210 protein-coding genes, 3 riboswitches and 1 other annotated feature (2 of these 214 cut by a window edge) are annotated in these 230,686 nt (G+C 35.2%); of the genes, 43 read left to right on the forward strand and 167 right to left on the reverse strand.

Annotated elements, in window-relative coordinates:
- The 5 genes from recG to NST60_RS01835 form a co-directional block, all read right to left on the reverse strand.
- Positions 1-1,280, reverse strand: the 5' portion of a protein-coding gene (recG, locus tag NST60_RS01815; protein WP_224427323.1) for an ATP-dependent DNA helicase RecG. The gene continues 769 nt to the left of window position 1, outside the view; 1,280 of the gene's 2,049 nt are visible here — the first part of the coding sequence; it begins with the start codon at positions 1,278-1,280; its stop codon lies off the left edge, out of view.
- Positions 1,277-2,164, reverse strand: coding sequence for an L-serine ammonia-lyase, iron-sulfur-dependent, subunit alpha (sdaAA, locus tag NST60_RS01820; protein WP_016201076.1), 888 nt, complete (start codon positions 2,162-2,164; stop codon positions 1,277-1,279). Before sdaAA ends, recG begins: the two co-directional genes overlap by 4 nt.
- 14 nt (positions 2,165-2,178) lie before the next feature.
- Positions 2,179-2,841 (reverse strand): L-serine ammonia-lyase, iron-sulfur-dependent subunit beta, encoded by a 663-nt coding sequence (sdaAB, locus tag NST60_RS01825; protein ID WP_016201075.1) that lies wholly within the window; start codon positions 2,839-2,841, stop codon positions 2,179-2,181.
- Positions 2,842-3,338: 497 nt separating this feature from the next.
- Positions 3,339-5,018: a DAK2 domain-containing protein gene (locus NST60_RS01830; protein ID WP_016201073.1), complete on the reverse strand. Its 1,680-nt coding sequence runs from the start codon at positions 5,016-5,018 to the stop codon at positions 3,339-3,341.
- Between the two features lie 16 nt (positions 5,019-5,034).
- Entirely contained in the window at positions 5,035-5,397 is a 363-nt protein-coding gene (locus tag NST60_RS01835) for an Asp23/Gls24 family envelope stress response protein (RefSeq protein ID WP_016201072.1), read from the reverse strand.
- Positions 5,398-5,779: 382 nt separating this feature from the next.
- Between NST60_RS01835 and rpmB the strand changes: the two genes are divergently transcribed.
- Positions 5,780-5,968, forward strand: a complete 189-nt coding sequence (rpmB, locus tag NST60_RS01840; protein ID WP_016201071.1) for a 50S ribosomal protein L28 — start codon at positions 5,780-5,782, stop codon at positions 5,966-5,968.
- Between the two features lie 155 nt (positions 5,969-6,123).
- On the opposite strand, the gene spoVM is transcribed toward rpmB, so the two are convergent.
- The 15 genes from spoVM to NST60_RS01915 form a co-directional block, all read right to left on the reverse strand.
- Entirely contained in the window at positions 6,124-6,204 is an 81-nt protein-coding gene (gene spoVM / locus NST60_RS01845; RefSeq protein WP_016201070.1) for a stage V sporulation protein SpoVM, read from the reverse strand.
- Positions 6,205-6,292: 88 nt separating this feature from the next.
- The gene (locus NST60_RS01850) at positions 6,293-6,937 is read right to left on the reverse strand and encodes a thiamine diphosphokinase (RefSeq protein WP_169188362.1); all 645 of its coding nucleotides are present in this window, start codon (positions 6,935-6,937) and stop codon (positions 6,293-6,295) included.
- 316 nt (positions 6,938-7,253) lie between these two features.
- Positions 7,254-8,135, reverse strand: a complete 882-nt coding sequence (rsgA, locus tag NST60_RS01855) for a ribosome small subunit-dependent GTPase A (protein WP_101730038.1) — start codon at positions 8,133-8,135, stop codon at positions 7,254-7,256.
- Between the two features lie 150 nt (positions 8,136-8,285).
- A complete protein-coding gene (gene pknB, locus NST60_RS01860; protein ID WP_145999682.1) occupies positions 8,286-10,295 on the reverse strand; it encodes a Stk1 family PASTA domain-containing Ser/Thr kinase in 2,010 nt (669 codons plus the stop codon).
- Entirely contained in the window at positions 10,292-11,050 is a 759-nt protein-coding gene (locus NST60_RS01865; protein WP_101730039.1) for a Stp1/IreP family PP2C-type Ser/Thr phosphatase, read from the reverse strand. The genes pknB and NST60_RS01865 overlap by 4 nt, the downstream gene beginning before the upstream one ends.
- Before the next feature lie 6 nt (positions 11,051-11,056).
- Positions 11,057-12,154, reverse strand: a complete 1,098-nt coding sequence (rlmN, locus tag NST60_RS01870) for a 23S rRNA (adenine(2503)-C(2))-methyltransferase RlmN (protein ID WP_101730040.1) — start codon at positions 12,152-12,154, stop codon at positions 11,057-11,059.
- The gene (rsmB, locus tag NST60_RS01875; RefSeq protein WP_016201065.1) at positions 12,151-13,503 is read right to left on the reverse strand and encodes a 16S rRNA (cytosine(967)-C(5))-methyltransferase RsmB; all 1,353 of its coding nucleotides are present in this window, start codon (positions 13,501-13,503) and stop codon (positions 12,151-12,153) included. Before rsmB ends, rlmN begins: the two co-directional genes overlap by 4 nt.
- On the reverse strand, positions 13,490-14,449 hold the full coding sequence (fmt, locus tag NST60_RS01880; RefSeq protein ID WP_016201064.1) for a methionyl-tRNA formyltransferase: 960 nt from the start codon (positions 14,447-14,449) through the stop codon (positions 13,490-13,492). The genes rsmB and fmt overlap by 14 nt, the downstream gene beginning before the upstream one ends.
- Positions 14,442-14,930: a peptide deformylase gene (def, locus tag NST60_RS01885; RefSeq protein ID WP_016201063.1), complete on the reverse strand. Its 489-nt coding sequence runs from the start codon at positions 14,928-14,930 to the stop codon at positions 14,442-14,444. Before def (NST60_RS01885) ends, fmt begins: the two co-directional genes overlap by 8 nt.
- 364 nt (positions 14,931-15,294) lie before the next feature.
- Positions 15,295-17,106, reverse strand: a complete 1,812-nt coding sequence (locus NST60_RS01890; RefSeq protein ID WP_016201062.1) for a glycoside hydrolase family 2 protein — start codon at positions 17,104-17,106, stop codon at positions 15,295-15,297.
- Between the two features lie 18 nt (positions 17,107-17,124).
- Positions 17,125-18,867 carry a glycoside hydrolase family 2 protein gene (locus NST60_RS01895; RefSeq protein WP_169188360.1) on the reverse strand — a complete coding sequence of 581 codons (1,743 nt, stop codon included), beginning with the start codon at positions 18,865-18,867 and terminating at the stop codon, positions 17,125-17,127.
- 4 nt (positions 18,868-18,871) lie between these two features.
- Complete coding sequence (locus NST60_RS01900) at positions 18,872-19,303, reverse strand: hypothetical protein (RefSeq protein ID WP_016201060.1); 432 nt, start codon at positions 19,301-19,303, stop codon at positions 18,872-18,874.
- On the reverse strand, positions 19,303-20,148 hold the full coding sequence (locus NST60_RS01905; RefSeq protein WP_016201059.1) for a carbohydrate ABC transporter permease: 846 nt from the start codon (positions 20,146-20,148) through the stop codon (positions 19,303-19,305). The genes NST60_RS01900 and NST60_RS01905 overlap by 1 nt, the downstream gene beginning before the upstream one ends.
- A 19-nt stretch (positions 20,149-20,167) precedes the next feature.
- Positions 20,168-21,091 (reverse strand): carbohydrate ABC transporter permease, encoded by a 924-nt coding sequence (locus NST60_RS01910; RefSeq protein ID WP_318010483.1) that lies wholly within the window; start codon positions 21,089-21,091, stop codon positions 20,168-20,170.
- A 321-nt stretch (positions 21,092-21,412) separates the two neighbouring features.
- Complete coding sequence (locus NST60_RS01915) at positions 21,413-22,681, reverse strand: extracellular solute-binding protein (protein ID WP_169188358.1); 1,269 nt, start codon at positions 22,679-22,681, stop codon at positions 21,413-21,415.
- Between the two features lie 225 nt (positions 22,682-22,906).
- Here NST60_RS01915 and NST60_RS01920 point away from each other — a divergent pair, with 225 nt between their 5' ends.
- Positions 22,907-23,824 (forward strand): ArsR/SmtB family transcription factor, encoded by a 918-nt coding sequence (locus NST60_RS01920; RefSeq protein ID WP_016201056.1) that lies wholly within the window; start codon positions 22,907-22,909, stop codon positions 23,822-23,824.
- 109 nt (positions 23,825-23,933) lie between these two features.
- Here the strand turns inward: NST60_RS01920 and priA are convergent, their stop codons facing one another.
- From priA to NST60_RS01955, 7 genes are all read right to left on the reverse strand, one after another.
- A complete protein-coding gene (gene priA, locus NST60_RS01925; protein ID WP_169188357.1) occupies positions 23,934-26,345 on the reverse strand; it encodes a primosomal protein N' in 2,412 nt (803 codons plus the stop codon).
- On the reverse strand, positions 26,342-27,550 hold the full coding sequence (coaBC, locus tag NST60_RS01930; protein ID WP_101730049.1) for a bifunctional phosphopantothenoylcysteine decarboxylase/phosphopantothenate--cysteine ligase CoaBC: 1,209 nt from the start codon (positions 27,548-27,550) through the stop codon (positions 26,342-26,344). The genes priA and coaBC overlap by 4 nt, the downstream gene beginning before the upstream one ends.
- 385 nt (positions 27,551-27,935) lie before the next feature.
- A complete protein-coding gene (gene rpoZ, locus NST60_RS01935) occupies positions 27,936-28,157 on the reverse strand; it encodes a DNA-directed RNA polymerase subunit omega (RefSeq protein ID WP_016201048.1) in 222 nt (73 codons plus the stop codon).
- A gap of 3 nt (positions 28,158-28,160) precedes the next feature.
- Entirely contained in the window at positions 28,161-28,775 is a 615-nt protein-coding gene (gmk, locus tag NST60_RS01940; protein ID WP_016201047.1) for a guanylate kinase, read from the reverse strand.
- Between the two features lie 9 nt (positions 28,776-28,784).
- Positions 28,785-29,048, reverse strand: a complete 264-nt coding sequence (gene remA, locus NST60_RS01945) for an extracellular matrix/biofilm regulator RemA (RefSeq protein WP_016201046.1) — start codon at positions 29,046-29,048, stop codon at positions 28,785-28,787.
- A 60-nt stretch (positions 29,049-29,108) separates the two neighbouring features.
- The gene (locus NST60_RS01950) at positions 29,109-29,984 is read right to left on the reverse strand and encodes a YicC/YloC family endoribonuclease (protein WP_169188356.1); all 876 of its coding nucleotides are present in this window, start codon (positions 29,982-29,984) and stop codon (positions 29,109-29,111) included.
- A 409-nt stretch (positions 29,985-30,393) separates the two neighbouring features.
- A complete protein-coding gene (locus NST60_RS01955; RefSeq protein ID WP_101730050.1) occupies positions 30,394-33,072 on the reverse strand; it encodes a calcium-translocating P-type ATPase, SERCA-type in 2,679 nt (892 codons plus the stop codon).
- 330 nt (positions 33,073-33,402) lie between these two features.
- Here NST60_RS01955 and NST60_RS01960 point away from each other — a divergent pair, with 330 nt between their 5' ends.
- Positions 33,403-35,115 carry an Rqc2 family fibronectin-binding protein gene (locus NST60_RS01960; RefSeq protein ID WP_016201043.1) on the forward strand — a complete coding sequence of 571 codons (1,713 nt, stop codon included), beginning with the start codon at positions 33,403-33,405 and terminating at the stop codon, positions 35,113-35,115.
- A 388-nt stretch (positions 35,116-35,503) separates the two neighbouring features.
- On the opposite strand, the gene tnpA (NST60_RS01965) is transcribed toward NST60_RS01960, so the two are convergent.
- The 51 genes from tnpA (NST60_RS01965) to NST60_RS02215 all read right to left on the reverse strand — a co-directional run bounded on the left by tnpA (NST60_RS01965) (position 35,504) and on the right by NST60_RS02215 (position 89,494).
- A complete protein-coding gene (tnpA, locus tag NST60_RS01965; RefSeq protein WP_061800923.1) occupies positions 35,504-35,989 on the reverse strand; it encodes an IS200/IS605 family transposase in 486 nt (161 codons plus the stop codon).
- A gap of 16 nt (positions 35,990-36,005) precedes the next feature.
- Positions 36,006-36,197, reverse strand: a complete 192-nt coding sequence (locus tag NST60_RS01970) for a hypothetical protein (RefSeq protein WP_341099897.1) — start codon at positions 36,195-36,197, stop codon at positions 36,006-36,008.
- A complete protein-coding gene (gene pyrE / locus NST60_RS01975; RefSeq protein WP_169188354.1) occupies positions 36,170-36,787 on the reverse strand; it encodes an orotate phosphoribosyltransferase in 618 nt (205 codons plus the stop codon). Before pyrE ends, NST60_RS01970 begins: the two co-directional genes overlap by 28 nt.
- Positions 36,784-37,500: an orotidine-5'-phosphate decarboxylase gene (pyrF, locus tag NST60_RS01980; RefSeq protein WP_016201041.1), complete on the reverse strand. Its 717-nt coding sequence runs from the start codon at positions 37,498-37,500 to the stop codon at positions 36,784-36,786. The genes pyrE and pyrF overlap by 4 nt, the downstream gene beginning before the upstream one ends.
- Positions 37,472-38,413, reverse strand: coding sequence for a dihydroorotate dehydrogenase (locus NST60_RS01985; RefSeq protein ID WP_016201040.1), 942 nt, complete (start codon positions 38,411-38,413; stop codon positions 37,472-37,474). Before NST60_RS01985 ends, pyrF begins: the two co-directional genes overlap by 29 nt.
- Positions 38,410-39,189, reverse strand: coding sequence for a dihydroorotate dehydrogenase electron transfer subunit (locus tag NST60_RS01990; RefSeq protein ID WP_169188352.1), 780 nt, complete (start codon positions 39,187-39,189; stop codon positions 38,410-38,412). The genes NST60_RS01985 and NST60_RS01990 overlap by 4 nt, the downstream gene beginning before the upstream one ends.
- Positions 39,186-42,398, reverse strand: coding sequence for a carbamoyl-phosphate synthase large subunit (gene carB, locus NST60_RS01995; RefSeq protein ID WP_169188351.1), 3,213 nt, complete (start codon positions 42,396-42,398; stop codon positions 39,186-39,188). The genes NST60_RS01990 and carB overlap by 4 nt, the downstream gene beginning before the upstream one ends.
- Entirely contained in the window at positions 42,385-43,482 is a 1,098-nt protein-coding gene (locus NST60_RS02000) for a carbamoyl phosphate synthase small subunit (protein WP_341098053.1), read from the reverse strand. Before NST60_RS02000 ends, carB begins: the two co-directional genes overlap by 14 nt.
- Positions 43,479-44,765, reverse strand: a complete 1,287-nt coding sequence (locus NST60_RS02005) for a dihydroorotase (protein WP_341098055.1) — start codon at positions 44,763-44,765, stop codon at positions 43,479-43,481. The genes NST60_RS02000 and NST60_RS02005 overlap by 4 nt, the downstream gene beginning before the upstream one ends.
- Positions 44,731-45,669: an aspartate carbamoyltransferase catalytic subunit gene (locus NST60_RS02010; protein ID WP_016201033.1), complete on the reverse strand. Its 939-nt coding sequence runs from the start codon at positions 45,667-45,669 to the stop codon at positions 44,731-44,733. Before NST60_RS02010 ends, NST60_RS02005 begins: the two co-directional genes overlap by 35 nt.
- 342 nt (positions 45,670-46,011) lie before the next feature.
- Entirely contained in the window at positions 46,012-47,337 is a 1,326-nt protein-coding gene (locus NST60_RS02015; protein WP_169188349.1) for a solute carrier family 23 protein, read from the reverse strand.
- A 179-nt stretch (positions 47,338-47,516) separates the two neighbouring features.
- On the reverse strand, positions 47,517-48,059 hold the full coding sequence (gene pyrR / locus NST60_RS02020; RefSeq protein WP_101730056.1) for a bifunctional pyr operon transcriptional regulator/uracil phosphoribosyltransferase PyrR: 543 nt from the start codon (positions 48,057-48,059) through the stop codon (positions 47,517-47,519).
- Between the two features lie 194 nt (positions 48,060-48,253).
- Positions 48,254-49,165 (reverse strand): RluA family pseudouridine synthase, encoded by a 912-nt coding sequence (locus tag NST60_RS02025; RefSeq protein WP_016201030.1) that lies wholly within the window; start codon positions 49,163-49,165, stop codon positions 48,254-48,256.
- Positions 49,134-49,667: a signal peptidase II gene (gene lspA, locus NST60_RS02030; RefSeq protein ID WP_084668580.1), complete on the reverse strand. Its 534-nt coding sequence runs from the start codon at positions 49,665-49,667 to the stop codon at positions 49,134-49,136. Before lspA ends, NST60_RS02025 begins: the two co-directional genes overlap by 32 nt.
- A gap of 66 nt (positions 49,668-49,733) precedes the next feature.
- The gene (locus tag NST60_RS02035; protein WP_016201028.1) at positions 49,734-50,015 is read right to left on the reverse strand and encodes a hypothetical protein; all 282 of its coding nucleotides are present in this window, start codon (positions 50,013-50,015) and stop codon (positions 49,734-49,736) included.
- A gap of 744 nt (positions 50,016-50,759) precedes the next feature.
- Positions 50,760-53,519 (reverse strand): isoleucine--tRNA ligase, encoded by a 2,760-nt coding sequence (ileS, locus tag NST60_RS02040; RefSeq protein ID WP_169188348.1) that lies wholly within the window; start codon positions 53,517-53,519, stop codon positions 50,760-50,762.
- Between the two features lie 100 nt (positions 53,520-53,619).
- Positions 53,620-53,855: a binding site (T-box leader), on the reverse strand.
- A gap of 58 nt (positions 53,856-53,913) precedes the next feature.
- Positions 53,914-54,411, reverse strand: a complete 498-nt coding sequence (locus tag NST60_RS02045; protein ID WP_016201026.1) for a DivIVA domain-containing protein — start codon at positions 54,409-54,411, stop codon at positions 53,914-53,916.
- Positions 54,412-54,612: 201 nt separating this feature from the next.
- A complete protein-coding gene (locus NST60_RS02050) occupies positions 54,613-55,386 on the reverse strand; it encodes a YlmH family RNA-binding protein (RefSeq protein WP_169188347.1) in 774 nt (257 codons plus the stop codon).
- 54 nt (positions 55,387-55,440) lie between these two features.
- Positions 55,441-55,704 (reverse strand): YggT family protein, encoded by a 264-nt coding sequence (locus tag NST60_RS02055; protein WP_169188346.1) that lies wholly within the window; start codon positions 55,702-55,704, stop codon positions 55,441-55,443.
- 6 nt (positions 55,705-55,710) lie between these two features.
- Positions 55,711-56,181 carry a cell division protein SepF gene (locus tag NST60_RS02060; RefSeq protein WP_101730058.1) on the reverse strand — a complete coding sequence of 157 codons (471 nt, stop codon included), beginning with the start codon at positions 56,179-56,181 and terminating at the stop codon, positions 55,711-55,713.
- A gap of 12 nt (positions 56,182-56,193) precedes the next feature.
- Positions 56,194-56,871 carry a YggS family pyridoxal phosphate-dependent enzyme gene (locus NST60_RS02065; protein WP_169188345.1) on the reverse strand — a complete coding sequence of 226 codons (678 nt, stop codon included), beginning with the start codon at positions 56,869-56,871 and terminating at the stop codon, positions 56,194-56,196.
- On the reverse strand, positions 56,849-57,697 hold the full coding sequence (pgeF, locus tag NST60_RS02070; RefSeq protein ID WP_101730059.1) for a peptidoglycan editing factor PgeF: 849 nt from the start codon (positions 57,695-57,697) through the stop codon (positions 56,849-56,851). Before pgeF ends, NST60_RS02065 begins: the two co-directional genes overlap by 23 nt.
- 375 nt (positions 57,698-58,072) lie before the next feature.
- Positions 58,073-58,852, reverse strand: a complete 780-nt coding sequence (gene sigG, locus NST60_RS02075; protein WP_016201020.1) for an RNA polymerase sporulation sigma factor SigG — start codon at positions 58,850-58,852, stop codon at positions 58,073-58,075.
- Positions 58,853-59,002: 150 nt separating this feature from the next.
- Positions 59,003-59,722: an RNA polymerase sporulation sigma factor SigE gene (gene sigE / locus NST60_RS02080; RefSeq protein WP_016201019.1), complete on the reverse strand. Its 720-nt coding sequence runs from the start codon at positions 59,720-59,722 to the stop codon at positions 59,003-59,005.
- 45 nt (positions 59,723-59,767) lie between these two features.
- A complete protein-coding gene (gene spoIIGA / locus NST60_RS02085) occupies positions 59,768-60,700 on the reverse strand; it encodes a sigma-E processing peptidase SpoIIGA (RefSeq protein WP_016201018.1) in 933 nt (310 codons plus the stop codon).
- A 523-nt stretch (positions 60,701-61,223) separates the two neighbouring features.
- A complete protein-coding gene (ftsZ, locus tag NST60_RS02090; protein ID WP_016201017.1) occupies positions 61,224-62,390 on the reverse strand; it encodes a cell division protein FtsZ in 1,167 nt (388 codons plus the stop codon).
- A 171-nt stretch (positions 62,391-62,561) separates the two neighbouring features.
- Positions 62,562-63,845, reverse strand: a complete 1,284-nt coding sequence (gene ftsA, locus NST60_RS02095) for a cell division protein FtsA (RefSeq protein WP_101730061.1) — start codon at positions 63,843-63,845, stop codon at positions 62,562-62,564.
- Positions 63,846-64,176: 331 nt separating this feature from the next.
- Positions 64,177-64,542, reverse strand: a complete 366-nt coding sequence (locus NST60_RS02100) for a small basic family protein (RefSeq protein ID WP_016201015.1) — start codon at positions 64,540-64,542, stop codon at positions 64,177-64,179.
- Positions 64,542-65,270, reverse strand: coding sequence for a DUF881 domain-containing protein (locus NST60_RS02105; protein ID WP_224428033.1), 729 nt, complete (start codon positions 65,268-65,270; stop codon positions 64,542-64,544). Before NST60_RS02105 ends, NST60_RS02100 begins: the two co-directional genes overlap by 1 nt.
- Positions 65,271-65,302: 32 nt before the next feature.
- Positions 65,303-66,001: a DUF881 domain-containing protein gene (locus NST60_RS02110; protein ID WP_101730062.1), complete on the reverse strand. Its 699-nt coding sequence runs from the start codon at positions 65,999-66,001 to the stop codon at positions 65,303-65,305.
- Positions 65,998-66,771 carry a cell division protein FtsQ/DivIB gene (locus NST60_RS02115; protein WP_224428032.1) on the reverse strand — a complete coding sequence of 258 codons (774 nt, stop codon included), beginning with the start codon at positions 66,769-66,771 and terminating at the stop codon, positions 65,998-66,000. Before NST60_RS02115 ends, NST60_RS02110 begins: the two co-directional genes overlap by 4 nt.
- Positions 66,772-66,888: 117 nt before the next feature.
- Positions 66,889-67,992: an undecaprenyldiphospho-muramoylpentapeptide beta-N-acetylglucosaminyltransferase gene (gene murG, locus NST60_RS02120; protein WP_101730063.1), complete on the reverse strand. Its 1,104-nt coding sequence runs from the start codon at positions 67,990-67,992 to the stop codon at positions 66,889-66,891.
- A 531-nt stretch (positions 67,993-68,523) separates the two neighbouring features.
- Positions 68,524-69,624, reverse strand: coding sequence for a stage V sporulation protein E (gene spoVE / locus NST60_RS02125; protein WP_016201010.1), 1,101 nt, complete (start codon positions 69,622-69,624; stop codon positions 68,524-68,526).
- A gap of 314 nt (positions 69,625-69,938) precedes the next feature.
- On the reverse strand, positions 69,939-71,291 hold the full coding sequence (gene murD, locus NST60_RS02130; RefSeq protein ID WP_016201009.1) for a UDP-N-acetylmuramoyl-L-alanine--D-glutamate ligase: 1,353 nt from the start codon (positions 71,289-71,291) through the stop codon (positions 69,939-69,941).
- A complete protein-coding gene (gene mraY, locus NST60_RS02135) occupies positions 71,291-72,265 on the reverse strand; it encodes a phospho-N-acetylmuramoyl-pentapeptide-transferase (RefSeq protein ID WP_016201008.1) in 975 nt (324 codons plus the stop codon). Before mraY ends, murD begins: the two co-directional genes overlap by 1 nt.
- A gap of 1 nt (position 72,266) precedes the next feature.
- Positions 72,267-72,707 (reverse strand): hypothetical protein, encoded by a 441-nt coding sequence (locus NST60_RS02140; RefSeq protein ID WP_016201007.1) that lies wholly within the window; start codon positions 72,705-72,707, stop codon positions 72,267-72,269.
- The gene (locus NST60_RS02145) at positions 72,691-74,172 is read right to left on the reverse strand and encodes a UDP-N-acetylmuramoyl-L-alanyl-D-glutamate--2,6-diaminopimelate ligase (protein ID WP_169189648.1); all 1,482 of its coding nucleotides are present in this window, start codon (positions 74,170-74,172) and stop codon (positions 72,691-72,693) included. The genes NST60_RS02140 and NST60_RS02145 overlap by 17 nt, the downstream gene beginning before the upstream one ends.
- A 1,054-nt stretch (positions 74,173-75,226) precedes the next feature.
- Positions 75,227-77,137, reverse strand: a complete 1,911-nt coding sequence (locus tag NST60_RS02150) for a stage V sporulation protein D (RefSeq protein WP_016201005.1) — start codon at positions 77,135-77,137, stop codon at positions 75,227-75,229.
- 206 nt (positions 77,138-77,343) lie between these two features.
- Complete coding sequence (locus NST60_RS02155) at positions 77,344-77,469, reverse strand: hypothetical protein (protein ID WP_263479827.1); 126 nt, start codon at positions 77,467-77,469, stop codon at positions 77,344-77,346.
- 282 nt (positions 77,470-77,751) lie between these two features.
- Positions 77,752-78,657, reverse strand: a complete 906-nt coding sequence (locus NST60_RS02160; RefSeq protein WP_169188343.1) for a nuclease-related domain-containing protein — start codon at positions 78,655-78,657, stop codon at positions 77,752-77,754.
- Positions 78,658-78,782: 125 nt separating this feature from the next.
- The gene (locus tag NST60_RS02165; RefSeq protein WP_224428031.1) at positions 78,783-80,909 is read right to left on the reverse strand and encodes a penicillin-binding protein; all 2,127 of its coding nucleotides are present in this window, start codon (positions 80,907-80,909) and stop codon (positions 78,783-78,785) included.
- 3 nt (positions 80,910-80,912) lie between these two features.
- A complete protein-coding gene (gene ftsL / locus NST60_RS02170; RefSeq protein ID WP_016201001.1) occupies positions 80,913-81,272 on the reverse strand; it encodes a cell division protein FtsL in 360 nt (119 codons plus the stop codon).
- A gap of 24 nt (positions 81,273-81,296) precedes the next feature.
- Entirely contained in the window at positions 81,297-82,229 is a 933-nt protein-coding gene (gene rsmH, locus NST60_RS02175; RefSeq protein WP_016201000.1) for a 16S rRNA (cytosine(1402)-N(4))-methyltransferase RsmH, read from the reverse strand.
- A 64-nt stretch (positions 82,230-82,293) separates the two neighbouring features.
- Positions 82,294-82,725: a division/cell wall cluster transcriptional repressor MraZ gene (gene mraZ, locus NST60_RS02180; RefSeq protein WP_016200999.1), complete on the reverse strand. Its 432-nt coding sequence runs from the start codon at positions 82,723-82,725 to the stop codon at positions 82,294-82,296.
- 813 nt (positions 82,726-83,538) lie between these two features.
- Positions 83,539-85,173: a bacillithiol biosynthesis cysteine-adding enzyme BshC gene (bshC, locus tag NST60_RS02185; RefSeq protein WP_169188341.1), complete on the reverse strand. Its 1,635-nt coding sequence runs from the start codon at positions 85,171-85,173 to the stop codon at positions 83,539-83,541.
- 303 nt (positions 85,174-85,476) lie between these two features.
- Entirely contained in the window at positions 85,477-85,872 is a 396-nt protein-coding gene (locus NST60_RS02190) for a DUF3397 domain-containing protein (RefSeq protein ID WP_016200998.1), read from the reverse strand.
- Positions 85,869-86,783, reverse strand: coding sequence for a 2-dehydropantoate 2-reductase (locus NST60_RS02195; RefSeq protein WP_169188340.1), 915 nt, complete (start codon positions 86,781-86,783; stop codon positions 85,869-85,871). Before NST60_RS02195 ends, NST60_RS02190 begins: the two co-directional genes overlap by 4 nt.
- A gap of 637 nt (positions 86,784-87,420) precedes the next feature.
- A complete protein-coding gene (locus tag NST60_RS02200; protein ID WP_016200995.1) occupies positions 87,421-87,987 on the reverse strand; it encodes an RsfA family transcriptional regulator in 567 nt (188 codons plus the stop codon).
- A 156-nt stretch (positions 87,988-88,143) separates the two neighbouring features.
- The gene (locus NST60_RS02205) at positions 88,144-88,590 is read right to left on the reverse strand and encodes a DUF523 domain-containing protein (RefSeq protein WP_169188339.1); all 447 of its coding nucleotides are present in this window, start codon (positions 88,588-88,590) and stop codon (positions 88,144-88,146) included.
- Positions 88,591-88,714: 124 nt separating this feature from the next.
- Complete coding sequence (rpmF, locus tag NST60_RS02210) at positions 88,715-88,888, reverse strand: 50S ribosomal protein L32 (RefSeq protein WP_016200993.1); 174 nt, start codon at positions 88,886-88,888, stop codon at positions 88,715-88,717.
- Between the two features lie 93 nt (positions 88,889-88,981).
- Positions 88,982-89,494, reverse strand: a complete 513-nt coding sequence (locus tag NST60_RS02215) for a YceD family protein (RefSeq protein ID WP_016200992.1) — start codon at positions 89,492-89,494, stop codon at positions 88,982-88,984.
- A gap of 358 nt (positions 89,495-89,852) precedes the next feature.
- On the opposite strand from NST60_RS02215, the gene NST60_RS02220 reads away from it, so the two are divergent.
- Positions 89,853-91,067, forward strand: a complete 1,215-nt coding sequence (locus NST60_RS02220) for a nucleotidyltransferase (protein WP_169188338.1) — start codon at positions 89,853-89,855, stop codon at positions 91,065-91,067.
- Positions 91,068-91,130: 63 nt separating this feature from the next.
- Here NST60_RS02220 and NST60_RS02225 read toward each other — a convergent pair whose 3' ends face one another.
- The gene (locus tag NST60_RS02225; RefSeq protein ID WP_341098069.1) at positions 91,131-91,922 is read right to left on the reverse strand and encodes a patatin-like phospholipase family protein; all 792 of its coding nucleotides are present in this window, start codon (positions 91,920-91,922) and stop codon (positions 91,131-91,133) included.
- A 210-nt stretch (positions 91,923-92,132) separates the two neighbouring features.
- On the opposite strand from NST60_RS02225, the gene ylbJ reads away from it, so the two are divergent.
- On the forward strand, positions 92,133-93,353 hold the full coding sequence (gene ylbJ, locus NST60_RS02230; RefSeq protein ID WP_169188337.1) for a sporulation integral membrane protein YlbJ: 1,221 nt from the start codon (positions 92,133-92,135) through the stop codon (positions 93,351-93,353).
- Between the two features lie 221 nt (positions 93,354-93,574).
- On the opposite strand, the gene coaD is transcribed toward ylbJ, so the two are convergent.
- The 13 genes from coaD to NST60_RS02295 all read right to left on the reverse strand — a co-directional run bounded on the left by coaD (position 93,575) and on the right by NST60_RS02295 (position 105,533).
- Entirely contained in the window at positions 93,575-94,066 is a 492-nt protein-coding gene (gene coaD, locus NST60_RS02235; protein WP_016200987.1) for a pantetheine-phosphate adenylyltransferase, read from the reverse strand.
- Between the two features lie 3 nt (positions 94,067-94,069).
- The gene (gene rsmD / locus NST60_RS02240) at positions 94,070-94,636 is read right to left on the reverse strand and encodes a 16S rRNA (guanine(966)-N(2))-methyltransferase RsmD (protein ID WP_169189647.1); all 567 of its coding nucleotides are present in this window, start codon (positions 94,634-94,636) and stop codon (positions 94,070-94,072) included.
- A 1,448-nt stretch (positions 94,637-96,084) separates the two neighbouring features.
- Positions 96,085-96,360, reverse strand: coding sequence for a YlbG family protein (locus NST60_RS02245; RefSeq protein ID WP_016200985.1), 276 nt, complete (start codon positions 96,358-96,360; stop codon positions 96,085-96,087).
- A gap of 146 nt (positions 96,361-96,506) precedes the next feature.
- Positions 96,507-96,956 carry a YlbF family regulator gene (locus NST60_RS02250; RefSeq protein ID WP_016200984.1) on the reverse strand — a complete coding sequence of 150 codons (450 nt, stop codon included), beginning with the start codon at positions 96,954-96,956 and terminating at the stop codon, positions 96,507-96,509.
- Positions 96,957-97,032: 76 nt separating this feature from the next.
- Positions 97,033-97,455: a hypothetical protein gene (locus tag NST60_RS02255; protein WP_016200983.1), complete on the reverse strand. Its 423-nt coding sequence runs from the start codon at positions 97,453-97,455 to the stop codon at positions 97,033-97,035.
- Positions 97,456-97,548: 93 nt separating this feature from the next.
- Positions 97,549-97,788 carry a YlbE-like family protein gene (locus NST60_RS02260; protein ID WP_016200982.1) on the reverse strand — a complete coding sequence of 80 codons (240 nt, stop codon included), beginning with the start codon at positions 97,786-97,788 and terminating at the stop codon, positions 97,549-97,551.
- A 15-nt stretch (positions 97,789-97,803) separates the two neighbouring features.
- Complete coding sequence (locus NST60_RS02265; RefSeq protein WP_101730072.1) at positions 97,804-98,223, reverse strand: YlbD family protein; 420 nt, start codon at positions 98,221-98,223, stop codon at positions 97,804-97,806.
- A gap of 344 nt (positions 98,224-98,567) precedes the next feature.
- A complete protein-coding gene (locus tag NST60_RS02270; protein WP_169189646.1) occupies positions 98,568-99,626 on the reverse strand; it encodes a CAP domain-containing protein in 1,059 nt (352 codons plus the stop codon).
- Between the two features lie 204 nt (positions 99,627-99,830).
- Entirely contained in the window at positions 99,831-100,298 is a 468-nt protein-coding gene (locus NST60_RS02275; RefSeq protein ID WP_016200979.1) for a DUF420 domain-containing protein, read from the reverse strand.
- A 209-nt stretch (positions 100,299-100,507) separates the two neighbouring features.
- Positions 100,508-101,425, reverse strand: coding sequence for a heme o synthase (cyoE, locus tag NST60_RS02280; protein ID WP_016200978.1), 918 nt, complete (start codon positions 101,423-101,425; stop codon positions 100,508-100,510).
- A 299-nt stretch (positions 101,426-101,724) separates the two neighbouring features.
- Positions 101,725-103,062, reverse strand: coding sequence for an ISLre2 family transposase (locus NST60_RS02285; protein ID WP_169187606.1), 1,338 nt, complete (start codon positions 103,060-103,062; stop codon positions 101,725-101,727).
- A gap of 609 nt (positions 103,063-103,671) precedes the next feature.
- Positions 103,672-104,910 carry an FtsW/RodA/SpoVE family cell cycle protein gene (locus NST60_RS02290; protein ID WP_016200977.1) on the reverse strand — a complete coding sequence of 413 codons (1,239 nt, stop codon included), beginning with the start codon at positions 104,908-104,910 and terminating at the stop codon, positions 103,672-103,674.
- Positions 104,911-105,251: 341 nt separating this feature from the next.
- Positions 105,252-105,533, reverse strand: a complete 282-nt coding sequence (locus NST60_RS02295) for a YlaN family protein (RefSeq protein WP_016200976.1) — start codon at positions 105,531-105,533, stop codon at positions 105,252-105,254.
- Positions 105,534-105,793: 260 nt separating this feature from the next.
- Between NST60_RS02295 and NST60_RS02300 the strand changes: the two genes are divergently transcribed.
- A complete protein-coding gene (locus NST60_RS02300) occupies positions 105,794-106,282 on the forward strand; it encodes a peptidyl-prolyl cis-trans isomerase (protein ID WP_169188334.1) in 489 nt (162 codons plus the stop codon).
- A 61-nt stretch (positions 106,283-106,343) separates the two neighbouring features.
- Here the strand turns inward: NST60_RS02300 and NST60_RS02305 are convergent, their stop codons facing one another.
- The gene (locus tag NST60_RS02305; RefSeq protein WP_016200974.1) at positions 106,344-107,672 is read right to left on the reverse strand and encodes a PhoH family protein; all 1,329 of its coding nucleotides are present in this window, start codon (positions 107,670-107,672) and stop codon (positions 106,344-106,346) included.
- A gap of 223 nt (positions 107,673-107,895) precedes the next feature.
- Between NST60_RS02305 and NST60_RS02310 the strand changes: the two genes are divergently transcribed.
- Together NST60_RS02310 and NST60_RS02315 are read left to right on the forward strand one after the other, a co-directional pair.
- Positions 107,896-108,504 (forward strand): YhcN/YlaJ family sporulation lipoprotein, encoded by a 609-nt coding sequence (locus NST60_RS02310; protein WP_016200973.1) that lies wholly within the window; start codon positions 107,896-107,898, stop codon positions 108,502-108,504.
- An 81-nt stretch (positions 108,505-108,585) separates the two neighbouring features.
- Complete coding sequence (locus tag NST60_RS02315; protein WP_016200972.1) at positions 108,586-108,786, forward strand: YlaI family protein; 201 nt, start codon at positions 108,586-108,588, stop codon at positions 108,784-108,786.
- Between the two features lie 1,212 nt (positions 108,787-109,998).
- Here the strand turns inward: NST60_RS02315 and typA are convergent.
- The 3 genes from typA to NST60_RS02330 all read right to left on the reverse strand — a co-directional run bounded on the left by typA (position 109,999) and on the right by NST60_RS02330 (position 113,593).
- A complete protein-coding gene (gene typA, locus NST60_RS02320; RefSeq protein WP_016200971.1) occupies positions 109,999-111,831 on the reverse strand; it encodes a translational GTPase TypA in 1,833 nt (610 codons plus the stop codon).
- A 546-nt stretch (positions 111,832-112,377) separates the two neighbouring features.
- Entirely contained in the window at positions 112,378-113,178 is an 801-nt protein-coding gene (locus NST60_RS02325; RefSeq protein ID WP_040342485.1) for an inositol monophosphatase family protein, read from the reverse strand.
- A gap of 220 nt (positions 113,179-113,398) precedes the next feature.
- A complete protein-coding gene (locus NST60_RS02330) occupies positions 113,399-113,593 on the reverse strand; it encodes a hypothetical protein (protein WP_016200969.1) in 195 nt (64 codons plus the stop codon).
- A 262-nt stretch (positions 113,594-113,855) separates the two neighbouring features.
- Here NST60_RS02330 and NST60_RS02335 point away from each other — a divergent pair, with 262 nt between their 5' ends.
- Positions 113,856-114,476, forward strand: coding sequence for a YktB family protein (locus tag NST60_RS02335; RefSeq protein ID WP_016200968.1), 621 nt, complete (start codon positions 113,856-113,858; stop codon positions 114,474-114,476).
- 282 nt (positions 114,477-114,758) lie between these two features.
- On the opposite strand, the gene NST60_RS02340 is transcribed toward NST60_RS02335, so the two are convergent.
- Positions 114,759-115,031, reverse strand: a complete 273-nt coding sequence (locus tag NST60_RS02340) for a UPF0223 family protein (protein WP_169188332.1) — start codon at positions 115,029-115,031, stop codon at positions 114,759-114,761.
- Between the two features lie 378 nt (positions 115,032-115,409).
- On the opposite strand from NST60_RS02340, the gene NST60_RS02345 reads away from it, so the two are divergent.
- Both NST60_RS02345 and NST60_RS02350 read left to right on the forward strand, forming a co-directional pair.
- Positions 115,410-116,879, forward strand: coding sequence for an aminotransferase class I/II-fold pyridoxal phosphate-dependent enzyme (locus tag NST60_RS02345; protein ID WP_101730078.1), 1,470 nt, complete (start codon positions 115,410-115,412; stop codon positions 116,877-116,879).
- 114 nt (positions 116,880-116,993) lie between these two features.
- Positions 116,994-117,329, forward strand: a complete 336-nt coding sequence (locus tag NST60_RS02350; RefSeq protein ID WP_101730079.1) for a hypothetical protein — start codon at positions 116,994-116,996, stop codon at positions 117,327-117,329.
- Positions 117,330-117,792: 463 nt separating this feature from the next.
- On the opposite strand, the gene NST60_RS02355 is transcribed toward NST60_RS02350, so the two are convergent.
- The 8 genes from NST60_RS02355 to NST60_RS02390 form a co-directional block, all read right to left on the reverse strand.
- Positions 117,793-118,038 carry a hypothetical protein gene (locus NST60_RS02355; RefSeq protein WP_016200964.1) on the reverse strand — a complete coding sequence of 82 codons (246 nt, stop codon included), beginning with the start codon at positions 118,036-118,038 and terminating at the stop codon, positions 117,793-117,795.
- 245 nt (positions 118,039-118,283) lie between these two features.
- A complete protein-coding gene (locus NST60_RS02360) occupies positions 118,284-118,736 on the reverse strand; it encodes a hypothetical protein (protein ID WP_016200963.1) in 453 nt (150 codons plus the stop codon).
- A 17-nt stretch (positions 118,737-118,753) separates the two neighbouring features.
- Entirely contained in the window at positions 118,754-119,782 is a 1,029-nt protein-coding gene (locus tag NST60_RS02365; protein WP_101730080.1) for an IS1595 family transposase, read from the reverse strand.
- Positions 119,783-119,918: 136 nt separating this feature from the next.
- Entirely contained in the window at positions 119,919-121,328 is a 1,410-nt protein-coding gene (gene lpdA / locus NST60_RS02370; protein WP_016200961.1) for a dihydrolipoyl dehydrogenase, read from the reverse strand.
- Between the two features lie 4 nt (positions 121,329-121,332).
- Positions 121,333-122,610 (reverse strand): dihydrolipoamide acetyltransferase family protein, encoded by a 1,278-nt coding sequence (locus tag NST60_RS02375; RefSeq protein WP_016200960.1) that lies wholly within the window; start codon positions 122,608-122,610, stop codon positions 121,333-121,335.
- 90 nt (positions 122,611-122,700) lie between these two features.
- The gene (locus NST60_RS02380; RefSeq protein WP_016200959.1) at positions 122,701-123,678 is read right to left on the reverse strand and encodes an alpha-ketoacid dehydrogenase subunit beta; all 978 of its coding nucleotides are present in this window, start codon (positions 123,676-123,678) and stop codon (positions 122,701-122,703) included.
- Between the two features lie 3 nt (positions 123,679-123,681).
- Positions 123,682-124,797: a pyruvate dehydrogenase (acetyl-transferring) E1 component subunit alpha gene (pdhA, locus tag NST60_RS02385; protein WP_016200958.1), complete on the reverse strand. Its 1,116-nt coding sequence runs from the start codon at positions 124,795-124,797 to the stop codon at positions 123,682-123,684.
- Between the two features lie 762 nt (positions 124,798-125,559).
- Positions 125,560-126,243: a YkyA family protein gene (locus NST60_RS02390; RefSeq protein WP_341098077.1), complete on the reverse strand. Its 684-nt coding sequence runs from the start codon at positions 126,241-126,243 to the stop codon at positions 125,560-125,562.
- Between the two features lie 524 nt (positions 126,244-126,767).
- Here NST60_RS02390 and def (NST60_RS02395) point away from each other — a divergent pair.
- From def (NST60_RS02395) to rnjA, 3 genes are all read left to right on the forward strand, one after another.
- Positions 126,768-127,322 (forward strand): peptide deformylase, encoded by a 555-nt coding sequence (gene def / locus NST60_RS02395; protein WP_016200956.1) that lies wholly within the window; start codon positions 126,768-126,770, stop codon positions 127,320-127,322.
- A 1,014-nt stretch (positions 127,323-128,336) separates the two neighbouring features.
- Positions 128,337-128,549, forward strand: a complete 213-nt coding sequence (locus NST60_RS02400; RefSeq protein ID WP_101730082.1) for a DNA-dependent RNA polymerase subunit epsilon — start codon at positions 128,337-128,339, stop codon at positions 128,547-128,549.
- Positions 128,549-130,216 carry a ribonuclease J1 gene (gene rnjA / locus NST60_RS02405; RefSeq protein ID WP_016200954.1) on the forward strand — a complete coding sequence of 556 codons (1,668 nt, stop codon included), beginning with the start codon at positions 128,549-128,551 and terminating at the stop codon, positions 130,214-130,216. Before NST60_RS02400 ends, rnjA begins: the two co-directional genes overlap by 1 nt.
- A gap of 61 nt (positions 130,217-130,277) precedes the next feature.
- Here the strand turns inward: rnjA and NST60_RS02410 are convergent, their stop codons facing one another.
- The gene (locus NST60_RS02410; protein ID WP_016200951.1) at positions 130,278-130,937 is read right to left on the reverse strand and encodes a potassium channel family protein; all 660 of its coding nucleotides are present in this window, start codon (positions 130,935-130,937) and stop codon (positions 130,278-130,280) included.
- 124 nt (positions 130,938-131,061) lie between these two features.
- Positions 131,062-131,508, reverse strand: a complete 447-nt coding sequence (locus NST60_RS02415) for a TlpA family protein disulfide reductase (protein ID WP_016200950.1) — start codon at positions 131,506-131,508, stop codon at positions 131,062-131,064.
- A 127-nt stretch (positions 131,509-131,635) separates the two neighbouring features.
- On the opposite strand from NST60_RS02415, the gene NST60_RS02420 reads away from it, so the two are divergent.
- On the forward strand, positions 131,636-132,487 hold the full coding sequence (locus NST60_RS02420) for a mechanosensitive ion channel family protein (protein ID WP_016200949.1): 852 nt from the start codon (positions 131,636-131,638) through the stop codon (positions 132,485-132,487).
- A 415-nt stretch (positions 132,488-132,902) separates the two neighbouring features.
- Here the strand turns inward: NST60_RS02420 and NST60_RS02425 are convergent, their stop codons facing one another.
- The 5 genes from NST60_RS02425 to NST60_RS02445 form a co-directional block, all read right to left on the reverse strand.
- The gene (locus tag NST60_RS02425) at positions 132,903-134,030 is read right to left on the reverse strand and encodes an N-acetyldiaminopimelate deacetylase (RefSeq protein ID WP_016200948.1); all 1,128 of its coding nucleotides are present in this window, start codon (positions 134,028-134,030) and stop codon (positions 132,903-132,905) included.
- Between the two features lie 104 nt (positions 134,031-134,134).
- Positions 134,135-134,845 (reverse strand): 2,3,4,5-tetrahydropyridine-2,6-dicarboxylate N-acetyltransferase, encoded by a 711-nt coding sequence (gene dapD / locus NST60_RS02430; RefSeq protein ID WP_016200947.1) that lies wholly within the window; start codon positions 134,843-134,845, stop codon positions 134,135-134,137.
- 89 nt (positions 134,846-134,934) lie between these two features.
- On the reverse strand, positions 134,935-135,837 hold the full coding sequence (locus tag NST60_RS02435) for a LysR family transcriptional regulator (RefSeq protein WP_101730083.1): 903 nt from the start codon (positions 135,835-135,837) through the stop codon (positions 134,935-134,937).
- 106 nt (positions 135,838-135,943) lie between these two features.
- Positions 135,944-136,390 (reverse strand): cyclic-di-AMP-binding protein CbpB, encoded by a 447-nt coding sequence (gene cbpB, locus NST60_RS02440; RefSeq protein WP_016200945.1) that lies wholly within the window; start codon positions 136,388-136,390, stop codon positions 135,944-135,946.
- Positions 136,391-136,849: 459 nt separating this feature from the next.
- Positions 136,850-137,086, reverse strand: coding sequence for a YkuJ family protein (locus tag NST60_RS02445; RefSeq protein WP_016200943.1), 237 nt, complete (start codon positions 137,084-137,086; stop codon positions 136,850-136,852).
- Positions 137,087-137,464: 378 nt separating this feature from the next.
- Between NST60_RS02445 and NST60_RS02450 the strand changes: the two genes are divergently transcribed.
- Positions 137,465-137,704: a glutaredoxin family protein gene (locus NST60_RS02450; RefSeq protein ID WP_101730084.1), complete on the forward strand. Its 240-nt coding sequence runs from the start codon at positions 137,465-137,467 to the stop codon at positions 137,702-137,704.
- 98 nt (positions 137,705-137,802) lie between these two features.
- Here NST60_RS02450 and NST60_RS02455 read toward each other — a convergent pair whose 3' ends face one another.
- Positions 137,803-138,393 carry a DUF3993 domain-containing protein gene (locus tag NST60_RS02455; protein WP_341098082.1) on the reverse strand — a complete coding sequence of 197 codons (591 nt, stop codon included), beginning with the start codon at positions 138,391-138,393 and terminating at the stop codon, positions 137,803-137,805.
- 130 nt (positions 138,394-138,523) lie between these two features.
- Positions 138,524-139,744: an EAL domain-containing protein gene (locus NST60_RS02460; RefSeq protein ID WP_169188328.1), complete on the reverse strand. Its 1,221-nt coding sequence runs from the start codon at positions 139,742-139,744 to the stop codon at positions 138,524-138,526.
- A 389-nt stretch (positions 139,745-140,133) separates the two neighbouring features.
- On the opposite strand from NST60_RS02460, the gene NST60_RS02465 reads away from it, so the two are divergent.
- A complete protein-coding gene (locus NST60_RS02465) occupies positions 140,134-140,856 on the forward strand; it encodes a C39 family peptidase (protein WP_101730087.1) in 723 nt (240 codons plus the stop codon).
- Positions 140,857-141,179: 323 nt separating this feature from the next.
- Here NST60_RS02465 and NST60_RS02470 read toward each other — a convergent pair whose 3' ends face one another.
- Positions 141,180-143,279, reverse strand: a complete 2,100-nt coding sequence (locus NST60_RS02470; protein WP_226752577.1) for a sensor domain-containing protein — start codon at positions 143,277-143,279, stop codon at positions 141,180-141,182.
- Between the two features lie 346 nt (positions 143,280-143,625).
- Between NST60_RS02470 and NST60_RS02475 the strand changes: the two genes are divergently transcribed.
- Positions 143,626-144,093 (forward strand): YkyB family protein, encoded by a 468-nt coding sequence (locus tag NST60_RS02475; protein ID WP_341098085.1) that lies wholly within the window; start codon positions 143,626-143,628, stop codon positions 144,091-144,093.
- A gap of 167 nt (positions 144,094-144,260) precedes the next feature.
- On the opposite strand, the gene NST60_RS02480 is transcribed toward NST60_RS02475, so the two are convergent.
- From NST60_RS02480 to NST60_RS02490, 3 genes are all read right to left on the reverse strand, one after another.
- Positions 144,261-145,166, reverse strand: a complete 906-nt coding sequence (locus NST60_RS02480; RefSeq protein WP_101730089.1) for a chemotaxis protein — start codon at positions 145,164-145,166, stop codon at positions 144,261-144,263.
- Positions 145,167-145,427: 261 nt separating this feature from the next.
- On the reverse strand, positions 145,428-146,732 hold the full coding sequence (locus tag NST60_RS02485; RefSeq protein WP_341098086.1) for an MFS transporter: 1,305 nt from the start codon (positions 146,730-146,732) through the stop codon (positions 145,428-145,430).
- Between the two features lie 141 nt (positions 146,733-146,873).
- The gene (locus tag NST60_RS02490) at positions 146,874-147,401 is read right to left on the reverse strand and encodes an RDD family protein (protein ID WP_101730091.1); all 528 of its coding nucleotides are present in this window, start codon (positions 147,399-147,401) and stop codon (positions 146,874-146,876) included.
- A gap of 265 nt (positions 147,402-147,666) precedes the next feature.
- Between NST60_RS02490 and NST60_RS02495 the strand changes: the two genes are divergently transcribed.
- Positions 147,667-147,858, forward strand: coding sequence for a hypothetical protein (locus NST60_RS02495; protein WP_016200933.1), 192 nt, complete (start codon positions 147,667-147,669; stop codon positions 147,856-147,858).
- A gap of 127 nt (positions 147,859-147,985) precedes the next feature.
- On the forward strand, positions 147,986-149,143 hold the full coding sequence (locus NST60_RS02500) for an aminotransferase A (protein WP_169188325.1): 1,158 nt from the start codon (positions 147,986-147,988) through the stop codon (positions 149,141-149,143).
- 48 nt (positions 149,144-149,191) lie between these two features.
- On the opposite strand, the gene NST60_RS02505 is transcribed toward NST60_RS02500, so the two are convergent.
- The 4 genes from NST60_RS02505 to NST60_RS02520 all read right to left on the reverse strand — a co-directional run bounded on the left by NST60_RS02505 (position 149,192) and on the right by NST60_RS02520 (position 155,789).
- On the reverse strand, positions 149,192-150,127 hold the full coding sequence (locus tag NST60_RS02505) for an NAD(P)-dependent oxidoreductase (protein ID WP_226752581.1): 936 nt from the start codon (positions 150,125-150,127) through the stop codon (positions 149,192-149,194).
- A gap of 106 nt (positions 150,128-150,233) precedes the next feature.
- Positions 150,234-152,879: a cation-translocating P-type ATPase gene (locus tag NST60_RS02510; RefSeq protein ID WP_341099777.1), complete on the reverse strand. Its 2,646-nt coding sequence runs from the start codon at positions 152,877-152,879 to the stop codon at positions 150,234-150,236.
- Positions 152,880-153,395: 516 nt separating this feature from the next.
- Positions 153,396-153,491: riboswitch (yybP-ykoY riboswitch) on the reverse strand.
- Positions 153,492-153,804: 313 nt separating this feature from the next.
- On the reverse strand, positions 153,805-155,523 hold the full coding sequence (gene ptsP, locus NST60_RS02515) for a phosphoenolpyruvate--protein phosphotransferase (protein ID WP_016200928.1): 1,719 nt from the start codon (positions 155,521-155,523) through the stop codon (positions 153,805-153,807).
- Positions 155,523-155,789 (reverse strand): phosphocarrier protein HPr, encoded by a 267-nt coding sequence (locus NST60_RS02520; protein WP_016200927.1) that lies wholly within the window; start codon positions 155,787-155,789, stop codon positions 155,523-155,525. The genes ptsP and NST60_RS02520 overlap by 1 nt, the downstream gene beginning before the upstream one ends.
- Before the next feature lie 742 nt (positions 155,790-156,531).
- On the opposite strand from NST60_RS02520, the gene NST60_RS02525 reads away from it, so the two are divergent.
- Complete coding sequence (locus tag NST60_RS02525; RefSeq protein WP_016200926.1) at positions 156,532-156,900, forward strand: PilZ domain-containing protein; 369 nt, start codon at positions 156,532-156,534, stop codon at positions 156,898-156,900.
- A 91-nt stretch (positions 156,901-156,991) separates the two neighbouring features.
- Here NST60_RS02525 and NST60_RS02530 read toward each other — a convergent pair whose 3' ends face one another.
- Together NST60_RS02530 and NST60_RS02535 are read right to left on the reverse strand one after the other, a co-directional pair.
- On the reverse strand, positions 156,992-157,186 hold the full coding sequence (locus NST60_RS02530; RefSeq protein ID WP_169188321.1) for a hypothetical protein: 195 nt from the start codon (positions 157,184-157,186) through the stop codon (positions 156,992-156,994).
- A 402-nt stretch (positions 157,187-157,588) separates the two neighbouring features.
- Positions 157,589-158,704 (reverse strand): IS4 family transposase, encoded by a 1,116-nt coding sequence (locus NST60_RS02535; RefSeq protein WP_169187985.1) that lies wholly within the window; start codon positions 158,702-158,704, stop codon positions 157,589-157,591.
- A gap of 387 nt (positions 158,705-159,091) precedes the next feature.
- Between NST60_RS02535 and NST60_RS02540 the strand changes: the two genes are divergently transcribed.
- A complete protein-coding gene (locus NST60_RS02540; RefSeq protein WP_065429081.1) occupies positions 159,092-159,265 on the forward strand; it encodes a YkvS family protein in 174 nt (57 codons plus the stop codon).
- Between the two features lie 99 nt (positions 159,266-159,364).
- Here the strand turns inward: NST60_RS02540 and NST60_RS02545 are convergent, their stop codons facing one another.
- The gene (locus tag NST60_RS02545) at positions 159,365-159,478 is read right to left on the reverse strand and encodes a DUF6254 family protein (protein WP_412758704.1); all 114 of its coding nucleotides are present in this window, start codon (positions 159,476-159,478) and stop codon (positions 159,365-159,367) included.
- A gap of 201 nt (positions 159,479-159,679) precedes the next feature.
- Positions 159,680-159,763: riboswitch (glycine riboswitch) on the forward strand.
- Between the two features lie 137 nt (positions 159,764-159,900).
- Between NST60_RS02545 and NST60_RS02550 the strand changes: the two genes are divergently transcribed.
- Positions 159,901-160,179 carry an ACT domain-containing protein gene (locus NST60_RS02550; protein ID WP_016200923.1) on the forward strand — a complete coding sequence of 93 codons (279 nt, stop codon included), beginning with the start codon at positions 159,901-159,903 and terminating at the stop codon, positions 160,177-160,179.
- Between the two features lie 18 nt (positions 160,180-160,197).
- Complete coding sequence (locus tag NST60_RS02555; RefSeq protein WP_016200922.1) at positions 160,198-161,559, forward strand: PFL family protein; 1,362 nt, start codon at positions 160,198-160,200, stop codon at positions 161,557-161,559.
- Positions 161,560-161,793: 234 nt separating this feature from the next.
- On the opposite strand, the gene NST60_RS02560 is transcribed toward NST60_RS02555, so the two are convergent.
- Complete coding sequence (locus tag NST60_RS02560) at positions 161,794-162,825, reverse strand: YkvI family membrane protein (RefSeq protein ID WP_169188320.1); 1,032 nt, start codon at positions 162,823-162,825, stop codon at positions 161,794-161,796.
- A 233-nt stretch (positions 162,826-163,058) separates the two neighbouring features.
- Between NST60_RS02560 and NST60_RS02565 the strand changes: the two genes are divergently transcribed.
- Positions 163,059-165,221, forward strand: a complete 2,163-nt coding sequence (locus NST60_RS02565) for an ATP-dependent Clp protease ATP-binding subunit (protein ID WP_169188319.1) — start codon at positions 163,059-163,061, stop codon at positions 165,219-165,221.
- A 130-nt stretch (positions 165,222-165,351) separates the two neighbouring features.
- On the opposite strand, the gene tnpA (NST60_RS02570) is transcribed toward NST60_RS02565, so the two are convergent.
- The 3 genes from tnpA (NST60_RS02570) to NST60_RS02580 form a co-directional block, all read right to left on the reverse strand.
- Positions 165,352-165,837 carry an IS200/IS605 family transposase gene (tnpA, locus tag NST60_RS02570; protein ID WP_061800923.1) on the reverse strand — a complete coding sequence of 162 codons (486 nt, stop codon included), beginning with the start codon at positions 165,835-165,837 and terminating at the stop codon, positions 165,352-165,354.
- 185 nt (positions 165,838-166,022) lie between these two features.
- Entirely contained in the window at positions 166,023-167,717 is a 1,695-nt protein-coding gene (locus NST60_RS02575; protein ID WP_169188318.1) for a M3 family oligoendopeptidase, read from the reverse strand.
- A 157-nt stretch (positions 167,718-167,874) separates the two neighbouring features.
- Positions 167,875-168,315, reverse strand: a complete 441-nt coding sequence (locus tag NST60_RS02580; RefSeq protein WP_101730097.1) for a MarR family winged helix-turn-helix transcriptional regulator — start codon at positions 168,313-168,315, stop codon at positions 167,875-167,877.
- Between the two features lie 279 nt (positions 168,316-168,594).
- On the opposite strand from NST60_RS02580, the gene NST60_RS02585 reads away from it, so the two are divergent.
- A complete protein-coding gene (locus tag NST60_RS02585; protein WP_341098091.1) occupies positions 168,595-170,109 on the forward strand; it encodes an ATP-binding protein in 1,515 nt (504 codons plus the stop codon).
- A gap of 238 nt (positions 170,110-170,347) precedes the next feature.
- Here the strand turns inward: NST60_RS02585 and NST60_RS02590 are convergent, their stop codons facing one another.
- Positions 170,348-170,617 (reverse strand): aspartyl-phosphate phosphatase Spo0E family protein, encoded by a 270-nt coding sequence (locus NST60_RS02590; RefSeq protein ID WP_016200916.1) that lies wholly within the window; start codon positions 170,615-170,617, stop codon positions 170,348-170,350.
- Positions 170,618-170,992: 375 nt separating this feature from the next.
- Positions 170,993-172,168 (reverse strand): pyridoxal phosphate-dependent aminotransferase, encoded by a 1,176-nt coding sequence (locus tag NST60_RS02595; RefSeq protein WP_169188316.1) that lies wholly within the window; start codon positions 172,166-172,168, stop codon positions 170,993-170,995.
- Positions 172,169-172,379: 211 nt separating this feature from the next.
- Here NST60_RS02595 and NST60_RS02600 point away from each other — a divergent pair, with 211 nt between their 5' ends.
- Entirely contained in the window at positions 172,380-173,165 is a 786-nt protein-coding gene (locus NST60_RS02600) for a carbon-nitrogen family hydrolase (RefSeq protein ID WP_101730099.1), read from the forward strand.
- Between the two features lie 509 nt (positions 173,166-173,674).
- Here NST60_RS02600 and NST60_RS02605 read toward each other — a convergent pair.
- Together NST60_RS02605 and NST60_RS02610 are read right to left on the reverse strand one after the other, a co-directional pair.
- Positions 173,675-174,247 carry a DUF2087 domain-containing protein gene (locus NST60_RS02605; protein ID WP_016200913.1) on the reverse strand — a complete coding sequence of 191 codons (573 nt, stop codon included), beginning with the start codon at positions 174,245-174,247 and terminating at the stop codon, positions 173,675-173,677.
- A gap of 271 nt (positions 174,248-174,518) precedes the next feature.
- A complete protein-coding gene (locus tag NST60_RS02610; RefSeq protein WP_101730100.1) occupies positions 174,519-176,393 on the reverse strand; it encodes an ATP-binding protein in 1,875 nt (624 codons plus the stop codon).
- Between the two features lie 393 nt (positions 176,394-176,786).
- Between NST60_RS02610 and NST60_RS02615 the strand changes: the two genes are divergently transcribed.
- Complete coding sequence (locus tag NST60_RS02615) at positions 176,787-177,812, forward strand: acyltransferase family protein (protein ID WP_169188315.1); 1,026 nt, start codon at positions 176,787-176,789, stop codon at positions 177,810-177,812.
- A gap of 44 nt (positions 177,813-177,856) precedes the next feature.
- Here the strand turns inward: NST60_RS02615 and NST60_RS02620 are convergent, their stop codons facing one another.
- From NST60_RS02620 to NST60_RS02630, 3 genes are all read right to left on the reverse strand, one after another.
- Positions 177,857-178,003, reverse strand: a complete 147-nt coding sequence (locus tag NST60_RS02620) for a hypothetical protein (protein ID WP_169188314.1) — start codon at positions 178,001-178,003, stop codon at positions 177,857-177,859.
- Position 178,004: 1 nt separating this feature from the next.
- A complete protein-coding gene (locus tag NST60_RS02625; protein ID WP_016200909.1) occupies positions 178,005-178,163 on the reverse strand; it encodes a hypothetical protein in 159 nt (52 codons plus the stop codon).
- 391 nt (positions 178,164-178,554) lie between these two features.
- A complete protein-coding gene (locus tag NST60_RS02630) occupies positions 178,555-179,910 on the reverse strand; it encodes a TrkH family potassium uptake protein (RefSeq protein WP_101730102.1) in 1,356 nt (451 codons plus the stop codon).
- 377 nt (positions 179,911-180,287) lie between these two features.
- Here NST60_RS02630 and NST60_RS02635 point away from each other — a divergent pair, with 377 nt between their 5' ends.
- Entirely contained in the window at positions 180,288-180,482 is a 195-nt protein-coding gene (locus NST60_RS02635) for an alpha/beta-type small acid-soluble spore protein (protein WP_016200907.1), read from the forward strand.
- 488 nt (positions 180,483-180,970) lie between these two features.
- Here NST60_RS02635 and NST60_RS02640 read toward each other — a convergent pair whose 3' ends face one another.
- The 11 genes from NST60_RS02640 to NST60_RS02690 all read right to left on the reverse strand — a co-directional run bounded on the left by NST60_RS02640 (position 180,971) and on the right by NST60_RS02690 (position 193,751).
- The gene (locus tag NST60_RS02640) at positions 180,971-181,744 is read right to left on the reverse strand and encodes a TerC family protein (protein ID WP_016200906.1); all 774 of its coding nucleotides are present in this window, start codon (positions 181,742-181,744) and stop codon (positions 180,971-180,973) included.
- Between the two features lie 123 nt (positions 181,745-181,867).
- Positions 181,868-181,963: riboswitch (yybP-ykoY riboswitch) on the reverse strand.
- Positions 181,964-182,198: 235 nt separating this feature from the next.
- Positions 182,199-183,314: an IS4 family transposase gene (locus NST60_RS02645; protein ID WP_100525938.1), complete on the reverse strand. Its 1,116-nt coding sequence runs from the start codon at positions 183,312-183,314 to the stop codon at positions 182,199-182,201.
- A 202-nt stretch (positions 183,315-183,516) separates the two neighbouring features.
- Positions 183,517-183,993, reverse strand: coding sequence for a hypothetical protein (locus tag NST60_RS02650; protein ID WP_101730103.1), 477 nt, complete (start codon positions 183,991-183,993; stop codon positions 183,517-183,519).
- Positions 183,994-184,201: 208 nt separating this feature from the next.
- Positions 184,202-185,326 (reverse strand): IS4 family transposase, encoded by a 1,125-nt coding sequence (locus NST60_RS02655; protein ID WP_100525935.1) that lies wholly within the window; start codon positions 185,324-185,326, stop codon positions 184,202-184,204.
- A 303-nt stretch (positions 185,327-185,629) separates the two neighbouring features.
- Positions 185,630-186,091, reverse strand: coding sequence for an IS200/IS605 family transposase (gene tnpA / locus NST60_RS02660; protein WP_098796075.1), 462 nt, complete (start codon positions 186,089-186,091; stop codon positions 185,630-185,632).
- 180 nt (positions 186,092-186,271) lie between these two features.
- Positions 186,272-187,051: an amino acid ABC transporter ATP-binding protein gene (locus NST60_RS02665; protein ID WP_341098094.1), complete on the reverse strand. Its 780-nt coding sequence runs from the start codon at positions 187,049-187,051 to the stop codon at positions 186,272-186,274.
- 16 nt (positions 187,052-187,067) lie between these two features.
- Positions 187,068-188,267 carry an amino acid ABC transporter permease gene (locus NST60_RS02670; protein WP_101730105.1) on the reverse strand — a complete coding sequence of 400 codons (1,200 nt, stop codon included), beginning with the start codon at positions 188,265-188,267 and terminating at the stop codon, positions 187,068-187,070.
- A gap of 8 nt (positions 188,268-188,275) precedes the next feature.
- A complete protein-coding gene (locus tag NST60_RS02675) occupies positions 188,276-189,442 on the reverse strand; it encodes an amino acid ABC transporter permease (RefSeq protein WP_040342448.1) in 1,167 nt (388 codons plus the stop codon).
- A gap of 110 nt (positions 189,443-189,552) precedes the next feature.
- Positions 189,553-190,626 carry an amino acid ABC transporter substrate-binding protein gene (locus NST60_RS02680; RefSeq protein ID WP_169188313.1) on the reverse strand — a complete coding sequence of 358 codons (1,074 nt, stop codon included), beginning with the start codon at positions 190,624-190,626 and terminating at the stop codon, positions 189,553-189,555.
- A gap of 625 nt (positions 190,627-191,251) precedes the next feature.
- On the reverse strand, positions 191,252-192,832 hold the full coding sequence (locus tag NST60_RS02685) for a peptide chain release factor 3 (RefSeq protein ID WP_016200900.1): 1,581 nt from the start codon (positions 192,830-192,832) through the stop codon (positions 191,252-191,254).
- 202 nt (positions 192,833-193,034) lie between these two features.
- Positions 193,035-193,751, reverse strand: a complete 717-nt coding sequence (locus tag NST60_RS02690; RefSeq protein WP_169188312.1) for an NAD-dependent deacylase — start codon at positions 193,749-193,751, stop codon at positions 193,035-193,037.
- Between the two features lie 290 nt (positions 193,752-194,041).
- On the opposite strand from NST60_RS02690, the gene NST60_RS02695 reads away from it, so the two are divergent.
- A complete protein-coding gene (locus NST60_RS02695; RefSeq protein WP_169188311.1) occupies positions 194,042-194,830 on the forward strand; it encodes a TatD family hydrolase in 789 nt (262 codons plus the stop codon).
- Between the two features lie 32 nt (positions 194,831-194,862).
- On the opposite strand, the gene NST60_RS02700 is transcribed toward NST60_RS02695, so the two are convergent.
- The 3 genes from NST60_RS02700 to NST60_RS02710 all read right to left on the reverse strand — a co-directional run bounded on the left by NST60_RS02700 (position 194,863) and on the right by NST60_RS02710 (position 195,966).
- On the reverse strand, positions 194,863-194,991 hold the full coding sequence (locus NST60_RS02700) for a YjcZ family sporulation protein (protein WP_101730108.1): 129 nt from the start codon (positions 194,989-194,991) through the stop codon (positions 194,863-194,865).
- Positions 194,992-195,029: 38 nt separating this feature from the next.
- Positions 195,030-195,134: a YjcZ family sporulation protein gene (locus tag NST60_RS02705; protein WP_081836530.1), complete on the reverse strand. Its 105-nt coding sequence runs from the start codon at positions 195,132-195,134 to the stop codon at positions 195,030-195,032.
- Positions 195,135-195,429: 295 nt separating this feature from the next.
- A complete protein-coding gene (locus tag NST60_RS02710) occupies positions 195,430-195,966 on the reverse strand; it encodes a GbsR/MarR family transcriptional regulator (protein WP_101730109.1) in 537 nt (178 codons plus the stop codon).
- A gap of 329 nt (positions 195,967-196,295) precedes the next feature.
- Between NST60_RS02710 and proV the strand changes: the two genes are divergently transcribed.
- The 3 genes from proV to NST60_RS02725 are packed head-to-tail and all read left to right on the forward strand — an operon-like array spanning position 196,296 to position 199,262.
- Positions 196,296-197,534 (forward strand): glycine betaine/L-proline ABC transporter ATP-binding protein ProV, encoded by a 1,239-nt coding sequence (gene proV / locus NST60_RS02715; protein ID WP_169188310.1) that lies wholly within the window; start codon positions 196,296-196,298, stop codon positions 197,532-197,534.
- Entirely contained in the window at positions 197,534-198,379 is an 846-nt protein-coding gene (locus tag NST60_RS02720; RefSeq protein WP_016200894.1) for an ABC transporter permease, read from the forward strand. The genes proV and NST60_RS02720 overlap by 1 nt, the downstream gene beginning before the upstream one ends.
- Before the next feature lies 1 nt (position 198,380).
- Positions 198,381-199,262 (forward strand): glycine betaine ABC transporter substrate-binding protein, encoded by an 882-nt coding sequence (locus NST60_RS02725; RefSeq protein ID WP_101730110.1) that lies wholly within the window; start codon positions 198,381-198,383, stop codon positions 199,260-199,262.
- A 118-nt stretch (positions 199,263-199,380) separates the two neighbouring features.
- Here the strand turns inward: NST60_RS02725 and NST60_RS02730 are convergent, their stop codons facing one another.
- The 5 genes from NST60_RS02730 to iolE all read right to left on the reverse strand — a co-directional run bounded on the left by NST60_RS02730 (position 199,381) and on the right by iolE (position 205,089).
- On the reverse strand, positions 199,381-200,289 hold the full coding sequence (locus NST60_RS02730; RefSeq protein WP_341098104.1) for an AEC family transporter: 909 nt from the start codon (positions 200,287-200,289) through the stop codon (positions 199,381-199,383).
- A gap of 119 nt (positions 200,290-200,408) precedes the next feature.
- Positions 200,409-201,257, reverse strand: coding sequence for a sugar phosphate isomerase/epimerase family protein (locus NST60_RS02735; protein WP_328019491.1), 849 nt, complete (start codon positions 201,255-201,257; stop codon positions 200,409-200,411).
- Positions 201,258-201,439: 182 nt separating this feature from the next.
- Positions 201,440-202,555 (reverse strand): IS4 family transposase, encoded by a 1,116-nt coding sequence (locus NST60_RS02740; protein WP_016201461.1) that lies wholly within the window; start codon positions 202,553-202,555, stop codon positions 201,440-201,442.
- 106 nt (positions 202,556-202,661) lie between these two features.
- Positions 202,662-204,077, reverse strand: coding sequence for a sugar porter family MFS transporter (locus NST60_RS02745; protein WP_341098107.1), 1,416 nt, complete (start codon positions 204,075-204,077; stop codon positions 202,662-202,664).
- 118 nt (positions 204,078-204,195) lie between these two features.
- Positions 204,196-205,089: a myo-inosose-2 dehydratase gene (iolE, locus tag NST60_RS02750; RefSeq protein ID WP_328019493.1), complete on the reverse strand. Its 894-nt coding sequence runs from the start codon at positions 205,087-205,089 to the stop codon at positions 204,196-204,198.
- 331 nt (positions 205,090-205,420) lie between these two features.
- Here iolE and NST60_RS02755 point away from each other — a divergent pair, with 331 nt between their 5' ends.
- The 5 genes from NST60_RS02755 to NST60_RS02775 all read left to right on the forward strand — a co-directional run bounded on the left by NST60_RS02755 (position 205,421) and on the right by NST60_RS02775 (position 210,832).
- Positions 205,421-206,284, forward strand: a complete 864-nt coding sequence (locus NST60_RS02755) for a helix-turn-helix domain-containing protein (protein ID WP_341098108.1) — start codon at positions 205,421-205,423, stop codon at positions 206,282-206,284.
- 184 nt (positions 206,285-206,468) lie between these two features.
- A complete protein-coding gene (iolG, locus tag NST60_RS02760; protein WP_328019495.1) occupies positions 206,469-207,503 on the forward strand; it encodes an inositol 2-dehydrogenase in 1,035 nt (344 codons plus the stop codon).
- Between the two features lie 105 nt (positions 207,504-207,608).
- A complete protein-coding gene (locus tag NST60_RS02765) occupies positions 207,609-208,619 on the forward strand; it encodes a Gfo/Idh/MocA family protein (protein ID WP_328019496.1) in 1,011 nt (336 codons plus the stop codon).
- Positions 208,620-208,640: 21 nt separating this feature from the next.
- Positions 208,641-209,504: a sugar phosphate isomerase/epimerase family protein gene (locus NST60_RS02770; protein ID WP_328019497.1), complete on the forward strand. Its 864-nt coding sequence runs from the start codon at positions 208,641-208,643 to the stop codon at positions 209,502-209,504.
- A 74-nt stretch (positions 209,505-209,578) separates the two neighbouring features.
- A complete protein-coding gene (locus tag NST60_RS02775; RefSeq protein WP_341098111.1) occupies positions 209,579-210,832 on the forward strand; it encodes an MFS transporter in 1,254 nt (417 codons plus the stop codon).
- 265 nt (positions 210,833-211,097) lie between these two features.
- Here the strand turns inward: NST60_RS02775 and NST60_RS02780 are convergent, their stop codons facing one another.
- The 3 genes from NST60_RS02780 to NST60_RS02790 all read right to left on the reverse strand — a co-directional run bounded on the left by NST60_RS02780 (position 211,098) and on the right by NST60_RS02790 (position 213,860).
- Complete coding sequence (locus NST60_RS02780) at positions 211,098-211,595, reverse strand: heme-binding protein (RefSeq protein ID WP_341098112.1); 498 nt, start codon at positions 211,593-211,595, stop codon at positions 211,098-211,100.
- Between the two features lie 204 nt (positions 211,596-211,799).
- On the reverse strand, positions 211,800-213,317 hold the full coding sequence (locus NST60_RS02785) for a flotillin family protein (RefSeq protein ID WP_016200889.1): 1,518 nt from the start codon (positions 213,315-213,317) through the stop codon (positions 211,800-211,802).
- A 27-nt stretch (positions 213,318-213,344) separates the two neighbouring features.
- Entirely contained in the window at positions 213,345-213,860 is a 516-nt protein-coding gene (locus NST60_RS02790) for a hypothetical protein (RefSeq protein ID WP_016200888.1), read from the reverse strand.
- A 553-nt stretch (positions 213,861-214,413) separates the two neighbouring features.
- On the opposite strand from NST60_RS02790, the gene NST60_RS02795 reads away from it, so the two are divergent.
- Complete coding sequence (locus tag NST60_RS02795) at positions 214,414-214,740, forward strand: hypothetical protein (RefSeq protein ID WP_016200887.1); 327 nt, start codon at positions 214,414-214,416, stop codon at positions 214,738-214,740.
- Between the two features lie 480 nt (positions 214,741-215,220).
- On the opposite strand, the gene NST60_RS02800 is transcribed toward NST60_RS02795, so the two are convergent.
- From NST60_RS02800 to NST60_RS02820, 5 genes are all read right to left on the reverse strand, one after another.
- On the reverse strand, positions 215,221-215,997 hold the full coding sequence (locus NST60_RS02800; protein WP_169188307.1) for a Cof-type HAD-IIB family hydrolase: 777 nt from the start codon (positions 215,995-215,997) through the stop codon (positions 215,221-215,223).
- The gene (locus NST60_RS02805) at positions 215,994-216,809 is read right to left on the reverse strand and encodes an ABC transporter ATP-binding protein (protein WP_212118710.1); all 816 of its coding nucleotides are present in this window, start codon (positions 216,807-216,809) and stop codon (positions 215,994-215,996) included. Before NST60_RS02805 ends, NST60_RS02800 begins: the two co-directional genes overlap by 4 nt.
- Before the next feature lie 554 nt (positions 216,810-217,363).
- Positions 217,364-217,630: a phosphocarrier protein HPr gene (locus tag NST60_RS02810; protein ID WP_016200885.1), complete on the reverse strand. Its 267-nt coding sequence runs from the start codon at positions 217,628-217,630 to the stop codon at positions 217,364-217,366.
- 319 nt (positions 217,631-217,949) lie between these two features.
- Positions 217,950-218,663 carry a gamma-glutamyl-gamma-aminobutyrate hydrolase family protein gene (locus NST60_RS02815; protein WP_169188306.1) on the reverse strand — a complete coding sequence of 238 codons (714 nt, stop codon included), beginning with the start codon at positions 218,661-218,663 and terminating at the stop codon, positions 217,950-217,952.
- A 176-nt stretch (positions 218,664-218,839) separates the two neighbouring features.
- Positions 218,840-220,396 (reverse strand): bifunctional metallophosphatase/5'-nucleotidase, encoded by a 1,557-nt coding sequence (locus tag NST60_RS02820; protein ID WP_016200883.1) that lies wholly within the window; start codon positions 220,394-220,396, stop codon positions 218,840-218,842.
- A 256-nt stretch (positions 220,397-220,652) separates the two neighbouring features.
- On the opposite strand from NST60_RS02820, the gene NST60_RS02825 reads away from it, so the two are divergent.
- Together NST60_RS02825 and NST60_RS02830 are read left to right on the forward strand one after the other, a co-directional pair.
- Positions 220,653-221,615 carry a D-2-hydroxyacid dehydrogenase gene (locus NST60_RS02825; RefSeq protein ID WP_169188305.1) on the forward strand — a complete coding sequence of 321 codons (963 nt, stop codon included), beginning with the start codon at positions 220,653-220,655 and terminating at the stop codon, positions 221,613-221,615.
- A gap of 659 nt (positions 221,616-222,274) precedes the next feature.
- Positions 222,275-222,622: a hypothetical protein gene (locus NST60_RS02830; protein ID WP_254414916.1), complete on the forward strand. Its 348-nt coding sequence runs from the start codon at positions 222,275-222,277 to the stop codon at positions 222,620-222,622.
- 308 nt (positions 222,623-222,930) lie between these two features.
- On the opposite strand, the gene NST60_RS02835 is transcribed toward NST60_RS02830, so the two are convergent.
- The 3 genes from NST60_RS02835 to NST60_RS02845 all read right to left on the reverse strand — a co-directional run bounded on the left by NST60_RS02835 (position 222,931) and on the right by NST60_RS02845 (position 226,637).
- Positions 222,931-223,779, reverse strand: a complete 849-nt coding sequence (locus tag NST60_RS02835; protein ID WP_254414915.1) for a metal ABC transporter permease — start codon at positions 223,777-223,779, stop codon at positions 222,931-222,933.
- Positions 223,716-224,432 (reverse strand): metal ABC transporter ATP-binding protein, encoded by a 717-nt coding sequence (locus NST60_RS02840; RefSeq protein ID WP_016200879.1) that lies wholly within the window; start codon positions 224,430-224,432, stop codon positions 223,716-223,718. Before NST60_RS02840 ends, NST60_RS02835 begins: the two co-directional genes overlap by 64 nt.
- 969 nt (positions 224,433-225,401) lie before the next feature.
- On the reverse strand, positions 225,402-226,637 hold the full coding sequence (locus tag NST60_RS02845; RefSeq protein WP_016200878.1) for a coiled-coil domain-containing protein: 1,236 nt from the start codon (positions 226,635-226,637) through the stop codon (positions 225,402-225,404).
- 555 nt (positions 226,638-227,192) lie between these two features.
- Between NST60_RS02845 and NST60_RS02850 the strand changes: the two genes are divergently transcribed.
- Both NST60_RS02850 and minD read left to right on the forward strand, forming a co-directional pair.
- A complete protein-coding gene (locus NST60_RS02850) occupies positions 227,193-228,317 on the forward strand; it encodes an NAD(P)/FAD-dependent oxidoreductase (protein WP_016200877.1) in 1,125 nt (374 codons plus the stop codon).
- Positions 228,318-228,961: 644 nt separating this feature from the next.
- Positions 228,962-229,735 (forward strand): septum site-determining protein MinD, encoded by a 774-nt coding sequence (gene minD, locus NST60_RS02855; protein WP_101730115.1) that lies wholly within the window; start codon positions 228,962-228,964, stop codon positions 229,733-229,735.
- A 30-nt stretch (positions 229,736-229,765) separates the two neighbouring features.
- Here minD and NST60_RS02860 read toward each other — a convergent pair whose 3' ends face one another.
- Positions 229,766-230,686 carry the end of an SH3 domain-containing protein gene (locus tag NST60_RS02860; RefSeq protein ID WP_341098117.1) on the reverse strand. It continues 2,076 nt past the right edge of the window, so the window shows 921 of its 2,997 coding nt (coding positions 2,077-2,997); its start codon lies off the right edge, out of view; it ends in the stop codon at positions 229,766-229,768.

A 230,686-nucleotide genomic window follows, 5' to 3' on the forward strand; every position in this document is an offset into this window, starting at 1 on the left:
ATTTCGCCAAAGACAGTAATGGCGAGCGTTCTTGGAATTGGGGTTGCTGTCATAAACAGAACGTCAGGATTTTCTCCCTTTTCCCTTAATACTCTTCTTTGCTCAACTCCAAAGCGATGCTGCTCATCGGTAATGACTAATCCTAGCGATTTAAATTCCACATCGTCTTGAATCAGCGCATGTGTACCTATTAAAATATCGATTTTTCCTTCTTTTAATTGGACCAGCAATTCTTTTCGTTTTTTTCCTTTAACAGAGCTTGTTAACAACCCGCAGGTAACCCCAAATTTTGAAAAGATACTGTGGAGAGAATCCGCATGTTGCTCTGCAAGAATTTCTGTCGGCGCCATTAATGCACCTTGGTGACCAGAAAGGATAGAAGCATATAAAACTATAGCAGCAACAATTGTTTTTCCAGATCCCACATCCCCTTGCAGCAACCGGTTCATTCGGACCTCTGCTTTCATATCCTTCAAGATTTCATTAACCACTCTTTTTTGAGCATTTGTCAAAGGAAAAGGAAGAGTTTCTATAAAGGCTGTTAGCTTTTCAAGGGAATACTGCTGACTTTTCCCGCCGGAATGCTCTCTTTCGTATTTTCTTAACGCACTCATTTTCAGTTGAAACAAGAGGAATTCCTCATATACAAACCTTCTTCTTGCTTGGGTAAGATCCTCTCTCTTTTCAGGAAAATGAATAATTTGCAGTGCTTCCTTCCGTGGCAACAATCGATATTTTGTTAGCATAGAAGATGGAAAGTTTTCTTCGATTAACTCTCCATATTGACTTAATGCGGATGAAATATATTTACGTAAATTTTTGACCGTAATATTGCCCTTTACCGCATACACTGGTTCAAATAAATGCCCCTTTTGGTTACTGCCAATTTGCAAATGATTCGCCGTAATTGTTTGGCGATGCTGATCCCATTTTCCTGTTACTGTAATTAATTCTTGCACAGCTAATTTACTTTTTAAATAAGGCTGATTAAAAAATACGACCGTAATTAAGTATTGTTCTACTAATAGCTTTATCGTTAATCTAGATTTCTTTCTTCCATAAAAAATAAGGGATGGTTCGCTATGAACCTTCCCTTCTACCGTCACTTTTTCTTCATGCTTTATTTCTTCGAGGTTTTTCAGACGATAATCCTCATAACGATAAGGAAAATATTCTAGCAAATCATTTATTTTGTATATATTCATTTCTTCTAATTGTTTTTTTGTTTCTGCTCCAACGCCTTTTATGTGATCGACGGATAGCTGTAATGTTTCATTCACTTGTTAGCGGCAGCGGCACTACCAAAGATTTCAGCTTCCAGTCTCCGACCAGTTGGTGTTGCTGCCAACCCTCCCCGTGCTGTTTCTTTAAGCGCCGTAGGCATTGCCTGACCAATTCGATACATACTATCAATTACTTCATCACAAGGAATACGACTTTTTATGCCTGCAAGCGCCATATCTGCAGCAATCATTGCATTCGCTGCTCCCATGGCGTTTCGTTTTACACATGGAACTTCGACTAAACCAGCAACTGGATCACAAACAAGACCTAGCATATTCTTTAGTGTAATTGCCATAGCGTGCGCTGATTGTTCTGGTGTTCCTCCTGCCATTTCTACAATCGCAGCTGCAGCCATCCCAGCAGCCGAGCCAACTTCCGCTTGGCATCCGCCAGCAGCACCAGAGATTGATGCATTATTTGCAACCACAAACCCAAATGCACCTGAATTAAAAAGGAACGCAATCATCTGTTCTCTTGTTGGATTCAGTTTATTTTTCACAGCAAAAAGCGTACCAGGTACAACACCTGCAGATCCTGCTGTTGGTGTTGCGCAAATCATTCCCATTGCTGCATTTACTTCATTCGTTGCAACAGCTTTACTAACTGCATCTAAAATAATTTCTCCTGAAAGAAATTGACCTTTTTTAATATATTCTTGAAGTAAAACGGCATCTCCACCAGTCAATCCGGAATGGGATACTACTCCATTCAACCCTCTTTCCACCGCTTGCTCCATTACCTGCAAATTTGTTTCCATCTGTGCAAGTATTTCTGCTCTTGTTCTTCCTGTTACGTTCATTTCTTGTTCAATCATAATTTCGGAAATCGGTAAATTTCTAGTTGTTGCCATTTCTACCAATTCTGCTACATTACGGAACATATTTACCCCTCCCTTTATTCCACGATTGTTGTTACTTTTTCAATCGAATCTAACTGCTCAAGCTCTTTTAAAATCGCTTCTTCTATATTTTGATCGACCTCAATTGTCATTAAAGCCAATTTCCCTTTTTCTTTACGGCTTACTTCCATATGACCGATATTTATTTCATATTTAGCCAATACATTCGCAACCTTAGCAATAGCCCCGAATCGATCATTATGAACAACCAATATTGCAGGGTGATGACCAGAAAGCTTTAATTTAAACCCATTAAGTTCTGTGATTTCAATTTTTCCACCGCCAATAGAAATACCAACTAGCTCCATTTCACCTTTTTCGTCTCCTAAATGGATTTTAGCAGTATTTGGATGCTCTGGTATCGCTTCTTCTATATGGAATTTAACTTGGATTCCATGCTGTTCCGCTATTTCTAAGGACGCTTTAATTCGTTCATCAAATGTATCAAAATCAAGAATCCCTCCGATAATTGCCACATCCGTCCCATGCCCCTTATAGGTTTCAGCAAAGGAACCATAAAAATGAATATTTACCCATTTTGGTTCTCTTTCAAAAAGATTGCGTGCGACTCTTCCAATTCTCGCCGCACCTGCTGTGTGGGAACTGGACGGACCAATCATGACCGGACCAATAATATCAAAAACACTTTTATATTTCATGGATTTTTCTCCCCTTAAATACCCAAAATCAAATGATGGTCGTCTTTCCGTAATACGGTGTTTCAATTCATTACACTATATAATATCATACTATATTAATATATGGTTCTAATTCTTATCGTTCTCTTTATTTTGCTGAATGGAAAATAAAGACTGTTATGTATGTTGCTTGATATGAAAAGTTAATATAGTTGGGGCTTGTTTGCTTTAGGGATTTTAGGGAGGGCTCCTCTGTTACCTTAAGCGGCTTTTTCTTCCTTGCGCGGGCTTAGAGATCGCTTCTCTGTTACCTTAAACTCTTTTTTCTGCACTGCACGGGCTCAGAAATCGCTTCTCTGTTACCTTTTCGTTCAACCACTCACCTTCAAAGTAACAGACATACCTTCCCCAGCTCTCTTCTTCAAACAAAATTGCCCGTCCGTCCCCACCGTTCCACCTCCCCTAAAAAACAAAAAAGGGCATACCTCTCCTAAGGCACACCCTTTTTTAGCTAATGATTATTCGATTGAAAAGATGAAGGAATATAGTGGTTGCTTACCGTCATGAACTTCAACTTCCACATCTTCAAAATTTTCTTCAATAAAGGATACAAGCGTATCTACTTCTTCTTCCGTCGCTTCTTCTCCTTTGATTACCGTTACAATTTCAGAATCCTCATCAATCATAGATTGTAAAAGTTCTTGTGCAGATTCTGTTTTTTCTTTGCTTTTTACAACGATTTTCCCATCTGCAAGTCCCATAAAATCGCCTGTTTCAATCTCTAGCCCATCGATGCTTGTATCTCTGACCGCATACGTAATTTGACCTGTTTTTACATGTTCAAGCGCAGCTTTCATATTCTTCTCATTTGTTTCTAAATCACTAGAAGGATTGAAAGCAAGCAACGCTGACATTCCTTGAGGAACAGTTTTAGAAGAAATAACAACTACGTCTTGTTCTAATACTTCAGCTGCTTGTTCTGCTGCCATAATAATATTTTTATTATTTGGCAAAATAAAGACTTTTTTCGCGTTAATATGTTTCACTGCATTAACAATATCTTCTGTACTAGGATTCATCGTTTGGCCGCCCTCGATAACATAATGAGCACCGATGCTTCTAAAAAGATCTGCAATTCCGCTTCCCATAGAAACCGTTACAATCCCATACTCTTTTTGTTCTTCAACAGAATGAGCGCTAATTGCTTCCTCTTGTTCTGCTGAATCCACTAAGTTGCTATGCTGCTCGCGCATATTTTCAATCTTCATTTTTACTAAGTTACCGTACTTTTGACCAAATGATAAAACTTCACCTGGATGATTAGAGTGAATGTGAATTTTCACAATCTCATCATCTGCGATAACAAGTAAAGAATCTCCGTATTTGCTTAAAGCCTGTCTAAAGTCTTCTTCTGAAAACGGCTTGTTTCCTAATTTCTCCTGTTCTAAACGAACCATAAACTCTGTGCAATAGCCAAATTCAATATCTTCTGTATTGATATAACTATGAACATTTTTATGATGCTCTGCATTTACTAATTCGTTCATTGAAACAACGTTTTGAACAGCGTCAGGAAGTTTTTCACCTTTAAGCTCAGCAAGGAAGCCTTCATAGACAAATACTAATCCTTGCCCACCACTGTCCACAACACCTACTTCTTTTAAAACAGGTAATAGGTCAGGTGTTCTATTTAATGAAGCTTTCGCTTCTTTCACTGTATCTTCCATGATAACAATAATGTCGTCATTCGTTTCGGCAGATTGAACCGCTTTCTTTGCAGAATCCTTCGCAACTGTAAGAATCGTTCCCTCTACCGGTTTCATTACTGCTTTATATGCTGTTTCCACACCGAATTGTAAAGCTTGTGCAAATTCTTTTCCAGTTATTGTTTCCTTTTGCTCTATATGTTTTGAAAAGCCTCGAAATAATTGAGAAAGAATAACCCCAGAATTTCCTCTAGCTCCCATTAATAGCCCTCTAGATAATGAGGTTCCAACTTTACCGATATGCGATTGAATATTCTTTTGAACTTCCTTTGCACCTGAAGTCATCGATAAATTCATATTCGTTCCTGTATCTCCATCTGGCACTGGAAAAACATTTAACGCATCTACATATTTAGCATTAGAGGATAAATGGTTTGCTCCTTGGATTACCATTTCGGCAAATCGCTTTCCTTCTAAAACTGTAATTGACACTGTGTTTCCTCCTCTACTACGGGTTCGTCACACGAACTCCCTGAACGTAAATATTAACCGAGTCAACGGCAAGTCCAACTGTCTTATTGAGCGTGTATTTTACTTTTGATTGAACATTGTGCGCAACCTCGGAGATTTTCGTTCCGTAACTTACAATGATATACATATCAATATGTACTTCTTCTTCAACTTTTCGAACGATTACACCACGTGTAAAGTTATCTTTACGCAAAATATCTGTTAAACCGTCTTTAATTTGATTTTTCGACGCCATTCCAACGATACCGTAGCAGTCTACTGCTGCTCCACCTGCGATTGTAGCGATAACTTCTGTTGATATATCAATTTGTCCGAAATTCGTTTTTAGTTCAATGGACATGAGTTTTCCCCCTTTGGAATTGCTCCTTGACTACTGACATTTTACTATAACCAAAACTTTTTTGAAAGCTATAGTTAAAAAGCTTATCATTATTATATAACAAAATAATACTACTATTAAAGTATTGGCACAAATTCAGAAAACAACTACTTATTTTACTATTCCCATAAAGAGTTGGAATAAACGAATTTATATAGTGAGAAATACATGTCAAGGAAATTTTCTTGAAAGCTTTTAATCCAACTATTGCATTCATTTAAGTTGTATGATAAATTATTAAGGTATCTGTAACGAGGATTATTTAGCAGACTATAAGTAAATTGCTATCTATGACTTTTCAAACTCATTTTAATGGGTTTCTGTAATAAGGAGGGAAATATACATGCCACGTAAATGTGTTATAACTGGAAGAAAAACAACTACAGGTAATGCTCGTTCCCATGCTATGAACGCTAACAAACGTACTTGGGGAGCTAACCTTCAAAAGGTTCGTATTTTAGTAGATGGTAAACCTAAACGTGTTTGGGTTTCTGCTAGAGCATTAAGATCTGGTAAAGTAGAACGCGTTTAATCAGATCAATTGCAATAAAAAAGGACATGTCACATGTCCTTTTTTATTTTGTCTCCAAACAATCAGCCAAGCCGTATAAGTACAGTAAGTTCTCGAAATTTCCCGCCTTAAAGCGAAAGGTTGTCTTTACTAAAAAAATCCGCTGAATCTTTTTGTTAGTCCTTCTTAAAGGTTCCTAACATTGCTCGGACAAGTCCTCCTAAAAATTTCGGCAATTTAATGGTATAAAATCTCATGAATACTGTCCCTCCTTAATCAATAAACATCGCTAGCACTTACATATCCTATTCAGATAAAACAAATTAGTACCATCATTTATCAAAATTAATCACAACTTCTTATTACCATTAATATGCCTTCATCAAAGGAAAAAGTACCAGTTTCTCGAATTAGTTCATTACTAATGCATAATGTGCTGCTCGCAGGAAGATTTCTCCTTACTAAAGGGTATTTAAAACCTTCTAAAGTTAGACCTACAATCTTTGTACTAAAAGGAAAAAATGAAATATATTTATATTCACTCATTTTTTTCAAGGTGTAAGAGCCTGCTGGGACAACGGCTACGCTATTTTGCTTATCGATAATTTCCACTTTAACATCTTTATGATCTATAGCTTCTCTTAATAAGAGCTGAAGGTTTGCTATCGTATGATCGAGTCTTCCTCCTGTTGCTCCAAATAGTCGAATGAGTGTTGCTCCCTCTTTGATTGCCCACAGAAGAGCAAGCTCCATATCTGTTTCATCTTTTTCTGGTTTAAACCGCTTAATAATTCCTGTTTTTGCTTCTATGTTATGTAGTTCTTCTTCTGAAATAGAATCAAAATCACCAAAAGCAGCATAGGTCGGAATAGATTTTTCCATTAAATAAATAACGCCTCGATCTACGCCAATCCAACAAATATCTTTCGGATACTTGTCTAGCTTAGGAATATACTGCTTAGGTCCACCAGCCATAATATGTACAATCATATTTCTCCTCCTCTTATTTCTTTTTCTATACAAAAATGCAGACTCTTTTTTATATGCCTATGTTTAAAACTAAACATAGCGCTATAGATAAAGAATCTGCTTTTAAAAGGTACATTCTAACTTAATTGAATTTGATTGTTTAAATGCTCTTTAGCTGTATTTTGATCCTGCAAAATGTTTTCTTTTGAATCGAAACAACCATTAAAAAACTAGGCTGGTTTCGTAAAGTTTGTGGTTATTCTCCGCAGCCGGAATACACTTCGCTTTCCGTGAGGCTCGCGTTAAGACAACAATCCTTTAGAAACCAGCAAAAAAACTAATACCGAGGTTTTCTATCTCTAATTTCTTGGAGAAAATCTTTGTAATGCTCATAACGATATAATGGGATTTCATTGTTTTCGACGGCTTCTTTAACTGCACATTTTGGTTCTGAAAGATGAAGACAGCCTCTAAATTTGCAGTTTTCGCTTGTTTTTTCTATTTCGGGAAAACAATAATTCAACTCTTCTGCTTCGATTTCCATAAACTCAAGGGAACTAAAACCTGGTGTATCGGCGATAAGACCGTCTCCGATTGAGATAAGCTCTACATGTCGAGTTGTATGCTTTCCTCTTCCTAAATGGGAAGAGATTTCATTTGTTTTTAGTTCTAAATCAGGTCTTATTACATTTAATAAAGAAGACTTTCCTACACCTGATTGTCCTGCAAATACTGATATTTTATCCTTAACATAAGGAAGTAACTGCTCTACTCCTAATTCTGTCTCAGAAGAGGTTAAAATAACAGGATATCCAATTGCCTCATATTGTGCTGCAAATTCTTTCATTTTTTCCGCCTCATGGCTACTCGCCAAATCCATTTTGGTAATACAGATGACTGGATCTATTCTGTTATATTCAATTAATACAAGAAAACGATCCAATAAAGCTGTACTAAACTCAGGCTCCACACTCGAAAATACAAGAATAGCCTGATCAACATTGGCAATTGGTGGTCTTACTAATTCATTTTTTCTTTCGCTTACTTCTAAAAGATAGCCATCTGTTTCGTTTTCCGCCTGAAAAACGACTTCATCCCCTACTAAAGGGGTAATCTTATTTTTTCGAAAAACCCCTCTTCCGCGGCATTGTATTAATTGACCCTCACTTAATACATAATAAAATCCACTTAATGCTTTAATGATTTTGCCTTTGGGCATAAATATAACGCTCCTTACTACTATAGCTCTCTTTTAAAAAGTTCTAGTATGTTTCAAAAAACTATGTGAAAGAACAACAGTCTTTTAGAAAACCACATTCTAAAAAAGCATTCCCTTTCTTTCTAAATTCAAACCACATACGAACGTCTATTAGTTTGGATAAGGAACTTCCTCATCAAGGATGACAACACTGTCAATTTGCACTCGATAATAGCCTTTTTGTCCCTCGGGAATTTGAAGATAGATTGTCTTTTTGGTATTCTCCGTAATCGTAAACGTTTCAGCAGGTTCTGTCATACTATTATTAAAATCGCCAATATAAATTCTTACTGTTTGTTCTACAGGCTTTCCATCCGGAGTCATTTCAGTTGGCTCATACGGTATCGAAATTTCTTTCATTACTTCTTTCGGTTGGACTTCTTTCTTTCCTTTAGAAAGAACAACAGAAATTTCTGTTCCTTTTTTCAAGTTAGTTCGAGCCTCTGGAGATTGGGAAATAACAAGTCCTTTTTCTACGGAATCACTATACTCTTCCGTAAATTTTACGGTCAACCCAACAGCATCAACATAATCATTTACTTCTTTTTTCGTATAATCGGATAAATCTTTTATGCTAATTAACTCGACGCCTTTACTAATTGTAAACTCTAAAGATGTTTCACTTGGCACTACTTCCTCATTTGGATCAAAATTCTGTTCTAATATTGTTCCTGGTTCACTATCATCGAATACCTCTATTGGATCAATATCTTTAAAATCAAAGCCTTCTGATTCTAATAGCTTCACAACATCATCATATTTCCTGCCTACATAATCACTTAAAACAACTGTTTCTTTTCCAAGGCTTTCGTAAATGACAATTTCTGTTCCTTCTCTACGTGCGCTTCCTGCACTAGGGCTTGTTTTAATAACATGACCTTTTTCTACCTCATCGCTATTCAAAGTGATAGTATCTGACACTACAAATCCTTTATCCTCTAGCGCCGTCTTTGCTGCATCTACTTCAAGACCAGTAACATCAGGAACTACTATATCATCAGGAGCAAGTAAATCTGGTAGTACGAAAATAACTAGTCCCATTATCAAAATCAATGCAAGAAACGTCGAAATAATAATTGCCGCTATTTTTTTACCTTTTTTCTTTTCTTTTTTCTTTTTCTCTTTCTTTTCCGGCTTTTTTGGTTTTTCGTTTACCTGCTGTTTTGCCGGGACTTCTTTCTCATTTTTATGAACAATTGTTTCATCGAAATTTTTATATAAACCATCATTTGTAATAACCGGAATTGCTTTTGTAGCTTCGTCATCAACCGGTATCGAAAACTTGGATTCATCCATTCTTTCTTCATCAAGAGCAGTACGCAAATCCTCTGACATTTCTTCCATACTATTGTATCGATAAAAAGGATCTTTTGCAGTAGCTTTTAAGACGATGTTTTCCACACTTTGTGGAATTACTTCATTCCATCTTCTGACACTAGGTGTTTCGGATTGTAAATGCTTTAACGCAATGGAAACAGCGGATTCTCCTGAAAAGGGAAGTCTCCCTGTCAATAATTCGAACATCACAATCCCAAGTGAATAAATATCTGATTTTTTATTCGCCATCCCCCCACGTGCCTGCTCCGGAGATAAATAATGAACTGAACCCAGTACAGAATTTGTTTGGGTAATACTTGTCGCACTCAATGCCATTGCAATTCCAAAATCCGTTACTTTTACATTCCCATCTTTATCTATTAAAATATTATGCGGTTTAATATCCCGATGAATTATATTATTTTGATGAGCATGTGCAATTGCAGAGGTTATTTGTTGCATAATTGCAATAACTGTTTCTACAGAAAGCGGTGAATGTTTATGTATATACTGCTTTAATGTATCGCCTTCCACATATTCCATAACAATATAATAGATGTCTCCTTCTTCCCCAACATCATAAATATTGACAATATTCGGATGAGCTAAGCTTGTTGCTGATTGTGCTTCGCGATGAAATCGTTTAATAAATTCTTCATCATTAACATAATCGAGTCTTAGCATTTTAACAGCTACATCGCGATCAAGAATCATATCATGCGCAAGATAGACGTTTGCCATTCCACCTCCGCCAACCATATCTAAAACCTTATAACGACCACTTATTCTTTTACCAATCATCATTGCACTTCACCTGCTTGATGACCATCCCCATGCTCTAATATAACAACCGTGATATTATCTTCTCCGCCATTTATATTAGCAGTTTCAATTAATGTGGAAGCTTGTTCCTCAAGTGTATTCTCTTTTTCAAGGATTTCTTTAATTTGTTGATCTGTTACTTTATTCGATAACCCATCTGAACAAATAAATATGATGTCTCCTTCTTCAAATACAATAGTCATCACATCAATATCTAATTGAGCATCTGTTCCAAGCGCTCGTAAAACGACATTTTTTCGTGGATGGTGCTCAGCAGCTTCTTTGGAAATCTGCCCCATACGAACTAATTCATTTACTAAGGAATGATCTTCTGTAATTTGTTTAAAGCCATCTTCGTTATAAAGATAGCATCTGCTGTCTCCAACGTGTGCGATCGTAGCAAAATTTTCTGTACTAATCACACCAATTATCGTCGTCCCCATACCTTCACATTCTGGATGTGTAGATGCATAATCAAAGACATACTGATTTACTTTTAAAATATTCGCTTTTAACCAGTTTTCTGCTTCATCTGCTGTTTTCATTTCCTCTACCATGTTCCAAAGTTCTGTCAGTTTTTCAACAGTAAGTGAGCTTGCAACATCACCAGCACGGTGTCCGCCCATGCCATCTGCTACGATGGCAAGGCGTTGACCGCTTTTATTTCTTATAATCGCTCCACTATCCTCATTATGTTGTCTAACTTTCCCCTTATCAGTCATAAAAATTTGACTCAAAGGTGATCACCTCGTCTCTTCTTTTCTCTCCTTCGCACGAAGCTGTCCACATGCAGCATCGATATCTGAACCTTGCTCACGACGGATTGTAACATTTACTCCATGTTTCTTTAACGTTTTTTCAAATAAAAAGATTTGATCTTTCGGTGTTCTTACATAATCTCTTTCTGGTACATAGTTTACAGGAATTAAGTTGACATGACACTTTATTCCTTTGACAAGCTCTGCTAGCTCTTCTGCATGTTCTACTTGATCATTTACATTTCCAAACAAACCATATTCAAAGCTCACTCTTCTTCCTGTTTTATCAACATAATAACGGATTGCTTCGATTAGTTCAGGCAGTTTATAAGCTCTGTTGATTGGCATTAGTCTACTTCTTAACTCCGTGTTAGGCGCATGAAGGGAAACAGCAAAATTAATTTGCATATTTTGATCAGCAAATTCATAAATTTTTGGGATAATTCCACTAGTAGATACCGTGATATGTCTTGCTCCAATATTTAATGCTTGTTCATGATTAATAATTTTTAGGAAACTTAACATATTATTAAAGTTATCAAATGGTTCCCCAATTCCCATGATTACGACCGAACTAACACGCTCGTCCATTTCATCTAATGCCTGTTGTACTTTTACGACTTGAGCAACGATTTCTCCTGCTTCTAAGTTTCTTTTTAATCCACCTAAAGTAGAAGCACAAAATGTACAGCCAATTCTACAGCCTACTTGTGTTGTTACACATACAGAGTTACCATAATCATGGCGCATTAAAACTGTTTCAATAGAGTAACCGTCATGTAATTCAAATAGAAATTTAATTGTTCCATCATTAGATGTTTGCTGAATAAGTGTGTTTAATGTCGTAATTGTAAAATGCTCTTGTAGCAATAGTCGTAAATTTTTCGATAAGTTGGACATATCTTCAAAAGAGGTTACTCTCTTTTTATAAAGCCATTCAAAAATTTGGTCGGCACGAAATGCCTTTTCATTATGTTCTGTTAACCAATCCTTTAATTCTTGCAACTGCATCGAGTAAATCGATGGAATCGTTGGTTCTTCTTTTTGTCTTCTTCTTGATGATGTTTTTACTTGTTCCATCATTGCACCTTCTTTCTTAATGCTGCAATATAAAAGCCATCTGACCCAAAATATTGCGGTAAAATCTGTAGCTCATTTCCTGTTGTATATTGTTGTAAATCTAATGGTAATCGTTCAGCAAGTGTTAAGTCTCTTTCAAACTGGACATTCTCTGCCAAAAACTTTTCAACGACTTCTTCGTTTTCTGCTTTATCTATCGTACATGTACTATATACTAACAATCCACCTTTTTTTAAAAGAGAGGAAACAGAAGTTAATAGATCTAATTGGATTTTCTGTAGTCGATCAACGTCTGCTTCTGTTTTCGTATATTTCATGTCTGGTTTTCTTCTCATGACGCCAAAGCCTGAACATGGGGCATCAAGCAGAATGCGGTCAAAGCTTTCTGCTTCAAGCGTACTGTCTAACTTTCTTGAATCCATTGCTTTCGTTTCAATCGTTGGTAAATCTAAGCGATCAGCATTTTGCTTAATTAGCTTTACTTTATGCTCATGTAGATCGATCGAAAGGACTTTCCCTTCCTTGTTCATCTTTTCAGCAATATGCGTCGATTTACCGCCTGGTGCAGCACAAGCATCCAATACCGAATAAGGCTTGTCTACATCTAAAGCATAGGCAACAATCATCGAGCTTTCATCCTGAATGGTTAAATATCCTTTTTCAAAAACTGTCGAGTGCGCTACATTCCCTCGGAGAATTTTTATACCTTCTGGAATTACGGCACTTACTTCTACTTGGAAGCCTTCTTCTATTAAGAGCGCTAAGCATTCGTCGACAGAGATTTTCGTTGTATTTACCCTTGCTGTTTGCGTTGGTGCTGTTAAGTTGATTTCGCACATTTTCCTTGCTTCTTCTAAGCTAAGCTGCTCAACCCATCTTTTGACAAGCCAATGAGGATGGCTTGTTTCAATCGAAAGTCTTTCTATATCGTCTTGAATCTCATTAAAAGACGGTAATCCTTGTCTAAGCATATTTCGCAATACCGCATTTACAAAACCACTAATTCCCTTATGGCCTCTTTTTTTAGCAATTTCAACCGCTTCGTTTATTGCAGCATGATCTGGAATACGATCCAAATAAACAATCTGATAAACAGTCATTTGCAGGAGAATATAAACCCATTCTTCTATTTTCTTTCCTTTATTAAGGAAAGGACGAAGATAATATTCAAGAGCCATTTTTCGTTGCAACGTTCCATAAACGATTTCTGTTAACAAACCGATATCTTTAGTTGGAATCTCATTTTTTTTAATCGTCGTATTTAATAATAGATTACTGTACGCTTGATTTTTTTGAATACTTTCCAGGATATCTAATGCTGCTTCCCGTACATTTTTTCTAGTTTTCTTCATTTGTAACTCCTAGTATTTCATTTACTTGCATTTTGCTGCCTGCACCTCGTAAAAATTGACCAATATCCATTTTCTTCTTTCCTGCTGGCTGCACTTCTGTTAATTGAATATACGTATCATTTCCAGTAGCAATAACCGGTCCTTGTTCCGTAATTTCTACAATCTTTCCAGGAACAGCCTCTATTTTTTTAGCAACTTTCTTTCCAGCCCATACTTTCATCACATTCCCTTGATAAAGGGTGAAGGCTACCGGCCATGGATTTAAGCCACGAATTTTGTTATAAATTTCTTCTCCTGAAGCAGACCAATCGATTTTTTCATCCGAACGTTTCAAGTTTGGCGCAAATGTAGCCTCCTCATCATTTTGAGGAATCGACGTAATTTCTCCTGCTAACAGTTTAGGCAAAGTTGCCGATAATAAATCACTTCCGACACTACTTAATTTATCGTGAAGTGTTCCAACTGTATCATCTTCCGTAATTTCTACTTCTGCTACGGAAATAATATCACCGGCATCTAATTTCTCTGCCATATACATAATCGTAATACCTGTTTTTTCTTTTCCCTGGAGAATACTATAATGAATTGGTGCTCCACCTCTTAATTCTGGAAGTAATGAAGCATGCACATTTACACATCCAAATTTCGGTGCATCCAATAGTTCTTTCGGTAGAATTTGACCAAAAGCAGCCGTTACGATAATATCTGGGTTAAGCGAGATAATTGTTTTCAGCTCTTCTGATTGGCGAATTTTCTCTGGTTGATAGACTGGAATATTATGTTTTAGAGCTTCCACCTTTACTGGAGGGGGGGTGAGTACTTTTTTTCTGCCAACAGGTCTATCTGGCTGTGTAACTACCGCAATTACATCATACTTTTCTTCTATTAATCTTTGTAATACTGGAACGGAAAAATCAGGCGTTCCCATAAATACTACTTTAGTCATTTGTTTCCACTCCTTCTAGCTCATCTTCCTCTAGATAACGAATCACTTTTGAAGTAAATAGTACTCCATCTAAGTGATCCATTTCATGTAAAATAGCACGCGCTAAATATTCTTCTGCTTCTATTATATATTTTTTCCCTTTTCTATTTTGAGCCTCTACTTTTATGGAAAAAGGTCTTTCGACATCTCCAAATAATCCCGGAAAGCTTAAACACCCTTCAGGTCCTACTTGCGAGCCGTTTATTTCTAATAGTCTTGGGTTAATTAATTCCAGTGTACCCATTTCGTCATCAATATCTACTACTGCAATTTGTTTTGAGATACCGATTTGCGGAGCGGCAAGTCCTACTCCATCAAATTCAATCATTGTCTCATACATATCATTTAATAGTTTTGCTAACTTTTTATCAAAGACTGTAACTTCCTCGCACGGTGTTTCTAATACCGGATCTGGAAACATTACAATTTGTTTTACTGCCACATTATTTCCTCCAAACGTTAAGAGCGATAGCCGGTTAAATTTGTATTTTAACGAAGGCTACTTTTTAATTATTGTTCCTATTATTTAAATAAAGTTCGTCCAAACAGCCTATACTAAAACTCATTCTTTTGTATTTTATCAAACCCTGATACCAAATAGCTATGTATTCCTTTTGGAAATTAATAAGTTCGTTTATTTATATTTGGGTTAACAAAATAAAAACCCATGTCAGGAAACTCAGGATAACTTTAAACCATCCATCATTTTCGCTGTCATGAGCCTTGAACATTTTAACATAATACTATCCAAAAAGAAAGGAACGGTTCCCCGTTCCCTAACTTGATTATAGTAACTAACGAAACATTTACCCCTTAATCGCCAATCGATCTGGAAAGAACAAATTATTCAGCTCTTTAATCTTTGCTAAATCGCATTTTGGAACGCGATTATACGTTAGAATACCATTAATCTCTTGTTCAACATCTGTTAGCTGTGTATAGCAATAGCCCCATAGTCCTTTTGATTGGAAAATTGCTTCCATGATTTTGCGGTATTCGGTTACATAATCTTCTGCATTCTCCACAGAAGTGTACCCCCAACCACTTTGATCGCCCATTTTAAATGCGATGCCTCCAAATTCTGTTAACAGAATTGGTTCTCCTTGATGGGAGTGATTTTCCGCATACACTTCCCATTTACTATGGGCATGGGTAAGTAAATTTTCAACAGTTGAAATAGATTCCTTGAAATATTGATATTTTGCCTTTTCATCTGCATTCCCATGACCGTAATTGTGAATCGCACAAATATCTGTAACCGTCGCTTCCCATCCGTCATTAGAGATTACTAGTCGTGTCCCATCAATTGCATGGAGCATATGATACATGGTTGTTGAAAAATGCTGCTGTGTTTTATCATAATGAATATCTGGAATACCCCAGCTTTCGTTTAGTGGTACCCAAGTGATAATGGATGGATGATTATAATCTCGTTCCACAATTTCCATCCATTCCTTCATTAATCTTGTTGCGGCTTCTTTTGTATAAACAGGAGCTGATGCACATTCTCCCCAGACTAGAAAGCCTAATGTATCTGCATAATGTAAGAAGAGAGGATCTTCTGTTTTTTGATGTTTTCTACATCCGTTAAATCCCATTTCTTTCGCTAATTCGATATCTTTTTTATAATCTTCTGCTCTCGGCGCTGTTAAAAGTCCCTCTGGCCAATATCCTTGGTCCAGCACAAGTTTCTGATAATACGGTTTATTATTTAAATAGACCATTCCATTTTCGGTATGAATTTTCCGATAGCCGAAATAGGATTCCACTTTATCTAAAACTGTTCCACTTTCATCACAGAGCTCGATGGAAACATCAAATAAATTTGGATGTTCTGGTGACCAAGTGTAACCGCCGTCATGGAAATTCGTACGGAAAATTTTATTTTGGATAATGTCAACTGCTCGTTTTTCGGCAATATTATTCATTTTAATTCGATCTTCTGCGATTAAAGTATTCTTAAACATCATTTTGTAGTTCACATAATAATTAGCTTTTGAAACTTCTGTATCCTTATTTAAAGCAAAATCTATCCATACGACACCGTGATCAAGATCAGATGTAAATCGAACTTTTTCAATATGTTCTTTATTTACTTGTTCCACCCATACAGTTTGCCAAATTCCTGTAGAATTCGTATACCAAATTGCTCGTGGCTCATCTTCCCAAAACTGTTTGCCACGTGGGATTGTTTCATCTTTTAAAGGATCATAGACCTTAACAGTAATACTTTGTTTTTCTTCTGCTAAATAATTCGAAATATCAAATGAAAACGAAGTATGTCCGCCTTCATGGTCTCCCACGAATTGTCCGTTCACATAAACTTTGCAATAGTAGTCGACCGCACCAAAATGCAAAATTGTTCTTTTACCAGGATCATTGGGGATAACCACTTCTTTCTTATACCATACATATTCATGAACCGTTCTTTCCCCAATCCCACTTAACGTAGATTGGTAAACAAACGGTACTTGAATTTCTTTATCAAGTGTTTCTTTATTAAAATAATGCTCTTTTTCTCCAACATTCTCATCATCAAATTGAAATTGCCATGTTCCATTTAAGTTAATCCACTGATCACGCACGAACTGAGGGCGCGGATATTCTTGTCTCGTCATCTTTATACACTCCTATGATTATAATCTTCGGGTATTTACCTGTCTTACTCTCTCAACGGAAACTTTTGGTTTTCTATCGATTGTAAGCAAGCCGTTTACTTCTTGTTGTACATCGGTTAGTTGTGTATAACAATAACCACATACATATTCTAAATCTTGAACAGCATGATGGATATCTTCAAAACGTTTAAAAAACGCTTCTTCATCCTTTACTTGATTTCCATAGCCCCAACCATCCTCTGTTTGGAAAGCGATTCCGCCAAATTCAGAAATAAGGATCGGCTGACCTTTATATGGATAACCATCTGCAAAGGCATAAAAACCTTTATTAAACTGGATAGAATTAGACATTAATTTTTCATTATCTTCATATCTGCTTGCAAGAAGTGATCCGTATTCTTCATAATCATGCAGTGTGATAATATCGGAAATAGTATGTTCCCAACCATCATTTGTGATAACAGGGCGATTGCTATCATATGCTTTTGTTAAATGATAGATACTTTCCGTAAAAGCCTGTTGCTGCTTGTCATGATGGATATTACCAATTCCCCATGATTCATTAAATGGTACCCATGTGATCACACTTGGATGGTTGTAATTTTGCTTCACAATTTCCAACCATTCATGGGAAAAATTACGAATTGCTTTGTCATTAAATCCAAACGTTGAACCAACTTCTAACCAGACAAGAAGACCTTTTTTATCCGCTAAATATAAAAATCTACTGTCCTCTACTTTTTGATGCTTCCGGACTCCGTTATATCCCAATTCTAATACTTTATCGATATCTTCTTCTAACGCCGCAACACTTGGTGGTGTTAAATCCGATTCTTCCCAGTAGCCTTGGTCTAAAATTAAGCGTTGATATAGCTCTCTATTATTAAGAAGGATTCTATTTCCTTCAATGGATATCTTACGCATACCAAAATAGGATTGAACTTCATCAAGTAATACATCTTGATCGTACAATTTAAGAGTCAGGTCATATAGATTCGGATTTTCTGGACTCCAAGCCTTCATTGTCCATGGATCTAGTCTTTCTAATACACTTCCTTTAAGTGAAGCAGCATTATCAACTATATTAGCAGTTAATTCATTAATCACTTTGCCATTAAATCGGATAGATGCCACTACTTTGTATCCTTCTGCTGTAAACGGAATATCAGTTGTTTCTACTTCAATCACAATTTCTTGCTCATCAAATAATGGCGTAATTTTTGCATGATTTAAGTGAGCTTCATTTACATATTCTAACCAAACGGACTTCCATATTCCCGTTGTTTGAACATACCAGCAGCCAAAATTCTCATCATGCCAGCGCTGTTTTCCTCTCGGTTGTGCACAATCCTTGGAATCTTTGACTTTAACAGTCAGTTTATTCTCACCAGATGTCACATAATCGGCTACATCTACAGAAAAACCATGGTAACCTCCTTGATGGATGGTTACGAGATTACCATTTACATAGATAAATGCCTCATAATCTACTCCTTCAAAATGGACAATCGGATGTTTTTTCGTATCATCGATTGTAATCGTTCTTTCATACCAAACCGTTTCGTGGTGTTCTTGTTGATTAATACCACTTGCTTTCGTTTCATAAGTGAACGGTACATTTATTGGTGTACTCTCTGGAAAAGATGCATACCATCTCTCCTTCTCTCCTACTTTTTTATCATCAAAAGCAAATTTCCATTCTCCGTCTAAAGAAACCCATTCCGCTCTGTGAAATTGAGGATTTGGATGCAATTCATTCATTAATTTATACCTCCGACTCTTTCATTTTTGTCATATTTAATTTTCGAATACCTTTATTTTTTGCTAAAACTAAGATACCTGCTGACATACATAAAACTAAACTGATAATATCCATGATAATATAGGATAGCGTTCCACATACGAACAGCCACACTGCAACCTTCACATGGACTTGATCATCTATCATATATTTCTTTGCACAAACTAAATTAATTAACCCCAAACCAATTAACAGGGCGCCAAACATACCTATAAATATATAGATACTTCCAACATAAGATTCCATCGCTTTCATATAAGCAAAACCAGAGTCTTCAACAAGCTTTGCACCTTCGACCTTTTTTAATGTTCCATAAAGTAAGATCGTAAAAAGACCATCGATGATTTGCCATATCCCTACTATTCTTACTAAATTTCTTTCTAGCTTTCTATTCATTATCCTTTCACCCCAGCGGATAGGGACATAGATTCTAAGAAATATTTCTGTGCAAATAGATACAAGATAAAGGTTGGAATAATCGCAACCAATGCTCCTGCCATTAATAAGGTTGGTTGTGCTTGATACATCCCTTGTAATAATTGAAGACCTGGTGTAATTGGCATCTTATCTATATCATTAAATACAATGGATGGCCATAAGAAATCGTTCCATGATCCCGTAAAGGAGAATAGGGAAACAACTAAGAGAACCGGTTTAATCAATGGTAAAATTACTTTTCCTAAAATTTGAAAATCATTTGCACCATCCATACGGGCAGCTTCATCAAATTCGAGCGGAATATTATTCATAAATTGTCTTACTAGAAAGATATTAAATACACCTGCTGCTCCAGGAACTATCATGGCAATCGGTGAATTTACCCAACCAAGGACATCGATGATTTTATAAAGAGGAATAAGATTTACTACTCCTGGAAACATCATCGTTGCCATTAAAAAGGCAAACAATCCATGTTTCCCTTTAAAATTCAATCTACTAAAAGCGAAAGCAGATAATGTAACAACAATTAAAACTAATAATGTATGTGATAGGGAAATAACAAGTGAGTTTGTAAACCAGCGAATCAATGGTGTACTTGCATTATCAACTAATAATGTTGTGTAATTTGTAAGCACCCATTCAATCGGAAGAAATTTAAATCCCACTGTTTGTAGTTCTATTTCTGATTTAAAGGAGGTTACAACTCCCCATAATAAAGGAATAATCCAAATCACAGCCATGATAAGCAAAAAGGCAAACGCGATTATTTTAGGTATTGGATTGCTTCTTTTACTGTCCATACTCTTCCTCCTCCTCTAATTAATTCTTTCTCTCTCTTAAGAAAAAGAATTGTAATGATGCAACAACCATTATACAAAGTCCAAGAATAACAGCCATTGCAGACGAGATCCCAGCAATCGATTGACCTGAACCAAAGGCATTTTGCTGAATATCCATTAATAACACTCTCGTTGAGTCTGTTGGACCACCACCAGTTAACATTAATGGCTGACCATAAACGTTAAATTGAGCAATCGTTGTGATTACAACCGTATAAAGAAGTTGCCCTTTAATACTCGGAAGGGTAATCTTAATAAATTTCTGGAAAGAAGAAGCGCCATCAATATCTGCTGCTTCATAATAATCTTTCGGAATTCCGTTCAACGCCGCTTGGTAAATAATCATATTTCCACCAATCGTCCACCAAACTGTTACAGCTACTAGCGCAATCCATGCATATGGCTGTGTACCAGTCCAAACTGTTTCAAGATTGAAAATATTATTAATTGGACCATACGTTACATTAAACATAAGTCCCCAAATTATGATGACTGCAGAAATCGCGAATAACGATGGTAAATAGAATAAAGACTGAAATACTTTCCATAGAGTTGGTTTTGTATTTAATGCTGCTGCAAGAAGCAGAGGTACAATAATACAAAATGGGACGGTAAATAGAACAAATAAAAAGGTGTTTTTTAAACCATTATGAAGTTGTTCATAAAAGACGGAATCAGATTGAAGTAATAATTCTTTATAATTATCCAATCCAACAAAGGTCGGGGAACTAATCAAATCCCATTCTGTAAAAGAAATATAGATTCCAAAAAAGATTGGAATCAGAAAAAACACTCCAAAAATGATCAAATGAGGTGCTAAAAATAGCCATGGTGCAAAGGAGGTATTCCTAGACTTTTTTATATTCATTTGTTTCACATTTTTCGTAGCGGGAACCGTTTCCATACGCCCTACTTCCTTTCCTCTTGCTTCTATTAGAATAAGATTCGTAGATCTTATACATTTTAAGGTTACAGCCCAAATACATAAGTTTACCTACTAGCAATTTTGGTTTCTGTATTTAGGCTGCCTTACTATGTTTATTGATTTGGCTGTTTTATTAAAGATTGTTGAGATTACCCGTGATCAAAATACACTTCACTTTCATTGGGGTTTCTCCTGACTCGCTAATTCCCTTGGCGTCTTCAGGTGTTTTAGTATCTTTTAAAACAGCCATTGATTTCTAGCATCAAAACTCAAAGAAAATACTTTCATTTTCGCTTAAAATTATTTATTCGTATTATCTTTTGCTACCTTAGCAGATATTTCTTTTTCCATATCCTCTAACGCTTTATCTGTTTCTGCTTTTGAGAAAACAACATCGCCAGCTTTAGAATCAAGTAACTCAGAAACATAGCCATTGTATTTGTAGTCAAAGATTTTTAATGTTGCTTGTTGTTCTGGTGTTGCTAAGAAAAATGATTGTGGCATTGCTTTATATTCTTCATTTTCTAAAAGAGAAAGTGTTGCTGGATTTTGTCCGGATTTTGCCCATTCCATTGAGTTATCACGAACCCAGTCTAAAAACTCAACGACACCTTTTTCTTTTTCATCGCTTCGAGAATCATCTTTCAACATGACAAATTGGTGAGAAGAAGACCAGTTCACTGCTTTAGATAAGTCATCTGATAATTGAGGAGCATTTGTTAATCCCCAATTTACCTTTGACTCTTTAATTTGGTTTTGCATCCAAATTCCTTCTGGAAGAAAAACAACTTTTCCAGTTAAGAACATTTGTGTTGGATCTTCTCCATCCTTTGTTGTATAACCAGCCTTCACATAATCTCTCCACAGATTAAAAGTATCTTTCGCTGCTTGGTTAACTAAAGTTGGCTGAATGCCATCTTCTGTTAACTCTCCACCATTTTGTGCATATAGTGACAAGAAGTTAGGTTTTAGCCATGTTACCCCTAATGTTCTAATTTTATCTTTTTGTGCTTTCTCTCCAACTTGCTTAATCTCATCAAATGTTACAATATTATCATCCAATGCTGTTGGCAAATATTTATCCACTAAGTCTTTGTTATAGTAAAGTCCGAATGTATGAATATCTAACGGAATACTATAACGTTCTGAATCTAGTTCTCCAATCTTCCAAGCCTCTGCTACATAATTATCTCCATTAATTTCTGGGAAATCTGTGAGCAATTCATTATAAGAAGTTAACATATCATTATCTTTGAACTGTTTAATTCGCTCAGCATGGACAATTGTTAAATCTGGAATATTCTTTTTAGAGTTTACAATCGTTGGAATTTTTGTATACATGTCCCCTTCTTTTAAAGAAACGTTTTTGATTTTGTACTCAGGATTCGTTTTATTATATTCGTTTACCATAGCCTGCATGTTTTTCCCATCTGGCCCTGTGAATGGATTCCAAAACGTAATTTCATTTTTGGCACTGCTACTAGCTTCTGAATCTCCACAGCCTGCTAAAATACCAATCGACAGTCCGATTACTCCAACATACTTCCAAAGCTTTCTCTTTGCCCCCACAATAATTCCTCCTTTTTATTTAACTCATCACACAATCAAATTCTTTAACTAAAAAGTTAAAGATTATTAAATAAAGCACTTTACACTATTAATTTAACAACATAGGAAAGCGTTGTCAATCTTATTTTAACAATATTTTTTGTGTTTTCTATTGTGGTTAAACACTATGAATGCTAAAATAAGTAGGCAAGCTAATGTTTAACTATAAAGTTAAAGGAGATGCCTATGCAAATTCAAATTTCAAAAGATTATTTTCATATTTATCAAGCACTCGCTAGTGAAACAAGAATTGAAATCATTGAAATTCTCTCTAAAAACAACATGAATATATCCGATTTAGCTAGACATTTAGGCATAAGTGCCGCCATTGTTACACGCCATATCCAAAAGCTAGAAGAAGCTGGTATCGTAAAATCAGAAAGAGCTCCCGGAAAATCAGGTCTACAAAAAATTGTCTATTTAGCAATAGATAATATTGAAATCCATTTTCCGAGAAAAATATTTAAAGAATATTTACTTCATCTTACTGATTTAAAAATTGGCCATTATACTGATTTCTCTGCAAAACCGACTTGTGGAATCGCAACTGAAAAAGAAATAATCGGTAAAGCAGATGATCCTAAATATTTTATGGATGCTCAAAGAGTGGATGCGCAGCTCTTATGGTTATCACAAGGATATGTAGAATACAAAATACCTAACTTGCTTGGACCAAATCAAATCCCAGAAATGGTCGAGATTAGTCTAGAGCTCGCCTCTGAGTTTCCGATTTCCAATAACGTATGGCCTAGTGACATCACTTTTTACTTAAATAAGGTCAAGCTCGGCACTTACACCGTACCTGGGAATTTCTCAGATGTGCGAGGTCGCTATACCCCAAAATGGTGGAATGATAAATTTAGTCAATATGGTCTCTTAAAAACGATTCGCGTAAATAAAATGGACACAGGAATTGATGGGGAACCGTTCTCTAGTATAACCATCAATGATTTACAGCTAGAAAACTCGCCATTTCTATCATTGAAAATTGCTGTGGAAGAAGATTCAGAAAGAGTCGGAGGCTTAACTTTATTCGGGGAACATTTCGGTAATCATAAACAAAATATACAGATCGGGATTTATTATTTGGAGAAGGAAAATTAATTAGTGCAAAATAAAAAGAAATGACAGTTTCTAATTTGTCATTTCTTTTTATTTTTTTGTTGTGCTCATCAAGTTATAGTAAAAGTAAGTCCGTTTCATAACAAGACACCTACATCAAAATAAACGGATTAACATCAATCGAGATTTGCAGGCCGTTTGTGCTTATTTCTGTTTGGTAATGATCTAAAATTGATTTTAAAACTTCTTCCAAGTTTGGTTCTTGTTTATACTTTATTAGGCATTGATAGCGATATTTATTTTTTATTCTTGCGATTGGTGAAGCGACTGGTCCTAAAATAACCGTTTGTGGTGATAATCTATTTCTGACGATTTGCGTGATTTTTTCCGAAACACCGACTACTTTCATTAGCTCTTCATGACTAATCGTAATCATGGTAAGAAAATAGTATGGCGGATAGGCATGTTGGCGGCGAATCATCATCTCCGTCTCATAGAACCGGTCATAGTTCTGTTCGCTCGCAAGCTCAATACTATAATGCTCTGGTGTATAGGTTTGAAATATAACTTCCCCTTGCAATTCATGCCTGCCTGCTCTTCCGCTAACCTGTGTGAGCAATTGAAAGGTTTTTTCAGACGATCTGAAATCAGGCAAATGGAGCATCGTATCTGCTGACAGTACGCCAACTAGCGTAATTCTTGGAAAATCTAGTCCTTTAGCAATCATTTGCGTGCCTAATAGAATATCCGCTTCTCCATCTTGGAATTTTTGCAGCAGCTTTTCATGAGCTCCCTTTCGACTAGTTGTATCCACATCCATGCGAATTACCCTTGCTTCTGGGAGGATTTTCGTAAGCTCTTCCTCTACCTTTTGAGTACCTGTTCCAAAATAGCGGATATGCTCACTATTGCATTCCGGACACTGCGTCGGCGTATACGTTTCATAGCCACAGTAATGACACTTCATCTGATTTTGAAAACGGTGGTAGGTTAAGCTAATATCACAATTCGGGCATTTAACCACATACCCACAGTCACGGCACATAACAAAAGACGAGTGTCCTCGTTTATTTAAAAACAATACCGTTTGCTCTTTCTTTTCTAAGCGATCTTTTAGTTTTTCCAGCAACACTTCGGAAAACATGGAGCGATTGCCACCTCTTAGTTCTTCGCGCATATCGATAATTTCCACGTTTGGGAGGGCCTGATTATTCATTCGATTCGGTAATGACAGTAATGTATACACCTCTTTTTGCGCTCTTGCAAAGCTTTCTAATGAAGGAGTCGCACTACCTAAAATGATTGGACAGCCATGCTTTTTCCCTCTTTCAATCGCAACGTCTTTTGCATGGTAACGGGGATTTTCCTCTTGTTTATACGTCATTTCATGTTCTTCATCAATAATGATTATGCCAAGATTCGTAAATGGCGCAAAAATTGCGGATCTCGCTCCCACAACCACTTTTACTTCATTTCTTTGAATTTTGCGCCACTCATCATATTTTTCACCCACCGATAAGCCGCTATGAAGAACGGCCACCTGCTCACCAAAGCGACCTTTAAAGCGATTGACCATCTGTGGAGTCAGAGCAATTTCTGGAACAAGTACAATCGCTTCCTCTCCCTTTGCCAAAACTTTATCGATCGACTGTAAATAAACCTCTGTCTTTCCACTGCCAGTTACCCCATATAAGAGAAACACTTCATGGCGATCCTCTTTGACCGCCTGATGGATCGGTGCAAGAACTTTTGCTTGATCATCCGTTAAAGGCAGGGCATATGTTTTTTCAAATTCACGCTCTTGATAAGGATCTCGGTAAACCTCCTTGTCCATTTCACCGAGAAGACCTTTTTCGACTAATCCTTTTATAGCAGCTGTAGAAATATTTAATTTCGTTAAAAGCTGTTTTTGTTCAATTGGTTCTGGATGCTTACTAAAATATACAAGCAATTCTTTTTGTTTTTTAGCATTTTTATTTAACGATTCTTCGTAATTAGTTAATTCCGATTCCGCTACAAGAGGATAAATATGTTTTACCTTCTTCTTCTGGCCTCTTGATTGAACCTCATAGGAAACCTCTATTGTTCCTTTCTTTACGTCCTTTTGCAAAACAGAAAGAGACACATTCTTTCGAGCTTCCTCCCACACTACTTCTTCCGCATTATTAAAAAGAGCAGCTACCCCTTCTGCCATGTCTTGTTCTTTCCCTATTACTTTTTTTATCTTGCGTTCATATTTAGCCTTTAACGCTGGCGGCAGCATCGCTTGAAAAGCGGAAATCTTATAGCAGAGGGTAGAATGAGACAACCAATCAGCAAGGGATAGAAGTTCATTATTTAATACAGGAACTAAATCCATCGGTTCGATTACCTTTTTCAGCGATTTAAAACTAGATGTTCCCTCCAAGCTTTCCACAAAGCCTTGTACTTTTCTAGGACCAAATGGAACAATAACGCGCATCCCCGGTTGAATAACATCTTCCAATTCTTCTGGAATTAAATAATCAAAGGGCCTGTCCGTTTGTTTTGCTGGAACATCGACAATTACTTTGGCTACCGTCATTTTTGAACAGCTTCTTTCAGTAACATAGCTTGTTCCAATATTTTTTCCGCTACCTCATCCTTAGAAAGAAGGGGTAGCTCGATAGAAGTTCCATCTCTCTTATACATAGTCACAAGATTCGTATCTGTTCCAAAGCCAGAATCCTGTCTATTTACATTATTAGCAACGATCATGTCTGCGTTTTTGCGCTGTAATTTATCCATTGCATATTCAGCCATATTTTGTGTTTCCGCCGCAAATCCGATCAAAATTTGCTGTTCTTTTCTTTTTCCAAGTTCAGACAAAATATCCTTTGTCCGTGTAAATTCGATTGTTTCTGGACCATTTTGTTTTTTTACTTTATGGTCATATACAATTGTCGGTCTATAATCACTAACCGCAGCCGTTTTAATGATAATATCGACTTTCTCACTATAGTTCATTACGGCATCATACATCTCTTCCGCACTCTCCACTGAAATAACCTGAGCTCCTTTTGGTGGAGTAAGATTCGTTGGCCCAGATACTAAAATAACATTTGCGCCATAAGCGATTGCCATCTTCGCAATACTATATCCCATTTTTCCAGACGAGTGGTTGGAAATAAAACGAACAGGATCAATTTTTTCGCGAGTTGGTCCAGCAGTCACGAGAACGGTTGTACCTGCAAGAATATTTTTTTTCCGAGAAAAATAGTCCTCCATATGCTGAACAATCATTTCTGGTTCTTCCAATCTTCCTTTTCCTACATACCCGCATGCTAAATAGCCTTCACCTGGGTTGATAAATCGATAACCATAGTCATGAAGCGTGTTAATATTTTTAATAACTGCAGGATGATCATACATATGTACATTCATTGCTGGAGCAATCCAAACATCACTTGTTGCTGCAAGCAAAGTTGTTGTGATCATATTATCCGCAATACCGTTTGCAAGCTTTCCAATTACATTTGCCGTTGCCGGTGCGACTAAAATTAAATCTGCCCAATCTGCTAAATCAATGTGAGCAATCACTTTCGGATCTTTCTCATCAAATGTATCTGTATAAACCTCATTTTTTGACAGTGCTTTAAAGGTCAATGGATTCACAAACTGCATTGCCGATTCCGACATAATAACCTTCACATCCGCACCTTTTTGCGTTAATTTACTAGTTAAAGCACATACCTTATAAACCGCAATTCCTCCCGTTACACAAAGAAGAATCTTCTTCCCATTCAACATCATGTGCCTCCTTCCTTTCTTTCTGTTCTAAAGTTTATGATAAATAATATTGTTTGTTTTTTTAAAAGTTCTATTGGAGTACCTGGTTGATTGGAGAGAAGGTGCGAGACTCCTGCGGGTTTAGCGGGATATATGAGATCCCACAAACCATAAGCCGGGGATGCTCACCTCCCGCCCCGCAGAAAGCGAGCATCCTGAACGGAAATCAACCTAATTAGTTAAAAATTAAACAATTACGGTAACACCCTTATGTACCATTTCATTACTTCTATTATTGTTAAGCATATAATTAAATAATCATTATGTCCATGAAAAAAGACTTAGTAAATGGAATTGTTCCTTTTACTTAAGCCTTTTATTCCGTACTATATTTTTCACAAAAAAATTAATATTCTTCGGTTGATCCACTTGGTGTATTTACACGATATGTCAGCTGATCTTTGTTAATCTCTTCTAATGCTTTTCCTACATTTTTATGAGAAACATATTTTGCTAATTGTGGTTTTGCATTTGTTTGCAGCTTTCTCGCTCTTTTTGCAGCGACAGATACTAATGAATATTTTGAATCAATTTTTGTCATTAATTTATCAATAGATGGATATAACATAGATTAATTAACCTCCAGCATTTTTTTGTATTTTGGTTCTACTCTTTCTCTACGACAATGCTCAGCAACAATAATTGCTTTTATTTTTTCACATGCATTCTCTACTGTATCATTTTCTACTACATAATCATATAAGTGCATCATTTCTATTTCTTCTCTTGCCACATTCATTCGATTATTTATAATCTCTTCTGATTCTGTACCTCTTGTGACAATGCGATTTTTCAATTCTGATAAACTTGGTGGACTTAAGAAGATAAATAAGCCGTCAGGAAACTTCTCGCGAACCTGCTTTGCACCTTCTACTTCAATTTCTAAAAAGACATCTTTGCCTTTTAATGTTGTTTCTCGTACGTAATCGACTGGTGTACCATAGTAATTCCCTACAAACTCTGCATACTCGAGTAATTTTCCTTGTTCGATTAATGCTTCAAATTCTTCTCTCGATTTAAAGAAATAATCTACTCCATCTACTTCACCAGCGCGTGGAGATCTTGTTGTCATGGAAATGGAATATTCAAAGGATGTATTTTTTTGTGAGAAGATTTCCTTTCTCACTGTTCCTTTCCCTACACCAGAAGGTCCAGACAAAACGATTAAAAGTCCCTTTTCTACCAAATCTTTCTCCTACCCTTCCTCTATAATCTCATCACGATCGTTTAATCGATGTGCAACTGTTTCTGGCTGAACTGCTGAAAGAACAACATGATCGCTATCCATCACAATAACAGCTCTCGTTCTTCGACCATACGTTGCATCTATTAAGGATCCTCTATCCCTAGCATCTTGGATAATGCGTTTAATGGGAGCAGATTCTGGACTGACAATAGAGATAATTCTATTTGCAGAAACTATATTTCCAAAACCAATATTAATTAATTTAATGGACATTCGTCTTCTCCAATCCTATTATTTTTAGTTTTAACTAGGAAGATTTATTCTAAACCCTTTTTATTCAATGTTTTGGATTTGCTCTTTCATTTTTTCCAAACAGCTCTTCATTTCAACAACTATCGATCCTATAGCTGCTGAATTAGCTTTGGAGCCAATTGTATTGATTTCCCTATTCATTTCCTGAAGTAAGAAATCAAGCTTTCTTCCAATCGGGCTTTGTTCTTCCATGATCTGATAAAACTGTCTAATATGACTATGTAATCTAACTAATTCCTCATTAATATCTGCTTTATCTGCAAAGATTGCCACTTCTGTAATAAGACGTGCTTCATCTATCGATTCCGGTAAGTAGCTTTCAATCCGTGTTTTTAACTTTTCACGATATTGAGTAATCACTTCTGGAGCTAATGACTGTAATTGTTTAACCCACTTCTCCGTTTGTTTAAGGTTGGTTTCTAAGTCTTTATATAACTCCATTCCTTCCACAGCTCGCATATTATTCAACTGAACAACTGCTTCTTTCACTGTAGCAAGCAGTATTTCTGATAGTTCTTCCATATCAAGCTCACGTTCAGCTATCTGAAAACACTCTTCTTGATTTAATAGATCACGAAGCGAGACAGGCTCTTTGATGGAATATTTGTCTTTTAATTGATGAAACAATTGGTAATATTGATCGAGTAATGGCCAATCTACGATAATTTCTTGACCTTTCTTCTCTTCATCTTCTAATGTTACAAATACTTCTACTCTACCTCTATGTAAATAGTTAGAAATAATTTTCTTTATTTGATCTTCCAAATATAGAAACTGCTTTGGCATCCGAATAATCTGATCACTAAACCTGTGATTGACCGATTTTATTTCGATATGAAGTGTTGAATGGTGATAATGTTTTGTTGCTCTTCCAAATCCAGTCATACTTTTCATCATACTGACACATCCGTTTTCTAAAAAATATAAGATGATGGATTTGTTTTCCGAGGCGTCCGCTCGCTTTCCATGGGGCGAGCGCCAAGCCTCCTCGTCACTACGTTCCTGCGGGGTCTCGGACTTTCTCGCAGCTCCCATAGGAGTCGAGCGGACGCCTCTCCAAACCAACCTTATTTTCACTTTCAAATATGCTTGCTCTTCATTTCACACGAAAAAAAGACTTTTTCCGTGGTCTCCTCGCTAATCCCACAGGAGTCTCCGTGTATTCAGGCTGCTTTATTATTCTTTAATAATTTCTCATCATCCTTGCATAGCGTCGAATATTTTAGAAAAAACAGCATTAAAAACTACATTAAATAAATAAAAGGTAATAGAGTGGTCTCTACTACCTTTTGGATTATAACATATTTTATTTTGATTTACTTAATAAAAATGATCCTGCGAGTAAAAAAGTTGGTACGGAGGCGAATCCGATGATCATTGGCCAATCTTTCATTGCTATTGGAAGAGTATGGAAGATCTCTTGTAGGAATGGTACGTAGATGACAACTAGTGCCAGTACCAGGGAAGAGATTACGGCCCATACGAGATACATATTGCCAAATGGGTTTCTTGAAAGAATGGATTTTTCACTGCGACAGTCAAAGACATGAATTAACTGTGCAAGTACTAATGTGATAAAAGCAACGGTTTGTGCATATTCGAGATTTTCTGGATTATTGTCGTAGGCGAACATAAACGCTAGTATCGTAGAAACCCCGATTAAGAAACCTCTTGAAATTACTTTCCAGCCTAGCCCTCTTGAAAATACTCCTTCATTAGGACTTCGCGGACCTCTCTTCATGACATTATCTTCTGGTCTATCTAATCCTAAAGCCATCGCTGGCAATCCATCTGTCACTAAATTCACCCATAAAATTTGAATCGGAACAAGCGGAAGTGGCATTGCTAATAACATCGCAAATAGCATAACGAGTATTTCCCCAACGTTAGAAGCTAGTAAATAACGGATAAATTTACGAATATTTTCGTAAATATTTCTCCCTTCTACAATTGCAGCTTTGATACTTGCGAAATTGTCATCCATTAATACTAAAGAAGAAGCTTCCTTCGCCACATCCGTACCTGTGATTCCCATTGCTATCCCAATGTTCGCTTTCTTGATTGCAGGAGCATCATTCACCCCGTCACCAGTCATTGCAACCACATGTCCTCTATTTTGGAAGGCTTGAACAATCTTTAGTTTATGTTCTGGTGACACCCGAGCAAACACGGAAACGTCTTCCACAATATCCTCTAATTCATTTAAACTTAAATCAGAAAGTTCTTTTCCTTCCATTACCTTTGAACGGTTATTAGCAATGCCTAGCTGTTTCGCAATTGCTTTTGCAGTAATAACATGGTCACCAGTAATCATAACCGTCTTAATTCCAGCTTCTTTACACTCTTTGACAGCTTGTTTTACTTCTGGTCTTGGTGGGTCAATAATTCCTTGGAGCCCGATAAAAACTAAATCTTTTTCTGCTTCTCTTTCATGCAGAATAATGGTATTAGCAGAAATTTCTTTATATCCCACAGCAATTGTCCGAAGTGCCTGTGAAGCTAAACCATTTATCGCTTCTTGAACTACCTTCTTCTGTTCACTGCCTAATACGGTGGAGCGATTTTCAAAGAGAATTGATTTACTTTGACCGATTAAAACGTCTGGCGCCCCTTTTGTAACGACAAACTGACGTCCAGTTGGATCTTTGACAATCACACTCATCATTTTTCTCGTAGAGTCAAAAGGGAATTCATTGACAATTGTAAATTGATTTAATAACTGGTTACGAGTGAATCCCGCTTTCATACCAGCTACTAAAATAGCGCCTTCTGTCGGATCACCGTTTAAAACATATTCCCCATCTTTTTGTAAAATCTCTGCGTGATTACAAAGCATTCCGAATGTTAATAGTTGTTGAAGCGCCTTATCTTTTGTCGGTTCCACTATTTTTTCGTCTACATAGTATTTTCCTTGTGGTTCATATCCTGTTCCATCAACCGTATACGTTTTTCCGCCAATCCATGCTCTTGTAACCGTCATTTTATTTTGCGTTAGTGTACCTGTTTTATCAGAACAAATGACAGAAGCACAACCTAGCGTTTCTACTGCAGGAAGCTTACGGACAACCGCATTTTTGCGAATCATTTTTTGAACACCAAGCGACAATGCAATCGTAACAATCGCTGGTAATCCTTCTGGTATTGCAGCAACTGCTAAAGATACCCCTGCAAGTACCATTGTATATAGATCATTACCTTGAAGAACCCCAATTACGACAACTAATACTGTTAAAAGTAAAGCTGTGACAATAAGAATTTTCCCCAACTGCTCTAAACGTCTTTGCAATGGAGTAGTCACAGAATCTGCATTTTGCAGTAAATCGGCAATTTGCCCCATCGCTGTTTTCATTCCCGTACCGATAACAACGCCAACTCCGCTTCCACGAGAAACCATTGTCCCCATAAAGCCCATGTTCTCCATATCTCCGAGTGCTAAATTGTTATTTTTTATCGCCGATACGGTTTTTGGTACTGGAACTGATTCACCTGTTAAAGCAGATTCCTCCACTTCTAAACTTCTAGATTCAATAATTCTAACATCTGCACCAATTCGATCCCCACTAGCGAATTTAATGACATCACCCGGAACCAATTCCTTTGATAATATATTGATCCATTCCCCATTTCGAAGGGCGTGTACATGGGGCTGTGATAGCTCCTTTAAAGCAGACAAAGATTTCTCTGCCCGAATTTCTTGAAAGAAGCCAAGAAAACTATTGAGAATGATGATTGCAATAATCGCAATCGCATCAATATATTCGCCCAATAAACCCGAAACAAGCGTGGCAGCTAAAAGAACAAGTACCATAAAATCCTTAAATTGACTAAAGAAAATAAGCAATAGCGATTGCTTTTCCCCTTCATCTAATTCATTGAATCCAAATTTCTTTCGTCGCTTTTCCGCTTCTTCCTCTGTTAACCCAGCCGAAAAATCAGTATTCAATGTTTGTTCTACTTCTTTTTCGTGCATTTCATGATAGTTCATCCGGCCATCTCACTTCCCCCTTTTTCATTCACCATTCGCGAATAACACTTTTGCGAAGTAATCCGTAGTAGTTCTGAACAAAAGGTTAGCAATTCTAACTAACATACATAGTTGTCCCAACACCACTCTATGGAAATCATATTCAGGCTTGGCCGAAAAAATGCTAAGGAAGTGGAGATTTCTTTCTTTTAAGTTTGGAAACATCTAAAAAAGCAGTTACTGTTCTTCTAAGAGAAACAACGGCTCCATTTTGTTAGTCCAAATCCTTGTAATTATGCACAATAAAAGATACAGTAAAGATGGAAATTATTAAAAATGAGGTTGTTACTTATGTCATTTGATGGTTTATTTACAAGAGCAATGTCCCTTGAGTTAAAAGAGCTTTTACTAGGAGGCAGAATTAATAAAGTTCAGCAGCCTTTTACAAATGAAATTATTTTATCAATACGTGCAAATGGAAAGAATCAAAAATTGCTATTATCTGCTCATCCTAGCTATGCCCGGATTCAAATTACCGAAGAATCGTATGAAAATCCAAAAGAACCACCAATGTTTTGCATGCTCCTCCGCAAGCATTTAGAAGGTTATTTTATAGAAGATATATATCAAATAGACAATGAACGTATCATTGTTTTAGAGATTAGAGGAAGAAATGAAATTGGCGATACTTCCTATAAAAAGCTCATGATTGAAATCATGGGAAGACACAGTAATATTATTTTAGTCGATCGAGACAAAAATACAATTCTAGATAGTATTAAACATATTTCTTATGCGGTTAATAGCCATAGAGCCATTCTTCCTGGCTATGAATACTTGGCTCCACCGAAACAAGAGAAAAGGGATCCTTATACTGCGACCGAAGAGGATATTTTACGGGCGATTGATTTTAATAGCGGAAAATTGGACAAGCAGCTCGTACAGCAGTTTGCTGGATTTTCACCGTTAATAGCAAGAGAAATTTTCCTTCATGCAGGTCTTGCCAATAAAGAAACTTTGCCAAAAGCTTTTCTTACTGTAATAGACCCAATAAAAAAAGGAAATTATGCTCCTTCTATTATGGATACTCCAGACAAAGAATACTTTTACTGTCTGCCAATCGAGCATGTCAAAGGAGATATAAAATCGTTTCCTACTTTAAGTAAGATGCTTGACCGTTATTATTTCGGTAAAGCAGAGCGAGATCGGGTAAAGCAGCAAAGCAATGATCTCGAACGCTTTATCGTAAATGAACGAGATAAAAACAGTAAAAAAATTAAAAAACTAGAACGTTCTTTATCAGAAGCAGAGAATGCCGAGGAATATCAATTACTTGGTGAACTTTTGACAGCCAACCTATATGCTGTTAAAAAGGGGATGGCAGAAGTAGAAGTAATCAATTATTATGATGCAGATAGCAAGATGGTTAAGATTCCTCTTAGTCAGAGACTATCCCCTTCTGAAAATGCGCAAAAATATTTTACCAAATATCAAAAAGCCAAAAAGTCGATTGATATTATTAAAGAACAAATTAGGTTAGCACAACAAGAATATGAATACTTTGAAACACTGTACCAGCAAATTCTTGCTGCGTCCCCAAAAGATATTCAGGAAATTCGCGAAGAATTAGTGGAAGAAGGTTATCTGCGAGAAAGACAGAAAAAGCAAACTAAAAAACCGCAAAATGTGAAACCTGTCTTAGACTATTATATTTCCAATGATGAAACAGAGATTATCGTAGGCAAAAATAATAAACAAAATGATTATTTAACAAATAGAGTTGCCGCTAGAGATGAAATTTGGCTCCATACAAAGGATATCCCAGGATCACATGTTGTTATTCGCAGCAAGGAGCCGTCAGAGGAAACGATTTTACAGGCAGCTAAATTAGCCGCTTATTTTAGCAAAGCACGCCAATCTAGCTCCGTTCCGGTTGACTACACATTAGTGCGCCATGTGAAAAAGCCAAGTGGTGCGAAACCAGGGTTTGTCATTTATGATAATCAGCAAACCGTTTATGTTACACCAGATGAAGAAACCGTGATTCAATTGAAAAAGAGTTAAAACTTTATTAACGAGAGGGGCTTTAGTTGCCTCTCTTGCTTTATTAATTCGTGCTTGATTTGCTTGTGACCACCTTTTATTGGATAAGCACCGGCATTTTCTGCGCTCAGCAAGTCTATGAACACCACTTTCCTTGATTTTCCTGCCTAATGTGGCTTTCAGCAAACCGATAAACGTACTTCCCCTACTTCCAACCCCACTAGTGTTGTTCATCCCACTCCCACTTAATAAACCTCCCCCAAACCAAAAACAAAATAAGGACCACCCGTGAGAACGGGTGGTTTTCTCTGCGGCTGAAAGCCTTTGTTACTGACCAAACCCTAAAGGGCTACTGAAAGGTTCGCCAATTGTACTACTTCTACTGGCCAGACCTCAAAGGCCTTCTCTCCTAATTTTTTCGTTTCTTTTTCTTCACTTCTTCCCCTGTAAATGGATCAATATATTCCATAATCGTTAATTGTTCTGCGACTAGATCATCTTGTATTTGATTACGGATATATTCTTCAATTACCTTCTTGTTTCTTCCTACCGTATCTACATAATATCCTGTACACCAAAATTTTCGATTTCCATACTTATATTTCAGTTGTGCATGTCTATCAAATATCATCAAGCTACTTTTTCCTTTTAGATATCCTACGAATGCTGATACACTTAATTTTGGCGGAATACTCACTAACATATGTACGTGGTCCTTACACGCAGTTGCTTCTATTATCTCTACGCCTTTCCTCTCACACAAGGTACGTAAGATTTGCCCAATATCTTTCTTTATTTTCCCGTAAATTATTTGTCTTCTATATTTTGGTGCAAATACTATGTGATACTTACAATTCCAAGTTGTGTGTGCTAAACTATTATTGTCTTTTGACATAAGGACTTCCTCCTGGCTATTTATTTTCGGTTGGCGAACCAAAAAATATTTTAGCACCACGAGGAAGTTTTTTTAATACCACGCTGTAAGCTTTTTGGAACCCTAGGCATAGCCCAGGGTTTTCTTTTCTATAAAAAAACAGCACTTTATCAATTAAAGTGCTGTTCAATCCTCCTTTTATTACCATTTCTCCGGATTTTCTTTCCATGCGTTCAAGCTTGCTAAATCCCCTTCTTCAATATAGCCTTTTTTCTGTGCTACATCTAATAAGCTCGTATAATCTGTTAATGAGTATGCTTTAATTTCAGCCTCACCAAGTAATTCTTTCCCCTTTGGCAATTCGTATGTAAAAATAGCAACAACTCCAAGTACTTCACAGCCTGCTTCTCGTAAACTATTAACAGCTGTGATCACACTTCCGCCAGTTGAAATTAAATCTTCGACTACTACAACTTTTTGTCCTTTCTCTACTTTTCCTTCGATCTGATTTCCTTTTCCATGCGCTTTTGCTTTGGAACGTACATATGCCATCGGCAAATCTAGAATGTCACTTACCCAAGCTGCATGGGGAATACCTGCTGTCGCCGTTCCGGCCACTACTTCGGTTTCTGGAAAGTTCTTTTTAATTAGTTCAGCCAATCCAGCAGCAATATTTTTACGAACCTTTGGATAAGACAAGGTTAAGCGGTTGTCGCAATAAATTGGCGATTTCAATCCAGAAGACCAAGTAAATGGAGCATTAGGTTGTAAAAATACCGCCTTAATATCTAGTAATTGTTCTGCAATTTCGTGTTTCATATCGTGATGCCCTCCCACTCGGATTTAAATAATCGATAGCTTTCAAAAGGATGTTCTGCTCTTGTAATCGAACGACCCACAACGATTGCTGATGCTCCGTTTTTACGTGCAATCTTCGGTGTCGCTACTCGAACTTGATCTTGCACTTCATCTGTTTTTAAACGAATACCTGGGGTTACTGTTAAAAACGAATCTCCTAAACTCTCACGAATGGCGCCAGCTTCTAATGTGGAGCAAACAACGCCATCTAGCCCAGCCTCTTTCGTGATCGACGCATAATGCAAAACGGAATCCAGTAACGGCACTTGAATTAATTGCTCTTTCTGCATGTTTGCTTCAGAAGTACTTGTTAACTGTGTCACACCAATACATTTCGCTCGCTTCATTCCAGGCGGTGTACCTGCTTCTAATCCTTCAACCGCACGAGCCATCATGTCCATTCCACCTGCTGCATGGACATTTACTAAATCAACGCCTAATCCGGCAATATTTTTCATCGCACTTCCAACAGTGTTTGGAATATCATGAAGTTTTAAGTCTAGAAAAATTTGGTGATTTCTTTCCTTTAATTCCTGAATAATGCTTGGTCCTTCTTTGTAAAACAGTTCCATTCCCACCTTTAGAAATAACGATTCTCCGTTAAATTCTTTTAAAAAGGAATGCACCTCGTCTTTCGAGGCAAAATCAAGCGCGATGATAAGCGAATTGTTCATGTTTTCCCCAGCTCCTTCCCGTTACTTCTGATATATGTTCGAATCCGTATTGATCTAATAGTGCAGGTAGCTCCTCGATTATTTTTGGGCAAATAAACGGATCTACAAAGTTTGCTGTGCCGACTGCTACCGCACTTGCGCCTGCATAGAAAAATTCTAAAACATCTTCAGCAGTGGATACTCCACCCATTCCAATAATCGGCAGGTTTACTGCTTGACTCACTTCATAAATCATACGAATTGCTACAGGCTTCACTGCTGGGCCAGATAATCCTCCTGTTTTATTCGCTAAAATCGGCTGGCCTGTTTTTAAATCGAGACGCATGCCAACAAGAGTGTTAATCATCGTAATTCCATCTGCTCCCCCTGCTTCTACCGCTTTTGCCATCTCTACAATATTTGTTACATTTGGCGAAAGCTTCACATATACCGGAACTTCTGATACTTCTTTTACTTTTTTCGTTAATTCCTTAGCAACTTCTGGAATCGTTCCAAAAGCAATTCCTCCTGTTTTTACATTCGGACAAGAAATGTTTAATTCTAGTGCTGCAACATTCGAGGCTTTTGATATTTCTTTCGCAACTGCCACATAATCCTCTTCCACTGATCCTGCTACATTTGCAATAATCGGTACATCAAACTGGCTTAACCAAGGCAATTCTTCACCAACCACTTTTTTAAGACCAGGATTTTGAAGACCAATGGCATTCAGCATTCCAGAAGTAGTTTCTGCTACTCGAGGTGTTGGATTACCAAAGCGTGGCTCAACCGTAGTTGCTTTAATCATAATCGCGCCTAGCTTACTTAAATCATATAAGTTGCTATATTCCCGTCCAAATCCAAAACAGCCAGAAGCGGGCATAATTGGGTTTTTGAGCTGTAATCCAGGAAGCTTTACCTGAAGTCGGTTCATAGGACAACCTCCCCTGTTTTAAATACTGGTCCATCTGTACATACCTTTTTATAACTAAAGCCTGTTGGATCGTCTGCTGTATGACATACACAAGCAAAACATGCACCAATCCCGCATCCCATTCTTTCCTCTAAAGAAATGAACACCTTTTTATCTGGAAATGTTTTTTCTAGATTTTTAAGCATTGGCGTTGGTCCACATGAGTATAATACGTCAAATTCTAGTTTTTCTTGAAAAATTACATCTGTGACAAATCCTTGAGTACCGCGACTACCATCTACGGTAGCAATATACGTATCTCCAAGTGAAGCAAACTTTTCTTCATAAAAAGCAACGGATTCCGTTTGAAATCCTAATACAGCAACAATCTTTACCCCTTTAGCAACAAGACGATTTGCTAATTCGTATAAAGGTGGCACCCCAATACCTCCACCCACTAATAAAGCCGTCTCTCCTAGCTTACATTCTTCGACTGGAAATCCATTTCCTAAAGGACCTAGAATATCAACCGTCTCTCCTGCTGTCTTTTTTCCAAGAAGCTTTGTGCCCTCTCCTTCTGCTCGGTAAATCATCGTAAAGGTTTTTCTGTCTTGATTAATCCGGCAAATACTAATCGGGCGTCTTAATAAAGGTACAGCACTATCACTTACTTTTATATGAACAAATTGACCTGGCTCATTCATTTCAGAGACAAGCTCACCCGTTAAGGTGAGCTCCATAATATTTTCGGCTATCTCTTTCTGTTCGACTACTGTACAGATTTCGTTTTTGATCATACTAATACTGCCTCCAGTTGCGTTTTGCTTGGCTCCATCGCATCTGTAGAGAATGTCATGGATTCTACTACTCGAAGGATTGCCTCTGCTGTATCTAAAGAAGTTAAGCATGGAATACCATTTTCAACAGATTCACGTCTAATTCGGAATCCATCTCTTGCTGGCTGGCTACCTTTTGAGAATGTATTAATGACAAACTGTGCTTCCCCATTGCGGATTACATCAATTAATGTATGACCTTTTCCACCAATTTTACCGACCACTTTTACTGGAATCTGATTACTTTTGAGGAACGCTGCAGTTCCACTTGTTGCCATCAGACTATAGCCGATATTCGTAAATCGTTTTGCAAGCTGCAATGCTTCTTCCTTATCTTTATCTCCAATTGTCATCAGAACTGTTCCAAATGTTTTAATCTTCATGCCTGAAGCAATTAAGCCTTTGTACAGTGCTTTTTCAAGAGTAATATCTTTACCCATAACTTCTCCAGTTGATTTCATCTCAGGTCCTAATGTAATATCTACTCTTCGTAATTTTGCAAAAGAGAATACTGGAACTTTGACATAAACACCAGATTTTTCAGCGACTAAGCCTGTAGTATAGCCTTGCTCTTTTAAGGATGTGCCCAAAATAACTTTTGTTGCAATTTTCGCCATCGGCACATTCGTAATTTTGCTTAGGAAAGGTACTGTTCTACTAGAGCGTGGATTTACTTCTAGCACAAAGACTTCTCCTTTGGAAACAACGTACTGGATATTCAGTAAGCCGACAATCTTCAATCCTTTTGCAAGTCTCGTTGTATAATCTACTAATGTTTGCTTAATTTCTGCTGATAAGCTTTGCGGTGGATAGACAGCAATCGAATCTCCTGAATGGACACCAGCACGTTCGATATGCTCCATAATTCCTGGAATAACTACATCTGTTCCATCACAGATTGCATCCACTTCGATTTCTTTACCTGTTAAATAACGGTCAATTAAGATTGGCTGTCCTGGACTTGCTTTAACCGCATTTTCCATGTAAGGAATGAGCTCTTCTTCCTTATAAACAATTTGCATCGCTCTTCCGCCTAATACGTAAGAGGGTCTTACAAGTACTGGGTAGCCAATGGAATTTGCTACAACAATTGCTTCTTCAACTGTTAACGCCGTTTTTCCGTCAGGCTGTGGGATGCCTAAGTCTTGTAGGCTTTGTTCAAACTTATCACGATCCTCTGCACGATCTAAATCTTCTAGAGATGTACCTAAGATTTTAACGCCACGCTCTGCCAAGGGACCAGCTAGGTTGATGGCTGTTTGCCCACCAAACTGTACCACTACTCCTTCAGGCTTTTCTAGATCAATGATATGCATTACATCTTCAATCGTAAGTGGTTCAAAGTAAAGCTTATCGGAAATACTAAAGTCTGTTGAAACAGTTTCTGGATTGTTATTGATGATAATTGCTTCATAGCCTGCTTCTTTTATTGCCCATACAGAGTGAACCGTTGCATAGTCAAACTCAATCCCTTGTCCGATGCGAATTGGTCCAGATCCAAGGACAACGATGCTTTTCTTGTCTGTGACAATCGATTCGTTTTCCTCTTCATATGTTCCATAGTAGTACGGTGTTTCTGATTCAAACTCAGCTGCACATGTATCAACCATTTTATAAACAGGCACAATGCCTTTTTCTTTTCTCCAGTTATATACTTCAAGCTCTGTTGTATTCCAAAGCTTTGCAAGCTGAATATCGGCAAATCCTTTTTCTTTTGCCTCTTTTACGTATTCCTCATCAAACGGATGATTGGTTAGCTCTTTTTCGAACTTGATGATGCCTTGAAGTTTATATAGGAAGAATAAGTCAATCTTGCTCCATTCATGAATCATTTCAATACTCACACCGCGATTCAGCGCTTCTGCTATATAAAACAATCTTTCATCTCCAGCAACTCTTATTCGTTTCTCTAGCAATTCATCGCTGGTTTCGTCCGCTGCATTTAGCGAAAAGTGATACACTTTTGCTTCAAGGGAACGAATCGCTTTTAATAGAGATTCTTCGAAGGTTCGGCCAATTGCCATTACTTCACCAGTTGCTTTCATTTGTGTACCTAAGTTACGTTTCGCTGATTCAAACTTATCGAATGGGAAGCGTGGAATCTTACTTACCACATAATCTAATGCTGGTTCGAAGCTTGCATATGTTTTCCCTGTAACAGGGTTCATCATCTCATCTAATGTTAACCCTACTGCGATTTTTGCAGCTAGCTTTGCTATCGGATAACCAGTTGCTTTACTTGCAAGGGCAGAAGAACGACTTACCCTTGGGTTTACTTCGATAATGTAATATTGAAAGCTGTCAGGATCTAGTGCAAGCTGTACGTTACAGCCACCTTCAATTTTTAGTGCACGAATAATTTTCAAGGAAGTATTTCTTAGTAGCTGGTATTCTCTATCGCTTAACGTCTGACTTGGTGCTACAACGATACTGTCACCTGTATGAATCCCAACTGGATCGATATTTTCCATGTTACATACAACAATTGCGTTATCATTGCTATCGCGCATGACTTCGTATTCAATTTCTTTGAATCCTGCGATACTTTTTTCTAATAAACATTGGGTAACTGGGCTGTTTTTTAATCCGCTTGTTACGATTTCTTCTAATTCCTCGTCATTATGGCAAATCCCCCCGCCAGTTCCACCAAGTGTGAAGGCAGGTCGAACGATAACTGGATAACCAATTTTTTCTACAAATGTTTTTGCCTCGCCCATATTATGAATAATATCACTGTCTGGAACTGGTTCGCCTAATTCATTCATCAAGTTACGGAAAAGGTCTCTATCTTCTGCTTGTTGAATGGCAGATAACTTAGTTCCAAGTACTTCTACCCCACATTCCTCTAAAACCCCTGCTTCTGAAAGCTCAACAGCAAGGTTTAAGCCCGTTTGTCCTCCCAATGTCGGCAGGATAGCATCTGGTCTTTCTTTGCGAATGATGCGACTGACAAATTCAAGGGTTAATGGTTCGATATAAACTTTATCTGCCATTTCCGTATCTGTCATAATTGTTGCTGGATTGGAGTTTACTAAGATTACTCGATAGCCTTCTTCCTTTAAAGCGATACATGCTTGAGCGCCTGCATAGTCAAATTCTGCTGCTTGCCCAATGATGATTGGACCTGATCCGATTACTAATATACTTTTAATATCATTACGCTTTGACATATGCTGCACCTTCCTGTTTGTGAGATTTTATCATTTCCATAAAACGATCGAATAAATAGTTTGCATCCTCTGGTCCTGGAGACGCTTCTGGATGATATTGCACGGTAAACGCTGGGTATTCTTTACGCTGTAACCCTTCGATTGTTCCATCATTTAAAGCAATATGTGTTACTTCTAAGTTTGTATGATTAATAGATTCTTCTTCTACTGTATAGCCATGATTTTGCGATGTTAGCGAAACCTTCCCTGTTAATAAATCCTTCACTGGGTGGTTTGATCCTCGATGGCCAAACTTCATTTTTTCCGTATTTGCTCCACTAGCTAATGCGAATAATTGATGACCTAAACAGATTCCAAAAAGCGGTACTTTCCCAACAATTCCTTTAATTGCTTCAATTGCCTCAGGTACATCCTTGGGATCTCCAGGTCCATTTGATAGCATAACGCCATCTGGACTTAATCTTAGAATTTCTTCTGCTGTTGTGTTGTATGGGACAACAATTACATCACAATCACGTTTATTTAATTCTCGTAAAATTCCATGCTTCATTCCATAGTCTACTAGGACGACGCGGCTGCCGCGACCTGGACTTGGATAAGGCTTCTTCGTAGAAACTTGCTTTACTTGATCTGTACTTAGCGTAATTCCTTTTAATTTTGCGATTACTTCTTCTGCATTTTCTTCTATACTACAAATTGCACCTTTCAACGTTCCATATTGGCGGATAATACGCGTTAATTTTCTTGTATCAATGCCAGTAATTCCTGGGATATTCTTTAGCTTAAAGTATTCGTCTAATGATAGTTCATTGCGCCAATTTGAAGGAAAATCACACACTTCTTTGACAATAAATCCATGAATGGCTGGCGTTATCGATTCAAAATCATCTCGATTAATACCATAATTTCCTACTAGTGGATACGTTAGCGTTACAATTTGTCCACAATAAGATGGATCTGATAGAATTTCTTGATAGCCTGTCATTCCTGTGTTAAATACTACTTCACCAAATTTTTCTGTATCGGCACCGAAGCCTTTCCCGATAAATACCGTACCATCTTCAAGAATTAATTGTTTTTTCATGCGTGTACACTTTCCTTTCTCCAAGCAATCTTTCCACTAACGATTGTAGCAACTGGCCAGCCTTGACATTCCCAGCCAGCAAATGGTGTATTTCTTCCTTTTGATAAAAATGTGTCTGGATCAATCTTATTTGTATCTTCTAAATCAAGAATGACGATGTCTGCGTTCTGACCTATTTCTAATGTTCCAGCGTTTAAATTAAATGCCTTAGCTGGCTTTATAGTTAGATAATCAATTAACTGATTTAATGTCATTACTCCTGTTTTTACAAAGTTCGTGTAAAGGAGGGGAAATGCTGTTTCTAACCCAACAATTCCAAATGGTGCAAGTTGCATTGATTGTGCTTTTTCTTCTGCTGTATGTGGTGCATGATCTGTTGCGATAAAGTCAATTGTTCCATCTAGTAATCCTTCCATTAATGCTTTGCGATCCTCTGTTCCTCTTAACGGTGGATTCATTTTGTAATTTGTGTCAAGAGAAGGGATATCGGTATCTGCTAATAGTAAATGATGTGGTGATACCTCTGCTGTAACCCGGATCCCTGCTTTCTTCGCATCTCTTACAACACGTACAGATTCTTTTGTACTGATGTGGCATACATGATAATGACAACCAGTTGCTTCTGCTAAAAGAACATCTCTTGCAATTTGCACAGATTCACAAACACTTGGAATTCCATTTAAGCCGTTTGCCTTTGAAAACTCCCCTTCATGTACACAACCTTTATTAATGAGGCTATTATCTTCACAGTGAGCGACAATTGCCATATCTAGTGCAGCCGCTCGCTTCATTGCTTCTAGCATTTGTCCTGCTTCTTGAATTCCTACACCATCATCGGTAAAAGCGAATGCCCCTAGTTCTTTAAGCGCCTTAAAATCAGTAAGCTCATTACCTAATTGTCTGATTGTGATGGCTGCATACGGTAAGACATTTACATTTGCCGTATTTTGAATCCTTTCATTTAAATTATGTAGATTCTCGACTGTATCAGGAACCGGTCTTGTGTTGGGCATATTTGCAATCGTTGTAAATCCGCCACGTGCTGCTGCCATCATCCCTGTCGCAATCGTTTCTTTCTTTTCGCCCCCTGGTTCTCTTAAATGAACATGTAGGTCAATAAATCCTGGAGCGATCACTTTTCCAGCTGCATCAATCACTTCATCTGCATTTGTATTGATTTCTTTTGCAATAGTCTTGATTGCCCCATTTTCGATCAATATGTCATTCTGTTCTAAATCCCCTGTAGTATTAAGCAACTGGCCATTTCTGATAAGTATTGACATGTTCATTTCTCCCTCCAATATTTTCTAACGATCTTTTTAAAACACTCATACGGATAAACACACCATTTTCCATTTGCTTAAAAATTCTGGAGCGTTCGCACTCAACCAATTCATCCGCAATTTCTACATCTCTGTTCACTGGTGCCGGGTGCATGATAATGCTTCCTGGCTTCATTTTTTTTTCTCTTTCTACTGTTAACCCGTATAGTTTATGGTAGCTTTCTATATCAAAAGCAGCTCTTTCGTCTCCATGTCTTTCATGTTGGACGCGTAGTAGCATAACAACATCAGATGTTTCAATCGCTGTATCAATATCTTCATAACTTGCATCCTGAAGGACCGTTTCATCAAACCATTCTCTTGGTCCAGAGAACACAACCTCTGCCCCTAATCTTGTTAAGGCATCTGCATTTGATCTTGCAACTCGGCTATGACTGATATCACCAATAATACTTACTTTTAAGCCGTTGAAGCGTTGGAATTCCTGCTTTATAGTTAAAAGATCTAGTAGTGATTGGGTAGGATGATGACCGCAACCATCACCTGCATTAATGACTGGTATGTTTACTTTTCCTACCAATTCATCAAAGTAACGGTCATTTTCGTGTCTTATAACTACAGCATTTACTCCTACTGATTCCAGCGTTCGAACAGTATCATATAATGTTTCTCCTTTAACAACACTTGAGGTTGTTGTCTCGAATGGGATGACCTCAAGTCCTAACTTTCTCTCCGCTACTTCGAAGCTACATTTTGTTCTTGTGCTTGCCTCGAAGAAGAGATTTGCAACAAAGCATTGGTTTGCTGGTCTCCATGTTTCCCCATTTGCAAATCTTTGTGCATCTCTTAGGATTTCTTGAATCTCTGTAACGGTTAACTCAGTCGTAGTTAATAAGTTTTCCATGATACTCCCTCCCGTTATTTGCTGCTTTTAACTTAACCCGCAGGCTGAATACACTTCGCTTTCCGTGGGGCGAGCGGTGAGCCTCCTCGGCACAGCCTGCGGGGTCTCACCTTTCTCGCTAATCCCACAGGAGTCTACGTGTATTCAGCCTGCTCAGTATTTCTAAATTAATTTTCGTCAGTATTCCTTAAAAATTCCTAAAAAAAACGCCCTAACAACTTGTTAGGGCGTCAAAAAGTTTGATTCTGCGTAGATTTAGGCAAATTGAACCTAGTACATACAATCTATGCATCATTTTTTGGCACCCTTATAAGTCTCTCTGTACTTGTTTAAAAGGTGTTATTATTTACTTTCGTCTACTGCAATTGCTTCTTCGAATAAATCATCTTTTGCTTTTTCTCTTCCTGGTAATACTAGGTTTAAAATAATTCCTAAGATTGCGGCGAATGCCATTCCTTCTAGTTTAAAGTGTTCTCCCATATGGATGGAGAAGCCTCCAATACCTGTTACTAGGATGACAGATGCGATAACTAAATTACGGTTTTTATTGAAATCCAACTTTGCTTCTACAATAATTCTTAATCCAGAAGAAGCGATGATACCGAACAGAAGAATGGATACTCCTCCCATTACTGGTGTTGGAATTGATTGAATAAGTGCAGCAATTTTACCGATAAATCCAAACCCGATTGCTAGTACTGCTGCTCCTCCTAAAACATATACACTATATACTCTAGTAATTGCTAGTACTCCAATATTTTCACCATACGTTGTTTTTGCAGGTCCCCCCATTAAGGCAGAGATAATTGTTGCAGTTCCATCTCCTAGAATACTTCTGTGAAGTCCAGGATCTTTTATATAATCTTTACCAACTACTTTACTTAATACTAACTGGTGACCAATATGTTCCGTTAGTGTAACGATTGCCACCGGGACAAAAATGGTTAGTAAAGCTAAGTTAATGGTTACAGGATAATCTACGAATGGGAAGATAAAATCTGGCATCGCAAACCATTTCGCATCCAAAACACCTTGAAAGTTAACCACACCTACAAGTAAGGCATAAACATAACCTATAACAATACCTGCTAAGATTGGAATGAAGCTAAACACTCCTTTACCAAACATCGTAAAGAGAATAGTTGCAAGTAAGGTTACTAGCGCAACAGATATATATAGTAAGCTATACTCTTGATTCTCACTACCATTGTTCATATACATCGATTGCCCGACTGCGGTTGAAGCAAGCGCCAATCCGATTACCATAATTACTGGTCCAACAACAATCGGCGGCAGGATATTCATAATCCAGCGATAACCTGCTTTTTTTATAGTTAAGGCAACAATACCGTATACAATTCCGGCAATAAAGGTTCCAATCATGGCAGCTCCAGGTCCTCCGCCAGGCATTGCCTTAGCCGCTAAAACTGGCGCGATAAAGGCAAAGGATGAGCCTAAGTAGGCTGGCACTTTAAATTGGGTAATAATTAAGAATGCGAGTGTACCTACTCCGCTTGAGACTAAAGCGACTGCTGGACTCATGTCAATTAAGAATGGTACTAAAACTGTTGCGCCAAACATGGCGAATAAATGCTGTAAGCTTAATGTAATCCACTGCAGAGCACTTGGCTTGTCATTAATTCCTAATAAGGGTTTTGTTTCGTTCATTTCTGTCTCCTCTTTCTGTAAAAAAATACTTGAGTATAATTACTTATTAATATCCCCTATTGAATAAATAAAACCCCTTTTCTGCGTAGCGAAAAAGGGGTTTTAGACAGGCTTGAAGAAACCTTATGAGAAAAACTCCCCTTCTCAGCCTCACAGGACTGCATTTAAAAGGGTTCTATTTAATTTTCAAAAATATTTACTTCATCATGTCCATCGACCTCTGCAAGCTCAACTACAATTCTTTCTGAGCTGGAGGTTGGAATGTTTTTCCCAACATAATCAGCTCTGATTGGCAGTTCTCTATGACCTCTGTCTACTAAGACTGCAAGCTGTATGGATGCTGGTCTTCCCATATCCATTAGTGCATCCATGCCGGCCCGAACCGTTCTTCCTGTATATAAGACGTCGTCTACAAGAATGACCTTTAAGCCTTGAATATCTGTTGGGATGTCTGAGCCTTTTACCAATGGCTCCTCATTTTTCGTCTTTTTCGTTAAATCGTCTCTATACAATGTAATGTCCAATTCACCAACTTCAATTGGCTTTCCTTCGATTTGAGCAATTCTTTCGGCAAGACGGTTAGCAATGTATATACCTCTTGTTCGAATCCCAACAAGTATACAATCTTCTATCCCTTTATTTTTTTCGATGATTTCATGAGCTATTCTTGTTAATGCTCGTCTTATTGCTTGCTCGTCTAGCACAAGTGCCTTCTGCGACATATCGATCACCATCCATGCTGTGATTCAAACTTTTTTCAAAAAAAATATCCTCTCACCGTTTTGATGAGAGGATATACGTATACTTAGATAGCTATTACTTTTAATAGCTAGAATCCGTTTCCTTCTCAACCTCACGGGATTGATTTAAAGGACTTATTCAACTAAAATTATCTTAATATAAAATAGATATCTTGTCAACGATTATTTCGAAGGGTATCTAAAAGTTGTTCATAGTCTTTTGGCAGTGGAGCTTCGAACTCTAGATATTCCCCAGTACGTGGATGTTCAAATCCTAGTACTCCTGCATGAAGAGCTTGGCCCCCGATATCTAATGTTTTTCTTGGTCCATATTTAGGGTCTCCAACAAGTGGATAGCCAATATACTTCATATGAACACGAATTTGATGAGTACGTCCAGTCTCTAATTGACATTCGATATATGTGTATCCATCTATTCTTTCGATTACATGAAAATGTGTTACAGCATGCTTCCCGTTATCTACAACAGTCATACTTTGTCTATCCTTAGGATCACGGCCAATCGGCGCTTCAATTGTTCCATAGTCATGTGGAATGGATCCATGAACTAACGCTTTATATTTTCTTGTTACCGTTTTTGCTACTAATTGATTCACAAGACTTTCATGAGCAGCATCATTTTTAGCAACCATTAATAGGCCAGATGTATCTTTATCGATTCGATGGACAATCCCTGGTCTCATTACACCATTAATCCCAGAAAGATCTTTACAATGTGCCATTAAACCGTTCACCAATGTTCCAGTTACATGGCCAGGAGCAGGATGTACAACCATTCCTTTTGGTTTATTTACTACGATAACATCTTTATCCTCATAATAAATATCTAAATCCATTTCCTCTGCTTCAACGTCTAGTTCTGTTGCTTCTGGTACTTCAATTGTTACTACGTCATTTAAAACACCTTTATACTTTGTTTTTACCGTTTGACCATTAACTGTCACATGACCGTCTTTTATCCATTGTTGGACCTGCGTTCTTGACCAGTCTGCATTAATCGTCGAAACAATTTTGTCGATTCGTTCATTTACTTGCTCACTTTGAATGATATGTTCCGTTTTTTCCATTTTTCTTCTCCTTCTTTGCTTCTCTATCCTCCCTCAGCATAACTAGGATTAATAAAATAACACCAATTACTAAAGATGAGTCTGCAATATTAAATATAGGGAAATCATAATTGAAGATATACGTATTGATAAAGTCGACTACATATTGATGTCTGGCACGGTCAATAAAATTGCCAAGTGCGCCACCTAATATAAGACCGAGCGAAACCCCGTATAGTATTTTGCCTTTTGTGCCAGTTTGAATTAAATAAATTAATCCAATTACAACAACAATCGTGACGATATAGAAAAAGACCATTTGATTCTCAAGCATACCCCATGCGGCTCCACTATTACGATGGGATGTCAGATAGAAAAAATCTTTTATTATTTCAATACTTTCACCAAGCTCCATATTTTTTACAACTAACCATTTCGTCCATTGATCAAGAATAATAATTATAGCTGCAATTATGTAATAAAACACTAAAGTTTCCTCCAATTCTCGAGTCTCCTTTAGCATTTTAGCATAAACTAGATGAAAACGATAGCTTGGTCGTATATTTCCATGAAAGCAATTCCCACCTAATCAGTGAATCGACTTTCGATAATAGGACTGAATACTATTTATATCACTCTTTGTTCTAATAGTAGGAATCATCTCCAATAAATCGAATGGAAGTAATTCGCCAGACATTTCACACATTCCAAAGTTACCACTTTCTAATTTTTGCATCGTTTCCTCTACATCTTTTAGTTCTTCTTCAATATACTTATTTATTTTTGAATCTCTTTTTACTCGTAATGTTGTTGCTAATTCGATTTGTGTCAGACGGAGTTCTGTATAAAGCTTTTCAACAGTTGAATTCATTTCCATTACCTCCGTTTCTTTAATTATCTTTAGCTTTTCCATTGAAGAAGACAAAAACCGATTAAAGATTTAACAAGCATAACAACTATTAACGGAGGTGGAATTATTTCTCTTCATTACATATGTATAAAAAAATCCACCCACATTGTGATAATAGATGGGAGTTGCTCTCACGCTATGTAATTCATTTATTCTTTTTCTTTTCCCAATAAAAGGCTTTTACAAAACTTTTTTCCTTTAATTTTTTCTTTGTTTTAAACAATCTTTTAAAAGCAAAAAAGAGGATGGGACATAACAAATTAGATACTCTGTAAAGACGAACAATCTCTAATTTAACGCTTAAATAAAAGTTACATTCACTGAATATTTATGATTTTAAATATAGTCAAGTGTAAAAACTAATTCGTTCCATTGCGCTACAGACACTCGCTTCATTTCACTTCATTTTTAAAGGCTATTTTCTAAAAAATATTGTTTTTCCAAGAAAAAATAATTTAGTTGGAAGAATGGAGCAGCCTGAATATACGTAGACTCCTGTGGGATTAGCGAGACAGCCTGAGACCCTGAAGCGGCTCAGCGCGAGCCCCACGGAAAGCGAAGTGTATTCAGGCTGCGGGTACTAACAGCTGAAACAGCTTTTTTACAAGCTAATTAAAAAGCCAAACAATCATACGAAATTTCCGTGTAATTGTTTGGCTTTAAATTGGGCTGAAATATTTATGTTAGTGTATTTATAAGTGTTTCTTAATAATTTTCTTCTACTACATGTGCACATCTCTCGCATAGTGTTGGATGTGCTTCCACTTTACCAACGTCTGTTGTAACAGTCCAGCATCTTTCACATGTTTCACCGTCTGCTTTTGATACTACAATGGCAGCATGTTCAAGCTTTAACGCTTCTTCTGGAGCACTATTATATTCACCAGCAATTTCGAAACCTGATACGATAAATAATTGTTGTAAGTTTTCTTGAATAGAATTTAGAAGTGTATTTACTTCTTCATTCACATACAACGTTACTTTCGCAGCGAGTGATTTACCAATTACTTTTTGATTACGTGCTTCTTCTAATGCTTTAAGCACATCATCACGTACAACCAAGAATTTATTCCATTTTTCTTCTAACATATCACTATTTTCAAATGTTGTATATTCCGGGAAATCTGTTAGCTGTACACTTTCTTCATTTGCAGAAGAAATATGGTCCCAAACCTCATCCGCAGTATGTGGTAAGATTGGTGCAACTAATTTTGTTAAGCTGATTAAGCTTTCGTAAAGAACAGTTTGAATTGCTCTTCTTTCCTTATTATTTGTTGCTTCGATATACAGTACATCTTTTGAAAAATCAAGATAGAATGCACTTAAATCCAATGTACAGAAATTATTGATATTATGATAAATAGTCGAGAATTCGTATTTATCATAGGATTCTGTTACATTTTTAATTAATTTATTTAATTTGATCAGCATAAACTGATCCACTTCACGTAATTCTTCATAAGAAAGAGCATCTGTTTCTGGGTTAAAGTCAGCAAGGTTTCCTAATAAGAAACGGAATGTATTTCTGATTTTACGATAGCCTTCTGTTACTTGTTTTAAAATAGCATCAGATACACGTACATCTGCTTGGAAATCTACTGAAGCTACCCATAGACGTAAAATATCAGCACCTAATTGGTTCATTACTTTTGCAGGAACCATAACATTTCCTAATGATTTACTCATTTTGCGTCCTTCTCCATCTAAAACGAAGCCATGGCTTAAAACAGCTTTATAAGGTGCTTTACCAGTTACTGCTACGCTTGTAGATAATGAAGAGTTAAACCAGCCACGATATTGGTCAGAACCTTCTAGGTATAGATCAGCAGGACGTTGAAGATCCTCTCTTTCTAGTAATACAGCTTGATGAGAAGAACCAGAATCGAACCAAACATCCATAATATCTGTTTCTTTTGTAAATTCACCATTTGGGCTACCTGGATGTGTAAAGCCTGCTGGCAATAATTCCTTCGCTGATTTTTCAAACCAAATATTCGACCCATTTTCTCTAAATAGATTAGAGATATGCTCAATTGTTTCATCTGTAATGATGCTGTCGCCATTTTCTGCATAGAACACAGGAATTGGCACACCCCATGCACGTTGTCTAGAAATACACCAATCTCCACGATCACGAACCATATTATACAATCTAGTTTCGCCCCATGCAGGTACCCATGCTGTTTCTTTTACTGCATCTAATAGTTCATTCCTAAAGTCTTTAATAGAAGCAAACCATTGTGCTGTTGCACGGAAAATAACTGGTTTTTTCGTTCTCCAGTCATGTGGATAAGAATGAGTAATAAATTGAAGCTTTAATAATGCTCCAACCTCTTCAAGCTTTTCTGTAATTGGCTTGTTCGCTTTATCATAGAATAAACCTTCAAATCCTGGTGCTTCTTCTGTCATAACCCCTTTATCATCAACAGGACAAAGAACTTCTAATCCATATTTTTGACCAACTAAGAAATCATCTTCCCCATGTCCAGGAGCAGTATGAACACAGCCAGTTCCGGCATCTGTCGTTACATGTTCTCCTAGCATTACTAAAGAATCACGGCCATAGATTGGATGTACAGCTAGAATATATTCTAGTTCTGAACCTTTCACTTCTTGAACTACTTTTGCTTCTTCCCAGCCAATTTCTGTTTTTACACTTTCCAATAAATCTTGTGCAACTAAGTATTTGTTGCCTTTTTCTTCGACAACTACATATGTTAAAGTTGGATGAACAGAAATACCTAAGTTAGCAGGAATTGTCCAAGGAGTAGTTGTCCAAATAACTATTTGTACATCTTCTGCTAAAACACCTTTGCCATCTTTCACTTTAAAGCCAACATAAATAGAAGCCGACTTTTTGTCTTTATATTCAATTTCTGCTTCAGCAAGTGCTGATTCACTTGTTGGAGACCAATAAACAGGTTTCTTCCCTTTGTAGATATAACCTTTTTTCGCCATTTCTCCAAATACTTTTATTTGCTGTGCTTCATAAGCAGGCTTTAAGGTAATATAAGGATTTTCCCAATCTCCGCGAACTCCTAAGCGTTTAAATTGTTCTCTTTGACTGTCAATTTGTCCTAATGCATATTCTTCACATAATTTACGGAATTCTGCAATTGTCATTTCTTTACGTTTTACACCCTTATTTGTTAAAGCTTGTTCAATTGGCAGTCCGTGTGTATCCCATCCTGGCACATATGGTGCTTGAAAGCCAGTCATCGATTTATAACGAACGATAAAATCTTTTAAAATTTTATTAAGAGCATGTCCAATATGGATATCACCATTTGCATATGGAGGTCCATCATGAAGGACAAATATCGGACGTCCGTGTGTACGTTCCTGAACTTTTTCGTAAATATTCATTTCTTTCCATTTCGCTTGAATTTCAGGCTCACGATTTGGCAAATTCCCTCTCATCGGAAAAGCTGTTTTAGGCATGAGCAACGTATCTTTATATTCCATTTTCTTCCTCCAACATTATTATCTTTTTTCATGTATGCTTCCATCTATACAGTCCTATTATAGATTAAGTATAGACAGCAAAAAACCTTCTCATCCCCACGAAAGGGACGAGAAGGTTTAATAGTTAAGGTTCCCGCGGTACCACCCTTATAGATAAAAAGAAAATTTTATCCACTTAGACATTTTTTAACGGCAATGAACCGCCTTTTCTTACTTACCTTTTCAGAAAAAGACTCCAGGGTGATTTTCAACTTCCAACTTATCTCAGGCTTACACCGTCCCTGATTCGCTTTTATAAGTTTTTTGGAAATCTACTATCCCTATCAACGCTACATGAATATATATTTGTGAAAAATTATATTTCATAACTCAATGATTCGTCAAGACTAGGCTTTTATTTTGTTGAATTTAATTCGGAAGCATCCAATTCATATTCTAATAAATGATCCCAATCATCGTTATTCAGCATATCTAATTGTGCTTCAATTAGCATTTTGAATCGAGTACGGAATACTTTTGATTGCTTTTTCAATTCTTCAATTTCAAGAGCAATCTTTCTAGCTTTTGATAGTGATTCATTAACAATGCGGTCAGCATTTTTTTCTGCTTCTTTAATAATTAATTTTGCTTCTTTTTGTGCATTGCGTTTAACTTCTTCGGCAGCCTCTTGTGCTACAACAATTGATTTATTTAACGTTTCTTCAATATTATTATAGTGGCCGATACGGTCAGTTAACTCGTTTAATCTTTCTTCTAGTTCTTTTTTCTCACGGATAATATTTTCATAATCTTTAATTACCTGATCAAGAAATTCATTTACTTCATCTTCATCATAACCACGGAAGCCTTTGGCAAATTCCTTATTATGAATATCTAACGGCGTTAATGGCATAAAGCCACCTCCCAAACTTCAATTTCTTTATGTATCATCCTTATTTCGACAGTATTATCGGATTTCCTGCATTATTTTTGAAAAATATGAAGAAACGTGAAAAATAATGCTGTTGAAAATATTGTATCATATATACTCAATAAAAAAACCATGTTTTTTGTTTGAAACAGAAATTATAGAACTTCATCAATTTCTTATTCTCTACTTCAATTTACCTACCACAATTCTCCATTTATCTTTTTTCGTTTTTCCTTCAATCGATTTAATGGTAGCCCTGCCTTCCCCACGGACAGAAAATACATCTCCTTCTTCACACATAAAAGCGACATTTTCATTTAAAGTGAAATTTACTTTTACTAATCCTTGCGTGATAAAAGTCTTTGCCTTTTCTCTTGAGAACTTATAAACGGCTGCAATGAGTGTATCGAGGCGCAGAGAGGAAGTGGTCGTAGTTATTTCGGTCCAATGTTCTTCTTTAGCAATGATTTTTTCCAAAGGAATCGCGGTAAGACTCACCTTTGCTTTTCCAATCGAATCAAGCTGAAGTCTTACATAATCTTCAACTTCTCCTGCAACAATAAATTGAATATCTCCGTCAGCAACGAAAATATCTCCAAATTTACTACGATTTAAACCAAGGGACATTAGACTCCCTAAAACATGGGGATGTTCGATTGTGACAAACTTCTTCGGATAATTTACTTCAAGTAAAGAGAGATTAAAATCCGCTTTTGTTGCCTGATAATACTCGGGGTAAAGGATTGCTCTTTTTCTTTCTACTTGCTCATGCCCACCGAAAAAAGCATATTTTACTTCGCGATGGTCCCCAATGATCATACTTAAGACTTTCTGTTCCCGTGGATCCAAAAAATCGGTTAATTTCGGAGCATATGTATTCTCGACATAGCTTCGCCAATTTTGTACTTGATCGATAAATTCTCTTTCGTCTGGACGAAAGTGTTGATAGATTGACATCTTTTCAGCTCCTTTTTTGCATAGAAAAAGGGCTGTATTAGCCCTTTTAAGTATTTATAGAAACCACATTACTAATTGGCGAACTCCATTGCCAGCAAGATTTAATACAAAAATAGCCACAATTGGTGAAATATCGATCATGCCAAGAGGCGGAATAAATCTTCTAAAAATCTCTAAATATGGTTCACAGATTTTTGCAAGAAAAACACCAATAGATGTTTCACGAGCATTCGGAATCCATGACATTAATATATAAACAATAAGCGCGTAAGAATATATGGTTAAAGCATTAGCCAAGATACTTATAATAAAATTCATTCGTTGTTACCACCTCGTATTTTCATATTCTGCATCTTGCAAGATTTGTGAAATATTCCCCGAAACTTCTACGTTATCTGGTGTACATAGGAATATATCTGTGCCGATTTTTTGGATATCTCCACCAATGGCGTAGACTGTTCCACTTAGGAAATCAATAATCCGCTTCCCTTGATCTTTTTCGATACGCTGTAAGTTGACAACGACAGCACGACGGTTTTTTAGTTGGTCAGCGATATCCTGTGCTTCTGCATATACACGTGGTTCAACCAAAAATACTTTTGATGATTTTTGAATGCTTTGCAAACTTACAACATTTTGGTTACTTTTCGGTTGTTGAACGTGCTGTGTCTGCTGAACTGGTTGCTTATAATTTCGAACAGGTTCGCTTGGTTCTTCTTGATATCTTACTTGCTCTTCCTCATAATCTTCATCTTCTAAAAAAAAGAAAGTTTTTATTTTTGATTTTATACTCATTTTAGTTGCCTCCTATTTCTCGCTTCCTACTAAAGCAGTTCCAATTCTTATCATCGTTGCTCCCTCTTCGATCGCAATTGAATAATCATTCGACATTCCCATAGAAAGCTCTGTGCATGGAGCATATGGTAATTGTAATTCTTTTACATCTTCTTGAATGCTTTTTACTTTTTGAAAGCACTGACGAAGCAATTCCTTATCGTCTGTAAATGGCGCCATTGTCATTAATCCAATTACTTGAATATGAGGATATTCGGATAATTGTTTAACAAAATCAACAACTTCCTCTGGCTCCATTCCATGCTTTGTTTCTTCTTGCGAAATATTTACCTGTACAAAACACTTTATGGTTCGATTTGCTCTCTTATGTATTTCTTTTGCTAAAGATAATCGATCCAATGAGTGAATATAGTCTACATAATCTATAATACCTTTTACTTTTCTTGTCTGCAATGATCCGATAAAATGCCATACCGGCTTGTCCTGAAGAACCTCATACTTTGCCAGCAAGCCTTCTTCACGATTTTCACCTAAATGAACAATTCCAGCATCGACTGCTTCTTGTGCTCGCTCTATTGTAACATATTTTGTCACTGCAATAATCGTTACCTCTTCTGGTTTTCGATTTACTTTTTCACAAGCAGTAGCAATTTCCTGTTTTATAACTTCAAGATTTTCTTTCACTAACATTTTCGTATTCTTCTTCCTCTCTCCATCCAATATAACTCATCATTCTCCCGGTTTTCCCCTTATCCCTTCTATGGGAGAAAAAATAAGCGTCATCTTCATAAGTACAATAATTGGTTATATGAATATTGCTTGCCACCATTCCTTCTTCTAACAATATCTGTTTATTCACTTCTTGCAAATTAAGACTGTATTGTCCCGGAGAAACAGTGTCATATGGCTTTTGCTTAGAATGGATCGCCTTTTCCACTTCGTTAATAACTCGATCATCCACAATATAGTGACGATCTGTAATGGATGGACCGATTACAGCAAGTACCTCTTCTACAGGTATCTTATGGGAAGCAAATACTTTCAACATTTCGCTAGCAATGCCTTGGACTGTTCCTTGCCACCCTGCATGCGCAATTCCAATCGCCTTTGTAGTTGGATGGATAAAATATAGCGGAACGCAGTCAGCAAAACATAAAGTTAATAATATATTTTTTCCCAAAGTAAAGAAACCATCTGTATCCTTTAGCGCACTTTCATAATCTGTAGCTCCTTTGCCAATATGAGCTTTTGTTACTTCGACAATATTAACTTTATGGGTTTGCTCTGCACCAACCCATTGTTCTAATGGAATTGTTAAATTTTGCGCTACTTCTATACGGTTTGCAACTACTGTTTCTTTTTGATCATTTACATGAAATGCCATATTTAAACTAGCATAATCGCCTTTACTTTTCCCACCATTTTTTGTTGTGAAACCAGCTATTAGTTTTGGAAACTGTTGCTCCCACAATTCAAGATTAAAAAACTGCTTATTTCGTAAAGTAAAAGGTTCCATTCTCTAACCCCATCTTTTTGTTTTAGTTTACCATATGGACCTATCATTGGTCACAGAAAAACATGATTTTCTTTGGAAATTAGGTTGCTTTTTAATAAAATTAGCTCAATTTGCTTTTTTCTTATTCACAGGACTTGGTGAACAAACGTTGATGGGTTTCTTTGTTACCCTTTCAGTCTTTTCCAAGCCCATTCTATCAGTTGAGAGTCCGCCTAACTTTTTAGAAAAACAGTATTCATCATATCCGGACTGTCCATCACTCAAATATATTATGTATATTTATAAAAGAGTAGTATTATATTTCTTCTCAATAGAAAAGGTTAGACATCATTAAAGTACACATACTTTAAGAAGTCTAACCCTTTTATTCCTATTTTAGCTTTGAATATTTTTATTCATTTGTTTAATAGCAGCCTTTTCCAATCTTGAGACTTGTGCTTGTGAAATGCCGATTTCATCTGCAACTTCCATTTGTGTTTTCCCTTGGAAAAACCTTTTTCGTAAAATTAGTTTTTCACGGTCATTTAACCGGCGCATTCCTTCTTTTAATGCCAATTCTTCAACCCACTGTATATCTTTATTTTTTTCGTCACTTAATTGATCCATCACATAAATCGGATCTCCGCCGTCATTATAAATTGGTTCAAAAAGCGACACAGGATCTTGAATAGCATCTAATGCAAAAACAATATCCTCATGTGGAATGTCTAACTCTTTGGCAATTTCCTCAGCTGTCGGTTCTTTTGATGTTTTATTCATCAATCGTTCTCTGACTTGTAATGCCTTATAAGCAATGTCTCTCAGAGATCTGGAAACCCTAATTGGATTATTGTCGCGTAAATAACGGCGAATTTCACCAATAATCATTGGGACAGCATAGGTGGAAAACTTAACGTTTTGACTTAAATCAAAATTATCGATAGATTTCATTAGACCAATACAACCCACTTGAAATAAGTCATCCACGAATTCTCCTCGATTATTAAATCGTTGAATCACACTTAATACGAGGCGGAGATTTCCATTTACGAGACTTTCTCTTGCGGATATATCTCCCTCATGCATTTGCTTGAAGAGCAATCTCATTTCTTCATTTTTTAACACTGGAAGCTTTGATGTATCAACACCGCAAATTTCTACTTTATTTCGAGTCAATCTATTTCCCTCCTCACAGGAGCTGCTGTACAAAAAACAGTATCTCCCCGAGAAGGAAAAATATGCATGATAAGAATTTTTGTTAAATTTCCAATTTACGCTAATTTCGATTGGTATTATGTGGGACAAGGCTTTTCAATCGAAAAACTTTTAAACCATTTTATTAAATTCCTTTTGTAGTCTTTTAATAATTCTTTTTTCTAAACGAGAAATATATGATTGAGAAATTCCCAGCATATCTGCAACATCTTTTTGCGTTTTTTCCTCTCCAGTGCCTAAACCAAATCGCAATTCCATGATTTGTTTTTCCCTTTTAGATAGCTGGTGAAGTGCTTTTACTAATAGCTTTTTATCTACGCTTGCATCTAAATCCTTTGTTATAATATCATCTTCTGTCCCCATTACATCTGAGAGGAGAAGTTCATTTCCATCCCAATCAATATTTAATGGCTCATCAAATGATACCTCTGAGCGAATTTTATTATTTCTGCGCAAATACATTAAAATTTCATTTTCAATACATCTTGAAGCATATGTTGCCAGTTTAATTTTTTTCTCTGGATTAAACGTATTGACAGCCTTAATTAATCCAATAGTGCCAATACTAATTAAGTCTTCAATATTGATACCCGTATTTTCGAACTTTCTCGCTATATAAACAACGAGGCGCAAGTTTCTTTCAATCAACATCGAGCGAGCCGCTTGATCTCCTTTTGGAAGTTTCTCCAAAAGCATTTCTTCTTCTTCTTTCGTTAACGGAGGAGGTAGTGCTTCACTTCCACCAATATAAAATACTTCGTCTGTTTTCAATCCAATTTTAATTAAAAATTTGTACCAGTAATAAGATAAGCGAAGCTTCCATTTCTTCATGTGCATTTCCTCCTTCTAAACGATGATTTTCGTGAGTATAGTATATTAACTAACCTTTTCCTCCACTGATTTTTTTCCTATAAGCATTTTCGGATGAACAATGCAATCAAATGCATCCTCGGCAGACAGAACTTGGTTTGTAAAAGATATTAATCCTTTTTCAACAGAAATTATTTCGTGGTCTTTTTTTAATAGCAAAAGATCGGGCTTTACGGCAATGATGAGCTGATGATCTTTTCCGACTACTTTATAGGGAATGATGCGCATCTTACTTTCCCATTCTGGAGCAATCGGCTCACTGCCGTAGATTACCTCTTCTGGCTGCTCTGATAAACGAATTAACTCTGCTGGCATATTACTTACAATATTTTTCAATGAAACAAACATGACGGGAAGACGAGAGATTGGGTCATATACCTGGTTCCCACTATCCACCAATCCTTTTACCACAAACTCTTTCCCACCTAATTGAAATGTAACATCAATTATTTGCTCATATTGAATCTTGGTCACTTCAATCCCTTCCACATTTCTTCGCGAAAAGTACCAAGCAATTGGAAAACCTAGAAGCACAAACAACCAACTAATCGGATCTCCAAATCCCTTTACACTAGCAAGAAGAACAGAAGAAGAAAGTTGAAAATCAAATTGGATAAAATAATGAGCACCGATCAATGTTCCGCCAATTAAAAAGGTGGCTAAGTAGAAAATCATTAACGCCTGAAAATAGGTTCGAAACCGCTTATATCCAAATGCAGTAGCTACCATTACAACAGAAAAAAGTAGTTTAGATACAGGATGACTCGTATAGGTACTAAGAGGAGTGATGGATAATAGAATAATTAGAGAACCCATGAATCCTCCAAGTAAAATTCTCCAATGAATGATTTTTTTCTTCAAAAGAATTCCAGTTAAATATAGTAATAAACTGTCAAATAGAAAATTTAATAGCCATATCACATCTAAATAAATGGCCAAGCATGTAACTCCTCCTCTCCTTCATCGAAGCTTTGTAAAGAATATTACAATCTTTATTCATCTGCACTAACGAAATAATAACTCAACAGCATTGGCTCGCAATTCTTACACATGAAAAAAGAATTCTCCATCAAAGCCACAAAAGAAGTAAATCTTCTCTATTAATCTGTTACGAAAAAGTATAACGTACTTGTTCTTGAAATTCTGTCACTTTCTGTAATCAAAAAATCAGAAATTTCCTCTATTTCTAACGGTTTTTGTCACTATCTCTCCTAAGTGATTAATTATTAGTTCTAGAGAAATATTATCAGTTTTTTCACTTTTTCTAGGGAATTGTTAACGGGAAGGATAATAACGGTCAAAAGAAAAAAATATTAAAGTAAAAAGTTTTCTCTAAATAGTTTTTGTTTTTAAATGAAAAAATCAAAAGAATTATAGAACAACCAATCTTACAAAAATAGCAAAATAAAAAACCTCTCCATTATTGTAATAAATAACAGAAAGGTTTTTACTGCAGAAATAATTATCTTCTACGGTTTCTATTTCTTAAGAATGTTGGAATATCTAAGGCATCCTCTGTTTGTTGTGCGTTAGTGTTTCTTGGCTGTTCTTTTTGGACGTGTTGTTCTTCTCTTTTTACTTCTCTAGTATTAACAGGATTGCTGTTTTGGCTTGGACTATTATTATTTGGCTTTAGCCCTCCAAATCCAGGTCTTCCTGGCTGTGGTTGCGATAAATCTTGGTTAAATCCTGTAGCAATTACAGTAACAACAATCTCATCTTTTAGATTATCATTGATAACAGATCCGAAAATCATGTTTACGTCTTGATCAGAAGCGGATGCAACAATATCTGCTGCTTCTTGTACTTCATACAAGCTTAAATTTGATCCACCAGTAATATTCATAAGCACCCCTTGTGCTCCATCAATGGAAGTCTCAAGTAGTGGTGAAGAAATTGCTTTTTTCGCTGCTTCTGCTGCACGATTTTCGCCTGAAGCAACCCCAATACCCATAAGTGCTGAACCTTTGTTCACCATAATTGTTTTCACGTCTGCGAAGTCTAGGTTAATTAGACCTGGCGTTGCGATTAGGTCAGAGATACCTTGTACACCTTGTCGGAGTACATTATCTGCTTCTCTAAATGCTTCAAGCATTGGTGTCGACTTATCTACGATCTCAAGTAAGCGGTCGTTTGGAATGACGATTAAAGTATCTACTGCGTCTTTTAATGCGGTAATACCACTACCAGCATGTGTAGACCTTTTTCTTCCTTCAAAAGTGAATGGTCTCGTCACAACTCCTACGGTTAAAGCACCTAAGTCATGAGCGATTTGAGCAATAACTGGTGCAGCACCTGTACCAGTTCCACCACCCATTCCAGCCGTTACAAAGACCATATCTGCCCCTTTTAACGCCTCTTCAATTTGTTCTTTGCTTTCCTCAGCGGCCTTTTTACCTACTTCCGGATTTGCACCTGCTCCTAATCCTCTTGTAAGTTTTCCGCCAATTTGCATCTTAATTTCTGCTTTTGATAAATTTAATGCTTGTGCGTCTGTATTCACAGCAATAAATTCTACCCCTTGAACACCGTGTTCAATCATTCGGTTAACAGCGTTATTACCACCGCCACCTACTCCTATAACCTTTATTACAGCTAGTGAATCTATATTTGTATCAAATTCCAACATGACAAATCCTCCTAATTCGTCGATATTCAGCAGTATCGAACTGTCCGCATCTCAAGTCTTGGTGATATGGAGTACATACCATTTTTTATAACCTAGACTGACTTTTAAACGACTCTCAGCCTTCTCGAAGTTCTTTTTTATCAACATTATACTTGTCTTTTTAACATTTCATTAATCAAAGAAATAACCCATAAATTTCTTAAACTTTGAAGGTTCTTTTTCCACTTGTTTTTTCTCGTATGCTGGTTTTTGGGATGATGGTTTTTGGACTTTTTCCCTAGTATCAGCCGGAATAGTGACAGGGTTATGGATATTTCCACCTTGGAGTTTACTATTTTTATAGGAGAATTTAATTAAACCAACAGCAGTGGTATATTGTGGCTCTCTTACTCCAATATAATCTGGAATAGCAATTCTAACTCGGCTTTGGAAAACATCTTGTGCCAATTCTAAAATTCCTTTCGTACTAGCTACCCCACCAGTCAAAACGAATCCTCCTGGAAGGTCGTATACACCATGTCTCACTAGTTCGTCACCAACAAGTTCAAAGATTTCTTCTAATCTAGCTTCTATAATATCAGAAATCTCTAACTGATTAAATTGTTGATGCTGATCGCTTCCTATAATAGGAACACTAAATACTTCCTCTTCAGAAGCATGATCATAAAACGCATATCCATACTTAATTTTAATTTTCTCTGCATCTTCTGTTGTAGTTCGGAGACCAATCGATAAATCCTTGGTAATATTGTCTCCCCCTACAGGAATAACACTGGTTGCTTTTAGGAATCCATTTTCAAATACAGCTATAGTAGTGGAACCACCGCCGATATCGATCAAGGCCACTCCTAAGTTTTTTTCATCTTTTGAAAGTGCAAAAGAGCCAGCAGCAAGTGGTTGCAAGGAAATATCTTGAATTTCCAAGCCAGCTCTTTCTACACATCTTAAGGTGTTATGTAAAATGGTTTTACTTCCAGTTATAATCGTACCTTCCATTTCAAGCCGTACACCTATCATTCCTCGAGGATCCGTAATTTCATCTAATCCATCTACAATAAATTGTTTAGGAATAATATCAATAATTTCTTTTTCTGGGGGAATGGAAACTACTTGTGCAGCATCCTTTACCCTAATCACATCTTCAATTGTAATTTCGCGATTTTCACTTGATACTGCAACTACCCCTCGTGAGGTTTGCAGATTTACATGATTTCCCGAAACGCCAACAATTACTTGTTTTATCTCCATCCCTACCATTCTTTCGGCTTGCTCTATTGCCTGTCGAATAGAATGAACGGTTTCATCTATATCCACGATTGAACCTTTTTTTAAACCTTCTGATGGGACGATGCCTACACCAATAATATTTAAAGATTCGTTAATCATTTCGCCAATGATTACTTTTATGCTGGATGTACCGATGTCTAGACTTACATAAAGTTCATTGCTGTTCATTCTCGGGCACCTCCTTTTGCATTTTAAATAATGTGAACAACAAATTATGTCATACTGTCAATAATTCAACTTTTTATAAAGAAGTAACGTCTGCTATTTACATAGTTTTTATGATATACATAAAATAATCTAATCTTCACAACTATTATATTGTATACCAGGCAACACCATATTTTCACTAAGTTTTCGCTAAGTGTCAATACAATTTTGGTCTTTTTTACTACAAATAGGACTAATTACTCATCCCATAAGGAAATATTGTAATTCACTTCCACATATCTATTAATATTTAAATTATTCGCCAAAACTAATATATTCCCTTTTTTCTTTGTCAACTTTTTTCAATTTTTTCAGGAGAATTAGTATTTGATTTTTTTAAAATAATACTTCTAATTACAGCTATGTTTTGAAATAGTCTAACACCAAATGCAAAAATTGCCGCTAAATATAAGTCTACACCAAGATGTACACCTAGAAAAGCTAAACTTGCTGCAAGTGCAATATTAAAGAAGAAGCCTGTTACAAATACTTTTTCATCAAATATATTTTGCAAATGAGCACGAATCCCGCCAAATAAGGTGTCTAATGCAGCAAGAACTGCAATGGATAAATAGTTTGCATACTCTTCTGGTACCTTTATATCGGTTAATAATCCAAAGACTATTCCAACAATCAACCCAAATATCGGAAGCCACATTAAGAATCGCCTCCTTTATTTGTATTTACCTGCTCCATATAATGGACGTTAATGGTATCACTATAGGCAGGAATCTTGATTGATTCTTTTGGCTGCTCAACATTTAATAACAGATTAGATAAGAAAAATTCGTCAGCTGATTTAGAAACCTTCATATAGTTAAATAATTTTTCAGCTGTATTCGAATCTTTTGCTATCACCTTTATTTCAATTGGTAGCTGATTGAGAGAATTTCCATCCATTTTCAATACATTGTTTACTTCACGGATAACCGTTGTATTCACATAGCGATTGTCATTTATCGCTATCTCCTCGGCTCCATATAAATTTAATTCATTAACTAACCGTTGCATTAATTCAGAAGTGACTACTCCTGGATCTTCTCCTAGCAGAATTTCTTTACTTACCGGCTCGATCTTTATGATGATCCCACTCCCAGTAACCTCTGTTGCCCCTGCTTCCTGCTTTAATTCTGCCAAAGTATCTTTCAATACTTTTTCTTTACTTTGAGATGTGTTATTCTCATACTCTTCCACTTTTGCGTTAATCGAACGAATCTCATTAATAAGCTGTAATTCTAATTTTTTTTCATGGATGAGATCTTCTCGTAATTCCCACGTATCTCTCGTATCTCGAACAACTGGTTCTTTTATTGTCTGAAATTGCACAGCTATCATAAATCCTACAATAAGCGTTATTCCTGTCATTGTTATAAATTTCTTATTCACAGCGCATCATACTTTCTTATCCATACTTATCGTTAATTAACTTTTAAAGGATCCATTTGAATTGTTCGTTTTTTTTCAAGTGTAAATCGAACATTATCATTTACTAATAAATCCTTTACGCCACCATTAATATTAATTGCGCCTTCTAATACATCACTATCACCGATTGCTGTAATAACAAAAGGTGCGGGGTGTTGGTAACCATCTACTTCGATTACCGGACCATTACATAGGATGTAAGAGTTATGTGATAGCCTTTGTCCATTAATACTAATCGCTTGTGCACCAGAAATATAAAGTTCATTGATCACTTTAAATACATGATGCTCATGTACTAAATAATTGCTCACATTATCTTCTTTTGGATTATACTCTCCATCTTCTAATGTAATTTGTATCCCTTCCCCTTTGACAGCAACCTTTCCTAAATAGATCCGATATTTTTCCGCATCCTCTGCCAAGTTATAATACGTTTCTGCTTCATTAGAAAGATCCTTCTCTAGTTGAACTAATTTTCTTTGGGTTCCCTTTAATTCTTTATATAGCTCATTATTTTTTTCTTCCTGCTCAATCAATTCATTTCGCAAATCCAAATCTCTTTCGAATTGACTTTCACTAATTTCTTGACCATCATCTTTTTTTGTATTTTGATATGAGAAGGAAATCATAAATCCGAGAACAAGAAAAACTAACGAGAAGATAACATTTCGTCTTCTTTTATTAGTCTTCACTCTTCTTTTTCCCCTTCCGATTCAAAAGCTTTGAAATAAGAACCTACTTCTAAATCAATAACTCCCTTTTTATCCGTGTTTAGTTGTGCAATGATGGAAGGATAATGCTTCATTTTATCCGAAAAAGAGGATAAAGATGCCAACACTTGATTTCCGTCATTCATATAAATGGTAACATGCCATTTATCTGTATTTTTAGGGGTATACCTTATTTCAGAAATAGCATTATACACTTCTGCAGAAAGGTTACTTAATTCTTCCCCTATCTTCGTAATTACTCTCTCATCTTCGCTCTTCATATCTTTAATAATCGGAGCATCATAGGGGCTATTTGTCATTGCTCTATCATGCAACATATCCCCATTCTCTAAAAGAGGAATGAATTTATTCTTCACTTCAAAATAAGCAATCTTCCTATACTCTTTAACGTCAATATGCACAGTATTTGGAATAGCGATGGAAATCTTCGCAGATTTAATCCCACCTGTATCTTTCAGTTTTTCTGCTAACTTGTCTTTTTTGATTGTCCAAATATTTGTATTACTGTTAATTCCACTCATTTTCTCCAAGTCTTCATAAGTATATAAATGATTTCCTGTAATTTCGATGTTTTTGACATGACTTAAAGGTGATTGGAAGTATATTACGCAAACGATGATAAGGAAGAATAAGAGGAGAAGGAAAATAAGTCGACGATTCGCCTTTTTTCGTCTCTGTTCTTTTAATTTTGGAATTCGATCTTCTAAAGAAACAACCTTCCCTTTGTCCAAAAAATCACCCCGGTATTATTAAATAAGGAAATAGTACAAAACAATTTAATAGGTTGTCCACCTTTTTTATAAACAAATCGAAAATTTGCGTTGTCATCAAACTTCCGATTTACATTCCTATTTTTTCTTGCTGTCGATTACTTCCTTCATGACATTATACAGCCTCATTGCTGCATCAGGAATACCTAATTTTTGGGATGCCTCTTTCATTTCCTTTAATACACTAGGATTCAGCATAATTGCATCCATCTCTTCGACCAATTTTTGCCCATTCATTTCCTTTTCTAAAAGCATTTTTGCTGCCCCATTACTTGTTAATGCATTCGCATTTTTCTCCTGATGATTGTTGGTAACATAGGGGCTAGGCACAAGGATACTCGGAATACCAAGCGAGGTTAACTCACTCAGTGTCGTTGCACCTGCTCTTGCAACCGTTAAATCAATGCTTGTTAATACTTCTGGCATATTATGAACAAATGGCTTAATAATGACATTTGTAGGATTTCCGACAAGCTCCACTTCTTTTTTCACAGCTTCATAATGGACTTCTCCTGTTACATAAAGAATTTGATAGGCTTTCTTTCCTAATTGTGGTAACGCAGCAATCACAGCATCATTTATCGGTCTTGCCCCTCTGCTTCCACCAACTATGAGAACAGCAGGCTCATTTAATTTTAATCCGACCGATAAACGACCTTTAATTCCATCCTGATTTAACACTTCCGAAGCTCTTGGATTCCCTGTCATCACCACTTTTTCTTCTGGAAAAAAAGAAGCTGCTTCTTCAAAGCAAATCGCTACTTTATCAACATATTTACTTAAAAATTTATTGGTTAACCCTGGAACACTATTTTGTTCATGAATAATAGTAGGTATTCCAAGCTTTGCTGCTGCATATACAACCGGTCCACAAACATATCCGCCTGTTCCGATTACAACATCTGCGTTAAACTCTTTTAAAATCGCCTTGCTCTTTTGTACACCTGCAATAAATCTCCAAACAGTTTTCAAATTTTCTGGGGAAAGTTTTCGTTTAAACCCTGTAATATGTATTGTTTTTAATGGAATATCTTCTCGTCTAACCAACTTACTTTCGAGCCCTTGCTCTGTACCGACATATAGAAACTCAGCATTCTTCACTTCTTTTTTTATCTCGCGAATTAATGCTAATGCAGGGTATATATGCCCCCCTGTTCCTCCGCCGCTTACTACTATTTTCATTCTTTCCACCTCAAAATACTTCTCTTATCTATTTCTGAAAAAAATCGTTATTTTTCTTCTCACTTATATTATAGCTTCAATTAACATAAAACAGAAATAATCTTCTACTATTTCCTAAGATATTTTTTTACCTTTGCCGTTATCTCCCAAATAATAGATACCTTATTGTACTATATTTTAAACACGCTTTATGAATATCTTAAAATTGATAATGAAATGTAACACTTTCCTCTTGCCAGCACGTAAATTTGTCATGATTGAAAAGGGATTATCATATGTGTGAAAAAAATAAATTTTTTGTATTCTATAATATTTTAAAAAAAAGACATAAAAAAACTAGTAAAGAGAAAAAACACCCTCCACTAGCTTTTTTAAAATATATTCGATAAAGAAAACTTCCATCAATGAAGGTTTTTCTTCATCCCCACTGATCGCTTGTTGCACTTATCGGACCATTACGGGAGAATTCCATCACCTAGTCTCCTTAATTTTCCGCAGCTTGCTGTTAGATGTTAAGAGTGGGATGAAATTTCAGTACCTTGAAAATCTGCTCACGTTTAAGAGGATACCTATTGCAATCAACATTAGTGTAAGAGAGGATCCTCCATAGCTTAGAAATGGGAGTGTAATCCCCGTTACAGGCATAAGTCCTGTAACAACTCCAATGTTAATCATAACTTGTATAGCAACCATGGAAATAATACCAACGGCTACAAAACTTCCAAATAAGTCTTGTGCACCTAATGCTATTCTTATTCCTCTCCATAGTAATAAAGCAAATAATAATAAAATTAAGGAACCGCCGATAAAGCCTAATTCTTCTGATAGAATAGCAAAAATAAAATCTGTCTGTGGCTCTGGCAAGTAAAAGAATTTTTGCCTGCTTTCCCCAAGGCCTAAGCCGAACAAACCACCTGGTCCTATCGCATAAAGCGATTGTATGATCTGAAAACCACTTCCTAACGGATCAGACCATGGATCTAGAAATGAAGTTATCCTTTTAATTCGATAAGGAGCGGATGCAACCAATCCAATAAACCCAGCAACACCGATTAGCCCTAATATTACAAAGTGACGAATCCTAGCACCAGCAATAAAGATCATTACGATACTTGTACCAACCATAACAGTTCCAGTACCTAAATCTGGCTGAAGCATAATCATCCCAAAGGCTAGAAATACAAGACCTAAAGATGGGAGTAATCCTTTTTTAAAGGAAATTATATGCTTTTGATTTTCCGATAGAAATTTTCCCAGGAAAATAATCATTGCTATTTTCATAAATTCAGAGGGCTGAATGGAAAATGCTCCTACACCAATCCAGCTTTGTGAACCATTCCGAACTAAACCAACTCCAGGAATTAATACGACTATAAGTAAAACAAAGCAAACAATAATAATTGGTTTAGCCCAAGATCTCCATATCCAGTAATCAAGGTTCATAATAAATAACATTGCAGCAATTCCAACACCGGCAAAAAGCATCTGTCTCTTTGCAAAAAAGAAGGAATCCCCTAAATTTCGTTCGGCCATAACCGCACTTGCACTGTACACCATGATTAACCCTATGGCAAGCAACGTAAATGTGATGATCATTAGAATTATATCTGGAGTCGTTTTTTTTGATGGCACCATTAACACCTCGAATTGCAAGATTTAGGGCTTGCAAAAAAGAAAAGCGGATTGTATCCAGATTCCTGTATTACTTAAATCCGATTCAAAAAAAGAAAGCTCTGTAAATTAACGGTTGAAAATTAGGAAAAGGATTACGGTCTTTTATTCCCAAATAGGGATGATAACGGACCTGTTTGCTTTTCTCTATTCACCTTGTTATCATTTACAGAGCTTACTTTAAAGTAAGAAAGTTTTTATAGTGCTACTCTTTTGTTATCTGTTCATACAGATCAGAGTTTATTTTCTTTCAACGCCTACTTACAGACAAGCCCTTATTTAAGCATATGCACCGCATTGATAAAAATGTCTCCTCTGACCTCAAAAGTTTTATATTGATCCCAACTTGCACATGCTGGGGAAAGGAGAATTACCTCTCCACTTTCTGATAAGTCATAGGCTACAGGCACTGCTTTGTCCACATTATCGACGCGTTTAATGGTTTTTATTCCTGCAAGTCTCCCTGCCTTCTCCACTTTTTCTGCAGTTTGTCCAAATGTAATCATTGCTTTTACATTTTTTAGTGATGGAATGAGTTCATCAAATTCATTTCCTCGATCCAATCCACCTGCTAGTAAAATGACTGGTTCATTAAAGGCAGCAAGGGCATTTTGTGTAGCTAATATATTCGTTGCTTTAGAGTCATTATAAAATTTTCGTCCATTTACTTCTTTGATAAATTGCAGACGATGTTTAACCCCTTTAAAGTTACTTAAAACTTTAAAAATACTTTCATTAGATGCTCCTGTTAGTTTTGCAGCTGCAACAGAAGAAAGAATATTTTCTAAATTTAATGCACTTAAATAGGTTATATCTGAGAGTTTCATTACTTCTTCATCATTAAAATAGATGACATTATCTTTCACATATGCACCAAACTCAAGTTCGCGTTTCGCAGAAAAAGGGATAATGGTCGCTTTACTGCTCTTCGCGATATTCATTACAACCTCTTGCTCTACATTCACAATTAGATAGTCATTTTCGTCTTGGTTCTTCGCAATATTTCCTTTTGCTTTTGCATATTCTTCTCGTGTTCCGTGATAATCCAAATGTGCTTCATAAATGTTTGTAATGATTGCAATATGTGGTTTAAACTTTTCAATCCCCATTAATTGAAAAGATGATAATTCGATGACGATATTATTATCCTTCTTTGCCACTTGAGCCACGTTTGAAGCAACTGTACCAATATTCCCCGCAATAAGGGGCTTTTTCTTATCTGCTTCTAACATATCGAACAATAAAGTTGTCGTTGTCGTTTTTCCATTTGAACCAGTGATCGCAAGGAATGGTGCTTCTGAAACACGGTATGCAAGCTCCACTTCAGTAATTACGGGAATCCCACGCTCAATGGCCCCTTTAATCATTGGATTAAAGTAAGGAATCCCCGGATTTTTTACAATCAACTGAAATCCTTCCTCCAACAATTCAATCGGATGACTTCCACAAATCACTGTGATTCCTTGCTCTAATAAACCTTGTGCCTCAGGATTTTCGTCCAATGGCTTACTATCATTCACTGTTACAAAGGCACCTAAATTATGTAGTAATTGAGCTGCACTTACTCCACTTTTAGCAAGACCTAATACAAGTATTTTTTTATGATGATAATCATTAATTTGCTTCATTATAACCACACCTCAATATAAATTCCTAAAGCGGCGAATAATAATCCAACCGTCCAAAATGTAGCAACTACTCTCCATTCAGACCATCCAACCAATTCATAATGATGATGCAATGGACTCATACGGAAGATTCTTCTTCCAGTTGATTTAAATGAGATAACTTGGAGAATAACAGAAAGTGTTTCGATAACAAATACTCCACCAATTAATATCAATAGAATTTCTGTCTTTGTTAAAATAGCAATTGCAGCAATCGCGCCTCCAAGTGCAAGAGAACCTGTATCTCCCATAAATACTTTTGCTGGATGTGCATTAAATACTAAGAATCCTAATACTGCTCCAACAATTGCCACAGAGAAAATACTAATTTCAAATTGTGACTGACTCCATGCAAGCACAGCAAATGCTCCAAATGCAACAGCAGATGTTCCAGAAACTAAACCATCCAATCCATCTGTTAAATTAACCGCATTAGAGAATCCAACTAGCCAAAAAATAATAAATAACGCATAAAACCATCCTAATTCCAATGGCTTTTCAACAAAAGGAATCGAGATTGCGGTTGAAAATTCATTTTCTCGTAAAACAAAATAGAAAATGAGGGAAATAATAATCTGTCCTAATAGCTTTTGTCTAGATGTTAATCCTAGGTTACGCTTCATAACTACTTTTATAAAGTCATCTAAAAACCCTAATAATCCAAAACCAAGTAAAACTAAAAGAAGTAAATATGTCTTAATCGTTGGCTCTGAAAATTTATTAATCATTACTAATGTCGTTACGACAATAGAAAAAATGATCATTAAGCCACCCATCGTTGGTGTTCCCGTTTTTTTCTGATGGGATTTCGGTCCTTCTTCCCTAATGCTTTGTCCGAATTTCAATCTTCTCAAGAAGGGAATAAAAAAGGGAGAAATTAATACTGTTATTAAAAAGCCTAAAAGAATCGTAAAAAAGATAACTTTCTCCTGCATTTTAGTTCCCTCCTTTCGCTTGATTGCTTGTTTTTAATACATGCTCTCTAATTACCGGTATATCATATGATTCCATATTGGAATTCAGACTGTTTTCTTGCAAAAAAATAAAATTTATTGTGTTTTCTTGTTCTTGTAATTGTTCATCATAAATTTCGATCATTTTTAATATGCCTTCCTTTAAATCTTTTGTATAAAAAATAGGAAAATGATTAGGTGTATATGAAGGGAGTTCCACTCCTTCTTCCCATATTGCTCCTATTGCTCCATTTGCTATAGCAGTACTCAAATCACCAGAATGGTCTTTATATAATGGTATAAACAATCCTTTTGGCTGCTTGGAATCTGCTATAAATGACACGGTTTGAAAAAGCAAATCTTCTTTTACAAAACCTTTTGCTTCGGGTATCGCCTGAAGGATTAATTTATAGGACAGTGTCATTTTTTCTCTCCTCTATCGCTTCTTTTGCCACTAAACGATCATCAAAATCTAACACTTCAGAACCAATAATTTGATACGTTTCATGGCCTTTCCCTGCAATTAATATAACATCGCCTGGTTTCGCTTGATTTATGGCAAAGCGAATAGCCTCTTTTCGATCAGCAATAATCGTATAATTCTGTTCTCCCGTAACTCCTGCTTCCATATCTTTTAATATAGCAAGCGGATCTTCACTTCGAGGATTATCGGAAGTTAGGATAGCATAAGAAGCTTCCTGACAAGCAATTTTCGCCATTAAAGGACGTTTCGTCTTGTCTCTATCTCCTCCACAGCCAGCAATGACATAAACATTTTTCTTCGCAAATTCTTTCACCGTCTGTAACGCGTTTTGTAAACTATCAGGTGTATGGGAATAATCTACAATCACCGAGAAGTTTTGTTCTGCATTTACTGTTTCAAATCTACCCGCAACTCCTTCTACCTTTTCTAACGCCTTAATTGTTACCTCTAATGGAATATTGCTTGCAATCGCAGCACCAATGCTTGCTAACGAATTATACACATTGAATTTACCAACCATTTTTAGCTGTACTTGGTGTGTTCCAAACGGCGAATGCAGATCAAAGGATGTACCGGCTGCAGTGATTCTTATATTTTTCGCCATTATATCAGCATCCGTATCAATTCCATATGTAAGAATATGAGCAGCAGTAATGGTTTCATACTCTTTAGCTGTTGCATCATCTTTGTTTAAGATTGCAAACTTTGGCTTTTCTGATGTGAAAGCATTTCCTAATCTTGTAAACAATAGCCCTTTTGCTTTTTTATATTCCTCCATCGTACCATGATAATCTAAATGGTCCTGACTTAAATTTGTGAATACAGCTATATCATAATCGCAGCCAAATACTCTTCCTTCTACAAGGGCATGGGAAGACACTTCCATAACAGCTGTGTCGACCTTCTGTTCCACCATTTGATGGAAGAGCTTCTGAAGTGTCACTGCCTCTGGAGTAGTATTTTTTGTTTCCTGAATTTCCTCACCGATTTTCGTATACATCGTACCGATGATTCCTGTTTTTTGATCTGCTTCTTTTAAAATAGCATCTATTAAATGACTAGTAGTTGTTTTTCCATTTGTTCCAGTTATGCCAATAAGCTGAAGCTTTTGTGTTGGCTTTTGATAAAAGACATCTGCCAGGATACTACCAGCCCTCTTTGTATCTTTCACAACTATAACCGGAATAGGTAAAGGTAATTTTCTTTCAGCAATGACAGCCACCGCTCCAGACTCATATGCTTTTTGGGCAAAATCATGGCCATCGACTGTATATCCTTTTATACAAATAAAAAGACTGCCATTTATTACTTTGCGATTATCATTCTCTATTGATTTTATTTCCACATCGTCTCCATCATAAGGGACGTATGGGTGTAAATTCTCAATAAGTTTTTTTAATTGCATCGCTTTCTGATTCCTCTTTTCTCTAGCTCTATATGTAATCTGAATCACTTATAAAGTGAAACTTCCATCAGTGGGGTTTTCCTTCCTCCCCCACTGATGGTTAGTTGAACCAATCGGACCTTTACGGACAGTTGCTCTCACACCTAGCTTCCTCGTATTCTCAGAAGCTTAAGGGGGGGGTCTTACTGGCCGTTAAGAGTGGGATAAAGTGAAACTTCCATCAGTGGGGGTCCTTCATCTCCCACTGATGGTTAGTTGAACCAATCGGACCTTTACGGACAGTTGATCTCCCACCTAGCTTCCTCGTATTCTCAGAAGCTTAAGGGGGAGTCTTACTGGCCGTTAAGAGTGGGATAAAGTGAAACTTCCATCAGTGGGGGTCCTTCATCTCCCACTGATGGTTAGTTGAACCAATCGGACCTTTACGGACAGTTGATCTCCCACCTAGCTTCCTCGTATTCTCAGAAGCTTAAGGGGGAGTCTTACTGGCCGTTAAGAGTGGGATAAAGTGAAACTTCCATCAGTGGGGGTCCTTCATCTCCCACTGATGGTTAGTTGAACCAATCGGACCTTTACGGACAGTTGATCTCCCACCTAGCTTCCTCGTATTCTCAGAAGCTTAAGGGGGAGTCTTACTGGCCGTTAAGAGTGGGATAAAGTGAAACTTCCATCAGTGGGGGTCCTTCATCTCCCACTGATGGTTAGTTGAACCAATCGGACCTTTACGGACAGTTGATCTCCCACCTAGCTTCCTCGTATTCTCAGAAGCTTAAGGGGGAGTCTTACTGGCCGTTAAGAGTGGGATAAATATTAATTATATACTAAATAATGACTCAACCATATAGATTATACAATTTTCTTAGCGTATTTTATTTTACATGATTAAAAAAAATTTATCTATGTTGTACCTTATTGTTGGAGAATTTATATTAGAAGAATAATTTAAAATGGAGGATATTTTTATGTATTTTTCTGTCCTTTTTGATATTTAAGGCAGTTTTTTTATCCTATAGGACAAAATGCGGCACGTAGAAATCGGCCGCATTTTATCTAATTAATTAAATTGAACCAATATTGTGGAGCCATCCTTTACTTTTGTTCCTGGTTCAGGGGATTGCTTGATAACGGTATCTCCACTTCCACTTGATTCTATTTTAAGATTAATAAACATTTCACTAATGTCTTTTTTCGTATGACCTACAAGATCAGGCACTTCTATTAATGGATTTTCTGGATATTTATATACTTTATCAATTTGGTCTTTACGCGGTTCAACACCTAACGCTCTTAAGCTATCTCCCATAATAGCCCCAACGATTGGTGCAGCAACAGCACTACCAAATTGTATGGTTCCTTTTGGATTATCTACTGCCACATAGACGACTAGTTCTGGGTCATCGGCAGGTGCAAACCCAATAAAAGAAAGAATATAGTTATTCTCTAAATATCTTCCACCCGATGCTTTTTGGGCTGTTCCTGTTTTTCCACCAACCCGATACCCTTCCACAAAGGCTTTACCTCCGGATCCTTTTGCAACAACATTTTCTAATGCCCTTCTCACTTCTTTGGATGTTTCTTCAGAAACAACCTTTCTTTTTGCAACAGGCTTCTTCTCCATGACTACTTCACCAGTGGCTGGATCAATTAATTCTTTCGCCACATAAGGAGTATATAGCGTTCCTCCATTAATTGCTGCCGAGAGCGCTGTTACTTGTTGAATTGGCGTTACTGCAACCCCTTGACCAAACGCAGTAGTTGCTTGCTCTACTGGTCCTACTCTGTCCATGTTAAACAATATCCCTTTTGACTCCCCCTGTAAATCGATGCCTGTTTTCTGTCCAAACCCAAAATCACGAATATATTGAAAAAGCTTATCTTTTCCTAGACGTTCCCCTAACTCCACAAAACCTGGGTTACAAGAGTTTTGAACAACTTCCAAGAATGTTTGCGAACCATGTCCGCCTCTCTTCCAACATTTCAACTTAGCTCCGCCTACTTCGGCGTAGCCCTTATCATAAAAAGTGTCCTTGTCTAAATCTACTTTTCCTTCTTCGAGAGCTGCTGCCAAAGTGATGATTTTAAAAGTAGAACCTGGTTCGTATGAACTCCAAATTGGTAAATTTCGATTATAAACTTTTGAATCAACATTTTGAAAATCTGAAGGATCAAATCCTGGACGACTAGACATCGCCAAAACTTCACCAGTCTTTGGATTCATCGCCAATGCTATAATTGATTCAGGTTCATACGTTTGTTCTGCAATATCCAATTCTCTCTCTACAATCGTTTGAATTTTTGTATCAATCGTCAGTACTAAATCATTTCCATTTACTGGAGCTTCATAAGCATCAGCCATATCATTCATTCTTTGACCTTTCGCATCAGAATAATATTGAACAGACCCTTTTTTTCCTTTTAACTCATCATCATATTCTAGTTCTAAGCCAATTAACCCTTGATTATCAATGCCTGCAAACCCTAAAACATGGGATAAATAATTTCCGAAAGGATAGGATCTCTTGGAATCTTCTCCAATATAGACACCATCTATATCAAGCGCACGAACTTTTTTTGCTTTTTCATGCGTAATTTTCCTTCCTTCTTTTAAGCGAACGCTCATCTCCTTTTGAATAATCTGCTTATAAACAGATTCTTTATCTGCTTCTAATACTTTTGCAAGCTTTTCTGCCGTATCTGCTGGATCTTTAAGCTGTCGTGGTACTATATAAACTGTTGGTGCACTAACATTTGTTGCCAGCGCTATTCCATTACGATCCAAAATCTCTCCACGTTGTGGCTCAAAAGCAATTTGCCGACTCCATAAATTTTTCGCTTTAGTTGTAAGCTCGTCCCCCAGAAAAAATTGAACATACGCTAATCTTGCATCAATAATAAAGAAAATAATTATCCCAGCAACCAGCGCTATCAATAATCGTTTCCGGACGGTTACGTTTGAAACCCGCATACAGATGGAACCCCCTTTATACTAGCTCAATTGAAATATATGCTTGTACGAAAAGGAATAGAACGTTTAGTATTTGTTCCTTTTCGGGGAGGGATTGAGGGGGTTTTTTACTGATGAAAGTGGGTTTCTTTTCTTTTTCTGATTATTTTGTTGGTCATTTTCTTGGTGATCGCTACTTTTGCTGCTTCTTTTGTTTATTTTAGTGTTCATTCCCTTGATGAAAACCACTTTTCCCGCTTCTTCTCTTTATTTTGGCGTTCATCCCCTTGATGAAAACCACTTTTGCTCATTCCTCTGTTTATTTTGGCGTTCATTCCCTTGATGAAAACCACTTTTGCTCATTCCCCTGTTTATTTTGGCGTTCATTCCCTTAATGAAAACCACTTTTGCTCATTCCTCTGTTTATTTTGGCGTTCATTCCCTTGATGAAAACCACTTTTGCTCATTCCCCTGTTTATTTTGGCGTTCATTCCCTTAATGAACGCCTCTTTCCCTTACCTTTCAATTAATTTCGCGATTCTCCCTCCAATGACCACTGTTTTTTCTTTTTACTAAGTTTACTTTCAGCTTTTATCCAATAAAACAAATAAATTGCTAGACCCCACCACTATCTTTCACTCATAGTACGCCCATTGATGTACACCAATAAGCCTATAATGCTTATCTAATATTCTCTTAATTCTTCGCATTTCTCCCGAGATCAGACACCAGTCATAAATTTCTTTTGTCGTTATCTTTCTTTCTGGAAAAAGCAGCTTAAACTCTTCAACACTTCGTAAAACAGCTTTATCCAAGCTTTCTGTATATCCACATGCATCACATTTGATCATTGAACGTTCTGCTGAAATGATCAGTGAGTTACATTTATCACAAAGGATTCCTTTCTTAAGCTCATCATAGGTATAGCTTGAAATTCTTCGATAAGATGATTCATTCATATGAAGAGCTATCAACTTTTCAGCTAAGGTCGTATGCTGTTTTTTCACTTGTGTTCTGTTCATTTCTAATGATTTAACATAACGATTTAATTGAGTAGGATAAATGATAGGCAAATGAAGTGGAGCTTGATATAAGGTGAATTTTTGGTTTACAAAAACAACATGAGGGACAATTGGAATGGAATAACCAAGTTGATGAATTAATTGTCTTAATAAGGAATCGGTTCGTTTTAATTGAGTAATAGGATTATTGATTTCTACTTTATTGTTTTTCTTATAGAATCGATCATTTTCATAATAAAAATCACCTTCATAGTTCTTAATTTCATAGAGATGGAGTGCTTCTCCTTCTATCAATAAGGAGTCGATTTGAAATGTCGTTTGGTTTGATTGCAGTAATAAATCATTTAATATAATACTATTTTGAGCTAAATTCCTTAAATAATCATCAAACCGCCTCTCTCCTTCCCAACCTTTTTTATGATTGTAGTCTCTCAGCTTCATTTCATCTGATAATTCCATCCGGCTATTTAATGATTTTAACAAAGCTAATTCTGGTGGTTTCTTTCTTTTTTTATACAACTTTCACCCCTCCTATTAATTTTAAAGAGTTACAAATTCAACTCTTATTTCTAGTATACAATACCTTGTCCATCTCCAACAAAAAAGCTCCACCACATCTCAAAAATGTAGTAGAGCTTACCCTCTTACTCCGGCTCTTTTAACTTAACCGTTAATTTATCATTTTCTTTAACCTTTGACCCAGCTTTAATGCTTTGAGAAGATACATATCCACTTCCGGAGATTTCAAGCTTTAATTTATTTAAATCTGCTACTTTTAACACATCACGTAATGACCAGCCCTTCATATTAGGAACTGTTTCTTTACCATTTGTCTTTAAAATAACTTTTTCTCCTTTTAGATAAGTCTCACCTTTGACTGGAAGTTGTTCTTCCACTGTTTTACCGTCTCCGATAATAATCGCATTTAACCCCTTATCTGCTAGAATTTTCTTCGCTTCTTCTGCAGTCATTCCACTTAAATTCGGAATTGCAATTGGTTTCGAAGCTTCTCCTTCAGTTGGAACAATATCCATATATTGAAGACTGCTCTTCATAACAGAAGTGAAAATTTCCGCAACAGGTTCAGAACCTACCTCTGTTTCCTTCAGTTCTGGCTGCTGTACAGCAACATACATGATTAACTCAGGATCATCTTTTGGGGCCATTCCTAAAAATGAAAAAATATAATTATCACTGCCTGTTAAATAGCCGCCGCCACTTTTAGGAATTTGCGCTGTTCCTGTTTTACCAGCAACCGGATAGCCATCAATATTAAATTTTTTATAACCTGTCCCTTTTTTGCTTGTAATAACTGTCTCAAGAATATCGCGAACCTCTTTGGCTGTTTCAGCTGAAATCGGTGTCCCGGCAACTTGAGTCTCGCCTTTTTTTATTACTTCTCCGGTATTCGAATCTTTAATTTGCTCGATTACGTACGGCTTCACCATTTTCCCATCGTTCGCCACTGCTGTCGCTGCTTGGATTTGTTGAATTGGTGTTAATGCTGTACCTTGACCAAAAGCTGTCGTAATTTTTTCGATTGGCCAGTTAAACACAATAGAGCTATTCGCTTCTCTTGGAAGGTCAATCCCTGTTGTTTGATCAAGACCAAATTTCGTTAAGTATTCTCTAAATGTATCAAAGCCTATTTTTTCTTTGGCTAGTTTTGCAAAGGCTACATTGGAAGATCGTTGAACACCTTCCAAATAGGAAATAGATCCCCAACCTACACCACCGTTATGATCGCCTATTCCTTCATATCGACCCGACTTATATTCTTCATTTGGGTTAAATACCCCTTCTTCAACAGCTGCCGCTAAGGTAAATATTTTCATCGTAGATCCTGGTTCATAATTGGTTTCGATCGCTTCATTATGCCAAGAGTCGGTAATTCCTTCTCTTGTTTCAGGATCAAACGATGGTCTTTGACTCATCGCTAAAATTTCTCCTGTTTTTGGATTAGCTACGATTGCAATCATTTTCGCAGGATTATATTCATCATTCACTTTATTCATGGTATCCTCTAAAAAGGATTGAATTTTTTTATCGAGCGTTAAATAAACATCATTACCATTTTTTGCAGGCACAATTTTATCCTTACTGTTTGGTAAAATATAACCCCAAATATCCTTGCTATACTGCATGCTACCATTTGTTCCTGTTAGCATTTTGTTTAAACTTTCTTCGATGCCAAGTCTACCCGTTTCTTTGCCATCTGATTCTTCTAAATATCCAATTACATGGGAAGCAAAAATACCATTCGGATAAAATCTCTTTTTGCCTTCAACGATCTGAATGCCAGGGAGCTTCAAATCTTCAATTTTCTTTTTGGTTTCATAGGAAAGGTCCTTACCTGCCTTTCCAAATTCCACTTGTTTAGCTCCCTCTTTTGTTAAAATTCTATAAATCTCTGACTCTGTTAAATCGATATATTTTGCTAGTTCTCTAGATGTTGTTTCCGGATCTTTGACATGAACGGGGTTGTTCTTGTCATGCTCACTTAACTTTTCATCTGTTACTGCAACAAGTTTATAGGAAACTGCATCCTCTGCAATTACTTCTCCATTACGGTCCAATATACTACCTCTAGATGCCTCTAATATACGAGAAGTATTATGTTTTTTTTCTGCTTGTGCAGCAAGTTCTACACCAGACACTTCTCCTGTTGCCTGAATATAGACAAACCGAATAACTAAAACAAAAAAGAGCAGACAAAAGAGAACAAAGAGGATGGCTGCTCCAAAATTAATATTAGGCTGTTTTCGAATCATTGCTTAATGCACAACCTTTACACTGTCTTTACTAAAATCTAAACCTAATTTACCTGCTACTTCACGTAAACGCTCAAAGCTACTTAAATTCTTAACCTGTGTATCTAATTCCTTATTTGACTTTTCAATAGAATTGACAGCATTTTGTGTGACTTGAATTTCTTTGTTGACTTGATAAATCTCTGCTTGGTTGCTCACGATTTTCACACCGCCAAAACAAATAATGGCAACAAAGGCGATTCCGATAATCTTCTCACCAGGAGATAATAATGATTTAGTCTGTTTAATAACCTTTTTAACCGACTGTTTTTCTTCTTGATGTTGATAATGATCCTGTTGAATTTTTCTCGCTAAATTGCTCATTTAATTACCTCCTGCACCCTTTTGTTATTGTTTTTCAGCAACACGTAATTTTGCTGATCTTGCTCTGTTATTAAATTCTAATTCTTCTTCTGATGGAACAATTGGCTTTCTTGTTACTAATTTCAATTCCGGCTTAAACTCATCTGGAATGACTGGAAGTCCTGGCGGTAATGGCGGCAGTTCACTCGCTTTTTTAAATGCCGACTTACAGATTCTGTCCTCAAGGGAATGAAACGTGATAACACTAATTCTTCCGCCTGTATTTAATAACTTGATCGCTTGCTCTAATGAAGATTCAAATACTCCTAATTCATCATTGACTGCAATTCGTATCGCTTGAAACACTCTTTTAGCAGGGTGGCCACCTTTTCTTCTTGCAGGGGCTGGAATGGCCTCTTTAATTAATTCAACCAACTCTCCTGTTGTTTCGATCGGATGAGTTTCTCTTGCTGCCTCAATTTTTCTTGCTATTTGTTTGGAGAATTTTTCTTCCCCATAACGAAAGAAAATTTTAACTAATGATTCATATGACCAAGAATTTACAACATCATATGCAGTCACATCTGCTTCATTATCCATGCGCATATCTAATGGCGCATCATGGTGATAACTAAATCCACGCTCAGGGGTATCCAATTGCGGGGAAGAAACACCTAAATCATAAAGAATCCCATCTACATGAGTAATACCTAAGTGATGAATTTCTTCTTCTAAATAGCGGAAATTACTTTTGACAATGGTCAATCTGTCCTTATATGGTGCTAATTTCTCTTGGGCATTTTTTATTGCTATTTCATCTTGATCGAACGCTATTAATCTTCCACTACCTGATAATCTGGAAAGAATTAATTCGCTATGCCCTGCTCCGCCTAATGTACAATCCACATAAATTCCATCTGGCTTAATATCAAGGGCATCGACCGCTTCATTTAGTAAAACTGTTGTATGATTAAACATGAATCCACACCTGTCTATAAATTTTTCTTGTAGGTAGTATTTATTATGTACATAATGAAAAAAATTAAATATCGAATCCAATCATATTCTCTGCAATTTCTGCAAAAGAATCCTCTGATTCTGAAAAATAATTTTCCCACTCTTGTTTATCCCAAATTTCAATACGATTTGAAACACCTAGAATAACACATTCTTTCTCAAGCTGTGCATATTGAAATAAGGGGGAGGCAATATTTATGCGACCTTGTTTATCTATTTCGCATTCTGTTGCTCCGGAGAAGAAAAAACGGGTAAATGCTCGAGCATCCTTTTTAGTTAAAGGCAATTGCTTAAGCTTGTCTTCAATTATCTCCCATTCCGTTAGTGGGTAACCGAAAAGACATCGATCGAGGCCACGGGTTAGAATAAAGGTTTCACCTAAGTTCTCTCTAAACTTAGCAGGCACAATGATACGTCCTTTTGCATCGACATTATGATGATATTCCCCCATAAACATACCCTTGTCCCCCACTTTCTAACCTCAATGTACCACATTCCCCCACTTTCCTCCACTATTAAATTTAATTCTAGCTATTTTGTTTATTTCCTGCAATAAAAATAATAATTTTGAAAAGATAAAAAGGTTTGATCGTTGCAAATTTTGGTTAATAACCTGTGATATTTCTAAAAGGTTATTGGAATAGCATCCTTACCTCTACTAAAAAACACATAATAATAACAAAAAACCGCCCTATAATTAGGACGGTCAGTTTGTCGACAAAAAGATTTTTAGAAACTTAAATAGAATTTTCATGCGTTGCTTGGAGTGGGGGGGTGAGACTCCTGTGGGATTAGCGAGGTGGGCACTGAAAAACTGGCTAGTTAATGATGATGGGCAATAGCCACTTTTTAAACATAAGATGATGGATTTGTTTTCCGAGGCGTCCGCTCGCTTTCCATGGGGCGAGCGCCAAGCCTCCTCGTCACTACGTTCCTGCGGGGTCTCGGACTTTCTCGCAGCTCCCATAGGAGTCGAGCGGACGCCTCTCCAAACCAACCTTATTTTCACTTTCAAATATGCTTGCTCTTCATTTCGCACGAAAAAAAGACTTTTTCAGTGGTCTCATTAGCGAGACAGCTGAGACCCATCAGCTGTAAGCCGAAGCGGTCAGCGCGAGCCCCACGGAAAGCGAACCCCTGAAGCGGAAAACAACATCCCTATTCAAAGAGAATAATAAATATACTATATACAAACCTCTATTTCTAAAATTCAGGGATTTGTCTACAGTCTGACCGCCCTATAATTAGGACTGTTTCCATTTCTTCTTCCTTATAACTTAACAACTTTATGGGTTCCATCAAAAGTCATTGGTAATTCCATAACATCTTGAAGAATATCAATCCCGTATTTATTTAAGAAATAAGTAATGTTCCAGATTCTTTCTTGTGGGGAACCTTCAGGCTTTAAATTTTGTTCGATTCGACTAAATTTATTCACTATTACTTCATGTTTTAATTTCACTGAATCATCAACTTTATTTTGCATAAATTCTACTTGACTGATTAGAAAATCTTCATTTTTTTCCAATAATGGCAATAAACCTTTATGCCCTGCTTTTATTTCTTCTTCAATCTGATTGTATTTGGTTTCAATTACGTCTTTAACCTCACTTAGCAACCGAGCAATCTTTTCATTTGAAACTGACTGTAAAAATTGTGCACATTTTTCCGATGTTCCATTTATAAGAACATCTTTCATAGATAGTTTTAGTTCTTCTATATCTGCTTCCACACTTCTCTCTAACAGAGTAATATTTAGACGGGGAACTACGGGTGGCATTTTTATTTCTAAGTGTTCAAACGCCTTTTTTAGTTCTGCCCAATAAGCAATTTCTCCAGGTCCGCCAATAAACGCTAACGTTGGAAATAGAAGATCTTGTGTTATTGGCCTTGTAACGACATTATTACTTAATTTTTGAGGGAATTCACTTGCTATTTCTTTTAATTCATCGAATGTAAAAGATACGATTTTGTCTTTTCCAACAAAACGGTTGCCTCTTTCATCATATTGCAGCAACACTCTTTCTTGCTCTGTATCATCGTAATAAAACAAGTTAACTGGATTCTCTGCCATTTCAATAACAAGGGAATATCCATTTTCCTGTACTAATTTCTGTTGGGTGGACACTGCATCCGCCAATTGTTGAAATTCATTGATTTGTTTTAGAAAAATTTCTTTTTCTAACTTACGAATTTCTTTATCACCAGAATCAACAAGTAACAACCCATAATCTTTAAATAAGCTCATTGTCAAATAACTAAAGAAGTCAACAATTGTTGTAGACTCATCAACTGCCTTTTGCAAAAGTTGTAATAAAGACTGGGAATGATCTGTTTCCCCATAAGATTCGATGATTGTTTCCAGCCAGTCTGTACAGACCTGTTTATCAAGTTCTATATCTGAAGCCATTCTTTTATCTAGTACTCTTTGTGGAAATACAACTTTCTTCATTTTTTCCTTGCTTGGTGTGTATATATGATTGATTTCTAGATAATCATGATCCTCTCCAGCTACCCAGAATACAGGGACGACCGGGATATCCAATTCTTCTTCTTTTTGTTTTGCTAAAAGGATTATACTAATTACTTTATGAATCGAATACAGCGGACCAGTTAATACTCCTGCTTGCTGCCCGCCAATAACCACCACACTATTTTCCATTCGTAATTTAGCAATGGAATGCCTCACCTTATCACTTTGAGGAAAATTTTTCATATAAGCTTCAATATAGTCCGCAACATCATTTCTCATAAAAGATCTTGCTTCTAATTCTTTCACTCTCTTCTCATAACTACCTTTATCAAGATAAGAATAATGAAAAAAATCTTTCGTACTATTCTTTTGTTCTAAATAATCTGTTACGAACTTATTTGCCACAGGCAAAGAGAGATTTATCATCTCCATCTATGTACTTCCTTTCTCCAATTCGAGTTTTCCTTTTACTTTTATGTATTAATTCCTTATTAATAAAACCCCTTCAATAATAGGAGCCAACCACGAGCTTCTCCCTTAACACTAGTACTAATGAAAGAAACATCGATTATCATATTTTGTTACATAGAAAAGTATAGCATCCCTTTTATATAAAAGAAAAAAAGTTGCTTATAGCTTCTGCCAGTCCATAACCAGCTATTCATTCATAAACTGTCAGTAATAAAAATAAATCGTTAATTTGGTTGTATTTCTATTACCAAGTTGCAGGCGCTATTACACTATTCCCATTGCTTTTAATATAGATAGTAAAAGACCGTAAACGATTAATCCAACATATAAAGTGAAAAAAAGCAGAAATGTTACACGCCAAATCCCTTTAAATACTTTTTTATATTCGATTTCTGCTTTAAACTTCCAATGCATAATAACAAATAACATTCCAATCAACAAGATAAAAATAACAATATATAATAAGAAAGATGTATTCCAAATGGATTGAATAAGAAAATGTACAGACAGAATAAAAAAGATCGTGCTAATATCTATTGCTAGCTGAATAGAAAGCCGTTGTTTTTTTGTAATTAGCTTACTAATAACAAAAACAATAAATAATGTAAATATCGGAAAAACAACGAGAAAACTAATAAGCTGTGAAGTTACATTAATCATCGATAAAACTCCTCTCCTTCTCGTTCTTTTCCTTTAATCATATAATAAATAGTGGATGCAATTGGTGCATTCTTTTGTTTCTTTTTAGCTTCCTCTAGTATGTAACCCAAAATAGCGTCTATTTCCGTTGGTCTCCCTGCTTCTATATCCTTTAACATGGAAGATTTATTTAAGGCAGTATTTCGTATAACATCCAAACAATAATCTCGATACATCTTTTTATCAACTTCTGTTATCGTTAAAATCTCTAACACTTCATTCATGAACATATTTGCTAATTGAGCATAGTGACCATTTTCCAATAACTGACCATTTTGCACCTGCAAAATACTAGTTAAACCATTTACAATACTATTTACCACTAATTTTTTTTGCATCATCGTCTTATAATCATATTCCTTTATGAACGGAAAAACTTCATTAGTCATTGTTGTTAGCGAAACGAGTATTTCTTCCATTTCCCCTTTTACACAAGCTAATTTTGTTGCTCCAATTCCAGTATGTATTACCGTATGCGCATCTTCCTTCATGGCTCCATGCTCAACAATTCCAATCAATACATTAGCAACTTCCATGTTCTTGATTTTCTCTATATGACTCATTCCATTTTGAAGAAAACACATTGCTTTTATTTGCGTTCCAAAAGCTTCCATCTTTTCATAAATAGGCGCTAATTGATATTGCTTTACCGTCACAATCGTAAGCTCTTCTAGTCCATTCCACTCTTCAAAATATCGCACATTTATAGTTCGAGCCTTCTTTTCCTCCTTAACCTTATAATAAATTCCACTCTGCTTAATTTGCTCATACTGGTTCTTTGACCGAACGTATAAAGTAACGTCATACTTTTCCTCTAACTGGTAAGCACACAATAAGCCAATTGCCCCAGCTCCAATAATTCCAATTTTCATTCGAAGCTCCTTTACCGTTTCAAGTTATCGTTAGTTCTATTTTAACATTTTCTGAAATGTTTGTTAGTACGAAAAGCATAGGAAGATAAAAAAACTTATTCATTACTATTGTGCTATCGTCGCTAAGTGGAACAGAGATTAGTGAAAAGCATGCTCTGTTCGATGTTATAAAGACCTCCATTATGACCAACAGAAAGAAATAGGGTTATTTACTTATTTACACACTCTATTTTTCTATCATTAAAATCCAATAAAAAGAAAAAATGAAGAATGATTGAAATAATCGATAAACAATGAAGAATTTAATCATTTTGATGGGGGGAATAGAATGTTTACATCCATCGGAGAGAAATTAGAAGGGAATAATTAACCGTCGTTTCAAGTCTCTAGAATTTAGAATTTCAAAATTCAAATGATATACTCGCATTTTTAATTTATAAAAAACACCGCTCGCTTTCCTATAGCGAAAATGGAGGGAACAAACTTCTAGTGAGTCTCCTCTGCATCGCTATTCTAAACAGGAGTCGAGCGGACACTTTACCTAACTGACAGGATCCCTCCTGCAATAAGTCATATAACCTATCCATTATTGACACATATAATGTTATCATTTTAATGTAAGAGAAAAATAACTTAATTAACCCTTTGGCAATTTATCCTCATCTTTAAAAACCACCATTTGTCTTGCTTTCTCCATTAAATCAACTAATGCTTTATAAGCGCCTTCCATAGAGTCTAATTCGCTTTGTAACTCTTCATTTTCCTTCTTTAGCAACGTCAGTTTTTCTTCCAATTCCTTTGTTTTCTCTTTCACAGTGGAAGAATCAATATTTTCTTGCTCCCATTTCGTTGCTTTATCATATAAATCTTTTAAATATAGAATCATTTCATCGAATTGATTCTGTATTGGTGCTGGAGAAGCGGAAGGCTGGACAATTGCTTCATCTGCAGAAAATTCTTCTGTTCCATTTGTCTTTTTTAATTGCTTTCTTTGTTTTTTGGCAAGTTCAATACCAGATTTATATTGTTTGCGTACATATGAATTCCATCGAAATCCACATGCTGCACTTGTTCTTGATAATAGCTTCCCCACTTCTTCAAATGCTTGAAGCTGCGTACCGCCTTCTCTAATATGACGAAGAACGATTTCGGCAAGCAAAATATCTTCATCTTTTGACCAAGCATCTTGTCTTGTTGTTGTCATCAGTATACCCTCCTAGTGTTTTTTATTCATACATATGCATCTACTAGAAAAGATAGACTGATTTATTCATAATGAAAAAGAAAAAATAACTGAATGCTGTTCTGAAAAATAACATTTATATAGCATCTAAAAAATATTATCTTTAGAAAAAAATCATCATAATAATTCTTCCTCTGAAACCACTTTGATACCATTTCTTCTTAAAATCGCAGTGGTTACCCCCACTCCTTCCTTTTTGGTTCCATCAAAAAAGCCAGTATATATATGGCTGCTACCACATGAAGGACTATTTTCTTTTAACACTACTATTTCAGCTTTTACGCTTTTAACAAATTCTAATGTTTTATAAGCTCCATCTATGTACATTTGCGTTACATCATTTCCGCTTGCATCTTTTACTATTGCATTGCCATCGATAACATCGTAGCCATTTCCGCCAATGATCTCTGCTGGTTCCCTCGGAGTAGAGAATCCTCCCATTAGTTCTGGGCAAACTGTCTTTACTTCTTTCATTTTCAACAGCTTTTCCACGTTGTCATTCAAACAATCTGTTCCATTATACCGGACCCTCAACCCTGCTAAACAAGAACTAACGACAATCACTCTCCATCACCCTTCACTATGTATTCCTATTACGTCTCAAAAAAAGACTTTATTCTAAAAATGGTTAAATGGAAAAAAGCACAAGAACCAAAGTTCTTGTGCTTTTAATCAACAAAAAAGATAATTAGTTGCTTACAACTTCTTTCCCTTTGTATGTTCCGCAAGCGCTGCATACACGGTGAGCAAGTTTCATTTCACCACAGTTAGGGCATTCTACCATACCAGGCACTTGTAATTTAAAATGTGTACGACGTTTTCTCTTTGCAGTTTTAGATGTTCTTCTAAAAGGTACAGCCATTCGTCCCACCTCCTTAAAGAGTATTAAGAAAGTAATGAGAAAAGATGATTCCAATCTCACATGTTTCTTTTGCATAATTAACTATGAGTTTATTTACTCATTTTCAAAAAACTTAGCAAGTCCGGCAAGACGAGGATCTACTTTCTTATCCTGTAAATCTTGCTCTTGGATAACTTCCCAATCATTACCTGACTGAGGAGCACCCTCTTCTTTCGTATCTTCACAGAAGACTTGCATCGGTACCTCAAGTAAAAGAATTTCAGCAATAATTGGCTCTAAGTCAATTACATCCCCTTTTACTTGATGAACTTCCTCTTCGTCTGTTTCATATTCTGAAACTTTTAATAGGAAGGTTTCTGTTGTTTCAACATTAATTGGATAATCCACGTCTACTAAAGTACGAGAGCAAGGTAGCACGAGAGATCCTTTTATATTTAAATGAAAAGTCACTTTCGTTGAATCAATATCTGTACGTCCTGTTATATGAATAGGAGATACTTTTCTTATGGTTGGATCTGTTTCTTTAATCACATCCATATTTATTGTTTCATCAATTGGCAATCCCTTACTTCGAAATTTTTGTAACTGGCTTAACGTCCATTTCATATATATCACCCCAAGGCAACAAAGGTAATTATAGCTTTCATATAATTATTTGTCAATATTTTTTCTTTACAGTAAATAATAAGTGGATAAGTGATTATTCCCTTATTTATTTCGATTTCTTTTCTATTCTACCCATAATCAACAGAATTGCAACCAAAACTTTGATATAATCACCAGTTCTTTGCTCTTGATTTAAGCTTTAAGCTTGTGAGGAGTGTTGTTTTTCAATAGGAAAACTAAAGAAAACCATACTGACGCAAATAGGTTTCTCTTTTATAACCAATGTTTTTAGGATAAACTTTTACTAATAAAGCATTCATTTTAATGTTTTTTCAGAAAAATGATTAGGGAGATTGTGATGAAGGCAGTTGGTGTTGTTGTAGAATATAATCCATTTCATAATGGTCATTTGTATCATATCCAAAAAGCGAAAGAATTAACACAAGCAGAGATTGTAATAGCTGTTATGAGTGGTCCTTTTCTCCAGCGTGGGGAACCTGCACTTATTTCCAAATGGTCTCGAGCAGAAATGGCGCTGGAAAACGGAATAGATCTTATTGTGGAGCTTCCTTATCCTTTTGCCACACAGCATGCAGCCGTATTTGCTTCTGGAGCAGTAGAAATTCTCCACAGCTTAGGCTGTGACTACTTATGCTTCGGAAGTGAATCAGGAAACATAAACGAATTTGATTCTATTTTTAACCTGTTGGCGGAAAAAAAGGATGAAGAAGATAGACTTGTAAAAGAGTATATGAAACAAGGCATGAGTTATCCAAAAGCAAAATCATGCGCTATCCAGGAATTAACAAGTGTAAATAAAACACAAGGACTCAATCTTCATATGCCTAATAACATACTGGGATATGAGTACTACAAGTCAGTTCGTTCAAATGCTTATCCAATGCAAGTTTGCACGGTTGCTCGTATTAAAGCTGATTACCATGATAAAAAATTCACTTCTGATACGATAGCAAGCGCTACAAGTATAAGAGAAGAATTGTTACAGACAGCAGGATCATTAACAACGATTGAACCCTTCCTTCCTTCTAGTAGTTATCAAGCGCTACAACAGTATAAAGAAACGTATCTTACTTATCATACATGGGAGAATTACTGGAGCTATTTAAAATTCCGGCTGTTGCAAACAACAGCAGAAGAACTTTCCACCATTTATGAAATAGAAGAAGGAATAGAATACCGCTTTCTTAAATATGTGAAAGAAGCATCATCATTTCAGGACTTTATCCGCTTACTAAAAACGAAAAGGTATACTTGGACAAGACTGCAAAGAATTTGTGTACATATTCTAACAAATACTAAAAAAGAAGAAATGCAAACTTACTCCAAGCCAGCATATATTCGCTTACTCGGAACAACAGCAAATGGTCGTTTGTATTTAAAGGAAAAAAAGAAGCAATTTCTTCTTCCTATCATTAGTAAGCTTTCTTCTTTTGAAAAAGAGAAAATAGTATTGGACGTACGAGCCTCCCAAATTTATGCATTAGGTGTGCCGGTTGCTGCTCAGCAAAAGTTGCTAGAGATGGATTATTCCAAGCCTCCTATTATGAAGTAATTTCTATTGAAAAGGGGCAACAAAATAAAGTAGCGCTTGCTTGCTATGCGCTACTTTATTTTGTTACTTCTTCTCATTAGCTTTTCTTTTCTTAATTTCTTTTATAATCACTTTTATATATTTCTTCGTTTCTTCTTCTCCTATCTCAATGATTTTTTCTAAATCAGTAAATGCTTTGCTATTAAACATTTCAACAGGCGGCTTGATCATTACATCACTAGCAAATTCTCTTGATTCGACTAATTCCATTTGCATGATATCTAATGAACGCATAATCACATCATAAATATTCGAAATTTCTGTATTTACATTTACTTTAGCTACATCTACTGCAATAATGATATCTGCTCCCATTTCCTTTAAAACCGAAACAGGTACGCGATCGATTACTCCCCCATCTACTAGCAATCTCCCATTCATTTTTTCTGGAACAAATATACCCGGAATAGAAATACTGGCACGAACGGCATCAGCTATTGCCCCTTTCTTAAATACAACCTTTTCTCCTGTTAATAAATCGGCTGCCACAACAGCAACAGGGATATCCAAATCTTCAAGATTCTTTCCATAGGTGAATAAATGAATTAATTCCTTCACCCTCTTCCCAGCAATAAAGCCCATTTTGGGAACAGTAAAATCCAAGTAATATTTCCTTTTAAAGAACTTTGATAACGTATATAACCGCTGTATATCAGAACCAGCAGCATATAGGCAGCCAATAATCGCCCCTATGCTGCTGCCAGCTATATAATCTATTGGAATATTCTCTTCTCTCAATATTTTTATCACCCCAATATGAGCAAATCCCCTTGCTCCCCCTGAACCTAGCGCTAATCCAATTTTCGGGCGTTCCATATCGTCCCACCTATTCTTATCAAAATAACAATCTATATAATCTTATGGTCTTTTTTTGGAGGTTATGAGTATATTGATTGGTAGAGGGATATTCTTTAGGCTGTTTGTGTACAAGTATCTCTTTTTTTACATAAAAACTTTCAAACAGCCTTCCTTACATAGACGAGAATAAAAACCTACTATTTATATTTGAAGGGGGAGCAATATAATTTGTTACGCTCAAAATTGAAGACAATCGTACTCGCTTTATCTGCATCACTTTTAGCTCTTGCCCTGATTTCCTTTCCAGGGGTGGCGGTAGATGCTTCCAAAAACGGACTTAACACTTGGTGGACGATTGTTTTTCCTTCACTTCTTCCTTTCCTTATACTATCTGAAATATTAATAGGCTTTGGTGTTGTTCGTTTTATCGGTGTTTTGTTAGAACCCATTATGCGCCCTCTCTTTAAAGTCCCTGGAGTAGGCGGTTTCGTATGGGCAATGGGGATGGTATCCGGCTTTCCAACTGGAGCAAAATTAACAGCAAGAATGCGTGAGGAAAAACAGTTAACTAGAACGGAAGCAGAAAGACTAGTTTCTTTCTCTAATGCTTCTAATCCAATGTTTATTATCGGCGCTGTTTCAGCCTCTTTTTTCCATAGCCCAAAACTCGGATTACTATTGGCTTTCTCTCATTACTTAGCCAATTTTACAGTTGGGCTATTTATGAGATTCCACGGCAAGGATACAGAAAGAAATAAGTTAGAACCAAGAGAAAGAGCCTCTTTGAAAAGAGCCTTACGAGAACTGCATCATACTCGTTTAAAAGACAAGCGTCCACTTGGTAAGCTAATGGGAGATGCTGTAACCTCCTCTATTCAATCTTTATTAATGATCGGTGGCTTTATCATACTTTTTTCCGTTATTAATCGTTTACTATTCCACTTACATATTACTTCCTTTTTTGCAAACCTGTTAGAATCAGTTTTTCATTTCTTTACATTTTCGGCTGATCTAACCATTCCTTTTATCGCTGGCATTTTTGAGATTACATTAGGAAGTAAATTAACGAGTGATGTAGAGACATCCACACTCATGCATCAAGCTGTTATAACTAGCTGTATTCTTGGATTTAGCGGATTAAGCGTACAAGCACAGGTCGCAAGTATTCTTGCCCAGACAGACATTCGCTTTAAACCATTTTTTATAGCAAGAATTATGCAAGCAATTTTCTCTGGAATCTATACGTTTATCGCTTGGGACTTCTTTAACAAAACTTTCTTGGCAAAAGACACTCCGACAATAGTAATTCCCGGAGTAACCAAGGAAGGAGATTTCTTTCAACAAATATTTGAAAATATAAGTGCATGGGGACCAATTGTAACCATTATTTCCTTAATGATATATTGTTTTATTTTAATAAAAAGATTAATTCCAAGGAGAGAAATATAAGAAAAGTGGAGGACACCCATTTAGGGGGTATATTCCTTACACAGAAGAAATAATCGGAAATTCACTTAACCGATAGGCTACTTCTACTAAACATCAAATTGGCTACAGAAAATTTATACATTCTAACTGCAAAAAAGGACATCCATTGCCAAAAGAATTAGATGCAACTACTTCTTTTTTGGCAATATGTCCTTTTATTTATTCGCTACTATTTAAAAGCTTTATTTACGATTCTGATGAAACTTCGCTCTTAGTGCATCATGAACAATCTTTGGAACTAGTTCAGAAATATCCCCATCATACTTGCTCACTTCTTTCACTATACTTGAACTTAAGAAAGAATACTGGTTATTGGTCATAATAAAGAAAGTCTCAATATCATCTGATAAGACACGGTTCATTGATGTAATTTGCATTTCATATTCAAAATCTGATACTGCTCTTAATCCTCTAATGATTGCATTCGCATTCACACTTTTTGCATAATCGATCAGAAGTCCCTCATAAGAAGATACAGAAACGTTCTGAATATCTTTTGTTACTTCTCTAATTAACTCTAATCTTTCTTCTACCGAGAAAAAAGGTTTTTTGGCAGAATTATTCAATACACATATGTATACATGATCAAATACCTTTGCTGATCGTTTAATAATATCAATATGACCATAGGTTATCGGATCAAAACTACCTGGGCAAACTGCTATACTAGCCATTTCTTAGTCCTCCGTACCAATTTGTAAGGAATAAATAGAAACCGCAATTATTCCGTATTTTTCATGTTTCACTTGTTGAAATCTGCTTACTGCCTCAGGTAAAGAAATTTCTGAACCGTGTTCACAAACGATAACTCCTTCTTCCTTTAAGAGACCAGCTTCATCAATAAATGTTAGCATTTTTTCTAATTGCTGTTTTTTATATGGCGGATCTAAAAAAATATAATCGAATCTTTTTTCTCTTTTCTGTAATGCTTTCAAAGCACGATCCGCATCATTGCGATATACCTCAGCTCGGCTATCTAATTTGCATATAGAAAGATTTTCTTTAATAGTATGTATCGCTTTTCCATCTCTGTCTACAAAAATAACAAGATCCAGCCCTCTACTTAAAGCTTCAATACCTAGTCCACCACTCCCAGCAAATAAATCAAGGCCTTCTCCTCCTTGAAAATATGGACCTATCATATTAAAAATAGCCTCTTTCACTTTATCTGTAGTTGGTCTAGTTGAGTTACCAGGCACTGCTTTTAATGGAATCCCCTTATTCTTTCCGGAGACAACTCTCATTTTAATCACCACAACCCTATTTTACTTTAACAACTTCTTTTACCTTCCCTATCCTACCATAAACGGAATAGAGAGCCAACATTTTAAAGATTTTCGCTTAGTATTTGATGAAGCCTTTCTTTTCATCAAATACTAAGCAAATCAGTTTTTCTCGCATTGTTAAAAAAATATTACATTTTATGTATAAGTGTCCCCTTGATGGGGATAATGTAATTAACAGCATCTATTCGAGGATGTTGTTGCCAACCGCGGAGAAGACTTACGTTTCCCCATAAGTTCTTCCTCCGGTTTCTCCTCTCCCTTTACCTTCTTTCCTTATGAAAATAAGGATGTGGAAGGAGCCTGCAGGTACATGCCTGCAGGCTTTTTTTGATTTGCACTTCCTTTTTCACATAAAAAAACAGTATCTATGAATGATTTAGTGGAAAAGCGATACTCCAACAAATTTCATCAAAAATACTGTTTTTATTTATCGGCTCATAAAGGAAACTTCCATGAGTCGGGGGTTCTTCATCTCCCACTCATGGTTACTTGAACCAATCGGACCTTTACGGACAGTTGCTCTCCCTCCTATCTTCCTCATATTTTCATAAGCTTGAGGCGGGAGGCTTACTGGCCGTTAAGAGTGGGATAAAGTGAAACTTCTATCAGTGGGGGTTCCTTCCTCCCCCACTGATAGTTAGTTGAACCAATCGGACCTTTACGGACAGTTGCTCTCCCACCTATCTTCCTCGTATTTTCATAAGCTTGAGGGGGAGGCTTACTGGCCGTTAAGAGTGGGATAAAGTGAAACTTCTATCAGTGGGGGGTTCCTTCCTCCCCCACTGATAGTTAGTTGAACCAATCGGACCTTTACGGACAGTTGCTCTCCCACCTATCTTCCTCGTATTTTCATAAGCTTGAGGGGGAGGCTTACTGGCCGTTAAGAGTGGGATAAAGTGAAACTTCTATCAGTGGGGGGTTCCTTCCTCCCCCACTGATAGTTAGTTGAACCAATCGGACCTTTACGGACAGTTGCTCTCCCACCTATCTTCCTCGTATTTTCATAAGCTTGAGGGGGAGGCTTACTGGCCGTTAAGAGTGGGATAAAGTGAAACTTCTATCAGTGGGGGGTTCCTTCCTCCCCCACTGATAGTTAGTTGAACCAATCGGACCTTTACGGACAGTTGCTCTCCCACCTATCTTCCTCGTATTTTCATAAGCTTGAGGGGGAGGCTTACTGGCCGTTAAGAGTGGGATAAAGTGAAACTTCTATCAGTGGGGTTCCTTCCTCCCCCACTGATAGTTAGTTGAACCAATCGGACCTTTACGGACAGTTGCTCTCCCTCTTATCTTCCTCGTATTTTCATAAGCTTGAGGGGGAGGCTTACTGTCCGTTAAGAGTGGGATAAACTCAGGCTATTTCTTACCAAGCACTGATAATCATGAAATAGAAACTACTTTCTTAATTAAATCCCCATTTTATAATCGTATTCTTTCGCTTTATCTGGTCGCGAATTTTCAAATTCCATCTTTAAAAATGGCTTATAAGACGGCTCTACTTTTTTAACAAAAGAATGAGCATCAATTTTTTCCATTATGCTTTCTACATCACTTTGATTCGTGTAGAGCACAACATATTTTAACTTTTTGGAAATAAAATGAACATTCCCATATCTTCTTAACATTTTTGCTTGTTTTAGTGAAAATAACCAAACAATAATTCCCTGCCGTTGCCCTAGCATAATTTAACCCCTTTAAATTCCATTATTTATCATCATAGCATAGGCAAAGAAAATAGAAAAGCTAGAATCAGCATTTATGGCCAAACTAGTAATCGATGCTAGTAAAAAAGCAATGATCGTAAATTCGATCATTGCTTTTTAGTATATTATGCAGAACAACTACAGCTTCCACCACTTCCACAACCACCAGAAGAACAACCAGAAAGTTCATCAAAAAATGGATTACCTGTTGGGACTTTAATAAAAGTAGAAACAGAACGTCCGATAATGACACTAACATCGTCTAGGAGCTTTTGTAAACCATTCTCCGCTACTTTAAATGCTGCTACATTATCATCTAAATCCATATCGCGTTTAAGCTGTCTAATGTCCATCATCACTTTTTTGTATTCAGGATGGTATTTTCCAAAACGCTGAACTTCTTCATATAATTCTTTCATTTGGTTAAAAGAATGAATTTTTTGCTGTGTTTCCTTATTTGAATGTAGATTGGCCAAACAAATACGGTATTGTTCTGCAACATCTGACTCTAGTATCATTTCTGCAATCTCTTCTGCTTCCTCTTGAATAAGGAATATTTCAGTTGTCGCAAGCACGTATTCGCTCACCTCCAACTCTTATTCTACATGAAAGATAAAAGAAAGAAAAGGTTTGCGTTTTCCTTTTTCCACTCTATTCTTTAATCATTATTGGAAATGACTTTTTATATTTCGTTGTTTCGTTAGCAACATCAACTATGGATAGATTGATCGTATGTTTTCCTGGTTTTAGTCCTTCGATTACAAATGCCGCCGAAGAATATTCTTTTTTTGCACCGTCAACCTCTACTATTACTTTTCCTAATTTTCCGTTACTGTCTTCTCTGAACGAATAATCCTTTACTCTACATTCAACGAACACTTTGTTTCCTTTTACAATATGATGAACATCCATATTATCTTTTCCTGTATAGGATAAGGAGGCTTGTACAGCCGCATTAGTTGGGATTAAATAATTCGCTTCTTTTTTTGGTTTTACTTCTGGATCAGGTATATCGTTTCCACACCCAGCAAAAAGAAGAAAAGCAGGAATACAAATCAATCGAATTTTTTTCACTGTAAACACTCCTGGTAATTAATGAATTTTCTTTTTAAGTTAGTATTACCATTCATGTTTTTTTTACTCTAAGTATCAGTTATTACAGTATGATTAAGATTGAGCATTCATTGCTTGAAACATGCTAACCATCATCGAAGCCATTTGGACACCATTTGAAAACTTTTGTACATGATCTGGAATGGTTTTCTTATAATAATGGAGTGAGGCAATCTCAAAGGCTTCTAATTGATTCGGATTTCTGCTTAATTGTCTATACCATTGTGGCTGTTCCCGGATAAATTGTTGCAATTCTGAATTCTGCGCAATATATTCTTTTATACTTTGTCTCATATTATCCCCCCTATTTTAATCTTGTCTAAATGAAAATGGGCCAGAAGGTTTTTGTTCTGTTGACGCAGAAGATCCGCTTGAACCACTATTCGGGGCAAATTGAGAAATGACTCCTTGTATTGTTCCTAAAGCCTGATTTAAATTTGCTAAATAGCCCTGAATTTGATTTTGGTCCATATTTTTTAATGTATCAACGATATTAGACATCCAGACAGTTCGATTAGATGATGTCTCTTCCTCCTTTTTTGTGGAGTTTATCGTACTACCATCTAATAATCCTTCCCATCTCGCATCATTTGGACCTAATAAATACCAATCTTCATATAATTCCTGCAAAGTCACCTTCCCACTTCTCGCTTCTTTCAATACGTTAGGATTTTCTTTTACAAATGCTTTAAATTCTTCTACAGAAGGATGAAGTTTTTTATTAGCCATTATTATTTCACCTCTAATTTGATACATCTGCCTATGTTACTGTATGATAGCACGATAAAAAATGTGCATTTCCCTTTCAAAATTCCCTCTGTGGTCTAAATGAGGCAAGTGTAAGGATAGATAAAGTGAAACTTCCATCAGTGGGGGTTTTCCTTCCTCCCCCACTGATGGTTAGTTGAACCAATCGGACCTTTACGGACAGTTGATCTCCCACCTATCTTCCTCCTATACTCATAAGCTTTGGGGGAATCTTACTGTCCGTTAAGAGTGGGGTAAATTCTGTCAAAAAAAAAACTGCCAACCACTCCTTTACTGAGTTTGTCGACAGTTATGTGTATATCCCATTACCATTTTTCAATAAAATTCTGCGTATAATATTTATCAAATACCCCTACCCCAAGATGAGTAAATTTGTCATTTAATAAACATTCACGATGACCTTTGCTGTTTAGCCAACCTTCCATTACAGATGGTGCATCTGAATAACCTGCTGCGATATTCTCTCCAGCAACTTGATAAAATACATCTCCTGCTTTTAGACGATCCTCTAAATCTCCATACTTCTCAGAAGTATGGGAAAAGTCTTCTGTATCAAACATATCCTTACTATGACCTAAAGCTACCTCAGCAGTAGGTTGATCCCATTCCACAGTGTTGAGTTCAAATCTTTTTCTTAACACATTCGTCATATCTAATATTTGTCGTTCATTGCCCTCTTGAATTGCTTCACTATCTTCCACACTATTCTGTGTCTCTAATAGTTCTCCTCGATAAACTAATTCGTATGGTCTTAAATGAAGTAATGTACGGGCATCCATATAGCGAATACTTGATAAAGTACCGTTAAATTTATCAAAGTATAGCTGTGCATAATAATCGCCAATTTGAATCAATGGACGGTTATTTATTTCATCCTCTGATAACTCAAATCGATAGGAGGAGTTTTCATAATTAAAACTAATATTTGTTTCAATTGGCGTCATCGTATAAATCTCTCCAACTTCTTGTCCAATTTTATAAGGAGTAATATTCACTGAGTTGCCAATTGCGTAAACAGTAACGACTTTATCCTCTAGGATTCCAACTTGAAAATACTTAGAGTCATCCTTATTGTAAATCCACCAATCATATTCATATGCAGATGGATCAATTCTAGCTGGTTCTCCGTATTTCTTTTTTAGTTCACTTGTACTTTTACCGATTAAAGTTCCCAAACCTTCTTTAGGAACTGAAAGAACTTGCGTATTTTCCTTCGCTTCTTTGAGATTATCCTCCACTTTTGTAGGATTATCACCATTTTCAACTAGTACATCTGGCTGATTATTGTCATCTGTTATACTAAAATAGAATCCAATCGCTGATAACACTGCAATAATTACAACAGTTCTTAATAAAATTTTCAGAGGATTCCCCCCTCTCTAGCATTGTTTCTATTAATATATGTGGCTTTCTTACTAAATAGTATAACTTACTTTAAATAATTTTAATAGAATAAGTATTTTTTCAATTATGTAAAGTAAGTTAATTTTTAAAGCAATCCATCTCCTCAATAAAAGTGCAATAAAAAAATGCTTCTATTTTTTGTAGAAGCATTTTTCCTTTTCCTATTAAAAGCCTAATATTGCTTTTATAACAGATGTTGTTTCGCCACCATGGTAGAAAACATAAAGAAGTAAATAAACTGCTGTTCCTGTAATGGCTGTAATAAACCAGATAATACTTGTCATTGGACCTAACTTTCGATGCTTTGCATACTGTTTCTTATACCCTGTATACAACATGATAATCCCTAATACAGCACCTATTGTTGCCAAAGTGATATGAAAGATCAGAAAAATGGTATAGTAGATTTTAATATCATCAGGTCCACCGAAAGAAGTGTTACCAATAAAAATCGTTCTTGATGCGTAAATGATGAAAAAGATTACTGCAAAAATTGCTGCAAAAAGCATGACGGTCTGATGCTCTTTTCTTTTTCTTTTCTTAATTAATCCCCAACCAATTGCTACAAAAATGGCACTTAAAATGATAAATGAAGTACTAATTGTTGGCAAAATCGGTAATGTAAATTCCATTAAACTACCCACTCCATAAAGTATTTACCTCTTTGTTTAACAAACTCCCAAATTCCCTTTTAAATAAGGTTGTTTTCGTAAAGTTTGCTGCTAGTAACCCGCAGCCGGAATACACTTCGCTTTCCACTTATAAAAAAGTAACAACCTTTAATAAATTCTAAATCAAACATTATTCTCCTCGAAATGTTCTCCCCTTATGATAATTCCTTTTAGAATAATGTAAATACTACCATTGAAACAAATAGAACCGTTAAATATTGGATGGAATAAATAAACATCGCTGTAGCCCATTTATATTCATCTTGTTTTTTGCTTGCTCGAATTCCTGTAATAACCCAACCGATATTTAGTAACGTTGCTAATATTAAAAATGGAATACCGATTTGGTATAACAAAAATGGCAGTGGAAATAATGCGACAATCCATATATACGTATGTTTTTTTGTTACTTCAAACCCTTTAACAACAGGAAGCATTGGAATCCCTGCTGCACGGTACTCTTCCACTCTTCGAATTGCTAACGAGTAAAAATGCGGAGGCTGCCAAACAAACATAATTAAAAACAAGCTCCAAGCCATTACATGAAGTCCAGGATCAATTGCAGCCCATCCAATTAGTGGTGGAACGGCTCCTGAAAAACTTCCAATAACGGTATTTGATACAAGTCGACGCTTCGACCACATTGTATATATCACAACATAGCTAAATGCACCTACTAAAGCAATAACTGTTGCGGTAATGGTAGTTAATAATAAAAATAGTGTTCCAATTAACAGAAAGCCAAAACCTAAAACAGCAACTCTTACAGGCTTTACTTTCCCTGTTACGGTCGGCCTTGCCTTCGTTCTTTCCATTAATGGATCAATATCACGATCTATAAAATTATTTAACACACAGGAACCGGCAATAATCAACCCTGAACCTATCAATGTATATAATACAGTGTCAATTTGCTCTAAAAACTTAACATCTGTGAAAACTATTGCAAGCCAGATACCGGTAAATACAGTGATTAAGTTTGAATTCACGATTCCTATTTTAATTAATGCGAGAAAATCCTTCCAGGCAGTTGTTTCTGATTGTTTATTTGTCAATTTGGCTTCAGGATAAACGCGAGAATTAGCCATTTGATCATGTCTCCCCTTTCCAATACACAGTAAAAAATATACTACTATATAAAAATCCGTTCATTTCCATTGTGTCATTATTCACATTTAACAATATAGCAATGTTAAAAAAGACTCTTTTGCTATTAAAACATATTTCCACTAATATTTCTCTCTTTTTTCCCAAAAAGATTGAGTCAAGTTTTTGTGGGAGTTTTTTTTGGATAGAAAAACTCCCCTCTTATTTAGTTATATTTCCCACCTAAATGAAAGCGTTATCTAAACAATTTAGTTTTGTTTTTGTTCATTTCCTTCATTTTTTAAAAACCTCGTAAGGCTTGTAAAGCATGGTATATCGGCTTTCCTTTTTGCCGATTTAAATATGATAAATTATTTCTTGTTAGCTCTCCGACTGAACTCTTTAACTTTTCCACATAATATTTTGGCTGAGAAACAGAAGCGGTTTGATCGTTAGGGTTAATTCGTCCTAAAATCGTCTTGATTTCTAATTCATCCTTCATACCAACCATAAAGTCAATAAATGCTTGTATTCCTTTATCGCACCAGCTGCGGCCGTTTTTAAGCCGTTTAGCGAATACACTCATCGTTCCTTCCGCACTTCCCATTGGACGATAGTGGCTTGTGTCTATGTCTTTTTCCTTCAACCATTCGCGATAATCTCCAAGGGCCTGAGGATATTTTGACAGCTGTTGTATGAACTCTTCTAACCGTTCTTCTTTCTTTTCGTTTTCAAGAGTACCAACTGCACTATTAAGTTCCACTAGGAATCCTTTCGCATCATATTGAGCCAGTTTCTTACGAATGACTCTATATCTCTTATGGCCTTTGAAAAGCGTTTTAACCTCACGAGCTACATGGAATCGGTCGATGACAAAGAATGCATTCTTATAGTGATCCTGACAAGCCGTAATCCACTGGGCTCCATCCCCATTAATTACGAGGTGATGTTCACTCGGATTGTAGTTGTAATTATCTATTAAGAACTGCTCAAATCCTTCCCAGAACGCTTCTTTACCTTTGTGGACATAGTGACGTTTTGCGATTAAGGATGTTCGTTTCCCGTTGACTATCCAGCCCTCATGTACGGAAGCAATCTTTTCTTCCCGCCCACGTCGTTTTCCACGTTGCCTTTTCACATATAGTCCGTCTACTTCTACAAAGAGCACTTTCCTCAATTGGTCGGTCGGCTTGACGAAAGTAACTTCTGTTTGTAGAAGGTGTTGACGAATAGTCTCATGGCTGATTACTTTGTAACCTAGTAGTTTCTCAATCATGGAGGAAGCATGACGATAGGATGTACCTTGAACTGCCATTTCCATTGCCATCGTTTCAACTAGGGGACTGAAACCTTTTGACCCCTCAAACTCTAAATAGTGATCAAGGAGATAAACGTATCCACCCTTTTCCCTGTCCCTATAGTAATTCCGATTGATGATAATAGAACCGAATGAAGTATCCATCTCTACGGCTCGCTTATCCTGAAGGTAAAATCTCTTTTTATCTCTATTTTCTGCAATCTGTTGATCCATTTCTTCGAGTTGCTTCGTGAGAACTTCACCAAATGTCTTTTGAAGCATAACAAATAAATCTTTTTCCAGTTCTTTTAATGTGGGTAATTGTATGGTATCTTTTTTCATAGGACTCCTCTTCCTTGTATTTGTGGTTTTCGCAGACTTTACTATACAAGAAGAGAGTCCTTTTTTCATTTGATTTTATTTTCCATCTACCGCACTTCCGTTTGGTGACCTGTTTCTCAATGGATGGATCTACGCCCCATCCATTGAGAAACAGGGTACAACATCTCCCACAAACATTTTACTCATACTCCCAAAAAACCTCAGTTGTCACATTATTGGTAAACTTTAACATTATAAACACCTTCTTCGAAAGCGTTTTAAAAAGAAAAAGACACTCTACTTATTATAGCTTTTTTTCGCAAGGAAGCAAATGAATCAACCTGTTTTCTAAACCTTCTTATCTTTAGAACATACTAAAAAAAGATAGCACCTTTTTCGGTGCTATCTTTTTTTAGACTGTAGACAAATCCTTGAATTTTAGATATAGAGGTTTGTCTATAGTATATTTATTAGTTCCTTTGAATAGAGATGTTGCTTTCCGCTTCAGGGGTTCGCTTTCCGTGGGGCTCGCGCTGAGCCCACAGGAGTCTCACCCCTTCCACTCCAAGCAACGCATGAAATTTCAATTTGAGTTTCCAAAAATCTTTTTGTCGACAAACTGCTCTTTTATTAAAAATTTCGGTTTGGACGTACAAAAGTCGAAGTAGATTGCTTCTGCTCTGGAACATCCGGAACACCTTCTTCTTTTGGTTTATAAACTCTTTCATATTTAACAAACATCGAAACATTAACTAAAATTCCCATTCCAATTGATAATTGCAATAAGGACGATCCCCCATAACTAATGAAAGGTAACGGGACACCAGTCAGCGGAATTAATCCAGAAACCCCACCAATATTAATAAAAGCTTGTATTCCGATCATACTGGAGATGCCAATTGCTAATAAGCTCCCAAAAGGATCTTTGCACTTTAAGCCTGTATAAATCCCTCGTAAAACAATATAACTTAGCCCCACTACTACAAAGCCTACCCCAAAAATACCTAATTCTTCAGCAATTACTGCCATTATAAAATCGGTGTGACCATCTGTTAAATAACCTAATTTTTGTACACCTTGTCCCAAGCCTACCCCTTTAAGACCACCAGAGCCAATAGCAATAAGCGAGTTACTCATATGATAACCAGATTCTTGCACGACTTCTTCTGCAAATGGAGAATCTAGAAAAACAAAAATTCTCGCCATTTGCTTTTCTGTAAAGATGCTTTTACCAGCTAACTGCATGATGAAAACTAATAATAACAGAAATGATAAACCAATCAGCATTAACTTCGATAAATTTTTCCAGTTCATTCCTGAACAAAGAATAACGGTTGCACCAATCATAAAAATGATGGCAGCTGTTCCAAAATCCGGCTGAATAGTAACTAACGCACAAACAATAACCAAATAGGCTAGTGGAGGGACAACTCCCCTATTAAATTCATTGATATACGACTGCTTTTTAGAATAAATAGCCGATAAATAAATAATAACAGCTAATTTAACGAACTCCGCTGGCTGAAGACTTGCTGTCCCAATCTTATACCAGCTTTGCGCATTTCCATAAACACTACCAAACAAAAAGATTCCACTTAAAAACATAATAGAGCCAAATACCATTGGGACTAATATTTTATTACTTAATAAAGCTTTATACGGAAAAATTGCTACAACAATAAAGGCGATTCCCGCAACTAATATATATTTAAATTGCCTCTTATAAAAAAAATCGCTACTATCTTCTCCATAATATTGAACTGCCGAAACCATACTAGCACTATAAATCATAATTAACCCAAATAAAATTAATAGTACCATTGCTATAATCAGTGTATAATCATACGATTTTAATATCTTCTTTACCATTCAACCGCATCCCTTATTCAATCTCCTCATTTAGAGTATTCGTTGTCTCTTATCTATTTCCTGCTGAAAAGGATAACTTCCGTTCATTCTCTTAAAATATTGGGCAATTTTCTACTAAATTTCCGCTAAATATCAAGTTCGTTATTTATCCGGTGGGGAAGAAACAATACTTATCGTTTCCCAAGGCATTGTAGTACCGCCTTGCTCCGATCAAAAAACAACTATGGAAACAGACAATTATAATAATTAGGCGTATTCGTATGTACTTCCCTTATTTTAAAATAATACACCTAACCACTAAAAAAACTCAAACAATGACTGCTTTTGTTTGAGTTTACTTTTTATTTTCTTATAGATGCTTCATGCAAAATCGATAATTCCTTTTCCAACTCATCTAAAATTTTCTTACCAACTTGTTCTTCTACTAATCCTAATCGAATAGCAAAATCTATCTCTTTAGACAATCCATACATTTGCGTATCCAATACCTCTTCATATAGAGGACATTGTGGCATTGTTAAATTATCCATCTGAACTTTAATTAGTTTTAATATTTTTTCAGCATCTGCTTTCAATAACTCATTTGCTTTTTCTTTATGATTAATAATCATTTCAGAAGTCAATCCTATCCCCCCGTTTCCGAGCGATTATCCTATCTATAAAGTTTAAACTCAACCTAGAAAAATTGCAAGAACAATCCCCATGAAAAAACCAAATAGTTTTTGTTCTAGCATTCAAAATGACAGAAAGAAAAGAAAAGACTATACTTAAAATAACATCGTTTTCGTCTGCTAGTAAAATTAGTTACTTAAAATAATTTTGATGTTATTAATTTGCAGCTTTTTTCTACAAACAAACAAAGTACATAAGGAGGAATCTTTAAATGAATAGTATTATTCAAGTTACCGGACTGGTGAATTTTCCGATTACTATCGATCCGACTGTATGGATATTTGATGATCGCAAACAAACTGCTGATACCGTATTTGCACCAGTTGAAGTGAAAGATGAATTAGAAGCGTATACAAAAGAAGCCTCCAAGCACTGGGATCAAGAAATTACAGAAGGTGCAAAAGTTCCAGAGCAGTCTACAAAAACCTATCAAAAAGTAGAAATGCTCACTGGAACCTTCTATATGTCCTTAGCACCATTTATAAAAAATGCGGAACCGAAGAAAGATGCAACAACTCTTTTAGTCACAATGGCTAATGAAGAATACGCCATTCCTTTAGAAGAAATCGACTCGATCTTCTTATTATTTTGCATAAAAGGAAAACCACTTACAGAAGATGGTCCAGTACATATTTATGACAATAGAAAAGACAAAGAACAAACTCCGATAAAAAATGTGCAAGCATTTAAAATTACATAATTCGAAATATACGCCATCCCAGTATTGCTAGGATGGCGTATATAAATTAATTAGACTAAGACTAGAGAAGATCTGCTGCTAACTGTGCTAAAGAAGATCTTTCTCCTTTTACTAATTTTACGTGACCCGCAATTGGCTGGTCTTTGAAACGCTCCACTACATAGCTTAACCCGTTATTAAAGGCATCTAAATATGGATGATCAATTTGTTCTGGGTCTCCCATAAGAACAATCTTACTACCTTCTCCTACCCTCGTTAAGATCGTTTTCACTTCATGTTTCGTTAAATTTTGTGCTTCGTCAATAATAATAAATTGATCAGGAATACTGCGACCTCTAATATAAGTTAATGCCTCCACTTCAATTGATCCCATACCAGCAAGAATTGCTTCTAATTCTCCAGGCTTTTTTGTATTAAACAAATACTCGAGATTATCAAAGATTGGCTGCATCCATGGCCTTAATTTTTCTTCCTTTTCTCCCGGAAGAAAACCTAAATCCTTTCCCATTGGGACGATTGGCCTTGCTACTAATAATTTTTTATAATCTCCAAAATCCTCTGTTTGCATCAATCCAGATGCTAACGCCAATAATGTTTTCCCCGTTCCGGCTTTTCCAATTAGCGTAACTAAAGGCATGTCTTTCTTTAATAACATTTCAATTGCCATTGTTTGCTGAACATTTCTTGGGCGAATTCCCCAAATATGCTCATGATCGAATACTAATTTTTTTACATATTTCCTTGATGGATCCACTATTGCTAATGCAGACGAAGAAGAACCTAACACATCCTTTAAGATCAGAAACTGATTTGGGTAATAAATCCCATTGCCAATTTCTCCAATAGGGAGCTGTCCATTCTCATAAAAGCGATTTAAAACATCAATGGTTACTTGTACATCCATAAAACCAGTATACAAATGATCATTTTCAACTACTCGATCACTTAAGAAATCCTCACTCACCAGACCTATCGCATCTGCTTTTACACGTACGAGCGTATCTTTACTTACTAAGATAACGGTTCGTCCATTTTCTTTTTTGCTTTCTTCTATTGATAAGTTTTTTGCTACTGCTAATATACGATTATCATTTGTCTTTTCCACAAATATTTCTTGAAGCTCATGAAAAGAACGGTGATTCAGTTCAATTCGTAAAGTTCCACCATTCTCCAAAGGAATTTTATCGTGCAACTTTCCTGTTTCTCTTAAGTTATCGATCAATCTAGATATTTGTCTTGCGTTCCTTCCGATTTCATCCATGTACCGTTTTTTGCTGTCTACCTCTTCTAAAGCTACTGCTGGAATTACTACATCATTGTCACTAAAAGAAAAAATAGAATAAGGATCCTGTAACAAGACATTTGTATCCAATACGTAAATTTTACTCAAACCGATGCCCCCTGCTCTAAAACGTCATATATTGCTGCACTATCCGTGTAACGGAAAGAACCTTGGTAAAATATATGTTTTATCGCATAAAGATAGAAGATATTTTGCACAATAAAGAAAGAGGAACCGTAAAAAAACATAAAAATGCTCATTTCCACCTACAAATTAGGTGAAAATGCACACTTTTAGAAGTTATTCTTCAATATCAAAGGAGGTAATATTTGTGAAAAAAGGATATTTATTAATTTTATTCCTTTTTCTTCTTTCTGGATGTACAAATAATAACGTGGAAAATAGCCAACAATCTGAGAATAGAGAAAATCCCCCTCATGTAACAAATGTTAAAAATTCTACTATACAAGAGGTGGACCGTAAGACTGGCCAGGATATCGCGAAAAGACTCGTTACTCTTGCCACAAGCATTGAGAATGTCAATGATGCCACAGCAGTAGTAATCGGTAGATATGCGCTTGTAGGAGTGGACATCAATGCAGACTTAGATCGTTCTGAAGTAGGCTCAATTAAATACGCAGTTGCTGAAAGCTTAAAAAATGACCCAGACGGAGCAAATGCAATTATTATTGCAGATCCAGATCTCAATGCAAGACTTAAAGAGATTGGCGAAGATATTCAAAATGGGAAACCGATTCAAGGAATATTCAATGAATTAGCTGATATTAGCGGAAGACTCATTCCTGAGATACCAGCAGATATGATTAAGAATGAGCCTGATAGAGATCTCAAAAATCCAAACGAAAATTTAAATAATGAAGAAGAAAAAGAACTGAAAAAAGATCAAGATGAACAATCAAATAATCATATAAGAGATTAAAATTCGATTTTTTATGCGATTATATATTATAATGTGCCTATAATCCATTTTATCGAACTTATATGATTAGAGGTGCAGCTATTGAAAGTTAAATGTGTGATATGTGATAAAATTGAAGATATAGACGAAAACTCCTTTCAGGCAAAACGTCTGCGAAATCGACCGATTCATACGTATATGTGTAAAGAGTGTGAAGATAGAATTGCTGAGAATACTAAGAAAAGAATCGATTCTGGCAACTTCGTCCTTTATCAAAACAAAACACAGGAAGATGATTGGTAAACAAAGAAAATATATAGGTAAAAAGGGGCTGGGACATAAGTATTCCAGCCAAGGATAATTCCGAACAATTATACGAAGATGCTAATGAATGTTCCGTATAATTGTTCGGGCTTTTATTTGTTTTTCAAAGGATGTTTCCATGAAGTTTGGTGCGATTCCCCGCAGCCGGAATACACTTCGCTTTCCATGGGGCTCGCGCTGAGCCGCTTCGGCCTGTGGCCTGCAGGGTCTCAGACTGTCTCGCTAATCCCATAGGAGTCTTCGTGTATTCCGGCTGCTCTGTTTTTCCAACTAATTATATTTCCTCTTGTAAAAAGTATGCGAAAGCAGCCGCTATTTACTAGCTATATTAGAAATTGTTCGTCTTTACAGAGTATCTATTTAGTTATGTCCCATCCTCTTTTATGTAGGCTTGGCAATTAACGGCATCGTTAATTCAGGCGCTAGTTCTTCGCTTTTAATGACCATGGCTGTTAATCGCATATCTGTTTTCGATTTGCCTCGAACATAACCCTCTCCATTAACATTTTCCTACTCACAATGCTAAATGTGGAGTCATCTCCTGCATGAACACCACTTTTTACTCTCACAATGCTAAATGTGGGGTTCATCCCCTGTATGAACGCCACTTTTTACTTTCACAATGCTAAATGTGGGGTTCATCTCCTGTATGAACGCCACTTTTTACTCTCACAATGCCAAATGTGGGGTTCATCTCCTGTATGAACGCCACTTTTTACTCTCACAATGCCAAATGTGGCTTTCATCTCCTGTATGAACGCCACTTTTTACTCTCACAATGCCAAATGTGGGGTTCATCTCCTGTATGAACGCCACTTTTTACTCTCACAATGCCAAATGTGGCTTTCATCTCCTGTATGAACGCCACTTTTTACTCTCACAATGCCAAATGTGGCTTTCATCTCCTGTATGAACGCCACTTTTTACTCTCACAATGCCAAATGTGGGGTTCATCTCCTGTATGAACGCCACTTTTTACTCTCACAATGCCAAATGTGGCTTTCATCTCCAGTTTCCAATATGAATGCCTTTTTCCAACTTGCTTGCGGTCACTAAGGACGCTTCTCTGTTCCCTTTTCACTTGGTTTTCCTGTTTACGGTCAATGATAAAAATTCTCAGTCATATCCCCCAACATCCCACTATTCAAAACACAAAAAGAAGCCATCAAAAGATGACTCCTTTGCCTTCTATTATTCAGCAGTTTTTTTCTTCTTTTCTGCTCTTTCACGTTCTGATTTATTTAAGATTTTTTTGCGTAAACGAATAGATTCAGGAGTTACTTCACAATACTCATCATCATTCAAGTATTCTAAAGATTCTTCCAACGTCATAATTCTAGGTTTTTTCATTGTTGCTGTTTGGTCTTTGTTTGCTGAACGGATGTTTGTTGCTTGTTTTACTTTTGTGATATTAACAGTAATGTCATTTTCACGAGTATGTTCACCAACAATCATACCTTCGTAAATTTCAGTTCCAGATTCTACAAAGATAATTCCACGGTCTTCTACTTGCATTATTCCATAAGTAGAAGATTTTCCAGATTCCATACTTACTAATACACCTTGACGACGTCCACCGACTTGACCTGAAGCCATTGGTTGGTAGCTGTCGAATGTATGGTTGATGATACCATATCCACGAGTTAACGTTAAGAACTCAGTTGTATAACCAATTAATCCACGAGCTGGTACGTTAAAGATTAAACGAACTTGTCCGTTACCATTGTTGATCATATCTAACATTTCGCCTTTACGGGCACCGATTGATTCCATTACAGAACCTGTATGTTCTTCTGGAACATCGATTTGTACACGTTCAATTGGCTCACAACGAACACCGTCGATTGTTTTTACGATAACTTCTGGTTTTGAAACTTGAAGTTCATAGCCTTCACGACGCATATTTTCAATTAAGATAGATAAGTGAAGCTCTCCACGTCCAGAAACAGTCCAAGCATCTGGAGAATCTGTATTTTCTACACGTAAGCTTACATCTGTTTCTAATTGCGCGCGTAATCTTTCTTCAATTTTTCTTGAAGTTAAATATTTACCCTCTTTACCTGCGAAAGGAGAGTTATTAACTAAGAATGTCATTTGAAGAGTTGGCTCATCAATACGTAAAACTGGAAGTGCCTCTTGATGATCAAACGGACATACCGTTTCACCAACGTTAATATCTTCCATTCCTGATACTGCGATTAAATCACCAGCATATGCTTCTTCTATTTCTTGACGTTTTAATCCGAAGAAACCAAAGATTTTTGAAACACGGAATTGTTTAACAGTTCCATCTAGTTTCATTAAAGCTACTTGTTGACCAACTTTCATCGTACCGCGGAATACACGCCCGATCCCAATTCTTCCAACATAGTCATTGTAATCTAGAAGAGCTACTTGGAATTGTAAAGGTTCTTCACGATTATCAACAGGTGCAGGAATATGATCAACGATTGAATCATATAATGATTGCATGTTTTCATCTTGTTTTTCAGGGTCTAAGCTAGCAGTTCCATTAATAGCTGATGCATAAATAACTGGGAATTCTAGTTGCTCTTCTGATGCGTCCAACTCAATAAATAAGTCTAAAACTTCATCAATTACTTCAGCAGGACGAGCAAAGTCACGGTCAATCTTGTTAACAACAACAATTGGTGTTAAATTTTGCTCTAAAGCTTTTTTCAATACGAAACGTGTTTGTGGCATACAACCTTCATACGCATCTACCACTAGTAAAACACCATCTACCATTTTCATGATACGTTCTACTTCACCACCGAAGTCAGCATGTCCTGGTGTATCTAGAATGTTAATACGTTTATCTTTATATTGAATAGCAGTATTTTTCGCTAATATTGTTATTCCACGTTCTCTTTCTAAATCATTAGAATCCATTGCACGTTCTTCTACATGTTCGTTCGTACGGAATGTGCCGGATTGTTTTAACAGCTGGTCAACCAAAGTCGTTTTACCGTGGTCAACGTGAGCAATAATAGCAATGTTACGAATATCTTCTCTAATTTTCAAAAATTTCACTCCTACCTAAATATGTCTATCTGGATTCAACTTATTTTTTAATAATATTATAACTGAGTCATTATATCACATAAATTCACAGAAACCTAAATCCTTTTAAAAAAATAACAAATGTAAACGTTATTTTAACAAAATAATCTATTTAAGCATAAAATTTATTCTTATAAATAACAATTTCTTTACATTATGTCTGTTCTTTCCATTCCCATCCATAGTATGATAGAAATGAATGAACAAAGTTAAAAAACCCACATCGATTGCTGTGGGGTTTAAATATATCATACGCTATTATTTCCGATTAATATACAACATAATAAAGGAAGATAAACATGAATTTTGAAAAATATCCACTTTTTTACTATAACGTTTATGGAATTTCTAGTTTCATTAGTATCGGAATATGTATTCTCGAAAAAACATTAGCTGGTACACTTATTTGTTTTTTTCTCTTTTGCGGCATTTGGTTCCTTCGATCGCACAAGAAAAAGAAATTACAACGTGTGATCGATAAACAGCCTTCTTAAATCTTAACCTACTTTACCAATTTCCATCCTTTAAATACTTTTGAAGAATTTCATCATGCAATCCAGGTTTTGATGCAAAAAAGGATTGTTGTGTTAGTAAATCGAGCGGTTCATTTCTTAAGGTTGTTACCTTCCCGCCAAGTTCTTCGACCATTATCTTACCTGCAGCATAGTCCCATGGTGATAATCTTAAGGTTAGATAAGCATCCATTCGTCCAGCAGCAATATATGCTAACTCTAAACAAGCAGATCCAAATGATCTTGTCCCCCTAGACTCTTTTACAAGTGGTTCTAAAATAGTTGGATCAATTCGTTTGTTTTTTGTAACCCATGTGGCATTCAACCCAACAATAGCTTCTTCAACTGCGGTGTTCTTTAAAGGTAATAGTTCAATATCATTCATAAAAACACCATTCCCCTTTTGAACATGGTACAACTCATCTGCGACTACATCATATATTAAGCCAATTTTTCCTATACCATTCTCATAAATTCCGATCGAGATAGCAAAGTCCCGCTGCATGTGTACAAAATTCATCGTTCCGTCAATAGGATCAATAATCCAAACAATCCCTTTTAAATCTTCTAAGGATTTGCTAATTCCCTCTTCCCCTAAAATACGATGAGAGGGAAATACTTCACTGATTTTATTTATCAGAAATTCTTCTGTACCTTTATCTATTTGTGTGACTAAATCATTTTTATTGGATTTTGTTTGAATAATGAGCTCGGACGAAAAAGACTTGATGATTCTTTCGCCTGCCTCTTTTATCCATTCTTTTGCATACTTATCGATTTCAAGCCAATTTGCCATTTTCTCACCCTTCTTTACATTCTTTTTTCCAACACTTCTTTTATTATAGCTTATAGAATTGCTTATCATCCTTCAAGAATAATGAAAGTAAAAATCATTTCTTACACTATAGTATCATAAAGCCCGCACTAGCTGAACGCAAAATCATGTAGCTGGCTCTATAGGAAGTAATTCTAATTCCTATAGAGCCAGCTACATGATTAACCAATTACTTATTTAATTATAATGCATTAAGTCTTAGAAGTTCCTGCCTAATTCTTTCTAGCTTTTGTTTACTTAATTTTTTTTGTTTTTCATTCTTTTCATTGATTGCATCGAATAAGGTAGCCAACTCATAATCCATTTCTAGACGAAGAACAGCCTTTTTTTCCTTTTCCACTTCCAGTTTCTTCGCTAAATTCATTAATTGTTTCAATGACAGTACACCCCTTTCATCGACTTGCATTTCTGTTGATTTCTTATATATTATGTGGAAACCAATTAGCTTGCTCCTTTTTTGTGCGATAACCTAGTTAAACCCTTATTTCTTCATAATATTATTTATGTATGCTACAATATTTTCGAAAAGCACATCTAAAGAAGAAAATTTCAGGTAAGTGACTAAATAGCTTTCTTGATTTTATATACACTATTTACCCGCAAACAATCGAGATAAACAAAAAAGGAGATAAGAAATAATGTCGTTTACTGGTTTTACACAAAAAGATTTTGATACATTTACGATTGAAGGACTAGATTCACGAATGGAAGCAATCCAGAAAAGAATTCAGCCAAAATTCCACGAAATTGGTTCTGAGCTTTCAGAGCAGCTTTCAGGGAAACTTGGAATGGAAATGTTTCTACATATCGCTAAACACGCAAGACGTACTGTTAATCCACCAAAAGACACGTGGCTTGCTATCGCAAGCAATAAACGAGGATATAAACAGCATCCACATTTCCAAGTTGGGTTATTTGATGACCATGTCTTTATTTGGTTAGCTTATATATATGAACTTCCAAAAAAGAAAGAAATTGCAGAAGGCTTTTTAGCCAATTACGAGCTCTTGCATTCTACCCTGCCAAAGGATTATTTTCTTTCCATGGATCATATGAAAAAAGAAGCCGTTAAAATTGGAGAAGCTGATTTAGAGGCAGCTTTAACGAGATTCCGTGATGTGAAAAAAGCTGAATTTTTGGTAGGTCAGCAAATCCCTGCTGATGATCCTATTCTATCGAATGGAGAGGCATTCCTCTCATTAGTTGAAAAAACTTATGATACATTACTTCCAATTTATAAATTATCGTTAGAGTATTAAATCTGACAAGCACTATAGTTTCAGATTTAATGGTACAAATACAAAAACCTTGGGAAAATCCCCAAGGTTTTTGTCATAATTAATAAAAGATTTTTTTGTCGCAGGTTTTTTCTCTCATGTCATTGCTAAATGGTGAAACTAACTGTCTTTTTCACGCCACGTTGTTAAACATTCAAGTGAGAATGCAAATCTCTTTATACAAATACTAGTATTATCTACAAAAAACATACCACTTTATAATCTCCATTAAACGGAGAACTACTTCTGCAGATAGCTTTTTCCTTATACCATCTTTATTCTACTAGCATCTGAAGCTTCTTTTGCTTTTTTTATTGTTCGATAAGTAGAATAACCACTTACCTCTTCAAATTCATCACATACCTTCTTCTCTTGTGCTTTCCCTGGCACAATTTTTTTAAAGGCACGGTATTGTTCCATTAATTCAGCCTTATCTATCCCTTTTTCGTAGGCTTTCTCAATGCTTTCAAAAAATTTAACGACGGTAATTATTTCATCTGTTGACCAATCGATATCGATCGGATATTGATAATCCATTATTCCACATCCTATAGTTTTGAAATTTTCCAGATGAAACTATTGTAATTTAAGTTGTTAAGAATGTAAAACTCGTCTGAAAACATCTACTTTATTCCCTAACTGAAAGTTAAGAAACGCAAAAAAAGAACATAAAAAAATAATTCTTTTCTTTATAGTAGAAACTAATTGTATGCAAAGAAAATAAAAAATGCTATAATTCTTTTGTTTTATGATTTTTATATTTTGTAATTAGGGTAATAACTAGTAAACAGTAGTTAATTTAAAGACAATACAGCGACAAATGGTACGATAAAATTTCTATTTCTACATAAGAAATTTCAATAAAGTTCGCTAAAGTATGCATAAAAATACTAAATAAAGAGGTGTGGTAATAAATTGTCACAACACGAAACACCGTTATACCACGGATTATTGGAACATGTTAAAAAGGATCCGATTCAATTTCATATACCCGGGCATAAAAAAGGGAATGGAATGGATCCTGAATTTAGAAACTTTATCGGAGAAAACGCCCTTTCGATAGACCTTATTAATATTGGTCCACTTGATGATCTTCATTATCCAAAAGGGATGATTAAACACGCCCAGCAACTTGCTGCTGAAGCGTTTGGAGCAGATCATACTTTCTTTTCCGTTCAAGGCACAAGTGGTGCTATCATGACAATGATCATGAGTGTTTGTGGCCCAGGAGATAAAATCATTGTTCCAAGAAATGTTCATAAATCGGTTATGTCTGCCATTATATTTGCTGGAGCGATTCCAATTTTTATCCACCCAGAAGTAGATAAAAATCTTGGTATTTCTCACGGCATCACGATTGAGTCTGTTCAGCATGCTTTAGACCTTCATCCAGATGCGAAAGGGCTATTAGTCATTAACCCAACTTATTTTGGCATTTCAGCTGATTTAAAAACGATTGTTGATCTAGCTCATTCATATGATATTCCTGTTTTGGTTGATGAAGCGCATGGTGTTCATATTCATTTCCACGAGGATTTGCCTATGTCTGCGATGCAAGCAGGTGCAGATATAGCGGCAACAAGTGTACACAAACTTGGCGGTTCAATGACTCAGAGTTCCATTTTAAATATGAGAGGCGACCTAATTAGTTACAAGCGCGTTCAATCTATTTTAAGTATGTTGACAACAACTAGCACTTCCTATCTCTTGCTGGCTTCCCTCGATGTTGCGAGAAAGCGTCTTGCGACAGAGGGAAAAGAGCTGATTGATAAAACGATTAATCTTGCGCAATATATTCGCAGACAGATTAATGACATTGAACACTTATACTGTGTCGGAGAAGAAATTCTAGAATCAGATTCTGCTTTTGATTATGATCCAACTAAATTGATTATTTCTGTAAAAGACTTAGGATTGACCGGTCATGATGCAGAAGAATGGCTTCGTCAAAACTATCGAATCGAAGTAGAGATGTCTGATTTGTATAATATCCTGTGCATTATTACACCTGGTGATTCAGAAAAAGAAGCCAATATTCTAATTGATTCCTTAAAAGCACTTGCGGAAGAAAGAAAGGATAAAGCCTCTAAAGTAGAGGCAAGAGTGATGTTGCCAAATATCCCTCTTCTAGCTCTGACACCCAGAGATGCTTTCTATTCGGAAACAGAGTTAATAAATTTTGACGATTCAGTAGGAAGAGTGATCGCAGAATTCATTATGGTGTACCCACCAGGAATCCCTATTTTCATCCCTGGCGAGATTATCACTGAAGATAACCTTGCCTATATAAAACGAAATATGGAAGCAGGATTGCCTGTTCAAGGGCCTGAGGATTACGATTTCAAAAAGCTTCGTGTAATTAAAGAACATCGTGCGATAAGATAATAAGTTACATGGGGCAGGAATACCACTTTAATGGTATTCCTGTCTTCTATTTGGATATAAATGAATAATAACCATCTATCTTCTTTAGGTAAGGAAAGATTGGAGTTTTATTTTTTGAAAAAATATATTGTTATTACGATTATTAGTTTGCTAATTAGTCTGGCAACACCGTTTATCTTTAAAAATTACGTCGAACATAAACCAGAGCAAATAGAACAATCTTTTCGCTTTGGAGGTCCAGTGCCATTTGCGGAACAACAAAAGCTGTTACCAGCTTCAACGAATGCATATCCTTTAGAAATTTCATTCGAGTCTCCGTTTCAAACAAAAACTATATTTCATCCAGTTTCGTTTATTTTTAGCTTTCTTGTATTCTTCTTATTAGTTCTATCAATCTTTACCATTCTTAAAAGCTATTTTGGGAAAATACCAACAAAGCGGAGACAATAAGTACTTGCGTGGTTTTGATTCTATTAAAAAAATGCCTTTGTTTATACAATGGCATTTTTTATGCTGTACTGTGTTTGTGTTTCAAGGAAATGGCAATTGATTAAGGGAAAACTCTTCTCTATTCCCTTTTCGCTTCTATTCATAGTTTAACGGTAACAGAGAACTCTTCTCTATTCCCTTTTCACTTCTATTCATGGTCTAACGGTAACAGAGAGCTCTTCTCTATCCCCTTTTTGCTCCCATTCATAGCACAGCGGTAACAGAAAGCTCTTCTCTCTTCCCTTTTTGCTCCCATTCATAGCACAACGGTAACAGAGAGCTCTTCTCTATCCCTTTTCGCTTCCATTCATAGCACAATGGTAACAGAGAACTTGCTTTCTTCTTCTTTTCCCAAGTATGTAAGTCCAAATAATACAGAGAAAAGGCTTATTTAGGTCCATCATTGTTGGTTATATCGTTTCTTTTAGACTACAGATATGATTGTCATAATTAAATGAAAAGAACCATAAATAGATAAGCTGATCATTGTGGCCAGCATGGTTTTTCTTGTTGATTTTATGATAGAATTTCCAATTATAATAGCTAAATAAAAAAACACTCCAAACATAAACACCTTATAAAGAATTAAGTCATGTCTTGATAACCATTCAATTATCGAAAAGCCGCTCCAAATGATTAGTTGAAATAAAATTGCCGTATAAATCTTCAAGAAAAACCACCACCCTTCCTCAAACTTAACGCTTAATACTAGTATATGTATCAATCTTTTGTTTTATTTTATAATTATTTTCTTCAAAAAAACAGTAATATGGCTGGATGAAATTTAGCCAACTATATGAAAAAAGTATAAATTAAGAGTTTTCCTTCCTTTTTAAAGGCAAGGCTCTGTTAAACTTTAATGTTGATTTTTAAACAAAATATAGGAACTCCGATGTTTGGCGGAGTTCCTATTGTTCAATCCCAATAGTTAAAGATTACTTGCCCTACCGTTTCAGGTTTCCAATAGGCAATTTGTTCTAACTCAGCACTATTTAATTCTGTTTTCTTTATAAGATTTTGATTAAAAGGAACATTTAGTTCAACTGTACCTATTATTCGGTAGAAAGAAGGAAATTGTTCATTAAGAACAGGTCTGTCGATGAATTTAATGTTTCCAAATTCAACTACCGAAGCGAATGCAAGATAAGGATAATGTTCATTCAACAGTATATAAAACCTATTACCTAAAACATCAACTTGAGCATAATAAAAGTTTGATGGGTATTGTGGCGTAATGAAATCAATTAATTTCCCACGATTACGAGAGGCAAAGTCGAAGCATAATTGTTTAAATTGTTTCCCGTCTACTTGTGGAGGGGTATTGGCTTTTGAATCATAAAAACCAGTTATTCCATTAGGAAGTTTCATCCTGTTTTCACCATCCGTTACACACTGAATTTTGATAAACGCAAACTATCATAAGTATCCGTCATTTCAAATACAAATGAAGTTAGTAGAAATTCCTTAATGTGCTGTTTCGTGCTTTCGTTACTTCGACTATCGACAAATAAGAACCAAGCAAGGTAATTATCAAGATATTTTGTAGCCACACCTTTAAAACGGTCTATCCATTGATTCAATCGGGAATGGAGACCATTTACATTTTGAATATGATACAAACCCTTAATAACGTGTTTTCCACCGTCAGATTTAATTCGGTAATGCTCTAAACCCTTTTCTTTCGCATAGGTTTTATAGGCTCTCCAAGCGTCTGTGACAAGAACATTTTCATTGGACAATTTAGAACCGATTAAACTATCAACTTTTGTCTTTACAATACGCCCCATACAAGCAACTTTGGAGACGGTTGCTTTTGTTCGGTCTCTGGCAACGAGAACACAAACCTGTTCGTGACTAATCCCTCTGTGCTTAGATTTACCACCGCGTTTTCGAGGTTTACGGTCAATAATGCCTCGTTGTCCCTTTTGAGAGTACAGGAAATAGGTCTCGTCAATTTCAACGATACCATCAAAATGTTCAATATCCATTTGTTTTAAGGCGTTTAACAGTTTGTGTCTCCAATAAAAAAGCGTAACCCAAGTAACCCCTACGATTTCAGCCGATTTTCGCAGGGAATATCCTTTGAACATACAATCAACAAATGTAATCCATTCGTTTCCTTTCCGAGTGCGGAACAAAACAGTGTTTGTTGTATCAGTAAAAGTCTTGTTGCAACACTTACAGCGATAGCGTTGGCGACCATTATATTTTCCGAATCGAACAACGTGTTCTGATGAACAATGAGGACACTCAAAACCTTCTTTAAAACGAGTTTCCCTCATTTCGTTAATTAAACGACCACCAACAGAAGATGATGGTTCAACATAGCGTTTAACCCATTGATAAACTTGTTCTTTTTTTGTATGCGGTAATTTGTCGATATACTTTAACAAGTTGCTAAACGCTTTGCTCACCTTGAACCCTCCATCGAATGTTTGTTCTTATGTTGATTATATCAAGGATTCGGACAGGTATCAAATATCAACATTAACCTTTAACAGAGCCAAAGGCAAAAAAAAGAAGCCCTCATTCGAGGACTTCTTTTGATTATTAACGCAAGATATGAATTGGGTTACCCATTGCAACTTCAGCTGCTTCCATTGTTACCTCACCTAAAGTTGGATGAGCATGGATAGTCATAGCTAAATCTTCTGCTGTCATTCCAGCTTCAATTGCTAAGCCTAGTTCAGCGATCATATCAGATGCACTTGGACCAGCGATTTGAGCACCGATAACAAGACCATCTTCTTTACGTGTAACAAGCTTTAAGAAACCTTCAGCATCGTTAAGTGCTAAAGCACGACCGTTTGCTGCAAATGGGAATTTAGCAGCTTTTGCTTCAATTCCAGCTTCTTTAGCTGTAGCTTCTGTGTGACCAACTGTTGCTAATTCTGGCTCAGAGAATACAACTGCAGGAATTCCTAAATAGTCGATTTCTGAGTTATGTCCAGCGATAACCTCAGCAGCAATTTTACCTTCATAAGAAGCTTTATGTGCTAATGGAGGACCAGAAATAACATCACCGATAGCAAAGATATTACTTACAGAAGTACGGCATTGTTTGTCTGTTTTAATGATTCCGCGTTCGCCTAGTTCCACACCAACTTGTTCTAAACCAAGTTCGTCTGTATTAGGTTTTCTACCAACCATTACGAATACATAATCAGCTTCAACTGATTTTTCTTCGCCTTTAACTTCATATTTAACAACAACTCCAGTGTCCGTTTCTTCAACACCTTTAGCCATTGCTTTTGTAATGATTTCAGCGCCTTTTTTCTTTAAGTTACGAGTAACTAATGAAGACATTTGTTTCTCGAAACCACCAAGAATTTCATCAGCACCTTCAAGGATTGTTACTTGTGTACCAAAGTTAGCGTAAGCTCCACCTAATTCAGTACCAACATATCCTCCACCGATCACAACGATTTTCTCTGGAATTTCTTGAAGTGCAAGAGCACCAGTTGAATCAAGAACTCGTTTAGAGAATTTGAAAGTTGGGATTTCGATAGGACGAGATCCTGTTGCGATAATTGCATTTTTAAAAGTATAAGTTTGAGATGATTTTTCATCCATTACTTTTAATGTGTTAGCATCTACAAAATATGCTTCACCATATGCAATATCAACTTTGTTTCCTTTTAAAAGTCCTTCTACACCACCAGTAAGCTTTTTAACAACACTGTCTTTCCAAGCTTGAACTTTTGTGAAGTCAACTTTTACATTTTCAGTTGTAATACCCATGTCTGCAGAATGTGCAGCATGCTCATAACGGTGTCCAGCAGAGATTAAAGCTTTAGAAGGAATACATCCAACATTTAAGCAAACTCCACCTAATACGTTTTTCTCAACGATTGTAACTTTTTGTCCTAACTGTGCTGCGCGAATTGCTGCAACATATCCACCAGGACCTGCACCAATGACTATAGTATCTGTTTCAATAGGAAAATCTCCAACTACCATGTTCTTACGCCTCCATTAACAATAGTTCTGGATCGTTCAATAAACGCTTAATATGATTCATTGCATTTTGAGCAGTAGCTCCGTCGATCATTCTGTGGTCAAAGCTTAAAGAAAGTGCTAATACTGGAGCAGCAACAATTTCTCCATCTTTAACGATAGCTTTTTCCGCAATTCGACCAATACCTAAAATAGCAACTTCAGGATGGTTAATTACCGGAGTAAACCATTGTCCACCAGCAGATCCAATGTTAGAAATTGTGCAAGATGCACCTTTCATTTCAGCTGGAGCTAATTTACCGTCTCTTGCTTTAACAGCTAGTTCATTAATTTCATTAGAGATGTTAAAGATACCTTTGCGATCAGCATTTTTAACAACAGGAACTAATAAGCCTTTTTCTGTATCAGCAGCAATACCGATATTGTAGTAATGCTTATGAACGATTTCACTTGTCGCATCATCTAATGATGTGTTTAAAGCAGGGAATTCTTTTAATGCACTTGTTAAAGCTTTTACTACGTAAGGTAAGAATGTTAATTTAATACCTTTTGCTGCAGCAACTTCTTTATACTTCTTACGATGTGCAACTAATTTAGACACTTCTACTTCATCCATTAATGTTACGTGAGGAGCAGTGTGCTTAGAGTTTACCATTGCTTTTGCAATAGCTTTTCTGATTCCGCTCATTTTCTCACGAGTTTCTGGGAAGTCTCCTTCTGGAATAGCAAGTGGTTTAGGTGCTTCCGTTGCAGTTTCTGTTGGAGCAGCTTCTGCAGCAGGTTGACTAGCAGGTGCAGCACCACCGTTTAAGTGTGCATCAATATCTTCTTTAGAAATACGTCCGTTTTTACCAGAACCAGAAACAAGTTGAATTTCTACCCCTTTATCACGTGCATATTTACGTACAGAAGGCATTGCGATGATGCGTTTGCTTGGATCAACATCCGCTTCTTGCGCTTTGCTTTCTTCAACAGCTTCTGGTTTTGCTTCTTCAGCAGCTGGAGCTTCATCACTATGGTCACCTTTGAATTGAAGGTTTTCGTAGCCAGGAGCGTCGAATGTAATTAATACATCACCAACGATAGCAACTGTTCCTTCTTCTACTAAAACTTCTTCTACTGTACCTTCAACTGGAGAAGGAATTTCAACTACTGCTTTATCATTTTGAACTTCACATAATACATCATCTTCTTGAACTTTATCGCCTGGTTTAACAAACCATTTTACGATTTCGCCTTCGTGAATACCTTCACCGATGTCAGGCAATCTAAATTGAAAAGCCAATGTGACAACCTCCTAATAATTCTTATGAAAAAATTTTCTTCTTTAACTAACTTTTCTTCTAATTGTCATGCAAATTTTGTTCGGTACTAATTAGAAAGTTAGAACTTTTTTAGCTGTTTCAATAATATCTTTAAAGTTTGGAAGCCATACAGTTTCTGCTTGTGTAAATGCAAATACAGTATCAGGTGCAGTTACACGTAAAACTGGAGCTTCTAAGCTTAGAATTGCACGATCATTGATTTCTGCAACAACATTAGCTGCAATACCAGCTTGTTTTTGTGCTTCTTGAACTACAATAGCTCTTCCTGTTTTTTCAACAGAACCAATGATTGTTTCGATATCTAGTGGGCTAACTGTACGTAAGTCAACTACTTCCACTGAGTATCCTTCTTTTTCTAATTCTTCTGCTGCTTTAATAGACTCTTGAACCATTGCTCCATAAGTAATGATAGAAAGGTCTTTACCTTCACGTTTAACATCCGCTTTTCCAAGAGGAATAGTGTACTCTTCTTCTGGAACTTCTTGACGGAATGAACGGTATAATTTCATATGCTCTAAGAAGATAACAGGATCGTTATCACGAATAGCAGAAATTAAAAGTCCTTTAGCATCGTAAGGAGTTGATGGAATAACAACTTTAAGACCTGGTTGTTGTGCCATTAATCCTTCCAAGCTGTCCGCATGAAGTTCAGGAGTATGAACTCCACCACCAAATGGTGAACGAATTGTTACTGGTGAATTATAACGGCCACCTGAACGATAACGCATACGAGCCATTTGTCCAGAAATACTATCCATTACTTCATAAACAAAACCAAAGAATTGAATTTCAGGTACTGGACGGTAACCTTGAAGTCCTAAACCGATTGCTAAACCGCCAATTCCAGATTCAGCTAATGGAGTATCAAATACACGATCTTCACTGAATTCTTTTTGAAGACCTTCTGTCGCACGGAATACACCGCCGTTTACACCTACGTCTTCTCCAAATACTAATACGTTTGGATCATTACGTAATTCTGTGCGTAACGCATCAGTGATTGCTTGAATCATAGTCATTTGCGCCATGGCTTACTTCGACTCCTTTGCTGCATAAATTTCATATTGTTCTTTTAAGTTAGCTGGTAGCTCTTCATACATGATGTTCATTAAGTCAGTAACTTTTTGTTTTGGAGCTTCGTCAGCAATTTTGATTGCTTCTTTAATTTCTTCTTTAGCACGCTCGATTACTGCGTTTTCTTTTTCTTCATTCCAAATGCCTTTATTTTCAAGGAATTTACGGAAACGTACTAATGGATCTTTCTTTTCCCACTCGCTGTCAAGGTCAGCTGTACGGTAACGAGTTGGGTCATCCCCAGCCATTGTATGTGGACCATAACGGTAAGTTAAAGTTTCGATTAACGTTGGACCTTCTCCGTTGATTGCTCTTTCACGAGCTTCATGAACAGCAGCATATACTGCTAAAGCGTCCATACCATCTACTTGAATTCCAGGGATACCTGCAGCAACTGCTTTTTGAGCAATTGTTTTCGCAGCAGATTGTTTCTCAACTGGAGTAGAAATTGCAAAACGGTTGTTTTGAACAATGAAAATTGCAGGAGCTTTGAATGCACCAGCAAAGTTAATTCCTTCGTAGAAATCACCTTGTGAAGCACCACCGTCACCTGTATAAGTAATTGCAACAGATTTAGCACCACGTTTTTTCATTCCTAATGCTACACCAGCTGTTTGGATGTATTGTGCACCGATAATGATTTGTGGAGAAATCACGTTTACTCCTTCAGGAATTTGGTTTCCTTGGAAGTGACCACGTGAGAATAAGAATGCTTGAGATAAAGGAAGTCCGTGCCAGATAAGTTGTGGAACATCACGGTATCCTGGAAGAATGAAATCTTCTTTTTCTAATGCAAATTGTGAAGCTAATTGAGAAGCCTCTTGTCCTGCAGTAGGTGCATAGAAACCTAGACGACCTTGTCTGTTTAATGAAATAGAGCGTTGATCAAGAATACGTGTATATACCATACGAGTCATTAATTCTTGTAATTGCTCATCACTTAAATCAGGCATTGCAGATTCATTTACAACTTCGCCCTCTTCATTTAAAATCTGAAGTGTTTGAAATTGGTTTGCCACTTGTTCAAGCTGTGCTTGCACATCAAATTGTGCCTTCTTTGTTTTAGAAGCCATTAAAGCCACCCTTTCCTTTCATATTAAAAGACTTTTTCCTGTAAAAGCATTACATATTTACAATGTGTTTGAATGTGGTAAACATTCAGTTGGGTAACGCTTTCTATTACTTACAGCATATAACTCTAAGCAACAAAAAAAACCATACTAAAACAGTTTTCCACAAAATACGCAAGAAAAAACGTCTTATAAATTAATTCGGTTTCCGTATAGACTGTATCAATTATTTATATGTAAATATTAATACAACTGTTCAATACATTTATAAGTTTAATATACTTAAATATTATCCGTCAATCTTTAAGCTCTAAGTTTTTATTATTTTTTTACATGAAATTAATCCAACTGTATTATTTGCAATACAGTATCTGTATCATACAGATATTACTATTCGCAACTGTTTTATAATAATTTCTATCCTTGTCGAAAATTTTGATTTTTCTATTAAGGATTAGGATCTCCTTCCTTATTTATTGTAAGGAAGCTTGTAACGATAAAGTACTATGAACGTTTTGCAGCTCCCCGCTCCATTTAATGTTTATCTCCAACAAAAAAGTCACAGAATAAAGTTTGCCCAAACAAGCAAAATTCATGCTTGTACAGACGTACTCTATTCTGTGACATTTATAAGGAAAACTAATCGGACCTTAGCACCTAACTTCCTCTATTTTCTGTAGCTTCTAGTTAGCATTACAGCCCGCTAAGAGGGGTAAATCTACAATTAGTATATAAAGACCTTAATCAAGACATAAAAAAACGACTTTATTTTTCTGCTTCCTCTTTACTCATTTTAATTTTTATTCCAGCTTCCTTATAGAAATCCACTTTTAATTCATTATATTTTTTCGTTAGTTCATTAAATTTTTGATTGTTATCATAAATCATTTCATACGTATCATTTATTTTTTTTACTTGTTTTTCTAAATCATCCATACTAACGTCTTCCTCTTTAAACATTTCATAAAGCTTTTTATCGCTATTCAGCCCTTCTATGTAATTAGCGTATAATTTATCATGTTCCTCATAGCGGGCCATCATTGTTTTATATAGCTCGTCTGCTTTTTCTTTTAACTGTTTTTCATCCTTTTTTTCTAAATCTTCCATTTCAGTTGTTATCGTTTCAAACTTTTCTTGGGACTGCTTTATACTTTCTGCTTCTTTATCCATATATTCTTTTCTTTTAGCAATGGATTCTAGAGCTTCATCCGATAATTTCGTAATTTCATCCATATCTTCTAAGCCGAGACTAATTATTTTAGAATAGATGTCTTGTTCTTTCTTCTCTAAGTTGACAAGTGGCTCTTGTTGCTCTTCAAAACCACTTTCGATCTCAACTACTTCTTCTAATTTTTCATACATTTTCTCACTCGGAGACTTAAAATTACACCCAGCAGCAATCATCACAAATAACAAGATTGTGCTAATAATTAAAGCATTTCGTTTCATCTGTTTCCTCCTCACTTTCTTATAACTATATCGATTCTTCTGTATTTTTACAATAAAGGTTGACCGTTTTTACTACTCATCTCAGCGTTGGTAAAAGCTAAATCGTACTAAATAATTAGTTTGTTCTCACTAGAAAAAATGAAATTATACCAGTATTGATTCCCCAATAATGAATTTTCACTCCCACTTAGTGAAGATCATTCTGAATACTTCTTACAACTTTTAAAAATAGTTTTATATAATAAACATATTAGCTTGTCCTGTAAAATATTATGGGTATATATAATTATCTTATTGCATAAAGTACTATTCTCTTTTATCCCACTTTTAACGAACAGTAATCTCCAGCCTCAAGCTGCGAAAAATCGAGAAAGCTAAGTGCTGAAATACTCTTGTAAAGGTCCGATAAATACAATCAACCATGATGGGGATGAGGTCCCTCCACTAATGGAAGTTTCTTTATTAACTTTTTATTCTTTCTCTGTTAGACTACTTTTATAGATAGAAACAAGGAAGTGATTATTTTGATAACAATGACAGATATTATTCGTGATGGCCATCCCACATTGAGAAAAGTGGCAACAGAAGTTAGCATGCCACCAACTGAGGAAGAAAAAGCCCTTTTAAAAAGCATGATGGAATATTTAATAAATAGTCAAGATCCCGAATTAGCGGAAAAATACGGTTTAAGAGGTGGAGTAGGCTTAGCAGCTCCCCAAATAAATATTTCAAAGCGGATGATTGCTGTTCATGTGAAAGATGAAAATGGCCAACAATACAGCTATGCTCTATTCAATCCTAAAATCATCAGCCATTCGATTGAAAAAGCTTATTTAACTACAGGAGAAGGCTGTCTTTCTGTAGATGAAACCATTCCAGGTTATGTACCAAGATATGCAAGAATTACATTAAAAGGAATTGATTTGGATGGCAAGGAAGTTAAATTACGTCTTAAAGGCTTGCCTGCTATCGTTTTTCAACATGAAATTGACCATTTAAACGGTGTTATGTTTTATGATCATATAAATGAAAATGAGCCTTTCCTTCCTATTGATAACGCAATCCCTGTAGAAAGATAAGTATAGTGTTTTCTTACTTTGATTATGGTTCGATTATAGAGAAATTATCGAGCCTCTCTTCTCTTCCTTGCTCCCAAAAATAAAAACACTTTCAAATAAAATTAGGAAAAAACATTTAATATTTTTAGCCTATTTTACAATTCCCAACATTATCCATGAGAATCTTACAAAAAAATTCATATACTATGAATATAAAAGGCTGTTTTCAAAATGTCGTAGAATATAGTTTAGTTTCTTTTGTTAAAAGCCTTATGAACGAACCATTCTATTGTTAGATAAATAAATGTAAAATCACCTTCAATTTTATAAGATTGGATCGGTAAAAACCCCATCTCAAAAAAACTATTTTTTTACAAAAAGAAATATAAAATGAGAAGATGACTTTACTTTGTACAAGAATGGTTTAAAATAGAACTAAGGAGATGATCCACTATGTTAAAGAAGCTAAGAAAAAAGCTTTTAAAACAGTGGAAAGATTTACTGCGTAAAAAATCAATAGCTTAAAAAATTGAAGGGTATTTTTATGGTCCGACCTATGCCACGTTTTGTTTAATATAGTGGTTATTATACCACTATATAATTCAAGCTTTGTGGTAATGAGTCTGACCTTTTATTTTAATAACGATTTCATAATAGGTCTAAGTACATAAACATACGTAATATTCAGTTTGTCGACAAACTGATTTTAAAAAAGTTAAATGGAATACTCATGCGTTGCTTGGAGTGGAAAGCAACATCCCTCTTCAAAGGGATTAATAAATACCCTATATACAAACTTTTATTTCTAAAATTCAAGAGTTTGTCTACAGTCTAATATTATCGGTGTTTATCAAACATAAATTATGGGTAAAAAACTTTTTCACAAAATCAACCTTTTCTAAATAAAATTTAAAAATTGATTTACTGAAAAAGAACCTTTCATATACCAATTGCTATTAAAAGAAAAAACATGAAAAACATGTTATTTTTTTATATAATTATTTTCAGATACAAATGATTAAGGAGCGAATTACCATGATATTCAAAGTATATTTTCAAGATTTAAAAACAGAGGTACCAGTAAGAGAAAAGACAAGAACTATTTATGTTAAAGGTCAATCTGAAAGAGATGTTAGAACAAAACTAGCAGAAAAACCATATAATATTGAGTTTATAACTCGTGTAGAAGGTGCATTCTTAGAATATGAACAACAAAATGAAGACTTTACAGTATTGGAGATTGAATAATGAAATTTGTAAAAAACGATCAAACTGCTGTATTTGCCCTGGGAGGACTAGGGGAAATCGGTAAAAATACCTATGGTGTCCAGTTTCAAGACGAGATTATTTTAATTGATGCTGGAATAAAATTTCCTGAGGACGAGCTTTTAGGAATTGACTATGTTATTCCTGACTATTCTTTTTTAGAGAAGAATGTAGACAAAATTAAAGGCTTATTTATCACGCACGGTCACGAAGACCATATTGGTGGTATTCCTTACCTTTTAAGACAAGTTAACATTCCTCTTTACGGAGGTAAATTAGCATTAGCTCTTGTTCGTAATAAACTAGAAGAGCATGGATTATTACGCCAAACTACTATGCACGAAATTCAAGAAGATGATGTTATTAAATTTAGAAAAACATCTGTTTCCTTCTTTAGAACGACACATAGTATTCCTGATTCTTATGGTATTGTTGTTAAAACTCCACCAGGAAACATTGTTCACACTGGAGACTTCAAATTTGATTTTACTCCAGTTGGCGAACCTGCAAACTTAACCAAAATGGCTGAGATTGGTAAAGAAGGAGTTTTGTGCTTATTATCAGACAGTACAAATAGTGAAGTGCCTAATTTTACAATGTCCGAGAAAAAAGTTGGAAAAAGTATTCATGATACGTTTATAAAAGCTGATGGTAGATTAATTTTTGCTACTTTCGCTTCCAATATTTATCGTTTACAGCAAGTAACAGACGCTGCTGTAGAATTCGGTCGTAAAATAGCTGTATTTGGACGAAGCATGGAGGCAGCTATTAATATTGGTTTAGAGCTCGGTTTTATTAAGGCTCCGAAGGAAACATTTGTGGATCCTCAACAAATTAATCGACTACCTGCTAATCAAGTAGTGATTTTATGTACAGGAAGCCAAGGGGAACCAATGGCTGCTTTATCAAGAATTGCTAATGGAACACATAGACAAATTCAAATTATCCCTGGAGATACTGTTGTATTCTCTTCTAATCCTGTACCAGGTAATACACTTAGTGTTAATAAAACTATCAATATGCTTTATCGTGCTGGCGCTGAGGTAATTCATGGACCACTTAACAATATTCACACTTCTGGTCACGGCGGACAGCAAGAACAAATGTTAATGCTTCGATTAATAAAGCCTAAATTCTTCATGCCAATCCACGGAGAATTTAGAATGCAAAAAACACACGCACAGACGGCTGTTGATTGCGGGGTAAAAGAGGAAAATTGCTTTATTATGGACAACGGTGAAGTATTGGCACTTTCAAGTGATACTGCACAAGTTGCGGGTAAAATCCCATCTGGAAATGTTTATATAGATGGCAGCGGAATTGGTGATATCGGTAATATCGTATTACGCGATCGTCGAATCCTTTCAGAAGAGGGCTTAGTAGTTGTTGTTGTAAGCATTAATATGAATGACTTCAAAATCGCTGCTGGACCTGACCTTATTTCTAGAGGATTTGTGTACATGCGTGAATCTGGCGATCTAATCAACGATGCACAGGCATTAATAAGTAAACATTTAAATAAAGTAATGGAACGTAAAACAACCCAATGGTCTGAAATAAAGAATGAGATTATTGATACCATTTCTCCATTCCTTTACGAAAAAACAAAAAGAAGACCAATGATCCTTCCTATCATTATGGAAGTTTAACGAATCAAAAAAAAAAGAGCTAGTTGTTCAGGTTAAAGAACAATTAGCTCTTTTTTATTTGTTAGGACATTACCTTTTTTTCAAAACGATTAATATCAGAGTCTGCTCCAATAACAATTAGAATATCTTTTTCTCTTATTGGTTCTGATGCTTGAGGAGATACAATAATTTCCCTATCTCTTTTTATCGCTACTATAGTAATGCCATATCTTGCTCGAATATCTAAGTCAATAATGGATCGACCATCTAATTTATGACTTGCTTTAATCTCTACAATACTGTGCTCATCAGACAGTTCTAAATAATCAAGGACATTATTTGAAACAATATTATGAGCTATTCTCTTTCCCATATCTCTTTCTGGATGAACAACTGCATCTGCCCCTATTTTACTTAATACTTTCTCATGATAGTCATTTTGAGCTTTAACGGTAATATTTTTCACACCCAGTTCCTTTAACATCAAGGTTGTCAAAATACTCGCTTGAATATCCTCCCCTATCGCTACAATAACGTGGTCAAAATTACGGATTCCAAGACTTTTTAACACTGTTTCATCTACTGCATTCCCTACAACTGCATGTGAAACTAGATTTGCGTATTCATTTACTTTTTCTTCACTTTTATCAATAACCATTACATCCATACCTAATTCGGTCAATTCTTTGCAAATACTGCCGCCAAATCTTCCTAGGCCAATAACCGCAAATGCTCTTTTCACTATAAAATCCTCCAACAATCGTAAAAATTTCATATAAGTAAACGTCATTATTATAACATTAAATCGTTTGGTAAATATACACTCTCATCATTAAGTTTACAATTCCCTAAAGATAATCAATTTTCTACGGTATATCCTTAATTACACGGCTGATACGGGTATCTAACATTTTTAAATTAGTTCCACCAGCTTGGTAATAACGTAATGTCCCTTTTTTATCAAATAAATAGTAGGAAGGGACATATTCATTCGAAAAAGCCTTAGCTAATTGAAAGTCATGATCAACATAAATGGATTGTGTCATATTATACTGTTCCGCAGTCTTTTTTATCGATTCAATATCTAAATCATGCTCTGTTCTTGGAATATGCACAGAGATAATAGTAAGTATATCTTTATAAAGCTCTCTATATTGATTTAATTCTGGCAAAGCTCTTTTACAAAAATAGCAACTTACAGACCAAAAATGGAGTAAAGTTAGTCTATCCCTTCGTTCATCTGGCTGTTTTACTTCCCCATTTATCCACATTGTCGGCGCGCTCCATTTTGGAAAATGATCACCTATTTTCACAGATTAGTTACCTTCTTTCCTTACTAAAAACATTAGAATATAAAGCCAAGTTTATCAAATTTACAAGAGGGAATAAAAAGAAAAAACTTGATAACTTTATTTTTTCTAAAAAGGAGTATAACACAAAATGATTTATTTAAACGAACTAAGTACTTATATTCAAAACATTCATTGGGGAGAACTCCTTTTAGATACTTCCCTGTTGGCATTAAAAATACTCTTAATCTTACTAAGCTATCTTTTCATAAAAAAAATGGCAAAGAAGCTAATTAATAAATTGTTTGAAACCTATATTCAAAAGAACTCTATCTCTCAAGGAAGAGCCTTTACTTTAGAAAGCTTAACAAATAATCTAATTACCTATGTCTTATTTTTCATTCTTGTCATTACCATTCTTCAATTATTAGGAATAGACGCAACAGCAATATTAGCTGGTGCAGGTATTATTGGATTAGCAGTTGGTTTTGGCGCTCAAGGTTTAGTTAGTGACCTAGTCTCAGGATTTTTTATTCTATTAGAAAAACAATTAGATGTTGGGGAACTTGTAACGATAGGAGAGTTTTCAGGTACCGTTGAACAAGTCGGGCTTCGAACAACCCAAATTAGAGCTGGTGATGGAACGTTACACTTTATTCCGAATCGAGAAATAACACAGCTTAGTAATCATTCTCGCGGTGAAATGCAGGCTTTAGTGGATATAGATATATCTTTGTGTAACGATTTACCGAAAACAATGGAAATACTGAATCAAGTCTGCGAGCGTCTCGCCAAAGAAAACCCCGTTATCACCGATGGACCAAACGTAATCGGTATCCAAGACTTAGGACCAAGTACCATTACAATAAGAATCATCGCAAAAACGCAAAATATGGAGCAGTGGGGTATGGAGCGTCTCATTAGACAAGAATTAAAAATAGCTCTTGATGAAAATGGGATTCAATTTCCGGAAACACCCGTTCTTTTAGATAATAGTAATTAAAAAAGCTGGGACATAAGTATTCCAGCCAAAGATAAGCCCCAACTATTATACGAATATTGCAAAGGTTCGTATAATTGTTGAGGCTTTTTTATTCGTGTTAAAAAGGATGTTCTATGAAGTTTGTTGCTGTTACCCGCAGCCTGAATACACTTCGCTTTCCGTGGAGCTCGCGCTTAGCCTCCAGGGTCTCAGACTGTCTCGCTAATCCCACAGGAGTCTACGTGTATTCAGGCTGCTCCGATTTTCAAAATAATTATATTTTCCATTATAAAAACAACCATTTTTTAGAAAAGATCGTAATGGAACGAGTTGGTTTCGCTACTAAATGAGAGATTGTTCGTCTTTATCTATTATATATTTTGTTTTGTCCCATCCTCAAGTCTTCGCTTGTAATTAGCTTTTTTTAATAAGATAATTAATTTCCTTTTGTCATCAAATAAGCAGTCAATGCATTCACAGCTAATTGTATAGCATCTTCTTTCGGATCAAGCTTACTATGATGTAATCCATATGGAGAGTCCACACCAAGCCAAAACATAAACCCAGGGATATCTCTTAACATATAACCAAAATCTTCCCCTGTCATCGCTTCTTTACACTCAAATATAGTTGCTTCTGTTTCCTGCTCAACAAAGTCCATAAACTCTCTCGTTAACGGCTCGTTATTATACACTTGATAATAGCCACTTCCGAAATCAATTGTACACTCACAATCATAGCCAATTTCGATTCCCTTTACTAAGGATTGAACGCGGTTTTTGACTTTTTCCATCGCTTCACTAGAAAGAGTACGCATTGTCCCTTCCAGCCTCGCATTTTCAGCAATGACATTTTGAACAGTTCCACCTGTAATTTTTCCAATTGTTACAACGGCACTATCAAGTGGATCAATATTTCTTGAAACTACAGACTGAAGCTGGGAAACCAGACTGCATGCAGCAACCACCATATCATTGGTTAGATGTGGGTATGCAGCATGCCCTCCTTTCCCTTTTAAATCAATAAAAAGCTCAGAAGTATTAGCAAATAGTAGACCGGTCTTAATGGCAATTGTTCCTACTGGGTATTCTGGAGCGACATGAAGAGCCAAAATCATGTCAGGCATCCACTCTTTTAACTCTTGACTTTGTAGCATGGGCTCAGCTCCGCCTGGTCCCTCTTCAGCAGGCTGAAAAATAAATACTACATCATCTTTAAGAGGACTTTCTATTATATTAGCAAGCACCCCTAAAGCAATCGTCATATGAAAATCATGGCCACAAGCATGCATTTCCGTCGGATGTTCTGATAGGAAATCTAATCCGGTTTCCTCTATAATAGGCAAACCATCGATATCTGCACGATAACCAATTGTTTTTGTTGGATTGTGTCCATGAATTTTAACAATTATCCCTGTTCTCCACGTTTTAATTTCAACACGTTCAGTGGATAAATTTTGTATTACCCCAAGTAAATATTGCTGTGTTTTAAATTCTCTAAATCCAAGCTCTGGAATTCTATGCAAATCTCTGCGAATTTTGATTAAATCGATCTTATTCCCCATACAAATCCCTACTCTTCCTTCCATTCTCCAATTAACTTTCAAAGTGCGATTTTAATTTTTCTATAAGAAAAGCGTGGAACTTTCTCCACGCTTTTTACGAAAAATTATAGTTGACGTAACTCTTGCATAATTTCCGTTTTTGATTTTGTTTTATCATCTATTTCTTTCACGACACGCGCAGGAGCTCCTGCAACTAATGTGTTAGCTGGAACATCTTCTAATACAATCGCACCTGCAGCAACTACAGAACCTTTTCCAACTGTTACTCCTTCAACGATTACTGCATTTGCACCAACTAATACATCATCTTCAATGATTACTGGCTTTGCAGAAGGGGGCTCGATGACACCTGCTAATACAGCACCTGCACCAATATGACAGTTCTTTCCTACAGTAGCTCGTCCACCCATAATAACACCCATATCGATCATTGTGCCCTCACCAATTACAGCGCCAATATTAATAACAGCACCCATCATGATTACCGCATTGTCCCCAATATCCACTTGATCGCGAATGATAGCACCTGGCTCAATACGAGCTTTAATATTTTTCAAGTCCAATAAAGGAATAGCAGAGTTTCTGCGATCATTTTCAATCACATAATCTGTTACTTTATCCTTATTTCCTTCAATCACAGTTTGAATATCTGCCCATTCTCCGAAAATCACACCAGAATTATCGCTGATAAATGTTTGGATATTTTCCCCAAAATTGACTGCTGACAAATCACCTTTAACATATACCTTTACAGGTGTAGATTTTGTACTATTTTGAATAAATGAAATAATTTCATTTGCATCCATCATTTTCATTGTTAAAACCTCCATTATGTATATATACAACACTAAAAATTACTTTACCAAACAAAAGTGATGAAAACAAGCCATAATTATTAACTTTATCACCGGTCTATTTCTTTTCCCATTTTTTCTTCTTCTAGATACTCATTAACAATTTCTAAAAAAGCTTGTACTTGTTTTAATTGAAAAGTTGCTTCATAACCAATTAACCATGTTCCTCTTGTTATCGGTTCATTGTGCTCATTATATAACGGGATTCTAGATAGTGTCTCGTCTGCTTTTCTTAATGCAATCGAAGGCAAAATACTATAGCCAATCCCATTAAAAGAAAGCTGTTTACATGTTTCAATCTGATCTACTACAATTGTGTTATTTGGAGGCATCTGAAAGTTTCTGTGCCACCAAACTTGTATTTCTTCATAGTAGTTAGAATCACTTTTAAACTGAATAAATGGTCGATTAGTCAAAGCTATATCTTCTAACTTAGCAATTTCCCGATCCACTAAATAAAGAGGATCATCAAATAAATGCATTTTAACGCCTTTCCAATCAGCAACGCCTCTAACTATACCTATATGCATACTATCCTCAGAAAGAGATTTCATTATATCGCTGCTCCAACCAGTTACTAATGATATCTTTGCCTGAGGATAACGTTCAACAAATCTTTTTAACACTTCTGGAAGCCAATTCTGTCCAACAATACTTGCGACAGCAATTTTTAATGTTCCATACACTTCTTCTTTAAAAGCATGTATGGATTCTTTCACTTCTTCTTCTTTCTTAAGTGTTTCCATTGCAAATTTTGTTACTAATTCTCCTGCAGCGGTGAGGGATAGTCCTCGTTGCGACCTTATAAATAATGGTGTTCCCCAGTCTTTCTCAATATTTTGCAGTCTTTGAGAAAGAGCTGGTTGTGTGACAAAAAGTCTTTCAGCTGCTTTTCTCATATTCATTTCCTGAGAAAGAACCGTTAATAATTGTAATTCAGAAATGGTTGACATGACATTATCCTCATAAATAAAAATTATTATCAAAAGAGGGATACAACTCTAATGAAGAGGTAGACAAGAGCGGCAACAGTAGGTGAAGGAATAAAACGTGTTAAGATTAATTTTGATTGTTTTGATGCAAGTAAATATTAAGTCGCTTTAATATTGCCCTTCTTGTTAAAATCCCATCAAAATAGCCATCTTCCGTTTCCACACAAATAAAAGGATGGTCGACTAAATGTTTAATCGTATGTAATACAGAACTACTGCTCTTAACTCTTGGTATCACCGTATTCATAATTGTTTCCACTTTTATTTCTTCAAGCTTCTCAAATTCGATTCTTTCTAATCCTAATATGCTCTCCATAATAAGCGGTGTACTTACTAAACCATAGAGTTTATAATGAGCATCTAATACGGGTATTGCTGAGTATCCACTTTTTGTTAAGACTAGCAGAGCGTGTTCTAAACTATTTCCTATCTGGACATGTGCTACTCGCTCAGATGGAATTAATAAATCCTTTAAAGTGATGTTTAAAAACTCTTCGCTGTGCAAACTTATCATAGCCGAAAACTCCTCACAAAATATATTTATACTTTATTTTACCATAGTTTTCGGCTGAATGCTCTTTTAACCCTTACTCGTTTTTATATTCCTTACAACTAATTGACAATGTGGACATTGAAAAATCACATTCTGATTAGACTGTGCGGTAAGAACATTTTCCAATTTTTCTTGATGGGAACATTCTGGACAAGTAACTTCTGGCATCATGTTTATCACCTCATCTATTAGTATGGTTTACGAGTGCAGTTTCATGTAGAAAAAGTACATTTAAGCTATGTCGCTCCACTTTTCATCAACATTGCTGTTTTTGCAGTTCATAATACTTCGCTTTATAGATAAAGTGAGCCTTCCATCAGTGGGGCTTTCCTTCATCCGACGGTTACTAGTTGCCTAACAAAAAAGCATCCTGCAAATATTAGGATATTTCCCAATTGCAGGATGCTTTTAATAAGTACTTTACTGAATTAAATCAAAAATCTCGATTGTAATCATATCAACATTATCAAATTGATATCTTTTTGGCTTTTCTTTGTCATTATATACTTCTAGTTCAAACGTTTCTGTTTTTGGATGAAATGTAACTTGACATTTTCTCTCTCCATTTACTTCAAAGAAACGTTGAGTTGGTTCTCCCCCAGTTGCCTGCTCTTGCAGATTTTTTAATCTTGTTAATATGCCTTGTAATTGTGACATGCTCTCTCTCCTTTCAAACAAACCTTGTGTTAACCATAGGTTTCACTATTAGCATGTTTCTATACACTTTCTTCGTTAAATTTAGTATAATTTGCCTCTTGTGTAAAATGCCAATACTAACAGAATAAAAGATTGTCGAGTGTTTGTCCAAGTAAAACTGAAAAAAACTTGTCGATTTTTTATTATTTATTTCATCTGAATATTCTCACTTTAACAACGTATATAAAAACAGCTTACGCAAAAACCAAATAAAAAAATAAAAGCAGTGAGTAAATACCGCTAAATAAAGGAGGCGAGTATCTTTTTCAGTTTTTAAAAATTGCATGATAAAAAATTTCTTTGTATGATTAAAAGAAGAAAAAATATAGGAGGAACTTTATGCATCAAATCACATTGTATACGCAACCAGACTGTCCCCCTTGTGAGTACTCTAAACTATTCTTAAAAGAACATGGCTTTGACTATGAAATAAAGGATATTCAAAGGGATTCTCGTGCTAAAAAAGAATTAATAAAGAAATATCAATCTTTTTCCACCCCTACATTTGTAATTGATGGAAATGTAATTTATGGATTTGACTTGGAAAAACTTAAGCTTGCGTTAAATCTTTCCTCATAAAGAAAACTACCCGTTAACGGTGGGAATATACGAATGAACCTCGCGGCGTACATGAAATCAGATAAAGTGCGCCCTTCCTCTCAATAAATCCCAAACTTCTACATTCTATTGATAGTTAAAACTTGAGATTGTTTATTCTTCTTCGAAATGTATGTAACTTGATTTTCGATTGAAAATAACGGCATATACACCAATGTGCTATAGTTTTCTTCCTTACTATTTAAAATGGATCTTACCTCTTTATCTGAAAGCATATTCGTTATAAGCCATCTGTCATTCAGCTTTCTTATTAGAATTCCTTCATAAGCCCCTTCGTATATTTTGTCTCCGAATACAATTGGTTCATAATACTCATATAGGAGAATACTATTTCTCTCTTTATCTATATCAATAGTGGTTTGTTCCGAGAACTGATAATATGGAAGATAGTATTTGCCAAATTCATTCCCAAATGTATAAAACTTTCCCTGTTCTCCAGTCAAGTTTTCATTTAGAAACAAATAGATGAAATTATCTGAAAAATAAGGTTCCAGTATTTCTTTCATCTCCTCCATCTCTCTCGCTTCTTTACTTAAAGATACTTGTGCCCTAAATGCTTTTTCTACAAAAGTAACTACTTCATTCCTACTTGTTAAATGGCTGGTGGCATGTATGGAATATGGATAAATGCTCCATACTGAAATAATCAATAAAATAAAGAAGCTTTTTTTTCATCATATCCTCCCCTTCTCCGTTTGCGGATACCACTTAATTATTATTCCTAATACCCTTTCTCTACCTAATAAAACAAGCTGAAGAGAAAATCTCTTCAGCTTGTTTCTAATTAAGCAATAATTTCATACGATCAAGAAAATTATAGGATAGATCTATAAATAAATATTCTTTTGCATTCAAAGGATACGAATACGTTCTGACCGTTTCTCCTGTTTCAATATCACTATATAAATCAGATAAAATTCCTTTTTTTTCATTCCGCATCTTGATAATATTTTCTAAAAAATATGGTCGCCAACTCCAATTTTTGTTTGCATATTCAGGCTGAATAATCCAATCATTGTCATATTTAATAATATTCGCTGATTTCTGAAAGCCGTCTTCATCACATACATACATTCGAAAAGCCACATCAGTTAACTCAGCTGTAAGTAATTTCAAAAGCTCTTCGTAAGAAGAATATTTCTTATATTTGACGAGCAATACTTGTAATTGACCCTGAAACTTCTCTGTTAAATCAAAAATAGTTGAGAGTTTTTTCTTTTCTGAAATAATGAATTCATGAAACAGATTTTTCAACGTTTCTTTTCTAATATTACGATCGGTGAAACTCGCCTCGGGATAATGTAAATAATATCCTTGATAAAATCTCCCACCATTTTTCCAAGCAAATTGAAGCTGATAAACCATCTCGATATTTTCAAATAATAAGGTAGCACCAATTTTTCGAGCAAGCATAGACAAGGAATATAAAACATTTTGATAAGTATGCGAAGTGGAAGTAGATCGCAAAGCCAATAAATCAATTTTTAGAATATCAGGCGCTAACTCACTTATTCGATCAAGATAACTACTACTATCACTTCCCATTTTATCAATGGCAATCTTAATCCCATAAGTGCGATAGTAAATTAATAAATGATCTAAATGATAAAATTGTCCATGATAATTTCTCTCAGATATCTCAAGGACAATTCGATCAAGCTTGATTCCCTTCCCTTCATATTCCAATAATGTTTCTAAAAAACTTTCCCCATCGTCTTTCATTAGTATTTGTGCATCTCTATTGATAAAGAGCAAGACATCCTCATCAAGCGATAGCGCTTTATCCAATGCTTTTGTCAAAATTACTTGGTCAACTTCTAACTTATATTCATCTGGGATTCCTTCATCAAGAAAAAAGTCTCCAAGACTCTCCACTCCATCTGCCCCATTATATCTTCCTAACACTTCATATCCAATAACGCGATGTTCATCAGCACTAAAAATAGCTTGAAAATAAGGGATGACATTTTCTAAATCAGTCAAAATATCCAAAGCATCCATATTTTGATAGCCTCCCTTTTTAGAACGGCTAGCTCCTTTGCTTATTGCTTCTGATTTGAAATCATTATAATTTGATTGAATAATTTCTTTTCATTGGTTAAATGTCATTTTCTATGGTCAAATTCATTTGTTAGACAGTACGCAAAGGTTCTTCGCTTTGTTCTAAGATTAAAATAAACCTTATTATATCATATAAATTCTTGGTTATAAAAATAATGATAGAAAATTCTTTCTATTTTCTGATTAATTCAGCTTTTCTTCTCTTATAAGGTATTATTTTCGATAAGCTAACACGAAATAAACCTGTCTCCCTTGGTAATAATATGTCCTTATATTTTAGCGGAAACTTCGTATGATAAAATTAGGAGTTGGCAAGAAAGAGGTAGTATATGCAGTTGTTTAAACTATTACTTTTGCTCGCTCCCTTTTTTGGATCAGAGCAAACTTGGGAATATTTCCACATTGAAGACAACACAAAACCAAAAACAGAAGTAGTCAATCCAGTATTAAACTCAAATAAAAATATCCAGCTAGATGTTCCATTAATAAAACAAAATCCAGAATTACGCTATGGATGCGAAGTGACTAGTTTAACAATGGTCTTAAACTATGCTGGTGTTAAAGTAACGAAAATGGATCTTTATAAAAATATTCAAAAAGACTTAGATCCATTAGTGCGAAAAAATGGAGATATTATCAAATGGGGAGATCCATCAATTGGTTTTGTTGGCGACATGACGGGAAAAAATCCTGGATATGCCGTATTTGATAAACCAATGGAAGATCTAGTTAACAAATACCTTCCAGAAAGAGCTGTTAACTTAACAAATCATTCATTTCAAGCTATAGAAAGACATGTAGAAAATGGTTATCCCATTGTAGTTTGGACTACTGGTGATTATCGTTTACCTGATAGATGGGAATCATGGAAACATAATGGAAAGACCATTAAAACTCCATTGGATTTGCATGCTGTTGTTTTAGTTGGCTTCAATAATAATCATGTTTACTTAAACGATCCCTTATCAGGCAAGAAAAATGTAAAAGTGGAGAAAAAAACCTTCATTAAATCTTGGCATGCTTTAAAATCAAGAGCAATTAGTTATCGGTAAAGGTTAGAATATACATCTTATAAATAAACTCTACTACTCGCGTTGATTGTATTAAATACTCTTGTTTTTCTAGTAAATAAGGGAAGGGAAACCCTTTTTATTTCCGCGGAAATCAAGAATATAAAATGCAATCAACGCACTCTTTACTAAAACCTCGTACATTTTAAAAATTACAAAGGAAAAAAGGGAACTTCAAACTTAATTTTTAATGGATTGACTGACTAGTTTAAGTTATCACAAGCTTTCTTTCGTAACAGAAATGATATTTATCAATGATAATTTACTCTCTAATATAAGTTTATGATTCAAATCAACAAACATGTTTAAAATCCCCTAAGAAACTGTTCTGCCGCTTCGCATGTCAATGGCTTGGAATAATAATATCCTTGTGCTTTTTGGCAATTTGCCTTCTTTAAGAAATCTTCTTGCTCTTTATTTTCTACACCTTCTGCAATAACTTCCATTCCTAAATTTTGTCCTAAGTGAATAATAGTTGTCGTAATAGCAGCATCCTTAGCATTTGTAACAACATCTTTTACAAAAGACTGATCAATCTTTAAAACATCGATTGGAAATTGTTTAATATAGCTAAGCGAAGAATACCCAGTTCCAAAATCATCAACTGAAATAATAACACCTAACTCCTTTAATTTTCGTAGGATAGGAATTGCTTCTTTAATATTCCCCATAAGTCCTTCTGTAATCTCGATTTCTAACATGGATGGCTTAATCTTAAACTTTTGAATAGAAGTACGAATTACTTCTATAAAATTAGGTTGCTGAAATTGCTTCGGAGAAATATTCACAGCTATTCGTACATCTTTATTATATAGTGCTTTCCAAACTTTTATCTGCTCACATGCTGTTTCAATTACCCAATTACCAATTGAAATAATGAGACCTGTATCTTCTGCAAGGGGGATAAAATCATTGGGAGCAACCACTCCTAAAGAGGGGCTTTCCCATCTTAATAGTGCCTCAAAGCTGTTAAATGTATAACCATTTAAATCAATTTGTGGCTGATAATATAATTTAAGTTCCTTTTTTTGGATCGCTTTTCGCAACTTTGTTTCTAATGATATTACATTGCTTAGACTTGAAGTCATATCGGAACGATAAAATTGATAATGCGCTTTGCCTCTTTCTTTTACACGAAATAGTGCTTCATCTGCATTCTTAATTACTGTTTCAATATTCTCTCCATCATGTGGATACATACTTATTCCAATACTCGGACTTATATAGTATTCATGAGAATTCAAATAAAATGAATTAGCAAAACTTGAGATTATACGCTGAGCAAAGCTTGCTGTTTCCTGTCTATTCGTATTGGATAGGAGAATATTAAATTCGTCTCCTCCTTGTCGATACACATGACATCTATAATTTTTAAACTCTAATAACCTTTCTGCAACTTTTAAAAGAATTTGATCTCCAACAATATGGCCAAATGTATCGTTGATGTATTTAAACCGATCTAAATCAATAGTCATTAAAGCAAAAGCTACTTGCTCGGTTTCTGCTCTTTTAATTTCAAGATTTATATCTTCCATCAGCGCCCGTCTATTATAAAGACCAGTTAGCTGATCATGAAATGACATATAACGTATCTTTTCTGCTGTTTTGGTTCGTTCTGAAATATCTCTTAAGATAACATAAATACCTCTAGTTGCATGATTTACCTTAATTGGAACGAATTTCGTATGAACAGACATTTTGTTACCATTATGGCTTATTAGCTTACAATCGATAGATTGCGATGATTCCGTTAGTTTGCATTTTCTAAAGCTATCATAGAAAAGGGTATTTTCCTCATTTATTAGTTCATAAAGCGAAAAGATAGGTTGTTCTTCCTCGCTTCTCCCAATTAACTTTAAACCAGCTGGATTAATATCATGAATAACTCCATCTAAATCAACAGTAAAGACTGCATCTAAGTTATTTTCTATTAATGATCGATATCTTTGTTTGCTTTCATGCAGCTGTCGTTTTTCCATTATAGACTCTGTGATATCTCTCGTAATAGAAACAATGTACTTCACTTCATCTTGCTCATCCAAAATGGGTGTTAAAACAGATTCTGCATGAATAATCCCCCCATTTTCCGCCTTGATTTGATCTATATAACTATGATTTTGTTTTGTCTCACATACAATCGAATATTCCCGTTGCAATATAGCAGCCGTTTCCCCAGTTGAAACCTCTTGAAGCTTTTTTCCAATAAAGTCAATTGGTAATTTAGCAAATAAAAATGCAGCTTCATTTACAAAAATATAGCGAAAAGTTTTCCCTTTTTCTACTTTCATAATAAAGACCATATCTTTTATATACATAAAAATAATTTCAAAAATGATATTCTCTATATTTGATTTGGATTGAGCTATCATGTTCTCACTTGTAATATTCTTGTTATATTTGTCCATCCATTTCATTCCTTACACGCAGCAATTATTATTTTGTTTTAGAAAACACCTTTTTTAAAAGATAAAATCGATTAAAAGTAAATTTCATTTCAACAAACTTCGACACAATGGTAAGTATCTCTTCACCATGCCTCTACTTTTCTTTTACTATTTTTATCGGCAACTGCATGGGATTCTGTACTTAAATAGATAAAAAATTATGTTTATTCTTGAAAGAGGCGTTAATCAATCTTCATTTGCTCCATTAACGAGGACATAGTAGAAAAGATATGCTCTTTTTATTCCCTTTCTTTCGCAAAAATAGTATAATTACTTGTACAAATCAATAGAAAGGAGAGTTAGGCGATTGAATAAGCAGCAAAAATATCCACCACCAATACAACTTACTGTTGAAAACCTTCTACAGGCAATATCTGTCGTAAATCGTCATGCAAAGACAGCACCAAACCCAAAATTCCTATATAAATTAAAACATGACAGTTTACATAAACTATTAGCAGAAGGCAAAGCAAAAAAAATTGGTCTACACTTCTCAAATAATCCAAGATATAGTCAACAACAATCAGATTTATTGATTGCATGTGAAAACTATACATTTCATTTACCTCCGACTAAAAAGGATTTTGAGGAATTGCCACATTTAGGATCTCTCAATCAAAGTGTTCGAAATCCCAAATCAACTCTTTCCTTAACACAATCAAAAAAACTTTTATCCACCTATACTGGGCTAAAAGAAGCGACATCACCAAATCAAACTACCCGCAAAAAGAAATACCAAAAACCTGTTTTTAAAAAGCTTGGTGAAAGTTATTAATATTGCTTTCACCATTCCGGCTGCTCTATTTTCCCGACTCCTTCATTTTTCCGATTAAAAACAACAATTCTTTAAAAAATAGCCGAACTAAAAAATAGCCGAACTAGTTCAACCTAGCTTGGCTATTTTTCTTCACATAATAATATTTTCTATTTGGTAGTAAGCTTTTATAAAATATTATTATCAATAATATGAATTAATTCATTAATTTCTGGTTTACTTACTTGAGCATTTGCTCCAACTACCTGTCCTTTATGTCTTAAATCATCTGTAATTAAAGAAGAGAATATAACAACAGGCAATTGTGCTAAGTTTGCATTATCTTTGACTACTTTTGTTAAATGATGCCCGTCCATTTGAGGCATTTCGATATCAGTAATCATCAATTGAGCAACTTCATCTACTGAATTACCTTCCTCCACTTTTTTCGTCAAATAGTTTAATGCTTCACGACCGTTTTCAAAAAATGTTATATGCTGAAATCCAGCTGCATTTAAAGTGTCTTCTAACAATTTTCTTAAAAGTGCAGAATCTTCCACGACAATTAGTTTCTTGTCACTTCTCTTTCTGTCTCCTAATTTTTTTACTTGCTGAACATTTATCCCAGATTCAGGGTTAATATCTACAACAATTTTCTCGAAATCAAGTAACAGAATCATCTCACCGTTTAATTTGACTACCCCAATAATTTGACTCTCCGTACCGTAATAAGTTTCGGATGGTTTTTCAATATTTTCCCATGATATACGATGAATCTGGGTTACATTATGGACATGGAAAATTATTTTTGTTTTATTAAATTCCGAAACAATATATTTATCTTTTTCCGGGGTTTCAGAAGGCGAATATCCTAAAACATTTGCAAGATTAACAACTGTTAAAACTTCCCCTCTTAGCTCCACAATTCCTTCTACATACGGGTGTGCATGTGGAATGGGAGTAATGGGAACTGGGTTAATAATTTCCTTCACTTTAATCACATTTATACCAAAGTGATTCTTTCCTACGCTAAACTCAACAATTTCTAATTCATTTGTGCCAGTTTCTAAAAGTATCCCTTTATCATTTTTCATATATTCTTGTCCTTTCGGCGTTTTAAAAAATTCATTCCGTTATGAAAATCGACTAACTAATATTATATACCTATCCTTTATATCGGATTTATTAGCTATTCTTAAAGTAGTTCGTCCAAATTTCTCATTTGATGGATTTTTTGAGGTATGTAAAAAGGCTGTTCATTTAAGTAATAATCATGCAAATTATCCTCCCTCTGACGAAACATTTACATTTTGTTTACTCTTATGAACAACCTAACTTTACTCTAACTTATTTTCCTACCATTCTTCCTTCACACGTGCATGAATAACTAACCCGATAATAGTTAAGATAATTAACGATCCTAGTGCCATTCTACTTGCTGTATTTCCTAAATCAGCAAAAGCAAATGTAATAGTTCCATATAATAAAGGACCGAGAATAGAAGATACTTTACCAGAAAAGGCAAACAGCCCAAAAAATTGTCCTCGTTTTTCTTCTGGAGTAATTTCGACTATGTACGTTCTTGTCGTTACCCACATGCTACCTAATGCCACTCCAAATAGACTTCCAGCTACCCAGAATAACCCTTCATTCCAAGCAATCGTTGCAATGATCAGCGCAATAACTAATAAAATCCCTACATAGCGCACAGCTCGATAAGCTCCAATACTTTTCGTTATATATCCAAAAATAAAAGAACCAATAATACTTGCGATGGTGGACACAAGATAAAGAATAATAAACTTACCAGTACTAATCCCAATAACCGCATTTGCATATACTGACATCATTGCAATAGTAGTAGCTAACGCATCATTGAGAAAAAAATAGGCAAGCATAAAAATAAAAATCTTCCGATAATTCTTCATTTGCTTAAAGGTTTCGAGTATTTCACGATATCCTGATAGAACAGATTGCTTTGGAACATTTTCCTTTGGTGTATCCTTTATGAAAATAAATAATGGCAAAGATAACAGCAAAAAAAGAATACCAGTTGGAATAAAAGATTGATTATATGCTCCATCGTCCATAAACAAATAAACAGATAGGCCGATAAGTGTTCCAAAATAACCTATTGCTACACCAAACCCAGAAATTAACGGAATCTGTTCTTTGGTTCCTAAATCAGAAATCATCGTATCATAAAACACCAGGCTGGAATGATACGTAAATTTAGATAGTACAAAAAAAAGAATGACAAGTATTAAAGACATTGGGATTCCAAACATCATTTGTGTAAATGGAATAAACGAAAAAATCCCCATTGCAATCGTACCTATTACAGTTAGTAATGTTAAAATTACAATATACTTTTTCTTTTTTCCAGTTCTGTCCATCATTACACCAAATAAAGGCGTAAAAATGACTAATAGAAAACTTGCTAGTGCATTGGCATAGGAAATAAAAGTTGAGGCTATTTGTTTCTGTACTTCATCTGAACCTACGATTTCTTGCAAATATAAGGGGAAAAAGATTGTATTAATATTAGACGAAAAAATAGTATTAGCAGCATCATATAGTACCCACGAAAGTATTGGCAAAGAAAAATATAATGCCAATCCCTTTTTTTCTAGTTTAACTTTATTGGTTATCGGTTCCATCCGTTAAGCTCTCCTCTCCAATATCGGGTATGTTAAAACGCAATAACACCCTCTCGTTTGTCTGCTTCAGAACCTTTTGGTTATCCATCATGTTTGTGATCACCACTTCCATGATGGATTTTTTAACAGATGTGATCGGAATTATTTTTTGATTACAACTGAACCTACTATTAAATCATGTAATGCTTGTTTTTTCTCTGTAAATGCTGCAAGTATGAAACCAATTAACAAAATACTTGATAATAGACTAGACACTAAGTATCTCCCTAAGCTTCTCCAGAAAGAAAGTCTCTTTCCATTTTTATCCGTTACCTTTAAGCCTAATAGTTTTTTTCCAATTGTAGCTTGCCATTTAGATGCATGAAACAGAGTATAGTAAAAAAGACTAAATATCATACATACGATCATCGTTCCAAAGAAAGCAAGCATCATAGGACCAGCGATTGATAAAATTTCAGCATCAGATAACGTATCTATACTCGTTGGATCAATCAATAATTCCTCAGGAACTTCCATTGAATTCACAAACAGAGCAAAGATAACATTCGAAAGAATTAGTAAAGGTATACCGAGAATGATACTATCGATTGCCCATGCCCCGAAACGAATCCAAAATCCAGCATATTGTGGATGCTTTTCATTTTCTTCTATTTGTATTGTTGTAACCATTTATTTTCCCCTCCTTCTAATATGATAATTGGTATTTATTCTCTAAACAACCTTTTTTATGAAACGTTTAGTAGATTTACAATTTTTAAACAAAGCTGTTTTCTAAAAATGTTCATAAAACGTTTAAATATTTTTTTCTATTTCGTGAAATATCTAACAAAGTCCTAGACGATTTTATACGATTGGCATATGCTAAAAGTGTAAGATGTGAATAAAGAAGTTAAGATATTTTTGTTAAATCACTTTAAGAGGGGACGAGTACACAATGAAGGGTACTGCAATTCTTTTTCACGATGATTTATCCGTCACATTTTTAGAAAATATCGATTTGGACACATGGAAAAAATCAGATGAAAAGAACCTTACAACCAAATCCATAGAGACTCATTCTGATCAATCATCCCATGAACAATTATTATTTATTGAAGAAGATGTTGATTGGGAGTATGGTTATTAAGAATATAATATTAAGCTTCGAGCAGGGAAAGATTTTTCAAGTACCTGCTCTTTTTATTTGTCTATGTATTTTCATTAATCATCGCTTTTGATATCATTATAGAATACGTTACGATAGGAGACTTAATATGGAACATTTAATCAATAAAAAAGTTAAAAATATTGAGATTTCTGGTATCAGAAAGTTCTCTAATATGGTTGCCGGAAAGGAAGGGATGATTTCTTTAACAATAGGTCAACCAGATTTTCCAACCCCTCTACATATTAAAGAAGCTGCTAAAACTTCCATTGATGAAAATTATACATCCTACACACATAACGCTGGAGATCTTGCTCTACGAAAAGCAGCATCACAGTTTGTAAATAAAAAATATAATCTTTCCTATGACCCTTCTACAGAAGTAATTGTCACAGTGGGAGCTAGTGAAGCAATTGACGTTACATTTCGGACTATCCTCGACCAAGATGTCGAAGTAATTCTTCCAGGACCAGTGTATCCTGGCTATGAGCCCATTATCCGTTTATGTGGTGCAACTCCTGTATATGCTGATATTCGTCATACTTCTTTTCGTTTTACAGCTGATGTTATAAAGAAATACATCACAGAAAAAACAAGATGTATTGTTCTACCCTATCCATCAAATCCTACAGGGGTTAGCCTTACGGAAAAAGAATTAATAGAAATAGCGGATCTAATTCGAGAAAAAGACATCTTTATTTTAGCCGATGAAATTTACAGTGAATTATTATACGATCAAGAGCATGTGTCTATTGCTCAATACCTTCGTGAACAAACGATTGTAATTAATGGACTATCTAAGTCACATAGTATGACTGGATGGAGAGTTGGTTTGTTATTTGCTCCAACAATCCTCAGTCAGCAAATAATAAAAGTTCATCAATATAATGTAACATGCGCTTCTTCTATCTCTCAAAGAGCTGCTTTAGAAGCATTAACTACCGGTATCGATGATGCCAAACCAATGAGAGATGATTATAGAGAGAGAAGAAAATATCTATATGATCGCTTATCTTCTATCGGCTTCGATATCGTTATGCCAGATGGTGCATTTTACTTTTTTATCAAAGTACCGACAGATCAAATGAATTCCTTTGATTTTTGTCTTGATTTAGTTAATAAAGTTAATTTAGCCGTTGTACCCGGAAGTGCTTTTTCCGAACTAGGAGAAGGATACTTCCGCATTTCGTTTGCGTATTCAATGGAAACATTGACTGAAGCATGTAATCGATTAGAGGAATATATAAAAAACTATCTAGAAAAATAAGAAAAACAGTTTCCATCTCTGCAAACATCAGAGGTGGAAGCTGTTTTTTTATCGATCCCAATATTTATATAAAGCCTGTGTGCCACTCTCATCTTCACCTTTTGCTGATAAATGACTATACAGTGTTTCAGCAAGTGATAGCCCTGGTGTCTCCATATTCATTCCTTCTGCCTCTTCCAGCGCAATTCTCATATCTTTAATAAAATGCTTGATATAGAATCCTGGCTCAAAATCACCTTTAATCATTCTTGGCGCTAAATTACTCAAAGAGAAACTGCCTGCGGCTCCACTTGTAATGCTCTGTAGAACTTTTTCTGGATCTAATCCTGCTTTCTTTGCATACACAATCGCTTCTGTTACACCAATCATATTCGAAGCAATTGCTATTTGGTTGCACATTTTTGTATGTTGGCCAGCTCCTGCTGGTCCTTGGTAAACAATGTTAGTTCCAAGCACTTCAAATATTGACTGAAGTTCTTTAAAAACAGCCTCGTCTCCTCCAACCATAATGGATAATTTCGCATCTCTTGCGCCCACATCTCCACCACTAACAGGCGCATCTAAGGTATAGATATTTTTCTTTTTCGCTTCCTCATGTATTCTTTTCGCAAGGCTTGGAGTAGATGTCGTCATATCTATTAGATACGTATTTTCTCTTGCATTTTTAACCAAACCAAGTTCACCTAAATATACTTCCTCTACATCTTTTGGATACCCAATAATTGTTATGATTACATTGGCTTTAGAAGCGATTTCATGTGGACTATCGGCCCACTCCGCTCCTTCTGCTATAAGATCAGATGCCTTTTCTTTTGTACGGTTATGTACAATAACAGGATAACCTGCATGCAATAAATGTCTTGCCATACTTCTCCCCATTACACCTGTACCAATAAAGCCAATCGTCGTTGTTTCTTTTGCCAACATATTTTGCTTCCTCTCCTTTTTACAATGCTGCCATCCATTAACATTGTTTTTCTTTATAGTATCACGAAAACTTTTTTGATTGTGTTAAATGGTTGTCTATTTTAAAAAAACTATCTAGAATATACCCTCTATACGATCGCATATTTCTAGATAGTTTTTTCTTTTATTTACGTAATAACTTCACCATAATCACTTTCATTATTTCCATCCCAATCACAGCAGCAATTGCTAATCCTGTTGCTATTAACCATTCATGTAAACCAAATGAAGGAGGGATAGCGAACACTTCTCTAGCGAATGGCAAAATAGTGATTAGATATAGGAAGAAACATATTCCCACTGCTCCTAAAACATATTTATTGGAAAATAAGCCGACACCAATAATCGTTTGTGTACTAGATCTAGCAGCAAAAGTTTGCAATGAGCGCGAAAGAATTAATGTGGTGAAAGCCATAGCTACTCCTAATTCATCGGAATGCTGCAAACCGATATAATGGGCAATGATTACTGCTACACCAATCAAAATCCCTCTTGTAACGACTGCACGAAGCGTTCCTCCTGCAAAGATTCCTTCTTTGACATCTCTTGGTTTGCGCTTCATTACTCCTGGCTCTGATTTCTCCATCCCAAGAGCAATAGCAGGTAAAGAATCATTAACTAAGTTTATAAATAACAGCTGTAAAGCCGTAAATGGATTTGCCCAACCAGCAATGACTGCAAACAATATAGCAATAATTGCCCCAAAATTCCCTGCAAACAAGTACCCAATTGATTTTTTGATATTGTCAAAAACAGTTCTTCCTACTCCAACTGCATTAACGATTGACACGAAATTATCATCTGTAAGAATCATATCAGCTGAATCTTTGGCAACATCTGTACCACTTCCCATTGCAATACCAATATCAGCCTGTTTTAATGCTGGAGCATCATTGACACCATCACCAGTCATCGCAACAATTCGATTTTTCTTTTGCCATGCTCTAACAATTCTTATTTTATTTTCTGGCGAGACACGAGCATAAACAGAAATGCTTTCTAATTTTTGATCTAGTTCTTCTTCTGATAATGCATCTAATTCTTGACCAGTTAATGCAATATCGTTTTCTTGCATTAATCCGATTTTGCGCCCGATTGCTTGGGCAGTTGTTTTATGGTCTCCAGTGATCATAACTGTTCGAATACCAGCATCTTTCGTTTGCTCTATCGATGCGTATACGGCATCTCGCGGCGGATCCATCATTGCTGTTAAACCAACAAGGATTATTTCAGACTCATCCTCTTCCGTTATAGTTGTCTTATCCTGCGGCACATGTTTATATCCATATGCAAGAACCCTTAATGCTTGATTTGAAAAATCCTCATTAGCCCCCTGCAGTTTCTTTAACCATTCATTTGTAAACGGTTCTTCCTTTTCATTAACCAATATTTTTGTCGCCCGATTAAATATAACATCTGGGCCGCCTTTTATGAGCATTAGACGTTGGTTATCAATCGTATTAATAGTAGACATTAACTTTCGATCTGAATCAAAAGGCAGTTCCGCTTCTCTCGGATATCGAGAGCGTACCTCTTCATAATTCCTTTTGCCATCATTATAAAAGTTAATAAGCGCAACTTCTGTTGGATCTCCCACTTCTCTATTTTCTTTATTTATATATGAATCATTACAAAGTACTGCAATATTTAACAAAAGTTTTTCCGAATGGTTCCACTGAGAAGGATCCGGTGGCAAGTGCTCCCTTTCCCCTTCTGGAATAAAATAATCCGTTACGGTCATTTTATTTTGTGTCAAAGTCCCTGTCTTATCTGTACATATAACACTGGTCGATCCTAATGTTTCGACTGCAGGTAACTTTCGAATAATCGCACTTTGCTTTGCCATTTTATTCGTTCCAACCGATAGAACTATAGTAACAATAGAAGATAATGCTTCTGGAATGGCTGCTACTGCTACAGCAACTGCGAATAATAAAGCATTAAGAATGGAAGTTGTAACGTCAACCGTTTCATCTCCTAACCATATCCTTAACGCTTGGATAGCAAAGATGAGAACAGATAAAATAAGAATTCCTACTCCTAATTTTTTACTGAAATCTGCAAGTTTTTGCTGTAAAGGTGTTTGCTTCTCTTCTGCTGTGTTAAGCATATCAGCAATTTTACCAATTTCGGTTTTTTCTCCAGTTCCCGTTACGACAAAAGTACCTCGACCATACACGACAAGGGAACTGCTATAAACCATATTGATACGATCACCAAGCGCTGAGTCCTCCGTTATCACTTTTTCTTGTTTCTCAATTGCTTCTGATTCTCCCGTCAACATCCCTTCATTAACTTTTAAAGAACCACTTTCCAAAATTCTCCCATCTGCTGGAACATAATCACCAGCTTCTAAAAAAACGATATCTCCTGGTACTAACTCTCGTGCAGGAATCGTGCTATTTGTATTATCACGTCTTACTTTTGCTTCAGGAGCACTCATACTTCGCAGTGCATCTAGTGAACTTTCAGCTTTTTTAGTTTGAATGACACTAATTACAGAATTTAGCAATAAAACTAAAAAAATGATGAGTGATTCTACAAACTTCCCCATAATTAATTGAATAACAATTACTACTAACAACACAATAACCATAGGATCTTTAAATGTTTCTAAAAAGAGCTTCCATGTTGGTACTTTTTCTTTATCTTTCAGCTCGTTATATCCTTCTTTTTCCAAAAGACTCTTTACCTTATCTGTTGATAATCCTTGTTCAGATGACTGTAAATCCTTTAATACGACATCTTTTTCCTTTTTATAAAATTCCACTTGGCTTAATTCATCTCCTTTAATTTCAGGTTTAACTATCTTAGATTTCATCTTTCTCATTATGCACATCTATGTAACCTAAAATATTTTCCTGACAAATTCACTTTTCCTATCTTTCCTTACCCCTTCCCAATATTAACGTCCACGAAACCTCGTTATTCAGTAGTATGGGGTGATTAATTACGAATGTATATATTTTTCCTCTTTGCAGACTTTTCATGTATGTAATTTCATATTAGAGCAGCTATAATAATCATCGGCTACTTAAAAGAACTTTACAACTATTGTTCTTCCCTTAAAAAGGATAACAAGAATGAAAAGATTAAACGTGCTGAATCTTAGCATAATAATTGGTGATAATAATCCTTCTATAAGCAATTATACTTAAGTAAAAACACCTACAAAACTACGCCAGTTCCCCCCCTCCTTTCATTACTATTTGTACACTTCCTCCTATCGGCTTTTGCTTCTTGATACGCAAAAAAAGACCTTTGCCAAATAGGCAAAGGTCTTGCTAAGCATAAATATGCCAACAAAGCCGATGGCATCTGCCATGAACTGACGACTTTGTTTTAGGTACTATCCTAAAAGCTACTCCCCTTTGAGTAAGTATACATTATTAATATTATAAATAATTATATACAATTTTTAAAATTTTGCCAACCTTTTTGTTATATGGCTATCAATTCAACTCAATAAGTCACTTATATCACTAATGCAATAGTCATAAATGTTAAATCGAAATTACTAATGTAACTATCTCTCTTCCATAACCAGGTTTTTTATCATACACAACAAAAAAACTGACTAGAATCATCTAGTCAGTTCAAATAAGGGGAAAATGAGAATAGCGTTAAGCTAACTTGTAAAAAGAGCTTATGCTATTTTTATTTATACCCACTATTTTAAAGGATAAACCTCTTTTTTATGAAAGTTTTGCAGCAGCCTTTACTGCTTCCATAACTTCTTCAGTTGTAGACATTTGTAGTGCTTTTTCCGCTAATTCTTCCATTTCTGCTTTAGAAAGATTTAGAATTTGCGATCTAGCTTTTAAGATAGATGTAGCACTCATCGAGAATTCATCTAAGCCTAATCCTAATAATAAAGGAATTGCTGTTTCATCTCCTGCCATCTCTCCACACATACCTGCCCATTTTCCTTCTTTATGCGCTGCATCAATAACCATTTTAACAAGACGTAAAATAGAAGGATTGTATGGTTGATAAAGGTAAGATACGCGTTCGTTCATACGATCTGCAGCCATTGTGTATTGAATCAAGTCATTTGTTCCAATACTGAAGAAGTCAACTTCTTTAGCAAACTGATCTGCAAGCACCGCTGTAGAAGGAATTTCTACCATAATACCTAGCTCAATTTTTTCCGCAACTTTAACGCCTTCCGAAGTTAAGTTAGCTTTCTCTTCTTCTAAAAGAGCTTTAGCTGCACGGAATTCATTTAGAGTAGCAATCATTGGGAACATGATTTTTAGATTTCCATATGAGCTTGCACGTAACAACGCTCTTAATTGCGTACGGAAAATATCTTGCTCCTCTAAGCAAAGACGAATAGCACGGAAACCTAAGAACGGATTCATTTCCTTTGGAAGATCTAAATATGGTAATTCTTTATCTCCACCAATATCTAATGTACGTACAACAACTGGCTTTCCTTTCATTCCTTCAAGGACAGCTTTGTATGACTCAAATTGCTCATCTTCTGTAGGAAGTTGGTCTCTGCCCATGTATAAGAATTCTGTGCGATATAAACCAACTGCTTCTGCACCATTATTAGTTACACCCTCTAAATCGTTTGGTGTACCTATATTTGCTGCTAGTTCCACATGAACACCGTCTGAACTTACTGTTTGTTCATTCACTAGTTTTGCCCATTCTGCTTTTTGTTGCTCATATTGTTCAGCAGTCTGCTTATAGCTTTCCACTACTTCGGGTGTTGGATTAATATGGATTTCTCCCTTTAATCCATCAACAATTACTAAATCGCCATTATTAATTTCTTCTGTCGCTTTTTTTGTACCAACAACAGCAGGAATTTCCAAAGAACGAGCCATAATTGCTGAGTGAGATGTTCTACCACCAATATCAGTTGTGAAGCCTTTAACAAATTGACGGTTAAGTTGTGCAGTATCAGATGGTGTTAAGTCCTCTGCTACTACGATTACTTCTTCTGAAATCATACTTGGGTTTACCAAATGTACACCTAAAAGATGAGACATTACACGTTTAGTCACGTCACGAATATCTGCTGCTCTTTCTTGCATATATTCATTATCCATTGATTCAAACATTGTAATAAACATGTCTGTAGTTTCTTTTAATGCGAATTCAGCATTGACTAGGTCTGTTTTAATTTTATCTTCAATAGGTGCAATTAATTCTGGATCACTTAATACTAATAAATGCGCTTCAAAAATCGCAGCTTTATCCGCACCAAGCTCTTTATTAGCTTTTTCACGGATAGCTTCTAATTCTGACTTTGCTTTTGATAAAGCTTCTTGAAAACGAGAAATTTCATTTTCTGCATTTTCTACGCTAGTCTTTTCAAAAGAAAGGTCTGGTTCCACTAAACGATAAGCTTTTGCAATGGCTATTCCACTAGATGCAGCAATTCCTTGTAAAAAACTCATTATTCTGCTAAACCTTCTTTATTTAAAGTTTCTTGTAATCCATTAATTGCTTCTTGCTCATCATTACCTTCAGCAATAATTTTAATATCAGCACCTTGAGCAATACCTAATGACATTACACCCATAATTGATTTAAGATTAACTTTTTTCTCTTTATATTCTAATTGAATATCTGAATCGAACTTGCTAGCAGCTTGTACTAAAAGAGTTGCTGGTCTTGCATGAATTCCTGTATCTGCAATAACTTTAAATTGTTTTTCTACCATAATAAAATCATTCTCCTTTATCGATTAAGTTATTAAGATGTTAACAATAAGCTAAACTTTTCAAACTTAAACAACCTTTAATATAAACCAACAATTGTTTATCATAAATAATATATAATTTATATATTACAATTGTAAACCGAAAGCTATGTATTTTGTCGAAAAAATTAATTGTCTATGTACACAAACTTCCTTTACAACCATTTATAGCATCTTCTAAAAAGATGAAAACATGTAAAAATCATGTTTAAAATAGGCAGGTAATTTAAGTTTTTGAAAAAGACATCTCAAATGAAAGAATAGCATTTCTTTCTTGCATAGACAATCAAAATTTACTAAACGACAAAAAATAGTTAACTTTATGGGGAAATTTAGTGAATTTTATCGTATTTTACTGTTATTTCCTGTTTTATAAATTCCCAAAGTAGTTAACTTTTATACAGTTAACTGTTATGGTCACTTCTCATTCGAATACCTAATTATTGTAACAATTCCGTCAAAGATTAGAATAGAAACCAATTGGACAACGAAAAATATATTGCATTATTTAGTTAAACAAGCTTAAATATTATTAAAACTTTTAAGTATAAATTTCCAGTTATTAAGTCCAATACTTCTTTTATGTCGAAATATTTTTGTCTGAATTATCGCCATTAACAACGCCTATAATGAATCCCTAAATCCTAATGATTGAAAACAACAAAAAGATTTAACAGGATAATAGATAAAAGTGAGGGAATTTATGAGATACAAACGAAATGAAGCTTTTCGCTACCAATTAAATGATTCTATAGAAGCTGTACTAACATTAAAAATTGATGCAGATACACTCTCTAGTAAAGGACATGTCCTAATAGATAACATAAGTCCTAATGGTCTAAGATTTCGTTCCGCATATGACTTACCAGTTGGTGATACACGTTTACTCCTGCAACTTCAATTTACTTTAAATGAAAACGAAATAATGATGCCTGGTCATATTACTTGGAAGAAAAAAATGGGAAATCAATTTGAATATGGATATGAAGGAACGGGAGACAATAATGCTAAACAGAAGATAATTAGCGGTCTTAAGGAACTTTCTCGAATGGAGAACAAAGAGCAGGAGTAAAAAATAATCATCATACACCAATTTTAAAACCTCGCCTCCTATCTGAAGTATTCACTTAGATAGGAGGCGAGGTTTTAAGTAAATTCTTCACTTAACTTCTTGGTTCATCCATGTATTTATAAGTAACATCTCCACCAATTTCTGCTATACCTTTATAATGCTTAAAGTCTTCCCTTTTAACTAATTCAGTTCGAAACGTGAGGAAGTCCTCTTTTTTCACACGATAGCTTTCTATTTCTCTTTTCATTAATTGGTCTAATATTTCCTCTGCCAATTCTTTATTCATTCCACTCACCTATTTTCCTTTCCATCATTTTTTGTCCATATTTTAAGTGATTCTTTTATTTAAAGCAAAGAATTCTACCTATTTCCTTTTTCTATTACTATTTTTTGATATTATTATGTATAATTCTACTAATTATGTTATAATATCATCTAATATCAGAAAAGTGTAAGCATTTTAATGATCGCAGATAATCGGAAAATAGTTTATTCTGTAAATATATTTCTTGCACCCCTTTCTTTTTTATATTAAAAATCACTAGTGTTGCATAAATAGTGTCATAATTTTCAGTTTACTCACCTTCCCTGTTTAGAGGCAAAAAAGTAAATACCCAATCAAAGGTGGCCCCATCCATTTGGAAATTTATTTACAATTAGACTTTTGCAACGACGACAATTTGCATATTTAAGGGATGGCTTTTCCTTCAATCTTTCGAAGCCAAACATTCGCTGGTTTCCACAATGCAGCCCTTAGATAACGGCTAATCTGTAAGGTTTTTCGCTTGCTTCTGGTCTCGATTTGCACGAGAACATGTAGGCAAAAAACAATTAGTGCGATAAATACTTGATTTTGAATCGCCCATTCGCTTTGACCGTAGAACTTTTTGATGCTGAGATGTTGTTTGATCCATTTAAAAAACAGCTCAATTGCCCACCGTGATTTATACATTTCTGAAATTTCTTCGGCGCTTAAATCAAAACGATTTGTAATTAAATGAAGTTCATTTCCTTTTGAGTCCATCACTTTTAGAAGCCGAAAGTAATTTTCAGCACGGTTTTGAGTCGTACCTATCAACACCATTTGGTCTGATAAAACAGCTGTATCCTTGGGTAGCTTAAAATCGTAAACGTTCCGTATGACTGCATTTTTGCGTAGCCGTGAAAGAAAGAAGTAGCCATCATCAGTCATGCGATCAAAGCGCTCGTAGTCTAGATAACCACGGTCAAACACATACATGCATTCCTTGTCATCCACCATGATTTCAAGCTGACCACGGTCATGTTCTTTTGCCGTTGTCATAACGGCCTTTTCAGGATAGGATATACCCTTTTCCATAAACACAAGGCGCAAATGTAACTTTACACCTGCTTTTGTTTTGCGGAATTTAGCCCATTTATGATTGGTCAAATTAAGTGGCAATGTGCTTGAATCAATGATTTTTAACGGCATCACGAGTTTCGTGTAATGCGTTTTGGCATGAATTTGTGACACTAAATCAAGGAAAAGCCTTTGAAATAGATCAGGGTTTATGCCGTTTAACCGCCGTGACAACTGAGAAATACTAATAGAATCAAGGTCTATCCCTTTTTGAAGCTGGTCATCGAAAAGACAATCACCCAGCGCATGCAGACTTTCAATTTCTTGTAGCTGCGCAAAAAGTAGTAATTTTAGAAATGACTCTGTCGTTAATTTTTTCGTATAGTAATCTAATTTCATCGTTTTCACGTTTTCTTCAAATAATTGAAGATTTATAGGTGAAAACCATTGTCCAAATGAAGTTTTTCGTGTAATCTTGTCCATGTGATGGTCCTTTTTTAGTGGATTTGGACGGGTTACCACCTGACTAATCCATTATAAAGGACTTTTTCTTTGCGCAAAATAATAATATTGAACATTTTGAGTATTTTTAATAGTGAATTTAAATTAATGCAACACTAGTGATTAAAAATACATAATTTTCGTTTAGCGGCATTCCCCTTCATTTCCTTTTGAGAAGCGGAAATAACTTTAAAATAACAAACCAACTAAAACCTATTTCAAAAAAGTAAATGATACACATTTTATTTGCAGTTTCATAGTATATATATAATAAGATTACTATACTGCTATTTTTACGAATAAGTTCTAAATAGTGCAAACTATAATCAGAATTTATATAAAATTTGGAATGATGAGGAGAGATTGTGAGTGAAAAGAGCCGAGGTTGGAAATATTATTGAATTCAGAGGATTACAAGGAATCGTGGAAAAAGTAAATGAAAATTCAGTTATTGTAGATTTAACTTATATGAACAACTACCGCGATCTTGAACTAGAGCAAAGAACCGTTGTTAACCATAAAAATTATCGCATCATTAAATAAATGTTAAACATACAAAAAGAAGTCACATGAGGATTTACTCCTTTTATTGACTTCTTTTTTGTATGCGCTTTATCGATATCATATATTATAAGGAAGAAACTATTCCTCCGCTAATTCTTTTTTCGTTTTTACTTTTCCATGCGGCTTTTGTTTTTGCTTACGTACAGTCCATTCTCTTTCTTTTTCTCTTTGTGCTTTTGACAATTTTATCACCTCCATCCTTTCCATTTTATAATAAACAGTATTTTATTTTTTATCCTATCCTTTTAAACATTTGACTGATCGTTTCATCTAACATTTATTAACTCACCATGGACAAATATTCTGTTGACCACATGAAAAAAAACTGTTAACATCACATTATATTTCTTAAATAATTCGCATGCTATGAATGTTATGGATCAAACTATAACAGGAGCAGCTTCTGGAGAGACCGTTTCCTATAAGAAACGGCACCGAAGGATTCACAATCTCAGGTAAAAGGACAGAAGGTTAACCAATACATACTTATGATGTCCTGGTTCTTCTTACCCTTTGAAACAGATTGGTGTATCCAATCTGTTTTTTTGTATACATTTTAGTGAAGTTAATTATTTAAGAACCGTAACTAAATTAGGAAAACATGAGGTGAAATAATGGTTCAACAGCGTCGTGCAGTCGTTAGTGTAGTCGGAAAAGATCAAATTGGCATTATCAGTAGGGTTACTACCATTCTTTCTAATAATCACATCAATATTCTAGATATCAGTCAAACCATTCTTCAAGATTTTTTTACAATGATGATGTTAGTAGATATTACGGAAAAAGAAAACTTAGATACCTTAACAAAACAGTTTGATGAATTAAGTGAACAGCTTCATTTAAAAATAAATATCCAATTAGAAGACATTTTTCAATCCATGCATCGTGTCTAAGGAAAGTAGGTCTGTATAATGAAAATTGCATTAAATGAAATGATGGAAACGATCAACATGGTACAAATGGAGAACCTTGATATTCGTACTGTGACGATGGGAATCAGTTTATATGATTGCGCAGATTCAGATTTTCAAAAATTAAATGAATCTGTTTATAAAAAAATCACTACATATGCAAGCAAATTAACAGCAGTAGCAAAAGCTGTAGAAAAAGAATATGGAATTCCTATTATTAATAAGCGTATTTCTATTACTCCAATAGCTGAAATTCTCGGAAATAGTACGGTAGAACAAGCAGTTACTTTAGCAAAAACACTCGATAAAGCAGCAAAAGATTTAAATGTAGATTTTATTGGAGGTTACTCCGCTTTAGTTCATAAAGGTATTTCGAAAGGTGACCAAACATTATTAGACGCCCTTCCAGAAGCTCTTTCCGTCACAGAACGAGTATGTGCATCTGTATCTGTTGCTACGACTAGAACAGGAATTAATATGGATGCTGTAAAACAAATGGGAGAAATCATCAAAAAGGCAGCAGAAAATACGAAGGATCAAAATGGTTTAGCCTGTGCTAAGCTAGTTGTCTTCTGTAATCCCGTTGAAGATAACCCATTTATGGCTGGTGCCTTCCATGGTGCTGGAGAAGGTGAGGTAGTCATAAATGTAGGTGTTAGTGGGCCTGGGGTTGTTTTAAGCGCATTGAAAAAATATCCTGATGCAGATTTGGGCGAAGTATCTGAAATCATCAAAAAGACAACCTTTAAGATTACTCGCGCTGGTGAATTAATCGGTCGTGTTGTTGCTGAACGTTTAAACGTTCCATTCGGTATCATGGATCTTTCCCTTGCTCCGACAAATGCAATTAATGATAGTGTAGCAGAAATATTAGAAGAAATTGGATTAGAGCGTGTGGGAACACATGGTACAATCGCTGCGCTAGCTTTAATGAACGACGCTGTAAAAAAAGGTGGTGCCATGGCAAGTAGCTATGTTGGTGGATTAAGTGGTGCTTTCATTCCAGTAAGCGAAGATAATGGAATGATTAAAGGCATTCTAGACAATAGCTTAACTCTTTCCAAATTAGAAGCAATGACTTGTGTATGCTCTGTTGGACTTGATATGATTGCACTTACTGGAGATGCTACAGCTGCTACCTTATCAGCGATAATTGCAGATGAAGCAGCAATCGGGATGATTAATAAGAAGACAACAGCAGTCCGTGTCATTCCTGTTCCTGGTAAAAAAGAAGGAGAAATTGTAGAATTTGGCGGACTATTAGGTCGAGCACCTGTAATGGGGGTTAACCCATTTAGCTCAGCTAAACTTATTGACCGTGGTGGACGTATCCCTTCCCCACTTCAGGCGTTAATTAACTAGCCGGAAAGAAAACCACCATCAGTGTGGTTTTTTCCTCTTCCCCACTGATGGTTAGTTGCACTTATCGGACCTTGACGGCAGAGTTTCTATACCTACTTCCCTCGATTTTCTGCAGCTTGTGGTTTGTGGGTTTGGCTCTTACTTCCCGTTAAAAGTGAGATAAGTAATACTAGACAAATAAGTATCCCTGTTCTTTAAGATACAGTCAGGGATACTTATTTGTCTTTACTAATATTATTTGGGAATTGGTTTTATCCATAAGAACAATAAAAACACTAAGCTTATATAACCAAATATGGGATATAAAAAAGACAATAAAGTACCATACTGTACAAAACTAATTAGATAAGACACCGTGATAATTCCCCCAATTAAAACCATACTCGGTAAAGGAATAAAGCTACGCATCTGCCTTTCTAACCCATAAATATTTCCAATTACAGAACTAAATATTTCTCCATAAATTACTAAAATATAAACCCATGAAAGCTGCGGAGCTAAATTTTTCATAATGACTGCCATCGGAATAGAATAAAGAGAAACATCCCCAAGCATAATCAGAGAAAAATGACTGGAAATTAGAATCACCATCAAAGCAATCCCACCTAAAATGCCTCCCCATTTAGCTACTTCTTCATCCCCTATTTCAGAGGCAGCAGGTACTAACACCGCAATGGCTAACGCTAAGTTTAAGGCAGTATACGAAAATGGAGAACTAAGTGTTTTCCAAGTAATTGGCTCCATTTGAAAAATCTCTCCCAAAAAGCCTGGCAATGAAACAGAAAGAAAAAAGAGAATAAAACTAAAACTAATCATAATTGGAACAACAAAAGTGTTTACTGCAAATAGACCTTTTGTTCCAACCATCATTACAATTAAGGAAAGTCCAATAGTAAAAATAACTCCAACTGTTTTATTTAAACCGAGCTGCTCCTCAAATACGGCTCCAGCTCCTGAAAACATGACTGCACAAACTCCTATTAGCATAAGTAATAATAGAAAGTTAATAATCGTTCCTACCAAATTGCCAAATAAATAGATGGTAAATTCTTGATAAGAAGAAGCCTTTATTCTGACAGAAATGCGCATTAACTTCGCCCCAAAATACGCAAAAATAAATCCACTTAAAAGGATTCCTAGCAGACCGATAAATCCATATTGTGAAAAAAAGACTACTATTTCTCTTCCTGTTGCAAAACCAGCACCAACAACAGTACCTACATAAACTGCTGCAAGCTGAATTGCTGCACTCCATTTATTTTTCACATTTTTCCCTCCCTACATCAACTATATGTGGAAATGGACAAACAATGACGAGCTTTTTACCAATTAAAAAATAAATTTTAAGTGAGACATTTTGTACCAATTAAGCACACTTGTTTTCCAAAAAAAACCACAAATATTTTTAAGCAAAAAACTTGAAAGTCAAAAATGGTCAAAGTATAATCATACTTACAAAAGGTCAATATTAGTCAAATTCAAAAGGAGGATATTTATTTATGAAATGTGAAATTTGCCAACAAAACAGTGCGACAATCAGTCTACGATTTGTTTTAAACAATATGGAAAGTACAATGAATCTTTGTCACGCTTGCTATCAAAAAGAAAAGCACAAAATTGCAGCACAAAGCGGCCAAATGTTTTTCCAACCTTCCCCTTTTGATGAGTTATTTCAATCATTTAACCAATCAAATCCACTAGGGGGAGCTAATGCTGCAAAAGAAGCTCCTTTTACTTCTAATAATAAAAAGTCTGGCATTCTCGATAAACACGGGAAAAACTTAAACCAAATGGCTAACGCTGGTTTGATAGACCCTGTTATCGGCAGAGAAAATGAGATTGAACGTATAATCGAAATTTTAAATAGAAGAAATAAAAATAATCCGGTTTTAATTGGGGAACCTGGTGTCGGAAAAACAGCGATAGCAGAAGGATTAGCGCTTAAAATTATAGAAGGTAAGGTACCAAAAAAATTACAAAATAAAGAAATTTACTTGTTAGATGTGGCTTCTCTTGTTTCAAACACAGGGATTCGCGGCCAATTTGAAGAAAAAATGAAACAAGTAATCCAAGAAGTACAAGCTAGAAAAAATGTTATTGTCTTTATAGATGAAATTCACCAGCTAGTTGGGGCAGGATCTGCCGAAGGATCAATGGATGCAGGCAATATTCTAAAACCAGCGTTAGCGCGTGGGGAACTGCATATTATCGGAGCAACTACCATTAAGGAATATCGTCAAATCGAAAAAGATGCAGCATTGGAGCGAAGATTCCAGCCAGTACAAGTAAGTGAGCCTTCTGTTGAAGCAACCCTTTCTATTTTGAACGGCATTAAGGATAAATATGAGAAGTTCCATGAAGTTACCTACACAGAGGATGCAATCAAAGCATGTGCCGAACTATCTCATCGTTATATTCAAGATCGCTTCTTACCAGATAAGGCAATTGACTTAATGGATGAAGCTGGTTCTAAAATGAATCTTTCTTCTAATTATCAAAATACAGATGCAATTGAAAATCGCCTTGCAATGATAGCTAGTGAAAAAGAACAAGCATTAAAAGAAGAAAATTATGAATTAGCTGCAGAATTACGCAAAGAAGAACAGCAGCTTGAAAAAGCCTTAAATGAACCTAATAAAGACGACAAACCGATAGTAGACGCAACTCTTATCCAACAATTAATCGAAAAGAAAACAGGTATTCCTGTTGGGAAATTACAGGAAGATGAACAGCAAAAGATGAAGTATTTAAGCGAGCGTTTAGCTGCAAAAGTAATTGGACAAGACGAAGCTGTCCGAAAAGTGGGTAAAGCCATTAAACGTAGTAGAGCTGGACTTAAATCGAAAACTAGACCAATCGGTAGCTTCCTATTCGTCGGTCCTACTGGAGTTGGGAAAACAGAGCTTACAAAAACACTTGCAGAAGAATTATTCGGCAGCAAAGAAAGTATGATTCGCCTAGACATGAGTGAATATATGGAAAAACATAGTATTAGTAAAATCATTGGTTCTCCTCCAGGATATGTCGGACACGAAGAAGCAGGACAGTTAACGGAAAAAGTTAGAAGAAATCCATACAGCATTATCTTGCTAGATGAAATCGAGAAAGCTCATCCTGATATTCAATCTATTTTCCTGCAAATTTTGGAAGATGGACGTTTAACAGATAGCCAAGGTCGTACTGTAAGCTTCAAAGATTCTGTCATTATTATGACAAGTAACGCTAGTGTCGCTCATAAGCATAAAGTAGTTGGTTTTGGACAAAATGATGCAATGGAAGAAAGTAATCTATTGCAAACATTGGGAAACTTTTTCAAACCAGAATTCCTTAACCGCTTTGATGCAATTATCGAGTTTACAACATTAGAAAAAGAACACTTACTTCGTATTACCGACTTATTATTAGAAGAACTTGCTCAAAACTTGGAAGAACAAAACATTACTTTACAAGTTGATGATTCTGCTAAAGAAAAAATCGTGGAACTTGGAACACATCCAAGCTTCGGTGCTCGTCCATTAAGAAGAGTAATCCAAGAACATTTAGAGGATCAACTAGCAGATGTTATTTTGGAAGATCCAACTGTAAAAGAATTAGTAGCAGTTCTAGAAGATGGACAAATTACGATAAAATCAGTTCAAGCCCAATCTATCTCTAATAAATAAGGACCACCCGTGAGAACGGGTGGTTTTCTCTGCGGCTGAAAGCCTTTGTTACTGACCAAACCCTAAAGGGCTACTGAAAGGTTCGCCAATTGTACTACTTCTACTGGCCAGACCTCAAAGGCCTTCTCTCCTAATTTTTTCGTTTCTTTTTCTTCACTTCTTCCCCTGTAAATGGATCAATATATTCCATAATCGTTAATTGTTCTGCGACTAGATCATCTTGTATTTGATTACGGATATATTCTTCAATTACCTTCTTGTTTCTTCCTACCGTATCTACATAATATCCTGTACACCAAAATTTTCGATTTCCATACTTATATTTCAGTTGTGCATGTCTATCAAATATCATCAAGCTACTTTTTCCTTTTAGATATCCTACGAATGCTGATACACTTAATTTTGGCGGAATACTCACTAACATATGTACGTGGTCCTTACACGCAGTTGCTTCTATTATCTCTACGCCTTTCCTCTCACACAAGGTACGTAAGATTTGCCCAATATCTTTCTTTATTTTCCCGTAAATTATTTGTCTTCTATATTTTGGTGCAAATACTATGTGATACTTACAATTCCAAGTTGTGTGTGCTAAACTATTATTGTCTTTTGACATAAGGACTTCCTCCTGGCTATTTATTTTCGGTTGGCGAACCAAAAAATATTTTAGCACCACGAGGAAGTTTTTTTAATACCACGCTGTAAGCTTTTTGGAACCCTAGGCATAGCCCAGGGTTTTCTTTTCTATAAGAAATAATCAACAAGAAAAACGTGGGGAAATTATCCCACGTTTTTCTTGTTTTATAAACTGCGATCATCAACAGAGTTTAACCATTCATCAATAACGCCTACAACAGACTCCACACAGCCCTCTTCAAAAGGAGAAATTAAATTAGCTGCTTTAACCAGTTCTGTAAATGGCATACTTCCTCCTAATTCGCAAAGCTTCACATAATCTGCCCAAGCCTCTTCTTGGTTTTCTCTTGAGCGTTTCCAAAATTGAAAAGCACATATTTGCGCTAATGTATAATCAATATAATAGAATGGTGAATTATAAATATGCCCTTGTTTTTGCCAAAAACCGCCATTCTCTAAATACTCATTTCCATCATAATCAAGATGCGGACTATATTTTTTCTCAATATTTCTCCATGCTTGCTTTCTTTCTTTTGGAGTAGCAGTTGGATTTTCATATACCCAATGTTGGAATTCATCTACTGATACACCATATGGAAGGAATAATAACGCTGAACTTAAATGCGAAAACTTATACTTCTCTACGTCTTCTTTGAAGAATAATTCCATCCATGGCCATGTAAAGAATTCCATACTCATGGAATGAATTTCAGCCGCTTCATACGTTGGCCAATAATATTCTGGAATATCAAAGCTTCCACTCGAATAAACCTGGAATGCATGACCAGCTTCATGTGTTAAAACATCAATATCACCTGATGTTCCATTAAAGTTTGAAAAAATAAATGGTGCCTTATAATTTTCAATGAAAGTACAGTATCCACCGCCAGCTTTCCCTTTTTTAGCGACTAAATCCATTAATTCAGTTTCTCTCAAGTAAGAGAAAAAAGCCCCTGTTTCTTTTGATAGTTCATTGTACATCTTTTGACCATTTTCAACAATCCATGCTGGATCTCCTTTAGGAGTTGCATTTCCAGTTAAAAATTCTAATGGCTCATCATAAAACTTTAAGGAATCTACACCTATTCTCTCTTTTTGTCTTTCTTTTAATTTGGTTGCAAGTGGGACGATATGTTCCTCCACTTGTTTTCTAAAAGCTGCAACCAATTCTGCGTTATAATCTGTTCGATACATACGATAGTAACCCAGCTCAACGAAATTTTGATACCCTAGCTTACTAGCAATTTCTGTACGGATCTTTACCATATCATCATATATTCTATCTAGCTGCTCTTCATTTTCACGAAAAAAAGCGAAACGTGCTTCACTTGCAGCCTTTCTTGTTTCCCGGTCTTTTGACTCTGTAAATGGCTGTAGTTGTGCAAGCGTTCTTTCTTCACCATCAAACAGAATCTTTGCAGAGGCAACAAGCTTAGTATATTCTGTCGATAGTTTATTTTCTTTCTGAAGCAGTTCTACTACATCTTCAGAGAATACTTTTAATTGTGCTTCTGCCAACGCAAACAATTGTTTGCCCCATTTTTCTTCTAATTGCTCTTTAAATTTTGATTGGACAAGTGCTTGATAATATTTAGTAATAAGACCTTCTACTTTAGGTGAAACTTCATCGATATAATCTTGTTCTTGTTGATAAAATTCATCATTTGTATCAACAGAATGGCGAATATAACATAAATTAAACATAGTTGAAATATCATTTCTTAGCTCGTTTATTTTTTCAATCGCTGTAATTTGCTGCTGAACATGTTCTGATTGATGAAAATCAACTAATATTTCATTTATTTTGGTTGTAAATTCCTCTATATCTGGTCTTTTGTATGTAAATTCCGAAAATTTCATTCCGATACCTCCTATATATTACTAAGCTTGCTTTCCTCATTATACATGAAAACCAGTGCGACAAATACAAAAAAGCGAATATTCATAATGGAAGAATTAATTATTTCAAAATAAATCTTTCCCCATAAATAATCGCTTTAATCTAAATTTCTTTGATTTAATTTTTCCCGACAGATAACCCAACTCTCTTTATTAATCCAATAGCTATGTCTTTTTCTTCAGGTGATAATTCAGACATAATTTCGTGAATTCTTTGTTCATGATTTGGGAAAATGCCTTCAATCAGCCGTTTACCTTTATCTGTAATTTGAGCAAATGTAACTCGTCTATCTGTTGGACAAGCAACTCTTTTCAAATAGCCCTTTTCTTCTAATTTATCAACAACATAAGTGATACTTCCACTTGCTAACAAAATCTTTCCGCCAATTTGCTGTAGTGGTTGATCCCCTTTATGGTATAACAATTCTAACACGGCAAACTCTGTTGGGTTCAAGCCGTTTGCCGTAATTAATTTATTTACATTTTCATTTATAGCGCGATAAGCTCGCGACATTACAATATATAATTTTAGTGATTGATCAATATCTTTTTTTGCCATCTATAAACTTCCCTTATTAGTATAATACATATCTCGAATTAAAATAAATTATATTATTCCCCATCGCTTTTGTCAATTTCCAGATAGAATCCATCTTATTTTTAGGCTGTTTTTCTCAATAAGAAAAACAATTAGTTGGAAAAATAGAGCAGCCAGAATACACGTAGACTCCTTCTGGCTTCGGGTATAGCAACAAACTTTACGAAAACAGTCTATTTTTAATGGGTAGCTTCCCTTGATTGAGCTTTCCCTTTTTCATGTTATAATTAAGTTTATATAATGGCATTACTTTATGGAGAATCTATTGATGAAAATAAATACAAAAAAAAGCTTTTATATTTTGCAATTGTCATCGTTCCTATCATTATTACGAGTATTCTATTTTTTAACTATCAAATAAACAAAGAAGAGACAAAAAATAAGACTCACGCAGAATGGGTAGCTTCCATACACCAAAGACAATGGGACTCTTATATAAACAAAATTGTTTCTTCTTTAAATATTCTAAGCCTTTCGATTCAAACAAACATCGATTCACCAGAAGAAATAGATCAATTACTAAGAAAAATATTTACGAATGAGCGGATTTATGGTGGTTTATTCTTGCTTGATAACAACGGAAAAACGATCGCTGGTGTCAATGATACATATGACTCCATTGATATTTCTGATGAGGATTATATAGTAGAAGTTGTTAATTCGAAAGATTTAGTAATCTCAAATAAAGAAGAGGTATTAAGTAACGGCCAGAAGGTTATCGGTATTGCAATGCCTATTGTAAATCAACATAATCGTTTAGACTCAATTATAACCGCTTATCTCCGTGTTGATTATTTAATAAATATAACGAAAATGCTATCTTCTGAAGAGAATATTGCGATTATGAATGATCAAAAGGAACGTATCCTTTATATAAATGAGGGTGCGACTATCGGTGAAAATGTTATTAGTACACCGATTGACCGCCTGCCTTGGACCATTGTTGTCGAATTAGCAGAACCGAATATATGGAACATTGTAAAATCGAAAATATGGATACTTCTTTTCTTTATAGTAATCTTCCATCTATTTTATATGGTTATAGTCCTCTACTACCAGAGAAAAACAAGAGAAGAAGAAGCAAAACAGAATGAAATTCAAAAATTAGAGCTAGTTGGCAATTTAGCTGCAAGTTCTGCTCATGAAATTAGGAATCCTCTAACAGGAATTAAAGGATTAATCCAACTATTAAGTGAGAAATACCAAGACCAACAAGATCAGCTTTATTTTTCTATAATCCAAAAGGAAATAATGCGAATAAACGAAATTGTAAGCCAATTCCTTATTTTAGGAAAACCAACCGCACAAATAAAAGACAAAATGAATATAAAATCGATTATTGCAGAACTTAATCCATTAATTATTTCTGAGGCAAATTTATATAATGTTAAATATATAGAAAAAATTCCAGAACAAGATATATACATCCTCGGGATTGCCGATCAAATGAAACAAGTGCTACTAAATCTAACAAAAAATGCACTTGAAGCAATGGAAAATGGTGGTCAGCTAGAACTTTCTGTCCAACGTATTCATTCAAACGTCATGATTACAATCATCGATAATGGAATTGGGATGTCCAGCCAACAGTTAAAGAAAATTTTTGAGCCATTCCATACTTCGAAGGAAACAGGCACTGGCCTAGGACTCGTTGTATGTAAAAGAATTATTGAATCATTCAATGGTGAAATTCATATATCCAGTAGAGAAAAGAAAGGAACAAAAGTAAATATCATCTTACCTATAATGGAATGATAGCTTGTCTTTACGCTTCTTGCATAATAAATGCATTCATCTTCTGATTATTCTCCAAAAAATGGAGGCTAAAAAGCTTATGAACAAGAGAAGCGTATTTTTTTATCAAAATAGTGGATATAATATTGTGTGGAAAACGGGGTGCTTAAATATTTTATTATAGAAGGGCATTGATTTAGATGAAATATTATTAAGGTAATTCCTGCCATTACCCTTCACCGTAATTTAGTTTTTATATTTATCTATATGCAACCTCGGAATAATTTTTCCGTTTATATCGATTAGCATTAGACCAAAATATTCGAGTATTTTTAAATTGTCGTTTTATTTGTTTCCTTTTTTCACTTTCGTAGCGAAATACAAGCTGATATTCATAGATTAGTTCATCTAATTCTTGACTTAATCTGATTGTCTCCTCATCGATTGTTCCGCGTTCTTTCGCTGTTTTAATCATTACCTCCCTCTTATCTTGAATTTCAAATAATAATTCTGTCTTCTTACAATACACCTTGCTTCCTCCTAATCAAATTCCAATACTTACAAACAATTCATTATTGTTTACTTGATGAATTATTACAATAAAACAAATAAAAGTAAATAGATTCGCAATATTAGACATTTTTTTGAATCAAAATAGGTAATTAGACTCACTAAACCTTGATAACCATACTGTTTTTCGACAAGAACAATGATGAAAACAGTCGAAAAACACATCACAATCAAGTAAGCGCTTTCATATTAGTTATATTAACCTATTAGTTACTGTATATATGAAAGAAAATTCCACTCCCATGATTTTTCTACTTATTCTAGTGTTAAGAGCGAAAAATAATAAGGATTGAACAGAGTTAGAAATCCATTCAATCCTTTTATCTAGAAGCAATTAATTAAAAATCGGAAGCTCTTTTAATCTGTCAATTGCCTCTTGTAATCTATCTTCTTCTGTTAATAGACCTATTCGAACATAGCCTTCACCAAATTGACCAAATCCTGAGCCTGGAGCCATTGCAATATGGACTGTCTCTAATAAATAATCACTAAACTCCTGTGAGGTAAATCCATCTGGTACTTTTAGCCAAGCAAAGAATGAACCTTCCGGGGCATTGACTTTCCATCCGATTTCATTGAGTCCTTTTATTAATACATTTCGTCTTCGTTCATAAAGCTCATTCATCTCTCTAACACAATTTTGAGAGTCAGTTAATGCTGTATAGGCAGCTTCTTGTATTGCGCCAAATAGACTTACATATAAATGGTCTTGATAAAGATTGATAGCAGAAACGACACTACTATTTCCAACCGCAAATGCAACTCTCCAGCCAGCCATGTTAAAAGTCTTGGATAAAGTATAAATTTCGACACCAATATCCTTTGCTCCCTCTAGCTGTAAAAAGCTAAGAGGTTTTTTCTGATCGAAACCAATCGCTCCATATGCAAAATCATGAACAACGCATATATCATGTTGTTTACTTAAAGAAATCGTTTCAGCAAAGAATTCTTTTGTGGCAATTGCTCCTGTTGGATTGTTGGGATAATTTAAGAACATTAATTTTGCTTTCTCTAATTCATGTTCTTCTATCTCCTTATAATTTGGTAAAAAATTATTCTCTTCTCGTAATGGCATCATAACAGTCTCAGCTTTTGCTAAAGCAATCCCAGATAGATAGTCGGGATAACCAGGGTCTGGAACCATCACTGTTTCACCTGGATTTAGTAAACAAACTGGTATCTCTACTAAACCAGCCTTTCCGCCAAATAAAATAGCAACCTCTGATTCAGGATCTAAATCAACATCGTATTCTTTTTTGTAAAATTGAGAAACAGCCTTCTTTAAATGAGAGTATCCTCTAAACGGTGAATACTTATGATTAGTCGGTTGTTCTGCTGCAACTTGCAAACTTTTAATAATGTGAGAAGGTGTTGGTTGATCTGGATTACCTTGGCCTAAATTAATCACATCATGCCCTTTTTCGATATAGCTATTAACTTTTGTAACTAATGAAGCAAAAAATTGTTCTGGTAAATTTTTCAATAACTGAGATTGTTCATATTTCTTCATGTACACACACCTTCTTAAGCGTTAAAAATATTCCAATTACTTTAAACATGGATGAATCAGACACAAAGAAAGACAGTTCCATGTTGGATTTAAATAAATAATCGTTTAATAATTCGCTTTTTTATGATATAACGAAATTAATATAATAATTGGATTTTTTGTTGTTTATCATTATAACGGAAATCATGGAAGATGAATAGAGGTGTAAGATTTGAAATTTAGAATTAGACTAATTCAGATGGATATCGCATTTGGGAAGCCTGAAGATAATTTTAAACAAGTAGAAGAAAAAATAGCAGCTGCTTGCAAAGAAAATTGTGATATTATTGTTCTGCCTGAGCTATGGTCAACTGGCTATGACTTAACAAGACTTCTTGCTATTGCTGATAAACACGCAAAAAGTACGATCTCCTTTTTAAAAGAATTAGCTCTGAAACATCAAGTCCATATTGTTGGTGGATCTATTGCAAATAATAAAGGAAACGGCATCTATAATTCCCTTATTGTTATAGATAAATCTGGCGAAGTTATTCATGAATATGATAAGCTTCACCTTTTTCAGCTAATGGATGAACATTTATACTTAAAAAGTGGGACATCAAGTGGACTATTTTCTTTAGAGAACAGTACCTTTGCAAGTATGATTTGCTACGATATCCGTTTTCCTGAATGGATAAGAGCTCATACAACAAAAGGAGCAGAGGCAATCTTTGTTGTTGCAGAATGGCCAAAGCCCAGACTAGCACATTGGAAAAGTTTATTGATTGCTCGTGCCATTGAAAATCAATGCTATGTCATCGCTTGTAATCGTGTTGGAGCAGACCCTGATAATATCTTTGCAGGACATAGTATGGTAATAGATCCATGGGGAGAAATCGTTGCAGAAGCTGGTGAAATAGAAGAAATTCTATCTGCTGCGATTGATTTAGAAAAAGTTACAGAGGTTCGCAAAACAATTCCGATTTTTGCTGATCGAAAACCAGAATATTATCAATGATTTTAATAGCAGTATATAAAGCTGGGACATAAGTATTTTCAACCAAATAACCCCGAACGATTATACGTACATGCTAAGTGAAAAGTTCGTATAATTGTTTGGGGTTTTATTCATTTAAGAAAGACGGTTTGTAGTGATCACCCGCAGACTGAATACACTTCGCTTTCCATGGGGCGAGCGCCAAGCCTTCTCGTTCCTGCGAGGTCTTGGACTTTCTCGCAGCTCCCATAGGAGTCTACTTGTATTCAGGCTGCTTTGTATTTCCTACTCATTATATTTTCTTTAAAAAAATGATGGAACGAAATAACCTTTAAAAACGGAGTGAAATGGAGCGGAGGACACTCAACTCCTGCGGGAAGTAGAGCAAAACCTAAGACCCCATAGGCTTAGGTTGCTCCCCGGCGCATAGAGTGTCTGTAGCATAATGGAACGAGTTGGTTTCGCTACTAAATGAGAGATTGTTCGTCTTTATCTATTATATATTTTGTTCTGTCCCAGCTTCTCTCTTTTTACTTCGCCCACATTTCCTCAGGATTAAGTTCATATATATTATTTTCTCTATACATAAAATGATTGATGATAAACTCTCGTCTAATTGTTGCATAGTCGTCGAAATATTGTTTTATATATTCATTTATTTCTTTTTCTTCATATTTTCTGCCAAATTCTATCCCCTTCAGCATGTATTTAAAGACGACTAACTTCTTCTTTCTCTGAGAAGGAATATTTTTAAGCCGACCTTCTTTCGTAAAGAAGTTTTCCACAATTTTTGCTTGTTCCTCATTGGTAACTGCCATAACACTCTCCTCCATTCCTATTGCTAGATTTCTTAAGGAATCTGTTTGTTGTAAAATAACTGATTTGTTTAAGAAAAAATAAATCGTATTCTTATCTCTTCTTTCATAAACTACATTTATTTCCCGCATTTTTTTTAAATGATGGGTAATAGTTGGTGCTGATAAACCTAGTTTTTCTGCTAATGCTTGGCCATTCCATGGTTTATTTGCTAATAAGGAGATAATTCTTACTCTTGTTGGATCTCCCATCATTTTATGAAAAGCAACCAACTTGTCTAATTGCATATATCCACCTACTTTGATTAATATCTAATTAGATATTAATCAAAGTAGGTGGGCGAGTCAAGATAAATTTTGAAATTTTATTAGCGTACGTGATACTTTTTTCTTCAATACTAATTTCTTTCAAAAATTTTCCACTTCAGGTTAATAGTGTGGTGATAACGGACTGCAAACAAAAAAGGGCCCAAGTAAGCCCATTCTTTTTAACCAATACCTATTACTTTTTTCTATTAAAAAACCCTCTTTAAATCAAGGGCTAAAAATAATGATTCCTTTAGTCCACTGATTCCCGCCTTATAGGGAGATGAATATGAAAAATCGTCCCTATTCCTAGTTCAGAATCAACTATTACTTTTCCTTGATGGTCTTCAATTATTTGATAGGATACGAGTAACCCTAAGCCAGTCCCTTTGTCTTTCGTAGTATAAAAGGGCTCTCCGATTCTCGCTAGTTTTTCTTTACTCATCCCCTCTCCATTATCACGAATTGCTATATGAAAGCAATCCTCTTTACATTCAATAGATATTGCTATTTCACCGCCATCTTCTAATACTTCGATTGCATTTTTAATAATATTTATAAATACCTGTTTCAGTTGATTCGGTTCACAATAAATTGTCGGAAGTTCTTCGCTATACATTTTTGTAATTTGAACATTTTGTAATACTGCTTGGGCATGAAGTAATTCAATGGTATCATTCATAATTTGTCTTACATCGCGTTTAACATATTGGACAGCTTGTGGTTTTGCGAGTAATAAAAATTCATTAATAATAGATTCTATCCTCGTTAACTCGGATTTTATTACAGAAAAATACATTTCATTTTCCTGTGAAGCGACCCCATCTTCTAATAATTGTATAAATCCCTTTAACGCTGTCATTGGATTGCGAATTTCATGGGCTATTCCCGCTGCCAATTCTCCTACAACATTTAACGTAGATGACTTCCTGAGCTGTTCTTCTAAAACGGCATTTTCAGTAATATCACGTAATGTAGTTATACTTAATCCTGAATAGATATTAAATTTATTTCGATATTCAAACTGAGTATACTCTCGATTATCAAGAAATTTCACCGTATAAAGGCCTTGATTTTGTCCATCTTTTTTCAGCTTTAATAACTTCGGTTTTATATCTTCCCCTATCGTTTTAGCAGAAGGCAAATATGATAATAAATTTGAACCGATTAAACTCTCTTTGTTTTCATTAAGCAAACGTTCGGCTGCTTTATTCATATCAATTATTGTATAGTTCTGATCCCAAAGAATTATCCCATCAAACACTTCTTCAAAAATATTTTCAAACATTACCTTGCTTTCTCTTAGTTCCTCTTCCATTTTATAACGCTCCGTAACATTACGGAAAATACTCATATTTAACCCTTCTACCGAATGAAGCTTTGTTGTAAATTCTAATATTTTTTTCTGTCCATTTGGCATCAAAAACATTAATTCTTCCCGATTTGATTTCTTATAGTATAAGCTCATAACCATCTCTGCATAGCGAGAATCCTTTTTATAAATAAAATCACTAATTTTTGATTTCAATAGTTTTTCTTCAGAACTTTCAAAAATTTTAAGCGCTGATGAATTTGCTGCAATAATTTGCCCTGTTTCTTTCCATAAAACAATACCATCAAGCGCCTCTGTAAAAAAATCATTGTAAAGTTTGCGAGTCTCTTCTTTTTCTCTTTCCTTTTCAAATTTCTCCGTTATCTTTCCGATTATTGTAAAGAAACCCAATTTATTAGGCAATTGGCTAGTCTGCGTTTCAAAATAATGTTTTCGACCATGAATAGTTAATGGTAAAACATTTCGAATTAGACCTGATTTGGTTTTTATATGATTAAGATGGTCCCTTATCATAGAACGGTCTTCCTGTTGCAGAAAATGTGTTATGTTCCTATTAACCACTTGATTTATATTCACGTTAAAGTAATCACAAAGACATGTATTAATATCTCGAATGACCCCATTATCATCAAAAATAATTAATCCTACATTTATAGTTTGGAAAGCAATTATTCTCCTATCCCATATTCGATTCTGTTCTTCTAGTTTTTTCTTTAGAAGTGTATTTTCTTTTTCCACTTCATTCAGCTTCATTTGTAATTGTCGATATTCTTCTGAATAGGATATACTATCCATTTATTTGGATACCCCCTTTTCAAACGTAGTGTTTACATTATTCTACATTATTCTTGAATTTCCTTTCCTTCTGAAAAAATAATGGAATTTGCAAAAATAGTATTACTGCATTATCTTCATTCGAAACAAATATCCTGCCAAAAACTATTTGTCTTTTTCTTCCTTTCCCTCCTATCATTTCAGTGATTTCCAAAAAAATTTAAACAAATTTAAAGGTGTACCTGTTATTATAAATAAGATTTTTTGTTTCAACTTTTTTCGTGTACATTTCATTTTTGTAATAAACAGAAGTTATTTAGTTAACAGATCAACTACATGGGATTAAAACTAGTGAATTTGTGTTATATATAGTTAGTGAAATAGATGATATTTCATTCATGAAAGGATGAGTTTATGAAACAGCGGGATTACTACTTTGATAATGCAAAATTTCTTTTGATTTTTTTCGTTGTCTTCGGTCATTTTATCCAATCATTTATAAATGACAATCAAAATATTTATACATTATATAAGGTAATATATACTTTCCATATGCCAGCATTTATTCTTATTTCCGGATTTTTTGCAAAAGGAATAGCGGAAAAGGGTTATATAAAGAAATATGCAAAAAAACTAATCATTCCCTATCTTATCTTTCAGCTTGTATACAGCATTTTTTATTATTTTCTTTATGGAAAGTCGACTTTTGCGATTGAGCCTTTGACTCCCCATTGGTCCTTATGGTTCTTAATCAGTTTGTTTTTTTGGAACATCTTTTTACTAGCATATGTTAAATTAAAACCGTTACACGGAATTATACTATCCCTTCTATTGGGATTAGCTATTGGAATGGTCGACTGGACGTCAAGTTATTTAAGCTTAACGCGAACATTTGTCTTCTTTCCTTTATTCTTAATAGGTTTTTATATGAAAAAAGAGCATTTCGATTTTGTAAAAACAAGAAAAGCCACAATAAGTGCTATGATAATTTTCGCTCTTGTTTTTATCGGATTCCATTTATTCCCATCTATTAATTATCAATGGTTATTTGGCTCAAAATCATATGAAGCATTAGGGGAAGGTTACTTGATTGGAATGGCTATTCGGTTATTTTTTTATGTATTAAGCTTTCTGATGATTTTCTGTTTTTTCGCTTGCGTGCCTAAAAAGGAGTATTTTTTTACTAAATTCGGTAAATCTACGTTATATGTATATTTATTACATGGTTTCTTTATCCGTCTCTTTAGACAAAGTGATTTACCAGATATTTTTGAATCACCACAATCGTATGCCATGATTGTAATTGTGTCATTCTTTATTACCATATTACTTTCAAGTAATATCATCATTTCGTTAACACAGCCAATAATTGAATTAAGAAGCTCAAAATTCAAAAAACTTTGCGCGAGAGTACATCAATCCGTACAAACAAATCGATAATTTAGGTTCCCATCAGCAAACCAAATATACTGATGGGAATTTTTTTATTTCTTTTTACTTGCTCCCTTTACTTTATCCTTCGTCAACCCGCCTGTATCATAAAATTTACTTGCATTAATATCGCCAAATTCTTGGCCAAATTCTACATTTGAAGTTTCTGCCTGTTTACGATCCTTTACTTTTTTTACCATTTTATTGTCCCTCTCTTCCATGCTTTGAATTTCTATTAGCACCTTTAATTGGGTTTTCTCCCCTGCTAAATTCAGCAGAAAATTCTGTTTCCTGCCTATTTTTCTTCGGTGTTTTACTATATTTCTCAACACTATTGAATTCAGCCTTCCGCTTAGCCATTTTTATCACCTTTCCTTTCACTATTACATTTTTATTATCCTCACGCTAAAAAAAGATATGCTTCCCTACTTTTGTAAAAAACAAAAAATGGAGTGTGTTAACAGACACAACTCCATCAGACTGTAGACAAACTCCTGAATTTTAGATATAGAGGTTTGTCTATATTATATTTATTAGTCCCTTTGAATAGGGATGTTGCTTTCCGTGGGGCTCGCGCTGAGCCGCTTCGGCTTTTAGCCTGCAGGGTCTCAGACTGTCTCGCTAATCCCACAGGAGTCTCACCCCTTCCACTCCAAGCAACGCATGAAAATTCCATTTAAGTTTCTAAAAATCTGTTTGTCGACAAACTGATCGAGTGAGTCAACAAACACAACTCCATTACTTCATTTGATTACCCAATAATAATTCGTTCTTTTGGATAATGGAAATTATCTTTTTTCTCTTTTCCACCAATTATATAGATGAAAGAAGTTAAGCCAATTCTTCCAATGAACATTAGCAGCATAATGACACACTTACCAAAACTAGATAATTCTGGTGTCAACCCTAATGAGAGCCCGGTTGTTCCGAAAGCGGAACAAACTTCGAAAAGGATAGCAATAAGGGGAGCTTTCTCTGATATTGACAAGGCAATAACAGCGATAAGACAAATTCCAGTCGCAAATATCGTTACAACCAATGATTTAATAATATCTTCTTCATGAATTTCTCTTTTAAATATTTTTATATGACGATTGCCATTAGCATAATGATAAATAAATAAAATATTCAATGCAAAAGTTGTCGTTCTAATCCCTCCACCAACTGAACTTGGGGAAGCACCAATAAACATAAGGAAACAAAATATTAGCAAGGTTGGCATAGAGAACTCGTTTAATTCCATTGTTGCTAACCCCCCACTTCGCGTCGAGGTGGAATGAAAAAACGCATTAAAGAATATTTGATGCCAGCTCATTCCAGCATAATAATTTCCCCATTCTAATACAATAATCATGATTGTTCCGAATAGTAAAAGGAAAACAAAAGTAATAGTTGTTAACTTTGTAAATAAAGAAAACTTTAGATGCATATTTCCAGCTTTCGGAAAAAGATAATTTTTCACTTCTATTAGTACAGGGAATCCAATTGCTCCTAATGTAATAAGGATAATATTAACTAGCTGTACAAAATAATCATCCTTAAATGGAGTAAGAGATTGCCCCGTTAAATCCAATCCACCATTAGTAGTGGCACTAACAGCGGCAAAGGTTCCTTGTAAAAATGATTCTGTCCAATTAGGATAATAATTATGGAATTGCAAAGTAAGTATAATAGCACCTAAAATTTCAATGATAAGAATGATTTTGAAAATCTCTCTAATTAAATTAACAAGACCTGATAAATTAGACTGATTGTGATCAATCATAATTAATTGTCTTTCTCTTAATCCTATCTTCCTGCGAAAAATCATCCAAAAAAATGTACCTATTGCCATTACACCAATTCCGCCAAATTGTAAAACAAGCATTAATATTATGATACCAAAAGTACTATATGTTTCAGCGATATTAATTACAGTTAGTCCCGTTACACTTACTGCAGTAACCGCAGTAAATAACGTATCCATAAATGAAACCGTTACTCCGGCTTTATGTACCCCTGGTAAACTTAACAATAAAACAGAAATGCTAACTGCTAAAATATAATAGCTAGTAATCATTTGCGCAGGAGTTAGGTTTTGTAGGACTAACTTAAGTTTCTTGCCCATTAAAAAACAATTCCTTTCTTCAAAGCTACATAATAAAGCGTTTTTTATTATGCCTTTTTTTATATATGAATAATTACCAGTATAAGTTATCTATCCCTGCCCATACAACCAAATATTTTAATGTTTATGTATCTTTTAAATCATAGTAGCTAATATATAGGAAGAAAATGCCCAAGCTAAAGAACTTACTACAAATACATTGAAGCATGTTATACTTCCAATACATCCTATTTTCTCCCATACACACAAACTTTACCACTAATGAACATGAAATAAATCCATATATTATTAATACAGAATCATTTATCATTTCTATTAACACAACGCAATGAATTTGATAAATAATGACTGTACTATATAATTAGGAGGAAAACAAAATGGCTTCTAGAAATAAATTATTAGTTCCAGGAATTGAACAATATTTAGATAGTGTTAAATACGAAATCGCTCAAGAATTTGGAGTAAACCTAGGTTCTGATACCGTTTCCCGTTCAAACGGTTCTGTTGGAGGAGAAATTACAAAAAGACTTGTTCAACAGGCCCAAGCAGAGCTATCTGGAAAAACACATTAAGCTAAAACGTAAAGTTTGTTGAAAATGAAAGTAACCCCATCTTTACTTTCCAGGGGGCTAAACTTAAGCCACCTCGTAACGTCTGTGTACACTTTCTGTACAAACTATAAAGGCTGGAACATAAGTATTCCAGCCAAAGATAAACCCGAACAATTATACGAACATTGCAAAGGTTCGTGTAATTGTTCGGGCTTTTTTTATTCGATTAAAAAGGATTTTCTATGAAGTTTGTTGCTGTTACCAGCAGCCTAAATACACTTCGTTTTCCGCGGGGCTCGCGCTGAGCCTCCTCAGCTCTTCTCCGGTTTCTCAGACTGTGCTAATCCCACAGGAATCTACTTGTATTCAGGCTGCTCCGTTTTCCAAATAATTATATTTCCCATTATACAAACAACCATTTTTTAGAAGAAAACGTTTAAAAACGAAGTGAAATGGGGCGGATGAGCCTTATATATTTTTGTTTTGCCCCAGTCTCTTCTTTTTGTCTATTATGCATTGCTCTCTTTTGCTTTAACCGCTTCTTTATTAGAAAAGAAATATCCGCCAACTGCGATTGCGACTAATACAAACCAGAATATTCCTTTCCATATTTTTGATTCTGGAAAATGCTCATCTAAGAATCCAACAGATGGATGTGCTAATGTAAAGACTGCTAATTTAACACCAACCCAACCTACAATTAAAAATGCTGCTGTTTCAAGAGACGGACGGGAATGAAGTAATTTAACAAACCAGTTAGCAGCAAAACGCATGATGATTAAGCCAATTAATCCCCCAAGGAACATTACTAAGAATTGCCCACCATCAATTCCACCTAGCGTAAACCAATTTGTTTTCGGTAAAGTAATCGCAAGTGCAACTGCAGCTAGCATGGAATCAATCGCAAAAGCGATGTCTGCTAATTCAACTTTTAAAACAGTCATCCAAAAACCAGATTTTTTCTTTGACTTTTCCCCTTTATCTTCTTCATTCTTCTTCGCATACTTTCCATAAATATTATGCACCGCAATAAAGAGAAGATATAGTGCGCCTATCGCCTGCACTTGCCATACGTCTACTAAAAAAGAAATCATGAATAAAGTAGCAAAACGGAAGACAAATGCACCTAATAATCCGTAGAAAAGCGCCTTTTTTTGTTGCTCTACTGGTAAGTGTTTAACCATAACGGCCATTACAACCGCATTATCTGCTGCAAGTAACCCTTCTAATACAATTAGAATAAGTAAAACCCAGCCATACTCTAGTAACATGCTTGCATCCAATAATATTTCCCCCTTTTAGGTGTTTATTTGTATACTCCCTATTAGCAGGTTTTGCTACGCCTCTCGTTATTATGTACAAAAGTGCGCAAAAAAGACCTTTGCCAAATAGGCAAAGGTCTTGCTAAGCACTAATATGCCAACAAAGCCGATGGCATATGCCATGAACTGACGACTTTGTTTTAGGTATCAACCTAAAAGCTACTCCCCTTTGAGTAGTATACAAATATTAATATGTATTAATTATATACAATATTAAACTATTTGCCAATGGTTTTTTATTTATTTTTTTATTTTACTGAAATTTCCCCACTAGTGTTGCATAAATGTTGTTAGAATATTCAGTTTAAATATGTCCCCTGTTAAGAGCCAAAAAAGTAAATACCCAACTAAAGGTGGATCCATCCATTTGGAAATTTTTTACAATTAGACTTAAGAGACGACGACAATTTGTTTATTAAGGAATGGTTTTTCCTTCAATCTTTCGAAGCCAAATATGTGCTGGTTTCCACAAAGCTGCCCGTAAATATCGGCTAATTTGTAGGGTTTTTCGTTTACTTTTTGTCTCGATTTGTGCGAGAACATGCAGGCAAAAAACAATAAGTGCGATAAACACTTGATTCTGAATTGCCCATTCGCTTTGGCCGTAAAACTTTTTGATATGGAGATGTTGTTTAATCCATTTGAAAAATAACTCAATCGCCCAGCGTGATTTATACATCTTTGAGATTTCTTCAGCACTTAAATCAAAACGATTTGTGATTAAATGAAGCTCATTTCCTTTTGAATCAATCACTTTTAGAAGACGAAAGTAATTTTCGGCACGGTTTTGCGTCGTACCAATCAACACCATTTGATCCGACAAAACAGATGTATTCTCGGGTAGTTTAAAATCGTAAACCTCCCGTATGACTGCGTTTTTTCGCAGCCTAGAAAGGAAAAAGTAGCCGTCATCTGTCATCCGATCAAAGCGTTCGTAGTCTAAGTAACCACGGTCAAACACATACATACATTCCTTGTCATCAACCATTACTTCAAGCTGACCGCGGTCATGTTCTTTGGCCGTTGTCATAATGGCCTTTTCGGGATAGGATATACCTTTTTCCATAAACACAAGGCGTAAGTGCAATTTAACACCCGCTTTTGTTTTGCGGAATTTTGCCCATTTATGATTAGTCAAATTGAGAGGCAATGTGCTTGAATCAATGATTTTTAATGGCATCACAAGTTTCGTGTTGTGCGTTTTGGCATGAATTTGTGAAACTAAATCAAGGAAAAGCTTTTGGAATAAGTCTGGATTCATGCCATTTAAACGGCGTGAGAGTTGGGAAATACTGATAGAATCAAGATCAATGCCCTTTTGCAGTTGATCATCGAAAAGACAATCGCTCAGCGCATGCAGACTTTCGACTTCTTCTAGCTGCGCAAAAAGTAATAATTTTAGAAATGACTCTGTCGTTAGTTTTTTCGTATAGAAATCTAATTTCAACGTTTTCACGTTTTCTTCAAATAATTGAAGATTTATTGGTGAAAACCATTGTCCAAATGAAGTTTTTCGTGTAATCTTGTCCATGAGATTGGTCCTTTTTTAGTGGATTTGGACGGGTTACCACCTGACTTATCCATTATAAAGGACTTTTTCTATGCATAAAATAATAAAAGTGAACATTTCGAGTATTTTTAATAATGAAATTAAATTAATGCAACACTAGTGAAATTTCCCTTAACCATTATTTCAACATCTCACTTTTTTTCTTTATCACCTTATTGAACAACTAGGACATATTCTTCTTCCTTCGAAAATAAATTAAACAATACTTTACTGCATGACCACATATGATACCAGGTATCAAAAAAACCATCGGCAAGAATACAGGACCTAACAACACACCAAATAACTTCAACTTCGTCGAATAAAAAACGCCTACTGTTACAAAATATGCACAAAATACAAATGGTAAGAAAGCATATTCATTGTCTGTTTCCATTACTTCCTTATACGCGTCCCACATTGCAAACATATATAAACACGGATAAAACAATATCCATTGAAAATCCATAATATCAATCGCCTCTTGGATATTGCCGCAAAAACTTAGCATGATTGCTAAATTAAAATTACTTTTCGCATTTATAATGAACTCTAAAATAACAAACAATGTTCCTTTCCAATATTTTTTCAATAATAACTGACTAAAACCTGGAAGTGCGATACTCCACATTATTGCTTCAAGTCTACTTAGGCCCTTCATTGGAATCACCATCTATTTTTCTATACCTACTGTTACATTTTTAGCGAAATAGTGATATTTTATCACTAACGTCGCATAAATTCTAACTGAATATTCTGTTTTCTGATATTCCCGTTTGAGAAGAAAAACGAAGACACGCGAACAGAGGTAGTAATCATCCATTTTTTTACTATAACCTTTGGCGAGGGCGACAGAAACGGTTAAACCTTTACGGGACAGCTCTTCCTGCTATTTTTCGAATCCAAATACGTGCTGGTTTCCAGGGTGCTGCTTTTAGCCACCGACTGATTTGTAAGTACGTCCGTGAACTATTTGTACTCAGCTGAGCCAGTACATGTAAACAGTAGACGATCATCGCGATGTACACTTGATTATGCACAGCTTGTTCGCTTTGTCCGTAGAACTTTTTGATGTTTAAATGTTGCTTCATCCACTTGAAAAACAGCTCGATTGCCCAGCGTGATTTATACAATTCAGCGATTTCATCTGCACTCAAGTCGAAGCGATTCGTTATGAGGTGTAACTCATTTCCTTTTGAATCCAACACTTTCAATTGTCTGAATTCATTACCTGCTCGACTTTGTGCTGTGCCCAAGGAAATCATTTCATCTGATAAAACGGTTGAATCTTTTGGAAGATCAAATTCCTCGATTTGATGAGTTACAGCGTTTTTCCGCAAGCGTGAAACGAAGAAGTAACCATCGTCGGTCATGCGGTCGAATCGCTCGTAATCCAAGTAGCCACGGTCAAAGACGTACATGCACTCTTTGTCGTCAACGAGTACTTCTAGCTGACCTCGATCATGTTCGATCGCATTCGTTAACACCGCTTTGTCTGGATAGGAACAACCCTTTTCTAAGTAAACAAGACGTAAATGAAGCTTAATGCCTGACTTTGTTTTGCGGAACTTAGCCCATTTATGATTGTTCAAATTCAGTGGCAACGTACTCGAGTCGATGATTTTCAGTGGTGTTGTCATTTTACGTCGCTTATCAAAATCCGTTTTCTCATGAATTTGCGCGACTAAATCTAGAAACACCTGCTGGAACACCTCTGTCGGTACTTGATTTAATCGACGTCCTAATTGTGAAAAGCTAATCGATTCCAAATTCGTTGCTTTTTGTAGGTCGTCTGAAAACAATGTATCACTGACAGCACGCAGACTTTCGGTTTCATTCAGCTGCGCAAACAGCAGTAATTTCAGGAATGAAGCGATGTGTAGCTTCTTTGTATAGTAATTTAATTGATGGGTTTCAACCAATTCTTCAAGTTTTGTGGAGGAAATCGGTGAAAACCATTGTTCAAATGATGTTTTTCGTGTAAACTTATCCATGCTTATGTCCTTTATGTTGGATTTGGATGGTTTACTACCGTCCAACCATTATAAAGGATTTTTTTGTGTATCATTAATATTACAGAAAATTCAGATTTCCGGAAGGCGTTGTATTATTTTAATGCGACGCTAGTGATATTTTATACAAAATGAATTGTTATATATTTACAAATCAAAACCACCAGTGTGAACTGGTGGTTTGCTCTGCGGCTGAAAGCCTCTCTTACCGGCCTTGGCCTTAAAGGCCCACTGAAAGGGTTTCCCTTTTGCACCACATTCTCTCACCAATTCTAAAGAATTCCGTTATTTCTTCTTATTTTTTTCTCCTGTAAACGGATCAAACTCTTCGAACAATGTTAACTGGTCAGCTCGGTAGTCTTCTACCAGCTGATTTCGAATGTATTCTTGTATTTGCTTTTTGTTTCGGCCTACGGTATCAACATAGAAGCCACGACACCAAAATTTACGATTTCCATATCGGTACTTTAAATTGGCATGTCTATCGAAAATCATGAGACTACTTTTTCCTTTCAAGTAACCCATGAACTGAGACACACTTAATTTTGGTGGGATACTTACTAACATATGAATGTGGTCAGGACAAGCATTGGCTTCATGAATGACAACACCCTTTCGTTCACACAAATCCCGGATAATTTGTCCAATACTCTTTTTGTATTTCCCATAAATAATTTGTCTTCTGTACTTTGGTGCAAATACGATGTGATACTTACAATTCCATGTCGTGTGTGCTAAACTATTCATGTCCTTCAAGGGGCATACCTCCTTCTATGGCGAGTTAAAGTGGTCGGGAAACCAACTTTATCCTACCATTTGAAGGGGGGTTTTTTAATACCACGCTTGAAGCTCTTTAGAACCCCCGGCATAGCCAGGGGTTTTCGAAACCACACAAACCAAACAAAAAAAGAGCCAATGGCTCTTTTTTTAAAGTATCTGAGATAGGAATGCTTTAGTCCGTTCATGCTTTGGATTATCAAATATTTCTTCCGGTTTCCCCATTTCTACAATTTCTCCTTTATCAAATAGAATAATACGATCCGCTACTTGTCTCGCAAATCCCATTTCATGTGTTACTACTAGCATGGTCATACCTGATTCTGCTAAAGTTTTCATAACATCCAATACTTCTTTTACCATTTCAGGATCAAGCGCAGAAGTAGGTTCATCAAATAGCATAATTTTCGGCTGCATTGCTAGTGCTCTTGCTATTGCCACACGCTGCTGTTGTCCACCTGACAATTGTCCTGGATATTTATTTGCTTGCTCTGGAATTCCGACTCTTTCTAGCAACTCTTTTGCAATTTGTTCTGCTTTTGCCTTTTTCCACTTTCTTACCCAAATTGGTGCTAAAGAAATATTTTTGAGAATGGTCATATGAGGAAATAAATTAAATGATTGGAACACCATCCCCGTTTCTTTGCGAATTTCCTCAATATTTTTCAGATCATCTGTCAATGCAATATTATCAACAACTATTTCCCCTTTTTGAAATTCTTCTAAGGCATTAATAGTTCGAATAAATGTGGATTTACCAGACCCTGAAGGTCCTAAAATAACAATTACTTCTCCTTGTTTTACTGTTAAATCTACATCCTTTAATACATGGTGATCCCCATACCATTTATTCAATTTCTTTACTTTAATAATATCTTCTCTCTCATTTAAAGGCGTTGTTAATTTATCTACATCAAACACACTTTCCATTCTCTCATTCTCCTTTCTATCTCGTTCCTACTCCAAGTGATTTTTCGATATGTTTACTTACATGTGACATTAAGAAGCAGAAAATGAAGTACATAAACGCAATAACAATATATAACTCCATATATTTCCCTAGATATGCCGGATTCGCAGCGATTTTTTTCCCCATGCCAAGAAAATCAGCTAATCCAATTACAGCAACTAAGGAAGTATCTTTAAATACGGAAATAAATTGCCCCACCATTGCAGGAATCACTGCTTTTAAAGCCTGTGGTAATACAATAAAAACCATCAATTTAAAATTACTCAATCCAAGTGCTTGAGCTGCTTCAAATTGTCCTCTCGGAACGGATTGCAAGCCTCCCCGAATATTTTCTGCTAAATATGCTGCACTAAATAGAGTAAAGGCAATCATTGCACGAACAACATTATCTAATTGAATCCCCCCAAGGAACATTGGCAATAATAGCTGTGCAATAAATAACACCATAATAAGTGGCATCCCACGGATCAACTCAATATAGAGAATACAAAAGTATTTTATAAGAGGCAGCTTACTTCTTCTTCCCACTGCAAGCAGCAAACCTAGTGGAAAAGAGCATATAATGGCTACAGAGGCGATGACTAAAGTTAATAAGAATCCACCCCATATATTTGTTTTAACCGGCTCTAATACTCCGAATCCATTAATAATAGAAAGAGTGATTGGAATAAATAAAATCCATAATGCGAGCATGGGAACTTTTACTTTCGGCACATATTTTCCAACAAAGTAAAAAAGAATAATCGCTGCAACATTTGAAAATAAATATATCTTCGATTCTACTTCTGTATATGGAAGAATTCCAAATACGATGAAAAGTACACTAAGACTAATTGCTACATGACCGATAATCCCTCTCCATGCCCCCCAGGTAGTGCCTAACAGTACAGATAGCAATAACAAGGCCACCCATAATCTCCATATTTCCTCCATTGGAAACTGTCCAACAAACAGCAGTCTTAAGTTATCCGTAACCACTCCCCATTCACTAGTGAGTAAAAACTTACCTACTTTTGTTAGTAAATATATAGTGAACATTAGTGTGATAATGGTCACTATAGCGTTTTTCCAATCCTTGAACAAATTATTTTTTAGCCATAATTGTAGTTTCTTTTGACTATTTAACTTTTTCGACTCCATAACTGGTTCTGTATTATTAAGTTGTATATTATCCATTTACTTCCCTACCTTTCTACCAGCTGGAATTTTTTGTTGAAAAGATTCATTAACAGGGATGTAGTTAAGCTAAACAATAAATAAACAGAAATTACAATTAATAATGTTTCTAACGTATGTCCTGTTTGGTTAATGATTGTATTTCCGATTCCAACAATGTCTTGATACGCTACAGCCATGGCTAAACTTGAGTTTTTTATTAAATTTAAATATTGGCTTGTCAATGGCGGAATAATGATTCTAATCGCCTGCGGAAAAATAATTAAACGAAGTGCTGTATGACTTTTAAAGCCGAGCGCTTTTGCCGCTTCCGTCTGTCCTTTTGGAACGCCCATAATTCCAGCACGGACAATTTCTGAGATAAATGTTGACGTATAAATCGTTAGTGCAACTAACACAGACATAAATCCGATAGATAATGACGTTCCACCATCGAATGAATTTCCATTAAACACAGGAACTGAAAAACCAAGTGGTCCATTTCCTAAAATAAAATAGGTAATAATCGCTGCAACCATTATAAATCCGATGCTCGAAATGAGCGGATATGTAGATTTTCCGGATTCAAATGATATTTTTGTTAATTTTCTAAATAAAAACACACTTCCTACAACTAGGAGAATGAGGACAATCATCCAAATAATTGTATTATCTTGCAATGTAAACCATGGAATAGACGCACCTCTGTTGGAAAAATAAAAAGGTCCCATCGATAGTGCCTCTTGAATTTTTGGCATTGGTAAAAAAACGGCAAAGTTCCAAATGAAAATCTGAACCAATAATGGCGTATTTCTAAAAACTTCCACATAAACTGTTGCTACTTTACTCACTAGCCAGTTATTTGATAACCTAGCAATTCCTACTATTACTCCAATGATACTTGCTAAAATGATGCCAAAGATAGAAACCTTAAATGTATTTAATAAACCAACTAATAAAGCTCTTTTATACGGATCATCTGGTGTATAACTAATAATGGACTCAGCAATTGGGAATGATGCCTTTAAGTTTAAATAATCTAATCCCAGTGTCAATCCTATCTGCTCTAGACCTGATATCACATTTCTTATCATGAAAGAAATGACAATTCCTACTATAATAACGAAGATAATTTGGCTAATAATCGGTATAATTTTTCTGTTTCTCCAAAGAGGAGTCGATGTTGTCTTTTTCATTTCCACTATATTCTCACCTCTCACTTAAAAGAATAGGGGGTATCTCAAAAGAGTATGACACTTCGGTTTTTGAGAACCCCCCTATTTTTTAAATTATCAATTAATTAATATTAACGGAATGGGATAGAGTACAATAATCCGCCATCACTATACAACGCATTTTGTGCACGCTCTAATTTAAACACTGTATCTGGTCCTAGGTTACGCTCATAAATTTCCCCATAGTTACCAACTTGTTTAATAACTTGGTAAGCAAAATCATTAGATAAACCTAATTGTTCACCAAGATTCCCCTCTACCCCTAGAAGACGTTGAATTTCTGGATTGTCACTAGTTAAGAAATCATCGACATTTTGCGAAGTGATTCCAAATTCTTCAGCTTGAATAGTTGCAAATACAATCCAAGATACTGCATCAGCCCATTTCTCATCTCCATCTTTAACAGCTGGAGCTAAAGGTTCTTTTGATAATGTTTCATCCAAAATAATATGTGCATCCGGATCTTGCAAAGTAGACTGACGAGAAACTAATCCTGACTTATCTGTTGTCCATGCATCGATAGATCCTTGCTCATATGCTGCAATAACAGCATCTGCATTATCAAATGTTTGGGCTGTATAATTAACTCCAGCAGCTTTCATTTGATCTGCCAAGTTCAATTCTGTAGTCGTACCTGTTTCAACTCCAATTGTTTTTCCTTCTAAATCTTTTAATGTTTTGATTCCACTATCTTTTGGTACCATAATGCCCTGACCGTCATAAAAAGTTACTGGAGCAAAACTTAAACCTACCTCTGCATCACGGTTTGTTGTCCAAGTTGTGTTACGAACTAATACATCTACTTCACCAGATTGAACAGCTGTAAAGCGATCAGTAGCTGATAAAGGTCTAAATTCAATTTTCGTAGCATCTCCAAGTACTCCTGCTGCAATAGCTTTAGCAAAATCAACATCAAAACCAGTGTTTTTACCATCTGATCCTATGTATCCAAAGCCAGGAAGTGCATCATTGACGCCTGCTTTTAACGTTCCTCTATCTTTAATTGTTTCTAGTAAACTTTTAGAAGAACTTGATTTTGCACCACTTGTGCTTCCTCCCTCTGATGATGACTTACTTGAACAGCCAGCTAAAGCAAGTACAAGCACTAATAGAATACTAAAAGTAAGCGACAAACTTTTTTTCATGCATTTATCCCCCTATATCTTGTTTTTTATGATACTATCAGACTCTATTGAATGAATATTCAATCTATTTAACTCGTAAGAATACTCTTATTAAATGTAAGATAGTATCATATTCGTTAAAAAGTTAACAAGTTATATATATTAACATTTGTTTGTTAACTTTTATAACAACTTGTTTTTATTATACCTATTTTTTTTCTAATTACAAATAGTTTTTTGAAAACTTTTAATTTTTATAAGTTTTCAACGTTTCTATATGTATTTAGAAACACAAAAACCTTATATATCAGTTATTCGGCTACCGAAAGACTTTCTTTTGAATGTTACTCTTTCAGTATCTCTCACCGATTTTAAAAGAAAATTTTATGAAATAACTAAATTTGTATACAATTAAGCTATTTCAACATAATAAATTCTTTCCCTTTTTTATAAACACTTGTCTTCCCTTCCCCTTTTCTCTATTCTAATGTTCAAAAACCTGACACGTTTTTAACATTTTTACATGTTTATTCAATCTAAAATTCTTCAGAAAACTGCTATTATCTAAAAAAAGAGACTGTTTCACAAATGGATATCTCTTGAGAAAACAGAAGATATCCATTTGAAACAATCTCTTTTTTACTATCTATTCTTGCTCATCCATCGGATTATATAATTTAACTTCTGGATTTTTATCTTGGAACCATCTTAAGGCAAATTCATTTTCAAATAAAAATGCTTTTTTACCGAAACGATCTTCCACTAATAAACTTCTCCCGCTTGAAAGATTTTCATTCACTTCTTCGTCCACTAACCAACGGGCAATTTTGGAACCTACATGCTCCATAATAACTTCCACATTGTATTCATTTCTCATACGATGTTCAAACACTTCAAATTGTAGTTGACCAACTGCTCCAAGAAGATAATCTTCTGTTTTGACAGTCTTATACAATTGAATCGCTCCTTCTTGCACGAGCTGCTGTATTCCTTTATGGAAATGTTTTTGTTTCATTACATTTTTGGCTGTTACCTTTACAAATAGCTCTGGCGTAAATTGAGGTAACTTTTCATATTGAAATGCATTCTTACTAACTGTTAACGTATCTCCAATCTGATAAAAACCTGGATCATATAGCCCGATAATATCACCGCTAACTGCTTCATTAACGGTACTTCGATCATCTGCCATAAATTGAGTAGACTGTGCTAATTTCACTTGCTTCCCGGTTCTTGGCAGATTTACTGTCATCCCTCTTTCAAATTTCCCAGAACAAATCCGTAAAAAAGCAATACGATCACGGTGAGCCGGATTCATATTTGCTTGGATTTTAAAAATAAATCCAGAAAACTCCTCAGACAAAGGATCTATCTCTCCCATGCTAGATTTTCTTGCTTGTGGAGATGGGGCAAATTGCAAGTATGTTTCTAAAAACGTTTGAACACCAAAATTGCTTAAAGCACTCCCAAAAAATACTGGCGTTAGATCCCCATTATTTATTTTCTCCTCAGAAAATTCGTTTCCAGCTTCATTTAAAAGCATGATTTCTTCTAAAGTTTGATCATATAAGGAATCCTGTTTAATTGAATGATCGCCTTCGATCTCTCCATCTTCATTTAGCGGGATATATTTTTCCGTATCTTCTACACGGAACTGCTCAATTCGTTTATAAAAACGGTCATAAATTCCTAAAAATTCTTTTCCCATTCCGATTGGCCAATTCATTGGATAGGACTCAATCCCCATTACTTCTTCCAATTCCGCTAGTAATTCAAGAGGCGGCTTTCCTTGGCGATCCAATTTATTTATAAATGTAAAAATAGGAATACCTCTCATTTTACACACTTTAAATAGCTTTAATGTTTGTTCCTCTATCCCTTTAGCTGAATCGATGATCATCACAGCACTATCCACTGCAGTAAGCGTACGATAAGTATCTTCACTAAAGTCTTGGTGTCCTGGTGTATCCAGAATATTCACTCGTGCATTTTGGTAGTCAAATTGCATCACACTTGATGTAACGGAAATCCCTCTTTGCTTTTCTATCTCCATCCAGTCACTTGTTGCATATTTTCCTGTTTTCTTCCCTTTTACTGTTCCAGCATCCCTAATAGCGCCACCGAAAAGTAAAAGTTTTTCCGTTAATGTCGTTTTTCCGGCATCCGGATGGGAAATAATCGCAAAGGTGCGACGAGATAGTACATCCTGTTTAAAATTCTTTGACATGTTACGTTCCTCTCTTTTTACGCTTTCAAATTTAGTCCATTCCCTTATATTATCTCGATATATCAAAGTTTGCAATGGGTTTAAATGTATTCCCCTCGTTTTATTTCAGCTATTTTCCCTATTTTTTAAAAGTAGCTGTAAGTATACTTTGTTATTTTTTATCCCGATAAACATAGGACAGCTTTATTTCTAAAAGCTTAAATTAAGCTAGCTTAAAGTTTATATCCTCCAATACTTTCCCAATCGATTGGTGAATAACGAAATCAGCTAGCCCATCCATTTCTGTTGGTTCTTTATTAACAATAATCAGCTTTGCTCCTGTTTGTTTCGCCAACAATGGAAATTGATTTGCTGGTGAAACGGATAAAGAGGATCCTAATACTAAAAAGACATCAGACTTAATTGCCGCTTCCTCGGCTGTTAAAAATGGCTGTTCTGGAAGCATCTCGCCAAAAAGAACAATGGAAGGTCTTAAGACTCCCCCACAATCACATGAATAATTTTCATGTAAGTATTCTTCACTGTGATAACTTTTTCCGCATGTTTCACAATGAATCTTTTTTAAAGTTCCATGCAATTCTGCAACATTATCATTCCCTGCTTCTTGATGGAATCCATCAACATTTTGGGTTATGATTTGCTTTAAAAGCCCGTTTCTTTCCCATTCAGAAAGAATATAATGGCCTTGATGCGGTTTAAATTCATGTATTCCTTGAACTCGTTGGCGATAAAAGTTTATAAATTCTTGGACATGATTATTTAAAGCATCTGTAGATGAGAGATACTGTTTCTTTTCTGCTGTCCATAGCCCAGTATTAGCTGATCTAAAATCAGGTAACCCACTCTCTGTCGACATTCCTGCACCAGTAAAAACAACCAAATAATTAGCAGACTTCACTAATTGAACAAATGGATCCATCCAAAATTCCCCCTCACACTTCGTTATCCATTCATTTTAGCAAACCCTAGAAGCTACTCAAAATGAATGTGCTCTTGCTTGGAAATTATCCCATTCTTAACGAGCATAAGTCTTCCACTGATGGAAGTTTTCTTTATCTCGTACAGATATTTTTTATAATTCATTCTGTTATAATAAAGATAATTTCAACAGGGATGACCATGTTATTTTAATGAAGCGGGATAAAGAGAATACAATGAGGCTACAAATATCTCCACTCCTTTCCTTATACTACAAAAAAGGTGATGTAAATGAACCAAATTATAGATGCCCATATTCATATTGACCAGTACAATCGAGACGAAATCAGCCAGTTTTTTAAAGAAGAAACATTAATTGCTGCTATCTCTGTCTCTATGAATTTAGATTCATGTAAACAAACAGAAAAATTAAGCAAAGAGTTCGACTTTATTAAAGCAGCCTATGGTTATCATCCAGAACAATCATTACCTTCTGATACATCTATATCCAATTTATTTGCATGGATTGAAGCAAACCAGAGTAGCGCTATTGCCCTTGGCGAGATCGGCTTACCTCATTATATAAGGAGAAAAGATCCATCTTCTATTCCTTTACAACCTTATATTGAAATCCTCGAGCAATTTATTGTATTAGCAAAAAAATTAAAAAAACCTATTGTTCTTCATAGTATTTATGAAGAAGCTGATATTGTCATTAATCTACTTGAAAAGCATAGCTTTTCAAATGCTCATTTTCATTGGTTTAAAGGAAGCCCAAAAACAATTGAACAGATGATAAGAAATAATTATTATATTTCCCTTACACCTGATTTTTTATATAAGGAAAAAACTCAACAGCTCGCGAATTTATACCCGATTGAAAAAATAATGGTAGAAACGGATGGACCTTGGCCATTCGATGGGCCGTTTATTTATCAAAAAACTGTTCCAACTATGATTCATGCTATTATTCATGCTTTAGCAACATTGAAAAAATATACATTATCAGACATGTATGAGCAAATCTTATGTAATACGAAAAGATTTTATTCTATTTCTATCCCCCAAAAAAGAGACTGACTCTACGAATCAGTCTCCATTATTTCATTATTTTACCATTTGAAGCAAGCTGCACCTACAATGATTAAAAGAATGAATAAAACGACGATTAAAGCGAAACCTCCGCCGTAACCTACACCACCATAGCCATAGCTTGGATATCCATAACCATATCCGTACATTCTATTTCCTCCTCTTAATTTCTGTTAGTTACGGATTATTAAAATCCGCCGTAACCCCAAGAAGCACCAATAATCACCAATAAGATAAACAATACTACTAAAAGAGCGAAACCTCCGCCGTAACCTACTCCAACTTCACCCATGAATAAAAACCTCCTTTTTTTGATTCCATATATCCTATTCAAGAATCTAAAATGTGCGATAGACAAATGCACATTTTTTAGGTTTTTTAACTAGTTCAGCTTATCAAGTATAGGCTGTTAATTAATACTTTGTTGTTTTTTTACGTTGTATCAGTTTCATTTCATTATGGTCCATTCCATTTTCATTTTAGAAACAAATCAAACTATATACAATTCAGCAAATCCAAATACAAAAGGTGTCATTCTTTATGGTTTAAACAACAAACCTTAAAGAATGACACCTTCATCCAAACTTTTATTCTTCTTTTTTTGGAATTAAATTAAAAATTTCATGGGATTCTAAGCTATCTACAAAACGATCAAGCCAATCATAATAATTAAGAGCATAGTGTAATTTCTCTAAATCTTTTTCCCCATCTTTTATTACATCCTCAGAAACCCCGTCTTTATTTAATAACGCTTTAATTTCATTCATAGACTTTTCAATCGCATAAACATTTTCAGTAATTGCTAATCTCCATTTAATCGTAAAAAAATCGATAAACGTTTGATACCAATCTTCTTCCGCACTATATAAATCTTTTCGAACACCTTTTCGCCATACTTTATCAACCATTTTTAATTCAAGCAATGTTCGAACCGATGTACTCATACTGGTTTTACTCATCCCCAGCTCTTCTTTCATTTCGTCAAGAGTCATTGGGTTTTGCTGAAATAATAACATTCCATATAATCTGCCAATTGATTCCGTTACACCATATAAATCCATGTTTTGAGCTACAGAATCAATCACTCTCTCTCGAGCAATATTTAACTGCTCTCTATCCGTCATTTATCATTCACATCCATATTATATGTTTACTTATCCATTGTAATAATGATTATTTCAATAATCAAGATGAACTCTAATGATTAACTAATAATTGATTATCTTTTTATAGATTAACATGAATGAAAAAAAAGTAAAGAAGCGTTCTTTATAGTATATGGTAGCATATGGGCGAATTTTTAAGAATAAAGCCACTACAGTTCGTTCAGTTTTTTCTGTACGTTCAGAATGAATGTTTTTAACTGATTATACAGTTTGTAATGTTTTTTTATACCTTTTATACTATATAAGGGCTCGGTTTACAGAGTCGTTAGAAATAAAGAGGTGAAAAAATGGAAAGTATGGCAAAATTGAAAATCGAAAACGTCACAAAGATTTTCGGAAAAAACACAAAAAAAGCGATTCAGCTATTAAATAATGGTGAATCTAAAAAAGATATTCTCAAAAAAACAGGAGCAACAGTCGGCGTAAATAAGGCTAGTTTTGAAGTAAATCCTGGTGAGATTTTCGTAATTATGGGGCTTTCAGGTAGTGGTAAATCAACATTAGTCCGCATGTTCAATCGTCTAATTGATCCTACAATCGGAAATATTTATATTGATGGGAAAGACATTGTCAGTATGTCTAAGGAGGAACTACGCAAGGTTCGAAGAGAAAAAATAAGCATGGTCTTTCAAAAATTTGCTTTACTTCCACATCGAACAATCTTAGAAAATGCTGAATTTGGTTTAGAAATTCAAGGTGTAGATAAGACAGCAAGAAAAGAGCGTGCACTTGAATCACTTAAACTAGTTGGTTTATCCGGTTATGAAAACCAATACCCCGACCAATTGAGTGGTGGGATGCAACAAAGAGTTGGTCTTGCTCGTGCTTTAGCAAATGACCCCGATATCCTATTAATGGATGAAGCGTTTAGTGCACTCGATCCTCTTATTCGCAAAGATATGCAGGATGAGTTATTAGATCTACAATCTAATATGGAAAAGACAATCATCTTTATTACACATGATTTAGATGAAGCATTGAGAATTGGCGATCGTATCGCTCTAATGAAAGATGGCTCGATTGTACAAGTCGGAACTCCTGAAGAGATTTTAATGAATCCTTCAAACGATTATGTAGAACGATTTGTAGAAGATGTTGATTTATCGAAGGTATTAACTGCAAATCACATTATGAAACGAGCAGAAGCAGTAACCATTGAAAAAGGTCCACGTGTTGCATTGCAAATGATGAAAAAATTAGGAATTTCAAGTATCTATGTTGTTAATAAGCGCAGAGAACTGCTCGGAGCAATTACCGCAGATGATGCACGTGTTGCTGCTGAAAAAAATGAAGGTATTGAAACGATTCTTCAAAAAGATGTAATTACCGTTACAGGTGATACGTTATTATCTGATCTATTTGATAAAGTTTCAACTGCGATCATACCGGTTGCTGTTATAGACGAACAAAATAGATTAAAAGGAATTCTTGTAAGAGGTGCGGTTATAGGTGCACTGGCTGGAAATAATGAGCTTATTAATACTCCACCTACCGAAGAAGCAGTACTAGTTGGGGGGAATGTATAATGAATAATCTATTTCCTAAACTGCCTGTTGCAGACTGGATTGATTCCTTCGTTGACTGGCTAACGACAACCTTTGAAGTATTATTTGATGGAGTAACTGCAGTACTAGAATTTGTTGTAAATGTATTAGTAGCCTTCTTTGGATTTATTCCTCCTATTCTATTAATCATTTTATTAGCATTACTGGCTTGGAAATTAGCGAATAAAAAGATTGCACTATTTACTCTAATAGGTTTATTACTTGTAGATAATTTAGGTTATTGGGAACCAATGATTGATACATTAGCTCTTGTACTTTCTTCTGTATTTATCTCCATAGTAATCGGTATCCCACTAGGTATTTGGGCTTCACAAAATAGCACTGTACGCAATATTGTTATTCCAATATTAGACTTTATGCAAACAATGCCAGCCTTTGTATATCTTATTCCCGCTATTTTCTTTTTTAGTATTGGTGTAGTACCGGGGGTTGTTGCATCTGTTATTTTTGCTATGCCGCCTACTATTCGCTTAACTATTCTTGGAATTCAACAAGTTCCTAGTGATATTACAGAAGCTACAGAGAGTTTTGGTAGTACGACTTCTCAAAAATTAATAAAAGTTCAATTACCACTTGCAATGCCAACAATACTTGCTGGTATTAATCAAAGCATCATGCTTGCGCTATCAATGGTAGTTATTGCTGCAATGGTTGGTGCACCTGGACTTGGTGCAGATGTTTATCGTGCTGTAACCCAGATTCAAATTGGACGCGGGTTTGAAGCAGGTATTTCTATTGTAGTACTTGCAATCATTTTAGATAGAATTACCCAAAATGTGGGTACGAAAAAAAAGGGGGCAAAATAATATGAAAAAAATAACAACTATACTAGGAGCAATCACTCTCTCTCTAGGTTTAGCTGCTTGTAGTTCAAGTAGTGTAAATAACGAGAATGCCACTATTGGCGAAAAGGTAGATTATGAGATTATCGGTATTGATCCAGGAGCTGGATTAATGAAAGCAACTAGCCAAGCAATTAGTGACTATGAGCTAAGTGATTGGAAATTAGTTGAAGGATCAAGTGCAGCAATGACCGCTGCTCTAAAAAAAGCTTATAATAAAGAAGAACCAATTATTGTAACAGGCTGGACTCCACACTGGATGTTCGCTGCATACGATTTAAAATACTTAGAAGATCCAAAAGGGTCTTTTGGTGAAGATGAAAACATTCATTCTATTGCTCGTAATGGACTAAAAGAAGATATGCCAGAAGCATACAAGGTATTAGATAATTTCCATTGGACAACAGAAGATATGGGCGTTGTCATGATGGACATATACGATGGAGAATCTCCTGAAAAAGCAGCAGAAAGCTGGGTAAAAGAGAATGCTGATAAAGTTAGCGAATGGACAGAAGGTGTCGACAGTGTTGATGGAGATAAAATTAAAATCGGCTATGTTGCATGGGATAGTGAAATCGCAAGTACAAACGTTATCGGTAAAGTATTAACAGATTTAGGTTATGATGTAACATTAAGCCAAGTAGAAGCAGGTCCAATGTGGACAGGTGTTGCAGATGGCAGTTTAGATGCGCATATTGCTGGTTGGTTACCGATTACCCATGAAGACTATGCAAGCAAATTCGAAGGAAAATTCGAAGATCTAGGTCCAAACTTAGAAGGAACAAAATTAGGGCTTGTCGTGCCAAGTTATATGGATATTGATTCTATTGAAGATTTAAAAGAATAATAGAATTCGCAACATGAGATGAGAAAAAGAAGAATGCTGCTTAGACAAGTAGCATTCTTCTTTTTCTTTACATAAGTACATTCCAATTATTAAAATATGCTGATTTTATACCATCCCTTTATATGAATAACATAATCAGTGGCAAGGTAAACATACTAATGATAGTAGACACAGTAATATATTGAGAAACCTTTTCCCCTTTTTGGGCAAATTCTTCAGCAAAAACTGCATTTAAAGCACCAGTCGGCATACCGGAAACAAGAGCTACAATTCCAATCAGCACAGAATTATCTGTAACGAACTTCATAAAAGAAATAAAAACAATCGGAAAGATTAGTAAACGAATAAATGAAAATAATAGATTATCAACATCTAAAAATACCTTTTTAAAAGATGAAGAATAAAATAGAGCACCATTTAAAATCATAGATAGTGGTACTGTCATATCTCCCAAATATTTAAGACTGTTATACATAAAATTAGGTATAGGTATCTTCCATATAAATAAAATAATGCCAACTAATGCCGCAATAATCGCAGGTGTTTGCACTACTTTTTTCCATTTCAATTGATAACTATTAGAAAAAATCATTATACCTAATGTAAAAAGGACAAGATTTGCCACCGTATTAAAAATAACGAGAACAATCAAACCTACCTCTCCGTATAAAGCTTCTACTATTGGCATTCCTATAAATAGGATACTAGAGAAAGTAAAACAGCAAACCCACATTCTTCGCTCTACGTTTTTTCTCTTAAAAATTACACTAAAAACATAACTTAAACTCAACGTACCAAGAATCAGAACGATTGAAAACAAAAAACTAGTAAACATAATCTTTTTTATTTCTTCTGTATACTCCATATGAAAACTTCTTAATATAGCAGAAGGAAGTGCAATGTTTGTTAAAAACCAACCAAGAAAAACATTTACTTGCTTTGTGAAATAACCTTTTGCTTTTATAATAACCCCAATAAGCATATATACAATTAGACTAATTGTTTGGTAAAAAACAATGGTGAACATTTTTCCACTCCTGAAACTTCAAGCAGGGTTTTCGGACAGCTTCTCCACCTAATTATTTCTCTCCTCATGGTTTTAAGGCGGTGTCCATACTGTCCGGTTAAACCCTGAAAAATTTATATTTAAATAGAATAATGTTTTCTTAATACTTCTAAAGTAGTTTCCTTTGCTTTTTTAATAACCTCTTCTGGATCCATTTGATAATATTCTGGTCTAAATAGCTCAACAGAAGCAACAAAATTATAATTTAACTCTTTCAATTTCTTTAAATGAGCGTCTAAATCAATTACACCATGACCTGGCCATACTCTGTTTGTATCATGCATTTGACCTACAGGATAGCCATCAACATCATTAATATGGAAAATAAATAATTTATCTGCTGTTTCTTCTGTTACATCTTCAAGCCTTGATCCCATACCAGTAAATTGGAATGTATCATAAACAAGTCCAACATTTTCCCTATTAATTTCTTTTACGATTTGATAGGCTTGAGCAAATGTATTTACAGTATTTTCAGGAATTCCAATAAACTCAATTGCAATTTTCACTCCATATGGTTCTGCTAAATCTGACAATTTGGTTAAAACCTTTATACAGCTTGCATTAACCTCTTCAACTAAAGTTTTTCCTTTTTCTGTTACATCAATATTTGAAGGAACAACACATATATATTCACAATCAATTTTCTTGCAGATTTCTAAATACTCTTTGAACTCTTCAATAATCTTTAATTCATCTTCTTTCTTTCGGTTATTAAAAAAACAAAGTGCATTCAAGGAAAGTGGTTTAATATGATGAGTATCAAAATATTCTTTTAAATCATCTAATGTGTGATCTTCTAAGTAATCAATCAACTGATCAATTGAGCGTATTTCAATATAATCATAACCATGTTTTTCACAATACTCTAGATTTTGTTGAAGTGATGCGCTTTCCCATGTAGTACCTTCATTAAATGCCAATTTCATTGTTCATTCCTCCTGTATTTTTTTATATTTTTTTTCACTAGTGTTGCATAAATATTGTCGCAATTTTCAGTCTGATTATCCTCCTTGTTTAGAGCCAAAAAGGTAAATACCTATTCAAAGGTGGCTCCATCCATTTGGGTTTTTTTTACAATTAGACTTGTGCGACAACAACAATTTGCTTATTAAGGGATGGCTTTCCCTTCAATCTTTCGAAGCCAGATATGGGCTGGTTTCCACAATGCAGCCCTTAAATAACGGCTAATTTGTAAGGTTTTTCGCTTACTTCTTGTTTCAAGTTGTACGAGAACATGTAGGCAAAAAACAATCAGTGCGATAAACACTTGGTTTTGAATCGCCCATTCACTTTGACCGTAGAACTTTTTGATGCTGAGATGCTGTTTGATCCATTTAAAGAACAACTCAATTGCCCACCGTGATTTGTACATCTCTGAAATTTCTTCGGCACTCAAATCAAAACGATTGGTAATTAAATGCAGTTCATTTCCTTTTGAATCCATCACTTTTAGAAGACGAAAGTAATTTTCAGCACGGTTTTGAGTCGTACCAATCAACACCATTTGATCTGACAAAACAGCTGAATTCTCGGGTAGTTTAAAATTATAAACTTCCCGTATGACTGCGTTTTTCCGTAGCCTTGAAAGAAAAAAGTAACCATCATCTGTCATTCGGTCAAAGCGCTCGTAATCTAGGTAGCCACGGTCAAACACATACATGCATTCTTTATCATCAACCATGATTTCAAGCTGACCACGATCATGTTCTTTTGCCGTTGTTAAAACAGCCTTTTCAGGATAGGAACTCCCTTTTTCCATAAACACAAGTCTCAAATGCAACTTGACACCCGCTTTTGTTTTGCGGAACTTTGCCCATTTATGATTGGTCAAATTAAGTGGCAATGTGCTTGAATCAATGATTTTTAACGGCATAATAAGCTTTGTATAATGTGTTTTTGCATGAATTTGTGCGACTAAATCAAGGAAAAGCCTTTGAAATAAATCTGGATTTATACCGTTTAATCGGCGTGAGAGCTGAGAAATACTGATTGAATCAAGATCAATGCCTTTTTGTAGTTGGTCGTCGAAAAGACAATCGCTTAGCTCATGCAAACTTTCGACTTCTTGTAGCTGTGCAAAAAGGAGTAATTTTAGAAATGAGTCTGTTTTTAGTTTTTTCGTATAGTAATCTAATTTCAACGTTTTCACGGTTTCTTCAAAAAGTTGAAGATTTATTGGTGAAAACCATTGTCCAAATGAAGTTTTTCGTGTAATCTTGTCCATGTGTTGGTCCTTTTTTAGTGGATTTGGACGGGTTACCACCTGACTTATCCATTATAAAGGACTTTTTCTTTGCACAAAATAATAAAATTGAACATTTTGAGTATTTTTAATAATGAAAATAAATTAATGCAACACTAGTGATTTTTTTTAAATAACTTTCTCTTTGCTCAAAATTTTCTTTAAAACGAAAATCTAATTCAATTTCTTCTAATGTTTTTCCTTTTGTTTCGGGTAAATATTTTTTAACAAAGAAATAGCTTCCTAAACAAACCAGTGCGAAAACCATAAAGATTGGTCCAACGCCAATACGATCGACACTAATTGGAAATGCTAGTGAAATGATTCCATTCGTTGTCCATAAACAAAATGTACAAACTCCCATAGCTACTCCACGTATTTTCATAGGGAAAATTTCTGCTAAAACTACCCATGCTACCATTCCCCAGGTGGTACTGTATGAAACCATAAAGAAGCACATAGAGAGAATCATAATAATTGCCCCATTGTTACTATTGATTTCGGCAATACTTAAAGCTAACAAACTAATCGTCATTCCAATACTTCCTAATAGCAGCATCTTTTTACGACCCCATCTATCAACAAGAAATACACCGACGATTGTCATTATTAAGTTAACGACACCGATACCAATCGTACTTGCGATAGCACTAGAATCTCCTAATCCTGAGTTTGAAAGAATAGTTGGTGCATAATAAAAGATGGTATTGGTTCCAGTCAACTGTTGAAGAATGGCTATTGTAATTCCTACAACAATAATTGGACGGCACCATTTTTCAAAAATATCCTTTATTCTCCCTTTTTCTTGCTTTTTGGCTAAGGATTTCATAACAAAAATTTCATGGTCTACCTCCGATTTCGTTGTATGAGTCAGATTTAAAACTTTCTCTGCTTCTGTAATTCGATCATGCTGAGCCAACCATTTTGGACTTTCAGGCATAAAGAGCATTCCTATTACTAATAAAATCGATGGGACAACAGCAAAACCTAACATTATATGCCAATTCCCTGACGGGGTTAGTAAATGATTTACAACATATGCCATAAGCATTCCTGTTGCAATCATAATACTATTAATCGCCGTAACAGCTCCACGGTTTTTCGCTGGTGAAAGCTCTGCTAAATACATAGGAACAATTCCTGATGCACCTCCAACCGCTATTCCAAGTAACACTCGATAAAAAATCATTGCTATCACATTTGGAGGAAATGCAGTACCTAATCCACCAATTGTAAAAAGAACCCCGAGTGCAATAATTATTTTTTTTCGACCAAATCTATCCGATAAATGCCCAAAAATAAGGGCTCCAACTATGGCTCCGAACATTACTCCACTTACAACTAACCCTTCAAGAGTTGGTGTTAACCCTAAATCTTTTTTAATAAATAATAAAGCTCCTGATATTACACCAGTATCATATCCAAAAAGCATTCCACCTAAGGCCCCGAAAAAATAAATTACATATGTGTATGATTTAGTCCTATCTCCTGTATTTTCATTCACTTTCTTCTGTCCCTTCTAATAAAATCTGCCGTCTGCTATATATAGGAACATTAAATCTTTATTCTAGTTAATGTTCCTATAGCTTTTCTATTAAAATGAATCGTATTTTTATTTGCTATTACCCTATTAACAAATCAAGATGTTGTCTTCCCATCAAGGCATATTCTAATGGATTAGCAATTGCTGGATCTTGCTCTGCTTCAATTACAATCCATCCTTTATAGTTATTTTCTATTAAATAATCATATATTTCTTTATAATTAATGACTCCATCTCCTGGAACCGTAAATACTCCGTGTAAGAATGAATCTAAAAATGATTTATTTGTTGCTTTAGCTTCTGCTAATTTATCTGCACGTACATCTTTAAAATGAACATGAGCGATTCGATCTATATGTGCTGTCAGCAGAGACATATAATCATTATCTGATACATAAATATGCCCTGTATCATATAATAAATGAACCTTCGCTGGATCTGTAATACTCATTAAACGATCAACCTCTTGCTTTGTTTGCACAACAGTTCCCATATGATGATGGAAAACAAGCTTAATCCCATAACTGTTTGCAACATCACCTAAAGTATTTAAACCTTCCCCTAATAATCTCCATTCCTCATCTGAAAAATTTGGTTTTTCCGTATAGACACATTTTTCCGTTCCCTGAATGCTATAAGTTTGTTCAGAATATACAGCAACATCTGCATGAACCGCTTTCAAATATGCACAATGCTTTTCAAAATCTTCTTTTGCCTGTTCTATTCCATCACGAATAATATATCCACTAAACCACTGGCCAATTAATCTTAAATTTCTTAATTTCAATTCTTTATTCAAAATTAATGGATCTGTTGGATAGCAACCTCCTACTTCTGTTCCTTCAAATCTTGCCAATGCAGCATCACTTAAAATTTGTTGATACGTATTTTCTTTTCCGATTTCAGGGATATCATCATTCCTCCATCCAATAGGTGCTATACCCAAACGAATACCTTCTAATTTTCTTGCCATAATTAATCTTTCCTCCTATTCTAGCTTCGTTTCATTTCTATCAAATAAACAACTTCTTTTGTATGCGTTTTCAGTTTATATTATTTTTTTTTAATATGCTCTATAAAATCCTGCCAAAAAATTGCATAATAATGCTTATATAGCCATTTATTATATGATTTTTGTTTTTTTTTCCGATATTCCATGAAATTACTTGTACATTTTTTGCACATCATTTGTACATATAGAGTAACTTTTGGGTATATCATGTCATTTTCACTTTAAAAAAATCCTTTTATATACTACAATTAAAAGATAGAAATTAACATAAAAAATTGTGAGGTGGTTAAAAATGAACTATTATATTCCGAAAGTAGAACCTGGATTAAAGGCAAAAAAAAGTCTTCATTTCTATGAATCATCTGATATTGCGAAAAAAATCTACTATTATGTCCTTTGGGGCGGAGAATATACGGTCGATGTTCCATACAGTATCGAACGAGATTATATGAACTCTTTTATCGCTTTTTGGATTCAATCAGGAACAATTCATTTTCATTATATGGACCAGTCTTTTAGTGCTTCCGAAAATGAGATTGTTGTATTAGATTGCAAAGAAAAACACCACTATTATGTTAAAGGGGAAACAAATTTCCAGTTCTTTCATTTCTCTGGAAAACAGATGCAAGAATTTTACAATGAACTTTATAATAGTAATGGCTGTGTGTTTACACTACCTTTTGAAAAAAATAATGTTCCGAAAATTTTATCACTTATTGAAGCAAATCACGAGAATGATTTTAATATATCTTTACAAATTTATAAATTACTTGGAAATTTATTAGAAAGCTCTCGTACAGGTTTCGAACATAGAGATGCAAATCTCCTAAAAAAACCGCAAGAAATACAAACTGCTTTAACTTATATTCATGAAAACTATGCATCCAAATTAAGTGTAGAGGAATTAAGTAATATTTCTAACTTAAGCACTTATCATTTTAGCCGTACATTTAAAAAATATATTGGCAAAAGTCCTCATCAATATTTGTTAAACTATCGCCTCATTCAAGCAAAAAATTTATTAATAGAGACCAATCTTTCGATTGAACAAATCAGTATTGAATGTGGATTTTATAGCATTGCCCACTTTATCAAGGCATTTTCAAAATCAACTGAAGGTTTAACACCTGGAAAGTTTAGAAAATTACATTTATAATTTTGTATTAGCAGCAATTTACTATTTCTCAGCAAAATTTTGTAGTGAATATTCTTGAATAAAATATAGAATATGAATTATAAAGAGTTGCTCTTTTAATTGTGAATTTCTGAGCAAATCTTTGTGATTGTTTGAACAATTTTCTTTATGTATGCAAAAATAACTGTAAGGGGTGTTTTAAAAATTGAGTAAGCAAAAACAATTAAATTGCGGAGTTATTGGTTTAGGCAGAGTTGGCAAGATGCATGTGGAAAATATACTCACAATGCAGGACATTAACATAGTTGCTGTTTCAGATTACTTTATTGATTCAATAAGTGATTGGCTCGATGAAATTGGTATTGAAAAACGTACAACAGATTATGCTGAACTCTTAGATATTCCCGAAATTGAAGCAGTATTCATCTTTACTTCTACAGATACTCATGAGGAAATTGTCACTGCTGCTGCGAAAAAAGGAAAACATATTTTCTGCGAAAAGCCTTTAAGTATGAGCTTAGATGAAGAATCCAGCTTGAAAGTATTACGTGCAGTTAAGGAAAATAACGTTAAATTACAAATGGCATTTAATCGCCGATTTGATCCACAATTCAGAAATATATATAATATGGTTCGTGATAACAAAATTGGAGAACCTCAAATGGTGAAAATCACCTCTAGAGATCCCGATTTACTACCTTATGATTTAATTCAAAGAATTGGTGGTTTAATCTTTGATTTTACTATGCATGATTTTGATATGGCACGCTATATGATAGGATCGGATATTACGGAAATATACGTTAAGGGAAATACACTCATCGATCCAAAATTAAAAGAAATTGGAGATATCGACACTTTATCTATCATCTTAGAGTTTGAAAATGGTGCATTTGGAATGATTGACAATAGTAGACGTGCTGTTTACGGCTATGATCAAAGAGTAGAAGTATTTGGCTCAGAAGGGATGCTTATTGCAGATAATGTAAACGCTTCATCTGTCACTTATTATAATAAAGATCAGGTGGAAACTAAAAAGCCCCTTCCTATTTTCACCGAAAGATATAAAGAAGCCTATATTAATGAAGTTAAATTTTTTGCTGATTCCATATTGAACAATGCTCCAATTGTGTGTACTGGGGAGGATGTTTTTATCGCACAACAAGTTGCAATCGCTGCTCAAAAATCACTTGAACTAGGGCAACCAGTAAAAGTAAATAAAATTCCTGTAAAACCTTAAATAGCTATAAGGTATACTATCGTTTGTGAATATTTGAACAAATTAATAACCAAGTAAATATATGAGTTTAATATGTTTTATATTTTAATAATAGGAGGAGTTCAGATGAGCTTAAAACTTGGTGTTGTAGGAACTGGAGCAATCGGAAAAGATCATATTAAACGCTTGGCCTTTACACTTAATAATGTAGAATTAATCGGTGTTACGGATATCGTTGAGGGCAGAGCTGCGCAAGTACTAGACGAGCTTGGATTAAGCAATGTAAAAATATACCGTAATGATATTGAAATGCTCCCAGATGTTGATGCTGTTATGATAACAGCATCAAGTGTGGCCCATGCAGAAATTGCGTTACATGCCCTTAATGCAGGTAAATATGTTTTTTGTGAAAAACCACTAGCCACAACCGCAGAGGACTGTTTAAAAATTATGGAAGCTGAAAAGAAATACAATAAACGATTATTGCAAGTTGGATTTATGAGACGATATGACAAAGGATATCAGGAGCTTAAACAAGCAATCGAAGAAGGAGTTATTGGCAATCCACTTATTCTTCATTGTCGTCATTATAATCCAGTTGTCTCATTAAATTATACTACTGAAATGCTCATTACCGAGACTTTAATTCATGAAATAGATGTTTTACATTGGCTTATTGACGATGACTATCAATCGGTACAAGTGATTTATCCCAAAAATTCAACTATTGCAGAAAAACAGCAAATGCAAGATCCTCAAGTTGTTATTCTTAGAACAAAATCAGGTATTTGTATTATTGTAGAAATTTTTGTTAGCTGTCAATACGGCTACGATATTCAATGTGAAGTAGTTGGCGAAAAAGGGATCGCCTCCTTACCAGAACCAACTAGCATTAATTTACGACTAAATGGAGAGCAAAAAACAACCATATTAATGGATTGGAAAGAGCGTTTTATTGAAGCCTATGATGTGGAAATTCAGCATTTTATCGATCGAATTGTAGGAGAAAACACTTTGACTGGCCCTTCTGCATGGGATGGTTATATTGCAGCGATAACTGCCGATGCTTGTGTAAATTCTCAAAAAACAAGTGCAATTGAAGAAGTTGTCTTAGTAGATAAACCAGACTTTTATTAAAGAAAGGAAGAATAAACAATAATGCGTTTAGTTTATGACCCTTCTCATTACAGAGATAACACAAATTTAAAAAATACGATTGATACAGTTGCCAGACTAGGATATGAATATGTTGAGCTATCACCACGTAAAGACTTCATTTGGTTTTATGAGTATCCTAAAGTTGATAAACAGCTTATTAAAGATTTAAAAAGATATTGCACAGATGCTGGTGTGAAAATTTCTTCCGTCTTACCAGTACAACAATGGTCATCTCCTAATGAACAAGAACGCCTTGCAGCCATTAAAAATTGGAAGCGCTGTATTGAGATCACTTCTGAATTAGGAGTAGACTTGATGAATAGTGAGTTCAGTGGGGATAAAAGTCGCCCTTCTGAGAGTGAGGCAGCTTTCGTTAAATCTATGGAAGAGCTAATTCCTCTTTTTGAAAAAGAAGGAATTAACCTAAATTTACAATCACATCCTAATGATTTTATTGAACTTAATATAGAAGCAATTCAAATGATTCGTGCACTCGATAAACCATGGATTAAACTAGTATATTCTGTTCCACATGCTTTCTTTTATGATGATGGGATTGGAGATGTAGCAAAACATATAGATGAGGCTGGCGATCTACTAGCACATGTATTAATTGCTGATACCTTAAACCATAAAGCAGCCTTTGGATTGCGTTATATTGTCAATCCACCAAATGCTAATATCACCATTCACCAACATTTAAATCCAGGTGAAGGAGAAATAGATTTTGATGCACTTTATCGCAAATTAAGGGAAATAAAATTTGATGGAATCGTAACAAATGCCGTATTTGCGTACCCAGATAGACCAGAATGGTCAAATGAAGTTACTTTAAAATCGATAAGAAATGGGTTGAAACTGTAAAGCAAATGGCATATAGGCCAGTAATATTCCTATATGCCATTTAACAATTAAGTTTTAAAGAAAGGAAAAATGGAATGAAAAACATAAACAGTTCAAATTTTTGGTATCGGATTGGGGTTCCAACTGAATTTACCTGGGGATATATTGGGACATTTCTTTTTATGCTCGGCAGCTGTATTGAAAATAGTTGGTTTTCAGCTTATCTTGTAGACCTAGGATTTTCTGTATCGCAAGCAGCAACCATTTTCTCTGCCTTCGGTATTATGGTAGCATTGGGTTCATGGTTATCTGGAATTTGTGTAGAAGTTTGGGGAGCAAAAAAAATCATGCTTATTGGCTTAATTGCCTATTTAGCATTTTCTATTCCATTTATGCTTTTTGCCTTACCTTCAGAAAACTATTTAGCCATTTTATTATTGTATATGGGTAGAGGGTTAGGATATCCGCTATTCTGCTATTCCTTTTTAGTGTGGCTAACCATTGATGTTGATGTCAGCATCCAAGGCAGAGCAACCTCCTATTTTTGGATATGCTATAATTTAGGTTTTACCATTATCGGCCCAGTTTTTGCGGTTCAGCTTATCCCGTTCATTGGAGAAACCGCTGTCATATGGGTAGGAATCGTCCTTTCCATTGTAGGCAGCTTATTAGCACTTTTTCTCACAAAGAAAAAGTTTATCATTAAAGAAAGAAATACAACCCCATTGGTAGAAATAAAAGAAGGAATTTTAATCATGTTTAGAAGACCTAGAATTGGTACCGCTGTTATTGTGAAGACAATTAATGGCCTTGGCACCTATGGCTTCGTCGTTGTATTACCAGTGTTTCTTATTAATAAAGGATATAGTATGGCAGAATGGTCAACCATTTGGGGAGCAACTTTTATATCTAATCAGATATTTAATGTTATTTTTGGCTATTTAGGGGACAAAATCGGTTTCAGAAAAACGATCCAACTTTTTGGAGGAACTTTAACAGGCGTCGCCACCATCGCTGTTTATCTCGTCCCACAATTATTTGGATATAATTACTGGTTATTCTTCTTAGCAATGTGTTTTTGGGGTGCTGGACTAGCAGGTTTTGTTCCCATGTCGCCCCTTGTTCCACTAATGGCACCAGATAACAAGGGAGCAGCAAACTCAGCTGTTAACTTTGGGTCAGGATTAGGAAATTTTGTTGGCCCTGCTCTAGTTTCTTTACTTGTTGCCTTTGGTACTGGAGCTGTTATGTATACAATGGCTGCATTATATTTACTAAGTGTTATCTTAACAGCCTTCTTAAAAACACCAGATGAACTACATCAACCGCTGAAAGATGAAGCAGCCTAGATAAGCGCTAAGCTGGTTGCTTAAAGAAATACAAAGGTCTTCCCATTCTCTCAAAACCTTGCATGTGGCGCATTTCATTTTTGGTTTTGGGAGAATTTCTTTTAAGAAAAATAGGATTTCTAATGTAGCAGAGAGTTTAAATTCTTTCCCATCTTCTATATCGAAGTCAGACTTTCAGCCCAAAAAAGGCAGTCACATAAAAATAGCTAATTCCCGAAGTAGCTATTTTTATGTAATCTACCTTAAAAATTCTATTAACTAGTCTTTATTTTTCACTAGAATACAAATCAAACTCCAACTCTTCCTGTTCCTGGCGTAACATTTTTATTGCATTTACACACAACATATGATCCTCTTCCATTGTTAAACCGGAAACAGTTAAACAACCCTCATAGCCATTCCCCATCACCTTAACAGGAAAACCACCGCCAGCAAGAGCATATTCCTCTCGATTTAAGCCATTTGTTTGATAGTATTCTACCTCATTTTCGTTATACTCCAAACGAATTAACATGGAGCTTTTTTCATGGTGGTATACTACATTCCTTTTTCGATGAATCCAACATTCATTTTCATAAGAAGTATTTTTCCCCGCTAAGAAAAATAATTCCCTTTTTCCTTTGTATATTGAAATACAAATCTTACTTGCATCCTCTCCCGCAAGTTCTATCACTCTTTGTGCTAATAAAAATGAATCATCAATATTAAATGTAATTAGTTGCGCTTCTTTTTCATGTTCCATTACCTCTAGTTTTGTAAACATTTTTTTCATCTCCTCTTTAATCTTTTTTTGATATTAATTCCCTCAACTTCATGTTATCGCTTTCATATTAATTGAAAATAGGAAATTAGTTAATCTATTTTCTTGCTATTAAATTGATCTTTTTTAACACTAATCATCCGAATACTTTGCTTCAGTACTCTTACAACCAAAAAACCCGATAGCTATTAGCTACCGGGTTTTGAACTATTCAGCTGATTTATTACTTAAATTATCATTCAACTCATTAATACTCTGACGAATATTCCCTTTACCTGATAAATTTTCAAGTAATTCTTTAACATCAATTCCTGCTGAAGCCTTTAAGGATTCTTGCATCGTTGACATTAAGTTCGTTGCATAGCCAGTTACTTTATTAGCTCCCCCATTACTGCCATCACTTCCTGTATCAACAACAGTAATCTTATCGATATTAGCTAATGGACTAGCCACTTGTTTTGCATATTCAGGTAACATTTCAAGCACCATATCCAAGATTGCCGCTTGGCCGTATTGTGCATATGCTTCTGCGATTTTGCGTTTTGCTTCTGCTTCTGCCAAACCTTTTAAGCGGATGATTTCTGCTTCTGTTTCCCCTTTTGCTTTTTCTGCTTCCGCTTTCGCTAAACCATCTACACGCACTTTTTCTGCTTCCGCTTTCGCTTGTGACTCAATGCGGTATTGGTTCGCATCTGCTTCAGCAATTTCACGGCGTTTGTTCGCTTCAGCAGCCTGTTCCATCGCATAGCGATCGGCGTCGGCTTTCTTTTTAACCTCTGAATCATACTGCTTCTCTCTTCTGAGAATTTCTTTTTCTTCTAATTCAATTTGTTTCTGTCTTTCAATAATCTTAATTTGCATTTCTTGTTCTGTAACTTCCTGCTTAGAACGAGCACTTTCTAAATCGTACGCTTGGTCAGCACGTGCTTTCGCAATATCTTGATCTCTTCTATAGTCAGCAATTTTCATTTGATTTTCTTTTTCTGCTTCAGCAATTTCCGTTGCTCTTTCTAACTCGGCCTTTTTAGCTTCTTTATCCGCTTCGGCTTTTTTGATTCTTGTTTCTTTATCTGCTTCAGCAGTAGCAATGTCTGCATCTCGTTTTACTTGAGCAATTCGTGGCTTACCAAGTGATTCTAAATATCCATTTTTATCTCTTACATCTTTAATCGTAAAGGAAACGATGATTAGACCCATCTTCGCTAAATCGTGTGAAGCAACTCTTTGTACTTCTTGTGAAAACTTATCTCTATTTTTATAAATTTCTTCTACTGTCATACTACCGAGAATGGAACGTAAATGTCCTTCTAGTACTTCTCTTGCTTCGTTTTCACGATCTTGTTTTGTTTTTCCTAAAAACTGTTCAGCTGCAGTAGCGATTTCCCCAATGGAACCACCAATTTTAATAATCGCTGTACCGTCCGCCATTACTGGAACACCTTGTTCTGTATATACTTCCGGTGTAGAAACATCTAATTTACTAGATAACAAACTTAGAGGTTCTGATTGCTGGAAAACTGGGAGAATAAATGCCCCTCCCCCTCTAATAATTTTTATTTTATTTCCTGATTCATCGACATGAACATTTTTAGAACCTAAATAACTTCCTGTTACAATTAGCGCTTCGTCCGGTCCTGCTGTCTTATACTTTGCCACAAAAATACTAATAAGTGCGATTAGTAAAAATACTACGATTGCTATTACAATATAAATCTCAATTGCCATCCATTTTTCCTCCTCTAGTATGCTTTTCTATATACCGTCCTTACGAACAACATAGGCAACATTCTCTTTAATCTCTACTACAACCGTTTCTTCACCAAATCTAATTTCTTCATTATAAAAACTTGCTGCAGTCTTTGGTATATTCCCACTGATGCTCTCAATCAAAATTTCCCCAAAGCCATCTTTCGGAATTGCAGTTATGACTTTGCCAATTCTTCCTTTTAATGATTCATCATTGTAAACTAATGATTCCTCTGCATTGGCAAGAGGGATAAAAACAAAAAAGTGTAAACAGCTTGAAATAATAAGTGCGATTACTGCTGAAATGGAAAGAATAATAATGCTATTGATATTAGAGTACTTCTCCATAATATAACCACTTGCTGATAAGATCGTGAAAAAAGCAAGGATTAAGGTTGGGTTAAATACACCAACATCTCCACCAAATAAATCTGATAGTAATAATGTTAATATGACACATATTCCCGAACCAATTAAAACAGTTAAATAAATGGAGGGAAGATCAAAGCCGAATAATTCCATAAACATCATTCACTTTCTAAAAATTTAATTTTGCTATGTATTCACTGAATCAATCCTCCTTCGTTTTATTTCTTACCATACATACGGCTTAAAATAAGAAAGGTTTCAAGAATCTTTAGAAAAAATAAAGAAAACTTCCATCAGTGTTTTTTTGCTTATTCCAATGATGATTAGTAAAAGCGGGATAAACCTAATTTATATTCCTATTGTAAAGAACTTACATAGAGAAATAAAGACCACATAGTGTCTTTGGGAAAATTACTAATACGTTTTCACCAATTGGTTTCATTCAAAAAAGAAATGCCGTTTCTAAAAATATTGTTGTTTTTCAAGAGACAGGTAAGTCTCACGGAAGCTGGAGTGTGTTTAGGCTACAGGCAATACATACAAAGTTTTCAAATACATCCACCATTAATTTTCTCATAAAATTTCGTCATCTTTAAGAATTTGTTTCATATCATAATTTAAGGGGAATTTCATATATATCAACTTAATTTTTTGTATATGCCATTGTTACCGTTTGAGCAATAAATCTTAATGAAAAGGTGATATTGTGGAGGAGCATACGAAACGTACAGATAAATATGTGGAAAAGAAAAATAGTATTGGGAAAAAAGTTATGTATTTTTTAGGTTCTATCCTACTGCTTAGCACCATTTTTGGAGGCTATATTTTCTCAGATAAATATTTTGCTAGTGAGCCTAAAACAGGAAAAGAAGAATTTGGGGAAAAAGTAGTTATAACTTTGCCAACCGGTAAAAAAGTGTATACCTACGAAAATCTAATTGTGGAAGAAGACGGCAAACTACTGTATAAAGGGGAACGCAATACAATTGATTTATCAGGTGGAGTTGTCGTATATGAAGATTGGAAGGATTAAAATAATCTTTGTTGTAAAGTGACTTTAATATGTTGGTTTATACTACCAGTACATACTGGTTTAAATAAAGAGGCTGTGACATAACTAAATAGATACTATGTAAAGACGAACAATCTCTCATTTAGCTAGTAAATAGCGGCTGCTTTCGCATACTTTTTTACAATAGAAAATATAATTAGTTGGGAAAACAGAGCAGCCGGAATACACGTAGACTCCTGTGGGATTAGCGAGACAGTCTGAGACCCTGCAGGCCAAAGGCCGAAGCGACTCAGCGCGAGCCCCACGGAAAGCGAAGTGTATTCCGGCTGCGGGCAACAGCAACAAACTTCATAGAGCATCCTTTTTTAAAATGAAAAAACCCTAACAATTATACGAACTTTTCGTTAGCGTTTTCGTATAATTGTTAGGATTTAACTTTAACTGGAATACTTATGTCCCAGTCTCTTATTTGTATGTATCCTGCACTCTCCTAAACTTCCTCTACTCTAGGAGACCTATTTTTTTTAATCCATAAGCAATTCCGCCTTCGTCCACATGTTTTGTGACAAATTTAGCATATGGTTTAATATTTTCATGAGCATTTCCCATAGCTATTCCCATCCCTACATAAGAAAGCATTTCTTTATCATTTAACCCATCTCCAAATGCCACTGCTTCCTTTGGATCTATATTTAGGATATTTAAGATTTGTGCTATCCCTGCTGCTTTTGAACCACCTGTTGGAATAACGTCCGTTGATAAAGGATGCCAACGAACAAAATGAATATTGGAAAATGACTCTTCATACAATTTCTCTTCTTTCCCTTCACAAAAAAGCAAGCATTGATATATATCTGCTTCCTTCCAAAAATCTTTTCGATAAGATGGAGCATTTAATTTTAAGGACTGAAAGGATTCAATAACATGCGCATGTTCTTCATGATTTGCGCAGCATTCCTTACTCCCTTGGAAAACTAGTGGATGATTATTTTTTAATGCCATATCTTCTAACGCTTTTAGTGTTTCAACAGGGATCGGTTTTCTATAAACTTCTTCTGCCTCATGCACAACATATGATCCATTAAAAGAAATATAGGATGATAAACCAAGATCTGCTAAAATATCTGAAAAGAAATAAGGCGCTCTACCAGTTGCTAATACAACCGGAATATGACGCTTCTTTAATTCCTTAATAGCTAATTTTGCATCATTCGGAATGTTTTTCTCTCCGTTTACTAATGTTCCGTCAATATCAATAAATACAATTTTATAAGTCAATATTCTGCTCCTTTGTCTCGTTCTCCGTTCTCAATCAATGAGCTTCTTCTAGCCAATAGTGGACGTTCATTCTTCCAAATAATTTCTACTGGTAATGAAAAAAAGCTGCTCATATTCTTACTTGTCAACATTTCTTTTGTGTGTCCTGAGGAAAATTCCTCTCCTTCTTTCAATAGAAAGGTATGAGAAAACACTGGTAATATTTCTTCTACATGATGCGTAACGTAAATGATGCTGCTATTTTCATTTACTAACTCGGAAATAGTGTCCAGTAATTGTTCTCTTGCTAAAAAATCTAAACCAGTTGCTGGCTCATCTAATATAATAAGCTCAGGATTTACCATTAAGGCTCTTCCAATAAGTATACGTTGCCGCTCACCTTGAGACAAGCTATTATATGGTCTGTCAGCGTAAGATAAACTACCTAACTTCTCCATTATTTCAATCGCTTTGTTCCTAATTTCTAGTGTTGGTGACTCATATAAGCCAATCGAAGCATAGGCGCCACTAAGCACAATTTCAAATGCACTGTCTGATTCATATAAGTTTTGCTGCAGTCGATTTGATACTAGTCCAATTTTTCGTCTCAAGGCTCCTCCTAACTCCGCTTTACCGAACACCTTTCCTAGCACTTCCATTCTTCCGACTGTTGGATGATAATAGGCACAAATCATATTTAATAAAGCTGTTTTTCCCGCACCGTTAAGACCATATAGAATCCAATTTTCTCCTTTATTAATCTCCCAATTAATATTTTGCAGAATCCATTGGCCATTTCTTTTTAAGCCAACATCTTTTATTTGAACGATCATGCCACTCCCCCCCCTATTCTTTATATATTTTACTAAAAATTCTTACAATATGTACAGGGGGAATAACTGGACTGACCTATTTGTATTACTATTCATTATTAATTTCACCTACAAAGTCATCTATAACACAGCAACTGCCGCAAAAAATAAAGGCTGTTTTCGCAAAGTTTGTTGCTAGAAGTATTTCTATCTAAAAGTTTTTACCTATTACGAAAACAACGATCTTTAGAAAACAGACAAAATAAAAAAGATCTGACTTTTTTCTTCATGGAATCATTCAAAGAATATTCTTCTTAAATGATTCCATTCTGCTTTAAGCCAAATCTTTATAAGAATAACTACAATTATAAAATGAAACTAACACTGTTGATCTCCCACCCATTTTACTCGTATTCTCATAAGCTTACACTTGAGTCTTACTGTCCGTTAAGAGTGGGATAAATGCTTACTTCCTGTTTACAATATCATTATCTCTGTTTATGTAACCGCTTTAATTACAGTGCAAAAAAATATTAATGAGAGTGACCCCCATTTAAGAGGGTCATAAACAAAGATTAACCAACTAATCCTTCTTTTTTAAGGACAGCTTCTACACCGTCAACTGCTTCTACTTCATCTTCACCAGTTGCAGAAATAGTAATTTCTCCACCTTTAGGTACACCTAGTGACATTACGCCCATAATAGACTTTAAGTTCACTGATTTTCCTTTGAAAGAAATTTGCATATCAGATTTGAATTTGCTAGCAGTGCTTACTAATAATGTTGCTGGTCTAGCATGAATACCAGTTTCATCAATTACAGTAAAAGTTTTTTCGCTCATTGTTATACCTCCTAAAAAATTGTCTTACCATATTATTTTAGCTGATTTTAGGAGTTAATACTAACTTTTTTTTCATCTTTTTCTGTTTTCACTTATTTCTTTATCTTATATGGTTAAAAAGCTTCTATATTAAGCCCTTATTAATGTATCCTGTTAGATTTTCCTATTTTATCCCACTCTTAACGGACAGTAAGACTCCCCCCTCAAGCTTATGAGTATACGAGGAAGATAGGTGGGAGGTCAACTGTCCGTAAAGGTCCGATTGGTTCAACTAACCATCAATGGGAGAGGAAGGAAAAAACCCCCACTGATGGAAGTTTCACTTTATACTTTTTATAAATTCGGCAAAAATTCGATTCATTTTTTCATTAGTAGAGGCCATAGATTCAGGATGCCATTGAATTCCCAATAAAAAATGAGGATAATTTTTATGTTCTACCGCTTCAATAATACCATCACTGCTAGTTGCAACGACTTCTAAATCTTCAGCTAAACTATCAATTGCTTGATGATGAAGACTATTTACTCTTGTTTTTCCCTCTCCAATAATCGCTGCTAATTTACTGTTCTCTTTAATTGATACAAAATGGGAATCCAAGCTTCTGCTCACAGACTGGGTATGTTTAATACTATCAGGTAATTGAGAGGGGATATCCTGAATAAGTGTTCCTCCTAAAGCAACATTTAAAATTTGAATTCCTCTACAAATTGCTAGTATCGGTTTATTCGTTTCCATCGCTCTTTTAATTATTTGTAACTCTACTTGATCTCGCAAAAGAATTGTATCTCCAATGTTTCGATGCGGATCTTCTCCGAACAAGATGGGATCAACATCTTCTCCACCGCTTAAAAGAACCGCATCACAAAGATCCACCATTTCGATAGACAATGCCTCCTCCACAAATGGAAGGATAATCGGTAATCCACCATTTGCCGCAATTGTATTTTGATAGTCATGATGAACATAGGTACCTTCCATAAATTTATTTTTAAAAATGTATGCACCCGTTATCCCTATTATCGGTTTGCTCAACGATCTCCATCCCCTAACACCATTTAATTTTTTTAATATTAACAATATTAAAAAGGAAATATAAGAACTTGTCAATGAACTTTAGGAAAAGAAAAAATCAGCTATTATCAATACACATTCTAGTCAAAGATAATAACTGATTTTTTCAATTATAATTCTATAGAAACGTTATTACTTTACCAAATAACTTTCCAGTTATGATTACAAGTAGCAGAAACGATTCTTCTCTCCATAATATAATTAGCAATCAATTCAGAAGCATCAAATTGAACCTCTCGAACAACAGGTTTATTTTTAAACATTAAAAAATTTCCACCGCCTCCTGCTCGATAGTTATTCATTACAACTTCATAAATCGCTTCTTCGTTTATTGGCATGCCATCAAAATTTAATAGAATGACTCTTTGTCCTATTGGTTTAGATAAATCAAGTATATATTCAATCCCTTCCCACATATCATAGTTGTAATGCTGAGGCTTTGGATACACAAAAGAAGGATTAACTATCGGCTCGCCTTCATCATTTAAGGCAAAATATTTGGCGCTTTGTTCTAACGCGTCACGAATATCTTTTCCTGTTAATGCAAGTACTTTAAATGTATTAGGATAAATATAATTTGATACAATATCTCTCATCGTTACATTTGGTTTAAATCCTGGCGAGGCATTATTAAAAAGGGCAGTATTGCTGATTTTCACTTTCGCTACATCCATTTGCACTTTATTAAGAAATTCGATAAGTGGATTGTCTCCTAAGCGAATTGTCATTGGATCTGTTACTAACATATCCCCATCAATATGACCAATTGGCGTATCTAACCATTCTTGGGTACTTTCTTCATATTCCTTTGCTAATAGAAGAATATTCTTGTCTGCTTCTACTTCTGCTACGGATAATAATTCAGAGCTTTTCTCGATTACTTCCCCTTTATCATCTAATACCAATGTAATTTTGCCCACAAATTTACCATTATTGCTTGGTTGAATGATTTCTGTACCATTTATATTCCCAGTTAATTCTCGATGTTGATGACCAGTTAATAGGACATCTACTCCATCTATTTGTTTACAAATGGTATATCCTAGATTCTCCCTAGTCAATACCTCTGTCGGCTCACCTGTTTCAAGATTCCGTTCAAAGCCACCATGATAAGAGATGATAAGAACATCTGGCTGCTCTTCCTCCTTAATGAGATTGACCCATTCTTTCGCACTATCAAAAGCATCATAAAATTGAAGTCCTTTAATATTATGCGGATTTTCCCAATTCGGAATATAATGGGTTGTTATACCTAGGATAGCAATCTTAAAGTCATTTATCGTTTTAATCATATAAGGAGTTCCCAAAAATGGATTTTTCGTTTTTTCTTCCACAATATTGGCACATAGCCAGGGGAAATTCGATTCTTCGACTGCGCTTTTTAAAATAGGTAAGCCATAATTAAATTCATGATTTCCAATAACAGCCGCATCATATTTTAATTCATTTAAGATAGTGATCATTGGATTTTTTTTGTCTGCTAAAAAATTTACATAATGATAAGTTAACGGTGTTCCTTGTATTAGATCGCCATTGTCTATTACAATCGTATTTGGATTTTTGGCTCTTTCATTTGCTATAACAGTAGCAACTTTTCCTAAGCCTACAGCAGACGACGTATTATCTCCATAATTCAATGGGAAGATATTTCCATGAATATCACTCGTCAATAAAATAATTACTTCTGTATTCAAAACTTCATCTCCTGTTATCAATAATTCATCATTTCTACATGTATCATTATTTTACTAATAGCAATTCGTACCAAATAATAGCATTAATATTATAGCAAGTTCATTCTTTAATAACTACCGATAATACTTCTATTTCCTAACCAACTCTTTAGTTTTCATGTGTGTTTTAATGAAAATAATCAAAATCATTACAATTATCACATATTTTGATACAATAGAAATTAGAAAATTTTACGATAAAGGAGTGTTCCCCTAAATGAATAAAAGAAAAATATTGATTACCCATTCTCTTCATCCTTCCCTTTTGGAAAAAATTCAGTCAGCATTTTCAGACTGGCAAATCATTCATGCATTAAAACCGGATGATTGGGAAAACCATTTAATCGATTCCGAAATTATTGTTGGCTGGAAAAGCAGCTTTAATTTACAAACCATATTACAAAATGACCAACTGAAATGGATCCAAACATGGAGTGCAGGTGTAAATTCACTCCCATTAAATCAATTGCAGAAAAAAAATATTTATATTACAAGCGCAAATGGCGTACATAGCTATCCTATATCCGAAACAATTTTTGCACTCTTACTAGGATTTACAAGAAATATCCATGCCTATGTTCGAAATCAACTAGTCAAAAAGTGGGACGGAACAGATATTAAATTAGAAGCGCATAAAAAAACAATTGGCATTATCGGCGTAGGAGCAATTGGGCTTGAAACAGCTAAAATTGCTAAAGCATTTGATATGCATATTATCGGTGTAAGAAATTCACGTAAGCCTACCGACTATGTAGATGAATTATATACTTCAGATCAATTGAATGAAGTGCTTCCTCTCTGTGATTATGTAGTGGTCACACTTCCTTTAACAGATGATACGTACCATCTATTTCAAAAAGAGCAATTTAACCAAATGAAAAAATCTGCCTTTTTTATCAACATTGGGCGTGGCGAAATAGTGAAAGAGGAAGATTTAATCTCAGCCTTAAAAAGCGGTGAGATTTTAGGAGCAGGATTAGATGTATTTGAAACAGAACCATTAGAGCAATCAAGCCCATTATGGGAATTGGATAACGTTATTATAACTCCACATACATCTGGTTCTACAGAACATTATAATAGTAGAGTTATAGAAGATATTTTGCTGGTTAACGCAAACCACTATTTAAAAGAAGAACCATTGCCGATTAATTTGGTGGACTACCAAAAAGGTTATTAACCTGCTCTTTTATACAAAAAAAAGGCTGGGACATACGTATTCCAGCCAAGGATAAATCCGAACAATTATACGAAGGTGCTGATGAAAGTTCCGTATAATTGTTTGGTTTTTTATTTGTTTTTAAAAGGAGGTTTCCATGAAGTTTAGTGCGGTTCCCCGCAGCCGGAATGCACTTCGCTTTCCGTGGGGCTCGCGCTGATGAGCCTCCACACTCCGGGGTCTCAGACTGTCTCGCTAATCTCACAGGAGTCTACGTGTATTCCAGCTGCTCTGTTTTCCCAACTAATCATATTTCCTCTTGTAAAAAGTATGCGAAAGCAGCCACTATTTACTAGCTAAATTAGAAAGTGTTCGTCTTTACAGAGTCTCTATTTAGTTATGTCCCAACCTTTTTATTTAAGTAGTTCAATTTCAATGGAGAAATGTTCTTAAACTAACACAGCAGGATTATGGAACGGAAGAAGTTTTAGTTTAATTTGCTGTTAGAGATTAAGTCTCAGGACTTATATAAAAATTGAACGAGAGGCTCAAGATTCTATATAAGGAAAATGATAAATTATTTGAAGTAGAGATACTGATTATTTTAGTGAGTATAAAAATATCACTTCTATTTTGAAAGTGGTGCAAAATATTGGAGAATCAGAAAGGGGATACATTAGATGAAAAAAGCAAAATATCAATTAACAGATTCAACCGCAACTAGAAAGTTACAAATTACTATTGTTTTATGCTCCATTATTTTTACCATTGGTACAGCTATCCATAATTTTGTTATTATTAATCCGCCGTTAATTGAAACAATGATGCAAATGGCAGGTGGAGCTGACCCTGCTGGTGCTGCATCAGGATTTACATTTGGTTTTAGAATTGTTGGATGTTTATACATTATAGGTAATGCGTTAGGTATATTCGCTTTAAATAGCCGTTCAAGAATTTTATGGTGGGTTATATTAGTGGTAAATATCACTCAAGCTACTGGACCTATTATGATACCTTCATCAATGTGAACAACAGTTAACGACGTTTATGGTGTGTTAGGGATTTTACCAAGTGCGATTACGGATGGTGGAGCGATTATCTTATCTTTAGTAATGATTATTTCTATGCTCAAATTTCGTACGATTTGGGCACAGAAACCCGCTTAAATTAAAGAGTTTTTTAGTTGAAGAATAAAATAGAAAGATCTAAAAAACGCTTGGAGTTAGACCAAGCGTTTTTGTATGTTATTTATTGTGTTAATACTGCTGTTTTTTGATAGGAAATTCAGGCTAATATTTTGCATTTTCTCCACATTAGCTGAACTACTTACTTATTATTATGCTGCATTCTTATAATTCTTCTGACTTGATGCACGACGAATCATCATATAAATCCTTTGACTTAAAAAGCCTACTAGCAAGATAACCACTAATAATAAAGTAATCGTTGCACCTGGAGGAGTTCCTAAATGATAAGAAGAAAACAAGCCAGTAAAAATACTAACAGCAGCTACTAAAATTGCAACGATAAATACCCATTTAAAACCTTTCACTAATTTAATGGAAAAAGCAGAAGGCAAAACTAACAATGCTGAAACTAATAACACACCTATAGTTGGAATGATAACGGAAATTGCAATACCTGTTAAAATACTAAAAGCAATCGATAGCATATTTGTATTAATACCACTAGTTGTAGCAGTATCTTGATCAAAAGTCATTATATACATCTGTCTTGTAAAGAAAACAAAAAATAATAGAATAATTCCAGTAACAATTGCTAGTACATTTACTTGCTGTTTACTGATTGTGATGATACTCCCAAATAAATACTGATCCATGCTTGTCGTCATTCCACCACTTGATAAGCTCATAAGAAACAAAGCAAATGACAATCCAGCTGCCATTAAGATAGCAATGGATACTTCTGAATACGTATGGTATGCTCTTCGCATATATTCAATCCCAATTGCCCCAGCGATAACAACTAGAAGACTAGAAAGCGTCACATTCGTTTGAAAGAAAAAACCAATCGCCACTCCAGCTAGTGAGATATGTGACAAAGTATCTGCCATTAATGCCTGTCTTCTTAAAACTAAATATATCCCAATGATTGGTGCGATTATTGCAATGAGCCCACCTGCCCAAAATGCTCTTTGCATGAATTCAAGCTCAAACATCTCCATCCGCCTTTTTCTCCTTTCTCAATATGAATGATTTTATCTAAATAATCCTCTACTTCATCTTGATCATGTGTTACCATGACAACCGTTCTATTATGTTCAATTACCTGGTGCTTCATAAATTCATAAAAACCTTTCCTACTATCCGCATCCATTCCAGTTGTTGGTTCATCCAATACAAGTAAATCAGGTTCTGACGCCAAGATTCGCGCAATCACAATTTTTTGCTTTTGTCCTCCTGATAACTCCCCAACTTTCTTATTTCGATACTCCCACATACCAACCATTTCTAATGACTTCTTCACTGCCTCATGGTCTACGTCTTTCAATCTTTCATACCATTTCTTACGCTGATATCTACCAGAACGAACAAGCTCTAACACAGTGCTTGGAAAACCAACATTAAAAGAGGAAATTTGCTGGGGCACATATCCTACCGTTAATTTCTTTCCATTTGCATTAAGCTTATTTATTTTCACACTGCCTGACCAAGGCTTCAGTAAACCTAATAATAGCTTTAACAAAGTAGATTTACTTGCACCATTCGGACCTGTGATTCCAACAAACTCTCCACTTTCTAATTCGAAAGAGACACCTTCAAGAGAAGGAACATGTTCATATCCAAATGTAATATTCGATACTGTCGCTAGTTTCATAGTAATTACCCCTTTCTATTTGTAATTTCTGTTTTAATATAACTATCTCTTATACAAAAAATCGCTTATCTTAACTTGCGGTTGGGTTTTACATTCCTCTAAGATTAGGATGAAACAAAATGCTTATTTATACCATCATTAGAGTCTAGCAAAAATCGCAAAATTCCATAATAAAATATTTATAATTTTAGCTATTCTCTTACCTATTTTCTCCATTTATTTACCGTTTAATTCCCCATACCTTTTTGAGAAAGCTCGTTAGTTTGCAACCATTTCGTATTCATTACGATTTAAAGAAAAGATTTACTATTTAATTTAAAGAAAATCATCATTTATTTTATGAACGTTTCCTATATTACTACTTATACACGACACTTAATAATAGACTTTTCCTATTATGGTGTCAATATAAAATGAGACTTCCAACAGTGGGGCTTTTCCTTCCTCCCCCACTGATGGTTAGTTGAACCAATCGGACCTTTACGGACAGTTGATCTCCCACCCATCTTCCTCTTATTCTCATAAGCTTTAGGGAGGAGTCTTACTGTCCGTTAAAAGTGGGATAAATCCAAACGATTCCGATTAAAAATTTTATAATAAATTTGTTAATTGGTCAAGAATTCTCCCTTATTATAGGGAAATTAGTGCTGTTTCTTGCAAGATGAGGCACATCGAAATATTACGAAAAAATAAAGTGAAACTTCCATCAGTAGGGAATTTCCTTCCTTCCCCATTGATGGTTAGTTGAATCATTCGAACCTTTACAGACAGTTGGATCTTCCACCTATCTTCTACGAATTCTCTTAAGCTTAAAGTTGAGTCTCACTGTCCATTAAGAGTAGGATAAAATATTAAAATATCTCTTTTAAAACGGCATATATTTTTAAAAATGGGGTAAATATATGTTAAACAACATAAAAGCATTACAAGATGACATTCATCAAGTAATGCTTTCTTAAAATCCTAATATTAGAATCTTACAACTCTTCCATTAAATACTGTTTTCCAATATCCACTGTCCATAGATGCGATTGCAACACCAGTAGAACTTTGAGAACCAATAAACTTACCGCCACCAACATAGATACCAACATGTCCATCTGTTTTATAAGTATTAAAGAATACTAAATCTCCTGGTTGCATATCACTTGTAGATACGCGAGTACCTGAGTTTTTCAAAGCATCTGTACTAGCAGGAATGCTGTATCCAGCCTGAGAATAAGCCCAGCTAACAAAGCCAGAACAATCAAATAGACCATTTGCTATATCTGAAGCTGTTCTACCTCCGCCAAATTTATAAGTCGAATTACCAATATACTTATAGCCAGCAGTAATTGCTTTTGATTTTCCACCACTTGGTTTCACAGTTTTATTGGAACTTGACGTCTTATTTGAAGTCTTACTTGCACTCTCACTAGTTCCAACTGTTGAAGCAACCAATTGATTTATATTATCTTGTTCTTTTTGTTGAATCATTTTTTTAATTTGTGGTTCTACAGACTGTAAAGAACCATATTTTTGTTCTAATTCTGTTTTATGTTGTTTGTTATCTGCTTCTTTTGCTTTTAAATCTTTTTTTGCTTGCTCATTTTTCTTCTGTTGCTCTAGGTTTTGCTTCTGCATTTCTTCAAGATCTAATTTTGTATTGTTTAAATCATCATATTTTTCTTTTATTTCATTTTGTTTCGTTTCTAAATCTTTTTTATCAGCTTCATTGCTTGCAATTAAGTCTTGATCTGCTTCCATGATTGTAGCTACTGCTCCTACACGGTCAACAAACTCCTTAAAGCTGGCAGCACCGAAAAGTACTTCTATATAATCTACACTTCCCCCATTTTCTTGGAAGGTACGTGCTCTTTCTTTTAATACATTATTACGCTTTTCAATTCTATCTTCTAATTCTTTTATTTGTTTCTCAAGAGAAGCAATTTCTTTTTCGGTTGTTTTCATCTTAGCTTTTGTTTCATTAATAAGACTTTTATTTTCTTCAACTGCCTTATCTACTCTTTTAATTTGTGCTTCTAATTTCTTCAATTCTTCTTGTGCTTCTACAATTTTAATTTGAGCGTCTGAAATTTGGCTTTGTAAAGATTCTTTTTGTTGAGCAACGCTAGTTGCATGAGCATTGATTCCTGGGATGGTAAAGCTAGTACCTAATCCAAGTAGTATTGTCGTGTTTAGAATCACTAGTTTCTTTTTTAACATTTCCATTTTCCCCCTGCACATTGTCTAATGTAGAATTCTTCTAATATATTTATCTATGTATTTTCTTTATGTTTATGGATACAATTGGTAGAGAGACCCTTTTAATATAGTATTCTCTACTCTATAAATCAAACGAAAACCCTGTTTTCGACGAAAGTTCTTTATATAAAACATCTTTCGCCACAAATAGAAGTATAACATCATAATTTGTCATTTAAGTAATAGGAATATTACAGTTATGTTTCAAATGGCTTTTTTCTTCAATTGTTCACAATTTTTTCAAACTTTTTACCTATAAATTTTTATAAAAAATATAAGTGTATCAATTCTATTAAATAAAAGAACCGTTCTTAATAGAAGTATTTTATCGTTTCCAATCGACAATTCCCATCATTTTTTTGCATTTTTCTTTTTTATCTAAAAAAACTATCACATCATTTAAAAGTACTGCTACATAATTAAAAGCCTTCTTTCACCTATCCTTCTAATGAAATTACACATTATGTTATAGTAGAATAAACTTGTTATTTACAAAGTGAAGGAATTGATTAATATATGAAGAAAGTAATAGTTGTTGGCGGTGGAATACTTGGTGCTGCTATCACATTTGAATTAGCCAAACGAGGGGCTCAGGTAGTTGTGATCGATAGAGAAGATCGAGGGCAAGCAACAAAAGCAGCTGCGGGCATTATTTGTCCATGGAATTCCCAACGTAGAAACAAAAAATGGTATGTATTAGCTAGAGAAGGAGCAAAGTACTATCCATCTCTCGTTAATGAATTACATAGCTTCAATCAATTAAATACTGGCTATAAAAAGGTTGGTGCGCTTAGCCTGCATTCTGACGAAGCTAAATTAGAAGCAATGAAAGAGAGAACATTAAAACGAAAAATAGAGGCACCAGAAATTGGCGATATAAATATTCTTACCTCTACAGAAGCAAAATCGTTATTTCCCTTATTAGCTCCAGGATATAGTGCTTTACATATAAGCGGGGCAGCAAGGGTAAATGGTTGGGCATTACGTAATGCTCTTATAGATGCGAGCCAACAATTAGGGGCTACCTTTATCCAGTCAACTAGTACCCTTATAAAAGAACACAATACAATTAAAGGTGTTAAACTTAGTGATAACACAACTATCTATGCTGATGAGGTTGTGATTGCTGCTGGAGTTTGGGCGAATGAATTACTTGAACCACTTCAATTATCCTTTGACGTCAAAGCACAAAAAGGACAGATTCTCCATGTAAAATTAACTGATCATCTGTGTTCAGATTGGCCAGTAGTAATGCCGCCACATGATCAGTATTTATTAACATTAGAAAATAACAATATAGTTATTGGTGCTACACACGAAAATACAACCGAGTTATCTGATACTATTACAATTGCCGGGATTAAAGAGATCATCGATAAGGCCTTATTATATGCCCCTGGATTGTCGGATGCAGTATGGAGTGAAGTGAAAGTAGGTTTCCGGCCTTTTACAAATGACTTCCTTCCCGTGTTCGGAAGACTGAAACAATACGCCGGACTAACAATTGCTAATGGCTTAGGTGCATCAGGACTAACAATGGGTCCCTTTATTGGAAAACAACTCGCAAAATTTCTTCTTGAATCTGAATGCGAGATTGATTTCACCCCCTATTCCATTGATAGTTCGATTCAAGAATTATAATGAAAACTTCCAGCAGTGTGGGGAATCCTCATCCCCTCTGATGGTTAGTTGAACTAATCGGACCTATACGGATAGTGGGTCTCCCACCTATCTTCCTCGTGTTCTCATAAGTTTATGGTTGAGTCTTACTGCCCATTAAGTGTGGGATAAATGTTTAGGACACTTAACTATAACTATGCTGAAAAAGTAAAGTGTCCTTTCTCTTTATCTACATTTACGAACACATCGAATAGGTACATACGCTCAATTTTTTTCTTCCTTTGATAATCATTTTTTCCTTAACACTTTCAGCAATCCCATAAATTATTACACCTAATCAGCCTTTTTCCCTATTACTCATCCTAAATTCTATCAAAAAAGGAGAAAAACACTCTAAACAAGTGGAAAAACCAATAGAATAGATAGTAGTTTCTACATATGGCTCTTCTACACTTTTCATATTAAAATTGTTCTGTATTACGTTCACTTTCATTCTATTGAGCGTTCCTATTAATTGATTATTTAATGTTTACATAAAGGAAAACTTCTATTAGTGGATTTTTATCCCCACTGGTTTTAGTTTAGCAAATAAACAAAACTTCTCATAAATAGGATATAAGTCATTCGACTTTTTTGTTTATTTAATTTTTAGGGGGATTTGGGGAATGAGTCGAATTATCACGATTACTTCAGGGAAAGGAGGAGTTGGGAAAACAACCGTTACTGCAAATCTAGGTAGTGCACTTGCATTAAAGGGATATAAAGTTTGCTTAATAGATGCAGACTTTGGATTACGGAATCTAGATATTCCTTTAGGCTTATCAAACCGAATTATTCTAGATATCTCTGATTATTTGCAAAAAATGTGTTCCTTTAGTCATATCATCGTTAAACATCGAACTATGAAAAATCTTCATTTGGTACCTGGTAGTAAAAAAAGATTATCGGAGATGGAGCTGAAATCATTTAGAGAAATGCTTAAACAGATAGATTCCCTGTATGATTTTATCTTAATTGATTCTCCTTCGGGATTAGAAAGCGGATTTTTTTATGCATTAGATGGAGCTCATGAAGCGATTATTGTAACTACCTCCGACAAAACTGCTTTACAGGATGCAGATAGAGTAATCGGTATATTAGAATCACAAAATGAACTGGAATTATCCTTGGTTGTAAATTCTTATAGAAATAACCAAGAAGTTGAAGATATATTACAATTATTAAATATAAATTTTCTAGGAGCCATTCCTGCAGATGTAAATATAATCGCGGCTAATAACAAAGGAAATCCGATAGCATTAGATCCTGCTATCCAATCTGGAGTGATGTTTAGAAAGATTGCACAAAATCTTTCCAAACACCATTATAACCAGACAATTGATTTACCTACTTATAACCAAACGATTTTTACACATAAGAAATTGAAGTTATCTTTTTAACATTCACGTGAACCTTAAAAAGCTTCTATTCTACTTTGAGCTTATTTGGTATGTTGGAATTTCATAGTTTAAAGTATAGGAACTTAATAGACTATATAAGTTATAGATTTGATTTACTTGTTTAGTAGCCCAGCCTATATCTGAAGCATACTGATGTGTTGCTTTTCCTGTTTTCTCAGCTGCATCAGGATTCCATCTCATTTTATATAAAGTATCCTGTCCAGCATTAACATAACCTTGAGCAATAAATTTCGCTCCACCTATAATAGCAGCTTCTGGAGTAAACCAGCCTGCATTATACGCATATTGTGCACCACTTGAAACAGCAGAGCCGTCATATGCACCAATGCCATACATATTATAAACAGTTTTACCATTAACAACAACGCCATTTGCCAAGGTAGACGTCCCGTTGCCAGTTTCTAAAAGCGCATGTGAAATCAAATAAATTTCATTTATACCATAAGCATTAGCTGCGGTTACGAAGGAAGATGCTTTTCCAGCTAAGATTCCTTTTCCAGCTAATATTTTACTATCTACTTCCTTATCATCTACATTTGCTTTTGCAGATAATTTTAGAAATTGAAGAGATTGTGTTTCACTATTAAGAAAGTTATCTGGGTTAAGATAGTATGCAGTATCCTCTTTGCTAGCACTAACCCATGATTGTGAATAATTTACCTTATACCAGTAGTAACCATCTGTTCCCTTCACTTTGGAAACGATTGTTAATACTTGCCCACTAGTTAAGGTACTTACAACAGAATAATCGGTTCCTGCTCCTCCACGTAATCTCCAGCCATTGCCGAGCACAGTTCCTTTTGTGGAATCAGCCGTTTTGAATGCAATAGCATCTTCTCTGATGTAGGTATCATACTTCTTGTCTGTTTGTGGATTTACGCTTAATTGAATATTCGTCATTTCATCTAATGTAAGGCTATAATTCACATA

Origin of the sequence: Niallia sp. FSL W8-1348 (assembly GCF_038006745.1) — a bacterium.
Taxonomy (GTDB): domain Bacteria; phylum Bacillota; class Bacilli; order Bacillales; family Cytobacillaceae; genus Niallia; species Niallia alba.

What these genes read in the sequence shown, in the direction of transcription:
- fmt (WP_016201064.1), bottom strand. Translation starts at nt 14,449, where the DNA reads ATGACTAAAGTAGTATTTATGGGAACGCCTGATTTTTCCGTTCCAGTA.
- rsgA (WP_101730038.1), bottom strand. Translation starts at nt 8,135, where the DNA reads ATGCCCAAAGGCAAAATCATTAAAGCATTAAGTGGATTTTATTATGTA.
- NST60_RS02850 (WP_016200877.1), top strand. Translation starts at nt 227,193, where the DNA reads ATGAAGAAAGTAATAGTTGTTGGCGGTGGAATACTTGGTGCTGCTATC.
- ftsZ (WP_016201017.1), bottom strand. Translation starts at nt 62,390, where the DNA reads ATGTTGGAATTTGATACAAATATAGATTCACTAGCTGTAATAAAGGTT.
- NST60_RS02690 (WP_169188312.1), bottom strand. Translation starts at nt 193,751, where the DNA reads ATGGATCCATTTGTTCAATTAGTGAAGTCTGCTAATTATTTGGTTGTT.
- NST60_RS02490 (WP_101730091.1), bottom strand. Translation starts at nt 147,401, where the DNA reads ATGGTTACAACAATACAAATAGAAGAAAATGAAAAGCATCCACAATAT.
- ileS (WP_169188348.1), bottom strand. Translation starts at nt 53,519, where the DNA reads ATGGAATATAAAGATACGTTGCTCATGCCTAAAACAGCTTTTCCGATG.
- minD (WP_101730115.1), top strand. Translation starts at nt 228,962, where the DNA reads ATGAGTCGAATTATCACGATTACTTCAGGGAAAGGAGGAGTTGGGAAA.
- ftsA (WP_101730061.1), bottom strand. Translation starts at nt 63,845, where the DNA reads ATGAACAGCAATGAACTTTATGTAAGTCTAGACATCGGTACATCCAGC.
- pknB (WP_145999682.1), bottom strand. Translation starts at nt 10,295, where the DNA reads ATGATGATTGGTAAAAGAATAAGTGGTCGTTATAAGGTTTTAGATATG.
- NST60_RS02790 (WP_016200888.1), bottom strand. Translation starts at nt 213,860, where the DNA reads ATGGAATTATTCGGCTTTGATCTTCCCTCCATTTATTTAACTGTTTTA.
- coaD (WP_016200987.1), bottom strand. Translation starts at nt 94,066, where the DNA reads ATGGCTAGTATAGCAGTTTGCCCAGGTAGTTTTGATCCGATAACCTAT.
- NST60_RS02460 (WP_169188328.1), bottom strand. Translation starts at nt 139,744, where the DNA reads ATGGATGCTTTGGATATTTTGACTGATTTAGAAAATGTCATCCCTTAT.
- NST60_RS02575 (WP_169188318.1), bottom strand. Translation starts at nt 167,717, where the DNA reads ATGAAATTTTCGGAATTTACATACAAAAGACCAGATATAGAGGAATTT.
- NST60_RS02340 (WP_169188332.1), bottom strand. Translation starts at nt 115,031, where the DNA reads ATGGATTATCAATATCCGATCGATATCGATTGGTCAACAGATGAAATA.
- NST60_RS02630 (WP_101730102.1), bottom strand. Translation starts at nt 179,910, where the DNA reads ATGGGCAAGAAACTTAAGTTAGTCCTACAAAACCTAACTCCTGCGCAA.
- NST60_RS02445 (WP_016200943.1), bottom strand. Translation starts at nt 137,086, where the DNA reads ATGTCACAATTACAAGGCATATTAACAAGATTAAAAAATCTGCAAGAG.
- tnpA (WP_061800923.1), bottom strand. Translation starts at nt 35,989, where the DNA reads ATGTCAAAAGACAATAATAGTTTAGCACACACAACTTGGAATTGTAAG.
- NST60_RS02050 (WP_169188347.1), bottom strand. Translation starts at nt 55,386, where the DNA reads ATGTCAATCTATCAACACTTTCGTCCAGACGAAAGAGAATTTATCGAT.
- NST60_RS02480 (WP_101730089.1), bottom strand. Translation starts at nt 145,166, where the DNA reads ATGAAAAATGATAAAGGGATACTTTTAGAAACTGGCACAAATGAATTA.
- NST60_RS02535 (WP_169187985.1), bottom strand. Translation starts at nt 158,704, where the DNA reads ATGGACAAGATTACACGAAAAACTTCATTTGGACAATGGTTTTCACCT.
- NST60_RS02605 (WP_016200913.1), bottom strand. Translation starts at nt 174,247, where the DNA reads ATGCAATTAGACAAGTTGGTTGCTTTTCATAAAATGATGGGAGATCCA.
- NST60_RS02200 (WP_016200995.1), bottom strand. Translation starts at nt 87,987, where the DNA reads ATGACAACAACAAGACAAGATGCTTGGTCAAAAGATGAAGATATTTTG.
- NST60_RS02725 (WP_101730110.1), top strand. Translation starts at nt 198,381, where the DNA reads ATGAAAAAAATAACAACTATACTAGGAGCAATCACTCTCTCTCTAGGT.
- NST60_RS02335 (WP_016200968.1), top strand. Translation starts at nt 113,856, where the DNA reads ATGTCGTTTACTGGTTTTACACAAAAAGATTTTGATACATTTACGATT.
- NST60_RS02805 (WP_212118710.1), bottom strand. Translation starts at nt 216,809, where the DNA reads ATGATCGTTCAAATAAAAGATGTTGGCTTAAAAAGAAATGGCCAATGG.
- NST60_RS02595 (WP_169188316.1), bottom strand. Translation starts at nt 172,168, where the DNA reads ATGAAGAAATATGAACAATCTCAGTTATTGAAAAATTTACCAGAACAA.
- bshC (WP_169188341.1), bottom strand. Translation starts at nt 85,173, where the DNA reads ATGGAGATGATAAATCTCTCTTTGCCTGTGGCAAATAAGTTCGTAACA.
- NST60_RS02015 (WP_169188349.1), bottom strand. Translation starts at nt 47,337, where the DNA reads ATGAACGAAACAAAACCCTTATTAGGAATTAATGACAAGCCAAGTGCT.
- proV (WP_169188310.1), top strand. Translation starts at nt 196,296, where the DNA reads ATGGAAAGTATGGCAAAATTGAAAATCGAAAACGTCACAAAGATTTTC.
- ptsP (WP_016200928.1), bottom strand. Translation starts at nt 155,523, where the DNA reads ATGAGTTTTTTACAAGGAATTGCTGCATCTAGTGGAATAGCCATTGCA.
- pdhA (WP_016200958.1), bottom strand. Translation starts at nt 124,797, where the DNA reads ATGGCTTCTAAAACAAAGAAGGCACAATTTGATGTGCAAGCACAGCTT.
- NST60_RS02470 (WP_226752577.1), bottom strand. Translation starts at nt 143,279, where the DNA reads ATGGACAAATATAACAAGAATATTACAAGTGAGAACATGATAGCTCAA.
- pyrR (WP_101730056.1), bottom strand. Translation starts at nt 48,059, where the DNA reads ATGTCGCAGAAGGCACTTGTGCTAGACGAGCAAGCAATAAGACGAGCA.
- NST60_RS02655 (WP_100525935.1), bottom strand. Translation starts at nt 185,326, where the DNA reads ATGGATAAGTTTACACGAAAAACATCATTTGAACAATGGTTTTCACCG.
- NST60_RS02495 (WP_016200933.1), top strand. Translation starts at nt 147,667, where the DNA reads ATGAAGGGTACTGCAATTCTTTTTCACGATGATTTATCCGTCACATTT.
- NST60_RS02360 (WP_016200963.1), bottom strand. Translation starts at nt 118,736, where the DNA reads ATGAAACTTCCTAATGGAATAACTGGTTTTTATGATTCAAAAGCCAAT.
- NST60_RS02165 (WP_224428031.1), bottom strand. Translation starts at nt 80,909, where the DNA reads ATGATTCGAAAACAGCCTAATATTAATTTTGGAGCAGCCATCCTCTTT.
- NST60_RS02740 (WP_016201461.1), bottom strand. Translation starts at nt 202,555, where the DNA reads ATGGACAAGATTACACGAAAAACTTCATTTGGACAATGGTTTTCACCA.
- NST60_RS02045 (WP_016201026.1), bottom strand. Translation starts at nt 54,411, where the DNA reads ATGCCATTAACGCCGTTAGATATTCATAATAAGGAATTTGCCAAAGGC.
- NST60_RS02735 (WP_328019491.1), bottom strand. Translation starts at nt 201,257, where the DNA reads ATGAAATTGGCATTTAATGAAGGTACTACATGGGAAAGCGCATCACTT.
- rsmH (WP_016201000.1), bottom strand. Translation starts at nt 82,229, where the DNA reads ATGTTTAATCATACAACAGTTTTACTAAATGAAGCGGTCGATGCCCTT.
- NST60_RS02265 (WP_101730072.1), bottom strand. Translation starts at nt 98,223, where the DNA reads ATGGCTAATAAAAAACTTCATCCTTCTGTAGAAGAATTTAAAGCATTT.
- NST60_RS02665 (WP_341098094.1), bottom strand. Translation starts at nt 187,051, where the DNA reads ATGGAAAGTGTGTTTGATGTAGATAAATTAACAACGCCTTTAAATGAG.
- NST60_RS01990 (WP_169188352.1), bottom strand. Translation starts at nt 39,189, where the DNA reads ATGATCAAAAACGAAATCTGTACAGTAGTCGAACAGAAAGAGATAGCC.
- NST60_RS02325 (WP_040342485.1), bottom strand. Translation starts at nt 113,178, where the DNA reads ATGGCAAATTGGCTTGAAATCGATAAGTATGCAAAAGAATGGATAAAA.
- NST60_RS02700 (WP_101730108.1), bottom strand. Translation starts at nt 194,991, where the DNA reads ATGTACGGATATGGTTATGGATATCCAAGCTATGGCTATGGTGGTGTA.
- NST60_RS02500 (WP_169188325.1), top strand. Translation starts at nt 147,986, where the DNA reads ATGGAACATTTAATCAATAAAAAAGTTAAAAATATTGAGATTTCTGGT.
- NST60_RS02450 (WP_101730084.1), top strand. Translation starts at nt 137,465, where the DNA reads ATGCATCAAATCACATTGTATACGCAACCAGACTGTCCCCCTTGTGAG.
- NST60_RS02150 (WP_016201005.1), bottom strand. Translation starts at nt 77,137, where the DNA reads ATGCGGGTTTCAAACGTAACCGTCCGGAAACGATTATTGATAGCGCTG.
- NST60_RS02720 (WP_016200894.1), top strand. Translation starts at nt 197,534, where the DNA reads ATGAATAATCTATTTCCTAAACTGCCTGTTGCAGACTGGATTGATTCC.
- NST60_RS02300 (WP_169188334.1), top strand. Translation starts at nt 105,794, where the DNA reads ATGAATAGTATTATTCAAGTTACCGGACTGGTGAATTTTCCGATTACT.
- NST60_RS02525 (WP_016200926.1), top strand. Translation starts at nt 156,532, where the DNA reads ATGAGATACAAACGAAATGAAGCTTTTCGCTACCAATTAAATGATTCT.
- spoVM (WP_016201070.1), bottom strand. Translation starts at nt 6,204, where the DNA reads ATGAGATTTTATACCATTAAATTGCCGAAATTTTTAGGAGGACTTGTC.
- mraZ (WP_016200999.1), bottom strand. Translation starts at nt 82,725, where the DNA reads ATGTTTATGGGGGAATATCATCATAATGTCGATGCAAAAGGACGTATC.
- NST60_RS02810 (WP_016200885.1), bottom strand. Translation starts at nt 217,630, where the DNA reads ATGAGCGAAAAAACTTTTACTGTAATTGATGAAACTGGTATTCATGCT.
- NST60_RS02245 (WP_016200985.1), bottom strand. Translation starts at nt 96,360, where the DNA reads ATGCTAGGGCAACGGCAGGGAATTATTGTTTGGTTATTTTCACTAAAA.
- NST60_RS02005 (WP_341098055.1), bottom strand. Translation starts at nt 44,765, where the DNA reads ATGTCAATACTTATCAGAAATGGCCAGTTGCTTAATACTACAGGGGAT.
- NST60_RS01950 (WP_169188356.1), bottom strand. Translation starts at nt 29,984, where the DNA reads ATGATGAAAAGTATGACTGGATTTGGAAGAGCAACAAAACATTATCAC.
- NST60_RS02060 (WP_101730058.1), bottom strand. Translation starts at nt 56,181, where the DNA reads ATGAGTATAAAATCAAAAATAAAAACTTTCTTTTTTTTAGAAGATGAA.
- rlmN (WP_101730040.1), bottom strand. Translation starts at nt 12,154, where the DNA reads ATGATGGAACAAGTAAAAACATCATCAAGAAGAAGACAAAAAGAAGAA.
- lpdA (WP_016200961.1), bottom strand. Translation starts at nt 121,328, where the DNA reads ATGGTAGTTGGAGATTTTCCTATTGAAACAGATACTATAGTCATTGGT.
- NST60_RS02285 (WP_169187606.1), bottom strand. Translation starts at nt 103,062, where the DNA reads ATGAAAAAAGATACCATACAATTACCCACATTAAAAGAACTGGAAAAA.
- NST60_RS02830 (WP_254414916.1), top strand. Translation starts at nt 222,275, where the DNA reads ATGAAAAAAGCAAAATATCAATTAACAGATTCAACCGCAACTAGAAAG.
- NST60_RS02485 (WP_341098086.1), bottom strand. Translation starts at nt 146,732, where the DNA reads ATGGAACCGATAACCAATAAAGTTAAACTAGAAAAAAAGGGATTGGCA.
- pgeF (WP_101730059.1), bottom strand. Translation starts at nt 57,697, where the DNA reads ATGGAACCTTTTACTTTACGAAATAAGCAGTTTTTTAATCTTGAATTG.
- NST60_RS01920 (WP_016201056.1), top strand. Translation starts at nt 22,907, where the DNA reads ATGCAAATTCAAATTTCAAAAGATTATTTTCATATTTATCAAGCACTC.
- NST60_RS02145 (WP_169189648.1), bottom strand. Translation starts at nt 74,172, where the DNA reads ATGCAATTAAAAAAACTTATTGAGAATTTACACCCATACGTCCCTTAT.
- NST60_RS02580 (WP_101730097.1), bottom strand. Translation starts at nt 168,315, where the DNA reads ATGGCAAAAAAAGATATTGATCAATCACTAAAATTATATATTGTAATG.
- NST60_RS02055 (WP_169188346.1), bottom strand. Translation starts at nt 55,704, where the DNA reads ATGAATTTTATTATAAGTATCTTGGCTAATGCTTTAACCATATATTCT.
- priA (WP_169188357.1), bottom strand. Translation starts at nt 26,345, where the DNA reads ATGACGGTAGCCAAAGTAATTGTCGATGTTCCAGCAAAACAAACGGAC.
- ftsL (WP_016201001.1), bottom strand. Translation starts at nt 81,272, where the DNA reads ATGAGCAATTTAGCGAGAAAAATTCAACAGGATCATTATCAACATCAA.
- rsmD (WP_169189647.1), bottom strand. Translation starts at nt 94,636, where the DNA reads ATGAGAGTTGTCTCCGGAAAGAATAAGGGGATTCCATTAAAAGCAGTG.
- sigE (WP_016201019.1), bottom strand. Translation starts at nt 59,722, where the DNA reads ATGAAGAAATGGAAGCTTCGCTTATCTTATTACTGGTACAAATTTTTA.
- murG (WP_101730063.1), bottom strand. Translation starts at nt 67,992, where the DNA reads ATGAAAATAGTAGTAAGCGGCGGAGGAACAGGGGGGCATATATACCCT.
- tnpA (WP_098796075.1), bottom strand. Translation starts at nt 186,091, where the DNA reads ATGAATAGTTTAGCACACACGACATGGAATTGTAAGTATCACATCGTA.
- NST60_RS02220 (WP_169188338.1), top strand. Translation starts at nt 89,853, where the DNA reads ATGAAGGCAGTTGGTGTTGTTGTAGAATATAATCCATTTCATAATGGT.
- NST60_RS02520 (WP_016200927.1), bottom strand. Translation starts at nt 155,789, where the DNA reads ATGGTAGAAAAACAATTTAAAGTTATTGCAGATACAGGAATTCATGCA.
- NST60_RS02840 (WP_016200879.1), bottom strand. Translation starts at nt 224,432, where the DNA reads ATGAAACTAGCGACAGTATCGAATATTACATTTGGATATGAACATGTT.
- NST60_RS02025 (WP_016201030.1), bottom strand. Translation starts at nt 49,165, where the DNA reads ATGGAAAAAACGGAACATATCATTCAAAGTGAGCAAGTAAATGAACGA.
- NST60_RS02010 (WP_016201033.1), bottom strand. Translation starts at nt 45,669, where the DNA reads ATGGAAAACTTATTAACTACGACTGAGTTAACCGTTACAGAGATTCAA.
- NST60_RS02565 (WP_169188319.1), top strand. Translation starts at nt 163,059, where the DNA reads ATGAAATGTGAAATTTGCCAACAAAACAGTGCGACAATCAGTCTACGA.
- NST60_RS02035 (WP_016201028.1), bottom strand. Translation starts at nt 50,015, where the DNA reads ATGAATTCAACTGTTGAAAAGCTTTATACAGAACTCCGTCTGACACAA.
- NST60_RS01955 (WP_101730050.1), bottom strand. Translation starts at nt 33,072, where the DNA reads ATGAACTATCATGAAATGCACGAAAAAGAAGTAGAACAAACATTGAAT.
- NST60_RS02635 (WP_016200907.1), top strand. Translation starts at nt 180,288, where the DNA reads ATGGCTTCTAGAAATAAATTATTAGTTCCAGGAATTGAACAATATTTA.
- NST60_RS02650 (WP_101730103.1), bottom strand. Translation starts at nt 183,993, where the DNA reads ATGAAGGGCCTAAGTAGACTTGAAGCAATAATGTGGAGTATCGCACTT.
- rpoZ (WP_016201048.1), bottom strand. Translation starts at nt 28,157, where the DNA reads ATGTTATATCCATCTATTGATAAATTAATGACAAAAATTGATTCAAAA.
- NST60_RS02730 (WP_341098104.1), bottom strand. Translation starts at nt 200,289, where the DNA reads ATGTTCACCATTGTTTTTTACCAAACAATTAGTCTAATTGTATATATG.
- NST60_RS01985 (WP_016201040.1), bottom strand. Translation starts at nt 38,413, where the DNA reads ATGAACCGACTTCAGGTAAAGCTTCCTGGATTACAGCTCAAAAACCCA.
- NST60_RS02000 (WP_341098053.1), bottom strand. Translation starts at nt 43,482, where the DNA reads ATGAAAAAACAATTAATTCTTGAAGATGGTACGGTATTTATCGGGAAA.
- NST60_RS02685 (WP_016200900.1), bottom strand. Translation starts at nt 192,832, where the DNA reads ATGTCAAAGAATTTTAAACAGGATGTACTATCTCGTCGCACCTTTGCG.
- NST60_RS02645 (WP_100525938.1), bottom strand. Translation starts at nt 183,314, where the DNA reads ATGGACAAGATTACACGAAAAACTTCATTTGGACAATGGTTTTCACCA.
- NST60_RS02835 (WP_254414915.1), bottom strand. Translation starts at nt 223,779, where the DNA reads ATGGAGATGTTTGAGCTTGAATTCATGCAAAGAGCATTTTGGGCAGGT.
- NST60_RS02425 (WP_016200948.1), bottom strand. Translation starts at nt 134,030, where the DNA reads ATGGGGAATAAGATCGATTTAATCAAAATTCGCAGAGATTTGCATAGA.
- NST60_RS02260 (WP_016200982.1), bottom strand. Translation starts at nt 97,788, where the DNA reads ATGAGACAAAGTATAAAAGAATATATTGCGCAGAATTCAGAATTGCAA.
- NST60_RS02215 (WP_016200992.1), bottom strand. Translation starts at nt 89,494, where the DNA reads ATGAAATGGACGTTAAGCCAGTTACAAAAATTTCGAAGTAAGGGATTG.
- NST60_RS02620 (WP_169188314.1), bottom strand. Translation starts at nt 178,003, where the DNA reads ATGGTAAAAAAAGTAAAGGATCGTAAACAGGCAGAAACTTCAAATGTA.
- NST60_RS02625 (WP_016200909.1), bottom strand. Translation starts at nt 178,163, where the DNA reads ATGGCTAAGCGGAAGGCTGAATTCAATAGTGTTGAGAAATATAGTAAA.
- NST60_RS02765 (WP_328019496.1), top strand. Translation starts at nt 207,609, where the DNA reads ATGAGCTTAAAACTTGGTGTTGTAGGAACTGGAGCAATCGGAAAAGAT.
- lspA (WP_084668580.1), bottom strand. Translation starts at nt 49,667, where the DNA reads ATGCTAAAGGAGACTCGAGAATTGGAGGAAACTTTAGTGTTTTATTAC.
- tnpA (WP_061800923.1), bottom strand. Translation starts at nt 165,837, where the DNA reads ATGTCAAAAGACAATAATAGTTTAGCACACACAACTTGGAATTGTAAG.
- NST60_RS02195 (WP_169188340.1), bottom strand. Translation starts at nt 86,783, where the DNA reads ATGAAAATTGGAATTATTGGAGCTGGGGCAATTGGCTTATTGTGTGCT.
- NST60_RS02710 (WP_101730109.1), bottom strand. Translation starts at nt 195,966, where the DNA reads ATGACGGATAGAGAGCAGTTAAATATTGCTCGAGAGAGAGTGATTGAT.
- NST60_RS02380 (WP_016200959.1), bottom strand. Translation starts at nt 123,678, where the DNA reads ATGGCGCAAATGACTATGATTCAAGCAATCACTGATGCGTTACGCACA.
- rpmF (WP_016200993.1), bottom strand. Translation starts at nt 88,888, where the DNA reads ATGGCTGTACCTTTTAGAAGAACATCTAAAACTGCAAAGAGAAAACGT.
- NST60_RS02610 (WP_101730100.1), bottom strand. Translation starts at nt 176,393, where the DNA reads ATGGATAGTATATCCTATTCAGAAGAATATCGACAATTACAAATGAAG.
- NST60_RS02435 (WP_101730083.1), bottom strand. Translation starts at nt 135,837, where the DNA reads ATGTCAACCATTTCTGAATTACAATTATTAACGGTTCTTTCTCAGGAA.
- NST60_RS01960 (WP_016201043.1), top strand. Translation starts at nt 33,403, where the DNA reads ATGTCATTTGATGGTTTATTTACAAGAGCAATGTCCCTTGAGTTAAAA.
- NST60_RS02695 (WP_169188311.1), top strand. Translation starts at nt 194,042, where the DNA reads ATGAACCAAATTATAGATGCCCATATTCATATTGACCAGTACAATCGA.
- NST60_RS02530 (WP_169188321.1), bottom strand. Translation starts at nt 157,186, where the DNA reads ATGAATAAAGAATTGGCAGAGGAAATATTAGACCAATTAATGAAAAGA.
- NST60_RS01900 (WP_016201060.1), bottom strand. Translation starts at nt 19,303, where the DNA reads ATGAATAGAAAGCTAGAAAGAAATTTAGTAAGAATAGTAGGGATATGG.
- NST60_RS02420 (WP_016200949.1), top strand. Translation starts at nt 131,636, where the DNA reads ATGATTTATTTAAACGAACTAAGTACTTATATTCAAAACATTCATTGG.
- NST60_RS02140 (WP_016201007.1), bottom strand. Translation starts at nt 72,707, where the DNA reads ATGACACTGTCCTATAAATTAATCCTTCAGGCGATACCCGAAGCAAAA.
- NST60_RS01970 (WP_341099897.1), bottom strand. Translation starts at nt 36,197, where the DNA reads ATGGAAAGAAAATCCGGAGAAATGGTAATAAAAGGAGGATTGAACAGC.
- NST60_RS02670 (WP_101730105.1), bottom strand. Translation starts at nt 188,267, where the DNA reads ATGGATAATATACAACTTAATAATACAGAACCAGTTATGGAGTCGAAA.
- NST60_RS02755 (WP_341098108.1), top strand. Translation starts at nt 205,421, where the DNA reads ATGAACTATTATATTCCGAAAGTAGAACCTGGATTAAAGGCAAAAAAA.
- NST60_RS02705 (WP_081836530.1), bottom strand. Translation starts at nt 195,134, where the DNA reads ATGGGTGAAGTTGGAGTAGGTTACGGCGGAGGTTTCGCTCTTTTAGTA.
- cbpB (WP_016200945.1), bottom strand. Translation starts at nt 136,390, where the DNA reads ATGATAAGTTTGCACAGCGAAGAGTTTTTAAACATCACTTTAAAGGAT.
- rsmB (WP_016201065.1), bottom strand. Translation starts at nt 13,503, where the DNA reads ATGAAGAAAACTAGAAAAAATGTACGGGAAGCAGCATTAGATATCCTG.
- pyrF (WP_016201041.1), bottom strand. Translation starts at nt 37,500, where the DNA reads ATGAACAATTCGCTTATCATCGCGCTTGATTTTGCCTCGAAAGACGAG.
- cyoE (WP_016200978.1), bottom strand. Translation starts at nt 101,425, where the DNA reads ATGGCTAATTCTCGCGTTTATCCTGAAGCCAAATTGACAAATAAACAA.
- NST60_RS02680 (WP_169188313.1), bottom strand. Translation starts at nt 190,626, where the DNA reads ATGAAAAAAAGTTTGTCGCTTACTTTTAGTATTCTATTAGTGCTTGTA.
- NST60_RS02770 (WP_328019497.1), top strand. Translation starts at nt 208,641, where the DNA reads ATGCGTTTAGTTTATGACCCTTCTCATTACAGAGATAACACAAATTTA.
- NST60_RS02555 (WP_016200922.1), top strand. Translation starts at nt 160,198, where the DNA reads ATGAAAATTGCATTAAATGAAATGATGGAAACGATCAACATGGTACAA.
- NST60_RS02585 (WP_341098091.1), top strand. Translation starts at nt 168,595, where the DNA reads ATGGCATTACTTTATGGAGAATCTATTGATGAAAATAAATACAAAAAA.
- dapD (WP_016200947.1), bottom strand. Translation starts at nt 134,845, where the DNA reads ATGAAAATGATGGATGCAAATGAAATTATTTCATTTATTCAAAATAGT.
- rnjA (WP_016200954.1), top strand. Translation starts at nt 128,549, where the DNA reads ATGAAATTTGTAAAAAACGATCAAACTGCTGTATTTGCCCTGGGAGGA.
- NST60_RS02675 (WP_040342448.1), bottom strand. Translation starts at nt 189,442, where the DNA reads ATGAAAAAGACAACATCGACTCCTCTTTGGAGAAACAGAAAAATTATA.
- mraY (WP_016201008.1), bottom strand. Translation starts at nt 72,265, where the DNA reads ATGCAGGAGAAAGTTATCTTTTTTACGATTCTTTTAGGCTTTTTAATA.
- sdaAB (WP_016201075.1), bottom strand. Translation starts at nt 2,841, where the DNA reads ATGAAATATAAAAGTGTTTTTGATATTATTGGTCCGGTCATGATTGGT.
- NST60_RS02845 (WP_016200878.1), bottom strand. Translation starts at nt 226,637, where the DNA reads ATGTTAAAAAAGAAACTAGTGATTCTAAACACGACAATACTACTTGGA.
- NST60_RS02780 (WP_341098112.1), bottom strand. Translation starts at nt 211,595, where the DNA reads ATGTTTACAAAACTAGAGGTAATGGAACATGAAAAAGAAGCGCAACTA.
- NST60_RS02615 (WP_169188315.1), top strand. Translation starts at nt 176,787, where the DNA reads ATGAAACAGCGGGATTACTACTTTGATAATGCAAAATTTCTTTTGATT.
- NST60_RS01890 (WP_016201062.1), bottom strand. Translation starts at nt 17,106, where the DNA reads ATGACGAGACAAGAATATCCGCGCCCTCAGTTCGTGCGTGATCAGTGG.
- NST60_RS02100 (WP_016201015.1), bottom strand. Translation starts at nt 64,542, where the DNA reads ATGTGGCTTCCGATATTTGGGTTGATTGTTGGAATAGTCTTTGGATTA.
- NST60_RS02275 (WP_016200979.1), bottom strand. Translation starts at nt 100,298, where the DNA reads ATGGAATTTACATTACCGATTTTGCCAACAATTAGTACTTCATTTATC.
- remA (WP_016201046.1), bottom strand. Translation starts at nt 29,048, where the DNA reads ATGTCCATTAAATTAATTAATATTGGTTTTGGAAATATAGTTTCTGCA.
- NST60_RS01835 (WP_016201072.1), bottom strand. Translation starts at nt 5,397, where the DNA reads ATGTCCATTGAACTAAAAACGAATTTCGGACAAATTGATATATCAACA.
- NST60_RS01905 (WP_016201059.1), bottom strand. Translation starts at nt 20,148, where the DNA reads ATGGACAGTAAAAGAAGCAATCCAATACCTAAAATAATCGCGTTTGCC.
- NST60_RS01850 (WP_169188362.1), bottom strand. Translation starts at nt 6,937, where the DNA reads ATGATTGTACATATTATGGCTGGTGGACCTAAGCAGTATATTCCTAAG.
- NST60_RS01895 (WP_169188360.1), bottom strand. Translation starts at nt 18,867, where the DNA reads ATGAATGAATTGCATCCAAATCCTCAATTTCACAGAGCGGAATGGGTT.
- NST60_RS02290 (WP_016200977.1), bottom strand. Translation starts at nt 104,910, where the DNA reads ATGGTAAAGAAGATATTAAAATCGTATGATTATACACTGATTATAGCA.
- NST60_RS02390 (WP_341098077.1), bottom strand. Translation starts at nt 126,243, where the DNA reads ATGAAACGAAATGCTTTAATTATTAGCACAATCTTGTTATTTGTGATG.
- NST60_RS02550 (WP_016200923.1), top strand. Translation starts at nt 159,901, where the DNA reads ATGGTTCAACAGCGTCGTGCAGTCGTTAGTGTAGTCGGAAAAGATCAA.
- carB (WP_169188351.1), bottom strand. Translation starts at nt 42,398, where the DNA reads ATGTCAAAGCGTAATGATATTAAAAGTATATTAGTAATCGGATCAGGT.
- NST60_RS02225 (WP_341098069.1), bottom strand. Translation starts at nt 91,922, where the DNA reads ATGGAACGCCCGAAAATTGGATTAGCGCTAGGTTCAGGGGGAGCAAGG.
- NST60_RS02825 (WP_169188305.1), top strand. Translation starts at nt 220,653, where the DNA reads ATGAATAAAAGAAAAATATTGATTACCCATTCTCTTCATCCTTCCCTT.
- NST60_RS02785 (WP_016200889.1), bottom strand. Translation starts at nt 213,317, where the DNA reads ATGGCAATTGAGATTTATATTGTAATAGCAATCGTAGTATTTTTACTA.
- murD (WP_016201009.1), bottom strand. Translation starts at nt 71,291, where the DNA reads ATGAAGCAAATTAATGATTATCATCATAAAAAAATACTTGTATTAGGT.
- coaBC (WP_101730049.1), bottom strand. Translation starts at nt 27,550, where the DNA reads ATGTTGAATGGGAAGAAGATTCTTCTTTGTGTAACGGGAGGAATTGCG.
- sdaAA (WP_016201076.1), bottom strand. Translation starts at nt 2,164, where the DNA reads ATGTTCCGTAATGTAGCAGAATTGGTAGAAATGGCAACAACTAGAAAT.
- NST60_RS02465 (WP_101730087.1), top strand. Translation starts at nt 140,134, where the DNA reads ATGCAGTTGTTTAAACTATTACTTTTGCTCGCTCCCTTTTTTGGATCA.
- NST60_RS02775 (WP_341098111.1), top strand. Translation starts at nt 209,579, where the DNA reads ATGAAAAACATAAACAGTTCAAATTTTTGGTATCGGATTGGGGTTCCA.
- NST60_RS02065 (WP_169188345.1), bottom strand. Translation starts at nt 56,871, where the DNA reads ATGTTAGTGAAAGAAAATCTTGAAGTTATAAAACAGGAAATTGCTACT.
- NST60_RS02190 (WP_016200998.1), bottom strand. Translation starts at nt 85,872, where the DNA reads ATGATTAATGTAACTTCACAGCTTATTAGTTTTCTCGTTGTTTTTCCG.
- iolE (WP_328019493.1), bottom strand. Translation starts at nt 205,089, where the DNA reads ATGGCAAGAAAATTAGAAGGTATTCGTTTGGGTATAGCACCTATTGGA.
- rpmB (WP_016201071.1), top strand. Translation starts at nt 5,780, where the DNA reads ATGCCACGTAAATGTGTTATAACTGGAAGAAAAACAACTACAGGTAAT.
- NST60_RS01910 (WP_318010483.1), bottom strand. Translation starts at nt 21,091, where the DNA reads ATGGAAACGGTTCCCGCTACGAAAAATGTGAAACAAATGAATATAAAA.
- NST60_RS02400 (WP_101730082.1), top strand. Translation starts at nt 128,337, where the DNA reads ATGATATTCAAAGTATATTTTCAAGATTTAAAAACAGAGGTACCAGTA.
- pyrE (WP_169188354.1), bottom strand. Translation starts at nt 36,787, where the DNA reads ATGAAACACGAAATTGCAGAACAATTACTAGATATTAAGGCGGTATTT.